This window comes from Pseudomonas sp. C9 (assembly GCF_002000165.1).
Taxonomy (GTDB): domain Bacteria; phylum Pseudomonadota; class Gammaproteobacteria; order Pseudomonadales; family Pseudomonadaceae; genus Aquipseudomonas.
The window spans coordinates 283,131-513,816 of record NZ_MPAK01000002.1; the positions used below are offsets into that span (position 1 = coordinate 283,131).

At 59.6% G+C, this 230,686-nt stretch carries 177 protein-coding genes, 2 tRNA genes, 9 pseudogenes and 1 riboswitch (1 of these 189 running past the window's edge); of the genes and pseudogenes, 104 read left to right on the forward strand and 84 right to left on the reverse strand.

From position 1 onward, the window contains the following. Positions 1–365 precede the first annotated feature (365 nt). The 5 genes and pseudogenes from selO to BMS17_RS31150 all read right to left on the reverse strand — a co-directional run. Positions 366–1,829: a protein adenylyltransferase SelO gene (selO, locus tag BMS17_RS28255; protein WP_077432335.1), complete on the reverse strand. Its 1,464-nt coding sequence runs from the start codon at positions 1,827–1,829 to the stop codon at positions 366–368. A gap of 48 nt (positions 1,830–1,877) precedes the next feature. After that, a complete protein-coding gene (gene mscK, locus BMS17_RS28260) occupies positions 1,878–5,228 on the reverse strand; it encodes a mechanosensitive channel MscK (RefSeq protein ID WP_046031131.1) in 3,351 nt (1,116 codons plus the stop codon). A gap of 34 nt (positions 5,229–5,262) precedes the next feature. Continuing rightward, positions 5,263–7,005 (reverse strand): potassium/proton antiporter, encoded by a 1,743-nt coding sequence (locus BMS17_RS28265; protein ID WP_046031130.1) that lies wholly within the window; start codon positions 7,003–7,005, stop codon positions 5,263–5,265. Between the two features lie 285 nt (positions 7,006–7,290). Further along, entirely contained in the window at positions 7,291–8,163 is an 873-nt protein-coding gene (locus BMS17_RS31145; RefSeq protein ID WP_371916747.1) for a methyl-accepting chemotaxis protein, read from the reverse strand. Beyond that, a pseudogene (locus tag BMS17_RS31150) lies at positions 8,146–8,982 on the reverse strand (MCP four helix bundle domain-containing protein); the annotation flags it as partial. The pseudogene BMS17_RS31150 and the gene BMS17_RS31145, both read right to left, overlap by 18 nt. A gap of 210 nt (positions 8,983–9,192) precedes the next feature. On the opposite strand from BMS17_RS31150, the gene BMS17_RS28275 reads away from it, so the two are divergent. From BMS17_RS28275 to BMS17_RS31160, 4 genes and pseudogenes are all read left to right on the forward strand, one after another. Continuing rightward, complete coding sequence (locus BMS17_RS28275; protein ID WP_027922060.1) at positions 9,193–9,423, forward strand: hypothetical protein; 231 nt, start codon at positions 9,193–9,195, stop codon at positions 9,421–9,423. After that, a complete protein-coding gene (locus tag BMS17_RS28280; RefSeq protein ID WP_046031129.1) occupies positions 9,420–9,722 on the forward strand; it encodes a cell division protein ZapA in 303 nt (100 codons plus the stop codon). The genes BMS17_RS28275 and BMS17_RS28280 overlap by 4 nt, the downstream gene beginning before the upstream one ends. 145 nt (positions 9,723–9,867) lie before the next feature. Further along, a pseudogene (locus BMS17_RS31155) lies at positions 9,868–10,896 on the forward strand (cache domain-containing protein); the annotation flags it as partial. 132 nt (positions 10,897–11,028) lie between these two features. Continuing rightward, positions 11,029–11,760, forward strand: a complete 732-nt coding sequence (locus BMS17_RS31160) for a methyl-accepting chemotaxis protein (RefSeq protein ID WP_371916748.1) — start codon at positions 11,029–11,031, stop codon at positions 11,758–11,760. Between the two features lie 144 nt (positions 11,761–11,904). Here the strand turns inward: BMS17_RS31160 and BMS17_RS28290 are convergent, their stop codons facing one another. Next, complete coding sequence (locus BMS17_RS28290; RefSeq protein ID WP_046031127.1) at positions 11,905–13,707, reverse strand: acyl-CoA dehydrogenase; 1,803 nt, start codon at positions 13,705–13,707, stop codon at positions 11,905–11,907. Positions 13,708–13,964: 257 nt separating this feature from the next. Continuing rightward, on the reverse strand, positions 13,965–17,915 hold the full coding sequence (gene putA / locus BMS17_RS28295; protein ID WP_077432338.1) for a trifunctional transcriptional regulator/proline dehydrogenase/L-glutamate gamma-semialdehyde dehydrogenase: 3,951 nt from the start codon (positions 17,913–17,915) through the stop codon (positions 13,965–13,967). 461 nt (positions 17,916–18,376) lie between these two features. Between putA and putP the strand changes: the two genes are divergently transcribed. After that, entirely contained in the window at positions 18,377–19,861 is a 1,485-nt protein-coding gene (putP, locus tag BMS17_RS28300) for a sodium/proline symporter PutP (RefSeq protein ID WP_046031125.1), read from the forward strand. Between the two features lie 120 nt (positions 19,862–19,981). Here the strand turns inward: putP and BMS17_RS28305 are convergent. Then, positions 19,982–20,269: pseudogene (locus BMS17_RS28305) on the reverse strand (transposase); the annotation flags it as partial. Positions 20,270–20,750: 481 nt separating this feature from the next. Here BMS17_RS28305 and BMS17_RS28315 point away from each other — a divergent pair. The 6 genes and pseudogenes from BMS17_RS28315 to BMS17_RS28340 form a co-directional block, all read left to right on the forward strand. Beyond that, positions 20,751–22,760 (forward strand): annotated as a pseudogene (locus BMS17_RS28315) (type VI secretion system tip protein VgrG); the annotation flags it as partial. A 1,034-nt stretch (positions 22,761–23,794) separates the two neighbouring features. Continuing rightward, complete coding sequence (locus BMS17_RS28320) at positions 23,795–24,181, forward strand: hypothetical protein (protein WP_046028308.1); 387 nt, start codon at positions 23,795–23,797, stop codon at positions 24,179–24,181. A 321-nt stretch (positions 24,182–24,502) separates the two neighbouring features. Further along, positions 24,503–24,715 (forward strand): hypothetical protein, encoded by a 213-nt coding sequence (locus BMS17_RS30245; RefSeq protein WP_139348154.1) that lies wholly within the window; start codon positions 24,503–24,505, stop codon positions 24,713–24,715. A 501-nt stretch (positions 24,716–25,216) separates the two neighbouring features. Further along, positions 25,217–25,948 carry a DUF4123 domain-containing protein gene (locus BMS17_RS28330; RefSeq protein WP_046028310.1) on the forward strand — a complete coding sequence of 244 codons (732 nt, stop codon included), beginning with the start codon at positions 25,217–25,219 and terminating at the stop codon, positions 25,946–25,948. Between the two features lie 352 nt (positions 25,949–26,300). Next, positions 26,301–26,624, forward strand: a complete 324-nt coding sequence (locus BMS17_RS28335; RefSeq protein WP_077432341.1) for a hypothetical protein — start codon at positions 26,301–26,303, stop codon at positions 26,622–26,624. A gap of 262 nt (positions 26,625–26,886) precedes the next feature. Next, positions 26,887–27,726: a 23S rRNA (adenine(2030)-N(6))-methyltransferase RlmJ gene (locus tag BMS17_RS28340; protein ID WP_077432342.1), complete on the forward strand. Its 840-nt coding sequence runs from the start codon at positions 26,887–26,889 to the stop codon at positions 27,724–27,726. 42 nt (positions 27,727–27,768) lie between these two features. Here the strand turns inward: BMS17_RS28340 and msrA are convergent, their stop codons facing one another. The 5 genes from msrA to aceE all read right to left on the reverse strand — a co-directional run bounded on the left by msrA (position 27,769) and on the right by aceE (position 37,631). Then, on the reverse strand, positions 27,769–28,419 hold the full coding sequence (gene msrA / locus BMS17_RS28345; RefSeq protein ID WP_046028313.1) for a peptide-methionine (S)-S-oxide reductase MsrA: 651 nt from the start codon (positions 28,417–28,419) through the stop codon (positions 27,769–27,771). 69 nt (positions 28,420–28,488) lie between these two features. After that, positions 28,489–31,176 (reverse strand): bifunctional diguanylate cyclase/phosphodiesterase, encoded by a 2,688-nt coding sequence (locus BMS17_RS28350; RefSeq protein ID WP_046028315.1) that lies wholly within the window; start codon positions 31,174–31,176, stop codon positions 28,489–28,491. Between the two features lie 190 nt (positions 31,177–31,366). Further along, on the reverse strand, positions 31,367–32,761 hold the full coding sequence (locus tag BMS17_RS28355; protein ID WP_077432344.1) for an alkaline phosphatase D family protein: 1,395 nt from the start codon (positions 32,759–32,761) through the stop codon (positions 31,367–31,369). A gap of 269 nt (positions 32,762–33,030) precedes the next feature. Beyond that, positions 33,031–34,974 carry a dihydrolipoyllysine-residue acetyltransferase gene (gene aceF / locus BMS17_RS28360; protein ID WP_077432345.1) on the reverse strand — a complete coding sequence of 648 codons (1,944 nt, stop codon included), beginning with the start codon at positions 34,972–34,974 and terminating at the stop codon, positions 33,031–33,033. Between the two features lie 11 nt (positions 34,975–34,985). After that, entirely contained in the window at positions 34,986–37,631 is a 2,646-nt protein-coding gene (aceE, locus tag BMS17_RS28365) for a pyruvate dehydrogenase (acetyl-transferring), homodimeric type (RefSeq protein WP_046028319.1), read from the reverse strand. Positions 37,632–38,014: 383 nt separating this feature from the next. Between aceE and glnE the strand changes: the two genes are divergently transcribed. The 15 genes from glnE to BMS17_RS28445 all read left to right on the forward strand — a co-directional run bounded on the left by glnE (position 38,015) and on the right by BMS17_RS28445 (position 55,982). Then, positions 38,015–40,954, forward strand: coding sequence for a bifunctional [glutamate--ammonia ligase]-adenylyl-L-tyrosine phosphorylase/[glutamate--ammonia-ligase] adenylyltransferase (gene glnE, locus BMS17_RS28375; RefSeq protein WP_077432348.1), 2,940 nt, complete (start codon positions 38,015–38,017; stop codon positions 40,952–40,954). A 131-nt stretch (positions 40,955–41,085) separates the two neighbouring features. Further along, complete coding sequence (gene waaF, locus BMS17_RS28380) at positions 41,086–42,120, forward strand: lipopolysaccharide heptosyltransferase II (RefSeq protein WP_046028324.1); 1,035 nt, start codon at positions 41,086–41,088, stop codon at positions 42,118–42,120. Position 42,121: 1 nt separating this feature from the next. Next, entirely contained in the window at positions 42,122–43,183 is a 1,062-nt protein-coding gene (gene waaC, locus BMS17_RS28385) for a lipopolysaccharide heptosyltransferase I (RefSeq protein WP_077432349.1), read from the forward strand. Next, positions 43,183–44,307, forward strand: coding sequence for a glycosyltransferase family 4 protein (locus BMS17_RS28390; RefSeq protein WP_046028328.1), 1,125 nt, complete (start codon positions 43,183–43,185; stop codon positions 44,305–44,307). The genes waaC and BMS17_RS28390 overlap by 1 nt, the downstream gene beginning before the upstream one ends. Continuing rightward, a complete protein-coding gene (gene rfaP / locus BMS17_RS28395; RefSeq protein ID WP_046028330.1) occupies positions 44,304–45,110 on the forward strand; it encodes a lipopolysaccharide core heptose(I) kinase RfaP in 807 nt (268 codons plus the stop codon). Before BMS17_RS28390 ends, rfaP begins: the two co-directional genes overlap by 4 nt. Further along, on the forward strand, positions 45,110–45,844 hold the full coding sequence (locus BMS17_RS28400) for a lipopolysaccharide kinase InaA family protein (protein WP_077432351.1): 735 nt from the start codon (positions 45,110–45,112) through the stop codon (positions 45,842–45,844). Before rfaP ends, BMS17_RS28400 begins: the two co-directional genes overlap by 1 nt. Continuing rightward, the gene (locus BMS17_RS28405; RefSeq protein ID WP_077432352.1) at positions 45,841–46,593 is read left to right on the forward strand and encodes a lipopolysaccharide kinase InaA family protein; all 753 of its coding nucleotides are present in this window, start codon (positions 45,841–45,843) and stop codon (positions 46,591–46,593) included. The genes BMS17_RS28400 and BMS17_RS28405 overlap by 4 nt, the downstream gene beginning before the upstream one ends. Beyond that, positions 46,593–48,044: a lipopolysaccharide kinase InaA family protein gene (locus BMS17_RS28410; protein ID WP_077432354.1), complete on the forward strand. Its 1,452-nt coding sequence runs from the start codon at positions 46,593–46,595 to the stop codon at positions 48,042–48,044. Before BMS17_RS28405 ends, BMS17_RS28410 begins: the two co-directional genes overlap by 1 nt. Positions 48,045–48,232: 188 nt before the next feature. After that, on the forward strand, positions 48,233–48,568 hold the full coding sequence (locus BMS17_RS28415; RefSeq protein WP_080943016.1) for a YceK/YidQ family lipoprotein: 336 nt from the start codon (positions 48,233–48,235) through the stop codon (positions 48,566–48,568). Between the two features lie 163 nt (positions 48,569–48,731). Continuing rightward, positions 48,732–50,489, forward strand: a complete 1,758-nt coding sequence (locus BMS17_RS28420) for a carbamoyltransferase (RefSeq protein WP_046028335.1) — start codon at positions 48,732–48,734, stop codon at positions 50,487–50,489. Next, positions 50,473–51,603, forward strand: a complete 1,131-nt coding sequence (locus BMS17_RS28425; RefSeq protein ID WP_046028336.1) for a glycosyltransferase — start codon at positions 50,473–50,475, stop codon at positions 51,601–51,603. Before BMS17_RS28420 ends, BMS17_RS28425 begins: the two co-directional genes overlap by 17 nt. Next, complete coding sequence (locus BMS17_RS28430; RefSeq protein ID WP_046028338.1) at positions 51,603–52,499, forward strand: antimicrobial resistance protein Mig-14; 897 nt, start codon at positions 51,603–51,605, stop codon at positions 52,497–52,499. Before BMS17_RS28425 ends, BMS17_RS28430 begins: the two co-directional genes overlap by 1 nt. Positions 52,500–52,507: 8 nt before the next feature. Further along, positions 52,508–53,950 (forward strand): PIG-L deacetylase family protein, encoded by a 1,443-nt coding sequence (locus BMS17_RS28435; protein ID WP_046028448.1) that lies wholly within the window; start codon positions 52,508–52,510, stop codon positions 53,948–53,950. Continuing rightward, positions 53,947–55,101: a glycosyltransferase family 4 protein gene (locus tag BMS17_RS28440; protein ID WP_046028339.1), complete on the forward strand. Its 1,155-nt coding sequence runs from the start codon at positions 53,947–53,949 to the stop codon at positions 55,099–55,101. Before BMS17_RS28435 ends, BMS17_RS28440 begins: the two co-directional genes overlap by 4 nt. Beyond that, the gene (locus tag BMS17_RS28445) at positions 55,098–55,982 is read left to right on the forward strand and encodes a glycosyltransferase (RefSeq protein ID WP_077432356.1); all 885 of its coding nucleotides are present in this window, start codon (positions 55,098–55,100) and stop codon (positions 55,980–55,982) included. Before BMS17_RS28440 ends, BMS17_RS28445 begins: the two co-directional genes overlap by 4 nt. Positions 55,983–56,142: 160 nt before the next feature. Here BMS17_RS28445 and BMS17_RS28450 read toward each other — a convergent pair whose 3' ends face one another. Together BMS17_RS28450 and BMS17_RS28455 are read right to left on the reverse strand one after the other, a co-directional pair. Beyond that, positions 56,143–57,366: an acyltransferase gene (locus tag BMS17_RS28450; RefSeq protein WP_046028341.1), complete on the reverse strand. Its 1,224-nt coding sequence runs from the start codon at positions 57,364–57,366 to the stop codon at positions 56,143–56,145. Further along, positions 57,366–59,228, reverse strand: a complete 1,863-nt coding sequence (locus BMS17_RS28455) for a bifunctional O-antigen ligase/aminoglycoside phosphotransferase family protein (RefSeq protein ID WP_046028342.1) — start codon at positions 59,226–59,228, stop codon at positions 57,366–57,368. Before BMS17_RS28455 ends, BMS17_RS28450 begins: the two co-directional genes overlap by 1 nt. Before the next feature lie 156 nt (positions 59,229–59,384). Between BMS17_RS28455 and msbA the strand changes: the two genes are divergently transcribed. Further along, positions 59,385–61,187 carry a lipid A export permease/ATP-binding protein MsbA gene (gene msbA, locus BMS17_RS28460; protein ID WP_046028343.1) on the forward strand — a complete coding sequence of 601 codons (1,803 nt, stop codon included), beginning with the start codon at positions 59,385–59,387 and terminating at the stop codon, positions 61,185–61,187. Positions 61,188–61,484: 297 nt separating this feature from the next. Then, on the forward strand, positions 61,485–62,906 hold the full coding sequence (gene hldE / locus BMS17_RS28465; protein WP_046028345.1) for a bifunctional D-glycero-beta-D-manno-heptose-7-phosphate kinase/D-glycero-beta-D-manno-heptose 1-phosphate adenylyltransferase HldE: 1,422 nt from the start codon (positions 61,485–61,487) through the stop codon (positions 62,904–62,906). 37 nt (positions 62,907–62,943) lie between these two features. On the opposite strand, the gene BMS17_RS28470 is transcribed toward hldE, so the two are convergent. The 4 genes from BMS17_RS28470 to BMS17_RS28485 form a co-directional block, all read right to left on the reverse strand. Continuing rightward, positions 62,944–63,912, reverse strand: coding sequence for a metal ABC transporter ATPase (locus tag BMS17_RS28470; RefSeq protein WP_077432358.1), 969 nt, complete (start codon positions 63,910–63,912; stop codon positions 62,944–62,946). 32 nt (positions 63,913–63,944) lie between these two features. Then, positions 63,945–64,757 (reverse strand): aldo/keto reductase, encoded by an 813-nt coding sequence (locus BMS17_RS28475; RefSeq protein ID WP_077432359.1) that lies wholly within the window; start codon positions 64,755–64,757, stop codon positions 63,945–63,947. After that, on the reverse strand, positions 64,754–65,929 hold the full coding sequence (locus BMS17_RS28480) for an FAD-binding oxidoreductase (RefSeq protein WP_046028351.1): 1,176 nt from the start codon (positions 65,927–65,929) through the stop codon (positions 64,754–64,756). The genes BMS17_RS28475 and BMS17_RS28480 overlap by 4 nt, the downstream gene beginning before the upstream one ends. A 205-nt stretch (positions 65,930–66,134) precedes the next feature. Continuing rightward, positions 66,135–66,467 carry a multidrug efflux SMR transporter gene (locus BMS17_RS28485; protein ID WP_008027887.1) on the reverse strand — a complete coding sequence of 111 codons (333 nt, stop codon included), beginning with the start codon at positions 66,465–66,467 and terminating at the stop codon, positions 66,135–66,137. A gap of 103 nt (positions 66,468–66,570) precedes the next feature. On the opposite strand from BMS17_RS28485, the gene BMS17_RS28490 reads away from it, so the two are divergent. Both BMS17_RS28490 and waaA read left to right on the forward strand, forming a co-directional pair. Next, complete coding sequence (locus BMS17_RS28490; RefSeq protein ID WP_046028353.1) at positions 66,571–67,467, forward strand: LysR family transcriptional regulator; 897 nt, start codon at positions 66,571–66,573, stop codon at positions 67,465–67,467. Between the two features lie 11 nt (positions 67,468–67,478). Then, positions 67,479–68,756 carry a lipid IV(A) 3-deoxy-D-manno-octulosonic acid transferase gene (waaA, locus tag BMS17_RS28495; RefSeq protein ID WP_046028355.1) on the forward strand — a complete coding sequence of 426 codons (1,278 nt, stop codon included), beginning with the start codon at positions 67,479–67,481 and terminating at the stop codon, positions 68,754–68,756. Between the two features lie 38 nt (positions 68,757–68,794). Here the strand turns inward: waaA and BMS17_RS28500 are convergent, their stop codons facing one another. After that, a complete protein-coding gene (locus tag BMS17_RS28500; RefSeq protein ID WP_046028358.1) occupies positions 68,795–70,237 on the reverse strand; it encodes a TolC family outer membrane protein in 1,443 nt (480 codons plus the stop codon). Positions 70,238–70,430: 193 nt separating this feature from the next. Beyond that, a riboswitch (TPP riboswitch) is annotated at positions 70,431–70,536 on the forward strand. 163 nt (positions 70,537–70,699) lie between these two features. Between BMS17_RS28500 and thiC the strand changes: the two genes are divergently transcribed. Both thiC and cytX read left to right on the forward strand, forming a co-directional pair. Next, a complete protein-coding gene (gene thiC / locus BMS17_RS28505; RefSeq protein ID WP_046028360.1) occupies positions 70,700–72,589 on the forward strand; it encodes a phosphomethylpyrimidine synthase ThiC in 1,890 nt (629 codons plus the stop codon). 158 nt (positions 72,590–72,747) lie between these two features. Then, complete coding sequence (gene cytX, locus BMS17_RS28510; protein WP_046028362.1) at positions 72,748–74,040, forward strand: putative hydroxymethylpyrimidine transporter CytX; 1,293 nt, start codon at positions 72,748–72,750, stop codon at positions 74,038–74,040. Here cytX and BMS17_RS28515 read toward each other — a convergent pair. After that, on the reverse strand, positions 74,009–74,755 hold the full coding sequence (locus BMS17_RS28515) for an RsiV family protein (RefSeq protein WP_046028364.1): 747 nt from the start codon (positions 74,753–74,755) through the stop codon (positions 74,009–74,011). The two genes, cytX and BMS17_RS28515, sit on opposite strands and share 32 nt — an antisense overlap. Positions 74,756–74,983: 228 nt before the next feature. Here BMS17_RS28515 and BMS17_RS28520 point away from each other — a divergent pair, with 228 nt between their 5' ends. From BMS17_RS28520 to BMS17_RS28570, 11 genes and pseudogenes are all read left to right on the forward strand, one after another. Continuing rightward, positions 74,984–75,601, forward strand: a complete 618-nt coding sequence (locus BMS17_RS28520; protein ID WP_077432360.1) for an NUDIX domain-containing protein — start codon at positions 74,984–74,986, stop codon at positions 75,599–75,601. Next, complete coding sequence (locus tag BMS17_RS28525; RefSeq protein ID WP_046028368.1) at positions 75,592–76,044, forward strand: DUF1249 domain-containing protein; 453 nt, start codon at positions 75,592–75,594, stop codon at positions 76,042–76,044. The genes BMS17_RS28520 and BMS17_RS28525 overlap by 10 nt, the downstream gene beginning before the upstream one ends. A gap of 108 nt (positions 76,045–76,152) precedes the next feature. Continuing rightward, entirely contained in the window at positions 76,153–76,968 is an 816-nt protein-coding gene (gene cpdA, locus BMS17_RS28530; RefSeq protein WP_077432361.1) for a 3',5'-cyclic-AMP phosphodiesterase, read from the forward strand. A gap of 564 nt (positions 76,969–77,532) precedes the next feature. Then, positions 77,533–77,892 (forward strand): transposase, encoded by a 360-nt coding sequence (locus tag BMS17_RS28535; RefSeq protein ID WP_077432362.1) that lies wholly within the window; start codon positions 77,533–77,535, stop codon positions 77,890–77,892. A gap of 491 nt (positions 77,893–78,383) precedes the next feature. After that, positions 78,384–78,602 (forward strand): annotated as a pseudogene (locus BMS17_RS28540) (DUF6124 family protein); the annotation flags it as partial. Between the two features lie 188 nt (positions 78,603–78,790). Then, positions 78,791–79,399, forward strand: coding sequence for a YqiA/YcfP family alpha/beta fold hydrolase (locus BMS17_RS28545; RefSeq protein WP_046028375.1), 609 nt, complete (start codon positions 78,791–78,793; stop codon positions 79,397–79,399). A gap of 41 nt (positions 79,400–79,440) precedes the next feature. Then, the gene (gene parE, locus BMS17_RS28550) at positions 79,441–81,345 is read left to right on the forward strand and encodes a DNA topoisomerase IV subunit B (protein ID WP_077432363.1); all 1,905 of its coding nucleotides are present in this window, start codon (positions 79,441–79,443) and stop codon (positions 81,343–81,345) included. Continuing rightward, positions 81,345–82,334, forward strand: a complete 990-nt coding sequence (locus BMS17_RS28555; protein WP_046028378.1) for an esterase-like activity of phytase family protein — start codon at positions 81,345–81,347, stop codon at positions 82,332–82,334. The genes parE and BMS17_RS28555 overlap by 1 nt, the downstream gene beginning before the upstream one ends. Next, positions 82,331–82,855, forward strand: a complete 525-nt coding sequence (locus BMS17_RS28560) for a TIGR02281 family clan AA aspartic protease (protein ID WP_046028379.1) — start codon at positions 82,331–82,333, stop codon at positions 82,853–82,855. The genes BMS17_RS28555 and BMS17_RS28560 overlap by 4 nt, the downstream gene beginning before the upstream one ends. A 7-nt stretch (positions 82,856–82,862) precedes the next feature. Beyond that, positions 82,863–85,130, forward strand: coding sequence for a DNA topoisomerase IV subunit A (parC, locus tag BMS17_RS28565; protein ID WP_046028380.1), 2,268 nt, complete (start codon positions 82,863–82,865; stop codon positions 85,128–85,130). 176 nt (positions 85,131–85,306) lie between these two features. Then, on the forward strand, positions 85,307–86,020 hold the full coding sequence (locus BMS17_RS28570) for a membrane integrity-associated transporter subunit PqiC (RefSeq protein WP_046028381.1): 714 nt from the start codon (positions 85,307–85,309) through the stop codon (positions 86,018–86,020). 311 nt (positions 86,021–86,331) lie between these two features. On the opposite strand, the gene BMS17_RS28575 is transcribed toward BMS17_RS28570, so the two are convergent. Beyond that, on the reverse strand, positions 86,332–87,861 hold the full coding sequence (locus BMS17_RS28575; RefSeq protein ID WP_077432364.1) for an AhpA/YtjB family protein: 1,530 nt from the start codon (positions 87,859–87,861) through the stop codon (positions 86,332–86,334). A gap of 135 nt (positions 87,862–87,996) precedes the next feature. Here BMS17_RS28575 and serB point away from each other — a divergent pair, with 135 nt between their 5' ends. Continuing rightward, on the forward strand, positions 87,997–89,211 hold the full coding sequence (serB, locus tag BMS17_RS28580; RefSeq protein WP_046028383.1) for a phosphoserine phosphatase SerB: 1,215 nt from the start codon (positions 87,997–87,999) through the stop codon (positions 89,209–89,211). 151 nt (positions 89,212–89,362) lie between these two features. On the opposite strand, the gene asd is transcribed toward serB, so the two are convergent. Genes asd through BMS17_RS28595 form a run of 3 tightly spaced genes read right to left on the reverse strand, consistent with a single transcriptional unit; the run spans position 89,363 to position 92,637 of the window. Further along, positions 89,363–90,223, reverse strand: a complete 861-nt coding sequence (gene asd, locus BMS17_RS28585; protein WP_046028385.1) for an archaetidylserine decarboxylase — start codon at positions 90,221–90,223, stop codon at positions 89,363–89,365. Between the two features lie 17 nt (positions 90,224–90,240). Next, positions 90,241–91,056 carry a rhodanese-like domain-containing protein gene (locus tag BMS17_RS28590; protein ID WP_046028386.1) on the reverse strand — a complete coding sequence of 272 codons (816 nt, stop codon included), beginning with the start codon at positions 91,054–91,056 and terminating at the stop codon, positions 90,241–90,243. Positions 91,057–91,098: 42 nt separating this feature from the next. Beyond that, positions 91,099–92,637 (reverse strand): HDOD domain-containing protein, encoded by a 1,539-nt coding sequence (locus BMS17_RS28595; protein WP_046028388.1) that lies wholly within the window; start codon positions 92,635–92,637, stop codon positions 91,099–91,101. 166 nt (positions 92,638–92,803) lie between these two features. Here BMS17_RS28595 and motA point away from each other — a divergent pair, with 166 nt between their 5' ends. Both motA and motB read left to right on the forward strand, forming a co-directional pair. After that, positions 92,804–93,655 carry a flagellar motor stator protein MotA gene (gene motA / locus BMS17_RS28600; RefSeq protein WP_046028389.1) on the forward strand — a complete coding sequence of 284 codons (852 nt, stop codon included), beginning with the start codon at positions 92,804–92,806 and terminating at the stop codon, positions 93,653–93,655. A gap of 3 nt (positions 93,656–93,658) precedes the next feature. Further along, on the forward strand, positions 93,659–94,693 hold the full coding sequence (motB, locus tag BMS17_RS28605; RefSeq protein ID WP_046028390.1) for a flagellar motor protein MotB: 1,035 nt from the start codon (positions 93,659–93,661) through the stop codon (positions 94,691–94,693). Positions 94,694–94,735: 42 nt separating this feature from the next. Here the strand turns inward: motB and BMS17_RS28610 are convergent, their stop codons facing one another. From BMS17_RS28610 to rsgA, 4 genes are all read right to left on the reverse strand, one after another. Further along, entirely contained in the window at positions 94,736–95,221 is a 486-nt protein-coding gene (locus BMS17_RS28610; RefSeq protein WP_077432365.1) for a toll/interleukin-1 receptor domain-containing protein, read from the reverse strand. Next, complete coding sequence (locus tag BMS17_RS28615; protein WP_046028392.1) at positions 95,221–96,180, reverse strand: caspase family protein; 960 nt, start codon at positions 96,178–96,180, stop codon at positions 95,221–95,223. The genes BMS17_RS28610 and BMS17_RS28615 overlap by 1 nt, the downstream gene beginning before the upstream one ends. Before the next feature lie 2 nt (positions 96,181–96,182). Next, the gene (locus BMS17_RS28620; RefSeq protein WP_046028393.1) at positions 96,183–96,590 is read right to left on the reverse strand and encodes a TIR domain-containing protein; all 408 of its coding nucleotides are present in this window, start codon (positions 96,588–96,590) and stop codon (positions 96,183–96,185) included. Between the two features lie 212 nt (positions 96,591–96,802). Continuing rightward, the gene (gene rsgA / locus BMS17_RS28625) at positions 96,803–97,834 is read right to left on the reverse strand and encodes a small ribosomal subunit biogenesis GTPase RsgA (RefSeq protein WP_046028394.1); all 1,032 of its coding nucleotides are present in this window, start codon (positions 97,832–97,834) and stop codon (positions 96,803–96,805) included. A gap of 107 nt (positions 97,835–97,941) precedes the next feature. Here rsgA and orn point away from each other — a divergent pair, with 107 nt between their 5' ends. Continuing rightward, the gene (gene orn, locus BMS17_RS28630) at positions 97,942–98,484 is read left to right on the forward strand and encodes an oligoribonuclease (protein ID WP_007939601.1); all 543 of its coding nucleotides are present in this window, start codon (positions 97,942–97,944) and stop codon (positions 98,482–98,484) included. A 181-nt stretch (positions 98,485–98,665) separates the two neighbouring features. Next, on the forward strand, positions 98,666–99,277 hold the full coding sequence (locus BMS17_RS28635) for a trimeric intracellular cation channel family protein (protein ID WP_027921991.1): 612 nt from the start codon (positions 98,666–98,668) through the stop codon (positions 99,275–99,277). A 107-nt stretch (positions 99,278–99,384) separates the two neighbouring features. Here the strand turns inward: BMS17_RS28635 and queG are convergent, their stop codons facing one another. Next, positions 99,385–100,449: a tRNA epoxyqueuosine(34) reductase QueG gene (gene queG, locus BMS17_RS28640; RefSeq protein WP_046028396.1), complete on the reverse strand. Its 1,065-nt coding sequence runs from the start codon at positions 100,447–100,449 to the stop codon at positions 99,385–99,387. Between the two features lie 63 nt (positions 100,450–100,512). Here queG and BMS17_RS28645 point away from each other — a divergent pair, with 63 nt between their 5' ends. The 12 genes from BMS17_RS28645 to BMS17_RS28700 all read left to right on the forward strand — a co-directional run bounded on the left by BMS17_RS28645 (position 100,513) and on the right by BMS17_RS28700 (position 115,527). Continuing rightward, complete coding sequence (locus BMS17_RS28645) at positions 100,513–102,012, forward strand: bifunctional ADP-dependent NAD(P)H-hydrate dehydratase/NAD(P)H-hydrate epimerase (RefSeq protein WP_077432367.1); 1,500 nt, start codon at positions 100,513–100,515, stop codon at positions 102,010–102,012. Continuing rightward, positions 102,000–102,470: a tRNA (adenosine(37)-N6)-threonylcarbamoyltransferase complex ATPase subunit type 1 TsaE gene (gene tsaE / locus BMS17_RS28650; RefSeq protein ID WP_077432369.1), complete on the forward strand. Its 471-nt coding sequence runs from the start codon at positions 102,000–102,002 to the stop codon at positions 102,468–102,470. Before BMS17_RS28645 ends, tsaE begins: the two co-directional genes overlap by 13 nt. Next, a complete protein-coding gene (locus BMS17_RS28655; RefSeq protein ID WP_046028399.1) occupies positions 102,471–103,913 on the forward strand; it encodes an N-acetylmuramoyl-L-alanine amidase in 1,443 nt (480 codons plus the stop codon). Further along, a complete protein-coding gene (mutL, locus tag BMS17_RS28660; RefSeq protein ID WP_077432370.1) occupies positions 103,910–105,820 on the forward strand; it encodes a DNA mismatch repair endonuclease MutL in 1,911 nt (636 codons plus the stop codon). The genes BMS17_RS28655 and mutL overlap by 4 nt, the downstream gene beginning before the upstream one ends. Further along, positions 105,820–106,791, forward strand: a complete 972-nt coding sequence (gene miaA / locus BMS17_RS28665) for a tRNA (adenosine(37)-N6)-dimethylallyltransferase MiaA (RefSeq protein WP_046028402.1) — start codon at positions 105,820–105,822, stop codon at positions 106,789–106,791. Before mutL ends, miaA begins: the two co-directional genes overlap by 1 nt. Positions 106,792–106,884: 93 nt before the next feature. Next, positions 106,885–107,145, forward strand: coding sequence for an RNA chaperone Hfq (gene hfq, locus BMS17_RS28670; RefSeq protein ID WP_007902656.1), 261 nt, complete (start codon positions 106,885–106,887; stop codon positions 107,143–107,145). 12 nt (positions 107,146–107,157) lie between these two features. Then, a complete protein-coding gene (gene hflX, locus BMS17_RS28675) occupies positions 107,158–108,459 on the forward strand; it encodes a ribosome rescue GTPase HflX (protein WP_077432371.1) in 1,302 nt (433 codons plus the stop codon). Between the two features lie 96 nt (positions 108,460–108,555). After that, positions 108,556–109,725: an FtsH protease activity modulator HflK gene (gene hflK, locus BMS17_RS28680; protein ID WP_046028406.1), complete on the forward strand. Its 1,170-nt coding sequence runs from the start codon at positions 108,556–108,558 to the stop codon at positions 109,723–109,725. Continuing rightward, the gene (hflC, locus tag BMS17_RS28685; RefSeq protein WP_046028408.1) at positions 109,725–110,594 is read left to right on the forward strand and encodes a protease modulator HflC; all 870 of its coding nucleotides are present in this window, start codon (positions 109,725–109,727) and stop codon (positions 110,592–110,594) included. Before hflK ends, hflC begins: the two co-directional genes overlap by 1 nt. A 314-nt stretch (positions 110,595–110,908) precedes the next feature. Further along, a complete protein-coding gene (locus BMS17_RS28690; protein ID WP_046028409.1) occupies positions 110,909–112,096 on the forward strand; it encodes an ATP phosphoribosyltransferase regulatory subunit in 1,188 nt (395 codons plus the stop codon). 53 nt (positions 112,097–112,149) lie between these two features. Beyond that, entirely contained in the window at positions 112,150–113,442 is a 1,293-nt protein-coding gene (locus tag BMS17_RS28695; protein ID WP_010464193.1) for an adenylosuccinate synthase, read from the forward strand. 150 nt (positions 113,443–113,592) lie between these two features. Beyond that, positions 113,593–115,527 carry a methyl-accepting chemotaxis protein gene (locus BMS17_RS28700; protein WP_077432373.1) on the forward strand — a complete coding sequence of 645 codons (1,935 nt, stop codon included), beginning with the start codon at positions 113,593–113,595 and terminating at the stop codon, positions 115,525–115,527. Positions 115,528–115,645: 118 nt separating this feature from the next. Here the strand turns inward: BMS17_RS28700 and BMS17_RS28705 are convergent, their stop codons facing one another. From BMS17_RS28705 to BMS17_RS28720, 4 genes are all read right to left on the reverse strand, one after another. Further along, the gene (locus tag BMS17_RS28705; protein WP_046028413.1) at positions 115,646–117,208 is read right to left on the reverse strand and encodes an iron ABC transporter permease; all 1,563 of its coding nucleotides are present in this window, start codon (positions 117,206–117,208) and stop codon (positions 115,646–115,648) included. After that, the gene (locus tag BMS17_RS28710; protein WP_046028415.1) at positions 117,208–118,218 is read right to left on the reverse strand and encodes an extracellular solute-binding protein; all 1,011 of its coding nucleotides are present in this window, start codon (positions 118,216–118,218) and stop codon (positions 117,208–117,210) included. The genes BMS17_RS28705 and BMS17_RS28710 overlap by 1 nt, the downstream gene beginning before the upstream one ends. A 353-nt stretch (positions 118,219–118,571) precedes the next feature. Next, positions 118,572–118,658 (reverse strand) — tRNA-Leu (locus BMS17_RS28715). 166 nt (positions 118,659–118,824) lie between these two features. Then, a tRNA-Leu gene (locus BMS17_RS28720) sits at positions 118,825–118,911 on the reverse strand. A 226-nt stretch (positions 118,912–119,137) separates the two neighbouring features. On the opposite strand from BMS17_RS28720, the gene rnr reads away from it, so the two are divergent. The 11 genes from rnr (at position 119,138) to BMS17_RS28780 (ending at position 136,057) form a co-directional block, all read left to right on the forward strand. After that, a complete protein-coding gene (gene rnr / locus BMS17_RS28725; RefSeq protein ID WP_046028417.1) occupies positions 119,138–121,768 on the forward strand; it encodes a ribonuclease R in 2,631 nt (876 codons plus the stop codon). After that, positions 121,765–122,532: a 23S rRNA (guanosine(2251)-2'-O)-methyltransferase RlmB gene (rlmB, locus tag BMS17_RS28730; RefSeq protein WP_046028418.1), complete on the forward strand. Its 768-nt coding sequence runs from the start codon at positions 121,765–121,767 to the stop codon at positions 122,530–122,532. The genes rnr and rlmB overlap by 4 nt, the downstream gene beginning before the upstream one ends. Before the next feature lie 318 nt (positions 122,533–122,850). After that, entirely contained in the window at positions 122,851–123,273 is a 423-nt protein-coding gene (rpsF, locus tag BMS17_RS28740) for a 30S ribosomal protein S6 (protein WP_008035342.1), read from the forward strand. Between the two features lie 28 nt (positions 123,274–123,301). Beyond that, the gene (gene rpsR / locus BMS17_RS28745; protein ID WP_002551829.1) at positions 123,302–123,532 is read left to right on the forward strand and encodes a 30S ribosomal protein S18; all 231 of its coding nucleotides are present in this window, start codon (positions 123,302–123,304) and stop codon (positions 123,530–123,532) included. 36 nt (positions 123,533–123,568) lie between these two features. Continuing rightward, a complete protein-coding gene (locus BMS17_RS28750) occupies positions 123,569–124,462 on the forward strand; it encodes a hypothetical protein (protein WP_077432375.1) in 894 nt (297 codons plus the stop codon). Between the two features lie 19 nt (positions 124,463–124,481). After that, a complete protein-coding gene (rplI, locus tag BMS17_RS28755) occupies positions 124,482–124,928 on the forward strand; it encodes a 50S ribosomal protein L9 (protein ID WP_046028423.1) in 447 nt (148 codons plus the stop codon). 123 nt (positions 124,929–125,051) lie between these two features. Beyond that, on the forward strand, positions 125,052–126,446 hold the full coding sequence (dnaB, locus tag BMS17_RS28760; protein ID WP_007947521.1) for a replicative DNA helicase: 1,395 nt from the start codon (positions 125,052–125,054) through the stop codon (positions 126,444–126,446). 186 nt (positions 126,447–126,632) lie between these two features. Beyond that, positions 126,633–128,936, forward strand: a complete 2,304-nt coding sequence (locus tag BMS17_RS28765; RefSeq protein WP_046028449.1) for a YgiQ family radical SAM protein — start codon at positions 126,633–126,635, stop codon at positions 128,934–128,936. A gap of 380 nt (positions 128,937–129,316) precedes the next feature. Beyond that, entirely contained in the window at positions 129,317–132,592 is a 3,276-nt protein-coding gene (locus BMS17_RS28770; RefSeq protein ID WP_046028425.1) for a DUF2126 domain-containing protein, read from the forward strand. Positions 132,593–132,680: 88 nt separating this feature from the next. After that, entirely contained in the window at positions 132,681–135,167 is a 2,487-nt protein-coding gene (locus BMS17_RS28775; RefSeq protein WP_077432376.1) for a circularly permuted type 2 ATP-grasp protein, read from the forward strand. Continuing rightward, a complete protein-coding gene (locus BMS17_RS28780) occupies positions 135,167–136,057 on the forward strand; it encodes a transglutaminase family protein (protein ID WP_046028428.1) in 891 nt (296 codons plus the stop codon). The genes BMS17_RS28775 and BMS17_RS28780 overlap by 1 nt, the downstream gene beginning before the upstream one ends. Before the next feature lie 238 nt (positions 136,058–136,295). Here the strand turns inward: BMS17_RS28780 and BMS17_RS28785 are convergent, their stop codons facing one another. Beyond that, positions 136,296–136,484, reverse strand: coding sequence for a hypothetical protein (locus BMS17_RS28785; protein WP_046028429.1), 189 nt, complete (start codon positions 136,482–136,484; stop codon positions 136,296–136,298). Between the two features lie 68 nt (positions 136,485–136,552). After that, on the reverse strand, positions 136,553–137,140 hold the full coding sequence (locus tag BMS17_RS28790) for a TIGR00730 family Rossman fold protein (protein ID WP_046028430.1): 588 nt from the start codon (positions 137,138–137,140) through the stop codon (positions 136,553–136,555). 343 nt (positions 137,141–137,483) lie between these two features. Between BMS17_RS28790 and azu the strand changes: the two genes are divergently transcribed. After that, a complete protein-coding gene (azu, locus tag BMS17_RS28795) occupies positions 137,484–137,930 on the forward strand; it encodes an azurin (RefSeq protein ID WP_046028431.1) in 447 nt (148 codons plus the stop codon). A gap of 182 nt (positions 137,931–138,112) precedes the next feature. Here the strand turns inward: azu and nadE are convergent, their stop codons facing one another. The 3 genes from nadE to BMS17_RS28810 all read right to left on the reverse strand — a co-directional run bounded on the left by nadE (position 138,113) and on the right by BMS17_RS28810 (position 141,149). Beyond that, positions 138,113–138,940: an ammonia-dependent NAD(+) synthetase gene (gene nadE, locus BMS17_RS28800; RefSeq protein ID WP_077432378.1), complete on the reverse strand. Its 828-nt coding sequence runs from the start codon at positions 138,938–138,940 to the stop codon at positions 138,113–138,115. A gap of 4 nt (positions 138,941–138,944) precedes the next feature. Next, positions 138,945–140,171, reverse strand: a complete 1,227-nt coding sequence (pncB, locus tag BMS17_RS28805) for a nicotinate phosphoribosyltransferase (protein WP_046028433.1) — start codon at positions 140,169–140,171, stop codon at positions 138,945–138,947. A 69-nt stretch (positions 140,172–140,240) separates the two neighbouring features. Further along, positions 140,241–141,149 carry a LysR family transcriptional regulator gene (locus BMS17_RS28810; RefSeq protein WP_046028434.1) on the reverse strand — a complete coding sequence of 303 codons (909 nt, stop codon included), beginning with the start codon at positions 141,147–141,149 and terminating at the stop codon, positions 140,241–140,243. A 175-nt stretch (positions 141,150–141,324) separates the two neighbouring features. Here BMS17_RS28810 and BMS17_RS28815 point away from each other — a divergent pair, with 175 nt between their 5' ends. The 9 genes from BMS17_RS28815 to BMS17_RS28860 all read left to right on the forward strand — a co-directional run bounded on the left by BMS17_RS28815 (position 141,325) and on the right by BMS17_RS28860 (position 152,235). Beyond that, entirely contained in the window at positions 141,325–142,815 is a 1,491-nt protein-coding gene (locus tag BMS17_RS28815; protein ID WP_046028435.1) for an aldehyde dehydrogenase family protein, read from the forward strand. Positions 142,816–142,975: 160 nt separating this feature from the next. Further along, positions 142,976–144,259 carry an FAD-binding oxidoreductase gene (locus tag BMS17_RS28820; RefSeq protein WP_077432380.1) on the forward strand — a complete coding sequence of 428 codons (1,284 nt, stop codon included), beginning with the start codon at positions 142,976–142,978 and terminating at the stop codon, positions 144,257–144,259. Between the two features lie 363 nt (positions 144,260–144,622). Beyond that, complete coding sequence (locus BMS17_RS28825) at positions 144,623–145,756, forward strand: branched-chain amino acid ABC transporter substrate-binding protein (RefSeq protein WP_046028437.1); 1,134 nt, start codon at positions 144,623–144,625, stop codon at positions 145,754–145,756. 239 nt (positions 145,757–145,995) lie between these two features. Further along, on the forward strand, positions 145,996–146,910 hold the full coding sequence (locus BMS17_RS28830; RefSeq protein ID WP_046028438.1) for a branched-chain amino acid ABC transporter permease: 915 nt from the start codon (positions 145,996–145,998) through the stop codon (positions 146,908–146,910). Positions 146,911–146,913: 3 nt separating this feature from the next. Beyond that, a complete protein-coding gene (gene livM / locus BMS17_RS28835; RefSeq protein ID WP_046028439.1) occupies positions 146,914–148,197 on the forward strand; it encodes a high-affinity branched-chain amino acid ABC transporter permease LivM in 1,284 nt (427 codons plus the stop codon). After that, a complete protein-coding gene (locus tag BMS17_RS28840; RefSeq protein ID WP_046028440.1) occupies positions 148,194–149,066 on the forward strand; it encodes an ABC transporter ATP-binding protein in 873 nt (290 codons plus the stop codon). The genes livM and BMS17_RS28840 overlap by 4 nt, the downstream gene beginning before the upstream one ends. After that, positions 149,063–149,779 (forward strand): ABC transporter ATP-binding protein, encoded by a 717-nt coding sequence (locus tag BMS17_RS28845; protein ID WP_046028441.1) that lies wholly within the window; start codon positions 149,063–149,065, stop codon positions 149,777–149,779. The genes BMS17_RS28840 and BMS17_RS28845 overlap by 4 nt, the downstream gene beginning before the upstream one ends. 363 nt (positions 149,780–150,142) lie before the next feature. Next, positions 150,143–150,448: an HdeA/HdeB family chaperone gene (locus BMS17_RS28850; RefSeq protein WP_046028442.1), complete on the forward strand. Its 306-nt coding sequence runs from the start codon at positions 150,143–150,145 to the stop codon at positions 150,446–150,448. A gap of 1,019 nt (positions 150,449–151,467) precedes the next feature. Continuing rightward, positions 151,468–152,235, forward strand: coding sequence for an SDR family oxidoreductase (locus BMS17_RS28860; protein WP_046028444.1), 768 nt, complete (start codon positions 151,468–151,470; stop codon positions 152,233–152,235). Positions 152,236–152,355: 120 nt separating this feature from the next. On the opposite strand, the gene BMS17_RS28865 is transcribed toward BMS17_RS28860, so the two are convergent. After that, complete coding sequence (locus tag BMS17_RS28865) at positions 152,356–153,483, reverse strand: AGE family epimerase/isomerase (RefSeq protein WP_046028445.1); 1,128 nt, start codon at positions 153,481–153,483, stop codon at positions 152,356–152,358. A gap of 195 nt (positions 153,484–153,678) precedes the next feature. Here BMS17_RS28865 and BMS17_RS28870 point away from each other — a divergent pair. Next, positions 153,679–154,942: pseudogene (locus BMS17_RS28870) on the forward strand (IS110 family transposase). Between the two features lie 390 nt (positions 154,943–155,332). On the opposite strand, the gene BMS17_RS28880 reads toward BMS17_RS28870, so the two are convergent. From BMS17_RS28880 to BMS17_RS28905, 6 genes are all read right to left on the reverse strand, one after another. Then, positions 155,333–155,905: a HupE/UreJ family protein gene (locus tag BMS17_RS28880; protein ID WP_046033054.1), complete on the reverse strand. Its 573-nt coding sequence runs from the start codon at positions 155,903–155,905 to the stop codon at positions 155,333–155,335. Positions 155,906–155,934: 29 nt separating this feature from the next. After that, entirely contained in the window at positions 155,935–156,549 is a 615-nt protein-coding gene (ureG, locus tag BMS17_RS28885; protein ID WP_007947546.1) for an urease accessory protein UreG, read from the reverse strand. Between the two features lie 23 nt (positions 156,550–156,572). Further along, entirely contained in the window at positions 156,573–157,247 is a 675-nt protein-coding gene (locus BMS17_RS28890; protein ID WP_046033053.1) for an urease accessory protein UreF, read from the reverse strand. After that, positions 157,244–157,744: an urease accessory protein UreE gene (gene ureE, locus BMS17_RS28895; RefSeq protein WP_046033052.1), complete on the reverse strand. Its 501-nt coding sequence runs from the start codon at positions 157,742–157,744 to the stop codon at positions 157,244–157,246. Before ureE ends, BMS17_RS28890 begins: the two co-directional genes overlap by 4 nt. Before the next feature lie 193 nt (positions 157,745–157,937). Beyond that, complete coding sequence (locus BMS17_RS28900; protein WP_046033051.1) at positions 157,938–158,570, reverse strand: TetR family transcriptional regulator; 633 nt, start codon at positions 158,568–158,570, stop codon at positions 157,938–157,940. A 157-nt stretch (positions 158,571–158,727) separates the two neighbouring features. After that, positions 158,728–159,114: a hypothetical protein gene (locus tag BMS17_RS28905; protein WP_046033050.1), complete on the reverse strand. Its 387-nt coding sequence runs from the start codon at positions 159,112–159,114 to the stop codon at positions 158,728–158,730. Positions 159,115–159,503: 389 nt separating this feature from the next. Between BMS17_RS28905 and BMS17_RS28910 the strand changes: the two genes are divergently transcribed. Next, positions 159,504–161,579 (forward strand): AsmA family protein, encoded by a 2,076-nt coding sequence (locus tag BMS17_RS28910; protein ID WP_077432387.1) that lies wholly within the window; start codon positions 159,504–159,506, stop codon positions 161,577–161,579. Between the two features lie 368 nt (positions 161,580–161,947). Here BMS17_RS28910 and BMS17_RS28915 read toward each other — a convergent pair whose 3' ends face one another. Continuing rightward, positions 161,948–162,862 carry a LysR substrate-binding domain-containing protein gene (locus tag BMS17_RS28915; protein ID WP_046033048.1) on the reverse strand — a complete coding sequence of 305 codons (915 nt, stop codon included), beginning with the start codon at positions 162,860–162,862 and terminating at the stop codon, positions 161,948–161,950. Positions 162,863–162,983: 121 nt separating this feature from the next. On the opposite strand from BMS17_RS28915, the gene BMS17_RS28920 reads away from it, so the two are divergent. From BMS17_RS28920 to BMS17_RS28930, 3 genes are all read left to right on the forward strand, one after another. Further along, positions 162,984–163,622, forward strand: coding sequence for an FMN-dependent NADH-azoreductase (locus tag BMS17_RS28920; protein WP_046033047.1), 639 nt, complete (start codon positions 162,984–162,986; stop codon positions 163,620–163,622). After that, a complete protein-coding gene (locus tag BMS17_RS28925; RefSeq protein WP_046033046.1) occupies positions 163,623–163,928 on the forward strand; it encodes a multidrug efflux SMR transporter in 306 nt (101 codons plus the stop codon). It begins immediately after the preceding gene. A 108-nt stretch (positions 163,929–164,036) separates the two neighbouring features. After that, the gene (locus tag BMS17_RS28930; protein WP_077432389.1) at positions 164,037–164,927 is read left to right on the forward strand and encodes a triacylglycerol lipase; all 891 of its coding nucleotides are present in this window, start codon (positions 164,037–164,039) and stop codon (positions 164,925–164,927) included. Positions 164,928–164,969: 42 nt separating this feature from the next. Here BMS17_RS28930 and BMS17_RS28935 read toward each other — a convergent pair whose 3' ends face one another. Next, the gene (locus BMS17_RS28935; protein ID WP_077432391.1) at positions 164,970–165,845 is read right to left on the reverse strand and encodes a DMT family transporter; all 876 of its coding nucleotides are present in this window, start codon (positions 165,843–165,845) and stop codon (positions 164,970–164,972) included. 96 nt (positions 165,846–165,941) lie between these two features. Between BMS17_RS28935 and BMS17_RS28940 the strand changes: the two genes are divergently transcribed. From BMS17_RS28940 to BMS17_RS28950, 4 genes and pseudogenes are all read left to right on the forward strand, one after another. Beyond that, the gene (locus tag BMS17_RS28940) at positions 165,942–166,730 is read left to right on the forward strand and encodes a helix-turn-helix transcriptional regulator (protein ID WP_046033043.1); all 789 of its coding nucleotides are present in this window, start codon (positions 165,942–165,944) and stop codon (positions 166,728–166,730) included. 72 nt (positions 166,731–166,802) lie between these two features. Further along, positions 166,803–167,108 (forward strand): annotated as a pseudogene (locus tag BMS17_RS28945) (PsiF family protein); the annotation flags it as partial. A gap of 54 nt (positions 167,109–167,162) precedes the next feature. Continuing rightward, a pseudogene (locus tag BMS17_RS31165) lies at positions 167,163–167,255 on the forward strand (PsiF family protein); the annotation flags it as partial. Between the two features lie 138 nt (positions 167,256–167,393). Further along, positions 167,394–168,404 (forward strand): AI-2E family transporter, encoded by a 1,011-nt coding sequence (locus tag BMS17_RS28950; protein WP_046033041.1) that lies wholly within the window; start codon positions 167,394–167,396, stop codon positions 168,402–168,404. 138 nt (positions 168,405–168,542) lie between these two features. Here the strand turns inward: BMS17_RS28950 and BMS17_RS28955 are convergent, their stop codons facing one another. Beyond that, complete coding sequence (locus BMS17_RS28955) at positions 168,543–169,817, reverse strand: Hsp70 family protein (RefSeq protein WP_046033040.1); 1,275 nt, start codon at positions 169,815–169,817, stop codon at positions 168,543–168,545. Positions 169,818–170,114: 297 nt separating this feature from the next. On the opposite strand from BMS17_RS28955, the gene BMS17_RS28960 reads away from it, so the two are divergent. Next, on the forward strand, positions 170,115–171,062 hold the full coding sequence (locus tag BMS17_RS28960; RefSeq protein ID WP_046033057.1) for a DnaJ C-terminal domain-containing protein: 948 nt from the start codon (positions 170,115–170,117) through the stop codon (positions 171,060–171,062). Between the two features lie 27 nt (positions 171,063–171,089). Next, on the forward strand, positions 171,090–171,395 hold the full coding sequence (locus BMS17_RS28965; protein WP_046033039.1) for a chaperone modulator CbpM: 306 nt from the start codon (positions 171,090–171,092) through the stop codon (positions 171,393–171,395). A gap of 141 nt (positions 171,396–171,536) precedes the next feature. On the opposite strand, the gene BMS17_RS28970 is transcribed toward BMS17_RS28965, so the two are convergent. Then, positions 171,537–172,664: a sensor histidine kinase KdpD gene (locus BMS17_RS28970; RefSeq protein WP_046033038.1), complete on the reverse strand. Its 1,128-nt coding sequence runs from the start codon at positions 172,662–172,664 to the stop codon at positions 171,537–171,539. Positions 172,665–172,908: 244 nt separating this feature from the next. Between BMS17_RS28970 and BMS17_RS28980 the strand changes: the two genes are divergently transcribed. After that, positions 172,909–178,962 (forward strand): NEL-type E3 ubiquitin ligase domain-containing protein, encoded by a 6,054-nt coding sequence (locus BMS17_RS28980; protein WP_139348158.1) that lies wholly within the window; start codon positions 172,909–172,911, stop codon positions 178,960–178,962. An 83-nt stretch (positions 178,963–179,045) separates the two neighbouring features. Here BMS17_RS28980 and ureC read toward each other — a convergent pair whose 3' ends face one another. The 14 genes from ureC to BMS17_RS29050 all read right to left on the reverse strand — a co-directional run bounded on the left by ureC (position 179,046) and on the right by BMS17_RS29050 (position 191,739). Next, complete coding sequence (gene ureC, locus BMS17_RS28985) at positions 179,046–180,746, reverse strand: urease subunit alpha (protein ID WP_046033035.1); 1,701 nt, start codon at positions 180,744–180,746, stop codon at positions 179,046–179,048. Positions 180,747–180,915: 169 nt separating this feature from the next. Next, the gene (locus BMS17_RS28990) at positions 180,916–181,224 is read right to left on the reverse strand and encodes an urease subunit beta (RefSeq protein ID WP_046033034.1); all 309 of its coding nucleotides are present in this window, start codon (positions 181,222–181,224) and stop codon (positions 180,916–180,918) included. Next, on the reverse strand, positions 181,224–181,757 hold the full coding sequence (locus BMS17_RS28995) for a GNAT family N-acetyltransferase (RefSeq protein ID WP_046033033.1): 534 nt from the start codon (positions 181,755–181,757) through the stop codon (positions 181,224–181,226). Before BMS17_RS28995 ends, BMS17_RS28990 begins: the two co-directional genes overlap by 1 nt. 6 nt (positions 181,758–181,763) lie before the next feature. After that, positions 181,764–182,297, reverse strand: a complete 534-nt coding sequence (locus tag BMS17_RS29000; protein ID WP_077432395.1) for a GNAT family N-acetyltransferase — start codon at positions 182,295–182,297, stop codon at positions 181,764–181,766. Between the two features lie 9 nt (positions 182,298–182,306). Continuing rightward, positions 182,307–182,609 (reverse strand): urease subunit gamma, encoded by a 303-nt coding sequence (ureA, locus tag BMS17_RS29005; protein ID WP_007907366.1) that lies wholly within the window; start codon positions 182,607–182,609, stop codon positions 182,307–182,309. A 158-nt stretch (positions 182,610–182,767) separates the two neighbouring features. Further along, positions 182,768–183,607, reverse strand: a complete 840-nt coding sequence (locus tag BMS17_RS29010; RefSeq protein WP_077432396.1) for an urease accessory protein UreD — start codon at positions 183,605–183,607, stop codon at positions 182,768–182,770. 30 nt (positions 183,608–183,637) lie between these two features. Continuing rightward, positions 183,638–184,336 carry an urea ABC transporter ATP-binding subunit UrtE gene (gene urtE, locus BMS17_RS29015; RefSeq protein WP_046033030.1) on the reverse strand — a complete coding sequence of 233 codons (699 nt, stop codon included), beginning with the start codon at positions 184,334–184,336 and terminating at the stop codon, positions 183,638–183,640. A gap of 139 nt (positions 184,337–184,475) precedes the next feature. After that, positions 184,476–185,345 carry an urea ABC transporter ATP-binding protein UrtD gene (urtD, locus tag BMS17_RS29020; protein WP_046033029.1) on the reverse strand — a complete coding sequence of 290 codons (870 nt, stop codon included), beginning with the start codon at positions 185,343–185,345 and terminating at the stop codon, positions 184,476–184,478. Next, positions 185,342–186,421, reverse strand: coding sequence for an urea ABC transporter permease subunit UrtC (gene urtC, locus BMS17_RS29025; protein WP_077432398.1), 1,080 nt, complete (start codon positions 186,419–186,421; stop codon positions 185,342–185,344). The genes urtD and urtC overlap by 4 nt, the downstream gene beginning before the upstream one ends. Beyond that, positions 186,421–187,920 (reverse strand): urea ABC transporter permease subunit UrtB, encoded by a 1,500-nt coding sequence (gene urtB, locus BMS17_RS29030; protein WP_077432400.1) that lies wholly within the window; start codon positions 187,918–187,920, stop codon positions 186,421–186,423. The genes urtC and urtB overlap by 1 nt, the downstream gene beginning before the upstream one ends. Before the next feature lie 127 nt (positions 187,921–188,047). Next, the gene (gene urtA / locus BMS17_RS29035; protein ID WP_046033026.1) at positions 188,048–189,313 is read right to left on the reverse strand and encodes an urea ABC transporter substrate-binding protein; all 1,266 of its coding nucleotides are present in this window, start codon (positions 189,311–189,313) and stop codon (positions 188,048–188,050) included. Between the two features lie 242 nt (positions 189,314–189,555). Then, positions 189,556–189,837: a hypothetical protein gene (locus BMS17_RS29040; RefSeq protein WP_077432401.1), complete on the reverse strand. Its 282-nt coding sequence runs from the start codon at positions 189,835–189,837 to the stop codon at positions 189,556–189,558. Between the two features lie 175 nt (positions 189,838–190,012). Further along, entirely contained in the window at positions 190,013–190,384 is a 372-nt protein-coding gene (locus BMS17_RS29045; protein WP_077432403.1) for a DUF6124 family protein, read from the reverse strand. 785 nt (positions 190,385–191,169) lie between these two features. Continuing rightward, on the reverse strand, positions 191,170–191,739 hold the full coding sequence (locus BMS17_RS29050) for a YSC84-related protein (protein WP_077432405.1): 570 nt from the start codon (positions 191,737–191,739) through the stop codon (positions 191,170–191,172). 428 nt (positions 191,740–192,167) lie between these two features. Between BMS17_RS29050 and BMS17_RS29055 the strand changes: the two genes are divergently transcribed. Together BMS17_RS29055 and BMS17_RS29060 are read left to right on the forward strand one after the other, a co-directional pair. Further along, positions 192,168–192,938, forward strand: a complete 771-nt coding sequence (locus tag BMS17_RS29055; RefSeq protein ID WP_046033022.1) for a DUF2092 domain-containing protein — start codon at positions 192,168–192,170, stop codon at positions 192,936–192,938. A 1-nt stretch (position 192,939) separates the two neighbouring features. After that, positions 192,940–193,785: a hypothetical protein gene (locus BMS17_RS29060; protein ID WP_077432406.1), complete on the forward strand. Its 846-nt coding sequence runs from the start codon at positions 192,940–192,942 to the stop codon at positions 193,783–193,785. A gap of 39 nt (positions 193,786–193,824) precedes the next feature. On the opposite strand, the pseudogene BMS17_RS29065 reads toward BMS17_RS29060, so the two are convergent. The 4 genes and pseudogenes from BMS17_RS29065 to BMS17_RS29080 form a co-directional block, all read right to left on the reverse strand. Continuing rightward, positions 193,825–194,028, reverse strand: a pseudogene (locus tag BMS17_RS29065) (amino acid ABC transporter substrate-binding protein); the annotation flags it as partial. 51 nt (positions 194,029–194,079) lie between these two features. Beyond that, positions 194,080–195,090 (reverse strand): iron ABC transporter permease, encoded by a 1,011-nt coding sequence (locus BMS17_RS29070; protein ID WP_046033020.1) that lies wholly within the window; start codon positions 195,088–195,090, stop codon positions 194,080–194,082. Continuing rightward, positions 195,087–196,034, reverse strand: coding sequence for an ABC transporter substrate-binding protein (locus BMS17_RS29075; RefSeq protein ID WP_077432407.1), 948 nt, complete (start codon positions 196,032–196,034; stop codon positions 195,087–195,089). The genes BMS17_RS29070 and BMS17_RS29075 overlap by 4 nt, the downstream gene beginning before the upstream one ends. Continuing rightward, positions 196,031–196,819 (reverse strand): ABC transporter ATP-binding protein, encoded by a 789-nt coding sequence (locus BMS17_RS29080; RefSeq protein ID WP_046033018.1) that lies wholly within the window; start codon positions 196,817–196,819, stop codon positions 196,031–196,033. Before BMS17_RS29080 ends, BMS17_RS29075 begins: the two co-directional genes overlap by 4 nt. Positions 196,820–197,213: 394 nt before the next feature. Here BMS17_RS29080 and BMS17_RS29085 point away from each other — a divergent pair, with 394 nt between their 5' ends. Beyond that, positions 197,214–197,531, forward strand: a complete 318-nt coding sequence (locus tag BMS17_RS29085; protein WP_077432408.1) for a hypothetical protein — start codon at positions 197,214–197,216, stop codon at positions 197,529–197,531. A gap of 82 nt (positions 197,532–197,613) precedes the next feature. On the opposite strand, the gene BMS17_RS29090 is transcribed toward BMS17_RS29085, so the two are convergent. From BMS17_RS29090 to BMS17_RS29125, 8 genes are all read right to left on the reverse strand, one after another. After that, the gene (locus BMS17_RS29090; RefSeq protein ID WP_077432409.1) at positions 197,614–198,990 is read right to left on the reverse strand and encodes a PepSY domain-containing protein; all 1,377 of its coding nucleotides are present in this window, start codon (positions 198,988–198,990) and stop codon (positions 197,614–197,616) included. A 130-nt stretch (positions 198,991–199,120) separates the two neighbouring features. Continuing rightward, the gene (locus BMS17_RS29095) at positions 199,121–201,238 is read right to left on the reverse strand and encodes a TonB-dependent copper receptor (protein WP_077432410.1); all 2,118 of its coding nucleotides are present in this window, start codon (positions 201,236–201,238) and stop codon (positions 199,121–199,123) included. 84 nt (positions 201,239–201,322) lie between these two features. Further along, a complete protein-coding gene (locus BMS17_RS29100; RefSeq protein WP_077432411.1) occupies positions 201,323–201,778 on the reverse strand; it encodes a DUF2946 domain-containing protein in 456 nt (151 codons plus the stop codon). 21 nt (positions 201,779–201,799) lie between these two features. Then, on the reverse strand, positions 201,800–202,279 hold the full coding sequence (locus BMS17_RS29105) for a copper chaperone PCu(A)C (protein WP_077432412.1): 480 nt from the start codon (positions 202,277–202,279) through the stop codon (positions 201,800–201,802). Between the two features lie 48 nt (positions 202,280–202,327). Beyond that, positions 202,328–202,726 carry a DUF2946 domain-containing protein gene (locus tag BMS17_RS29110; protein ID WP_046033012.1) on the reverse strand — a complete coding sequence of 133 codons (399 nt, stop codon included), beginning with the start codon at positions 202,724–202,726 and terminating at the stop codon, positions 202,328–202,330. A gap of 305 nt (positions 202,727–203,031) precedes the next feature. Beyond that, positions 203,032–203,760, reverse strand: coding sequence for a cobalt-precorrin-6A reductase (locus tag BMS17_RS29115; protein ID WP_077432413.1), 729 nt, complete (start codon positions 203,758–203,760; stop codon positions 203,032–203,034). Then, entirely contained in the window at positions 203,757–204,854 is a 1,098-nt protein-coding gene (locus tag BMS17_RS29120) for a cobalt-precorrin-5B (C(1))-methyltransferase (protein WP_046033010.1), read from the reverse strand. Before BMS17_RS29120 ends, BMS17_RS29115 begins: the two co-directional genes overlap by 4 nt. Further along, entirely contained in the window at positions 204,847–206,058 is a 1,212-nt protein-coding gene (locus BMS17_RS29125; protein ID WP_046033009.1) for a bifunctional cobalt-precorrin-7 (C(5))-methyltransferase/cobalt-precorrin-6B (C(15))-methyltransferase, read from the reverse strand. Before BMS17_RS29125 ends, BMS17_RS29120 begins: the two co-directional genes overlap by 8 nt. Before the next feature lie 144 nt (positions 206,059–206,202). Here BMS17_RS29125 and cobG point away from each other — a divergent pair, with 144 nt between their 5' ends. The 5 genes from cobG (at position 206,203) to BMS17_RS29150 (ending at position 217,951) form a co-directional block, all read left to right on the forward strand. Next, a complete protein-coding gene (cobG, locus tag BMS17_RS29130) occupies positions 206,203–207,510 on the forward strand; it encodes a precorrin-3B synthase (RefSeq protein WP_046033008.1) in 1,308 nt (435 codons plus the stop codon). Beyond that, the gene (locus BMS17_RS29135; RefSeq protein ID WP_046033007.1) at positions 207,503–208,129 is read left to right on the forward strand and encodes a precorrin-8X methylmutase; all 627 of its coding nucleotides are present in this window, start codon (positions 207,503–207,505) and stop codon (positions 208,127–208,129) included. The genes cobG and BMS17_RS29135 overlap by 8 nt, the downstream gene beginning before the upstream one ends. After that, the gene (locus tag BMS17_RS29140) at positions 208,129–208,860 is read left to right on the forward strand and encodes a precorrin-2 C(20)-methyltransferase (RefSeq protein ID WP_046033006.1); all 732 of its coding nucleotides are present in this window, start codon (positions 208,129–208,131) and stop codon (positions 208,858–208,860) included. Before BMS17_RS29135 ends, BMS17_RS29140 begins: the two co-directional genes overlap by 1 nt. Beyond that, positions 208,860–210,563 carry a precorrin-3B C(17)-methyltransferase gene (cobJ, locus tag BMS17_RS29145; protein ID WP_077432415.1) on the forward strand — a complete coding sequence of 568 codons (1,704 nt, stop codon included), beginning with the start codon at positions 208,860–208,862 and terminating at the stop codon, positions 210,561–210,563. Before BMS17_RS29140 ends, cobJ begins: the two co-directional genes overlap by 1 nt. Before the next feature lie 269 nt (positions 210,564–210,832). Next, positions 210,833–217,951, forward strand: a complete 7,119-nt coding sequence (locus BMS17_RS29150; protein ID WP_077432416.1) for a TcdA/TcdB pore-forming domain-containing protein — start codon at positions 210,833–210,835, stop codon at positions 217,949–217,951. Positions 217,952–218,001: 50 nt separating this feature from the next. Here the strand turns inward: BMS17_RS29150 and BMS17_RS29155 are convergent, their stop codons facing one another. Then, the gene (locus BMS17_RS29155; RefSeq protein WP_046033003.1) at positions 218,002–218,598 is read right to left on the reverse strand and encodes a MarC family protein; all 597 of its coding nucleotides are present in this window, start codon (positions 218,596–218,598) and stop codon (positions 218,002–218,004) included. Between the two features lie 268 nt (positions 218,599–218,866). Between BMS17_RS29155 and BMS17_RS29160 the strand changes: the two genes are divergently transcribed. The 3 genes from BMS17_RS29160 to BMS17_RS29170 all read left to right on the forward strand — a co-directional run bounded on the left by BMS17_RS29160 (position 218,867) and on the right by BMS17_RS29170 (position 221,139). Then, positions 218,867–219,664 carry a hypothetical protein gene (locus BMS17_RS29160; protein ID WP_046033002.1) on the forward strand — a complete coding sequence of 266 codons (798 nt, stop codon included), beginning with the start codon at positions 218,867–218,869 and terminating at the stop codon, positions 219,662–219,664. A gap of 63 nt (positions 219,665–219,727) precedes the next feature. Further along, positions 219,728–220,462 (forward strand): hypothetical protein, encoded by a 735-nt coding sequence (locus tag BMS17_RS29165; RefSeq protein ID WP_046033001.1) that lies wholly within the window; start codon positions 219,728–219,730, stop codon positions 220,460–220,462. After that, positions 220,459–221,139 (forward strand): hypothetical protein, encoded by a 681-nt coding sequence (locus BMS17_RS29170; protein ID WP_046033000.1) that lies wholly within the window; start codon positions 220,459–220,461, stop codon positions 221,137–221,139. The genes BMS17_RS29165 and BMS17_RS29170 overlap by 4 nt, the downstream gene beginning before the upstream one ends. 27 nt (positions 221,140–221,166) lie before the next feature. On the opposite strand, the gene BMS17_RS29175 is transcribed toward BMS17_RS29170, so the two are convergent. The 7 genes from BMS17_RS29175 to prmA form a co-directional block, all read right to left on the reverse strand. Next, positions 221,167–223,944 (reverse strand): hybrid sensor histidine kinase/response regulator, encoded by a 2,778-nt coding sequence (locus tag BMS17_RS29175; protein ID WP_046032999.1) that lies wholly within the window; start codon positions 223,942–223,944, stop codon positions 221,167–221,169. Between the two features lie 100 nt (positions 223,945–224,044). Beyond that, a complete protein-coding gene (gene purD, locus BMS17_RS29180) occupies positions 224,045–225,340 on the reverse strand; it encodes a phosphoribosylamine--glycine ligase (protein ID WP_046032998.1) in 1,296 nt (431 codons plus the stop codon). A 180-nt stretch (positions 225,341–225,520) separates the two neighbouring features. Beyond that, a complete protein-coding gene (gene purH, locus BMS17_RS29185) occupies positions 225,521–227,128 on the reverse strand; it encodes a bifunctional phosphoribosylaminoimidazolecarboxamide formyltransferase/IMP cyclohydrolase (RefSeq protein WP_046032997.1) in 1,608 nt (535 codons plus the stop codon). 81 nt (positions 227,129–227,209) lie between these two features. Further along, positions 227,210–227,530: a DNA-binding transcriptional regulator Fis gene (gene fis, locus BMS17_RS29190; protein WP_007907419.1), complete on the reverse strand. Its 321-nt coding sequence runs from the start codon at positions 227,528–227,530 to the stop codon at positions 227,210–227,212. Then, positions 227,527–228,537, reverse strand: coding sequence for a tRNA dihydrouridine synthase DusB (dusB, locus tag BMS17_RS29195; protein ID WP_046032996.1), 1,011 nt, complete (start codon positions 228,535–228,537; stop codon positions 227,527–227,529). Before dusB ends, fis begins: the two co-directional genes overlap by 4 nt. 185 nt (positions 228,538–228,722) lie before the next feature. Beyond that, entirely contained in the window at positions 228,723–229,955 is a 1,233-nt protein-coding gene (locus tag BMS17_RS29200) for a DUF3426 domain-containing protein (protein WP_046032995.1), read from the reverse strand. Positions 229,956–229,985: 30 nt separating this feature from the next. Next, positions 229,986–230,686, reverse strand: the 3' portion of a protein-coding gene (prmA, locus tag BMS17_RS29205) for a 50S ribosomal protein L11 methyltransferase (RefSeq protein ID WP_046032994.1). It continues 178 nt past the right edge of the window; 701 of the gene's 879 nt are visible here — the last part of the coding sequence; its start codon lies beyond the right edge, outside the window; its stop codon occupies positions 229,986–229,988.

The window sequence follows — 230,686 nt, forward strand, 5'->3', positions numbered from 1 at the left end:
GGAGTCGAGCATCGCGTTTATCAAGGCTGTAACGTGTAGTCCTTAGCTTTCTTCAGTTGCGGACAGGGACTACATGTATTGACTCTCCTGCTGATATACGGCGAAAAATTACACCTTTAGTCTTTTCCGCAGCAGTTTCGAACTGGCGATTTTACTTTGGAGTCCTTTGTACCAATGACGGCTAGATCCCCTCAGCGTTTTTCAATCCTAGAGCTCCTAACCAACGCCAAGCGCATCAAAACTCTAAATGTCGAGACTGCGTTTGCGCGAGACGGAGGCTTTGTGGGGCTTGAAGATGTTTGGCGTGACCTGAGTTTCGATCAGAGTCAGAAGCAGGAAAGCGCCATACGTGAAGCCTTGTTGACTCACGACGAACAACTGATCTCCAAATGCTTGCCCCACTCCGGCGGCCGTTCGGCATAACTGTCCATTCCCGGCTGTTCCTCGAACGGATTGCTCAGCACGGTGTGCAGCCGACGTACCTCTGAATAGTCGCCGCTCTCTGCCGCATCAATGGCTTTCTGCGCCAGATAGTTACGCAGGATGTACAGCGGATTGACCGCATGCATCCTTTGGCGACGCTGTTGCTGATCGGCTTCGCCTTCGCGGGCTACCCGGGCGACGTAACGCTCGCCCCAGGCATCGAACCCCTTGATGTCGACGAAGTCATCGCGCAAGCGGGCGACCGCCTGTTCCGGGGACTCTTCCCCGAGGCGGCGGAAGAACAGGGTGTAATCGACGCCACTGTTCTGCATCAGTTGCAGCAGGTGCTCGAGTAGCTTCTGGTCATCGTCTTGCGCGGTGGTGAAACCGAGGCGGCGGCGCATCAGGTCCAGATAGTGGGCCTGGAACAGCGGCAAATACAGGCCGAGGGTTTCGCGCAGGGCCTCGACGCTGATGAACGGTGTCAGGGCCTGGGCCAGCGCGCTGAGGTTCCATTGACCGATCGGCACCTGATTGCTGAAGGAGTAGCGACCCTGGTCGTCGGAGTGGTTGCAGATGAAGTTGGCATCAAAGTCGTCGAGGAAGGCGAAGGGGCCGAAGTCGAAGGTGATGCCGAGGATCGACATGTTGTCGGTGTTCATCACCCCGTGACAGAAGCCATAGGCCTGCCACTTGGCGATCAGTTCGGCGTTGCGCTCGACGATTTCACGGAACATCGCCAGGTAGGGTTCCGGCTGTTCCAGGCATTCGGCGAAATGCATGGCCAGCACATGTTCACCGAGTTCTTTCTGCATTTCGGGACGTTTGGTGTAGTAGAAATATTCGAAATGCCCAAAGCGCACGTGGCTTGGCGCCAGGCGCAGGACCATCGCGGCGCGTTCCTGTTTCTCGCGCCAGACCGGCGTGTCGGAGCCAACAACGCACAGCGCGCGGGTGGTCGGGATGTTCAGGGCATGCAGCGCCTCAGAGGCGAGAAACTCGCGGATCGAAGAGCGAAGCACCGCTCGTCCATCACCCATGCGCGAAAAAGGCGTCTGGCCGGCACCCTTGAGGTGCAGGTCCCAATGCTCGCCGGCCTGGTTGTACACCTCGCCCAGCAGCAGGCCGCGACCGTCGCCCAGTTGCGGGTTGTAGGAGCCGAACTGATGACCGGAATACACCATCGCCCTCGGCACCGCGTCAGCCCAGAGCTTATGGCCGCCGAACAGTTCGGCAAACTCTGGTGTGTCGGCCGCGGCCGGGTCGAGATCAAGCAGCGCCATGGCCGCAGGGCTCGCAACCACGAGGCGCGGGTTGTCGATGGGCTCGGGCAGCACATGGGCGGAAAACGTATCGCCCAAGCGGGCGAAACGATTATCGAAGGTCAGTTCGTCGAGGGCTTTCAACGGCCATCTCCAGCAGAATGTCCGAGCATTCTGCTAGGGATAAGCCGGTTAGTCGAGCTTGGCGGCCGGTGGTTCCTGGGGCGGTTGGCCATCGACCAGCGGCACGATGGTTTTCGCTTCCGGTTCGATCGGCACCATCTTGTATTCCTGGCCCTGAAGGTTCTTGAGGTAAACCTCCATCTGCCGGAACGAGATGTTGATGTGCTGCTTCTTGAACTCGCGGTTGATGAAGCGGTTGACCTCGTCGAGCACAGGATTTCGGTCGCCAAGGTCGCGCACGTGCATGCGCAATTCATGGTCGAGGGTGCTTTCACCGAAGTTCAGGAAGTACACGTGCGGTTCCGGATCCTTGAGCACGCGCGGATTATCGCGGGCAGCCTTGAGCAGCAGCTCCTTGACCAGGTCCAGGTCCGAGCCGTAATCGACGCCGAGCTTGAGCGTTACCCGGGTGATGGTGTCGGTCAGCGACCAGTTGATCAGTTGCCCGGTAATGAACGTCTTGTTCGGGACAATGATGTCCTTGCGGTCGAAGTCGGTAATGGTCGTGGCGCGGATGCGGATCTTGCTGACCGTGCCTGAGAGGTTGCCGATGGTGATGGTGTCGCCGATCCGTACCGGGCGCTCGAACAGGATCATGATGCCGGAGATGAAGTTCGCAAAGATCTCCTGCATCCCGAAACCCAGGCCGACCGAAAGCGCTGCCACCAGCCATTGCAACTTGTCCCAGCTCACGCCGAGGGTCGACAGGGTCGAGACGAAACCGATCCCGGCGATCACGTAGGACAGCAGCGTGGTCGTGGCATAGGCGCTGCCTTGAGCCAGATTCAGCTTCGACAACACAAACACTTCCAGCAAACCTGGCAAGTTGCGCGCCAGGGCGAAGGTGATGCCGATGATGATCAACGCACCGAGCATGTCGCCGATACTGATCGGCACCATGCTCATGGCCGCGCCAGTGCCGCTGGTGTATTCGTAGAGGGTGATGTTGTCCAGGTACGAGAACACTGAAATCAGGTCGGACCAGGCCCAGTACAACGCCCCGATGAAGCCGCCGAGCAGTGCCAGGCGGATCAGTCGCAACGATTGTTCGTTGACCTTTTCTATGTCCAGTGTCGGCTCTTCGATCACCGCTTCGCCGTCACCGGCCTCTTTCGCGGCCTGGCGTTTGGTCAGGGCGCGCTGGTAAGCCAGGCGGCGTGCCGCAACGCTGAGGCCGCGCACGAAGGTGGCTTCGATGACCAGCCAGAACATCAGCAGGTAAAGGGTATTGATCAATCGGTCACTGAGTTTGAGCGCGGTGTAGTAGTAGCCGAAGCACACGGCCACGAACAGCGCGACCGGCAAGGCGGTGAACAGAATCCCCAGCAGTTTTCGGAACAACGAAGCGTTTTCATGCGTCGGGCTGCGCATCAGCAAGCGGCTGAGCAGCCAGGCCATCAAGGCGTAGCAGATCAACACCACCGGCATGCCCAGCACGTCGTCCGCCAGCGTTGCCGGTTGCAGCTCGGCAACCGCCACCACTGCCACCAGCGCCATCACTACCACACCGAGGCGACGGATCCAGCCCCGAAGGAATTCGACCTGAGGTTTCTCCCAGCGGAAATGCAACTCAGCCACGCCACCCGGCGCGAGGATCCGGTAGGCGGTGTAGAACACCAACCAGGCCTGTGCCATTTGCAACAGCGCTGAACCCATGTTGGCGTTCTGCCCGCGGGCATCGATTTGCAAGGCGAGGCCGCACAAGGCCAGGCCGAGCGCGACCGGCAGCGCCAGCAAAATATTGACCAGAATGGCCTGAGGCGTATGCCACTGGCTGTCGCGCTTGAAGTGGCCGATGTCCTTGTGAACCTTGTTCAGTCGGGCATACAAGCTTTTACGTCGCCACAACAGGGCGCCGATCAGCAGCACCAGCGGCAGAAACAGCAGCGGTCGTTGAATCAGGCCATCGCTCAACTCGATCAGGCTGGACGTCCACGGCAAGGTCATGACCTGGCGTTGTAACCGCTCCGGAACGGCGCGTATCCATTCCAGATCCAGCGGCTTGTTGCTGGGGATCCAGAACATTTGCTCATCGAGCGTCGCCCGCAGGCTTTGCGCGGTACTCAACAGTTGTTTCTGATTGAGTTGCAGGGTGATGGACTCATTGAGCACGGCGCTCAACTCACGGTTCAGCCGCTCCAGCAGGTCGGCGCGGGTGTTGGCCAGTTCCAGCAGGCTCTTGCGCAGTTGCGGGGTGACTTGTTCCGGTGGTTGGCTCGCCAACAGGTTATCGACGTAAGTCGCCGGGTTGCTCAACAGTTCGCGTTGTTGGCTGACTTCAAATTGATAGAGACGAATGTCGGCGATCTGATCGGCGAGGTTACGGTCGAGCCTCAAACGCGGCAGGGACTGCTTCTGTTTGTAGAGAATCTTGGAGAGCAGCAGGCTGCCCTTGAGCACGTTGATTTGCTCGTCCAGGGCCGAATCGCTTTGGGTTACGTTGTCCAGTTGCTGTTTGGTTTGCAGGTTTTGCTGGGTGACTTCGTTGAGTCGGTCCGTGCTTTTGAGCAGGTAGTCGGAGAGCTTCAGGTTGGCCGCGCTTTCGCTGGCCAACAGGCTGCTGCCACCGGATTTCTGCGCCTCGATGGATTGCTGGGTCACCGTTTGCTGGGACTGAGCCAGGCGTTTCTGGTTGATCAGGGTTTGCAGCTCCTGGATTTCTTGATCCAGGCGATCGGATTTTTCCGACAGTAAATCGTGCTGGCTGTTGCCCAGGTCCTGCAACTGACTGTTGCCGGCCAGTTCCTGGCGACGCAGCGGAATCAGCGCATTCAGTGCCGCGAGTTCGGCATTGAGCAAGTCGCGCTGTTCGCCGCTCAAGGTTTTGCCTGCGTCCTTGCCCGCCTTGAGGATGTTGTTGATCTGCTGGATTCGGGTCTGGCTGGCAGAAATCTCGGCTTGGGCACGTTCGGGACGTGTCTGGGCGGTAATGACCAGACTGTTGGCGTCGGACAGGGCTTTTTGCAGGTCGCTTTGCTGGGTCGAGCGCTCAGTGAGCATTTGTTCGAGTTGCGGGATCGACAGGTTGGCGAAGCGTTGGGCCACGGGTTGCGGTTTGGTGGCCTTCAGACGAGCCAGTTCACGCTGATTTTCGATGTTCTGCTTTGGCGCGGTAGCCAACTGTTGCTTCAAATCGGCCAGTTTTTGTTCGTTGTCTTGCCGGTTGTTGAGCTGGGTGAGCGTGTTCTGCAGCGTGGCTTGCAACGCTTTTTGATCGGCTTCCGGCAGCTTGCGGTCGGCGATCTTGTCCAGGCTCGCTTGCACGGCTTCGCTGGTCGGCGGTTCGGCCGCTTGCAGCGTGCCGATGGAGAGACTCAGGCCCAGCAGGGCCAGGATGAAAAAGTTACGCAGGCTTGACATAGAGACCGATCGAAAACGAGACGAAGAGTGGAGTTTAGAGGAAGAGTCCCGGACCGGGGCGACTTCCTTCGGGGAATCTGACGCCCACTTTGCCGATCTTGTTCCCTTCCATGACCGCGACGGTCCAAATGGTGTTGTTCCACTCCACCTGGTCACCGACGACAGGCGCGCCCCCCACTTTCTGGGCGATGAAGTGGCCGAGCGACATGCCCGGATCGATGCCTTCGACTTTCAACCCGTACAGCGCCGCAACCGCGCCCAGTTGGGCATCTCCTTCGAGGACGAAGTCGCCGAAGAAGCGCAAATCCAGACCTCGCTGCGGCGCCTGGCTGAAGAGTTTTCCGAGGGCCGGCAGGTTGTGTTCATGGCCGATTACACAGAGCAAATCGTCGACTTCGAGCACCGTACTACCCGACGGATGGAGCAATTGCTGGCCACGAAACAGGGCCGCGATCCGCGTGCCTTCGGGCATTTTCAGTTCACGCAGGGGCGAGCCGATGCACCATTTCTCGGCGCCGAGGCGATAAATGAACAGCTCCCACTCGCTGGTGACATGCACTTCCAGAGCTGAGCGCGAGATCGGTGCGGGCTCTGGTGGCACCGTCACTTTCAGCAGCTTGGCAATCCACGGCAGGCTCGTGCCCTGCACCAGCAGTGACACCAGCACGATAAAGAAGGCCAGATTGAAATAGAGCTGGGCGTTGGGCAGGCCGGCCATCAGCGGGAACACCGCCAGAATGATCGGGACCGCGCCGCGCAAGCCAACCCAGGAAATAAACGCCTTTTCGCGACCATGGAACGCCTTGAACGGCAGCAAACCGACCAGCACCGACAGCGGCCGGGCGAACAGAATCATCCACAGCGCCAGACCCAGGGCGGGCAGGGCGATTGGCAGCAGATCATGCGGTGTGACCAGCAGCCCCAACACCAGGAACATGCCGATCTGTGCCAGCCATGCCATACCGTCGAGCATGTGCAAAATGCCGTGCCGGCTGCGCACCGGGCGGTTGCCGATGACCAGGCCACACAGATAAACCGCGAGGAAGCCGCTGCCATGCAGGGCGTTAGTCAGGGCAAACACGACCAGGCCACCGGCAATCACCAGAATTGGATAAAGACCGTTGGCCAGGTTGATGCGGTTGACCAGTTGCAGCATCAGCCAGCCGCCGCTGAGGCCGACGACGGCACCGATACCGAACTCGCGCACGAAGTGCGCCAGCAGGCTCCAGTGCAGGCCGGTCTCACCGCTGGCGAGCATGTCGATCAGGGTCACGGTGAGGAACACCGCCATCGGGTCGTTGCTGCCGGATTCGATTTCGAGGCTGGCGGTGACCCGCTCGTTCAGGCCTTTGCCACCCAGCAGCGAGAACACCGCCGCGGCATCGGTCGAGCCGACAATCGCGCCGATCAGCAGGCCCTGAATGATGCTCAAGTTGAACAGCCAGGCGGCCACCATGCCGGTCAATGCCGTTGTTATCAACACCCCGACGGTGGCCAGCGACAGCGCCGGCCATAGCGCCACCCGGAAACTCGCGACCCGGGTGCGCAAGCCACCGTCGAGCAGGATCACCGCCAGCGCGAGGTTGCCGACTAGATAAGCCGTGGGGTAGTTATCAAAAATAATGCCGCCACCGTCGACACCGGCGGCCATGCCCACGGCCAGGATAATCACCAGAATCGGGATGCCGAGGCGGGACGAAAGTGAACTCACCAGAATGCTCGCACCTACCAGCAACGCGCCGATCAGAAACAGGCTGTTGATGGTGATTGCATTCAAAGGCAGTACTCCAGAGACGGAAAGGCGGGCGCAAACTGACCATGCAGTCTGCGTGCCAGCGATTCTAACCTGTTGAAATGTGATGCTGTCAAAAAGGTTTTTGCATGGGTACGCCGCGATGGCAAGACTAACCCTGTAGCAGCTGGCGCAGCCTGCGTTCGGCTGCGCAGCAGTCGTCAAATGGTCATTCGTGGTCTGTCTGGCAGATCCGGTAGCCAGAATCACGACTGCTTCGCAGCCGAACGCAGGCTGCGCCAGCTGCTACAAGGAGCGGTGTATTGGCTGTTACAGGCTAAACCGTCCAACCATGTTGTTCAGGTCCAGCGCCAATCGTGACAGCTCATTACTTGCCGCGCTCGTCTGGTTGGCCCCGGTCGCCGACTGCACCGACAAATCACGGATGTTCACCAGGTTGCGGTCCACTTCGCGGGCCACTTGCGCCTGTTCTTCAGCGGCGCTGGCGATGACCAGGTTGCGTTCGTTGATTTCGACGATCGCACTGTTAATGGTGTCCAGCGACAGACCGGCACCGCGAGCAATATTCAACGTCGACTCGGCGCGCTCGGTGCTGTTACGCATCGAATCCACGGCGTGTTCGGTGCCGCTCTGGATGCTGCCGATCATGCGTTCGATCTCGCTGGTCGACTGCTGGGTGCGATGCGCCAGGGCACGAACTTCATCCGCAACCACCGCGAAACCACGCCCGGCCTCACCGGCGCGTGCCGCTTCGATGGCCGCGTTCAGGGCCAGCAGGTTGGTCTGGTCCGCCAGGCCCCGAATCACGTCCAGCACTTTGCCTATGTCGCGGGATTCGTTGGCCAGGTCGCCGATCAGCGTCGCGGTGCTCTGCACATCGGCGCTCATGCGTTCGATGGCGCTGACGGTTTCCTGCACCAGGTCACGGCCGTCACCCGCCGAAGTGGTGGCGTTTTTCGAGGCTTCGGAGGTGCTCACCGCGTTGCGTGCCACTTCTTCCACGGCACTGGTCATTTCGTTGACCGCGGTGGCCGCCTGCTCGATTTCGTTGTTCTGCTGGGTCAGGCCGCGAGCGCTTTCGTCAGTCACACTGTTGAGTTCTTCAGCGGCCGACGCCAGTTGAGTGGCCGAGCCGGAAATCCGCTGCAGGGTGTCGCGCAGCTTGTCTTGCATCTTCGCCATGGCGGCCAGCAAACGGCCGGCTTCGTCTTCGCCGTCGACCGTGATCGGGCGAGTCAGATTGCCTTCGGCAATGCCTTCGGCCGCGCTCAGGGCATTGGCGATCGGCTTGGTGATGCTGTGGGTCAGCAGCCAGGCGAACAGCACAGTCAGGCCAGTGGCGAAGACCAGCAATGTAATCACCAGGGTGAAGGCCGAGTCGTACTGGTCGGCCGCTTGCTGGTTGGTGTCGACGGTTTGCTGGGTGTTGATCTCCAGCAAACGGTTGAGCACGGTGTTGACTGCTTCGGAGTTGGTCAGCAAATCGGTGTTGAGCAAGGTGCGCAGTTCATCCACCTGATTGTTGCGCGACAGGCTCTTCATGCGGTCTTCGATCTGGCGGTACTGGCCGAGCAACTGCACATATTGATCGTAGGCGGCACGCTCCTGCGGGCTGCTGATGAGCTTTTCGTACGTCGACTGGGCGGTACGGATCTGCTGATTGCGGGTTTCCAGCAACTCCATGGTTTTCTGCTGGACGTCCGGCTCGCGATTGACCAGCAAGCGGTACGACAACACGCGCAGGCGCAGGGTCAGTTGAGTGAATTCGTCGAGGCTTTTGATGCTCGGTACGCTGCTGGACGTGATGTCCTCGGCGGCGCCACGAATCTTGCTCATCTGGTTCAAGGCGAACACACCCAGGATCAGCATCAAGCCGCCAATCAAGGCAAAACCGAGGAACGCCCGTGGCGCGATATTCATATTACGAAGGGACATGGCGTTTACCGAAATGAGCGCGCCCGTGCGGCGCTGAAGCTGACGTATGAGTGACTTATCGGTCATGCGACTAAAGTCTTGAGTCCCTGCGCGTTTTTGTCGCACAAAGGCCTTGATTGACGAAGTGCAGGAACCACATCCGCCAATCACAGTCTCTACTGCTCGCGAGGAAGGTCGCCCGCCAGGAAAATCAAGGCCTTGCGCCTGAATAACCCTGGCATCTGTGGTGACTTTTCTTTATCGTACGCGCCCTTTGAAAATGCTCGGAAAATCAAAATGTTGGAAGCATCCCTAAGCCAATTGGAACAGCTGGTAAACGACCTGGTGCAACAGAACCAGGCACTGCTGGGCACCAACCAGACCCTGAGCGCGGAACTGGCTCAGGCCAAGGATGAAAACGAAAGCCTGCAGTTGAGCCTGATGGAACAGGAAGAGAAACAAGGCGCCACCGCCGCACGCATCCAGGCCCTGGTTGAGCGCGTCAGCGCTGGCCCAGTCAGCGCATGAGTGTGGGCGCCGCAGGGGTAAAAGTCGTCTCGATCCTGGGGGAGGACTATTCGATCAAGGCGCCGGCCGGGGAAGAGCAAACCCTGCTGGACGCCGCAATGATGTTGAAGGCTGCTTTGGCCGACACCAAAAGAAAGTACCCGACGCTGATCGGTGACCGCCTGTTGGTACTGGCCGCCATGAATCTGTGCTCGCAGCAGATCGAAATGAAAAAGCAGCACAAGCAGGAACTCGACCGTTACCAAGAGCAAGTCAGCGCCACGGTTGAAGTGATTTCCAAGACGATCAATCAGGCCTGATCGGCTTTGCGCACAACCAAAGAATAAATTGTCGTTTGCGTTGTATACAATCGGCACGGCTGTTGCAGTGTTTCAGCCTCTTATTCTTTGGGGGTGCTCCATGCAGTTCTGGCGACGCAGTATTCAATGGCAATTGATCCTGAGTATGGGCAGCGCGTTGCTGGTCAGTATTCTGATCGTAGTGGGCATCTATACCCTGGTGGTCAATCGACTGGCCCAGAACTATCTGGTCGAGCAAGCCTTGCCGTCGAGCATCGAAGCGATGCGCAACGACATCGAGCGCATCCTCGTCCAGCCCCTTACCGCCGCCAAGGACATCGCCAGCAACAGCATGGTGCGCGGCTGGCTGGCCGGGGGTGAAGACAGTGCCCAGGCCGGCACGTTTACGACCTATCTCGAAGGGATTCGCGCCGAGCACAAAGCCTTTACCGCAATTATTGTCGGCACCGCCTCCAACCATTACTTCACCGAAAAAGGCCTGGATCGGACCCTCAGCCGTTCCAATCCGAAAGACGCCTGGTTCTACTCATTTCTCGACAGCAACCAGCCGCGCACCCTCAATATCGATAACGACACGGCGACCGGAGAATTGGCGCTTTTCATCGACTTCAAAGTCGAGCAGGCCGGTAAAGTCGTGGGCGTTGCCGGGCTTGGCCTGAGCATGAAAGAGCTGTCGGAGCTGATTCACAATTTCAGTTTTGGTGAGCGCGGCAAGGTCTATCTCGTGCGTTCCGACGGTTTGATCCAGGTCCATCCTGAAGCGCAATTCAGCGGCAAACGCACGCTGGCTGAGCAGATTGGCGAGTCAGCAGCGCAAGCCGTCATTGGTCAAAAAAACGCCACAACCAACAGCTTTACCCGGGACGGCGAAGACTTTCTCGCTTTAAGCCTGCCGCTGCGGGATCTGGGCTGGACCCTGGTGGCCGAAGTGCCGCAATCGCAGATTTACGCTGAAGCTCGCCGCGCCATGTGGATGAGCAGTGGCATCGGCCTGGCAGTGGCGCTGGTGTGCCTGTTGCTGGTGGTGTTGCTGGCCCGTGGGCTGGTGCGGCCGATTCGTCAGGTAACAGCGGCACTGGTAGCCATCGGTAGCGGTGGTGGAGATTTGACCCACCGGCTGGATGCCAGCCGCGCGGATGAGCTGGGTGATCTGGCGCGCGGCTTCAATCGCTTTCTCGACAGTCAGCGCGACATGATCGGTGAAGTGCTGACCACCAGCGAGCGTCTGCGCACTGCGGTCGGGCAGGTGGCGCGGGTGGTGGACAACACCGCCGAACGTTCCGGGCGCCAGCAGGAAATGACTGACATGGTCGCCACCGCCGTCCATGAAATGGGCCTGACCGTGCAGGAAATTGCCCAGAACGCTGGCAATGCCGCCGTCGCCTCACAAAATGCCCATGACGAAGCGATGCAGGCGCGGGAAGTGGTCGGCGGGTCTATCCGGCATATAGAAAGCATGTCCGATGAAATCGGCATTGCTGCCGGCGCGGTGGGCGAGTTGGCCCATCAGGTCGCGTCTATCGATCAAGTGCTGGCGGTGATTCGCGGGATATCCGAACAGACCAATTTGCTCGCGCTTAACGCCGCCATCGAAGCGGCGCGAGCCGGTGACATGGGCCGCGGATTTGCAGTGGTGGCGGATGAAGTGCGCACATTGGCGCGGCGCACTCAGGCCTCCACCGATGAAATTCAGCAGATGATCGGCAGCCTCAAACAGGGCGCCGAAAACGCGGTGTCATCGATGCATTCCGGGCAAGCGGCAACCGGTACGGGCGTTGAATCGAGCCAGCGCACCGGGGCGTCGTTGACGGCGATCACCGGACAGGTGGAGCGCATCAGCGACATGAACCATCAGGTGGCGACTGCCACGGAAGAGCAGTCGGCGGTGACCGAAGAGATCAACCGCAACGTGCAGGGGATTTCTGATTTGGCTCGCGCGACCGCCGGGGAAGTCAGGGCGTGCCGTGAAGACTGTCAGACGCTGCAGCGCCTGGCGGATGATCTGGCACGGCAGATGGGTGGGTTCAGGCTCAGCTGACAAATGTATCGCCTGCACTGACGCCTTCGCGGGCAAGCCCGCTCCCACAGGTTTTAGCGTATGACACAAGATTCTGTTTCAACGCTGACCCTGTGGGAGCGGGCTTGCCCGCGAATGGATTTCAGCAACACAACCAGCCTCCGGTTAAAACCACTCATCCTGCATGCCCAGGCACACATCATCCCGCGCCTCAAGCAACGCCAACTCATGGTGGCAACCCGGTACTTCCCAGGTCAGGAAGTACCGCGCCGCTTGCAGCTTGCCTTTATAGAAGCTGACATCCGCTGCGTTGCCCTTGGCCAAGCCTTCCTCGGCGCGGATCGCCTGTTCCAGCCAGCGCCAGCCAATCACCGTGTGCCCAAACACTTTCAGGTACAGCGCCGAGTTTGCCAGGCTGCTGTTGACCTTGCCTTGAGCCAGGTCGGTCAGCAGGCCGATGGTCACGGTTTGCAGGCGCGCCACCAGTTTTTCCAGCGGCTCACGCAGCGCGGTAAGCGATTCAAACGCCTGCGCGCGCTCGGCGGTGTCGGCAATCAAGCGGATCAATTGCTTGAGCCCGGCGCCACCGTTCTGCGCCAGTTTGCGCCCCAGCAAATCCAGCGACTGAATGCCGTGAGTGCCTTCGTGAATCGGGTTCAGGCGGTTGTCTCGGTAGTACTGTTCCACCGGGTATTCACGGGTATAGCCGTGGCCGCCGAGAATCTGGATCGCCAGTTCGTTGGCCTTCAGGCAAAACTCCGACGGCCAGGATTTGACGATAGGCGTCAGCAAATCCAGCAGCTCATGGGCCTGCTTGCGCTCGGCTTCCGTCTCGAGCGTGGTGGTGTCGTCGAACAATCGCGCGGCGTACAACCCCAGGTCGAACGAGCCTTCGACGTAGGCCTTCTGCGTCAGCAGCATGCGCCGGACGTCGGCGTGGGCAATGATCGCCACGGGTGCGGTGGTCGGGTCTTTGTTGTCCGGCACGCGACCTTGCGGACGCTCGCGGGCATACTCCAGCGAATACAGATACCCGGCGTAACCAAGCATCACCGCGCCCATGCCGACGCCAATCCGCGCTTCGTTCATCATCTGGAACATGTAGCTCAAACCCTGGTGCGGCTTGCCCACCAGGTAGCCGACACAGTCACCGTTATCGCCGAAATTCAATGCGGTGGAGGTGGTGCCGCGCCAGCCCATCTTGTGGAACAGACCGGCCAGCAACACGTCGTTGCGCTTGCCGAGGCTGCCGTCATCGTTGACCAGGAACTTGGGCACGATAAACAGCGAAATGCCCTTCACCCCGGCCGGTGCGTCCGGCAGCTTGGCCAGCACCATGTGCACGATGTTTTCTGACAACGGGTGATCGCCGCCGGAGATGAAGATCTTGTTGCCCTTGAGTCGATAGGTGCCATCAGGCGCAGGTTCGGCGCGGGTACGAATATCCGACAGTGACGAGCCCGCATGCGGTTCGGTCAGGGCCATAGTGCCGAAGAAGCGGCCATCGATCATCGGTTGGAGGAAGCGGCGCTTCTGCTCCTCGGTGCCGAAACTTTCGATCAGGTTCGCCGCGCCCATGGTCAAGAACGGGTACGAGGTCGACGCCGCGTTGGCCGATTGGAAGTGCGCGAAGCAGGCCTGGGACAGCAAGGTAGGCAGCTGCATGCCGCCGGCGTCGAAACTGCGCGCGGCGTTGAGGAAACCGGCTTCGAGGAAGGCGTCGACGGCGGGTTTCACCTCAGGAATCAGAATCGCTTGACCGTCCTCATAACGAGGCTCGTTTTCGTCGCCCTTGCGGTTGTGCGGGGCGAAAAACTTTTCGGCGATGCTGCGGGCGGTGCCAATGGCGGCATCGAAGGTTTCGCGATTGTGTTCGGCGAAACGCTCACGCTGAGTCAGGCCCTCGGCATCGAGGACTTCATACAGCTCGAAAGCCAGATTGCGGGAACTGAGCAACGTCTCGGACATGGCGGCCTACCTTTTATTGGGATGGGCCGAGTCTAGGCTTGCTGATAAAGGCTGAACAGGATGATTGATGCTGGTGATGTTTGAGTAGTACAGCGATTGGGCTGGCGCCAAAAACCACTGTGAGAGCGGGCTTGCCCGCGATGGCGGCAGATCAGTCAATATCAATGGTGACTGATACATCGCAATCGCGGGCAAGCCCGCTCCCACAGGGATTATTGCTAAACCGGACACCGTTGCAGGTGCCCGGTTTATCGGTTTTAGCCGATGGTCATCAAGCTCGCATTACCACCCGCCGCAGCGGTGTTAACGCTCAACGCACGCTCAATCACCAGACGTTCCAGTGCAATGTTGGTTTCGCCCTGAGACAAGCCCTGAACACCGACAATGGCGCCCGCACGCTTGGCCACTTGCTGGCACACCGCACGCAGTTGATCGGAATGGCCGTGATGCAGAACCGCATCCAGCACCACTTCGTCTTTGTTCCAGTCGGACACCAGCTTGATCCGCGCCTGAACATCCTTCGACAGGCGTGCGAACAATGCCTTGCTCAGGTCAGTTTCCGGCCATACCGCCGAACCGCCGACAGCGAGGACCGCCGCCAGTTGAGTCAGCAGGTCGCCTTCGACTTCCGCCAGGCACAGCACGTGTTCGCGCGGCAGGATGGCGTAGCTGTTGCGCTCACCGGTCGGGCCCGCCAGTGTGCGGGTGATCCCGCTTTGCGATTGTGCTGCGTACTGCACGCACAGGGTGCTCAGGTCGGCAAACTTGTTGCCGTCAGCCCAGGCTTTCAGGGCGGTCAGCGGCTTGCTCATGGCATCACGCAGACGCACGTCCGGCGCAGCGATAGCGTCCCCACGAGCGAAGGATTGTTCGATTGCATCGGTAGGACGTGTCGACAGCAAACGGTACAGGTACAGCGGACCACCGGCTTTCGGGCCAGTGCCCGACAAACCTTCGCCGCCGAATGGCTGCACGCCGACCACGGCACCGACGATGTTGCGGTTCACGTAGACGTTACCGGCGTTGACGTTGTCGATCACCTTGGCGATGGTTTCGTCGATGCGCGTGTGCACGCCCAGCGTCAGGCCATAGCCGGAAGCGTTGATCTGACCGATCAGTTGATCGATGTCTTTGCGCTTGTAGCGAACCACGTGCAGTACCGGGCCGAAGATCTCGCGCTGCAACTCGTCAAAGCTTTCCAGCTCGATCAGGGTCGGCATCACGAAGGTGCCGCGTTTGACTTCTTCGCTGTTGGCGATGGCCACCTGGTATACGTTGCGACCTTTGTCGCGCATGGCCTGGATGTGTTTCTCGATGCCGGCCTTGGCTTCGGCGTCGATCACCGGGCCGATGTCCACGGACAGGCGCTCGGGATTGCCGAGGCGGCATTCAGCCATGGCACCTTTGAGCATTTCGATGACACGGTCGGCGGAATCTTCCTGCAAGCACAGCACGCGCAGTGCCGAGCAACGTTGGCCGGCGCTGTCGAAGGCCGACGACACCACATCAATCACAACCTGTTCGGTCAATGCCGAAGAGTCGACGATCATCGCGTTCTGGCCGCCGGTTTCGGCGATCAACGGAATCGGACGGCCCTGGCTGTCCAGGCGACCGGCAATATTGCGTTGCAGCAAACGAGCGACTTCGGTGGAACCGGTAAACATCACGCCTTTGACGCGATCATCGCCGACCAGGCCGGCACCGACGGTTTCGCCACGGCCCGGCAGCAGTTGCAGCACGCCTTCCGGGATCCCGGCTTCGAGCAGCAAACGCACGGCTTGAGCGGCTACCAGCGGGGTTTGTTCCGCAGGCTTGGCCAGTACCGGGTTACCGGCGGCCAGCGCAGCAGCCACTTGACCACTGAAGATGGCCAGCGGGAAGTTCCACGGGCTGATGCACACCACTGGACCCAGTGGGCGGTGGGCGTCGTTGGTGAAATCGTTGCGGGCCTGCACCGCGTAATAACGCAGGAAGTCCACGGCTTCACGCACTTCGGCGATAGCGTTGGCGAACGTCTTGCCGGCTTCGCGAGCCAACAGGCCCATCAGCGGCTGGATTTCGCCTTCCATCAAGTCGGCGGCACGTTCCAGAATCGCGGCGCGTTCAGCGGGCGGGGTGGCCTGCCAGATCGGCGCGGCGTTCAGGGCACACTGGATCGCGTTATCAACGTCATCGACGGTGGCTTCCTGAACATGGCCAACCACGTCACGCAGATCGGACGGGTTCAGCACCGGTGCAGGTGTTTCAGTGCTGGAGGCGCAACCGAGCATCGGCGCGGCTTTCCAGTGGTTGTGAGCGGTGGCCAGCAGCGCGCAGGACAAGGAGGCCAGGCGATGTTCGTTGGCCATGTCGATGCCGCTGGAGTTGGCGCGCTCGGCGCCATAAAGATCACGCGGCAGCGGGATACGCGGGTGCGGCAAGCCGAAGCCGCCTTCCAGCGTGGCCATCTGCTCGATGCTGGCCACTGGATCGGCCACCAGCTCCTGAATCGAAATCGACTGATCGGCGATACGGTTAACAAACGAAGTGTTCGCGCCGTTTTCCAGCAGGCGACGTACCAGGTACGCCAACAGTGTTTCGTGAGTACCGACCGGAGCGTACACGCGGCACGGACGGTTCAGCTTGCCTTCGGAAACTTTGCCTACAACCTGTTCGTACAGCGGTTCACCCATGCCGTGCAGGCACTGGAACTCGTACTGGCCAGGGTAATAGTTCTGACCGGCAATGTGATAAATGGCCGACAGCGTGTGGGCGTTGTGCGTAGCGAATTGCGGGTAGATGACTTCCGGTACCGACAGCAGTTTGCGGGCGCAAGCGATGTAGGAAACGTCGGTGTACACCTTGCGGGTGTAGACCGGATAGCCTTCCAGGCCTTCGACTTGGGCGCGTTTGATCTCGCTGTCCCAGTACGCGCCTTTTACCAGACGGATCATCAGGCGATGACGGCTGCGGCGAGCCAGGTCGATCACGTAGTCGATCACATACGGGCAACGCTTCTGGTACGCCTGGATCACGAAACCGATGCCGTTCCAGCCGGTCAGTTGCGGCTCGAAGCACAGGCGCTCCAGCAGATCCAGCGACAGCTCGAGGCGGTCAGCTTCTTCAGCATCGATGTTCAGGCCGATGTCGTACTGCTTGGCCAGCAAGGTCAGCGACAACAGGCGCGGGTACAACTCGTCCATCACGCGCTCGTATTGCGCGCGGCTGTAACGCGGGTGCAAAGCGGACAGCTTGATCGAAATGCCCGGGCCTTCATAAATCCCACGACCGTGGGACGCTTTGCCGATCGAGTGAATGGCTTGTTCGTACGAGGCCAGATACTTCTGGGCATCGTGCTCGGTGAGTGCCGCTTCACCCAGCATGTCATAGGAATAGCGGAAACCCTTGGCTTCGAACTTGCTGGCATTGGCCAAGGCTTCGGCGATGGTTTCGCCGGTGACGAACTGCTCGCCCATCAGGCGCATGGCCATGTCGACGCCCTTGCGGATCATCGGCTCGCCACTCTTGCCAATGATGCGGCTCAGCGACGAAGTCAGGCCGGCTTCGTTATGCGTGGCGACCAGTTTGCCGGTCAGCAACAGACCCCAGGTGGCGGCGTTGACGAACAGCGACGGGCTGTTGCCCAGGTGCGGCTGCCAGTTACCGGTGCTGATCTTGTCGCGGATCAGCGCATCGCGAGTGCCTTTGTCCGGGATGCGCAGCAGCGCTTCGGCCAGGCACATCAGCGCCACGCCTTCCTGGGACGACAGCGAGAATTCTTGCAGCAGGCCCTGCACGATGCCGGCACGGCCACCGGCACTCTTCTGGTTGCGCAGTTTTTCGGCAATCGAGGCAGCGAGCTTGTTGGTAGCTTCAGCCATGGCGACCGGCAGGCGAGCCTGTTCGATCAGCATCGGCACCACTTCCGGCTCGGGGCGACGGTAGGCGGCGGTGATCGAGGCGCGCAGTACCGATTGCGGCAGGATGCTTTCGGCGAATTCGAGGAAGCACTGGTGGGCGTGATCCAGAGGCGCATCGACGGTATCGTCGGAATCCTTGGTCAAACCGTTCAGCTCGGTCAGGGTTGCACCACCCTCGAGTTTTTCCAGGTAATTAAAGATTGCCTGCTTGATCAGCCAGTGTGGCGTGCGATCAATCGAGGACGCAGCGGCCTTGAGGCGCTCGCGTGTCGGGTCGTCAAGTTTGACCCCAAGGGTGGTGGTAGCCATATTTTTATCCTCATGTTTGCCACGACCGCGTGGCATCAGCTGGCGGCAAGATTAGCCGTGCAACTGTTGAGGTGCAACCGGGTGCAACCCTTTTTTTGCCGGAATAATAGGCAGCTCGTCAGGAAATAAATTCTGGTACGCCAGTGCTGCATCCAGTTGGTGCTTTTTAGAGCGGTCGACGTTCGTGCTTGCTCCGAAAAGGAGCAAAAGCGCTGCTTTTAATTATATTTCCGACTAGGTGCAACTTATTCTCAAAAAATGGGTTGCACCTTATTTGCTTTGTTGAATAGCATTCGCGCCCCAAGGTGCAACCCGTAAAAATACGGGTGCACCGGCTGATGGCTTTCCTGGGGAAACATCAGTCATAAATGCGCGGGACCCTGGATCGTCTGTCAAACGTCGTCGTTTGCGTGCGGTTCACCCACCGCCGCTACATAAAAACAAAGCCAGGGCGTAACTCAATGAGCGTAAGCAATCCAACCCTGATCACGTTCGTGATCTACATCGCAGCAATGGTGCTGATCGGCTTGATGGCCTATCGCTCCACCAACAACCTTTCTGACTACATTCTGGGCGGTCGCAGCCTGGGCAGCGTCGTGACTGCATTGTCCGCCGGCGCCTCCGACATGAGCGGCTGGTTGTTGATGGGCCTGCCGGGCGCCATCTACATGTCTGGTCTGTCCGAAAGCTGGATCGCCATCGGCCTGATCATCGGTGCGTACCTGAACTGGCTGTTCGTCGCCGGCCGTCTGCGTGTGCAGACCGAGCACAACGGTGATGCCCTGACCCTGCCGGATTACTTTGCCAGCCGTTTCGAAGATAAAAGCGGTCTGCTGCGGATCATCTCCGCGATCGTGATTCTGGTGTTCTTCACCATCTATTGCGCATCCGGCATCGTGGCCGGCGCCCGTCTGTTCGAAAGCACCTTCGGCATGTCCTACGAGACAGCGCTGTGGGCCGGTGCTGCGGCGACGATTGCCTACACCTTCGTTGGCGGTTTCCTGGCAGTAAGCTGGACTGACACCGTACAAGCCACGCTGATGATCTTCGCCCTGCTGCTGACGCCGATCATCGTGCTGCTGGCCACCGGTGGCGTCGACACCACGTTCCTGGCCATCGAAGCGCAGGACCCAAGCAACTTCGACATGCTGAAGAACACCACCTTCATCGGCATTATTTCGTTGATGGGCTGGGGCCTGGGCTACTTCGGTCAACCGCACATCCTGGCGCGTTTCATGGCGGCGGATTCGGTCAAGTCGATCGCTAACGCCCGTCGCATCTCCATGACCTGGATGATCCTGTGCCTGGGCGGCACCGTGGCTGTGGGCTTCTTCGGTATTGCCTACTTCTCGGCGCACCCTGCCGTGGCCATGCCGGTTTCTGAAAACCACGAGCGTGTGTTTATCGAACTGGCGAAAATCCTGTTCAACCCATGGATCGCCGGCGTGCTGCTGTCGGCCATTCTGGCTGCCGTCATGAGCACCCTGAGCTGCCAATTGCTGGTGTGCTCGAGCGCCCTGACCGAAGACTTCTACAAAACCTTCCTGCGCAAATCCGCTTCCCAGCTCGAACTGGTCTGGGTCGGCCGCGCCATGGTGCTGGTGGTTGCACTGATCGCCATCGCGTTGGCCGCTAACCCGGAAAACCGTGTACTGGGCCTGGTCAGCTACGCCTGGGCTGGTTTCGGTGCTGCGTTCGGTCCGGTTGTCCTGATCTCCGTGATCTGGAAAGACATGACTCGCAACGGCGCACTGGCCGGTATCCTGGTGGGCGCGATCACCGTGATCGTCTGGAAACACTTCGAACTGCTGGGTCTGTACGAAATCATCCCTGGTTTCATCTTCGCCAGCCTGGCGATCTACATCGTCAGCAAGCTGGGCACGCCGACTCACGGCATGCTGCAGCGTTTCGCTGCTGCCGAGGCAGATTTCCGCCTGAACAAATGATTGCGATGAGCTGATGCTCTGACCTTTTGCAGAACATGAAAACGGCCCGCTTCCTTTTGGAGGCGGGCCGTTTTTTTATGGCGCAGATCTCGTGCTATCGAAGTTCTAATGTGGGAGATTCTATGTTGCAGGGGAACCCTGCAGCCTTAAATTTGGCTGGTATTCGCTCTGGTTTTTCATGAGAGCGAATGCCACCCGGCATAGCTTGCGGGCGAGGATCACCAGGGCTTGGGTTTTTGCCAAGCCTCTGACGAGATAGGACTCATAGTACGGTTTCCAGGTGGCAGACCGACAAGCCGCCATCGCCGCGTTGTGAGCCAGGCGCCGCAGCTCCGTATCGCCTTTTTTGGACAGGTGGCGAGGGCTGTTCTTCTTGCCTGAATCCTTTGCTCGCAAGTCCATCCCCAAAAGATTACCGTTGGCGAGGTAAGGATTGTCATGACGAATCCTCGGAGCTAGGGTTTAAGGGCTTGTCGGGGTTTACCCTTGCGCTGGCTTGCCTCTATCGTCGGTTTTACCGATGAATTCCTTATCGGCGCTTCGGGTAGAAGGGGCGGGACGAGAAGTCTCCCACGGTCCGTACTGGCTAGAGTCGGAATCGAGCTTTTAGTCCCGCCCACCCCTTCAAGTCTAAACATACAAGCGAGCTTGCTCGCGATTGCGTCGGGTCTGTTGACATCAATGTTGAATGAATAACCGCAATCGCGAGCAAGCTCGCTCCCACAGGGATTGGTGGTGGTTTTGAGGGAGATGTCTGTAGCCAAACGCACTGATTCTTGAAGGATAAATCTCTTAAAAAGTAGGGAAAACCTGATTTCCTTGTCCCTCCCTCAACACCCCTTGTCGCTCATGCAGAATCGCCCGCCTTCATTCTGCAGAGACACATCGGATGTTCGCGCCTGCCAATCAACCGCGTTTCACGTTGACCCTCGACGGCGTCCAGAATGAGCTCAAAGTCCTTGAGTTCACGGGCACGGAAGCCATTAGCCAACCCTACCGTTTTGACCTGGAACTGGTCAGTGACCGACCGGACATCGAGCTTGAAAGCCTGCTGCACCGTCAGGCGTTTCTGAGTTTCGATGCGCAAGGTAGCGGTATCCACGGTCAGATTTTTCGGGTCGGCCAAAGCGACTCCGGGAAACGTCTGACGGGCTACCAAATCAGCCTGGTTCCACGACTGGCTTACCTCGGACAGCGCATCAATCAGCGGATCTTCCAGCACCAAAGCGTGCCGGCGATCATCGCGCAGGTGCTCAAGGACCATGGCATCCAGCGCGATGCTTTCGAGTTCCAACTGGGCAGTGAATACGCCCCTCGCGAGTACTGCGTGCAGTACGCCGAAAGTGATCTGGCGTTCATTCAGCGGCTTTGTGCGGAGATCGGTATTCACTACCACTTCCAGCACAGCGCCGACGGGCATCTGTTGGTGTTCGGTGATGATCAGACCGTTTTTCCTCGGCTGCCCGAGCCGACGCTCTACCTGCCGGGCAGCGGCATGGCGGCGGATGCGCCGGCCATCAAGCGCTTCAACGTGCGTCTGGAAACCCGCACCACAGCGGTTGCCCGTCGCGATTACGACTTTCGGAAACCGCGCCTGCAACTCGAAAGCCGTCTCGACAGCGAACAGCGCCCGGTGCTGGAGGACTACCACTTTCCCGGCCAATTCATTGATCGCGAACATGGCAAGCAACTGACCCAACGCGCACTCGAACGCCACAACGCGGACTTCCGTCAGGCTGAAGGTAAAGGCGACGATTCGGCGCTGGTTTGCGGACATTTCCTGCACCTCGCCGAGCATCCACGTCAGGCATGGAACGACCTCTGGCTGATCACTGAAATCGAACATCGCGGCCGCCAGCCGCAAGTGCTGGAAGAGTCGGCCACCAGCGATGACCCGGATGATTTTCAGGGCTATCGCAATACGTTTCTAGCGACGCCGTGGGACGTTTCGTTTCGCCCGCCGCTGGGGCCGCAAAAGCCTCGCATGCTTGGCTATCAACCCGCCGTGGTCACCGGCCCGGCCGACAGCGAAATCCATTGCGACGAGTTCGGGCGGGTCAAGGTTCAGCTCGCCTGGGACCGCGACGGTCAACTTAACGAGCATTCCAGTTGTTGGCTGCGCGTTGCGACAGGCTGGGCGCATGACCGTTATGGCAGCGTGCTGATCCCGCGCGTCGGCATGGAAGTGCTGGTCGGGTTCATTGACGCCGATGCTGACAATCCACTGGTGATGGGTTGCCTGCCCAACGCAGCGACCCCGGTGCCGCTGGACCTGCCCGCCGACAAGACCCGAAGTATTTTCCGCAGCCAGAGCAGTCCGGGTGGCGGCGGCTACAACGAATTGCGCATCGAGGATCGCAAAGGCGCCGAGGAAATCTACCTGCGCGCCCAGCGAAACTGGACTCAGCACGTATTGAATGATCAGCAGGTGCAGGTCGATAACCAGCGCAGCATCGTCGTCACCGGCACGGCTCGCCATGAGATGAAGGCCGACGAGCAGCGCATCACCCACGGTCAGCGCCAGGCTGAAGTGAAGCTCGATGATCATTTGGTGGTGGCGGGCGACCGACACATCCGCGTGACCAGCCAGGCGCTTAGCGCGAGCCAGCAATTTCACGTCAGCGCCGGCCAGCAAGTGGTGATCGACGGTGGTGCCAGCGCGACGATTCAGGCAGGTGGGCAGTGGATCAACATTGGCCCTGGGGGGATTTTCAGCAGCGTGCCGATTCAGGTGGGCGGGGCATTGATGCCGGCGATGGCGGCTGCAACGGCGTCGCTGGATGCACCGCTGAAACTCGCCGCCGCACCGGCAGCAGTGTTGAGCGCGGCACAGATCATGAGCCTGAAAAGCGATGCGCCGTTTTGCGAGGAGTGCGAGCGCTGCAAGGAGGGGGTATGTCCGACGCCGAGCACGCAAACCCACTCCCCAAAGTCCTCAGCCCGGCCGGCGCCTTCCAGCATTGAGCCGGGCTTTCATATCGTCGAGCAGGGGATGTCTCGGTCTGCGCTCGAATCAATCCTGTTTCCACAGCCGGCCCCGGCAGTACTGGAAAAATTTCGAAGCCTGAATCCGCAGCTCACTCAATACGCCAGGCCTGGTCAATTGATCGTCTTGAGCGATCCGCGCAATACGCAATGCACGCGTGAAGAAGCGTTGCTGATGGAGGCAGCGCAAAAAGTTGATGCAGCGCTTGAGCCGTTGAGTGATGCGGAAGCGGAGTTTATGGCGCGTCACCATGGGGAGATTCAATCCTTTCTTTCGCATGGCTCGACAGGTGTTGGCGTTGGTTCAGCGATGTTCGGTAAGCACTTGGGCAACTTGAAAAAGACCCTTGTAGAGCTTGAAACCCTGCACAAGCGCACCTTCGATAAACACGGAAAACTGCAGGGCGCGGATTTCTTTAACGAGCGTAAAAAGTTGATGGGGCGGCTGGATAACAGCCTTGGATCATTGGTGCGTAAAGGCGTGGGTATTCCGGATCATCCAAAACTGAAAAATGCGCTGGGGATATCAAGTCGCAGCCTGGTGCACCATTGGAGCAAGGCGGGTACAGCTGGAGGGATTCCGGGGTACGCGACGCATATTGATGGGGTGAGTAAAGCTGGGAAAGTGATGAAGTTGGGTGGTTGGGTTGGGGTTGGGTTGGGGGCTTCGGCTTCGGGAGTAAAAGTGAGAGAGGTTTGTCGGACTGGGCGTGAGCAAGAGTGCAAGAAAGTCAAAGTCACTGAAAGCGGGAAGCTGGTGGGGGCTGTGGCTGGAAGCACGATTGGTTCGAAGGTGGCTAGCTCTGCTTGTGTGGCAATCACTTGGACCGGATATGGTGCAATTGCCTGTGCCATTGTTATGGCGGGAGTCGGCGCAGTCGGTGGTGGCCTTATCGGCGAGGAAATTGGTGAAGGAATTGGCGAAAAAATTTACGAGTGGCGCGAGTGATGCTAGATGCAGAAGACATCTATTTCATGTTCGCGATTTTCAATATTGCATCGGGAATCGGAGTGCTTTTTGTTCAGCTCTATCTTGTGTTTTTTGAGCTTGAGAATATTTTTGCCGCGTTGCCGAATTCGTATGGCGCTGAACTGCGAAAGCCTTTTTTAAATGGGGGAGTGTTTAGCAAAATATTTGTAGTTGGAAATATAGCCATGATGCTCTGTTTTCATAAGAGGTCGATAAAAGGTGGGGATTTGAGTCAGTACGATTACGACAATTTCCCGTCAAAAATAAAATTTCAGTTGCGAGCGATGCATCTGGTATCGCTATTCCTCGGCGTGATGATGCTTGTGCTTTTTGCGTTGGGAAAGTACATGGGGTGGCTCAAGTAGGGGGGGCAAAAATAATGCCTCAACCTTTCTCTCTCTCTTTACGCGCTATCAAGATGATAAATACATATGACAGATGACGATGAGGTTCTATTTGTCTTGGTCACAGGTGGGTTGTTTTTGGTCTTGGGTTTGTTTTTATTGTGGGTCAAGTTTATTTGGCGTGCTTTCAAATGAAAACAATAATTGGGTCTTTGAGTAATTCTCGTGGAGTTTTGCTGCGTAAGTCTGTAATGAAGAGCGGTGTTTTTGGTGTTTATTTCATGCTGATTAGTGTGGGGGCTTTTTTTTATGTTTCCGTCTAAGTCAATCAAATGTGGGGACTTGGATGAAAACGATTATTTGAATTTTCCCCTCTGGCTTTTGAATCTTATGAAATTTCTTTATGTGGTGGGCCTTGGAGGAGGGCTGGCGATGTTTGTGCTTTTTTTTGGTGGGAAATACATGGGCTGGATTGAGTCATTTTGTCTCATTGGTGCAAAAAATGGGTTTCGTAATTTTATATACGATTTATTCAGCAGGGCCGGACGCGTTTGAAGAAGTGCTCAATTGGATAAAGCCTGTTGTAGCTTTTCTGTTCTTTACATCGATTGCGGTGATGTTTTACTTGGCGTGTTTAAAGATGGACAAAATACTCGACGATCTGAGTCGATCTGAGTCGATCTGAGTCGATCTGAGCCGATCTGAGCCGATCTGAGCCGATCTGAGCCGATCTGAGCCGATCTGAAGCGGTGAAGTTGCGCAGCCCGATAAAAGGGCAGTGTTTTCATTCCAGATATGAAGCGTTAGGGGTTGCCGGGTTTGTTTTAACGTTTCCCTCTTTAGCAATTAGACGTGGGCAATTGAATGCAGATGATTACGATAACTTTCCTGTTGGATTGCGACTGTTGATAAAGGTTAGTTCCTGCAGTCTCTGTTCTGTGTTTTTCTACTTTATCGCTGTTGAGCTAATTTATGAATATTTGAGTTGGGTCGATTGGTTGTTAATGACTCTGAATAATTTGGGTTGTTGGTGGGCTGAAATTAGGGGCGATTTTTATGAGTGTTGATTTCATTGGAAACTGGTTACAAACCCATCCGCTTAACAATACTGAACAAATCTTCGCCATTTTCAGCAACGCCAGCGCGGCTGAGCCGTTCAAGGCTTGGCAGCGCTCATTGAATGCTCAAGCGCCGAGGCCGATTTGGGCTGACACGATTTACTCCGAGTGGGAAGCGGTGATGCCTTATGTCGGAATCGTCGCCGCGGACAGTCAGTTTCTCGATTGGGTGGCCGAGACCGAGTCCCGCGATTGGGGGTGGTTGGCGGTGTCTTCGGCAAGTTTGGAGGTGGTGGTCGAGCATTTGCGCAGTCTGACGCAAGTGAAGCTGCCGGATGGGAAATCGGTGTTTTTCCGTTTTTGGGATGGGCGTTATTTGCTGCCGATTTTGCAGTCGGCTGATGTGAGTGCCTCGGAACTGCTGCCGGTGATCCGCAGGTGTTTGATCAATGGGCAGTCGGTTGATATCGGTGGCAGTGCGTTGCAAACATCGAAGGTTTTTCCATGGTGGGAGGTTTCTGAATCCCTGCTGCAACACCTCGGTGCTGAAGATGCTTCGACCCTGATCAACAATCTGGTGCGGTGGCTGAGTGAGGAGCATCCGGGCCTGTTCGAGGCGTTTTCAGAGGGGGTGTTGCGACGCAAGGTCGAGATGTTTCTTGCAACGCCTGACCTGCCTGCTGGACCGAAAGCCGAGTTGTTGGAGCACTTGATGGCGGAGCTGGAATGATCGGGTGTAGGGCCAGTCGAAATTTCTGGGCAAGGTCGTCGGACGTTTCCTTCAAGTTGTGGCGGCTTTCATGAACTGGTTTGAAATGTTCTCCATCGATAGTCTTTGGCTGTCACCGCGCAAGTGGTGGCAGGGTGTAGGAGCCCTCACTCATGATGCAACAGCTCTGTCGTTTGATTGCGGCACTTAATGTGTGCCCATAAAATCGTTCGCGGCGGCTGTGCGCGGGACACGCTTCGGCGTGACCGAGGTTCATGAGTGCTCGGTACTCCTACTCCTGCGCATGGCTGCCACCCAAACCTGTAGGAGGGGGCGTTTGGCAGCTTGTATTTCTTACTCATGGAAATTGCAAATGAAAACGCTGACACCCGATCCACCCTACGAAAAACCCATTTCCCACCCCAAAAGCCGCTTCATGGCACTCACCAGCAACTGCACCGAAATGCCCACGCTGTTCGTCGATACCCACGCCCCGCTCGATGTTTTAACCGAAGCCGCCAGCTACCGAATCCGCGCCGTCACCCAAGTGCTGGAAAACATGTCCATGCGTGGGTCTGTCGAGTGTGAGTCGTTCATCCTCAGTGATTTCGCTTTGCTGTGCGCCATCCCGTTGCGCGATGGGTGCGATGTGCTGGATGTTATCGGGCGGCGATTGCGGGCTCGGGCTTCGGAATAGCGCTGGCAGAACACGCTTTGTAGCAGCTGGCGAAGCCTGCGTCCGGCTGCGCAGCAGTCGTAAAATCAGGTTTCGCGGTGTTTCAGGCTCTCCTTGCAAGCTGGATTTACGACTGCTGCGCAGCCGGACGCAGGCTTCGCCAGCTGCTACAAAGAGCGTTGCAGGGGCTGTCGCAGCAGTCTCCGCAATCGCCCGCTCGGCTGCGAAGCCCTGACGTTCGCCTCGGTACAAGGTAAACTTCCCGGCCTTCGCAGGAGCAATCATGAATTATCGTCACGCCTTCCATGCCGGCAATCACGCCGATGTGTTCAAACACCTGACTTTGACCCGCCTCATCGCCCTGATGTCGCGCAAGGAGCAGCCGTTTGCCTATCTCGACACTCACGCCGGCATTGGCCTGTATGACCTTCAGGGCGATCAGGCCAACCGTACCGGTGAGTATCTGGAAGGTATTGCGCGTCTGTGGGATCAGCCGGATCTGCCAGCATTGACCGCCGATTATATGAAGGTGCTGCATGACATGAACCCGGATGGCCAGTTGCGCTATTACCCGGGTTCCCCTGAGCTGGCGCGGCGTCTGACGCGGCCGCAGGATCGGGTAATGCTCAACGAGAAGCATCCGGAAGACGGTTTGCTGCTCAAGGACAACATGGCTGGTGACCGTCGGGTGAAGGTGCATCTGGGCGAAGGCTGGCATGTGCCGCGCGCGATGTTGCCGGTGCAGGAGAAGCGGGCGGTGATGTTGATTGATCCGCCGTTTGAACAGCTTGATGAGATGCAGCGCTGTGCGGCGTCGCTGAAAGAGGCGGTTGGCCGGATGCGTCAAACCGTGGCGGCGATCTGGTACCCGGTGAAGGACCAGCGCCTGTTGCGCCGCTTCTATCAGGATCTGGCGGGCTCGGGCGCGCCGAAGTTGTTGCGTGTGGAGTTGCTGGTGCATCCGCTGGATACGCCGAACAGTCTGAACGGGTCCGGGTTGGCGATTGCCAATCCGCCGTGGGGGCTGGAAGAGGAATTGCGTGAGCTGCTGCCGTGGTTGTCCAAGAAGTTGGGGCAGACCCAGGGTGGGTGGCAGATGGATTGGTTGATTGCTGAGAGTTGATTGATCGTTCCCGCGCAGAGCGTGGGAACGATCAATCTGAAATCAGATCGGGCAGGTCACTCCCGTGCCGCCAATCCCGCAATATCCTTCAGGGTTCTTGGCCAGGTACTGCTGGTGATACGCCTCGGCGAAGTAGACCGTCGGGGCCTGGTCGATTTCGGTGGTGATCTCGCCTTTGCCGGCCTTGGTCAGTTCGGTCTGGAACACTGCCTTGCTGTTGAGTGCCGCGTCCAATTGCTCCTGGGTGGTGGCATAGATCACCGAGCGGTACTGAGTGCCGATGTCGTTGCCCTGACGCATGCCTTGGGTCGGGTTGTGCAGTTCCCAGAACATTTTCAACAGCGCTTCGTAGCTGACTTTCGCCTTGTCGTACACCACCAGTACCACTTCGCTGTGGCCCGTCAGGCCTGAGCAGACTTCTTCATACGTTGGGTTCGGCGTGTAGCCGCCGGCGTAACCCACCACGGTGCTGACCACGCCTTCGCGCTGCCAGAAGCGACGTTCCGCGCCCCAGAAGCAGCCGAGGCCGAAGATCGCGAAGTCGACGTCCTCGAAGAACGGGCCCAGCAGTGGTGTTTCGGTAAAGACAAAATGCTTTTCAGGCAGGTTCATCGCGGTTTCGCGGCCAGGCAGAGCTTGTTCTTTTGTTGGAAGCACGTTTTTGTTCACCAGAATTTCCGAGCGCAAGACCATGATCAGTCCCCTCAGTCAGGTTGAGTGTAATTGGTCAGACACGCAGTTTGCCCGAGTGTTACGCCGATGTCAGGCGAACGGGCCACGCGGGTAGCGCTTGAGCTTTTCGATCAGCTCGGCGCCGGGGATTGGTCGGTCGAACAGGTAGCCCTGGCCGACGTCGCAGCGGTGACGGCGCAAGAAGGCCAACTGCTCGGCCGTCTCGATACCTTCGGCCACGACCTTGAGTTTCAGGTTGTGGGCCATGGCGATCACCGCGGAGGTGATTTCCATGTCGTCCTGGTTGTCCGGGATTTCGTGGATGAAGCTGCGATCGATCTTGATGATGTCGATCGGGAATTTTTTCAGGTAGCTGAGCGACGAGTATCCGGTGCCGAAGTCATCCATGGCCAGGGTCAGGCCCAGGCGCTTGAGTTGATCGAGCTGCAAGTGCGTGTCTTCGGTGGCTTCCAGCAGCAGGCCTTCGGTGAGTTCCAGTTCCAGCAGGTGGGCTGGCAGCGCTTCTTCCTTGAGGATGGTCGCGATGGACGACACCAGGTCCGGGTCGGAGAACTGTTTGGGTGACAGGTTGATCGCCACTTGAAGATTGCCCAGGCCGGCGGCGCTCAGCGCCTTGCTCATGCGGCAGGCCTGGCGGGCGATCCATTTGCCGATCGGGATGATCAGCCCGGTTTCTTCGGCGACGCTGATGAACTGGTCCGGGCGGATCATGCCTTTGTCGGGGTGGTTCCAGCGCAACAACGCTTCCATCCCCAGCAGGCGGCCACTGCGCAAGCACAGCTTGGGCTGATAGAACACGTCCAGCTCGTTCTGGGTGAGGGCGCGGCGCAGGTTGTTCTCGACGAACAGCTTGTAGCTGGCCTCGGCATTCAGCGCTTCGGTGAACACCTGGACCTGATGCTTGCCGTTGGCCTTGGCCTTGTGCAGCGCCAGGCCGGCGTTGCGCATCAGGGTTTGCGGGTCACGACCATGCAGCGGCGCGCAGGCCAGGCCCACGGAGCCGGTGACGCTGATCAACTGGTTGTCGACGAACATCGGCTTGTCGAGGGTCATCAGCAATTGATTGGCGACCTGCAGGCCGGTGCGCATATCGGTGTTGTCCAGCAACACAGCGAATTCGTTACTGGCGAAGCGCGCCAGGCTGCCACTCGGGCTCAGGCTGTTGCGCAGGCGTCGGGCCAGGCTGATCAACAGTTTGTCGCCGGTCTGGTGACCGAGGCTGTCGTTGATCCGCTTGAAGTTGTCGATGTCCACCAGCAACAGGCAGATGGGCGTATCGGTGTCGCGGGCGAAGCGTTCATCGAGGTTGCGGATGAAGGCGGGGCGGTTGCCGAGATTGGTCAGGTTGTCGGTGTAGGCCAGGCGCTCGATGCGCTGCTGGGCGAGTTTGGTCTGGGTGATGTCTTCGTAAATGCCGATGTAATGCGTCAACTCGCGGTTATCGCCGTACACCTTGGAGATTGATAACTGCCCCCAGTACGGTTCGAGGTTCTTTCGTCGGCTCTTGAATTCGCCTTGCCAGCTGTTGCTCTTGGCCAGTGCCGAGGGTGCGTCGAACAGCAATTCACTGAGGTTCTCCAGTGCCGGCAGTTCCGACAGCCGCTGGCCGTGGACTTCTTCGGTGGTGTACTGGGTGATCGCGGTGAAGCTGGGGTTGACGTATTCCACCACGCCGTCGCAATTGACCAGCAAAAAGGCGTTGGCGCTTTGCTCGACCGCACGCTGGAACAAGTGCAGGGCGCTGGTGGCGGTGCGGCGGTTGTGGTTGTTGATGACTTGGGCGAACTGATCCGCCAGCTCGCCGGCAAAAGCGATTTCGTCCGACTCCCACGCGCGGGTCGCACCGATCTGTTCCAGGCACAGCACGCCGACCACTTGGCCGTCGACGCGGATACTGGCGTCGAGCATCGCGTTCACATCGCGCGGGCGCAGTCTCTCGGCCATTTCCCGGGTGCGCGGGTCACGCATGGCGTTATGGGCGTCAATGGCGCGGCTGCTGTGCAAGGCTTCGAGGTAATCGGGGAAGCCGCTGACGTCGATCGGTTCCGGCAGCTGGTATTCCCCGTTTTTGCGGTGATACGCCGAAATCGGCACCAGCAGCGAACCTTCAAGGTTCCACAGGCTGGCACAGTCAATTTCGTAGATGTCGCAGGCGCTGCGGGTGATCAGTTCGGCGGCTTCTTGCAGTGAATTGTTGCTGCTGTAGCGCTGGCGAGTCAGCAACAGGATCAGGTCCTGCTGGGCGCGCACCCTCTCCAGATGCTGCAGTTGTACCTGCTGGGCGAGCTGATTGAGTTCCAGGGCGATTTGCAGGCGCGAGTTTTGGGATTCCAGGTCGGGTAACAACTGATTGCTTTCGAACAGGTCGTCGATCACCAGCAGATAGCCGCGCAACAAGTGCCGATTGTGCTGTTTATAGGCTTCGCCCAGCTCCAGCAGGTTCAAGGCGCCAGAGGCGGTGTGCAGGGTGTAGCGGATCTGGTAATTCGGACTGTCGGTGAGTTGTTGCTGGACCGCGTCATGCAGCTGATAGCGCGCTTCGGGCTCCATCAGGCTGGCGTAGGGGGAGTCAACCAGCGCACACAGGTCAACGGCCGGCAGGCCGAAATGACGTTCGCAATTAGGATCGAGAAACAGCAGCGCCCAGCTAGGTTCATTCAGCCGTTCGAAACGCAGCATGCCGAGCCGCGAGGGCACAGGCAACTGCGTCACTACCTCGGCCACCATTCGGCTGGCGGCATCGGGTTGGCTTTTCATTGAGGGAAACTCGCTTCGAATATGCTGATCGCGCCGGGCTCTCGCCCTCTTAACTGTTGTCTGCGGCAAGGTTGCATCATTGCGGCACTGACTGACAAGAGACATGAAGGCCAAGTGCTATAAGAATATGTCGGCAGGCGTGAAGTTTTCTCCAGCGCGCGCTTAAAACTTATGCATTTGGCCTTCTTTACTAGGCCAGAGGGATATTGATCGTTTGTAATGGTTTGCCGTCCCGGTCGTGGTAATTAACCTGAATGTGCTCTCTATCAACGACCAGATGGGCAAAATTGTCCTGGCTGACCACCTGGCTGGTCAGTTCATGACGGTAGTCCCCCGCAGCCGTTTTCGCCAACGCCTGATCCAGGATGAACGTGGAAGCCTTGGCATACGGCAGCAGTTTGCTGTTGTACAGGGGCGAGGAGACGATGGTGTGCACCTCGAAGTCCGGGTCTTCGCTGTGGGTCAGACGACTCGTCAAAGAGCCGTGGACATCGCCCGAGACGAAGATCACGTTCTTGATGCGGTGCGTACGAATCGTTTCCAGCAATCGCAGGCGTTGTTCCGGGAAGGCTTTCCAGGCGTCATCGCCCAAGGTTTTGCGGTCGGGGTAGAACATCACGCTGGTTACCACAAATTTGACCCGGGCCGGGCTGTGGATCAGCCATTTGCACAGCGCCTGTTCCTGTTCTTCATCAAGGATACGGCGATCATCGGCCGACAAATTGCGTCGAGTGCGGCTGTCGGTGACAAACCATTCAATATCGCCGTTGGCGAACTGATACCAATACTGTTCGAGCTTTCTGCTTATCTGTCCGTCGGCAAGTAATTCATGCGCAGGGCTATGGCTGGCTTGATATAACTCATACGCGGCGATGGCGTTTTTGTATAAGTAATCGTCCGTCTTGCTTTTGTTGGCAGGCCAGTTGTCTTCTATTTCATGGTCGTCGAGGATCATGTAAGTTGGAGTGCCGGACATTAACTTGCTGATGTTGGGTTGAGAAAAAGCAATTCGGTACTTGCTGAGTATTTCCTTGTACTCGCGGTCGGGAGCAATAACGTTCAAGTCATCGACGTAGATTTGATCGCCTGTCATCAACGTGGCGCTGATGGGCGGCTCCGCCCGCTGCGCAAGGTGTGCGATCGAAGCGAAAATCCCGTCGCCCAGGTGCGGGGCCGACGGTATCCCTGCGGTCATTCGAAGGTAGCGGCATGAGCCAACGATATACCCCCGTGGCGTGGTGGTTTTGCTGGACTGCGTACGAAAGCGATAAATATCCCGAGGCCATTGCAATGGCAGCTCCTGGACCGTCTCCACGGTATGCACCGGGCTCATCGGGCTGAACCAGCCGGCCTGATATTCGTACTCGGTGTCGCTGGCCAATTCATTGAGTGCAATCACATCGCTCATGTCGCGCACGATCGTCAGTTTTACAAATTCGCCTCGGGACCAGTGCTCTTCACCCAGGCGTCGATAACGAACACCTGCAAATACCAATGAAGTGTCTTGAAGTTTGCCGCGAAGAAAAATGCGCGCGTGGTTTGTAGTTGTGTGGCCAATAATAGGGCCGACAGTCGGTTTAAACATATTCGAATCCATTCGAAGTGACGCTAACTAAGTAAAAGGGGGTGCAGTATTTAAAAGAAAATACTGTCGAACTAAGACTAGTTAGTACGCAAAAAAAAATATCGAGCGAAAGTGGACTGGCGTTGTGGCCGACGTCAGCAACGAATGTAGGAAGAAACTTTCTGCCAGGCAAAAAAAGCCCCGCCAAATTGGCGGGGTTGAGGTACGAGCGTGGCGCTCGGAAAACGTGGAACGCGAACGGCCCTCCGGTGAGAGAGGGCCGTTCGGTGTTACAGCAGGATGGTGCGGATGTCCGCCAGCAGGTCGCTCAGACGCTTGGTGAAGCGTGCAGCAGCGGCGCCGTTGATCACACGGTGATCGTAGGACAACGACAACGGTAGCATCAGTTTCGGCTGGAAGGCTTTGCCGTCCCAGACTGGCTGGATGGTTGCCTTGGAAACACCAAGGATCGCCACTTCCGGCGCGTTGACGATCGGCGTGAAGCCGGTGCCGCCAATGTGGCCAAGGCTGGAAATGGTGAAACAGGCGCCTTGCATGTCGTCAGCGGTGAGCTTCTTGTCGCGGGCTTTGGCGGCCAGCGCAGCGGCTTCGGCTGCCAGTTGCAACAGGCTCTTCTGATCGACGTTCTTGATGACCGGTACCAGCAGGCCTTCAGGGGTGTCGACCGCGAAGCCGATGTTCACGTACTTCTTGCGGATGATCGCTTTGCCGCTTGGTGCCAGCGAACTGTTGAAGTCCGGCAGTTCCTTGAGCAGGTGCGCGCACGACTTGAGCAGCAGCGGCAGGATGGTCAGCTTGACGCCAGCCTTCTCTGCAACGGCTTTCTGAGCGTTGCGGAACGCTTCCAGGTCGGTGATATCAGCCGAATCGAACTGAGTCACGTGCGGAATGTTCAACCAGCTGCGGTGCAGGCTCGTCGCGCCGATTTGCATCAGGCGAGTCATCGGCACTTCTTCGGTTTCACCGAAGCGGCTGAAGTCCACGACCGGAATCGGCGGGATGCCCGCGCCGCCGGTTGCGCCAGCCGCAGCGGCCGGTGCTTCCTTGGCCTTCTGCATCATGGCTTTGACGTAAACCTGCACGTCTTCTTTCAGGATGCGACCGTGCGGGCCACTGGCGCCGACGGCGTTCAGCTCGACGCCGAACTCGCGGGCCAGTTGGCGTACAGCCGGGCCGGCGTGAACCTTGGCGCCTGGCTTGGCCGGTGCAGCGGCAGGTGCAGCAGCTACCGGAGCAGCAGCCGGTGCGGCGGCAGGAGCTGGAGCGCTCGGTGCAGCAGCGGCCGGAGCCGGGGCAGCGGCAGGCGCAGCGCCTTTGACTTTGAGCGTGAGGATCAGGTCGCCGGTGCCGACTTCGTCATCGAGCTTGATGGAAACGCTTTCCACCACGCCAGCGGCAGGCGACGGGATTTCCATGCTCGCCTTGTCGGATTCCAGGGTGATCAGCGACTGGTCGGCTGCAACGGTGTCGCCGGCCTTGACCAGGACTTCGATGATCTTGGCCTTGCCCGACGAACCGATGTCCGGAACGTGGATGTCCTGAATGCTGTCGGCAACCGGTGCAGCCGGGGCTGCTGCAGGAGCAGGCGCAGCGGCAGCAGTTGGAGCGGCAGCCTGGGCTGGAGCAGCAGCCGGTGCCGCGGCACCCGCCACTTCCAGATCCAGGATCAGGTCGCCAGTGCCGACTTCGTCGTTGAGCTTGACGCTGATGGCCTTGACCACGCCAGCGGCAGGCGACGGGATTTCCATGCTCGCCTTGTCGGACTCCAGGGTGATCAGCGATTGATCAGCTGCGACGGTGTCGCCGACCTTGACCTGGATCTCGATGATCTGGGCCTTGCCCGCCGAACCGATATCCGGCACGTGCACTTTCTGAATCGAAGCGGCAGCCGGCGCAGCGGCTGGAGCTGCCGCCGGTTTCGCTTCAGCTTTTGCAGCAGGCGCAGCGGCAGCGGTAGCCGCAGGGGCCGCAGCAGCGGCACCTTCAACTTCCAGCTCGAGCAGTTCGTCGCCTTCTTTCAGGCGATCGCCCAGCTTCACTTTCAGGCTCTTGATGATACCGGCCTTCGGCGCAGGCACTTCCATGCTCGCCTTGTCCGACTCAAGTGTCAGGATGCTCTGGTCGGCTTCGATACGGTCGCCGACCTTCACAAACAGTTCAATTACTTCACCTTCACCGCTGCCGATGTCAGGTACGCGAATGAGTTCGCTCACAGAATCTCTCCTCAGCAGTCCAGTGGGTTGCGTTTTTCCGGGTTGATACCGAACTTGGTAATGGCTTCAGCCACAACCTTAGGTTCGATGTCACCACGGTCAGCCAGTGCTTCCAGGGCTGCCAACACCACGAAATGACGGTCGACTTCGAAGAAATGACGCAGTTTCTTGCGGCTGTCGCTGCGGCCGAAACCGTCGGTGCCCAGGACTTTGAATTCCTTGGACGGGACCCACTGACGAATTTGCTCAGCGAACAACTTCATGTAGTCGGTAGAAGCGATCACCGGACCTTTACGGCCGTTCAGGCATTCTTCGACGTAGCTCAGTTTAGGCTTCTGGCCCGGGTGCAGACGGTTGGTGCGCTCTACGGCCAGGCCGTCGCGACGCAGTTCGTTGAAGCTGGTAACGCTCCATACGTCAGCGCCGACGTTGAACTCTTCACGCAGAATCTTCGCCGCTTCACGCACTTCACGCAGGATGGTGCCGGAGCCCATCAGCTGAACGTGGTGCGCCGCTTCGCGGGTGTCTTCTTCAAGCAGGTACATGCCTTTCTTGATGCCTTCTTCGGCACCGGCCGGCATGGCTGGCTGCTGGTAGGACTCGTTCATCACGGTGATGTAGTAGAAGACGTCCTGTTGCTCTTCGGTCATCTTCTTCATGCCGTCCTGAATGATCACCGCCAGCTCGTAGCCGTAGGTCGGATCATAGGTGCGGCAGTTCGGGATGGTGGCAGCCAGGATGTGGCTGTGACCGTCTTCGTGTTGCAGGCCTTCGCCGTTGAGCGTGGTCCGGCCGGCGGTGCCGCCGATCAGGAAGCCACGGGTACGGCTGTCGCCAGCGGCCCAGGCGAGGTCGCCGATACGCTGGAAGCCGAACATCGAGTAGAAGATGTAGAACGGCAGCATTGGCTGGTTGTGGCTGGAGTACGAAGTACCGGCAGCGATGAAGGAGCTCATGGCGCCTGCTTCGTTGATGCCTTCTTCGAGGATCTGGCCCTTCTTGTCTTCCTTGTAGAACATCACCTGGTCTTTATCGACTGGCTCGTAGAGCTGGCCGACGGAGGAGTAGATGCCCAACTGACGGAACATGCCTTCCATACCGAAGGTACGGGCTTCGTCCGGGATGATCGGAACGATGCGCGAGCCGATTTCCTTGTCCTTGACCAGTTGCGCGAGGATCCGCACGAAAGCCATGGTGGTGGAAATCTCGCGGTCGCCCGAGCCATCAAGGATTGCCTTGAGGGTATCGAGTGGCGGCGTTGGCACGCTGATGCTCTTCGCGCGGCGCTGTGGTACGAAACCGCCCAGTGCAGTGCGGCGCTCGCTCAGGTAGCGGGCTTCGGCGCTGTTTGGCTCTGGCTTGAAGAACGGCAGGTTTTCCAGCTCTTCGTCCTTGACCGGGATGTCGAAACGATCGCGGAACAGCTTCAGGCTTTCAACATCAACCTTCTTGGTGTTGTGCGCGGTGTTCTTCGCTTCGCCGGCACCGGTGCCATAACCTTTGATGGTCTTGGCCAGGATGACGGTTGGCTGTTCTTTGTGGTTGACCGCTTCGTGGTACGCCGCGTAGACCTTGTACGGGTCGTGGCCGCCTCGGTTGAGTTTCCAGATCTCGTCGTCGGACAGATCAGCAACCATCGCCTTGAGTTCTGGCGAGTTGAAGAAGTGTTCACGCACGAACGCGCCGTCTTTGGCTTTGTAGTTCTGGTACTCGCCGTCGATGACTTCGTCCATGCGACGTTGCAGGATACCGTCGACGTCCTTGGCCAGCAGTGGGTCCCAGAAACGGCCCCAGATGACTTTGGTCACGTTCCACTGAGCACCGCGGAACACGCCTTCGAGTTCCTGGATGATCTTGCCATTCCCGCGAACCGGGCCGTCGAGGCGCTGCAGGTTGCAGTTGATGACGAAGATCAGGTTGTCGAGCTTCTCGCGGCCAGCCAGCGAGATGGCGCCCAGGGATTCCGGCTCGTCACACTCGCCGTCGCCCAGGAAGCACCAGACTTTCTGCTTGCCTTCAGGGATGAAGCCACGGGCTTCCAGGTACTTCATGAAACGTGCCTGGTAGATCGCCTGGATCGGGCCCAGGCCCATGGATACGGTCGGGAACTGCCAGAAATCAGGCATCAGCCAAGGGTGCGGGTAGGACGAGAGGCCCTGACCGTCGACTTCCTGGCGGAAGTTGTTCATCTGGTCTTCGGTGATGCGGCCTTCCATGAATGCACGGGCGTAAACGCCTGGCGAGGTGTGGCCCTGGAAGTAGATCAGGTCGCCGCCGTGTTCGTCGGTCGGGGCCTGGAAGAAATAGTTGAAGCCGATGTCGTACAGGGTGGCGCTGGAGGCGAAGCTGGAGATGTGACCGCCCAGGTCAGAATCTTTCAGGTTCGTACGCATCACCATGGCCATCGCGTTCCAGCGTACCAACGAGCGAATGCGGCGTTCCATGAACAGGTCGCCAGGCATGCGTGCTTCGTGGGTTACGGGAATGGTGTTGCGGTACGGCGTGGTGATGGCGTAAGGCAGCTGCGAGCCACTGCGGGTCGCCAGTTCGCCCATACGGGTCATCAGATAGTGAGCGCGGTCTTCGCCTTCTTTGTCGAGAACCGATTCCAGGGCGTCCAGCCATTCCTGGGTTTCGACGGGATCGAGGTCTTGCATGGCTTGCTCCAGGGCGGAAAGGCTTCCAGAATCGGTTGCCTGAGTTTGCGACTGGCCTTGTGGGCAGACGATATAAATTCTTGGATTGCCGAGAGGTTGTTCCGGCGGCGTGTAGTTTTACTACAAATCTTCGGGCATTTCAGCCTTTCGAATGTATATACGAGTAGTAAAACTACAGATGAATGGCTTGTGGCCTCCGGCTGCGTTGTGAGAATAATCGTTAAGGTTGGTCTTTTACCAACCACAAAAGGTGAAAGCTTGATGTTCACTGCCAAAAATAAAGAATTTTCAGCTATTTCTAACTTTTGTTCGACAGTCCTCCACGTAGTGCAATATGAAAATTCACTACATGCAACCCGTTCTACGCCGATCAAGGATAGACCATGAGCCTTCCCACGCTTGCCGAACTGCCCGGCATTCTCCTGCCGCTTGTCACCCGCGCCGAACAGTCGCTGCGCACCGCCGTTGCGGCCCTTGAGGACGATCATCGGCTCTCCACCTGGACACCTGAACGCTGGGCGCAATTCGCCCGCGTCGTGGCCGCCAGCGACTTTGTGATTGAACAGAGTGTGCGTGACCCTTTGATGTTGCTGGGGCTGGTTGAGTCCGGCGAATTGGATCGCGGTTTTGCCCCCGGCGAGTTGTGCGGGCAGATTGCGGCAGCGGTGAATGCGGCGCAAACCGAGGACGAACTCGGCCGCGCCCTGCGCCGTCAGCGCACCCGCCAGCAAGTGCGGATCATCTGGCGCGACCTGACCCGCCAGGCCGACCTGGTCCAGACCTGCCGCGACCTCTCGGACATGGCCGATGCGAGTATCGATCAGGCCTATCAGTGGTTGTATTCGCGTCATTGCGAGCAGTTTGGTGTGCCGACCGGCCGCCGCAGTGGCGAGCCGCAACAAATGGTCATCCTCGGCATGGGCAAACTCGGCGCGGTGGAGTTGAACCTGTCGTCGGACATCGACCTGATCTTCGCCTACCCCGAGGGTGGCGAAACCGTCGGTGTGAAGCGCTCACTGGATAACCAGGAATTCTTCATTCGTCTGGGCCAACGCCTGATCAAGGCGCTGGACCCGATGACGGTCGACGGATTCGTGTTCCGCGTCGACATGCGCCTGCGCCCTTACGGTTCGGCAGGTGCCTTGGTCTTGAGCTTCAATGCGCTGGAGCAGTATTACCAGGATCAGGGGCGTGACTGGGAGCGCTACGCGATGATCAAGTCGCGCGTGGTGGCGGGTGATCAAGTGACTGGTGCGCAATTGCAGGACATGCTGCGCCCCTTCGTTTACCGGCGTTACCTGGACTTCTCGGCCATCGAAGCGCTGCGCACCATGAAGCAGCTGATCCAGCAGGAAGTCCGGCGCAAAGGCATGGCCGACAACATCAAGCTCGGCTCTGGCGGCATTCGTGAAGTCGAGTTTATCGCCCAGGCGTTCCAGCTGATTCACGGCGGCCGCGACCTGAGCCTGCAACAACGCCCTCTATTAAAAGTACTGAGCACACTGGAAGGTCAGGGTTACCTGCCGCCGGCGGTGATCAGCGAGTTGCGCGAAGGCTACGAATTCCTGCGTTACACCGAACACGCGATTCAGGCGATTGCCGACCGCCAGACCCAGATGCTGCCGGATAGCACGCAGGACCAGGCGCGCATTGCCTTTATGATGGGCTTCGCCGACTGGGACGCGTTCCATGAGCAACTGATGTATTGGCGGGGGCGCGTGGCCTGGCATTTCGCTCAGGTGATTGCCGATCCTGATGAAGAGCAAGGCGGCGAAAGCGAAGTAGTGGTTGGCGGTGAATGGCTGCCGTTGTGGGAAGAAGCCCAGGACGAAGAGGCGGCTTGCCGGCAGTTGGAGGAGGGTGGTTTCAAGGACGCCACCAAGGCCCTGAAAGCCTTGGCGGGACTGCGCGGCAGTCCGCAACTTCGTGCGATGCAGCGTTTGGGGCGTGAACGCCTTGATGCCTTTATTCCACGCTTGCTGGCTCAGGCCGTCGAGCATGCCAACCCCGACCTGGTGCTGGAGCGCGTGCTGCCGCTGGTTGAAGCCGTGGCCCGTCGTTCCGCCTATCTGGTGTTGCTGACCGAAAACCCCGGCGCACTGCGACGCTTGCTGACCTTGTGCGCCGCTAGCCCGTGGATCGCCGAGCAAATCACGCGCTTCCCGCTGCTGCTCGACGAATTGCTCAACGAAGGCCGGCTGTTCAAGCCACCACTGGCGCCGGAGCTGGCCGCCGAATTGCGCGAGCGCCTGATGCGGATTCCCGAGGACGACCTCGAACAGCAGATGGAAGCCCTGCGCCATTTCAAACTGGCGCACCGCTTGCGCGTCGCCGCCTCGGAAATCGCCGGCAGCCTGCCGTTGATGAAAGTCAGCGATTACTTGACCTGGCTCGCCGAAGCTATTCTTGAACAAGTGTTGGCCCTGGCTTGGCACCAGACCGTGGCCAAGTACGGCACGCCGTTGCGTGCTGACGGCAGGTTGTGCGATCCCGACTTCATCATTGTCGGTTATGGGAAAGTCGGCGGGCTGGAACTCGGGCATATTTCGGACCTGGATCTGGTGTTTATCCACGATGGCGATCCACTGGCAGAAACCGACGGACCAAAACCAATCGATGGTGCGCAGTTTTTCACCCGCCTGGGGCAACGGATCATTCACTTGCTGACGGCACAGACCAACTCCGGTCAGCTGTATGAAGTGGACATGCGCTTGCGACCTTCGGGTGCAGCGGGGTTGCTGGTGAGTTCGCTCGGTGCATTTGCCCGTTATCAACACGGCGAGGCCTGGACCTGGGAGCATCAGGCGCTGGTTCGGGCGCGAGTGCTGGTGGGCAGCGCGGATGTCGGTCGGGAATTCGAGCGGGTTCGCGCGGCGGTGCTGGGCAAGCCGCGAGACCTGGCGACCCTGCGTCAGGAGGTCAGTGAGATGCGCGCGAAGATGCGCGATAACCTCGGCACCAAGAGTACGGCGGCCGGGACCGGGGCGAATGCCTTCGAAGCCACGGCGCCATTCGATCTCAAGCAGGACGCCGGAGGTATCGTCGATATTGAATTTATGGTGCAATACGCGGCCTTGGCGTGGTCCCAGACGTGCCCGTCATTGCTGCGCTGGTCTGATAATTTCCGCATTCTGGAAGAGCTGGCAAACGAAGGGCTGATGCCCGCCGAAGACGCCAGCTTGTTGCGCGAGGCCTATAAAGCCTATCGCTCCGCCGCTCACCGGCAGGCCTTGCAGAAGGACGCCGGGGTCATACCGGGCGATCAGTTCGCGGATGAACGGCGACAGGTGTTGCGAATCTGGCGTGAGCTGGGGCTAAGCTGAAGCGGGATATTGAAACATCCAATACCCAATGTGGTGGTGAGTGAGCTCACTGCCACAAAAGATCTGCAGTGTTTTGTAGAATTCTCGAGGCGGGGAGGCGTATGCCTCCCCGGTTCGTTTTTGGAAACCACATGAAAATTCTGATCGTTGGGCCCAGTTGGGTCGGTGACATGGTGATGGCGCAGACACTGTTTCAGTGTCTCAAGCAACGCCACCCGCAATGCGAAATCGACGTACTGGCCCCCGAGTGGAGCCGGCCGATCCTGGAACGCATGCCCGAAGTACGCCAGGCCTTGAGCTTTCCGCTCGGCCACGGCGCTTTGGAGCTGGCGACCCGCCGGCGTATCGGCAAATCCCTGGCCGGTCAGTACGACCAGGCGATTTTGCTGCCAAATTCGCTGAAGTCGGCGCTGGTGCCGTTCTTCGCCGGCATCCCGAAGCGCACCGGCTGGCGTGGCGAATTCCGCTACGGCCTGCTCAATGACGTGCGCACGCTGGATAAAGAACGTTATCCGCTGATGATCGAGCGCTTCATGGCCCTGGCCCATGAACCCGGTGTCGAACTGCCGAAACCCTATCCACGCCCGACCTTGCAGATCGACCCGGTCACCCGCGAAGCGACGCTGGCCAAGTTCGGCCTGGCCCTCGACCGCCCGGTGTTGGTCCTGTGCCCCGGTGCGGAGTTCGGTGAAGCCAAGCGCTGGCCGTCCGAGCATTACGCCAAGGTCGCCGAAGCGAAGATTCGCGAAGGCTGGCAAGTCTGGTTGTTCGGTTCGAAAAACGATCACGCCGTGGGCGAAGACATCCGGGCGCGCCTGATTCCCGGCCTGCGTGAAGAGTCGGTCAACCTCAGCGGCGGCACTTCGCTGGCCGAAGCCATCGACTTGATGTCTTGCGCCGATGCCGTGGTGTCCAACGACTCCGGCCTGATGCACGTCGCCGCCGCGCTGAACCGCCCATTGGTGGCGATCTACGGCTCGACGTCGCCAGGTTTTACCCCGCCGTTGGCCGAGCATGTCGAAGTGGTTCGCCTGGGTATCGAGTGCAGCCCCTGCTTCGATCGCACGTGCCGGTTCGGTCATTACAACTGCCTGCGCCAGCTCATGCCGCAAGCGGTTAACGAAGCCTTGCAGCGGTTGCAGGGCACTGTGGTCGAGGTCAAATAGTTTGCGGGTTCTGTTGATCAAGACGTCTTCGCTGGGCGACGTGATTCACGCGCTGCCAGCGTTGACCGATGCGGCCCGGGCAATCCCCGGCATCAAGTTTGACTGGGTGGTGGAAGAAGGCTTTGCCGAGATCCCGACCTGGCACCCGGCCGTGGGCAAGGTGATCCCGGTGGCGATCCGTCGCTGGCGCAAGAACATCTGGCAAACCATCAAGAGTGGCGAGTGGAAGCGCTTCAAACAAAGCGTTCGAGCCACAAAATATGATCTGGTGATCGACGCCCAGGGCTTGCTGAAAAGTGCCTGGTTGACGCGCTACGTCAAGGCGCCGGTCGCCGGGCTGGACAAGGATTCGGCACGCGAGCCGATGGCCGCGCGCTTTTACTCCCGTCGCCTGGCGGTGGGCCGTGGGCAACACGCGGTAGAGCGGGTGCGTCAATTGTTCGCGCTGGCATTGGGTTACGACTTGCCCAAGGGTTTGGGTGATTACGGCCTGAACGTCGAGCGCCTGGTGGAACTGCCGCGCAAGAATCCGTATGTGCTGTTCCTGCACGGCACCACATGGGACACCAAACACTGGCCGGAAGCCTACTGGCGTGAGCTGGCCGAGCGCGTGGGTTATCTCGGCGTCGGCGTGAAGCTGCCGTGGGGCAATCCGGTGGAGAAAGCCCGGGCCGAGCGCATCGCCGCCGGGTTCCGTCATGTCGAAGTGCTGCCCAAGCTGAATCTGGCGGGCGTCGGCAAGGTCCTGGCCGGTGCACAGGCGTGTGTCGCCGTGGACACCGGCCTGGGTCATCTGGCCGCCGCGCTGGATGTGCCGACCTTGTCGCTGTTCGGCCCGACCAACCCGGGCCTGACCGGTGCCTATGGCAAAGCGCAGATTCACATCGCCAGCGACTTCCCGTGCGCCCCGTGCCTGCAAAAGAAATGTACGTATCAACCGACGGCCCAGGATGCCCGTCAGTTTGACCTGAAACGCGAGTGGCCCCTGTGCTTCACGCGTCTGAATCCCGAGCGTGTCGCGACCCGACTGAGCACGTTGTTACTGGCTGAGGAGCTGCGCTGATGCAATTGGCATTCGTCTTGTACAAGTATTTTCCGTTCGGGGGCTTGCAGCGCGATTTCATGCGCATCGCCCTGGAATGTCAGCAGCGCGGCCATCAGATTCGTGTCTACACGTTGATCTGGGAGGGCGACGTTCCGCCGGGTTTCGAAGTGCTGGTGGCACCGGTCAAAGCGCTGTTCAATCATCGGCGCAACGAGAAGCTCAGCGAGTGGATGGAGGCCGACCTGGCCAAACGTCCCGTGGATCGGCTGATCGGCTTCAACAAAATGCCGGGCCTGGACGTTTACTACGCTGCCGATGGCTGCTTTGAAGACAAGGCGCAGAATCTGCGCAACTCGCTGTACCGCCGTTGGGGCCGCTACCGGCACTTCGCCGAGTACGAGCGCGCGGTGTTCGCCAAAGACGCCAAGACCGAAGTGCTGATGATTTCCGAAGTGCAGCAGCCGCTGTTCATCAAGCATTACGACACGCCGCTGGAGCGTTTCCATCTGCTGCCACCGGGCATTTCCCAAGACCGTCGTGCACCGGCCAATGCCGCTGAGATTCGCGCCGGGTTCCGTGCCGAATTCAACCTCAAAGACGATGAGTTGCTGCTGGTGCAAATCGGCTCCGGGTTCAAGACCAAAGGCGTGGATCGCAGCCTCAAGGCACTGGCCGCGTTGCCCGCTGATCTGAAGAAACGCACCCGTCTGTTTGTAATTGGCCAGGATGACCCCAAATTATTCCAGATGCAGAGCGCCACATTGGGCCTTGGCGATAACGTGACGTTCCTCAAGGGCCGTAGCGATATCCCGCGTTTCCTGCTCGGTGCCGACCTGTTGATCCACCCGGCGTACAACGAAAACACCGGGACCGTGTTGCTCGAAGCCCTGGTGGCCGGGCTGCCGGTATTGGTGAGTGCGGTGTGTGGTTATGCCCATTACATCGCCGAGGCCGACGCCGGCCTGGTGCTCGACGAACCCTTCGAGCAGGCACAACTGACCCGATACCTGACCGGTATGTTGAATGACGCTCAAGCACGGGCGGCCTGGAGCCGCAACGGTCTGGCCTTTGCCGAGACGGCCGACCTCTACAGCATGCCGCAGCACGCGGCCGATGTGATTCTGGCGGAGCGCGCTAAATGAAGTTGATGCTGGCTGAACCGTTCAAGAGCCTTTGGGCCGGACGCGATGCGTTCACCGAAGTCGAAGGCCTCGAGGGCGAGGTTTACCGTGAACTGGAAGCGCGCCGGACCTTGCGCACTGAAGTGAACGGCAATGGTTTTTTCGTGAAGATCCATCGCGGCATTGGCTGGGGCGAGATCTTCAAAAACCTGCTGACGGCCAAGCTGCCGGTCCTCGGCGCGGGTCAGGAATGGAAAGCCATTGCGCGCCTGCAAGAAGTCGGCGTGCCAACCATGACTGCCGTCGCCTACGGCGAGAAGGGCAGCAACCCGGCAGACCAGCACTCGTTCATCGTCACCGAAGAGCTGGCGCCGACCGTCAGCCTCGAAGACTTCAGCATCGACTGGATCAAGAATCCGCCCGAGCCCAGGCTCAAGCGTGCGCTGATCGCCGAAGTGGCGCGCATGACCGGCATGATGCATCGCGCCGGGGTCAACCACCGCGACTGCTACATCTGCCATTTTCTGCTGCACACCGATAAACCGGTGACCGCCGACGATTTCAAACTCTCGGTGATTGACCTGCATCGTGCCCAGACCCGTTCGGCAATCACTCGGCGCTGGCGTAACAAAGATCTGGCGGCGCTGTACTTTTCGGCCCTGGACATCGGCCTGACCCGGCGTGACAAGCTGCGTTTCCTCAAAGGCTACTTTCAACAGCCGCTGCGCCAGATTCTGGCCGAAGAAGCGTCGCTGCTCGCCTGGCTGGAAGGCAAAGCCAACAAACTTTATGACCGTAAACAGCGATATGGGGATGCGCTCTGATGGCGGGTTGGAAACTGGAACCTGCTTACAGTGAGCTGGCAGAAGATTTTGGCAGCCTTGAAGCGGTGTTCGCGCTGCAGGGTGAGCGGCTGACCCGCGACCTGTTGTCCGAGGTCATCCGCGTCAATCGCAACGGCGTCAACTATTACGTCAAACGCTACAACGGTGCCGGCAAAGGCCTGCGCCGTTATCTGGGCAAACCCCGGGTGAAGACCGAGTGGCAGAACCTCAAACGCTTCGCCAAGTGGGGCATTCCCACCGCCGAAGTCGTGGCCTGGGGCCTGGAGCGGCGCGGCGCAGCGTACGACCGCGGAGCGATGATCACGCGTGAACTGCCTAATACTGAAGACTTGTCGGCACTGGCTGACCGGCACGATCCCAAGTTGTCGGACCGTGCCTGGGTCGATACGGTCAGTCGGCAATTGGCGGATTACACCCGGGTAATGCACGACAATCGCTTTGCTCATAACGATTTGAAGTGGCGCAATTTGCTGATCGACGATCAAGCCCGATTGTTCCTGATCGATTGCCCCAACGGCCATTTCTGGCGCGGCTTCTGGCTCCAGTACCGGATCACCAAAGACCTGGCTTGCCTGGACAAGGTGGCCAAATACCACCTGTCGGCCACCCAGCGCTTGCGCTTTTATCTGCAGTACCGCCAGCGGGACCGACTCAATGCCGCCGACAAGAAACGGATCCGGCACGTAGTGAGATTTTTCGAGGGACGCGAATGACTGATTTTCTGGCCGCTGAAGACCGTGCGCTGCTTGAGCGCCATGGTCTCGCCACGTTCGATGCGCTGTGGGCCAAGCAGCTTGAAGCGGTGGATGAACCCAACACTGTCGGCGGTGGCTGGAGCAGTGTGTTTCGGCTGGATCTGGAAGGTCGTGGTTTCTATCTCAAGCGTCAGAGCAACTACCTGACGCGTACCTTCCACGCGCCCTTTGGCGAGCCGAGCTTTGCCCGTGAGTTTCGCAATATCAGCCGTTATCAAGCGCTCGGTATTCCGGCGCTACAGGCGGTTTTTTTTGGTGAGCGCAAGGTTAATGGCGAAGTCCGTGCGGTGTTGTTGACGCGTGCGCTGGACGGCTGGGATGACCTCGACTCGCTGTTGCAGCGCTGGGCAGACCTGAGCGATGTGCAACATTCGGCCATCCTGAAAGCCTGTGGTGAACTGGCGCGACGGCTGCACGGCGTGCGGCAGGTGCATGGTTGCTTCTACCCTAAACACATTTTCATGCGGGCAACTGGCGACGGTTATCAGGCGCAGTTGATCGACCTGGAAAAAACCCGGCCGCTGCTGTTCGGTCAGCGTGACCGGGTCAAGGACCTGGAGCCTTTGCTGCGCCGTGCGCCGGAGTGGACCGCCAGCCAATTGCGCGAGATGTTGGCGGCTTACGTGGGTCAGGCGCAAGACAGCTCGTTGGTGGACAACTGGGTTGCTCGCTTGACCGCGCGGCGCAGTCGCAAGGAGACGCGCTGATGCGTTTGTCCGAACTGAAAACGGCCGGCCGCAGCCCGGGCCTGCCACTGAACATTTCACTGGCCGACGCCGCAGGGACCGCTGAGTTGCAATTGCTGAGCCTGTTGCGGGTCTTGCCGGGGCAGCGATATGTCGGCGCCGGTGTCTGGCGCGGCCGTCCAGTGCTGGCCAAATTGTTGGTCGGCAACAAAGCGGCGCGACATTTTCAGCGTGAACTGGACGGTGTGCGCTTGCTTGCCGATCAAGGGCTGACCACGCCGCAATTGCTGGTGGACGGTTTGAAAGAAGGCGAGGGCGGCTGGCTGTTGTTCGACTTCCTCGAAGGCGCCGAAAGCCTGGGGGATACCTGGAAACAAGTCGAACACTTGCCGGTGCTGGCGGATATGCAAGGGGCCGTACTGGCCGAGGCGTTGGGCGCTATCGGCCAAATGCACCGCAAGGGGCTCTGGCAGGAAGACCTGCATCTGGACAACCTGTTGCGTCAGCGCGGTCGGTTGTACCTGATCGATGGTGGCGGTGTCTGTGCCGAGACGCCGGGCCAGCCGTTGTCACGGCAAAAGGTGCTGGAAAACCTCGGTGTATTTTTTGCGCAGTTGCCCAAGTCGCTGGAACCGTTCACCGAAGAACTGCTGGTGTATTACCTGTTGAGCAACGGCGAGCACGCCTTGCCGATGGAAGCCTTGCAGAAGCAGATCGATAAGGTTCGTACCTGGCGTTTGAAGGACTTCCTGATCAAAGTCGGTCGCGAATGCACGCTGTTCAGCGTCCAGCGTGGTGCGTTTGGCTTGCGGGCGATCCGTCGCGAAGAAGAAACCGCGATGCTGCCGGTGCTGGAGCAGGCCGACGCGTTGCTCGATGAGGGTCATTTGTACAAGACCGGCGGCGCGGCGAGCGTAGGAAAAGTCGAGGTTGATGGTCGGACGCTGGTGATCAAGCGCTACAACATCAAAGGCTTTGCCCACTGGCTCAAACGCTTCTGGCGTCCGAGCCGAGCGTGGCACTCGTGGCGTGAAGGCAATCGTCTTGCCTTCCTTGGCATTGCGACCCCCAAACCGTTGGCGTTGCTGGAGAAGCGATTTCTCTGGCTGCGCAGTCGGGCGTATCTGGTGACCGAGTATCTGCCGGGACCGGACATCATCGAGCGCTTCGCGCCTTTCGTCGACAGCGGCAACGCCCCTGAAGCGGAACTGCTGGCGCTGGATCATTTGTTCGCCGAGTTGATTGGCGAGCGCATCAGCCATGGTGACTTCAAGGGCCATAACCTGTTCTGGCAAGAGGATCGCTGGGCGCTGATCGATCTGGATTCGATGTGCCAGCATGGCTCGGCGGGCAGCTTTGCCCCGGCCTATGCGCGGGATCGGGCGCGGTTCATGCGCAATTGGCCAGAGAGCAGTGCGCTTTATAAGGTCATCGATCAGCGTCTGCCCAAAGATATCTCTGGCGCTGCCTGAATTGCCATCGTCGTAATACCATCCGGAGCAAGCTTGCTTCGGTTGGTATTCGGACGATGAGGTCCGACCTGCCACTGAAGATTAGGGGACAAGTTTTTATGAATCGTCCTACATGATCTACAGCCCCCATGAACTGTGCCCTGAATAGCCACGATGCTAGTTTGCCTGACGTTCACGGAGGGCAAGCTTTGACGATAAAAATGGCTGTTATGTTCGGTGCTGTTTCACTTGCGCTAACCGGCTGCGGGACCGCTATGACGGTATTCCAGGACGATGAAGACGCGGCTCGCGGTCTCAGAAAACAAAAAACCTACTGTCAGTCCATTCCCCGGGTTTACAGCGGCCTCGCCTACGATTTTTGCGTATTGAATGCTCCGCCTGACCCCACTGGCTTCCTGGTACCGTTCGTGCTCCTGGATTTAACCTTGTCAGGTGTCCTGGACACGGTTTGCTTGCCTTATACGGTTTATCGTCAGACGGTCGATGGCAATCTCAGCATTTACTGGCGGGTCGGTCGCGGATAAGCCGGGCGCCACGCATTCGTCCAGGTGGAGCAATATGCACTGGGTCATTCCCGCCATCTTTAAGCTATAATCCCGCCCTTTAGCTGTCTCTCGCCGCTTGCGAGGGCACATTAATTTTTGAGGCGCTTGTCGCCTGCATGCAGACTAAAGAGGCTAGACCCCTGTGGCATTGACGATTCTTGGCCTGTCCGGCGCCCTTAGCCATGATCCTTCCGCAGCCTTGTACATCGACGGCAAGCTGGTCGCGGCGGCTGAAGAAGAGCGCTTTGTGCGCGATAAACATGCAAAGAACCGCATGCCCTACGAATCGGCAAAGTTCTGCCTGGAGCAGGCGGGCATCAAGCCGTCCGACGTTGACGTGGTTGCGATTCCATTCGCCCCGATCAGCCTGTTCGGCAAGGCTCGCTGGCAGTACGCCAAGCGTTACTGGTACGCCCCGGACCGCGCCCTTGACGCGATCCTGATGGGCAACCGTCGCTACAAGCGCTATCGCAACAAGATCGTCTGGTGCCTTGAGCAACTGGGCTTCGATCCGAAGAAAATCAAGATCGAACCCGTCGAACACCACTTGGCTCACGCCTCCAGTGCCTACCACTGCTCCGGTTTCAAAGAGAAAACCGCGATCCTTGGGATCGACGGCAAGGGTGAGTACGCCACGACCTTCTTCGGTTACGGCGAGAACGGCAAGATCCACAAGATCAAGGAATTCTTCGATCCGGACTCCCTCGGCGGCCTGTATGGCGCGATCACCGAGTTCCTCGGTTTCGATATGCTCGACGGCGAGTTCAAGGTCATGGGCATGGCGCCGTACGGCGACGCCAGCAAGTACGATTTCTCGCGCCTGGCTTCGTTCGAAAACGGCGAGCTGGTGATCAACACCGACTACGCCAACGTCATCGGCCTGCGCCGCTACAAAGAAAAGGGCAAGGGTTACTACTTCTCGCCGAAGCTGATCGAGTGGCTGGGACCGAAGCGCGAAGGCGACATCGCCGACGAGCCGTACATCCACTACGCCGCGAGCATTCAAGCGCTGTTCGAGAAAATCTCGCTGCAGATGATCGACTACTACCTGGGCGACGTGCTCAAGGAAACCGGCAAACTGGCCTATGCCGGTGGCTGTGCGTTGAACGTCAAGCTCAACCAGAAAATCATCGCTCGCGATGACGTCAAAGAACTGTTTGTACAGCCTGCATCCGGCGACGCCGGCACGGCAGTCGGCGCGGCGGCGTATGTGTCCCACGCCCGTGGCGTTCCGGTCGAGAAGATGGAACACGTCTACCTCGGTCCGTCGTATACCAACGAAGACGTGCTGGCTGCCTGCGCTCGTCACCCGAGCAAGCCGGTCTGGCGCAAGCTGAACAACATGCCGGAAAACATCGCCAAAATCATGGTCGACGGCAACCCGGTGGCCTGGTTCCAGGGGCGCATGGAGTTCGGTCCGCGTGCCTTGGGCGGTCGTTCGATCATCGGTTGCCCGAGCGCCGTCGGCGTGGCAGACCGTATCAACCACCAGATCAAGTTCCGCGAGCGCTGGAGGCCTTTCTGCCCGTCGATGCTCGACACCGTTGCCCCGCAAATGATCAAGATCGATCACCCGGCGCCGTTCATGACCTTCACCTTCGAAGTGGCTGAAGAGTGGAAGACCCGCGTGCCGGAAGTCGTCCACGAAGACGGTACGTCCCGCGCCCAGGTGCTCAAGCGCGAATACAATCCGCGCTACTACGACATGATGAAGGCGCTGGAAGTGCTGACCGGCAACGGCGTGTCGCTGAACACCTCGCTCAACCGTCGTGGCGAACCGATGATCTGCTCGCCGACCGACGCCCTGAACATGTTCTTCGGCTCTGACCTGCAATACCTGATCATGGAAGACATCCTGGTGGTCAAAGAAGGCGCGGACGCTTATGACTCGCTCGGCTGAACGCCATGTGCTGCAGTTCTGTCACGGCTATGACGGCCCGTTTCTGGACTGCGCCCGGCAGTACGCCAGCCTGTTCGCGGGGACTGGTTATCGAGTGACCACGGTCTTTCTGACCGGTGCCGCCGATAGCGAAGTTGCCGCGGGCTGTGCTTCCGATGAAGTGCTGTTCATGGAATACAGCTCCAAGGCCATTCGTGGCCTGAAGCTGGGCGCCATCGGCGATCTGCGCAAGATCGCCGCTTCGCGCAATTTCAGCTTCTGCATTGCCCACCGTTTCAAACCGATCTACATCGCCTTGCTCGGCACTTCGTTGCCGGTCATCGGTGTGCATCACGGGTTTGACGATTACAAACGCGGCTCTCGCAAACTCTTCGCCCATCTCTTCCGCAAGCGCCTCAGCCTGCTCGGTGTTTCCGATGCGGTGCGTGACGACATGCGCCGTTGCCTGCCGAAATGGCCGGCCGGGCGGACTCAAACACTCTATAACCGCATCGATGTGCCGGCCTTGCAGACCAGCCAGGTGTCGGCTCGCGAGGCTCGGGAAACCTTGGGCCTGTCGGCGGATGCCTGGATTGTCGGCAACGTCGGGCGGCTTCACCCGGACAAGGACCAGGCCACGCTGCTGCACGGGTTTGCCTTGGCATTGCCGCAGTTGCCGGCCAACAGCCAATTGGTGATTCTCGGTAGCGGTCGACTGGAACAGGACCTCAAGGAACTGGCCCGTGAACTGGGCATTGGCGATCGGGTGCTGTTCCTGGGCCAAGTGCCGGATGCCCGTCGCTACTTCCGGGCCTTCGATGTGTTTGCCTTGAGCTCCGATCACGAACCGTTCGGCATGGTGCTGCTCGAGGCCATGGCCGCCGGCGTACCGTTGCTCGCGACCGCTTGCGGTGGCGCGAAGGAAGTCGTTGAAGGTGTCGGGATCCTGTTCCCGTTGGGGGATGCCGAGCGTCTGGCTCAAGGGCTGCAGCATCTGGCCGCGATGGACGAGCAGCAGCGTCACCAGTGCGCCGAGCTGATGCTTGATCGCTTGCGTGAGCGTTTCTCCGACCGCGCAGTGCGCGATGCTTTCTGGCATTTGCCACACGTCACAGAACTGGCGACGAGGGGCTGATGCTCAACCGATTTCAAGGCTGGCGCGAACGTGGCTGGACGGTAGTCGACGCCTCGACTTATGCACAGGCCTGGCAGCGATTTGGCGGTAGCGTCGCGACGCACCCCATGGTGGTTGAGCGCCTGGCGCAACTGGCCGACATTCCGGTGCGCTATCTGGCCTGGGAACAGAACGGTGACGTGAAAGCCGCCATTCCGACCTGGGGGCGCGACCTCGCGCTGTCCAAGGACGTACTCAAGCGCCGTGGCAAAAAAGGCTTGTTCGACCTCGGCAATGCCGAGGTGATCCTGCCGGCCGCCGCCGATGCTCAAGCACCGCTGCGTCATCGCGGGCGTTATTTGTCGGCGCTGAGCGAGGGCCGTTTCAGCGCTATCAAGTTGCAAGCCGAACAACTGGCCATGGCGCGCACGCCGGAAGAACTGTCGAAGAAATTCCGCTACAACCAGCGCCGTGAATTGCGCCTGCTGGAAGAAGCCGGTGGCGTTGTGCGACCGGTCGCCGAATTTTCCAGCTCGGAGTTGGCCGCGATTTATTGCGACCTGTTCCAGCGCCGCTGGGGCTTCCCGGCCACGGGTGCCGAGCGTATGGGCGAGGTGATCGAACTGTTGCGGGACTTGCTGATCGGTTCGGTGATTTTCCTCAACGATGCACCGATTGCCATTCAATTGGTGTATCGCGTCGAGTCGCCCGAGTGGATCAGCGTCGAATACATCAACGGTGGCGTCGATCCCGAGACCCGCGAGTTCAGCCCCGGCAGCGTGCTGAGTTTTATCAACACGCAAAGCGCTTGGGAACACGCGCGGGCCCTGGATAAGCCATTGCGGTTTTCCTTCGGCCGCGCTGACCGCGAGTACAAGGACCGCTGGTGCAACCCTGTACCGGTTTTTACCGTGTGAGTGAAACCATGAGCCGCAAACAGCAACTGCTCAAGCGCCATCGGCGCAACAAACGCATTAGCCTGCTGATCGCGCTGATGCTGTTGATAGCCATCGGCGTGTTGGTGGCCTGGTGGTTGCCGCTGGTGCTCGCCGTCCTGGGCTGGATTGCCCACGAAGCCTGGTTTGCCGATCACTTGTTTTACTCCCCCAAGGACGATTACCAATACAGCTTCCCGGCGTATACCCCGCAACCCAAGGTTCGCCTGGAGGGGGAACGTTTGCGCCTGGATGAAGGCGTCATGCTGGTCGACGATGCCACGCTGGTGTTGGCGCTGCGGATTAAAAGCAGCTGGTTGGGGCGCTTTTTTGACCCGGTGGTGGAACTGTCGGGCGGTGACAACCCGGATCGCCAAACCTTTGAACGCGGCGTAAACGGCTTGCGTTACCTGAACCTCAGCGGTCAGGCGCAAGCGCTGTCGCGCGGTGAATTGCGCCTGCGTGGGCGCCACTGCCGCTTGCTCGGCGAGCCGGTGTTGTGGGCGCTGGAGCAGCCCGACTTCCGCCGTCAACGGGTGATGGTGATTGCGCCTCACGCCGACGACGCCGAACTGGCTGCCTATGGTTTGTACAGTCAAGCCGATGAAGCCTGGATCGTCACCCTGACGGCCGGTGAAATCGAAGCCGGGCACTATCAACAACTGGGCCTGGACAAGGTCGAGGCCGCACGCCTCAAGGGGCGTTTGCGTGCGTGGGACAGTGTCGCCGTCCCGCGTTGGGCAGGCGTCCCTGAAGCACATTGCGTGCAGTTGGGGTATTTCTGTCTGCAACTGGCCGCGATGCAGGCCACCCCGGCGCAACTGGTGGCTTCGCGGGAAGCGGATTTGAGCGATACGCGTCTGTTTCGCCAGTTGAACCCGTTTGCCCTGCCGGGCGATGCCGACGGAGCGCCGACCTGGAACAACTTGTTGGCCGATTTACGCGAACTGCTGCTGCGCGCGCGTCCTGAAGTGATCGTGCTGCCGCATCCGACGCTCGATCCGCACCCTGATCATATCTGCGCCCAGCAGGCCGTCCTCGAGGCGTTGCAAGGGCTCGAATGGCAGCCGACGACACTGCTCGGCTACGCTAATCACCTGCACGACAACGACCGTTGGCCAATGGGCGATGCCGGTCAGGGCGTCACGTTGCCGCCGGCCTTCGAACCGGCCACGCCGATGCAGCCTTGCTGCCTGCCGTTGTCGCTGGAACTTCAGCGCGATAAAGCCATGGCGTTGGGCATGATGCATGACCTGCAACCACCCATGCCGGCCAAGCGCCGACTGCGCCGGTTGATCCAGCGGCTGCTGGCCGGGCGCAAGCCACCGGTCTACGGCGAAAACGAATTCTTTCGCAAGGCTGTTCGGCGTCACGAGCTGTTGTGGATACTCAAGCACACACCAATAAACGTTTCGCAGCGGGGAGAGTTATGAGCCAGCGGTCAAAGGTTCTGCAGTTGCAGCCTGACTACAACGTCAAAGCCCATGATTTTGCCGACCTCGCGGAGCAGATCGTCAAGGCGCTGCCCAGTGATCGCTATGAAGTGACGGCGGCGTTCCTGCGGGGCAAGCCCGGGCCGGGCGAGGCCGTCAGCCGAGCCGACCGTTCGGTGTATTTCGAGTTTTCCGACAAGTCGCTCAAAGGCATGCGTTTGCGGGCGATGTGGACGCTGTACAAGTTTTGCCGCGCGGAAAAATTCGACGTGGTGATCTGCAACCGCTTCAAGCCTGTGAACATGATGCTGGCGCTTAACCGCTGGTTGAAAGTGCCGCTGTGCATCGGCATTTCCCATGGCTTTGGCGAGTACGACCGGTTTTACCGACGCCGCCAGACCCAGCGCCTGATCGATCGTCACTGGCGTTTTGTCGGTGTCTCCCCGGCGGTCAAACAGTACCTGCTGGATTGCGATTGCGGTTTCACCGACCAGAACACGTACGCCATCACCAACGCCATCGACATCGAGCAGGCTGAAGGTTTGCAGCACAGTCGTGAGCGTGCCCGCGAATTGTTGGGCATCGATCCGTCGGTTCGCCTGATTGGCGCGCTGGGGCGCCTGGTGCCGGTCAAGGGCCACATTTATCTGTTGCAGGCGTTTGCCGCGCTTAAGGACAAGTACCCGAACACTCAGTTGGCGATCATTGGTGCCGGCCGCGAAGAGTCTCGCCTGAGTGCCGAAATCGAGCGCCTGGGCCTGAACGGGCGTGCGCACTTGCTGGGCTTCAAGGACATTGCCCTGCAATACATTCGCGCATTCGACATCTGGACCATGCCGTCCCTGGCTGAAGGCCTCGGGCTGGCGCTGCTCGAAGGCATGAGCGGGCATCTTCCGGTGATCGCCTCCAACGTGCCCGCCATGCTGCCGCTGATCGAAGGCGCTGGCGGGTTGGCGATTACACCCAAGGACGTGCCAAGCCTGGTCGCGGCGCTGGACAATTACCTCGGGCTGGCGGATGACGAACTCAAGGCCAAGGGCGAGCAGGCCTACCGTTATCTCCAGGAACAACATGACATCGAGGTGTTCCGTCAGGAATACCTGAACCTGATCGAATCCGGCCTGGAACAGGCCCGCAAGGAACAACCATGAGCGCCGCGCAACCTCTCGTCACGGTCATCATCGCGTCGTACAACCACGCTCGCTACATCGAGGAAAGCATTCTCAGCGTCCTCAACCAGACCTATAAGAACATCGAATTGCTGGTGGTCGACGACGGTTCCAAAGACGACAGCGTCGAACGCATCAAGGTGTTGCAGGCGCAATATGGATTCGATTTTCGGGTTCAGGAGAATCAGGGGCTGACCAACACGCTCAACGGCGCCATTGCTCGCTCCAGCGGCAGTCTGATCGTGCCGTTTGGTTCCGACGACATCATGCTGCCGGAACGCATCGCCACCCAGGTCGCGCACATGGATGGCAAGCCCGAGGTCGGCATCTGCGCCGGCAATATCGAGCTGATCGACGCCGACGGCAATCTGTACCCGGAGAAGCGTCAGCGCCGTGACGTGCCGTTCCGTCGCCTGGACTTCGATGACATGTTTCTGGAGCGTAAACCTTATCCACCTGCCCCGACCCTGATGATCCGCCGGGAAGCGCTGGACAAGGTGGGCGGGTTCGATCCGACCATTCGCCTGGAAGACCTGCTGATCGAACTGAAGGTGACCCACGCCGGTTACTTTATCGATGGTCTGAATGTGCTGATGGCGCGCTATCGCAAGCACGCCACCAACTCCTACAAGAACCATCGCTTCATGATCGACAGCATCTTGCGTACCTACGCGCTGTTCAGCGATCACCCGCTGTATGACGAGGTTCGCTACAAGTTTCTCAGCTCGATGTTCCTCAAGACCGCCAACCGTGATCGCAAACTGGCCCGCGAACTGCTGGCGCAGATCCCGTTAAAGGCCTGGAACAAGAAGACCTGGCGTGGTCTGGGGCGACTGTATTTCTCGCCACTGGAAAAAGACTGATCCAGCGCGCCCTACGTAGCAGCTGGCGAAGCCTGCGTCCGGCTGCGAAGCAGTCGTAAAATCAGAACACACGGTGTATCAGGCATACCTTGCTGCCGGGTTGACGACTGCTGCGCAGCCGGACGCAGGCTTCGCCAGCTGCTACAGAACGCCAGGCGCGTCAGCTTTCGCCGGCGATCTTCTCTGTCAGGCTCTTCTTGGCCTCTTTGCCTTGGCGCAGCCACTGCAATACCTTCCTGCCCGCCGTTATGCCCGGTTTCTCGATATACAGGAACGTCAGGCTGCTGATGATGATCAGCAGGCAACTGCACAGGGCCAGCAGTGGGAGAAAGGTCCAGAGGTCGCCGGCGTTTAGCCCAAGCATTGGCGGCAGGCGCTGGATCAACACCCACAGCACATAGCCGTGCAGCAAATAGGTGCTGTAGCTGATTTCGCCGAGCCAGCGGATGCTGCGCGGTTTCAACGCACCGAACAGGGTGTTCCCAGACGCCACAATCACAAAGAACAACGACATGAGCAGCAGTGGCCTCAGGCTGAAAGCACGGTTGAATGCCGTGAAGGCAATCACCAATGCCAGCAGTGCGATAATCCCCGCCATTCGCGATTGAGCCCAAGCCACCAGTTGCGGTCGACGAATCCAGTACGCAGCGCCGATGCCGCCGAGAAAACTCGCCAGAAAGTGTTTTTTCAGCGAGTGCTCCAGGCCGACCACTTCATACAGGGCGTAAATGCCGATCAGGCACAACACCACTTGCAACCTGCTGCCCCGGTAGATGAACACCATGGCGGCAAGGGGCAGTGCCAGATAGAAAAACACCTCATAGCCCAAGGTCCAGGTGACGTTGGAGATCAGCATGCCGGTTTGGTAGTACTGGTTGACGTCCGGCCGGTCGAAGGTCAGCCAGGCCAGGACCTGGCCGGCGAAGCGGAGGCCAGAGTCCTTGAGTTCCCAGTTTTGCAGGTAGAACACCGAGACAAACACGATCAGCATCAGCGGCAAGTACAACGGGTAAAGGCGAAACAGCCTCGATACCGCGAAGGCCAGCCAGTCGTGTTGACGCCCCTGGGTGAGCAATCGGTTCCAGAACAGGAAGCCGGTGATCATGAAAAATAGCGCGACACTGCCCTGGCCCAGCTGCGAGTACAAATTGCTCGGCGGAAAATCAATCACGCCCGTGCGCAGGAAGATCAAGGTAATGATCGCGTGGTGCACGAACACGCCGAACGCCAGATAACCGCGTAACCCATCAATGCTGGCATAGCGGCTTTCACCGGAATGTTCGATGTGCCGGGCGATTTTCGGAACGGCGCGCAACAACAGGGCGGCGGTCACAATGGCCAACAAATAAGCGGCCAGCGCGATGAGTGGGTTGGTTTCAGTCATCAAAGAGCCCGAGCCGGGGCATTCCCGGCCAGCACTTGCCTGTGCAGGTTATCAACAGCGGACTTCGAGGCCGTCATGGCGTAGCCCTGAAGCAGGGCTTCGAAGTGTTCTTCAAACAGCCAGCGCCTGTCCACCGTGTAGCGCTGCATATGGCGCAGGTTTCGCTGGCGCAGGGCAAGGCTCAGTGAAGAAGGGTAAATGCGCAAGTCGGCCACATCGATCAAGCCGAACTCGCCATCTTCAAGCACCAGCACATTACCCAGATGCAACGAGCGAAAATAGACGCCTTGCTCGTGCAATTGAGCCATGAACTTGCCAAAACGCTGCACCAGCGCCTGGCGCACCGCCGGAGCGGTTATGCCTTGCAAGACCTGACGCAGTGTATTGCCCGGCAGTGGCGAATAATGCACAGCACTGCTGCCGTCCGGGAGGCGATAAAGGTGAAGAATTGGCGGCGTCGGGATCCCCATGCTGCGCAGTTGCTGGCTGTTGACGGCAAAACGTTCGGAGTAGGGGTTGAAACTGCCGGAGGTGTACCAGCGACGACCGCGAAACAGCTTGAGGAAGCTGCCATCGAGCAGGCGCAAGACTTTGGGGCCCAGGCCATCTTCTTCGATGACCTGCGCATTGGCGGTCAACTGTTGCCGGGCCGCCGGCGTCAGCGTCTTGATGGGCATCGTCAGCAAGCGTCTGGCGCGTTGATTGACACTCAGTGCGACGATTAGCGCCAGCGGAATCCACAGCAGGAACCAGTGCTCCTTGGGCCGCGAAATAATGCCGCCGCCCTCGGTCAGGCCAGCACCAATACCAAATATCAACCAGGTAGAAGCGATGATAAACAGGGGCTGCAGGCGATTGCGCCAACTGCTTAACAGGCTCCAGGCATGGAAAAACAACCACGGCAGCAGGCCAACAACACCCACGTAATAGAGCACGCCCAGGACAAAGCTGTGGGGTTCCTGAAAGTTGTAGCCGACGCCGGGGTCGATCGACAGTTGGGCGTTATAGCCATGACCGATCCAGGGGTGATCAGCAATTTTCTGTACGGCCAACTGCCAGATTTCGAAGCGGTAAGAGTCGCCCCTTTCGATGATCATTCGCAAAAACAGCACATAAACCGTGACGCCGCTGGCAGCCAACGCCCCCAACAATGCGACCGAGCGGCGGTTCCAGCAAATGAAGCTGAGCCAGAGTGCTGCCATCGTCAGCGCAACCAGGGGCGTCCTGGAGCCGGTGGCAATCACCGCGGCAAACATGATTGCCATCGCCGGGAGGCTCAGCCAGAGCATTCGGCGACGCTTGCAGAGCATGCTGATGCTCAGCCAGTAGGCGGCGTAAAAGCCATACATGTGAGAGCTCAGAAGCGGGTTATCGAACGCGCCGCCACCGATCAAACGCATGCCAGGCTCGTACACGCGAGCGAACATGAACAGGTCGTGGGCGGTGCCGATCAGTCCGACCAACGCAGCGGCGAACAGCAGGGGTTGAATGATTTCGCTGCGATAGCGCACCAGCAAGTAGCAACCAGTGAACAGCAGCAGGGTATGCAAAGGTGGTTTGAATTGTCCGCTGATGTCTTCCTTGTCCGGCCCCCAGCACAAACTCAGCAATGCCCAGGCTGCGAACGTCAGCACGGCGATGAAAATCGGGTCGCGGACCAATTCCTTGAGTTCGCGGGGGCGCAGGCACAGGGCAATCAGCGCTGGAATGCTGAAAAGGCCATAAAAAAGTTTGTGGTGCACACTTCGACCTGGCAGGAAGAAGAGTGCGCACAGCAGCAAGAGATAGCCGAGTGGAAGAATCCAGAGGCAAATGAAATCGAAGACTCGATTTGACACACTATTGAAACCGCTTAGTTGCATGCTGGGAGATTCAATCCTGAAGTTGATCGGCCATTTCGGGGTGATGGCTATTTGATGCTTAATCCGACGCGTAACAATAACAGCCTTTATGCGATTGCCAGAACCCTGAAGAAGCTGTGCTAAAGTCTGCGTCCTTTTTATCGACAAACGCGTGATATGACCGACTCCAGTCTCTCCGCAAGCCCATCGAGCTTGAAAATCTACTTCCGTTTGCTCGGCTATGTCCGGCCGTACATCAGTTTGTTTCTGATCAGCATCGTCGGCTTTTTGATTTTCGCTTCGACCCAGCCAATGCTCGGCTACATCCTCAAGTACTTTGTCGATGGCCTGTCCAATCCCGAGGCGGCGCTGTTTCCAACCGTGCCTTACCTGCGCGACCTGCAATTGTTGCAGGCTGTGCCACTGCTGATCATTCTGATCGCCGCGTGGCAGGGGTTGGGATCTTATCTGGGCAATTACTTTCTGGCCAAGGTTTCCCTCGGCCTGGTTCATGACTTGCGGGTGCAACTGTTCAACAACCTGCTGGTTTTGCCCAACCGGTACTTCGACAAGCATAACTCGGGGCATCTGATTTCGCGTATCACCTTCAACGTCACGATGGTCACCGGGGCGGCCACAGATGCGATCAAGGTCGTAATCCGTGAAGGCATGACCGTGATCTTCCTGTTTGCCTCGCTGCTGTTCATGAACTGGCGCCTGACGCTGGTGATGATTGCCATCCTGCCGCTGATCGCCATCATGGTGCGTACGGCGAGCAAGAAATTCCGCAAGCAGAGCAAGAAGATTCAGGTGGCCATGGGTGACGTGACCCACGTGGCGTCCGAAACCATCCAGGGTTATCGCGTGGTGCGCAGCTTTGGTGGTGAAGTCTACGAAGAGAAGCGCTTCTTTGCCGCCAGTCAGGGCAACACCGACAAGCAACTGCGCATGACACGTACAGGCGCCATTTACACGCCGTTGCTGCAATTGGTGATTTACAGCGCCATGGCGGTGTTGATGTTCCTGGTGCTGTTCCTGCGCGGCGATGCATCGGCCGGTGACATGGTTGCCTACATCACCCTGGCCGGCCTGTTGCCTAAACCGATCCGCCAGTTGTCCGAAGTCAGTTCGACCATCCAGAAAGGTGTGGCGGGTGCCGAGAGTATTTTCGAACAGCTGGATGTCGAGCCTGAAGTCGATAACGGTACCGTCGAGCGCGACGCCGTCAGCGGTCGTCTGGACGTGCGCAATCTGAGCTTCACCTACCCGGACACCGATCGCCAGGTGCTCGATGACATCAGTTTCTCGGTCGAGCCTGGGCAAATGGTGGCACTGGTCGGGCGCTCGGGCAGCGGAAAATCGACCCTGGCCAACCTGATTCCGCGCTTCTACCACCACGATAAGGGCGAGATCCTGATCGATGGGGTTGAGGTGGAACAGTACAAACTGCTGAACCTGCGCAAACACATCGCCCAGGTGACCCAGCATGTGACGTTGTTCAGTGACACCGTGGCCAACAACATTGCTTACGGCGATCTGGCTGGAGCGCCTCGTGAGGCGATCGAGAAAGCCGCGAAAGATGCTTACGCAATGGACTTCATCGCGCAGTTGCCCCAAGGCCTGGACACTCAGGTTGGCGAGAACGGCGTGCTGCTCTCCGGCGGCCAGCGTCAACGCCTGGCCATTGCACGGGCCCTGCTGAAGAACGCCCCGTTGTTGATTCTCGACGAAGCCACCTCGGCGCTCGACACTGAATCCGAGCGGCATATTCAGGCCGCGCTGGATCAAGTGATGAAGGGCCGGACCACGCTGGTGATTGCTCACCGCCTGTCAACTATCGAAAAGGCCGACCTGATTCTCGTTATGGATCAGGGCCGGATCGTCGAGCGCGGCACCCATACCGAGCTTCTGGCGCACAACGGTTACTACGCCCGCCTGAATGCCATGGGCCTTGACGCCCCGGCTGAAGACATCGCCTGACGCTTGCTCACCGGGCGCGCAACGCGCCCGGTGATTTGTATCCAGACTTCTCCCCCCTCGATCAATCCCCGGCGAGTGCGCTGCCTTTGTTTGATCCGGGCGTGAAACCCTCCCGTAATTCGCAAGATCGACCGCAGAAACAGAATTTGCGGGCGCCTGCTTGGCAGTTCTTGGTATTTTCTGCTCAATAAATGAACAAATTCCCCCGTCAAATCATCCCGTTGCAGCCGTCGCGCAAGCCAACGCCAACCCTGTGGTAATATCGCGCCCCTGTTCATTTTGTATGTGGGTTGCTCCATGAAGTTGTCCATGCCGCGATTCGATCAAGCCCCTGTCTTGGTGGTCGGCGATGTCATGCTCGACCGTTACTGGCATGGTGGTACCTCACGGATTTCCCCTGAGGCACCCGTACCGGTGGTCAAGGTCGAGCAAATCGAGGACCGCCCGGGCGGTGCCGCCAACGTTGCGTTGAACATTGCCGCGCTCGGTGCTCCGGCCTCGCTGGTCGGCGTGACCGGCGACGACGAAGCGGCCGACAGCCTTGCCAATAGCCTCAAGGGTGCGGGCGTTCGGGCGATGTTCCAGCGTATTGCGCACCAGCCGACCATCGTCAAGCTGCGGGTCATGAGCCGTCACCAGCAACTGCTGCGTATCGACTTTGAAGAACCCTTCGCCACCGACGCGTTGGCACTGGGCGAGCAGGTCGATGATTTGCTCGAAGGCATCAAGGTGCTGGTGCTGTCCGACTATGGCAAAGGCGCGCTGAAAAACCATCAGGTGCTGATCCAGGCTGCCCGTGCCCGTGGCATTCCGGTGCTGGCGGATCCCAAGGGCAAGGATTTCTCGATCTACCGTGGCGCAAGCCTGATCACTCCGAACCTCAGCGAGTTCGAAACCATTGTTGGCGGTTGCGCCGATGAGCACGAACTGGTGAGCAAGGGCGCGCAGTTGATGCACGACCTGGACCTCGGCGCCTTGCTGGTAACCCGTGGCGAACACGGCATGACCTTGCTGCGCCCCGATCATCCGGCGCTGCACTTGCCAGCCCGTGCCCGTGAAGTGTTCGACGTGACCGGTGCCGGCGATACCGTGATTTCTACCCTGGCGGCGGCCATTGCCGCGGGTGAAGAACTGCCTCACGCGGTAGCCCTGGCCAACCTGGCGGCGGGCATCGTGGTCGGCAAGCTCGGTACGGCGGCGATCAGCGCCCCGGAGCTGCGTCGCGCCATCCAGCGTGAAGAAGGTTCGGAGCGCGGTGTACTGGGCCTTGAGCAGCTTTTGCTGGCGGTCGACGATGCGCGCGCGCACAAAGAGAAGATCGTCTTCACCAATGGCTGCTTCGACATTCTGCATGCCGGCCACGTGACCTACCTTGAACAGGCGCGGGCCCAGGGTGATCGCCTGATCGTTGCCGTCAACGACGATGCCTCGGTCAGCCGTCTCAAAGGGCCAGGCCGTCCGATCAACAGCGTCGACCGTCGCATGGCGGTATTGGCCGGTTTGGGCGCGGTGGATTGGGTAATCAGCTTCGCGGAAGGCACCCCGGAAAACCTGCTGCGCGAGGTCAAGCCGGACGTGCTGGTCAAGGGCGGCGATTACGGGATCGACCAGGTGGTCGGCGCGGACATCGTCACTGCTTACGGCGGCACCGTGAAAGTGCTGGGGCTGGTGGAAAACAGCTCGACCACGGCGATTGTCGAGAAGATCCGCAATAACTGACCCGGCATGATCGTTCCCACGCAGAGCGTGGGAACGATCAAGGGCTGACTTTTTTACGCGGCACGATTTTCCTCAGTAATTGCTTTGCCTTCCCACGCAACCGCGCCAAACCTGAATCTTTCCCCGGCGGGCTCAAGCCCTGTTGCCGCACCCAATCCTTCCAGCGAATTCGCTCATCGCGCACCAGCCAGCCTTCCTGCCGGGCAAAACTCTCTGCCAGGTACAACCCGCGAGTGCTCGCCGGGTACAACTGATCTTTCTTCAAGGTATACAACTCGGCCATCGGCTGACCGTCCTGCAAAGGCATCAGGTACAAGTCGGGGCGCTTGCGATCGAGGCGGGCCACCAGTTGATCGCCTTCCAGCCGCTCATCGACATGAAACAGGCTCAGGGACTTGGCTTCCTTGGGCACGTCCAGGCGCAAGTCATAGATCAATTGCAGCGACGCGGTAGGCAGATGCACGTAAGCCCGCGGCCGTTCAATCAATTGAAGATTGGCGCAGCGCACGGGCCGCGCCGAGCCGGACAACGGCGTCAGGCTGAACGGCAGGGCCTCGCGGTAATGCAGGGCCGTAGCGTAGGGTGCCGGCAGCCAGGTGTTGTTGAAGCGTCCGCCGAGCCAGCCTTCGGGCGTTTCCAGCAGGCACTCTTCGGCAATTTCCTGGATCGCCGTGTGCAGCGGCAAGTTCAGCTCATGGGCCGGAACGTACCCGGAGATCAGCTTGAGCACCACGTCGCCACGGTCTTGCCGACGCTGACGCACCAGCACCCAGTAATCGCGATTCTGCCAATGCAGGGTCAGGCGCACCGAGACCCCGAGGTTGGCCAGTTCCAGCGCAAACCGCTCGGTACTGGCCACCGTCACGGGACGGCGACGTTGCAGGGTCTGGGAGAAATTGAGCGGCATCCCGACGCTCTGATAGCTCAAGCCTTCGGGAGTCGCTTCGACGTACAACGGCAGGGTCTTGAAGTTGCTCGGGTTCTTTCTAATGAGCGTACGCGGCATGTCGGCTCCTGCTTAAGGCCGCGTGGGCGGCATCAGTTTCTACGGAGGACCTGGGCAACGGTCGCAACGTTGTGGGCGAGGTGCAGCGGATTAATGGTCCCGACAATAGCACTGGCTACACCGGGATGTTCAAACAACAACTCGAAGCTGGCGCGCACCGGGTCCACGCCTGGACTGAGGCACACATGACCGCTGGCGAGGGCTTTTTTGACCAGAATGGCTTTGCCGTGAGCAGCAGCATAGTCAATGACGGGCTTCTCGTTCTGCTCGTTCAGATTGTAGGTGACCATGGCGCAATCACCTTGCTCCAGAGCCTTCAAACCACCGGCGACGGTTTTACCGGAAAAACCGAAACCGCGAATTTTACCTTCGGCCTTCAGCACGGCGAGGGTCGCATAAACCTCACTGTCATTGAGGATCGACAGATCGTTACCGTCTGAGTGCACCAGCACCAGGTCGATAAAGTCCGTTTCCAGGCGTTGCAGGCTGCGCTCTACGGACAGTCGAGTGTGGGCAGCGCTGAAATCATGGCTCGACTGGCCGTCACAAAACTCTTCGCCGACCTTGCTGACAATCACCCAGTCTTGACGCTGGCCGCGCAACAGCGGGCCAAGGCGTTCTTCGCTGCGGCCATAGGCCGGGGCGGTGTCGATCAGGTTGATGCCCATGTCACGGGCGAGCTTGAGCAGGCTGCGTGCATCGTCATCGTCGGGGATCTGGAAGCCGTTGGGGTACTTCACGCCCTGGTCGCGGCCGAGTTTGACGGTGCCCAGGCCCAGTGGCGAAACCAGCAGGCCGGTGCTGCCCAGTGGGCGATGCAGGTCGTGCAGGGTCGGTTGGCTCATGGCAGCAGTTGCTCCCAGGCCGGCACGCCCATCGGCGGTTTTGGCAGTGGCGGCAGCGGGGCGGTCTGGCTTGGCTGGATGCCGTCACGCGTCAGGCTGGCGATGACCCGGTCGGCGAAGTCTGGCGCCAACGCCAGTTTGGTTGGCCAGCCCACCAGCAGCCGACCTTGTTCGGCGACAAACGCGTTGTCGGGGCGAGTGAGCCCCGATTGCAGCGGCTCGGCGCGGTCCACGCGCAAGGTGGCCCATTGCGCTGTGCTCAGGTCGATCCATGGCAGCAACTGACCGAGCTCATGCTGGGCCGTGGCGATTTGCTCGGCGGGTTCGCGGGCAACGCCTTCGGCTTCGGCAATGTCACCACCCATGTACCAGACCCACTGACCATCGGCCGCCGGGTGAGTGGTCACGGTCAGGCGCGGCTTGGTGCCGCCGCCCAGGCAATGGGCGTACAGCGGTTTGAGACCCGGGCCTTTGGCGATGATCATGTGCAGCGGCCGTCGCTGCATGGCGGGTTGGCTCAGCCCCAGTGCTTCCAGCAACGCCGCGGTGCCGGCACCGGCGCTGAGGACGATGCGTTGTGCACGAATCTCGCGGCCGTCCACTTTCAAGCCGACCAGCACGCCACCTTCAAGCAGCGGTTCGATGGTCTGCCCGGCGAGCAGGCCATCACCGGCCAGATCGGCCAGGCGCTGAATCAGGCTGGGCACATCGACCACCAATTCGGCCAGGCGATAGACCTTGCCCTTGAAGCGTTTGTCTTGCAGGGCCGGTGGCAATTGATCGCCCTTGACCTGATCGACGCGGCCACGCACGGCCTTGCTGGCGAAGAAACTGGTGAGGTTGCCGGCGATCGTTCCGGGGGACCAGAGGTAGTGGGCGTGGGACAACAGGCGCACGCCGGACAGGTCCAGTTCGCCATCGCCCGCCAGCGCTTCACGCCAGCGACGCGGCATGTCGGCAATCGCCTCCGACGCCCCGGTCAGGGCGCCATGCAACGCGTACTTGGCGCCGCCGTGGATGATGCCCTGGGACTTCACACTCTGCCCGCCGCCGAGGCTGGCGCTTTCCACCAGCACGGTCGAAAAACCCTGGCGGCGCAGGCGCGCATTCAGCCAGAGGCCGGCGACACCAGCGCCGACAATCAGAACGTCGGTGGAAATAACGGATGGCATGCGGCGACCTCAGTGTTCAAGACGAGGTCGCAGTATACAGATTCATGCCAAGCGCTATGTAGCAGCTGCCGAAGGCTGCATTCGAGCCGGGGTCGCGCTCGACCGAAGTCCTCGCCTTCGATCTGTCTGAATTGTCTATTGTCAGTTTTTACGACTGCTTCGCAATCGGACGCAGCCTTCGGCAGCTGCTACACAAAGTGGTGTATCAGTGGCCGGCGGTTTTGGAGAACAGTTGGATGACAACGACACCCAGCACAATCAGCGCCATCCCCAGCATCGCCGGCACATCCAGCTTCTGTCCGTAGATAAACAGTGCCGCGACGCTGACCATCACGATGCCCATGCCGGCCCATACCGCGTAAGCGACGCCCACCGGCACGCTGCGCACCACCAGGGTCAGCATCCAGAAGGCGATGCCGTAGCCGACGATTACCAGTATCAGTGGCAGTGGGGTGCTGAAGCCTTTGACGGCTTTCATCGAAACGGTCGCGATCACTTCGGCGCAGATGGCGATGGCCAGGTAGTAGTAAGCGGTCATGGGTGCATCCTCGTGTGAAGTGTTGCTTGCTATGGTCGGCATTTTAGAGGCTGCTGAGATGCGGTAAAGTCATTACCTATCTGCCACGAAGATGGGTTGGCCTATGCAATGGAATCTTGAGCAACTGCAACTGTTTGTCAGCGTAGCGGAGCAGCGTTCGTTTTCTGCCGTGGCGCGTCTTCAGCGCAGGGCGCAGTCGGCGGTCAGCAGTTCTATTGCGTTGCTGGAAGAAGACCTGGGTGTCAGCCTGTTCGACCGCAGCAGTGGCCGTCAGCCGAAACTCACCGAGGCCGGCAATGCCCTGTTGGAAGAGGCGCGGGAAGTGTTGCGTCAGTGTGAGCGCCTCAATGGCCGTGCGCTGGCCATGATGCGCGGCCAGGAAGCGCGTCTGCGGGTGGCCCAGGATGAGGCCATGCCCTATCAGCCGATCATCGAAAGCTTTGAAGCCCTGGCCGAAAAATTTCCCAGCCTTGAAGTGCAACTGACCAGCGCTGCCCAGGGCGATGTGGCGCGCAAACTGGTGGAGCGTCGGGCCGATCTGGGTTTGCTGTTTTATCACGACCAGATCCCCGAAGCCCTTGAACGACGGGTGCTGGGCAGCGTTGAGATGGTCACGGTGTGCGGCGTCGGGCACCCACTCGCCAAACAGGCTCAAGCCGATTGCCAGGCGCTGGCGCAGCATCGACAGCTGTTGATGTCCACACAGTCCAGCGTCTATCCCGGCAGTGAACCGGCCAGTCCGCAAGTCTGGCGCGCCGACAGCTTCTACGTGATGGCCGAATGGCTGGTGCGCGGTCTCGGTTGGGCGTGGTTGCCACGGCATGTGGTGCAGTACCCGGCGTATCAGGGCCTGATGGTTGAACTGGTCAGCGAATGGACACCGCCGGCGCTGGTGGTGGAACTGGTTTGGCGTCGCGATGAGCCGCTCGGGCCGGCGGCGCGTTGGCTAGCGGAACGTTTTGCCGTGCACTTGCAGACGATCGGCGAGAAAAGCCGATAAACTCCGCCGCCATGAATAGAACTCTCTACACCGCGCTGTTTTATCTGGGGCTGCCACTGGTAGCAATTCGGCTGTGGCTGCGAGCGCGTAAGGCGCCAGCGTACGCCAAGCGCATTGGCGAGCGCTTTTCCATCGGACTGCCAGTGATGAAGCCGGGTGGTATCTGGGTGCACGCGGTGTCGGTGGGCGAAAGCATCGCCGCGGCGCCGATGATTCGCGCCCTGTTGCAACGTTATCCACAGTTGCCCATTACCGTGACCTGCATGACCCCGACCGGGTCCGAGCGCATCCAGGCCTTGTTCGCCAATGAGCCGCGCATCCAGCACTGCTATTTGCCTTACGACTTGCCCTGCGCCGCCGCGCGCTTTCTTGATCGGGTCCGGCCTACGCTGGCAGTGATCATGGAGACCGAACTCTGGCCCAACCACATTCACCAATGTGCCAAACGCAATATTCCCGTGGCATTGGCCAATGCGCGACTGTCTGAACGCTCAGCCAAGGGCTATGGCCGTTTCAGCAAACTGACCCAACCGATGCTCGCCGAGATGAGCCTGTTCGCGGTACAGACCGAGGCCGAAGCCCAGCGCTTTCGCGAGTTGGGCGCCCGCCCGGACACCGTGGAAGTTACTGGCTCGATCAAGTTCGACCTGACCATCGACCCACAATTGCTGCAACGTGCCGTCGAGCTACGCACGCAATGGCAGGCCCAGGAACGACCGGTATGGATTGCCGCCAGTACCCATGAAGGCGAAGACGAGGTGGTCCTTGCGGCTCATCGTCAGCTGTTGACCAATCATCCCGATGCCTTGCTGATATTGGTACCGCGCCACCCGGAGCGTTTCAACGCGGTGTTCGACCTGTGTCAGCAACAGGGCTTTACAGCGCTGCGTCGCTCCAGCGGCGAGCCGGTGACCTCGGCGTCATCGGTGCTGGTGGGAGACACCATGGGCGAGTTGCTGTTTCTCTACGCCTTGGCCGACAGTGCTTTTGTGGGCGGCAGTCTCGTGCCGAATGGCGGGCATAATCTGCTGGAGCCAGCAGCACTGGCCAAACCTGTCCTGAGTGGCCCGCACCTGTTCAACTTCCTCGAAATCGCCGCGCAATTGCGCAGTGCCGGGGCGTTGCAGGAGGTGGAGGATGCTGAAGGTCTGGCGCTGGCGGTGCAGCGGCTGTTCGAGTTGCCGCGCGATGCGCAGCGGATGGCAGAGGCGGGGTTGAAAGTGATGCGCACCAATCAAGGCGCGTTGCAGCGTTTGCTGGATGGGTTGGGGCGTTTGATCGGCCGTTAATGTGTCGCGAGGGGGGGCATGCCCCCTCGCCGCAAGTATTACTGGGTGGGCGGTCGTGACTTGAGTTGCTCTTCCGCGGCCTTGGCCAGGTCGGGCGGCAAGAAATCCTTGTCGGGGTTGTAGTCAGCCTTGAGGAAGCGTTTCAAGTCTTCCAGATCCCCCGGGTTCAGCGTGCCGGCCTGCTGCTTCAAGCGCAGGTTGTCGAGGATGTAGTCGTAGCGGGTGTTGTTGTAGTCGCGCACCGAGGTGTATAGCGAGCGCTGCGCGTCCAGTACGTCGACGATGTTGCGTGTCCCCACCTGATAACCGATCTCGGTCGCTTCCACCGCACTCTGGTTGGAGATGATCGACTGCTTGCGCGCCTGTACCTGCTCAACGTCAGTATTCACCGCGCGATGCAGGTCGCGGGTGCTTTCGACGATTTGCCGACGCAAGGATTCGCGTTGCTGCTCGGTCTGGTCCAGCTGTGAGTACGATTGACGCACTTGCGAGGTGATCAGGCCGCCGCTGTAGATCGGGATGCTCAGTTGCAGTCCCACTGTCGTTTGCTCGACGTCGCCACCGTAGGCCTGGGGAAGGTTGTTCGGGTTGCTGAACCCCAGCGCGTCGTTGTCGCCTTTTTCATATTTCGCTACGGCGTCGAGGGTCGGTAAGTGACCGGACTTGCGCTGCTTGAGGGTTTCTTCGGCGGCACTGACGGCGTAGTTGCTGGCCAGCAAATTCAGGTTCTGCCGAGCCGCCGTTTCGACCCAGGCTTTGGCGTCGTTCGGCACCGGCGGCAGGATCGGCAGTTTATGGCTGATGCCCCAGATCGAGTTGTACTGACGGTTGGTCAGGGTGACCAGCGCTTCAAACGCGTCATCCACCTGACGCTGTGCAACGATTCGGTTGGCGCGTGCAGTGTCGTAGCTGGCTTGTGAGTTCAGCACGTCGGTCTTGTCCGACAGGCCAACGTCAAAACGCTCGTTGGACTGGTCGAGCTGGCGTTTGAACGCCGCTTCTTCTGCCTTGGTCGACGCCAGGTTGTCCTGTGTGCGCAACACATTGAAGTAGTTTTCAGCGGTTTGCAGGATCAGGTTTTGCTCGGTGGCCGAGAGTTGCAGGGCGGCCTGTTCATTGACTTCCTTGGCTGCCTGGAACTGGAACCAGCGATCGGCACGAAACAGCGGCTGTGCCAGGGTGGCCTGATACGAGCGTGCATTGCGGTTGGCCGTCGACGAAGGCTGATCGATTGCCGTGCGCACATTGGCAACGTCGGCGCCGCCCGAGAGGTTGGGCAGCAAGCCGGCACGCGCCTGGGGCACGACTTCTTTCTGGGCACCGTATTGAGCGATGGCCGCCGCAAGGTCGGCGTTGTTGTTCTTCGCTTCCTGGTAGACGCTGACCAGGTCGTTCCTGGTCGATAAGGGCGCTTCTGCTGCCCAGGCCATTCCATAAGACGCACAAGACACGGCAAGGGCCAGTGAAAGTTTGCGCAGCATAGGCGTTCCCTAGAATTAATATTACATAAGTAATTTGAGCGCCGAGTCTGAGGCGCGGCTCGTACCACGTCAATGCATGGCTCGGCGTAGCGAGTGTAGTTGTGCACGAGGGCGGCAACAATCCTGTATGCGCCATTCATCACGGTGTTTGCAGCGGTGTTGGCGTTCTTTGCCGGTTGTGTCTAGACTGGCCGGGTTCTTGTCGGGGTGCCTTGCTATGAGGCTGAGATCGAATAATTTCGGATCCCGTTGAACCTGATCAGGTTAGCGCCTGCGTAGGGAACAAGATTTCTCGTCCCCCGGCGAGTCCTCTTGTGCTTCGTCCGGGATGTTGTTCGACAATCGAACACCCCTCGAGCACTGAGCACAGCACAGCTGGTTTCCCCAGCGCACGTGCGTCCATTCGTTTACAGGTTCGCTCCGACAAAAATCCACTGCCTGGATGTGTTCGGAGAGCCCGTGATGACGATAAAACCAAAAAACATAACGAACCTGAGTGATTCGGCCCAAGTCGATCAACAATCGGTTCAGCCGTTTACCCGCTCGCAAAAAATCTATGTCCAGGGCTCTCGTCCGGACATCCTCGTACCGATGCGCGAAATCAGCCTTGATGTGACCCCGACGGACTTCGGCGGCGAGATCAACGCGCCGGTGGTTGTGTACGACACCTCGGGCCCGTACACCGACCCCAACGTCATCATCGACGTGCGCAAAGGCTTGGCCGATGTGCGCTCGCCATGGATCGAGTCCCGTGGCGACACCGAGCGCCTGGCGGGCCTGAGCTCCAACTTCGGTCAGGAACGCCTCGCCGATGCCGAGCTGACCAAGCTGCGTTTTGCTCACGTCAACAACCCGCGCCGCGCCAAGGCTGGCGCCAACGTCAGCCAGATGCACTACGCCCGTAAAGGCATCATCACCGCCGAGATGGAATACGTCGCCATCCGCGAAAACATGAAGCTGGAAGTGGCCCGCGCTGCCGGCCTGCTGGACCAGCAACACGCCGGCCACAGCTTCGGTGCCAGCGTGCCAAAAATCATCACCCCCGAATTCGTCCGTGACGAAATCGCCCGTGGTCGCGCGATCATTCCGGCCAACATCAACCACACCGAACTGGAACCGATGATCATCGGCCGTAACTTCCTGGTGAAGATCAACGGCAACATCGGCAACAGCGCGCTGGGTTCGTCCATCGAAGAAGAAGTGGCGAAACTGACCTGGGGCATTCGCTGGGGTTCGGACACGGTCATGGACTTGTCCACCGGCAAACACATTCACGAAACCCGCGAGTGGATCATCCGTAACTCGCCGGTGCCGATCGGTACCGTTCCGATCTATCAGGCCCTGGAAAAAGTCGGCGGCGCTGCCGAAGACCTGACCTGGGAGCTGTTCCGCGACACGCTGATCGAACAGGCCGAGCAGGGCGTTGACTACTTCACCATCCACGCCGGCGTGTTGCTGCGCTATGTGCCGCTGACCGCCAAGCGCGTGACCGGTATCGTTTCCCGTGGCGGTTCGATCATGGCCAAGTGGTGCCTGGCGCACCACAAGGAAAACTTCCTCTACACCCATTTCGAAGACATCTGCGAAATCATGAAGGCTTACGACGTCAGCTTCTCGCTGGGCGATGGCCTGCGTCCGGGCTCGATTGCCGACGCCAACGACGCCGCGCAATTCGGAGAGCTGGAAACCCTGGGCGAGCTGACCAAAATCGCCTGGAAGCACGACGTGCAGTGCATGATCGAAGGCCCGGGCCACGTGCCGATGCAGTTGATCAAAGAGAACATGGACAAGCAGCTGGAATGCTGCGACGAGGCGCCGTTCTACACCCTCGGCCCGCTGACCACCGACATTGCACCAGGCTATGACCACATCACTTCGGGTATCGGTGCGGCGATGATCGGCTGGTTCGGTTGCGCGATGCTGTGCTACGTCACGCCGAAGGAACACCTGGGCCTGCCGAACAAGGATGACGTGAAGACCGGGATCATCACCTACAAGATCGCCGCGCATGCCGCCGATCTGGCGAAGGGGCATCCGGGCGCACAGATCCGCGACAATGCCTTGAGCAAGGCGCGTTTCGAATTCCGCTGGGAAGACCAGTTCAATCTGGGCCTTGATCCAGACACTGCCCGTTCGTATCACGATGAAACCCTGCCGAAGGATTCGGCCAAGGTCGCGCACTTCTGCTCCATGTGCGGGCCGAAATTCTGCTCGATGAAGATCACTCAGGAAGTCCGCGAATACGCGGCCAACCAGCGGATCGACACCGTTGATGCCGACGTCGCCCAGGGATTGGCGGATCAGGCTGAGCGGTTCAAGCAGGAAGGCAGTCAGCTGTACAAGAAGGTTTGATCTGACTGGCAGTGCCGGTCTCTCAAGGCTGGCGCTGTTTTTTTGTAGGAGCAAGGCTTGCCCGCGATGGCGTCCTCGAGATCGCCATCGCGGGCAAGCCTTGCTCCTACAGGTTCGATGGTCAACACAACAACAAATGTCCCTCTGAGATAACACCCTTGAGCATTCAACCCAGTACCTATTCTCCCGATATCGCCGTGCCGACCGACAAGCGTGTCTTCGGCGGGCGCGATCTGTTTTCCCTGTGGTTCTCCCTCGGCATTGGCCTGATGGTGCTCCAGACCGGTGCGCTGCTGGCGCCAGGCCTGGGCCTGTCCGGTTCGTTACTGGCCATCTTCCTCGGCACGCTGGTCGGCGTTCTGCTGCTGGCTGCGGTCGGCGTGATCGGCAGCGACACGGGCCTGTCGTCCATGGCCGCGCTCAAACTCAGCCTCGGCAAACGTGGCGCGAGCCTGCCGGCCGTGCTGAATCTGCTGCAACTGATCGGTTGGGGCTCGTTCGAAATCATCGTCATGCGCGACGCCGCCAGCCTGTTGGGTGCGCGGGCGTTCAGCGAAGGCAGCCTGCTGTCGAATCCACTGCTCTGGACTTTGTTCTTCGGCGCCTTGGCGACCTTGCTGGCGGTCAGCGGGCCACTCACATTCGTACGGCAAATCCTGCGCAAGTGGGGCATCTGGCTGTTGCTGGCGGCGTGCATCTGGCTGACCTGGAACCTGTTCGCCAAAGCCGATCTGGCCGCTTTGTGGGCGCAGGCCGGCGATGGTTCGATGCCGTTCGCCGTGGGCTTCGACATTGCGATCGCGATGCCGCTGTCGTGGCTACCGCTGATTGCCGACTACTCGCGTTTCGGCAAGCGTGCGAAAAACGTGTTCGGTGGCACGGCCATTGGCTTCTTTATTGGTAATTTCTGGCTGATGAGCCTGGGCGTGGCTTACACCCTGGCGTTCGCGCCGAGTGGTGAAGTGAATGCCTTGCTGTTGGCGTTGGCCGGTGCCGGCCTGGGTATTCCGCTGCTGCTTATCCTGTTGGACGAGTCGGAAAACGCCTTCGCCGATATTCACTCGGCGGCCGTTTCCAGCGGGATTCTGTTGCGCTTGAAAGTCGAGCATCTGGCGCTGGCCATCGGCGTGATCTGCACGCTGATCGCCTGCCTGGCGCCACTGGCCCAGTACCAGAATTTCCTGCTGTTGATCGGTTCGGTGTTTGCGCCGCTGTTCGGCGTGGTGTTGGTGGATCACTTCATCCTGCGCAAACGCAGTGCCCAAGTCGCGTCAGCCGCATTGCGCTGGCCGGCGTTGCTCGCCTGGCTGGGCGGGGTGAGCACCTATCATTTGCTGGCCAATCTGTATCCGGACATCGGCGCAACCCTGCCGTCATTGATTCTGGCAGGGCTACTGCAACTGGTATTGGGCCGAGCCTTCAGTTACGGCCGGGAAACAGCTCGGGCTTGATGATGCCGTTCAGGCGTGGGTAAGGGATCTTCAGTTCGATATGGCCCAGCGCGTAAGGCGCAATGGTGCTGGTTTCGTACTTGAGGATCACCCCGCCGTAGGTCAGCGCCACGTTCTGGGTTTTCTGGAACGGCCAGCTCTTCACGAACTCTGGTTCCTGATCGAGCTTGGTGCTGATCAACCAGCTGTTATGCGCGACTTGTGCCGCCTTCCAGAACGCCTCTTCCTGACCCGGAACCAGCATGTCCGACAGCGTCAGCACTTTGTGCTGCTGGCGTGAATAGTTGATAAAGCTGCGGCCCGGCGTGCCATGCGCGCCGCCGGTGTCCAGGTAGCTGGAAAACTCGACGATCACCAAGCCGTCATGCTGCTCACGTACCTTGGCTTGCAAATAGCTGCTGGTGCGCGGGCTGGCCGTGCGCAAAAACTCATCGCGATAGGCTGCCAGCGTCGGTGCCACCGGGGCGTCCGGTGAGGTGCGCGTCAATAGCAGCAAGCGTTTTTCGACGATGCCGTCCAATTGCGGTTCGGCGGGAAAGTGCACGGTATCGATGTTCACCAGCGGGCAATCGGGGGTAGTGCAACCCGGTTTCAGGGTTTCGGCGGCATCGCGGGTCGTTTCCAGCGGCGCCCGGTAGTTGGGCTGAAACAGACTCTGGCAGGCGCCCAGCGTCAGGGCGATTGCGGCCACGGAGGCGATTTTAAAAAGCGACATGGGCGTCCTTTGTAAAACAGGGGAAGGCAAAAAGTTATCCGCTTCGACTATCAACGAAGCAGTCAGTTCGCCACTAAGCTAATTAGAGTTGGTTTCGCCCTCACCGTCTATCCCGCTGACGGGAAAGGGGCTGCATCAAATGTCGCGGGCGCGTTAGGATGGCGCGAAGTCGAGGTTGCAAGTCACAAAAAGGAACCTCGTAACGGATTTGCAGTAAAGAGGATTGTCATGACTGATTTTGCCAACGCCATTCCGACCGCCGTGGATATCGTGCGGCGCGAAAAATGCTACGAAGGCTTTTATAAGCTCGACCGTGTGCATTTGCGCCACGAACTGTTCGCCGGTGGCATGAGTCGCGAAATCGATCGTGAAGTGTTTGTTCGCCACGATGCGGTATGCGTACTGCCGTACGATCCGCAGCGCGACGAAGTGGTGCTGATCGAGCAGTTTCGCGTCGGCGCCATGGGCAAGACCGACAACCCGTGGCTGATCGAACTGGTCGCTGGTCTGATCGATAAGGAAGAAGTGCCGGAAGAAGTTGCTCACCGTGAGGGGCAGGAGGAAGCTGGGCTTGTGTTCGGGGCGCTCTGGCCGATGCTCAAATATTTCCCGTCGCCGGGCGGCAGTAACGAGTTTGTGCACCTGTTCCTGGGGCGCTGCGAAACCACCGGGGTTGGCGGCCTGCATGGGCTGGAGGAAGAAGCTGAAGATATCCGCGTCACGGTCTGGGCGTTCGAAGATGCCTTGCAGGCCGTGCGTGACGGACGAATTGCCAACGCGGCCAGCATCATTGCCTTGCAATGGTTAGCTTTAAACCGCGCTGAAGTGAGGGGGTTATGGTCGTAAACAAGCTGCGCGATCGTTATCGGGTGGACCTTGCGGGGCTGCAAGCTTCCTGCGAGGCCAACTACGCACGCTTGATGCGACTGTTGCCAGACATGCGCGACGAGCCGGCGGCGCGGCGCATTGCCGTGACTCACGGTGAACAGATGCTCGGCGTGCTGGCGCTGGAAGTGGTGCAGGTCTGTCCGTACACCACGACCCTGCAAGTGCGCCAGGAACACAGCCTGCCCTGGCTGCCGGTACCGCAACTGGAAGTGCAGGTCTATCACGACGCCTGCATGGCCGAAGTCGTCAGCGCCGAGCATGCCCGGCGATTTCGTGGTGTCTATCCTTACCCGAACGCCTCGATGCATCAGCCGGACGAAAAAGCCCAATTGAACATGTTCTTGGGGGAGTGGCTCAGCCATTGTCTGGCCTGCGGGCACGAGTACGCGGTTGTGCGTTGAGCGCCCTAGTTGTGAACTGCGTCCGGTTCACGGGTTTCCTCTTTTGATCGTCCCCCAGCATAATTGCGGCACCTATCCACACCCGTGATTCAGCCCTGGGAGAACGCCTTGCCGAGCGTATCCACATTGACCACCGCCGATCCGGCGTTGCTGGTGCAACTCTCCGACAGCCATTTGTTCGCCGAAGCGGACGGGACGTTGCTGGGCATGAACACCCGGGACAGCCTGCAAAAAGTGATCGAATTGGTGCAGCTTCAGCAGCCGCATATCGACTTGATCATTGCCAGTGGCGATCTCTCCCAGGACGGAACGCTGGAGTCTTATCAGCTATTTCGCGACCTGACACGGCAACTCGACGCCCCGGCGCGCTGGATTCCCGGCAATCACGATGAACCGATGATCATGGCCGAGGCCGCAGTGCAGAGCGCATTGCTTGAGCCGGTGGTGGACGTCGCCAATTGGCGGGTCACGCTGCTGGATTCCGCCGTGCCGGGTTCAGTGCCGGGCTATTTGCAGGATGAGCAGTTGCAGTTGCTGGCTCGATCACTGAGTGAGGCGCCGGATCGGCATCATCTGGTCTGCTTCCACCATCATCCGGTGTCGATCGGATGTGCCTGGATGGAGCCGATCGGGTTGCGCAACCCTGAGGCGTTGTTTGCGGTGCTCGATCGTTTTCCGCAGGTGCGGGCGGTTTTGTGGGGGCATGTGCATCAAGAGATCGATCAGCTGCGTAAGGGCGTTCGCCTGATTGCCTCGCCGTCGACCTGCATTCAGTTCGAGCCGGGCAGCGATGATTTCAAGGTCGGGGAGCAGGCGCCGGGGTATCGCTGGTTGCGGTTGTTGCCCGATGGGCGGATCGAAACCGGTGTCGAACGGGTCACCGGGTTTGATTTTCAGGTTGATTACGGCTCCAACGGCTACTGAGTTTTTGGGTGCATATCCGTTGCTGCGGTAACGGCGGCTTAGGGTTTTTTTCAAACGCCAAAAAAAAGTAAGCAAAAAAAGGCTCGCCCCGAGCGTCCGGCCCCTCGCTGGGGCTCGGCGTTCCTTCGCTCCGGTATCCCTCCGGGGACACTGCCCTCCGGTCGGCTTCGCTTCGACCTACATGCAGCGTGTTCGACTGCGTCGAACGGCGCTGCGCGCCACTCCCCGGATGAACACCTCCACTCAGCCTCCCGAAGGGGCGGGTGGATCAAGATCAAGGGCTGCAGGCGAGCTAACGCTCGGCCTGATGAGTGGTGAGAAGCGGCCGGTTTACTCATTCCCTGTAGGAGCATGGCTTGCCAGCGATGGCGGCCTGACAGCCGACCGATATCTTGCTGATGTACACCAATCCCCTGTGGGAGCTGGCTTGCCAGCGATGGCGGCCTGACAGCCGACCGATATCTTGCTGATGTACACCAATCCCCTGTGGGAGCTGGCTTGAACTGGCCTAATAATTTCGGACACCTCTTAAGGGCGATATGATTTCGCCAACTTGGAGGCTCCATGAACGAAAGAAAGGTCTATACGCGCGAGTTCAAGCTTCATGCTGCCAGCATGGTGCTTGATGATAACTGCCCGGTTTCAGATGTTTGTGCATCGCTGGATATCGGGCCCACCGCTTTACGGCGCTGGGTCGATCAGGTTCGTAAGGAACGTGAAGGGCAGCCAGTCANCTGGGATAATGCGCCGACAGAACGCTTTTTCGGCACGCTCAAGTCAGAGTGGGTGCCTCGTGGCGGTTACAGCCTGATCGAGGAAGCCAAAACCGATATCGTGCGCTTCTTCATGTACTACAACCGCACCAGACTCCATAGCTATAACGACTACCTGTCGCCAATAGCCATGGAGCAAAAAGCGGCATAAACACCGTAATCGGTGTCCGAGATTACTTGACCAGTTCAGCTTGCCAGCGATGGCGGCCTGACAGCCGACCAATTTCTAGCCGATGTACATCATTCCCTGTAGGAGCGAGCCTGTTCGCGAAGGCGGGCTCACTGGCGGCGCTGTTTAATGGTCAGCAAAAATTTCAGAACCTTCCCGCGATATTTTCAGGTTGTCCGTCGGACGTGGCATCTCTGACCTTTGGTCTGTCGCTGACACATTCAGCGATCGGGCTTCGCGGTCCGTTTTCTCAGGCATAATCGCCCCCGCCTAACGACAGCGCTTTTGGCTGTCTGTCGTTTCGTGTCATGGCGGCTGTGCGCGGGATACCTTCGGGTATGCCGAGTTGCCAGAGGGTCGGTCCGCGAACCTGCGTACAGCTGCCACCCAAATTGCTTCGCGGTAATTTGTAAGTGGCTCCACTCTTCCTCTGGAGTACGGCTATGTTCAAACCAACTCCCAATCCCCCCACCCGCAAACCCAGCACGATGTACATGATCGTCCCCGACATGGACACGGAAAGTCTTTTGGCCCATTCCTGTGAATCACTGGCTTCGGCGAGTGTGATGGCCAGCGATTTTGCGGCGCGTCTGCTTGGGCCTGACCGGCATACGGCGATGGCAATTCAGCAGCTGGTCATGCTGGCCGAACTGGCGGTGAATCGGGCGCTGGATAACGTCGATCCGACGTAACTGTTGGACCGAGTCATCGTTCTTCGCGAGCAGGTTCCCACAGGGGATTTGTCTACGACGCCAATCCATTGTGGAAGCGGTCTTGCTCGCGAAGGCGTCAGTACAAACACCTCGAATCCCGAGGATATCCCCGATCCCCCCATCTCCCTGTAAACTGCGCCTCTTTACCCGACGCACAGGGAGCTCAAATGTCCGGTTCGATCCTTTATATCCACGGTTTCAACAGCGCGCCGGCCTCAAAAAAGGCTACGCAGTTGATGCAAGTGATGGACCGGCTGGGCTTGAGCGATCAACTGCGTGTCCCGGCCTTGCACCACCACCCACGCGAAGCCATCGGTCAGCTGGAGCAGGCGATTGAAGAGCTGGGGCGGCCACTGCTGGTCGGCAGCTCACTCGGCGGCTACTATGCCACTCACTTGGCCGAGCGCCATGGCCTCAAGGCTTTGCTGATCAACCCTGCCGTCAGTCCGCACCGGATGTTCGACGGGTTCCTGGGAACGCAGAAAAACCTGTATACCGATGAGACTTGGGAAATGACCCACGACCACGTGACGGCCCTGGCCGAGCTGGAAGTGCCGGCGCCCCAAGACCCGCAGCGGTATCAGGTGTGGTTGCAGACCGGCGACGAAACGCTGGACTATCGCCTGGCCCAGCAGTATTACCGAGCCTGTGCCTTGCGCATTCAGGCCGGCGGCGACCATAGTTTCCAGGGCTTTGCCGCACAACTGCCGGCAATGTTGAGTTTTGCCGGTATCGGCGCAGATTTGTATCAGGCGATCGATTTCACAGCACTGTGAACCGTCGCCTCTATTTCACGAACATTTGACGACGAGACCCCATGGCCACTCCCAGCGCTAGCTCTTATAACGCAGACGCCATCGAAGTCCTCTCGGGCCTCGACCCGGTGCGCAAACGCCCCGGCATGTACACCGACACCAGTCGGCCGAACCACCTCGCCCAGGAAGTCATCGACAACAGCGTCGACGAAGCCTTGGCCGGGCATGCGAGCTCGGTGCAAGTCATCCTGCACGCCGATCATTCCCTGGAAGTCAGTGACGACGGCCGTGGCATGCCGGTGGACATTCACCCTGAAGAGGGTGTTTCCGGGGTCGAACTGATCCTCACCAAGCTGCACGCGGGCGGCAAGTTTTCCAACAAGAACTACCAGTTCTCCGGCGGTCTGCACGGGGTGGGTATTTCGGTGGTCAATGCCTTGTCGACCGAAGTCCGGGTACGCGTGAAGCGTGACGGCAACGAATACCAGATGACGTTCGCCGATGGTTACAAGAAAACCGAGCTGGAAGTGATCGGCACGGTCGGTAAACGCAACACCGGGACCAGCGTGTTCTTCGCACCGGACCCGAAATACTTCGATTCGCCGAAATTCTCCATCAGCCGCCTCAAGCACGTGCTCAAGGCCAAGGCTGTTCTGTGCCCGGGGTTGCTGGTCAGTTTTGAAGACAAGGCCACCGGTGAAAAAGTCGAGTGGCATTACGAGGATGGCCTGCGCTCCTACCTGGTAGACGCCGTCAGCGAATTCGAACGCCTGCCGGACGAACCGTTCTGCGGCAGCCTGGCCGGTAATAAAGAAGCGGTCGACTGGGCGCTGTTGTGGCTGCCGGAAGGTGGCGACGCGGTTCAGGAAAGCTACGTCAACCTGATTCCGACGGCCCAGGGCGGCACCCACGTCAACGGTTTGCGTCAGGGCTTGCTCGATGCGATGCGTGAGTTCTGCGAATTCCGCAGCCTGCTGCCGCGCGGCGTGAAGCTGGCGCCGGAAGACGTGTGGGAGCGCATCGCCTTCGTTCTGTCGATGAAAATGCAGGAACCGCAATTTTCCGGCCAGACCAAAGAACGCCTGTCGTCCCGTGAAGCGGCGGCGTTCGTTTCCGGTGTGGTCAAGGACGCCTTCAGCCTGTGGCTCAACGCCAACCCGGAAACCGGCATGCTGCTGGCCGAACTGGCGATCAACAACGCCGGCCGTCGCCTCAAGGCGAGCAAGAAGGTCGAACGCAAGCGCATCACCGCAGGGCCGGCGCTGCCGGGAAAACTGGCCGATTGCGCTGGGCAGGACCCGATGCGTTCCGAGCTGTTCCTGGTGGAAGGTGACTCCGCCGGCGGTTCCGCCAAGCAAGCACGGGACAAAGAGTTTCAGGCGATCCTGCCGTTGCGCGGCAAGATTCTGAACACCTGGGAAGTCGACGGCAGCGAAGTGCTGGCCAGCCAGGAAGTGCACAACATCGCCGTGGCCATTGGCGTCGATCCGGGCGCCACAGACATTAGCCAGCTGCGTTACGGCAAAATCTGCATTCTCGCCGACGCCGACTCCGACGGTCTGCACATCGCCACGTTGCTGTGTGCCTTGTTCGTCCAGCATTTCCGCCCGTTGGTCGATGCCGGCCATGTCTACGTCGCGATGCCGCCGCTGTACCGTATCGACTTGGGCAAAGAGATTTACTACGCCCTGGACGAAGCCGAGCGCGATGGCATTCTCGATCGTCTGGTCGCCGAGAAGAAACGCGGCAAGCCGCAGGTCACCCGATTCAAAGGCCTGGGTGAAATGAACCCGCCGCAGTTGCGCGAAACCACCATGGACCCGAACACTCGGCGCCTGGTGCAACTGACGCTGGAAGACTTCGAGGCGACCTCGGAAATGATGGACATGCTGCTGGCGAAGAAACGCGCCGGTGACCGCAAGTCCTGGCTCGAATCCAAGGGCAACCTGGCCGAGGTTCTTGGTTGATGCGGCTTGGCTTTGCCCTGGCGTGTGCGTTACTGCTGACCCCGGTTTTGGCTCCTGCCGAACCGGCACCAGAGTTGCGCGTGGTCGCCGAGCATCCGATTGACGGCATGCCCGGCGGCAACCTGTCGGGGCTGGCTCAGTGCGGCAAAGACCTGTGGACAGTTTCCGATCGCGACGACGATCAAATCTACCGTCTCGATACCCGCGACACGGTCTGGCAGGCTGAAACCGTGCGCATCGGTGTGCCGCCGGTGCCGGACAGCGGTTTGCCCTGGGGCTTGCGTTCGCGGGCCTGGGTGGCGTCTTTCGTACGTGGCGGCGACCTGGATTTCGAAGCCATTACCTGTGACGGCGCCGGCAATCGCTACATTGTCAGCGAAAGCCATGCGGCCGTCCTGCAAGTGCCGCTCACGGGGCCGGCGACCTGGCTGAACATTTCGCCGATGCTGGTTCGCGAAGCGCGGGCCAGTGGCATGCTGTTGCAATTCAATGCACTGTTCGAGGGTTTGGCGATCAATCCGGCGGGTGATCAGATGTGGTTCGCTGCCGAGCGCCAAAGCCGCGGATTGTTGACGATCAAGCGCAAACAAACGGTATGGGACTGCGACGGTGGCTGTGTGCTGCTGAGCGAGGCGGGCATGGAAATGCAGCCGCCGCAATTTCCCAATGCCAAACCGGTATCTCGGGATTTTTCCGATATATCGTTGTTCAACGGCAAACTGTTCACCCTTGAGCGCAACGCGTACCAGATTTGCCGCCGCGATCTGCAAACGGTGAAAGTCGAGCGTTGCTGGTCGTATGCGGCAGAACTGCTGCAGGCCAACCGTCGTTATCCACAGAACTATGGGCTGGAAGAAGCGTTGGTCGTGGACGCTGACGGTGTCTGGATCGGTGTCGACAACAACAACGGTGCTCGCGCCGATGGCGAAAGTCGCCCGGTGGTCTGGCGCTTCGCGGTGCCTGAAGGTGGTTGGAGCGCCAAGCCGTGAGCCAGCAAACGCCGGGCAAACGCGCCGGCCGGGTCATGTTGGTGCTGGCCTGGTGTGCCGCGCTGTTTCTGGCGACACGGTTTTTCGGGCAATGGGAGGAGCGCCAGCAAAACCCCAATGTGGTGGTCAGCTCGGAACAGGGTGAAGGTTTTATCGAAGTGAAGCTGGTCAGCAATAGCCAAGGGCATTTTGTGGCCAGCGGCGCAATCAACGGCCACCCGGTGGATTTCATGCTCGATACCGGGGCGACGGATGTGTCGATTCCGGCCAGCGTGGCCGAAGGGCTGAAACTGGAACAAGGCTTCGGGGTGACCCTGAGCACGGCCAATGGTCTGAGCGAGGGCTACCGCACCCGCATCGACCGGCTGCAACTGGGCGATATTGTGCTGCGTGATGTTCGCGCGCTGGTCGCGCCAGGACTGGAAGGCAAACAGGTGCTGCTCGGCATGAGTGCACTGAACAAACTTGAATTTACCCAGCGCGGTGGCACCATGTTGCTGCGCCAGACAACGAACCGATGAGGCCCGCATGAGCGACTCCCTTGATCTCAGCCTGGACGGTGTAGAACGCCGGTCACTGGCTGACTTCACCGAAAATGCCTACCTCAATTATTCCATGTACGTGATCATGGACCGTGCCTTGCCGCATATCGGCGACGGCCTGAAACCGGTACAGCGGCGCATCATCTACGCGATGAGCGAGTTGGGGCTGGACGCCGATTCCAAGCACAAGAAATCGGCGCGTACCGTCGGTGACGTGCTCGGCAAGTTCCACCCGCACGGCGACTCGGCCTGCTACGAAGCCATGGTCCTGATGGCCCAGCCGTTCAGCTACCGCTACACGCTGGTCGACGGTCAGGGTAACTGGGGTGCGCCGGATGATCCCAAGTCGTTCGCGGCCATGCGTTACACCGAGGCACGCCTGTCCCGTTACTCCGAGGTGCTGCTCAGCGAACTGGGCCAAGGCACTGCGGACTGGGGCCCGAACTTCGACGGCACCCTCGACGAGCCGTTGGTGTTGCCAGCACGTTTGCCGAACATCCTGCTCAATGGCACCACCGGCATCGCCGTGGGCATGGCCACTGACGTGCCGCCGCATAATCTGCGCGAAGTCGCGACAGCCTGCGTGCGTTTGCTCGATGAGCCCAAAGCCACGGTCGAACAGCTCTGTGAACACATCCAGGGCCCGGATTACCCGACCGAAGCGGAAATCATCACCCCGCGCGCCGACCTGCTGAAAATGTACGAAACCGGCAAGGGCTCGGTGCGTATGCGCGCCGTGTACCACATCGAAGATGGCGACATCATCGTGACCGCGCTGCCGCATCAGGTCTCCGGTGCCAAGGTGCTGGAACAGATCGCCGCGATGATGCAGGCCAAGCCGTCCAAGGCGCCGCAGATCGCTGACCTGCGCGACGAATCCGACCACGAAAACCCGTGCCGGATCGTGATCATTCCGGGCGCACGCAAAAACTTTGACCACGACGCACTGATGCAGCACCTGTTCGCCAGCACCGAGCTGGAGTCGAGCTACCGGGTCAACATCAACATCATCGGCCTGGACGGCAAGCCGCAGCTGAAAAACCTGCGTGCGCTGCTGGTCGAGTGGCTGGAGTTCCGGGTTCAGACCGTGCGTCGCCGCCTGCAATTCCGCCTCGACAAGGTCGAGCGTCGCTTGCACCTGTTGGACGGTTTATTGATTGCCTACCTCAACCTGGATGAAGTGATTCACATCATCCGGACCGAGGAGCATCCAAAAGCCGCCCTGATCGCGCGTTTCGCCCTGAGCGAAATCCAGGCCGACTACATCCTCGACACCCGTTTGCGTCAGTTGGCACGACTGGAAGAGATGAAGCTGCGTGACGAGCAGGATGAGTTGCTCAAGGAGCAAGCCAAGCTGCAAGCCCTGCTGGGCAGCGAAACCAAGCTGAAAAAGCTGGTGCGCACCGAGCTGATCAAGGACGCCGAAACCTATGGCGACGACCGTCGTTCGCCGATCGTCGAGCGGACCGAGGCCAAGGCCCTGACCGAGCACGATCTGCTGCCGAACGAGAAAGTGACCGTCGTGCTGTCGGAAAAAGGCTGGGTTCGCTCGGCCAAGGGGCACGAAATCGACGCCACCGGGCTTTCCTACAAGGCCGGGGACGGGTTCAAGGCGCTGGCGGCCGGTCGCTCCAACCAGTTTGCGGTGTTTATCGACTCCACCGGGCGCAGTTATTCGGTGGCGGCGCACACCCTGCCGTCGGCTCGCGGCCAGGGCGAACCGCTGACCGGTCGTCTGACGCCACCACCAGGCGCAAGCTTCGAATGCGTGCTGATGCCGGAAGATGATTCGCTGTACGTGATTGCCTCCGACGCCGGTTATGGCTTCGTGGTCAAAGGTGAAGACTTCCAGGCCAAGAACAAGGCCGGCAAGGCACTCTTGAGCCTGCCGAGCAACTCGAAGGTCATTCTTCCGCGCCCGGTGGCCGATCGCGAGAATAACTGGCTGGCTTCGGTGACGACCGAAGGTCGCCTGCTGATCTTCAAGATCAGCGACCTGCCACAATTAGGGAAGGGCAAAGGCAACAAGATCATCGGGATCACCGGTGAGCGTGTGGCCAATCGCGAAGAATATGTGACGGACATCGCCGTTCTGCCGGAGGGTGCCACTTTGGTGCTGCAGGCTGGAAAACGTACCTTGTCACTGAAAGCGGACGACCTCGAACACTACAAAGGTGAGCGTGGGCGTCGTGGTAACAAGTTGCCGCGGGGCTTTCAGAGGGTAGATGCGCTGCTCGTCGAAAACCTCAATTAAGCGTCCTAGAGGCCTCGATCTACGATTTAACGCGTAGATCGACGCTTTGGCGCTGGAGTCGGAACGCATATTCACGGATGATATGGCCTTTCAAGCGCCGGCGTGGTCGAGCGTTCTTCATATTTATTGAGTATTTTCACTGTGGTTAGCCTTGTGGCAATCACCTGGATGGGACGATGACTGCTCTGCGCCTTCCTTTTATTTTGATGCTCGCCGGCGTTCTTGGCCTGGCGGGTTGCAGCGTTCACCAGCCGGTGTCGCTGTATCAACTGGACAGCGGAAGCCCGGTTGCACCTGCGCAAAGCGCGGGTATGGCGGTATTGTTGGGCCCGGTAACGGTCGCCGATTACCTGCAACGTGAAACCTTGTTGCAGCGTCAGCCCGATGGCAGTCTGCAAGCGTCGACGGATGGTCGTTGGGCGGGTAGCTTGTCCTCTGACATTGATCAGCTGTTGTTGCGTCAGGTCGCCGGTCATCTGGACAGTCAGCGTGTTGTGCTGGCGCCCGCCACAACCGGTTTCACGCCAGATGTCCAGGTACTGCTGACGATTACTCGCCTGGATTCGGGCGCGTCGCAACCGGCCATCCTGGATGCGCAATGGCGTTTGATCGACCGTCGTGGTCAGGTTCGCGATAACCGCATCATTCACCTGCAAGAGCAGCACGCGGGTGGTACGGCAGCGCAGGTACAGGCCCAAGGCGTGTTGTTGCAGCGCCTGGCCGAGCAATTGTCGGTGGCACTCAAACCATTGGCCAATCAGCCGCCAATCGCTGAAGCACCAAAAAAACCGGCTGCCAAGCCTGTGGCTCCAGCGGCCGAGCAAGAGAAACAGCCGAAAATCCCGATGGCATCGCCAATCCGGACCGATATGGAAGTGTTCAGGTTCTAAGCCTGGATTGATCCAAAGCAAAGCCCGCCCTGTGCGGGCTTTGTTGTTTCTGAATGAGCGTGTAGCAGCTGTCGAGCCTGCGAGGCTGCGTTCGAGGACGAAGTCCTCGCAAATCCTGTGAGTACAGTCTGACTGAATAAGCCCATTGCCCTTACGCCTGTTGGGCCCAAGCCCAAGCCCAAGCCCAAGCCCAAGCCCGAGCGCGGGTCGAGGCGAACGCAACCTCGCAGGCTCGGCAGCTGCTACATGGCACCCACAAAAAACCCGCAGATGATCACTCATCTGCGGGCTTCATTGTTACAGGCTAAGGCTTACGCCCGGCGCTCATGCATCCGCGCCAGTTGCCGCTCCAGCATCGACGGATAAGGTTCCATCAGTCGCTCCACGCAGCAAGCACCCTCGGGGCTGGCAATCGGACGAATCCGCGCGCGTTGACGAATCAGCACGTCGTCACTGATCTTGCGCTCCACCAGCAGCAGGTTGCGGCTGTGTTGCGACAGGGCCAGGGCATCCTGGGCGGATTCGGTCAGCAGCAGGTCGATCTGACTCATTCCGAACAATTCCTCGCCCAGTGTCAGCCCGAGCTGCAATTGCAGGGTAATGCCGCTGTCCGCGACCTCGATTTGCAACTGATGGCCCAGCGCCCGCAGCAGCTCGCCGCAGCAGATCGCGTTGGTCAGGTAGTCATCGCCGCTGTCTTCGGTGTGGAACAGCATCAGCGTGCTGCCATCGTTCAGGGTGTGCAGTTCGCTCTGATAGAGCGAGGCAGCCTGATCGAGACAGTCGCGATAGCGTTTGAGCAGCTCTTCCAGACGAGTGCGTGGCAGGCGACGCAGTTGATCCTGAGCGCCCAGTTGCACGGCCAGGACGGCGCTGTGTTGCGGCACATTGGAAATTACCGGTTTTGCTGCCGGTTTCGGCGCGCTGGCGACCGACTCATCACGCAGGTCTGCGAACGCATCGTCGTCATCGTCGTCTTCAACGGTGCTGACTATGTGCCGTGGCGCCGGTTTGAGGCTGGCTACCGGTTTGGTTTCATCGAAACTCGGGTCACGCAGGTTGCGTACTTCGAAGGTCGGCTCGTTGTCGTCCGCGTCTTCGTAATCGCTGTCGTCTTCAGGCTCGGGAAGCGGTTCCGGCTCGGCGGGCTCCGGAGCGAAATTGGCGTGCAGCTGACGGGCCAGATCGCCGATCTCATCCTGACGCTCGGTGGCCGGGGTGTATTCGTCGATGTTGCGCAGCCATACGCGTAATTGCAGCAGCGGTGTAGAGATGTGCCGACCCAAACGCAGGCTCAGGGCCAGGGACAATGCCAGCAGGATCGCACTCAAAATGCCCATGCTTTGCAGGCTGATGGTCATCGGCTGCTGGAACTGATCCATGTCCAGGCTGATGCGCAGTTGCCCGGCGGTCACGTCCTGGAAGGTGATCTTGCTCTGGTACATGCCCTCGGCTTCGCCCAGCAGGCTGTGCTTGGGACGCTGACCGGCTTCGGCGAGGATGCGGTTATCCACGCTATAAATGGCCGCGTGGGCCACCAGCTTGTTTTTGGTCAGGTTGTTGAGCAGCACGTTGAGGCTGAGGATGTCGTTGGACACCAACAGCTCCGTGGCGGACGTGGCCGTCTGCGTGGTCAGGCTTTCGCCCAGCGCATCGGCCTGCTCATGCATGGCCTGCTTGAACTGCAAACCCATCACACAGGCGTAGATCACCAGGGCCAAGGCGACCAGGATCACGTTATGGCTGGCGATGCGCAATGCAATCGGTACACGGCGGTGGCGCAGTGCACGGAAGATCAGCAGAAAGAAGTTATCGGTTTTTACTGGCGTGGGCCGGTTCACTTGCGCTCGGCTCTTTTGTCCGTGAAGTTGACGCGCAGTATAGCGACAGGCCCTAGGCCGTCAAAGCGCTCACGGTGCCCGATGGTCACTGAAAGTGGGTAGAATGCGGTTTTTTTCCACTTGCGGGGGTGCGCCTTGCGCGAAATCGTCCTGATAAACATCACGGGAGTCGACCGTCCGGGTCTGACTGCGGCCATTACCGGCGTTCTGGCCCAGGGTGGTGTGAACATTCTCGACATCGGTCAGGCGGTGATCCACGACACCCTGTCGTTTGGCATCCTGGTTGAAATTCCGGGTACCGAGCAAGGCAAGTCGGTGCTCAAGGACATCCTGTTCAAGGGGTACGAGCTCGATCAACAGGTCCGTTTCACGCCGGTGTCCGAAGAGGATTACCAGCAGTGGGTCGGCAATCAGGGCAAGAAACGCCACATCGTGACGCTATTGACCCGCAAAGTGACCGCCGAACAGTTGCAGGCCGTGAGTTCGATCACGGCCAAATATGGCCTGAACATCGATCACATTGATCGCCTGTCCGGGCGCATGCCGCTGGACACTCCGGCCGACAAGGGCAAGGGCTGCATCGAGTTTTCGGTGCGCGGCGAAGCGGCTGATCCACAGGCACTGCGTGCCGAGTTCCTGAGCGTTGCTCAGGAGCTGAACGTCGATATCGCCTTCCAGGAGGATTCGCTGTTCCGGCGCAACCGTCGCTTGGCGGTGTTCGACATGGACTCGACCCTGATCGAAGCCGAAGTGATCGACGAGCTGGCCAAGGCCGCTGGCGTGGGTGAACAGGTTTCGGCCATCACTGAGCGGGCCATGGCCGGTGAACTGGATTTTCGCGCCAGCTTCAAGGAGCGTCTGGCGTTGCTGCAAGGCCTGGACGTCAGCGTGCTGGATTCGATCGGCGCCTCGCTGCGTCTGACCGAAGGCGCCGAAACCCTGTTTGCCGAACTCAAGCGCCTGGGCTACAAAACGGCAATCCTGTCGGGCGGCTTCACCTACTTCGCCAAGCAATTGCAGGCCAAGCTGGGGATCGATTACGTGTTTGCCAACGAACTGGAAGTGGTTGACGGCAAGGTCACCGGTGTCGCGGTCGAGCCGATTGTCGATGCACAGCGCAAGGCCGACTTGCTGCGTGAACTGGCGCACAAGGAAGGTTTGCGTCTGGAGCAGACCATTGCAGTCGGCGACGGTGCCAACGATCTGCCGATGCTGGCGATTGCCGGGTTGGGCGTAGCGTTCCGTGCCAAGCCACTGGTGAAACAGTCGGCGAAGCAGGCGATTTCCACCCTGGGGCTGGATGGCGTGCTGTACCTGTTGGGTTTCCGCGATCGCGACGGTCAGCTCTAGGCAGCGCAAATAAATGTGGGAGCGGCGGTGCGGCGATCCGACTTGCCCGCGAAGAGGTCGGAACATCCAACATCTATGTTGTCTGTGCCGACGCTTTCGCGGGCAAGTCGGATCGCCGCACCGCCGCTCCCACAGGGATGCAGTTTGGCCTTTAGGCCTTTGGCTGGCCCATGCCCTGGCCCATCTGCACCGAGACGCCAGCGGTCATTTCTTCCGACCATTGCACTTGATCCGGCCCGAACAGCACAACAGCGGTCGAACCCAGTTTGAAGCGACCCAGCTCCGCACCTTTTTCCAGGTGGATCGGTGCGCGGGCGGCTTCGTCGTAGCGGAAGGTTTTCAGCTCGCGTTTCGGCGGCGTGACCAATCCTGCCCAGACGGTTTCAATCGACGCGACAATCATCGCGCCCACCAGTACCACGGCCATCGGCCCGCGCTCGGTGTCGAAAATGCACGCGACGCGCTCGTTGCGGGCGAACAGTTCCGGGACGTTTTCAGCAGTGGTCTGATTCACTGAGAACAGACGGCCCGGGATGTAGACCATCTCGCGCAAGGTGCCGGCCAGCGGCATGTGCACGCGGTGGTAGTCCTTCGGCGACAGGTAAATGGTCGCGAAATCACCGCCCATGAACGGCGCGGCATTCGCCGCATCACCACCCAGCAGTTCCAGCACGCTGAAGCTGTGACCCTTGGCCTGGAACACGCGGCCGTGTTCGATCGGGCCGAGTTGGCTGACCGCACCGTCGGCCGGGCTGAGGATCGCGCCCGGTGTTTCGTCCAGTGGACGCGCCCCGTCTTTCAAGGCACGGGTGAAGAACGCATTGAAGTGTTCGTAGGCGGTCAGGTCTTCGACCAGCGCCTGGGACATGTCCACCTGGTAACGCTTGGCGAACCAGGCGGTAAAGGCGTTTTTGAACCAGCGCACGCGGCATTCGGCAATGCAGCCGGCCAGTCGCGAGAGCAAGTGATGGGGCAGCAGGTATTGGCTGAGGATAAACAGACGCTTATTCATTAACTGTCCTTAAAACCTTAAATCTCTACGGGGGTGTCGGGATGGTTGCCCCATTCGCCCCAGGAACCGGCGTAGCCTTTGACCCGCGGATAACCGAGGGATTTGGCCACCAGATAGGTGAAGCCAGAACGGTGGTGAGTCTGGCAGTGGGTAATCACTTCTTTGTCTTTGGTGATGCCGAGCTGTTCGAGGATCTGCGGCATGTCCGTTCGAATGCGCAAGTTGCGCGACTTATCCATGCCCGCGGTCCATTCGAAATTGACCGCGCCGGGAATATGCCCGCCCTTGGCCGCCAGCACTTTCTCGCCGGAGTACTCCAGCGGTCCGCGCGCATCCCAGATCGCCAGGTCGGCGGCGCCGAGACGGCTTTGCAGGTATTCGCGGGTGGCCGTAGGTTCGTCGTGCAGGGTCAATGCCACCGGGCCGCCAACCGAAGGCGGGATTTGGATCGACATCGGCAAACCTTCAGCCAGCCAGGCCGGCAGTCCGCCGTCCAGATAGTGGTAGTTGCGGTGGCCAATGACATCCAGCAGCCAGATAAAACGCCCGGCCCAGCCGCCGCCTTCGTCGTCATAAACGACGTAGACCGCATTGGGGTTGTGTCCCAACTCACCAAACAACGCTTCGAGTGCCGCTTGCGCAGGCATCAGCCCCGGCGCAGGCGCCTGGCCGAGTTGCGTGCGCTTGGGGTCGACAAAGCGCGCGCCGGGAAGGTGCCCTTCGCCATAGCGAGCGCTGCTGGTCAGGTCCACCAGAATCAGGTCGCGGGCCTCGAGGCGAGGGAGCAAGTCGCTCGGCTCGATCACCAGCGGCAAGCCAGAGAAGTCAGACATGTGAGGTCTCCAGAGCACAAAAGTGTGGATTGTAGCGCAGCGTCATTGGCCGCGGTGGCTAAAGGTGTTCAAGGCTTTCTCGATGCATTGCGCAGTTTTGCCGAAGGCTTGCACGGTGATTTCCGAGAACGGCCCGCCGCCCTGATCCGCCACCACCACCATGATCACCCGCCCATTGTTGACCAGCGAGCGCAGCAACAGGTGTTCGCCACGGAATTGCGCACGCAGGCTGGCCGGCAACAAGGCCGAAAACTGGGCGTTATTGGCGGGTGTCAGGCGCACCTGAGCCTGTTGCGAGAGCAGCCGTTGCAGCACCGAGCTTTGGCTGACCATCAGGTTCAGGCCGGCCGTTTCTGTTGGCAACCCGGCGATCTGATGCGCCCGCAGATTGGCGTGCGTGCGGTCGGCCATCAAAATCATCACTCGGCGCATCCCGCACGCGACCAGGGCGTCCCGAGCAGAGGTGGTCAAGTGCATGGCGTTGGTGAAGGGGCTGGGTTCTACCAGCAACTCGGCACATTGGCTGCGCCACTTCGCCAGGTCTTCGGTGGTCGGTGCCGCTGCCGGAAGCAACCTGGCGTGGACACGATTCGTGCCTGTTGGCCAGAGCAGCGAGGCGGCGGGGTGCCACAGGTCCGGCATGGCATGCAGTCGGGCGCTGTTGGCGGCTTGTTGGTGCAATTGCTGCTGCACCTCGGCCATCGGCATTTGCAGATAAAGGCTGGTCAGGTACTGCCAGCGCTCGCTGTGAGGGCTGTCCCACGCCTGTTGCGCCGACAGTGCCAGGCCGTTGGCCAGCAGCACGGTATTGGCCGGCTGATTGAGCCAGCGGCGCAGCGTCGGATCGTCATCCAGGCGGTTTTGCTGGCGCAACGGATGATCGCTGTCGCGGGCAATGCGCAAGACCTGGACCAGTTCGCGCTGCTCGGTCAGCAGCAGGCGATAACCTTGTTCCACCCAGATCGGCAGGCGCCAGATGCTCACCAGTGCCTGGCAAATCTCCAGCAAACGCACGCCGAACAACTGCTTCTCGACTTTTCGCGCCGATTCACCTTGATGGATGACCCGCAGTTCCCACTCTTCAAGCAATTGCGGATGGGTCAGCGCCATCGGCCACAGCGGCGAGAGAAACAGCAGGCTGCCCCAGTGAATGTCCTGCCACAGCCGCGCCAGTCGACCGGCAAAAAAACCATTGGCCTGCTGCGTCGCGTGCTGGCTGATCAATTGCAGTTGGCGCAAGGCAACCGGAATCTGCGATTGCGGCTCCGCGGGCAGGCGGGCGAGCAGTTCTTCGGTGCGTTTCAAGCCGAGGCGATTGATCGCCACTTCAAGGTTTTCCGCAGGCTCGGTCATGCTGCCGTGGGTGTGCCGATTGGCTTCACGAATGATGCTCAAGGCCAGGGCCGGGCTGTCTTGCATCAATTCCGCAATGTCGCGAAGCGAACTGCGGCTGTCAGTTATGGCCCTGCACACACGATCGTGACTGTCCTGCGGAACCGGCAGACGCACGCCATCGAGCAGCTTGACCCAGCCTTCAAGCGTGGTCGGTTTTTGAGTTGGAATGTTCGTTTGGTTAGCCATGGTTGGACGCAATCTTCGTCTGCATTACCTATGCCCGGAGTAGGCTAAATTAGCTTTTCGCTTGAACGGGCTATAGTCTGGCGCAGTTTTGCCGATAAGGAGAAGAAGAGATTTTTCGACCTCCGAATATGACCTTGAACCCGACTCAGTAAGTGCTCTCCTACCTATGGCTAAAATTCTCGGCATCATTGTCGTATTCGCGAGCGTGCTCGGCGGATACGTGCTCTCCCACGGCAAGATTGCCGCCCTTATTCAGCCTTTCGAGGTAATGATTATCGGTGGTGCGGCACTTGGCGCATTCCTGCAGGCCAACCCGGGCCATATGGTCAAGCACGTTCTCAAGAAAGCTTTCGGGATGTTCAGCTCGCGTTTCAACCACACCTTCTACCTTGAAGTGCTGGGGCTGATTTACGAGATCCTCAACAAAAGCCGCCGCGAAGGCATGATGGCCATCGAAGGCGACATCGAAGATGCCGCGGCGAGCCCGATCTTCGCCAAGTACCCGGCGGTGCTCAAAGATGACCGCATGACGGCGTACATCTGCGACTACCTGCGCATCATGTCGTCCGGCAACATGGCGCCCCATGAGCTGGAAGGCCTGTTCGACATGGAGCTGACCAGCCTCAAGGAAGACCTGGATCACCCTTCCCACGCGGTAAACGGCATTGCCGACGCCATGCCGGGTTTCGGTATCGTGGCGGCGGTACTGGGTATCGTGGTGACGATGGCCTCCCTGGGCGAAAGCGATCAGAAAATGATCGGTGTGCACGTCGGTGCGGCACTCGTCGGTACCTTCTTCGGTATTCTCGCCGCGTACGGTTTCTTTGGCCCGTTGGCCCACGCCCTGGCCCACGATGCCAAGGAAGAGCTGAACGTCTACGAGGCCATCAAGGCGTCGCTGGTGGCTTCGGCATCCGGCATGCCGCCATCGCTGGCCGTGGAATTCGGTCGCAAGGTTCTGTATCCGGCGCACCGTCCTAGCTTCGCTGAGCTGGAACAAGCGGTTCGCGGTCGCTAAGTCATGGAAAATAACCAGCCGATCATCATCAAGCGCGTCAAGAAATACGCGAGCGGGCATCACGGGGGTTCCTGGAAAATCGCTTTCGCGGACTTCGCGACGGCGATGATGGCGTTCTTCCTGGTGCTGTGGCTGCTCTCCACCGCAACACCAGAACAGAAGATTGCCATCGCCGGTTACTTCAAGGACCCGGTCGGCTTCACCGAAAGTGGCACCCCGTTCATCATTGATCTGGGTGGTTCGCCCACCCTGGCGCCGGAGAAGACCCTCAACCCTGAGGTGAAGTCCCAGCCTCAGCCAGACAGAGTCACCGTCGACACCGAGCAGATCGAAGGGATGGCCGAGCTGGTTGAAAAGGAGCGCCTGGAACTGTTGCTGCAAGAATTGCAGAACAAGGTCGATGAAAATCCGCAGCTGCAGAAATTCAAGGACCAGATCCTGTTCGAGATCACACCGGACGGTTTGCGCATCCAGATCATGGACGCCGAAAACCGGCCGATGTTTGATTCCGGCAGTGCGCGCCTGAAGCCGTATTTCGAAGACATCCTGCTGGCCATGGCCGACACCATCAAAGCGGTGCCGAACAAGATCAGCATCAGCGGCCACACCGATGCCAAACCGTACTCGGGCACCGGTGATTTCGGTAACTGGGAACTCTCGGCCAACCGTGCCAACGCCGCTCGCCGTGCACTGGTGGCCGGCAGTTATCCCGATCAGCAAGTGGCGCGGGTAGTCGGTTATGCCTCGTCGGCGCTGTTCGATCGCGAAAACCCGTTCAATCCGGTCAACCGCCGGATCGACATCGTGGTGCTGACCAAGAAAGCCCAAAAGGCCATTGAAGGTTCGCAAGGTGCAGAACCTGCGCCAGAGCAGGCGCCAGCCCAAGGGCAGGGCGGCCCGGGCGAAGTGCCGGCCAAACCGGTCGATCCAATCGCATTGCCGGCGGATAAAGAACCGCTGCCGGCCCATGAGCTTCGCGAACGTTTGAATCTCTTCGAAAACCCGCCACCGAAACCGGCGGAACCGCCGAAGCAGTGACCCACAAAAAAGCCGACAGCGATGTCGGCTTTTTTGTGCCAGTCAGAAACCCCGTCGAATGCGGTTCTTGAGCTGGTCATGGAACAGTTCGGCATCACGCCGGTGAGTGCCGCGAACGGATTCGCTGAACGACTCCAGCCCCATTGAGCGTTTGGAGACCAGCTCCTCGCGATAGGCATCGATAAAGAAGTTGATGTCGTTCTCGCCGCTCAATTTCGGCCATTTATCGAGGTACTGCGGCAGTGCGCTGGGGCCGATCTTGTACGAGCAGATCCTTCGATTGCTGATGGTGGCCTCGCCGATTTCGAACGGCACCCACCACGACTGTGCAGTCTGCTCCGAGACCACGGCCATCAGGTGCGTGCATTCGGTGATATTGCGTGTGATCACAGTAGTGATGTCTTCAGTGGTCTGCGACTCCGGGTCCAGCACGTCGAGGTAGGTCTTGATGTTCGCTTGCGTCAGGCGCGTGTTAATGGCCATCGCATAGGCGCGGTCTGTGTGGCGGTAGCTGATAAACACGGGCATCAGAAATGTCCTTTGAGCGCGAGTTCGCGGTAATAGGCACCGAGCGCGGTGAGGCGGCATCCGGTGGCGTTGATGGCCGCGTAGTACATGTGTTCGGCATCCACCGGTTCGATCAGGCTATGGCGATTGCACTTTTGCAGCTGCTTGAAGATGTGACCGTGGTCCGGGTCATACGTGGCTTCGGTGGGCTCGTAGCTGGGGTCGAGGGCGTACACAGACTGGGCCTCGGGAAACCATTCGGGTAACTGGCTCAGTATTTCTTCCAGGATCAGCGGCGGGACGTCGCGCAGGGCGATGAATTGCGACACGTTGGTTTTAAACACCGGACGTTGATCCCAGGCGCCCAGCGCGTTGTCTACGAACGAATACAGGCTGCCGGGCGTAATCTGGCCCAATACGTTGGCGGCACCGCCGTGAAGCGCTTGCAGCAGCAGGCCGGTGAACACGCCGTGGCCGGATTCTTCCAGGGCTGATTGGGCTTTCTTGCAGGCGGTCAATATCGTCATGCCTTCGCCGATCATGCTGGCGCCCCCGCGCAGACTGCGCATTTCGCCCGCAGCACCCGCTTCACAGCAATCGAGAATGATGACTTTGTTTTTGATCTTGTCGGCGGCGTTCGCCCACTGAAGGATGTCGCTGATGCGAATCCCATCGTTGCTGCAGCGATAATCCTGGGGAATCAGCATGCCTTCATCGATACCGCTTTCGAAGTGGCCATGTCCGGCGAAGTACAGCAGTGCCACATTGCAGTCGCCGGAAAACAATTGCTTGATGTTCTCTTCCAGCATCTGGCGACTCAGGTACTCCTCGGCAGATGTCAGCACCAGGTTTTTGAAGTTGGGTTTGCCCGTCGCATGCCGCTCCAATATCGAGGCCATGGCGATGGCGTCATTGTTACAGCCGGTGAGCGGCGCGACATGCGTGTAATGATTGATGCCGATAAACAGTCCCTTGCGCATGATCACCCCGCCGTATGCAGGCGAATCGCACTGACGATGCTGTTGGTGTTCCACGCGCATTCGGCATGTGCCGCGTCCCGCACCACCGTGGAGATCCGCTCGGCACCAAATGGTTTGATCGCGATAATCACCTTGCCCATGCGCTTGGCGATCTCGATTTCCTTGTTGATCCACTTGCTATAGGTGGAATACATGCCGGCCATGATCAGCACCGCCGAGCAGGGACGGATCTTGTTCTCGATGGCTTCTTCAAGTTGTTTGTCGGTTTGTGCGCCGACAATCGGGTTGTGCGGCGGAACTGAGAAATTTTTGAATTGGAACGATGGTTGCGCAGTGAGCAGTCGCACCAGATTGTCGTGCGCGTCAGAGTAGTTCCACGAATGGCTGATGAACAAATGGTAGGTTTGCATGGTTGTCCCTCGGTATCGCGACAGTGCGAAGAGGAACCGAATTTAGGCGTCTGAATTGCCCCCGCAAGACCTGCGCGGATAAAGAGAAACATCCTGCAAGCAGGTAGGCGCCAGGCTGACCGAAAGGTCTGACGTTTAAAACGCGGGGAGTTTTGCAGGGCGGGGATTTGTAATCGGCAGCCTCTCAGGCGTGAGGCTGCCGATACGTCTGTTTAGTAACTGGTTTCAGGCAAACTGGCGATGATCGAGCGGTAGCTGTTCATCCGTTGTTGCTGCACGCGGCCTTCTTCGAGGGCCTTGAGCAGGGCGCAACCCGGTTCGCGGTCGTGCTTGCAGTCGCGGAAGCGGCAGGTGCCGATCAGGTCGTTGAACTCGATGAAACCGGCTTCGACATCGGCACGGCTGACGTGGCCCAGGCCGAATTCACGAATACCCGGGGAGTCGATCAACTCACCGCCACCGGGGAAGTGGAACAACCGCGCGGTGGTCGTGGTGTGGGTGCCTTGGCCGGACAACTCGGACAACGGGCCGACACGGGCTTCGACTTCCGGCAGCAGGCTGTTGACCAGCGACGACTTGCCGACACCGGACTGGCCGACGAACACGCTGATGCGTCCGTCCAGTTGTTCCTGCAGTTGCTCCATGCCATTGCCGTGGTGCGCCGATACTTCCAGCACCGGGTAACCGAGCGTGCGGTAGACCGCCAGCAAGGCATTCAGCGCCGGGGCGTTCTGCTCGTCGATCAGGTCGAATTTGTTCAGCAGCAGCAACGGCCGGATACCGGCGTGCTCGGCGGCGACCAGGTAACGGTCGATCAGGTTGGCGTGAGGCTCGGGCAACGGGGCGAAGACGATGACGATCATGTCTACGTTTGCGGCAACAGGCTTGAGCTGGCCACGGCTGTCCGGGCGGCAGAGTTCGGTTTTACGCGGCAGTTGCGCCACGATCACGCCGATCCCTTGGTTGCCGGCGCGCCAGACCACTTGATCGCCGGTTACCAGAGCCGGGAGGTTGGCACGCAAGTGACAGCGGAACACCTGGCCAGCCAGTTCGCCATCCAGCGCCTCGACTTCGACCTGCACACCGAAGTGCGCGATCACAAGGCCCGTCTGTTCCGGACCCAGGTCGCCACCCTCAAGTGCCTCGACAGCCGAGGACTCGCGTTTGGCGGCGCGGGCAGCGCGCTCGCCCTGAATCTTTTCGATGCGCCAGTTTTGACGACGATTGAGTTGGCGTTTGGCCATGGGTGTTCCGTATCAAGAATGCAGCGATTAGGTAAAACGGCCGCGAGTTTAGCACGCCCCGCCGGTTGCCTAGGCTAAACTGCGCAGCATTGCCTAGGAGCCGACACATGCAAAACCCGCAGAATCTGATCTGGATCGACCTGGAAATGACCGGTCTGAACCCTGATACCGACGTCATCATCGAAATGGCCACCATCGTCACCGACAGTGACTTGAACACCTTGGCCGAAGGCCCGGTGATCGCCATCCACCACAGCGACGAGATCCTCGCCGGCATGGACGAGTGGAACACCCGTCAACACGGCGGCTCGGGCTTGACCCAGCGCGTTCGCGACAGCCGCATCAGCATGGCCGAAGCCGAAGCCGAGACCATCGCCTTCCTGGAAAAATGGGTGCCGAAGGGTAAGTCTCCGATCTGTGGCAACAGCATCTGCCAGGACCGTCGCTTCCTTTATACGCACATGAAATCCCTGGAAAGCTACTTCCACTACCGCAACCTCGACGTGTCGACCCTCAAAGAGTTGGCCGCACGCTGGGCGCCGGACGTGCGCGACAGCTTCAAAAAAGGTAGCACTCATTTGGCGCTGGACGACATCCGCGAGTCGATTGCCGAGTTGCAGCACTACCGCAAGAACTTCATCAAGTTCTGATTGAGTCTCGGGTGACGCCATCGCGGGCAAGCCTTGCTCCTACAAGTGCGTTGTCCGCGCTGATTTTGTAGGCGCAAGGCTTGCCCGCGATACAGGCAACGTGGTCCTGCGCGATGATCGCCCTCTTTTGGTGCCTCGGTGAAGTGAGTAGACTGCGCGCCTTTCTGCAAGGACCGCCGCCATGTTGCTGATGCTTTACCTGATCGCCATCACCGCCGAAGCCATGACGGGCGCGCTGTCTGCCGGCCGTCGCGGTATGGACTGGTTTGGTGTGGTGTTGATCGCTTGCATCACGGCGCTGGGCGGTGGTTCGGTGCGTGACGTATTGCTCGGGCACTACCCGCTGACTTGGGTCAAGCACCCGGAATACCTGGTGCTGACCTCGGTCGCGGCCATGGTCACGGTGTTCACCGCGCGCTGGATGCGCCACCTGCGTTCCCTGTTCCTGGTGCTCGACGCCGTGGGCCTGGTGGCGTTCACCCTGATCGGCTGCATGACCGCGCTGGAAATGGGCCACGGCATGCTGGTGGCTTCGGTCAGCGGCGTGATTACCGGGGTGTTCGGCGGCATCCTGCGCGACATCTTCTGCAACGACATCCCGCTGATCTTTCGCCGCGAGCTCTACGCCAGCGTCTCGTTCGCGGCGGCGTGGTGCTACATGCTCTGCATCTACCTGCAATTACCCGGTGAACAGGCGATTTTGATCACGCTGTTTGGTGGCTTCCTGCTGCGATTGCTGGCGATTCGTTTTCATTGGGAAATGCCGAAGTTCGTCTACAACGACGAGGCTTAAGGCCTACACGGTCCCTGTAGCAGCTGCCGAAGGCTGCGTCCGAGGCCGCAGGACTCGCTTTCCGGGAAGGCGACTGCTACGCAGCCGGACGCAACCTTCGGCAGCTGCTACAGGAGTCCGTGTTGCTTGAGCGCCCACTCGACGTGTTCGCGCACCAACTCCGACGGGTAATCCCGGCGTGCTTTCAAAGCTTCCAGCACCGGAATGCTCGACGGCGCATTGCCCAGCCCTACCGCCAGATTACGCAGCCAGCGCTCGTAACCGGCCCGGCGTAAAGGCGAGCCTTCGGTGCTGCTGAGGAATTTGTCTTCGTCCCACATGAACAGTTCGGCCAGTTCGGCGTTGTCCAGGTTGTGCCGTGGCTTGAAGTCGCTTTCGCCGGAGGGGCGGGCGAAGCGGTTCCACGGGCAGACGATCTGGCAGTCATCGCAACCGAACACGCGGTTGCCGATCAAGGGGCGTAAATCTTCCGGGATCGCGCTTTTCAGTTCGATGGTCAGGTAGGAAATGCAGCGCCGGGCGTCCAGCACGTAGGGGCCGACGAACGCGTTGGTCGGACAGATGTCGAGACACGCGGTGCAGCGGCCGCAATGTTCGGTGGCATGGGGTGGATCGACCGGCAGCGGCAGATCGACAAAGAGTTCGCTGAGGAAGAAGTAACTGCCGGCTTTTCGATTCAAGACCAGGGTGTTTTTGCCGATCCAGCCAAGACCGGCCTGTTCGGCGATGGCTTTTTCCAGCACCGGGGCGCTGTCGACGAAGGCGCGGAAACCAAACGGGCCGATCTGGGCCTGAATTTTATCGGCCAGTTGTTGCACGCGTTTACGGATCAACTTGTGGTAATCGCGGCCCAAGGCATAACGCGACACATAGGCTTTTTCCGGTTTTCCCAGCAATTGCGCCATCTGGGTGTCACCCGGCAGGTAGTCCATGCGCAGGGAAACCACGCGCAAGGTGCCAGGGACGAGCTCTTCCGGGTGCGAGCGTTTGCTGCCATGGGCGCCCATGTAGTCCATTTCGCCGTGGTAGCCGGCGGCGAGCCAGCGCTCCAGGTGCTGCTCATGCTCGGCCAGGTCGAGGCCGCTGATGCCGACTTGCTGGAAGCCCAGCTCGCGGCCCCAGTCCTTGATGGATTGGGCGAGGGCGGGCAGGTCTGTAGTAATTGCGGGCATGAGGCGAGAGAAACCGGAGCTGAGGTGCGTATAATTCTGCCAGACATCGGAGCCTGAAGACGCATGCCGCACACTAAAGATGATTTACCCGACGCGCTGTACAGCGCCGCGCAGGTCCGAGGGCTCGATGCGAGCCTGATCGCGGCCGGCACACCGGGCTTCGAATTGATGCAGCGCGCCGCACGGGCGACCTGGCGTGCGCTGGTCCGTCAATGGCCGTCGGCCAATGAACTCACTGTGCTGGCCGGTCACGGCAATAACGCTGGCGATGGTTATCTGGTCGCGGTGCTGGCCAAGCGTGCGGGTTGGTCGGTTCGCATCCTGGCGGTGGGTGATCCCCAGCGATTGCAGGGTGATGCGGCGTTGGCGCATGCCGAGGCAGTGTCCGAGAGCGTCTCTATCGACGCCTGGTCGGCACAAGCCCAACTGAGCGGCATCGTGCTGGACGCATTGCTGGGCACCGGTCTGACGGGTGAGGTGCGAGCGCCTTACGCCGACGCCATCGCGGCGATCAATGCCTGTGCGTTGCCGGTGGCATCGGTGGATATCCCTTCCGGTCTGTGCGCCGATACCGGTCGCGTCCTCGGTATTGCAGTACAAGCCGAGCTCACCGTCACCTTCATTGGATTGAAGCTGGGGCTGTTCACCGGCGATGCCGCGGATGTGGTCGGCGACCTGGTTTTCAATGATTTGCACGCCGATCCACAGCTCATTGAAGTTGCGGCGATCAGCGCTCGTCGTCTGACGGCCGGTAACCTGCCGCGTCCTGCGCCCCGATCCCCGACTTCTCATAAGGGCAAATTCGGCCATGTGTTGCTGATCGGTGGTGATCGCGGTTTGGGTGGCGCGATCCTGCTGAGCGCACAGTCCGCGCTGCGCAGCGGTGCCGGCATGGTCTCGGTGGCAATCCGCAGTGAACATGTGCCAGCCGCGCTGGCGAGAATTCCGGAAGCCATGGTGTTGGGCACTTCGTCGGCCAATCAGTTGATGGAACTGCTGCAAAAAGTGTCCGTGCTGGTGGTCGGTCCGGGCTTGGGGCAGGCTGCCTGGGGGCGCAGTTTGCTGTCGGCGGCCGCCAATGCAGCGTTGCCGCAAGTCTGGGACGCCGATGCGCTGAACCTCCTGGCCGAAGAACACGTGAGACTGCCCAAGGATTGCGTGATCACCCCGCATCCAGGCGAAGCGGCGCGATTGCTTGGGGTCAGCACTGCCCAGGTGCAGGCTGATCGCCCGGCGGCGGCGCATGCGTTGAGCAAAAAATATACAGCTGTCGTGGTGTTGAAAGGCGCTGGCAGCCTGATCGCCAATCCCGATGGACGCCTTGCCGTGTGTCATCAAGGCCATCCGGCCATGGCCACTGCGGGCTTGGGCGATGTATTGGCCGGTCTGGTGGGGGCGTTGCTGGCCCAAGGCATGCAGGCGTTCGACGCCGCCTGCCTGGCGGTTTGGCTGCATGCCAATGCGGGTGAGCAACAAGGTAAATTCGGCCGTGGGCTGGCGGCCAGTGATCTGATCCCGGCCATTCGTCAGTTGTTGGAGGAGCAAGCACCGTGTCTGAAGTAACCCTGTACCTGGCTGATGAAGAGGCGATGACTGCATTTGGCGCACGTATCGCAAAAACCACCGAAGGGCACGGTCTGATTTTTCTGGAAGGGGACCTGGGGGCGGGGAAAACCACGCTGTCGCGGGGCATCATTCGCGGTTTGGGGCATGAAGGCGCGGTGAAAAGTCCGACCTTTACCCTGGTTGAACCCTATGAGATCGGCGACATTCGTGCCTTCCATTTCGACTTGTACCGTTTGGTCGATCCGGAAGAGCTGGAGTACCTCGGTATTCGCGACTATTTCGAGGACGACGCCCTGTGCCTGATCGAATGGCCCGATAAAGGTGCAGGCTTTTTGCCAAAGCCCGACCTGACCATTACCATTAGCCCGCAAGACAGCGGGCGTTCGCTGAAAATTTTATCCCAAGGCTCGCGTGGCGAGATTTGGTGTGCCGCTTTGGCATTGGAATCCAATTAAATGATGGGGTCAGGTATGCGCTTTCGCGCGATGGTAGCTGCCGTAGGATTGTTGTTTTTGGCGGTGACCGTCGACGCTTTGGCCGATGCGAAGGTCAACAGTGTTCGCCTGTGGCGGGCGCCAGACAACACACGGCTGGTGTTCGACCTGACAGGGCCCGTGCAACACAGCGTGTTCACGCTGACTGCCCCGGATCGACTGGTAATCGACATCAATGGTGCGACACTCGGCGCGCCGCTGAACGTCAACACCTCCAATACTCCGATCACTGCCATGCGCTCGGCTCAACGCACGCCGACCGACTTGCGGGTGGTCATCGACCTGAAAAAGGCCGTGACCCCGAAAAGCTTCTCCCTGGCACCGAACGCTCAGTACGGCAACCGACTGGTGGTGGATCTGTTTGATAGCGCCGCCGATGCCGCGCCGTCTCCCACGCCGACACCGACTCCAACCCCTTCGGTCGCCACGATGCCGGCAGTGCCAGTCACGCCGGTTGAGCCTGCGATCAAGCTTCCACCGGCACCGGCTGGCAAGCGCGACATCCTTGTGGTGATTGACGCCGGCCACGGTGGTGAAGACCCGGGCGCTTCAGGCTCTCGCGGCCAGAAGGAAAAAGACGTGGTATTGGCCATCGCCCGTGAATTGCAGCGTCAGGTCAATGGCATGAAAGGCTTCCGCGCCGAACTGACCCGTACCGGCGACTACTTCATCCCGTTGCGCGGACGTACTGAAATTGCTCGCAAGAAAGGCGCCGACCTATTCGTTTCGATCCACGCCGATGCCGCGCCGTCGGCCGCCGCCTTTGGTGCGTCGGTGTTTGCCCTGTCTGATCGTGGCGCTACTTCGGAAACGGCACGCTGGCTGGCGGACAGTGAAAACCGCTCCGACTTGATCGGCGGTGCCGGCAACGTCAGCCTCGATGACAAGGACCGCATGCTCGCGGGTGTGCTGCTCGACCTGTCGATGACCGCGTCGCTGACGTCCAGCCTGAACGTCGGCCAGAAAGTCCTGAGCAACATCGGGCGGGTCACGCCACTGCACAAGCAGCGTGTGGAACAAGCCGGGTTTATGGTGCTGAAGTCGCCAGACATCCCGTCGATCCTGGTGGAAACCGGGTTCATCTCCAACTCCAACGAAGCTTCCAAACTGGCCTCCTCGAATCATCAGCAGGCGCTGGCGCGTTCGATCAGCAGCGGCGTGCGCCAGTTCTTCCAGCAGAATCCGCCACCGGGCACCTACATTGCCTGGCTGCGTGACTCCGGCAAAATCGCCCAGGGCCCCCGTGATCACCGGGTGAGTCCGGGTGAGACCCTGGCGATGATCGCCGTACGCTATCAGGTTTCGCCAGCCACGCTGCGCAGCGCCAACAACCTGTCCAGTGATGAGCTCAAGATCGGTCAGCACTTGACCATTCCAGGCACTGAGTTGGCGGCCAAAGAATGAATCAGGTCGTGATCAACAGCGCTCGCATCGAGCTGCTCAGCCCGCGACTGGCGAACCAGATTGCCGCCGGTGAAGTGGTTGAGCGCCCGGCTTCGGTAATCAAGGAATTGCTGGAAAACAGCCTCGACTCCGGCGCCAAGCGCATCGATGTCGATGTCGAGCAGGGCGGCGTCAAGCTGCTGCGGGTGCGCGATGACGGTAGCGGCATTTCTGCCGATGACCTGCCGCTGGCCCTGGCCCGACACGCCACCAGCAAGATCCGTAACCTGGAAGACCTTGAACAGGTCATGAGCCTGGGCTTTCGCGGTGAAGCACTGGCCTCGATCAGCTCCGTGGCGCGCCTGACCCTGACGTCCCGCACCCGCGACGCCGATCAGGCCTGGCAGGTCGAAACCGAAGGCCGGGACATGGCGCCTCGCGTGCAGCCGGCAGCCCATCCGGTGGGCACGTCCGTGGAAGTGCGCGATCTGTTCTTCAACACCCCGGCTCGGCGCAAATTCCTCAAGACCGAAAAAACCGAATTCGATCATCTGCAAGAAGTGATCAAGCGTCTGGCGCTGGCGCGTTTCGATGTTGCCTTTCACCTGCGCCATAACGGCAAGACCATTCTCAGCCTGCACGAAGCCCACGACGATGCGGCCCGTGCCCGGCGTGTGGCAGCCATTTGTGGCTCGGGTTTCCTGGAGCAGGCATTACCGATCGAAATCGAGCGCAACGGCCTGCATTTGTGGGGCTGGGTCGGCCTACCGACGTTCAACCGCAGCCAGGCCGACTTGCAGTATTTCTTTGTGAATGGCCGCGCGGTGCGCGACAAACTGGTGGCCCACGCGGTGCGCCAGGCCTATCGCGACGTGCTGTTCAATGGCCGGCATCCGACGTTTGTGCTGTTTTTTGAAGTGGATCCGGCGGGCGTCGACGTCAACGTGCACCCGACCAAACACGAAGTTCGCTTCCGTGACGGGCGCATGGTTCACGACTTCCTCTATGGCACTTTGCACCGCGCCTTGGGCGATGTGCGGCCGGAAGACCATCTGGCCGCACCGGTTGAAACGGCCATCGTTCGACCTACCGGCCTCGACGCCGGCGAGTTCGGCCCGCAGGGTGAAATGCGTCTGGCCGCCAATGCGCTGCTGGAGCAGCCGCAGGCGCAGCCATCGTTCAATCCCCCGGCGGGCTCGGGCGCCGGCGCCGGTTATCAGTACCAATACACGCCACGGCCTCAGTCCGGCGTGCCGGTCGCGGAAGCCCAGGCTGCCTATCGTGAATTTTTCGCGCCATTGCCCGAGGCCAATGCGGTCGCACTGCCGGCCGGGCAAGACGATATTCCTCCGCTGGGTTATGCACTGGCGCAGCTCAAAGGGATCTACATTCTTTCGGAAAACGCTCAAGGGCTGGTGCTGGTGGACATGCACGCGGCCCATGAGCGGATCATGTACGAGCGCCTGAAAATAGCCATGGCCAGCGAAGGCCTGAGCGGCCAGCCGCTGCTGGTGCCGGAATCGCTGGCCGTCAGCCAGCGTGAGGCCGATTGTGCCGAAGAGCACGCTGCGTTGTTCCAGCGCCTGGGCTTTGAATTGCAGCGCCTGGGGCCTGAATCCCTGGCCATCCGGCAAATTCCGGCCTTGCTCAAGCAGGCTGAAGCCAATCGACTGGTCAGCGATGTCTTGGCGGACCTGATGGAATACGGCACTAGCGACCGGGTCCAGGCGCATCTGAACGAACTGCTTGGGACGATGGCCTGCCACGGCGCGGTGCGTGCGAATCGGCGCCTGGCGATCCCGGAAATGAACGGCCTGCTGCGCGACATGGAAAACACCGAGCGCAGCGGTCAATGCAACCATGGCCGACCGACTTGGACCCAATTGGGCCTGGACGATCTGGACAAACTGTTCTTGCGCGGTCGTTGATGAGCCAGCTCCCTCCTGCGATTTTCCTGATGGGCCCGACCGCTGCGGGCAAGACCGACTTGGCCATCGAGCTGACCAAGGTCCTGCCGTGCGAGCTGATCAGTGTCGATTCGGCGCTGGTCTATCGGGGCATGGACATCGGCACCGCCAAACCTTCAAAAGAAATCCTGGCCGAATTTCCGCACCGTTTGATCGACATTCTCGACCCGGCCGAGAGCTATTCGGCCGCCGATTTCCGTCGTGATGCCCTGGAAGCGATGGCCGATATCACCGCACGGGGAAAAATTCCGCTGCTGGTGGGCGGCACAATGCTCTATTACAAGGCTTTGGTCGAAGGTCTGGCGGACATGCCCGCGGCCGATCCCGACGTCCGCGCGCAGATCGAGGAAGAGGCTGCACGCCTTGGCTGGCAAGCGCTGCACGAGCAATTGGCGGCGATTGACCCCGAGTCCGCTGCGCGTATTCATCCAAACGATCCGCAGCGACTCAGTCGCGCACTGGAAGTTTATCGCGTCAGTGGTCAGAGCATGACTGAGCTCAGGTTGCGACAATCTGTGCAAAGTACTGAAGCAGCCGCCTCGGGACTGCAACAATTGCCCTATACTGTCGCGAACTTGGCCATTGCACCGGCAAATCGTCAGGTATTGCACGAGCGAATTAAACAAAGATTCACTTTAATGTTGGAACAGGGATTCATTGACGAGGTCGTAGCCCTGCGTAAGAGAAGTGACCTGCATTCAGGGTTGCCGTCTATACGTGCGGTAGGCTACCGACAAGTCTGGGATTACCTGGATGGCAAGCTGACACAAGCCGAGATGCAGGAGCGTGGAATCATTGCCACGCGCCAATTGGCAAAGCGTCAGTTCACCTGGCTGCGCAGTTGGGCTGATTTACACTGGTTGGACAGCCTCGATTGCGACAATCTGCCGCGCGCCTTGAAATACTTGGGGACCATCTCCATATTGAGCTGAGTCCTTGCAATTGCCGTCTATCCTTGGGGGTGTGACGGCTAAAGCCATCTGTTTACCTATTTTTTATATTGAATCCTTAAAGGAGTGCGGCACATGTCAAAAGGGCATTCGCTACAAGACCCTTACTTGAATACTTTACGTAAAGAGAAAGTTGGGGTGTCCATCTACCTGGTCAACGGGATCAAACTGCAAGGCACGATCGAGTCTTTCGACCAGTTCGTTATCCTGCTGAAAAACACCGTTAGCCAAATGGTTTACAAACACGCTATCTCGACAGTGGTGCCGGTTCGTCCAATTCGTCTGCCAAGCGCAACCGAATCCGAAGCGGGTGACGCTGAGCCAGGTAACGCCTGATAGGAGTCTCCTTTGTTCTTTGAGCGCCACGGTGGTGGTGAGCGAGTAATCCTCGTTCACTTGGATGGACAGGACCCTGAGGCGCGCGAAGATCCGCAGGAGTTTCAGGAATTGGCTAATTCGGCGGGCGCCGAGACCGTTGCGTTTTTTAACGTGCCGCGTCATCGGCCAACCGCCAAATTCCTGATTGGCAGCGGCAAGGTCGAGGAGCTACGCGACCTGGTCAAGGCCGAAGAGGCCGATCTGGTGATTTTCAATCACGTCCTCACGCCCAGTCAGGAACGTAACCTCGAACGTGTTTTCGAGTGTCGCGTGATCGACCGTACCGGTCTGATTCTCGATATTTTCGCCCAACGCGCCCGTACCCATGAAGGCAAGCTCCAGGTAGAACTGGCCCAGCTTGACCACATGAGCACCCGGCTGGTTCGTGGCTGGACCCACCTTGAACGCCAAGGTGGCGGTATCGGCATGCGTGGCCCGGGTGAAACGCAACTGGAAACCGACCGCCGTTTGCTGCGGGTTCGCCTGCGACAGATCAAGGGCCGGCTGGAGAAAGTGCGCAGCCAGCGTGAACAGTCGCGACGTGGCCGCATGCGTGCGGATATCCCTACCGTGTCGCTGGTGGGGTATACCAACGCCGGTAAATCCACGCTCTTCAATAACGTGACGAAATCCGACGTCTACGCGGCTGACCAATTGTTTGCCACGCTGGACCCGACCCTGCGCCGTCTGGATTTAGACGATCTGGGGCCGATTGTCCTGGCGGACACTGTAGGTTTCATTCGCCACTTGCCCCACAAGCTGGTCGAGGCATTTCGGTCTACCCTCGAAGAGTCGAGCAACTCCGACCTGTTGTTGCACGTGATCGATGCGGCCGAACCAGATCGCATGTTGCAGATCGAGCAGGTGATGGTGGTGCTGGGTGAGATTGGTGCCCAGGACTTGCCGATACTCGAGGTCTATAACAAACTCGATTTGCTTGAAGGCGTTGAGCCACAAATCCAGCGCGACGAAAACGGCAAACCCCAGCGGGTCTGGCTGTCGGCGCGTGATGGCACGGGTCTGGAATTGCTTGAACAAGCCATTGCCGAGTTACTCGGCAGTGAATTGTTTATCGGTACCTTGCGCTTGCCGAGCCGCTTTGCTCGACTGCGTGCACAGTTTTTCGAACTCGGTGCGGTACAGAAAGAAGAACACGATGACGAAGGCATCAGTTTGCTGGCCGTTCGTTTGCCACGAGCCGAGTTGAATCGACTGGTGAGCCGCGAAGGTTTGCAGCCCAATGACTTCATCGAGCAACACACTTTGCAATAAAAGCCTGAGAAAGCGGTTGTGTCGTGGTGACAGGCATTCTGTAGCATTGGTCGGCGCGCCGTGGGTGCGTCTTTGCTTTATCAGATGGAGAGCGCTATGGCTTGGAATGAGCCGGGTGGCAACTCGAATAATCAGGATCCTTGGGGTGGCAAGCGTCGTAATAACGGCGACCGCAAGGGACCACCGGATCTCGACGAGGCCTTCCGAAAGCTGCAGGAAAGCCTGAACGGGTTGTTCGGTGGTGGTAAAAAACGTGGTGATGACGGCGGTGGTCCGGGCAAGAGTGGCGGCTTTGGCGGCCTGCTCGGCATCGGTCTTGTCGTGCTGGCGGCCGTGTGGCTGTACAGCGCTGTTTACGTCGTCGACGAGCAGGAGCAAGCCGTGGTGCTGCGCTTCGGCAAGTACTACGAAACCGTCGGCCCGGGCCTGAATATCTATTTCCCGCCGATCGACAAGAAGTACCTGGAAAACGTTACGCGAGAGCGTTCGTACACCAAGCAGGGGCAGATGCTGACCGAAGACGAGAACATCGTCGAAGTGCCGCTGACCGTGCAATACAAGATCAGCAACCTGCAGGATTTCGTGCTGGATGTGGATCAACCGGAAGTCAGCCTGCAGCAAGCGACAGATAGTGCCTTGCGCCACGTGGTGGGTTCTACCGCCATGGACCAGGTACTGACTGAAGGTCGTGAGTTGATGGCCAGCGAGATCAAGGAGCGTCTGCAACGCTTCATGGATACCTATCGCACCGGTATCACCGTAACGCAGGTCAACGTTCAGAACGCAGCGGCACCGCGTGAAGTCCAGGAAGCCTTCGATGACGTGATCCGTGCCCGTGAAGACGAGCAGCGTTCGCGTAACCAGGCTGAAACCTATGCCAACGGCGTCGTGCCGGAAGCCCGTGGCCAGGCCCAGCGTATCCTCGAGGATGCCAATGGTTACCGTGACGAAACCGTCTCGCGTGCCAAGGGTGAGGCTGATCGCTTTACCAAACTGGTTGCCGAGTATCGCAAGGCCCCTGAAGTCACCCGCGAGCGTCTGTACCTGGACACCATGCAGGAAGTCTTCAGCAACACCAGCAAGGTTCTCGTGACCGGCAACAAGAATGGCCAAAGCAATCTGCTGTACTTGCCGCTGGACAAGATGATTCAAAACAGTTCGGGCGGTAATGCGCCGGTAACCGGTTCGGCCGCAGCCTCCAGCAACACGGATGTCACGCCGCATGTCACTGACCTGCCGCAAACGCGCACAAGGGAGACCCGCTGATGAGCAATAAATCGCTGATCGCCCTTATTGTTGGCGTCGTCGTGGCAATCGCTGCCTGGAACTGCTTCTACATCGTGGCTCAGACCGAGCGTGCGGTGTTGCTGCAGTTCGGTCGCGTGGTCCAGGCTGATGTTCAGCCGGGCCTGCATGTGAAAGTGCCTTACGTTAACCAGGTGCGCAAATTCGACGCACGCCTGATGACGCTGGATGCACCGACGCAACGCTTCCTGACGCTGGAAAAGAAAGCCGTCATGGTGGATGCCTTCGCCAAGTGGCGCGTGAAAGATGCCGAGCGCTTCTACACTGCAACGTCCGGCCTCAAGCAGATCGCCGACGAGCGTCTGTCCCGTCGTCTGGAATCGGGCCTGCGTGACCAGTTCGGTAAGCGCACGCTGCATGAAGTGGTTTCTGGTGAGCGTGACGCGCTGATGGCTGACATCACTGCTTCGCTGAACAAGATGGCGGAAAAAGAACTGGGTATCGAAGTCGTCGATGTTCGGGTCAAGGCCATCGATCTGCCGAAAGAAGTGAACCGCAGCGTGTTCGAGCGTATGAGCACCGAGCGTGAGCGTGAAGCTCGCGAGCATCGCGCCAAGGGTAACGAGCTGGCAGAAGGCATTCGTGCCGACGCCGATCGTCAGCGCCGCGTGCTGCTGGCTGAAGCCTATCGTGAATCTGAAGAGGTTCGCGGTGACGGTGATGCTCAGGCCGCTGCGATCTACTCCAAGGCCTACGGCCAGGATCAGGAGTTCTACGGTTTCTATCGTAGCCTGCGTGCCTACCGTGAAAGTTTCGCGAACAAATCCGACGTCATGGTCCTGGACCCAAGCAGCGACTTCTTCCGTTACCTGGAAAAAGCCAAGCCTTGATACCGCGTTGACCTGAATCGTCCCCCGCCTGGCGGCTAAAGCCTCTGGCGGGGTGATCCTTTGGGAAAACGTGTGTATGATGCGGCAGCCGGGAAATTCCCGGCTTTTTTGCGTCTGCACGTTTGATTGCTGTTTTTAGGCAGGCGCCGAGTCGAATGGCTCGATAGTTTTTCGAGGAAAGTGGTTAGCGAAGCCGGTAAAAGGCTTTTCGCTTCGTTGTTCATGCGCGTGGTTTGTGCAATGAGCCAATCATTTTCTGCTTCACTCAAGGCTCGGCCGAGGGCTGGCCGCCCGGATCATAGGGGAATGGCGTAATGGCGACGGTAGACCGCTGGCTGCTGCCAGATGGCATCGAAGAAGTACTGCCACCAGAAGCGGCGCGCATTGAAGTAGCGCGTCGTCAGGTGTTGGATCTGTTCCAGAGCTGGGGTTACGAGTTTGTCGTGACTCCCCATATCGAGTACCTGGAATCCCTGCTGACCGGCGCGGGCTCGGACCTCGATCTGCGTACCTTCAAGGTCATCGACCCGCAATCGGGCCGGCAGATGGGTTTCCGTGCCGACATCACGCCGCAAGTGGCACGCATTGATGCGCATACCTTGCGTCGTGAAGGCCCGAGCCGTCTGTGCTACGCCGGTAGCGTGCTGCATGCTCAGCCTCGCGCCTTGTCGTCCTCTCGCAGCCCGATTCAGTTGGGTGCCGAGTTGTATGGTGATGGCAGCCCGAGCAGCGATGTGGAAGTCATCAGTCTGATGCTGGCTATGCTGCAACTGGCCGACGTGCCGGATGTGCACATGGACCTCGGTCATGTCGGTATCTACCGTGGCCTGGCCCGCGCCGCCGGTTTGTCCGGTGAAGTCGAGCAGCAGTTGTTCGATGCGTTGCAACGCAAGGCCATCGATGAGGTCATTACCTTGACCGAAGGCCTGCCTGCCGATTTGTCGGGCATGCTGCGTGCACTGGTTGATTTGTGTGGCGGCCGTGAAGTGTTGAGCGCTGCCCGCGAGCGTCTGGCGCATGCGCCGGCTCCAGTTCTGGCTGCTCTGGACGACCTGCTGGCGATTGCCGAGCGTCTGTCTGTGCGTTTCCCGGAACTGCCGCTGTACTTCGACCTGGGCGAGTTGCGCGGTTATCACTACCACACCGGTGTGGTGTTCGCGGTATTTGTACCGGGTGTTGGCCAGTCCATTGCCCAGGGCGGTCGTTACGACGACATCGGCGCCGACTTCGGTCGCGCTCGTCCGGCAACTGGCTTCTCTACTGATTTGAAAACCCTGGTGACCCTGGGGCGTGCTGAAATCGAGCTACCGTCTGGCGGTATCTGGATGCCTGACAGTACGGATACGGCACTCTGGCAGCAGGTTTGTCAGTTGCGCAGTGAGGGTCAGCGTGTCGTTCAGGCGCTGCCTGGACAACCTTTGGCCGCCGCCCGTGAAGCGGACTGCGACCGGCAATTGATTCTGCAGAACGGGCTTTGGCAAGTATCGCCACTGGCCTCTTGAGTTTTCCCGCCGGCGCTGCCGGCACCAAGTTTGCGCGAATGAGGACAAGTGTTATGGGTAAGAATGTCGTAGTCCTGGGCACCCAATGGGGTGATGAGGGCAAAGGCAAGATCGTTGATCTGCTGACCGAACATGCTGCCGCCGTAGTGCGCTACCAAGGTGGCCACAACGCTGGTCACACCTTGGTGATCGACGGCGAGAAAACCGTCTTGCACCTGATCCCCTCGGGCGTGCTGCGCGAAGGCGTGCAGTGCCTGATCGGTAACGGCGTGGTGGTTGCACCCGACGCTCTGCTGCGGGAAATCATCAAGCTGGAAGAGAAAGGCGTGCCGGTGCGTGAGCGCCTGCGTATCAGCCCTTCCTGCCCGCTGATCCTGTCCTACCACGTAGCGCTGGACCAGGCCCGTGAAAAGGCCCGTGGCGAGCTGAAGATCGGCACCACCGGTCGCGGCATCGGCCCGGCATACGAAGACAAGGTGGCACGTCGCGGTCTGCGCATCGGTGACTTGTTCCACCGTGAGCGTTTCGCCGCCAAGCTGGGCGAGTTGCTGGATTACCACAACTTCGTACTGGTCAATTACTACAAAGAGCCGGCCATCGACTTCCAGAAGACGCTGGACGAGTGCATGGAATACGCCGAGCTGCTCAAGCCGATGATGCTCGACGTCACCGCTGAGCTGCACGAACTGCGCCGTGCTGGCAAAGACATCATGTTCGAAGGCGCCCAAGGCTCCCTGCTGGACATCGACCACGGTACCTACCCGTACGTCACCAGCTCCAACACCACCGCAGGTGGCATCGCCACCGGTTCGGGTTTTGGTCCGATGTACCTGGATTACATCCTGGGCATCACCAAGGCCTACACCACTCGCGTGGGTTCGGGTCCGTTCCCGACTGAGCTGTTCGACGACGTGGGTGCTTTCCTGGCCAAGCGTGGTCACGAGTTCGGCGCGACTACCGGCCGTGCCCGTCGTTGCGGCTGGTTCGACGCCGTCATCCTGCGTCGCGCTATCGACGTCAACAGCATCTCGGGCCTGTGCCTGACCAAGCTGGACGTGCTGGACGGTCTGGAAACCATCAACATCTGCGTTGGCTACAAGAACCAGGATGGTGCAGTGATCGACGCACCGACTGACGCCGACAGCTACATCGGCCTGGAGCCGGTGTACGAAGAGATGCCGGGCTGGACCGAATCCACCGTCGGTGCCAAGACGCTGGAAGAGCTGCCGCAAGCCGCTCGTAACTACATCAAGCGCGTTGAAGAGTTGGTCGGTGCACCGATTGACATTATTTCGACGGGCCCGGACCGCAACGAAACCATCGTTCTGCGTCATCCGTTTGCTTGATAAGTCATTGAAGTGAAACACAAAGGGTCCTTAATAGGACCCTTTGTCGTTTCTGCCTGTGGGACGGCATGACCTTTGCTGTGATGTTGATTAAAAGCATCGCTTCCAGCGCGCCATCAATTTAATGGCGCCAAAGCAGAGGGATTATAAGTGTCAGCCGTTCTCTCACTGTTACAAAGCCGTTTGTTGCGGCCCGTGTTCGTTACCCTTGGTATCGCCCTTTTGGTGCAAGTGCTGGTGGCTGTTGCCCTGACCCGGAGCACAGTGACCGCGCTGGAAGCCGATTTGGGTGTGCGTCTGGGGGCCGACAGTCAAAAACTTTCTGGCGAGCTCGAGCAGGCGGGGCGTGAAGTCACGTCGAGCCTCGACAGCCTCTCGACCAGCACACGTCAGCGGCTCACGGCCGGTTTGTCCTCGCGTTTGGAGGAGGAGCAGGCGCAGTTGCGCGCGACGCTGGAAAAGGATCTGAAGGACTCCGCCAATGACATGGCGCAGCTTCTGGCCTCGGTCGCTCCCCGCGCAATGTGGGACAGCGACGTTCCAACCCTGTCTGAATTCGCCCGCCGGGCCCAGCGTAATCCCAATGTGTTGTTCGTGGTTTACGACGATGCAACGGGGCAGCACCTGACGCGCTACCTCAACCGTGAAAACCCGATCAACAAGGCCTTGCTGGAAAAGGGGCAGGGCGAGCGGGCGCTGGACAAGGTGCTGGATGCGGCGAAGAACGATCCTTCGGTTTACTACCTCGAAGCCTCGATCAATCCCAATGGCGTGGAAATCGGCAAGGTTGTGATGGGGGTTTCGACTGCCTCGGTGGAAACCGACCTGGCAGCCCTGGACAAGCGCTTCTCGGCGTTGATTGCCAGCAGTGATCAACTGGTCGGCGACAGCCTCAAGGGCGCGGCCGCAGACAGTGCGGCGGCCATGCGTGCACGATTGCAGTCGGCTCAGTCCACCGCCTCCGAAATGAAAGCCAATACCACCAATACGGTGCAGGAAGCGGCAGCGACCTTGCGCTGGCGCATCGGCATGTTCCTGGCGCTGGTCGGTTGCGGTGTGCTGCTGTTACTGGCCGTGGTGCTCGGGCGTCGGGTGGTCAACCGCTTGAAGATGCTGATCAGTGCCATGGATGACTTGGCGGCGGGTGAGGGTGACCTGACCAAGCGTGTGCAGATCAACAGCAAAGATGAAATCGGTGACATGGCTTCGGCGGTCAATCGCTTTGTGGATAAGTTGCAGCCGATTGTGCGCGAGGCGGGTGATGTCGCTCAGCGTACCGGTGTGGAAATCGGCGCCATGACCCTGCGCAATGCCGGGGCTGACAAGGCGGCGGGTATGCAGCGCGATGAAGTGGCCGAGAGCCTGCGGGCGCTGTCGCAAATGGCTGATGAAGCCCAGTCTGAAAGTCACGCCATGCAGGCCGCTTTGCAGCAGGTGGTGGACATCCGCTCGGCCACTGATGAAAACACCCGGACCTCGGCGAAAGTCGGCAGCCTGATCGAGGCGCTGGCCGGGCAGGTCGACACCGGTGCGAAAGTCATCGAGCGGCTGGCGCAGCAGAGTGAACAGATTGAAGTGGTGTTGACGGTGATCCACGGGATCGCCGAGCAAACCAACTTGCTGGCACTGAACGCCGCCATCGAAGCGGCGCGTGCGGGCGAGACCGGTCGCGGGTTTGCTGTGGTGGCAGACGAAGTACGGGCGCTGGCAAGCAAAACGCAGAGCTCGACTGGCGACATTCAGGCGCACATCGTTGCCTTGCAGCAGGGGGCGCGTGAGGCGGTGGCTGCGATTGGCCAGGCGGGGCGTCAGGCCAGCGAAGGGTTGCTGGTGTTGCGCGACAGTGCGCGGTTGCAGCAGTCGGTGCAGGCGTCGGTCGAACAGGTGCATGCCGCGATTGGCCTGGCCACTCAGGCCGCGGCCCATCAGGCGCAAGGGGCGCAGGCCGTGCGTGGTCGAGTGGAAACCATTCATGCGCAGGCTGAGAAAGCGGCTCAAGCGGTGGTTGAAACCACGGCCAGTGGCAAAGTGCTGGATGGGCTGGCGGCGCAGTTGAAGGCGAGCCTGGGGCAGTTCAGGGCGTAATGGGTTGTCTGGGCTGACCCCATCGCGGGCAAGCCCGCTCCCACAGTGTCATCTGTTGTGCACAGCATGTGTGTTCTCAGAAGTACCTGTGGGAGTGGGCTTGCCCGCGATAACGATTTCAGCGGCTCAGATACATCCGGGTTGTTAATAGATAAACCGGCAATCCCGACACAACAATCAACAGCACCGCATAAGGCGCCGCTGCCGCAAACTCCACGTTCGCGGTATGCGCCCAAACCTCTGTCGCCAGGGTATTAAGCCCGGTCGGGCTGAGCAGCAGCGTCGCCGTCAGCTCCTTCATGGCGTCCAGAAACACCAGCGCAAATGCCGCGCCCAGCGCCGGGAAGATAATCGGCAAGGTCACCCGACAAAACGCACTGAAGGACGACGCTCCCAGCGTGCGGGCCGCTTCTTCCAGCTGCGGCGCCGCCTTGTTCAGTGCCGTGCGAATCGGCGCTTGAGCCAGTGGTAGAAACAGCAGCGCATAAGCGATCAGCAACAATGCCGACGTCTGGTATAACGCCGGCACATAGTGCAGGGCGAAATACACCAGCGTCAGCGCAATCACTAGTCCCGGCAGCGCATGCAGCAAGTATGGCAAGCGCTCGGCCCAGATTGCCAATTGCCCTTTATGGCGCACCACCAGCAGTCCGACCGGTACTGCCAGCATCAGGCACAGTGCGGCGCCACCGAGAGAGAGTGCCAGGGATGAGAGCAGGGCTTCGCCGATCGCCGCCACCGGGAATGCGGCCGATGAGCCGACCGCCAGCCAATACGCAAGCATTCCCAGCGGAATGCCACTGCCGATGATCGCCAGCGTCAAGCAATAAAGCTGTCCAGCACCTGCCCAGCGCCCCAGTCGGACCTGTTCCGCATGCCGCGCCGCGCCTTGACCGGTGCGCACGTGACGACCTTTGCCGCGCACTCGCAGTTCGAGCCACAGCAAGACCAGGCACAGCGCCAGCAATACGGCGGAGAGCATGGCGGCATTGGCATTGCTGAACTCCAGCTCGAATTGCTGATAAATCGCCGTGGTAAAGGTTTGCAGGCCAATGATTGAAAGGGCGCCGAACTCCACCAGCATGTGCAGCGCAATCAACAAGGCCCCCGCCAGCAGCGAGGGCCAGAGCAGTGGCAGGGTGATTCTGAAAAACACCCCCCAGCGATTCTGTCCCAGGGTTCGTGCGGACTCCTCCAGAGCGGGGTCGAGATTGCGCAAGGTCGCCGCCACCGGCAAAAATACCAGTGGATACTTGGACAGGGTCATCACCAGAATTGCCCCGCCCAGCCCCTCGAAGTGAGCGCTCAGCGAGACCCAGGTGAAGCTGCTGACAAACGCCGGCACGGCGAACGGCAAGCAGAGAATCACGCCCCACACTCGTCGCCCGCGCAGATTGCTGCGTTCCAGCAGCCAGGCCAGCGACAAACCGATCACGCTACATGACAGCGTCACGCCAGCCATCAGTGCCAGCGTATTGCGCAACAGTCCGAACACATAGGGCCGCCACAGCAAATGTAACGCCTCGGCCCAACCGGCTTGCCAGGCCTTGAGTCCCACGTACATCAGCGGCAGCAGGCTCAGCGCTACCAGCAGCAGAACCGGTAGCAGCAGCCAGATTGACGGCCGTTTGCGTCGTGGCACGTAGCCCTCGGAGTTGGGGCTGGATAACGATGCGCTCATCAGTTCAGGCCGACATCGCGTTCCAGGTCCAGCGCTTGTTCGGCGTTACCGAGATCGGCTGGCGTGACGTCGGGCGCTTGCAGTTCGCTGAAGGGCTTGAGGCCGCGATCCGATTCCATGCCTTTGTGCAGCGGGTATTCGGCGGTGGTCTGGGTGATCACGCGCTGACCTTCTTCGCTGGCCATATAAGCAAGGAGTTGCTGGGCTTCTTTGGGGTGTTTGCTGGATTTCAATACGGCAGCGCTGGAAACAGTGATCAGCCCGCCGACGTCGCCGCCGGTGAAGTAATACAGTTTCGAATCGAGCTGACCCTTCTCGCGTTGCAGCGCGAACCAGTAATAGTTATTCACTAACACGGTGGCGACTTCGCCATTCTCCACGGCCTTCAGGGCAACCATGTTGTTGCTGTAGGTCTTGCCAAATGCGCGCAGGCCGGTCAGCCATTCTTCGGCTGCATCCATGCCGTGCACTTTGATGATCGCGACGGCCTGTTCCTGAAAGGCGCCGCTGGTAGGCACGAAGCCGACTTTGCCTTGCCATTTCGGGTTGGAGAATTCCATTACCGACTTTGGCAGGTCCTTCTCTTCAATCAGCTTGGGGTTGTAGGCAACGACCCGGACTCTGGCCGTAATGCCGATCCAGGTGCCATTGCCGGCGACATATTCTTTGGGTAAAACCGCCAGCGTGGCGTCGTCGGCCTTGGCGAGCACGCCTTGCTCGCCCAGTTTGTTCAGCGGCGGCGATTCTTCGGTATAGATCACGTCGGCGGGGGAGCGATCGCCTTCTTCCATGATCTGGCTGGCGAGCTGGTTGCTGCTGCCTTTGCGCACATTGACGTGGATGCCGGTCTTGGCTTCGAACGCTTTGGCTATGGCGTCACCGACTTCCTTGTGTTGGCCGTTATAGAGTGTCAGGGAAACCGGGTCGGCAGCCTGGGTGAGAGGAGAGGCGAGTACCAGGCCGAGAAGCGTGAAGGTCAGGCCGCGGCGCAGGGTATTTTGAAACATCATTCGCAGGGTTCCTCACTGTCGCATTGCAAAATCTTGCAACAATGATAAACGATATTGTTTCTCAAGTGCGCCTTGCGGTGCTGGGAAGTGGCTGCTAGAGCGGCTGTCTCGGCACTTGTAGCAGCTGGCGAAGCCTGCGTTCGGCTGCGAAGCAGTCATGAAATCAGGCGATGCGGTGTGCCAGGAAGTCCGCGCGTTCAGGATTTACGCCTGCTTCGCAGCCGAACGCAGGCTTCGCCAGCTGCTACAGGTCGTGTATTTCTCGAGGGGGGGAGGTTTTCGGATGCCAGAAACGCAAAAACCCGCTTTCGCGGGTTTTTGTGAAATTCAAGGTGGAGACCTTGAATTTGAATTGGTGCCCAGAAGAAGACTCGAACTTCCACGACCTTGCGGTCACCAGCACCTGAAGCTGGCGTGTCTACCAATTTCACCATCTGGGCATTTATCGCAAGCGTTGCCGCTGTTGATGTGGCGCACTATACGGAGAGCGTTTTGATCTGTAAACCCCTGATTTAGATTTAATAAATCAAACGCTTAGAATGCAAAAACCCGCTTTCGCGGGTTTTTGTGTGAGCCTTGAAATTGAACTAATCTCAAGCTCGAAATTGGTGCCCAGAAGAAGACTCGAACTTCCACGACCTTGCGGTCACCAGCACCTGAAGCTGGCGTGTCTACCAATTTCACCATCTGGGCAGTATCGGCAGCGCGTCTGCGTCGTCGATGGCGCGCACTATACGGAGCGTCTTTTTAACTGTAAACCCCCGGAATCAAAAAAACCTGGAAAATTTCGCCAGTGGTCTTCAAATCAGCTTTGCAGTGTCGATAAAGGGCTTTAGATGGGCTGTCATAGCCTGAAATTTCCCGTTTCATTACGCCTATGCCAAACTAACCCGCATATAGACAAGGTGAAAACTCTCTAATGGCCGATTGGCAGTCCCTCGATCCCGAGGCCGCTCGTGAAGCGGAAAAATATGAAAACCCTATTCCTAGCCGTGAACTGATCCTTCAGCACCTCGCTGATCGAGGTTCGCCTGCTAACCGCGAGCAACTGGTCGAAGAGTTTGGTCTGACCACGGAAGACCAGATCGAAGCCCTGCGCCGCCGCCTGCGCGCCATGGAGCGCGATGCTCAACTCATCTATACCCGCCGTGGCACCTATGCGCCGGTGGACAAGCTCGACCTGATCCTGGGCCGCATCAGCGGTCACCGTGACGGCTTCGGCTTCCTGGTCCCGGACGACGGCAGTGACGACCTGTTCATGAGCCCGGCGCAAATGCGCCTGGTGTTCGATGGTGACCGTGCCCTGGCCCGTGTTTCCGGCCTCGACCGTCGCGGTCGCCGTGAAGGCATGATCGTCGAAGTGGTCTCCCGTGCTCACGAGAGCATCGTGGGTCGCTACTTCGAAGAAGGCGGTATCGGCTTCGTGGTTGCGGATAACCCGAAGATCCAGCAGGAAGTGCTGGTCACGCCGGGCCGCAATGCCAACGCCCAGGTTGGTCAGTTCGTTGAAGTGAAGATCACTCACTGGCCGACACCACGCTTCCAGCCGCAAGGCGACGTGGTCGAAGTCGTGGGCAATTACATGGCGCCGGGCATGGAAATCGATGTTGCCTTGCGCACCTACGATATTCCTCACGTCTGGCCCGAAGCGGTCTTGAAAGAAGCGGCCAAGCTCAAGCCGGAAGTCGAAGAGAAAGACAAAGAGAAGCGCATCGATCTGCGCCATCTGCCGTTTGTGACCATCGACGGTGAAGATGCGCGCGACTTCGATGACGCGGTTTACTGCGAATCCAAGCCGGGCAAGCTGCGCCTGTTCTCCGGCGGTTGGAAGTTGTACGTGGCGATTGCCGACGTTTCCAGCTATGTGAAACTCGGTTCGGCACTGGATGCAGAGGCTCAGGTTCGCGGTAACTCGGTGTATTTCCCCGAGCGCGTGATCCCGATGCTGCCAGAGCAACTGTCCAACGGCCTGTGCTCGCTGAACCCTCAAGTCGATCGTTTGGCCATGGTTTGCGAGATGACCATCTCCAAGTCCGGCGAAATGACCGACTACTGCTTCTACGAAGCGGTTATTCACTCCCATGCCCGTCTGACCTACAACAAGGTCAGCGCCATGCTCGAAACGCCGAAAGCCACCGAGGGGCGCAAGCTGCGCGGTGAGTACACCGACGTTGTGCCGCACCTCAAGCAGCTGTACTCGCTGTACAAGGTGTTGTTGGCGGCCCGTCATGTGCGTGGCGCGATCGATTTCGAAACGCAGGAAACCCGGATCATCTTCGGGACCGAGCGCAAGATTGCCGAAATCCGTCCAACCGTTCGCAACGATGCACACAAGCTGATTGAGGAATGCATGCTGGCGGCCAACGTGGCCACCGCCGAATTCCTGAAAAAGCACGAAATCCCGGCGCTGTACCGCGTCCACGATGGTCCGCCACCGGAGCGTCTGGAAAAACTGCGGGCCTTCCTTGGCGAACTCGGCCTGTCCCTGCACAAAGGCAAGGACGGCCCGTCGCCTAAGGATTACCAGGCATTGCTGGCAGGTATCAAGGATCGTCCGGATTTCCACCTGATCCAGACCGTCATGCTGCGTTCGTTGAGTCAGGCAGTGTATAGCGCGGATAACCAGGGCCACTTCGGCCTGAATTACGAAGCCTATACCCACTTCACCTCGCCGATCCGCCGCTACCCGGACTTGCTCACGCACCGGGCGATTCGCAGCGTTATCCATTCCAAGCAGGATACCCCGCACGTTCGCCGTGCTGGTGCGATGAGCATTCCGAAGGCGCGTATCTATCCGTACGACGAGGCGGCCCTCGAGCAACTCGGCGAGCAGTGCTCGATGAGCGAGCGCCGTGCGGACGAAGCCACTCGCGACGTGGTGAACTGGCTCAAGTGCGAGTTCATGAAGGACCGCGTTGGCGAGTCGTTCCCGGGTGTGATTACCGCCGTGACCGGTTTTGGCTTGTTCGTCGAGCTGACAGACATTTATGTCGAAGGCCTGGTGCACGTCACCGCGCTGCCGGGCGATTACTACCACTTCGATCCTGTGCATCACCGTCTGGCCGGTGAGCGTACCGGTCGCAGCTTCCGCCTCGGCGATACCGTTGAAGTGCGCGTGATGCGCGTTGACCTCGACGAACGCAAGATCGACTTCGAGATGGCTGAAAAAACCATCAGCGCGCCGATTGGCCGCAAGAAGCGTGGGGCTGAAACCACCGCTCCAGCTGCTAAAACCGCTGCAGAGCCGGCGCCGGCGAAAACCGGTCGTCGTCCTGCGAAGGAAAAGGCTGTCGAGGCTTATCGCCCGAGCGATGCGGCGGCAAAAAATGCCGAGCTGCGTAAAAGCCGTGAAATGAAACAGGCGTTGCTGTCTGAAGCGAAAAGCGGCGGTAAAGCGGCGTCTGGGGGAAAGACCGGACGGTCGGCGCCTGACAAGGCCCCCGGCGGCAAGCCAGCAAAACCAAGCAAACACCGTAAAGGCCCGCCAAAAGCGGGTTCGGCCCCGGCTGCCAAAAGTGGCGGGGCGCGTAAACCGAAGGCGAAGTCATGAGTCAGTTGGAAAAGATCTACGGCGTGCATGCGGTAGAAGCGTTGCTGCGTCACCACCCGAAACGCGTCAAGCAAATCTGGCTGGCTGAAGGTCGCAGTGATCCGCGTGTGCAAACGCTGATCGCGCTCGCTGCCGAAAACCGCGTAGCCGTCGGCAATGCCGAGCGCCGTGAGCTGGATGCCTGGGTTGAAGGCGTGCACCAAGGCGTGGTGGCGGACGTGAGTCCGAGCCAGGTCTGGGGTGAGGCGATGCTCGACGAGCTGCTGGATCGCACCGACGGAGCTCCGCTGTTGCTGGTGCTCGATGGTGTGACCGACCCGCACAACCTGGGTGCTTGCCTGCGTTCGGCCGATGCGGCCGGTGCGCTGGCGGTGATCGTGCCGAAGGACAAATCAGCGACGCTGACGCCGACGGTGCGAAAAGTGGCGTGTGGCGCGGCGGAAGTAATTCCGTTGGTCGCCGTGACCAACCTGGCGCGCACCCTGGAAAAACTCAAGCAGCGTGGCTTGTGGGTTGTCGGTACGGCGGGTGAAGCCGAGCAGAGTCTGTATCAGCAAGACATGACCGGCCCGACCATCCTGATCATGGGGGCTGAGGGCAGCGGCATGCGTCGCCTGACTCGCGATCTTTGCGATTACCTGGTGCACCTGCCGATGGCCGGCAGCGTCAGCAGCCTCAACGTTTCCGTGGCGACTGGCGTGTGCCTGTTCGAGGCTCAGCGTCAGCGTAGCGTCAAAGCTGCCGCAGCCGGCAAAAAGCCTTAAGTCGTACGCGATCCAAATGTGGGAGCGGGCTTGCTCGCGAAAGCGGTGTGTCATTCAGTAGAAATGTTGGATGTGATACCGCTTTCGCGAGCAAGCCCGCTCTCACATTGGTTCTTCGCTAAGCCAAAGATCGGTGGCGCGAACGAACTGTTCAAATAATCACCAATTGCCTTGCACCTCTTCTGTCCCTTCTCTACAATTGCGCCCCTTGCTGTGACGGCAGGCACGCATGTGTCTATCGCAGGCAAGTCCATAAGTGTCATTCACTCCTTGTCTGACCGCTTTTGAGCGGCAGGCTACAACCCGTAAGGAGCATTCATGCGTCATTACGAAATCATCTTTTTGGTCCACCCGGATCAAAGCGAGCAAGTCGGCGGCATGGTTGAGCGTTACACCAAGCTGATCGAAGAAGACGGCGGCAAAATCCACCGTCTGGAAGATTGGGGCCGTCGTCAACTGGCCTACGCAATCAACAATGTTCACAAGGCTCACTACGTGATGCTGAACGTTGAGTGCACTGGCAAGGCCCTGGCCGAGCTGGAAGACAACTTCCGCTACAACGATGCAGTGATCCGTAACCTGGTCATCCGTCGCGAAGAAGCCGTTACCGGCCAATCCGAGATGCTCAAGGCTGAAGAAAACCGCAGTGAGCGCCGTGAGCGTCGCGACCGTCCTGAGCACTCCGACGCCGAAGGCGTTGATGGTGATGACAGCGACAACAGCGATAACGCTGACGAGTAATCCACGGACCTTTTAAGGAGCCTATCAAATGGCACGTTTCTTCCGTCGTCGTAAATTCTGCCGCTTCACCGCTGAAGACGTGAAAGAGATCGATTACAAAGATCTCAACACTCTGAAAGCTTATGTATCCGAGACCGGCAAAATCGTTCCAAGCCGCATCACCGGTACCAAAGCACGTTATCAGCGTCAGCTGGCCACCGCTATCAAGCGCGCCCGCTTCCTGGCCCTGCTGGCCTACACCGACAGCCACGGCCGCTGAGACCGGGCAGTCGACTCGTAGCAAAGGATTGAATGCATGCGCGCCATAGCTGAGTTCATCATGCGCGGCCGCATGCAGGCCACTCTCGTAGTGGCTGGATGCGTAACATTGCCGTTGTTGTATTGGTTGGGTGCTGCCGCAGGATGCCTTGTGCTTCTGCGGCGCGGATTGAAGGACGCCCTTGGCGTTCTTGCCCTGGGAATGCTGCCGGCGTTGATCTGGTGGCTTTACTCGGATGACCCTCGGGCACTTCTGGTGCTGTTGGGTTCTTCGAGCCTTGCGTTGGTTTTGCGCGCAAGCGAATCCTGGGACCGCGTGCTGCTGGTCAGCATAGCGATGGGAGTGGTGTTTTCGGTGGTGCTGGGGGCGACTTTTGGTCCCCAAATCGAGATGCTGGCGCAGGCGTTGATAAAAGTCATGCCGTCGCTACTCGGTGATGTCTACGAGAAGTTATCGGTAGACGAGCAAGCGCATTTTGCGTCCCTGATTGCACCGGTCCTGACCGGCCTGATTGCGGCATTGTTGCAAATCGTCAGTGTGCTGAGCCTGATTGTCGGGCGCTACTGGCAGGCGTTGTTGTACAACCCGGGTGGTTTTGGTCGCGAGTTTCGCGCCATCCGTTTCCCGTTTTTGCCGGCGATGTTGCTGCTGGCGTGCATGCTTCTGGGGCCGAACATCGGTCCACAGATGGCCATGTTAACGCCGTTGTGCAGCGTACCGCTGGTGTTCGCCGGGCTGGCCCTGATTCACGGGCTGGTGGCGCAAAAGCGACTGGCCAGGTTCTGGCTGGTGGGGTTGTACGTCACGCTGTTGCTGTTCATGCAGCTGATCTATCCGTTGCTGGTGGTCTTGGCCATCGTCGACAGCCTGATTGATTTTCGCGGTCGTTCGGCACCGAAAGATGCCGATAACGCGAACGGTGAAGGTTAAAAGTTAAGAGGATTTTCACATGCAACTGATCCTTCTGGAAAAAGTCACCAACCTGGGCAACCTGGGTGACAAAGTGAACGTTAAGGCTGGTTACGGTCGTAACTACCTGCTGCCTTACGGCAAAGCTACCGCTGCGACCCCAGCCAACCTGGCTGCGTTCGAAGAGCGTCGCGCTGAGCTGGAAAAAGCCGCAGCAGACCGTAAGACTTCGGCTGAAAACCGCGCCGCCCAACTGGCTGAGCTGGAAGTGACTATCACTGCCACCGCTGGTGACGAAGGCAAGCTGTTCGGTTCGATCGGCACCCACGACATCGCTGATGCACTGACCGCCTCTGGCGTTGAAGTTGCAAAAAGCGAAGTTCGTCTGCCGAACGGCACCATCCGCAACGTAGGCGAATTCGACGTAGCCGTGCACCTGCACGCCGAAGTTGAAGCCACCGTACGCGTTGTCGTGGTAGCAGCTTAAGCAACACTTGATCGGCTGGCGGCTTGTCCGTCAGACGGTTAACATCGGGCACGATCCTGTTTACAGGTCGTGCCCTTTGTCTTTCTGCAATCCCTGCTTTTCACATATCAAATTCAAGTGGCCATGAACGATATCTCCGCACCCGAGCAATACGATCTGCAAACCGCTTCCCTGAAGGTGCCGCCGCACTCCATCGAGGCCGAACAGGCCGTGCTCGGTGGTTTGATGCTGGACAACAACGCCTGGGAACGCGTGCTCGATCAAGTGTCGGACGGCGATTTCTATCGACATGACCACCGCCTGATCTTCCGTGCGATCGCCAAGCTCGCCGACCAGAACTCGCCGATCGACGTCGTGACCCTTGCCGAGCAATTGGACAAGGAAGGTCAGACGTCGCAAGTCGGTGGCCTCGGCTACCTGGGTGAGCTGGCAAAAAACACGCCGTCCGTCGCCAACATCAAGGCTTACGCACAGATCGTTCGCGCTCGGGCGACCTTGCGACAATTGATCGGTATCGCTACCGAAATTGCCGACAGCGCGTTCAACCCGGAAGGCCGTACGGCTGAAGAAATTCTCGACGAAGCCGAACGGCAGATCTTCCAGATCGCCGAGGCCCGGCCAAAAACCGGCGGCCCGGTGAGCGTGAATGACCTGCTGACCAAGGCCATCGACCGCATCGATACGCTGTTCAACACCGACAACGCCATCACCGGCCTATCCACTGGCTACACCGACCTCGACGAGAAAACCAGCGGCCTGCAGCCGTCCGACCTGATCATCGTCGCCGGCCGTCCGTCCATGGGTAAAACCACCTTTGCGATGAACCTGGTGGAAAACGCCGTGTTGCGCAGCGACAAGTGCGTACTGGTTTACTCGCTGGAAATGCCAGGTGAATCGCTGATCATGCGTATGTTGTCGTCCCTGGGTCGTATCGACCAGACCAAGGTCCGCGCCGGTCGCCTGGACGACGACGATTGGCCGCGCCTGACCTCGGCGGTCAACCTGCTCAACGATCGCAAGCTGTTCATCGACGATACGGCCGGTATCAGCCCATCGGAGATGCGTGCGCGGACTCGTCGATTGGTGCGTGAGCACGGCGACGTCGCCCTGATCATGATCGACTACCTGCAATTGATGCAGATTCCAGGTTCCGGCGGTGACAACCGGACCAACGAAATTTCTGAAATCTCGCGTTCCTTGAAAGCCCTGGCCAAGGAATTCAACTGCCCGGTAGTGGCGCTGTCCCAGCTCAACCGTTCCCTGGAACAACGACCGAACAAACGCCCGATCAACTCCGACCTCCGGGAATCCGGAGCGATCGAGCAGGATGCTGACGTGATCATGTTCGTGTACCGGGATGAGGTGTATCACCCGGAAACCGAGCACAAGGGCATCGCCGAGATCATCATCGGCAAGCAGCGGAACGGTCCGATCGGTACGTCACGACTGGCGTTCATCGGTAAGTACACCCGCTTCGAAAACCTGGCACCAGGCAGCTACAACTTCGACGACGAGTAAGTTGTGTAGCGCCTTAGGGGGCCTCTTCGCGGGCAAGCCCGCTCCCACAAGGACATTGAATTCCCTGTGGGAGCGGGCTTGCCCGCGATGGCGTCGCCACAATTTCCGACCATAGCCGTCGGAATTGGTTATTTTTTGTGCTATATTCCGCGCCCGCGATTTTTCATCTCAACACCGGTCATCGTCATGCAAACAGCCAAGCCGTTATTTGACTATCCCAAGTACTGGGCCGAATGCTTCGGTCCAGCGCCATTCCTGCCGATGAGCAGGGAGGAGATGGATCAGCTTGGCTGGGATTCCTGCGACATCATCATCGTCACCGGTGATGCGTACGTTGACCATCCGTCGTTCGGCATGGCGATTATCGGCCGGCTGCTGGAGTCGCAAGGCTTCCGCGTCGGGATCATTGCCCAGCCGGACTGGCAGTCCAAAGACGACTTCATGAAACTCGGCGAGCCGAACCTGTTCTTCGGTGTCGCGGCCGGCAACATGGACTCGATGATCAACCGCTACACCGCCGACAAGAAAATCCGTTCCGATGACGCCTACACCCCTGGCGGCATGGCGGGCAAACGTCCGGACCGCGCCAGCCTGGTTTACAGCCAGCGCTGCAAGGAAGCCTACAAAAACGTGCCGATCGTGCTCGGTGGCATCGAAGCTTCCCTGCGCCGCATCGCTCACTACGATTACTGGCAGGACCGGGTTCGCAACTCGATCCTGATCGACGCCTGCGCCGATATCCTGCTTTACGGCAACGCCGAGCGTGCCATCGTCGAAGTCGCCCAGCGTCTGTCCTACGGTCACAAAATCGAAGACATCACCGATGTGCGCGGTACCGCGTTCATCCGTCGCGATACGCCGAAAGACTGGTACGAAGTCGACTCCACGCGCATCGACCGTCCGGGCAAAATCGACAAGATCATCAACCCTTACGTGAACACCCAGGACACCCAAGCCTGCGCGATCGAGCAGGAAAAAGGTCCGGTTGAAGATCCGAGCGAAGCCAAGGTCGTGCAGATCCTCGCCAGCCCGAAAATGACTCGCGACAAGACCGTTATCCGGCTGCCGTCGGTTGAAAAAGTCCGTGGCGACGCGGTTCTTTATGCTCACGCCAACCGTGTGCTTCACCTGGAAACCAACCCGGGCAACGCCCGTGCGCTGGTGCAGAAGCACGGCGAAGTCGATGTCTGGTTCAACCCGCCGCCGATTCCGATGACCACCGAAGAAATGGACTACGTGTTCGGCATGCCTTATGCGCGCATTCCGCACCCGGCGTATGGCAAGGAAAAGATCCCGGCCTACGACATGATCCGTTTCTCGGTGAACATCATGCGTGGCTGCTTCGGCGGCTGCACCTTCTGCTCGATCACCGAGCACGAAGGCCGGATCATCCAGAATCGCTCCGAAGAGTCGATCATTCGCGAAATCGAAGAGATCCGCGACAAGGTGCCGGGTTTCACCGGCGTCATTTCTGACCTCGGCGGCCCGACCGCGAACATGTACCGCATTGCCTGCAAGAGCCCGGAAATCGAATCCGCGTGCCGCAAGCCGTCGTGCGTGTTCCCTGGCATCTGCCCGAACCTGAACACCGACCACTCGTCGCTGATCCAGTTGTATCGCAGCGCCCGTGCCTTGCCGGGTGTGAAGAAGATTCTGATCGCTTCCGGCCTGCGTTATGACCTCGCGGTCGAGTCGCCGGAATACGTCAAGGAGCTGGTGACTCACCACGTAGGTGGTTACCTGAAGATCGCCCCGGAACACACCGAGGAAGGTCCGCTCAACCAGATGATGAAACCGGGCATCGGCAGCTATGACAAGTTCAAGCGCATGTTCGAGAAGTACTCCAAGGAAGCCGGGAAAGAGCAGTACCTGATTCCGTACTTCATCGCCGCCCACCCGGGCACCACCGATGAAGACATGATGAACCTGGCACTGTGGCTCAAGGGCAACGGCTTCCGTGCCGACCAGGTGCAGGCGTTCTACCCGTCGCCGATGGCTACTGCCACCGCGATGTACCACTCGGGCAAGAACCCGCTGCGCAAGGTCACCTACAAGTCTGACGCGGTTACCATCGTCAAGAGCGAAGAGCAGCGTCGTCTGCACAAGGCGTTCTTGCGTTATCACGACCCGAAAGGCTGGCCGATGCTGCGTGAAGCGCTGACCCGTATGGGCCGCGCCGATCTGATTGGACCGGGCAAGAACCAGTTGATCCCGCTGCACCAGCCGTCGACCGACAGCTACCAGAGCGCCCGTCGCAAAAACTCGACACCGGCCGGTAGCCACAAGGTTGCAGGTGAAAAGACTACCAAGATCCTCACCCAGCACACCGGTCTGCCACCACGTGCCAGCGATGGCGCTAACCCGTGGGACAAGCGTGAACAGGCCAAGGCTGCGGCGTTCGCCCGCAACCAGCAGGCGGCCAAGGAGCGCAAGGACGCAGCCAAAGGCAAAGGTCCTAAACCCGCCCGCAAGCCAGTCGTACCGCGCTAAGTCGCGCTTGAACTGAACAGAACGCCAACCTTCGGGTTGGCGTTTTGCATTCCAGGTTTGAAGGTTTTCTGGAGCTACTGGCCCCTTCGCGGGCAAGTCGAATCGTCGCACCGCCGCTCCCACAGGGATCGCATACCCGTCAGATAACGCGGTCAAATGTGGGAGCGGGCTTGCCCGCGAAGAGTCAGGGACTGGCAAGGCAAACTCTGGCTGAAGGTTCCGCTCGCAACATTTGCGTGCAACTGCGCCCAACCAAATTCCCGCATCGCCCGATTTTGGTGCTGTACTGCCTCAAGCAAATGGAGAAAGCGCCAGCGTTGCCGCGATGGCATAAGTCTTGCGCGCTTTCAAATACGCTTAGGGCTCGCAGGAGGCACGCCGTGTCGATTCATGTCGCATTGCACCACGTCACTCATTACCGCTATGACCGCGCTGTCGAGTTGGGGCCGCAGATCGTTCGCCTGCGCCCGGCCGCCCACAGTCGCACGCGGATACTGTCCTACGCGCTGAAAGTCTCGCCCGAGCAGCACTTCATCAACTGGCAACAAGACCCCCAGGGTAATTACCTGGCGCGGTTGGTGTTCCCGGAGAAAACCGATGAACTGCGGATCGAAGTCGATCTGCTCGCGGAAATGGCGGTCTTCAATCCGTTCGACTTCTTCCTTGAGCCCTACGCGGAAAAAATACCGTTTTCCTACGCCGCCGACGAGCGCAAAGAGCTGGCGCCGTACCTGGAAACCTTGCCCCTGACGCCGACGTTCAAAACCTACCTGGACGGCATTGACCGCACGCCGCTGCCCAGCGTGGATTTTCTGGTTGCGCTCAACCAGCGCCTGAGCGAAGACATTGGCTATCTGATTCGCATGGAGCCGGGCGTACAAACGCCCGAGCACACCCTCGAGCAGGCCTCCGGCTCCTGCCGCGACTCGGCATGGCTGCTGGTGCAACTGCTGCGTAACCTCGGCCTGGCGGCGCGTTTCGTCTCGGGCTATCTGATTCAACTCACCGCCGACGTCAAAAGCCTCGACGGTCCGTCAGGCACAGAAGTGGACTTCACCGACCTGCACGCCTGGTGTGAGGTGTACTTGCCCGGTGCCGGCTGGATCGGCCTGGATGCAACCTCAGGGCTGTTTGCCGGTGAAGGACACATTCCGTTGGCGTGCAGTCCTGATCCTGGCTCTGCAGCGCCGATCAGTGGCTTGGTCGAACCGTGCGAATGCGAGTTCACCCACGAAATGTCCGTTGAACGGATCTGGGAAGCGCCACGGGTCACAAAACCCTACACCGACGATCAATGGCAGGCGATCCAGGCATTGGGTCGGCAAATCGATGCCGACTTGTTGGAGGGTGACGTGCGCCTGACCATGGGCGGCGAGCCGACATTTGTGTCCATCGATGACCCGGACGGCGCCGAATGGAACACCGCTGCGCTGGGGCCGGACAAGCGTCGCCTGTCCGCCGAGCTGTTCCAGCGCATGCGCAAACATTACGCCCCCAAAGGCCTGGTGCATTTCGGTCAGGGTAAGTGGTACCCCGGCGAGCAACTGCCGCGCTGGTCGCTGAACTGCTATTGGCGCCGTGATGGCGTGCCGATCTGGCACAACGGTGCGTTGATTGCCGATGAACAGGAAGACTACGGCGCCGATGGCGCACTGGCCGGACGGTTTCTGGCAAGTGTGGCCGAGCGCTTGAAGATTCCCACACGCTATGTATTTGCGGCCTACGAAGACAATTTCTATTACCTCTGGCGTGAGGGCACGTTGCCGCAAAACGTCAGCGCCGGAGACTCACGACTGGAAGAACCGTTGGAGCGTGCGCGACTGCGTAAGGTCTTCAGCCAGGGCCTGGATAAAGTCATCGGTCATGTCCTGCCTTTGGCGCGCACTGCCAAGGGCGATCAATGGCAAAGCGGCCGCTGGTATTTGCGTGAGGAACATTGCCGATTGGTGCCAGGGGATTCGCCGCTGGGCTACCGCTTGCCACTCGGCTCGCAACCCTGGGTCAAAGCGGCGGAGTACCCGTTCATTCATCCCGCGGACCCGAATCAGGATTTCCCGGCGCTGCCCGACACCGCACAACTGCAAGGCCAGGGCACTGGCGCGGTCACCGAAGAGCGAGAACCAAAGATTGACGAGTCCGCCGACTGGCTGACCCGCACGGCCTTCTGCGCTGAGGCCCGGGAAGGGCGGTTGTACTTGTTCATGCCGCCGCTGGAACGGGTCGAGGATTACCTGGCGCTGGTCAGCGCCATCGAAGCTACCGCTGAAGAATTGCATTGCCCGGTGTTGCTGGAAGGCTATGAGCCGCCGAGCGATCCGCGCCTGAGCAATTTCCGGATCACCCCGGATCCCGGCGTGATCGAGGTCAACGTGCAACCGTCCGCGAACTGGGATGAATTGGTCGAACGCACCGAATTTTTGTACGAAGAAGCGCGCCAGACCCGATTGACCACCGAAAAATTCATGATCGATGGCCGGCACACGGGAACCGGTGGCGGTAACCATTTCGTGTTGGGCGGCGCGACCCCGGCGGACTCACCGTTCCTGCGCCGCCCCGATCTGCTGCGTAGCCTGATCAGCTACTGGCATAACCATCCGTCCCTGTCCTACCTGTTTTCCGGGTTATTCATCGGCCCGACGTCTCAGGCGCCGCGCGTCGATGAGGCGCGCAACGATGCGTTGTATGAGCTGGAAATCGCTTTCGCCCAGATGCCCGACCCCGGCGAGGAGTGCGCGCCGTGGTTGGTGGATCGGCTGCTGCGTAACCTGCTGATCGACGTGACCGGCAACACTCACCGGGCCGAATTCTGCATCGACAAACTCTATTCGCCGGACGGTGCTACCGGACGCCTCGGATTGCTGGAGTTGCGTGCCTTTGAAATGCCGCCGCATGCGCGCATGAGCCTGGCGCAGCAGTTGTTATTGCGGGCACTGGTGGCGCGGTTCTGGCGCGAGCCCTATGCGCCGCCGAAACTGGCGCGTTGGGGCACGGAGTTGCACGACCGTTTCCTGTTGCCGCACTTCATCGAACAGGATTTCGCCGATGTGATCGTTGATCTCAATGCGGCCGGTTACCCGGTGCGGGCCGAGTGGTTCGCCGCGCATCTGGAGTTCCGTTTTCCCAAGGTCGGCGATTACGCGGTCAGTGGCATTGAGCTGCAATTGCGTCAGGCGCTGGAGCCCTGGCATGTGCTGGGCGAGGAGGGGGCGGTCGGCGGCACGGTGCGCTATGTGGATTCGTCGCTGGAGCGCTTGCAAGTCAAGCTCACAGGGCTGGCGCCGCAACGTTATCTGCTGACCTGCAACGGCGTTGCGGTGCCGTTGCAACCCACGGGGCGGGTTGGCGAGTTTGTCGCCGGCGTGCGTTTTCGCGCCTGGCAACCGGCCAACTGCCTGCACCCAACCATCCCGGTCCATGCGCCGTTGGTGTTCGACCTGCTCGACACCTGGATGCAACGTTCACTGGGCGGCTGCCAGTACCACGTGGCCCATCCGGGTGGGCGCAACTACGACAGCCTGCCGGTGAACGCCAACGAGGCCGAGAGCCGGCGAATGGCGCGGTTTTTCCGCATCGGACACACGCCAGGGAAACTTCCTGTACCGAATGTGGAAATGAGCGACGAGCTGCCGATGACACTCGATTTGCGACGTTTCTAAACCGTACACGACGCTCGGACTTTTCGTATATCCGGGCGTCATGTGCCTGCGCTAGTCTGACCGTTCCTTGCTGTCTGCCGAGCTTTCCATGCCTGACCTGCTTGATCGCTACCCGCTGACAACGGGCACTTACCACGAACTGCTCGACGACAGCGGCGCCGTGCGCCCGCACTGGCGTCGGCTGCTCGACCAATTGCAACGCAGCACGCCTTCGCAATTGGTGCAGCGTCAGGCCTTGTTGACCCGCCAGATCCAGGAAAACGGCGTGACCTACAACGTCTACGCCGACCCCAAAGGCGCAGACCGGCCGTGGGAACTGGATCTGCTGCCACATGTGATCGCAGCGGATGAGTGGCGGCAGTTATCGGCGGGTATCGCCCAGCGGGCGCGTTTGCTCAATGCGGTGCTGGCGGACCTCTATGGCCCGCAGCGTTTGATTGCCGAAGGACTGCTGCCAGCGGAACTGGTGTTCGGACATAACAATTTCCTCTGGCCCTGTCAGGGCATTACGCCCCCGGACGGGGCTTTTTTGCATCTTTACGCAGTGGATCTGGCGCGCACACCCGATGGTCGCTGGTGGGTCACGGCGGACCGCACTCAAGCCCCGTCCGGCGCCGGTTATGCCCTGGAAAACCGCACCATCGTGTCCCGGGCCTTTCCCGAGTTGTACCGCGATTTGAAAGTGCAGCATCTGGCCGGGTTCTTCCGCACGCTTCAGGAAACGCTCGCCAGGCAGGCACCGAGTGATAACGACGCGCCGCTGATCGTGTTGCTCACGCCAGGGCGGTTCAACGAAAGTTATTTCGAACACCTTTATCTGGCGCGTCAGCTCGGTTATCCGTTGGTGGAGGGCGGCGACCTGACGGTGCGTGATGCCACGGTTTATCTGAAAACCCTGAGCGGCTTGCGCCGGGTTCACGCGATCATGCGCCGGCTCGACGATGACTTCTGCGACCCGCTGGAATTGCGCACTGATTCCGCACTGGGTGTACCGGGATTGCTCGAAGCCGTGCGGCAGGGACGGGTTTTGGTGGCCAACGCACTCGGCAGCGGTGTGCTGGAGTCGCCGGGACTGTTGGGCTTTCTACCGAAGATCAATCAATTCCTGTTCGGCGAAGAACTGATCCTGCCGTCCATCGCCACCTGGTGGTGCGGCGAGGCGCCGGTACTGGCCCAGGCGCTGGAAAAACTGTCGGAGTTGATGATCAAACCGGCCTTCCCGTCGCAAAGCTTCGCACCTGTATTTGGCGGCGATTTGAGTGAAAAACAGCGCGAAGCCCTGGCCGAACGCATGCAGGCACGTCCTTATGCCTATGTCGCGCAAGAAATGGCGCAGTTGTCCCAGGCGCCTGTCTGGCAAGCCGAGGACGGTCAATTGCAACCGCGAGCCATCGGCATGCGTGTTTACGCAGTGGCCAGCCGTGACGGCTACCGGGTTTTACCCGGCGGTCTGACCCGGGTTGCTGCCGAAGCGGATGCTGAAGTGGTGTCAATGCAGCGCGGTGGTGCGAGCAAGGACACGTGGGTATTGGGTGATCGTCCTCCCAGCGGCGAGCAATGGAAAACCCAACGCACCATTGGCGTCCATGATCTGGTGCGGCGAGACCCGTATCTGCCGTCGCGCGTGGTGGAAAACCTGTTCTGGTTTGGCCGCTATTGCGAACGTTGCGATGACAGTGCGCGACTGCTGCGGATCATGCTCGCACGCTACGTGGACGGCGATGATCCGCAAGCCTTGCAGGCGGCCGTTGACCTCGGTGAGCGGCTGAACCTGTTGCCCGATGAGGGCGAACTGCCGGAACGCCTGTTGGCGGCGTTGCTCGGTGAAGACTGGCCCTTCAGCCTGCGCTCCAATCTGCAACGCTTGCAGTGGGCCGCCTCGCAAGTGCGCGGCAAACTCTCGCGGGAAAACTGGCAGGCGCTGGTGGAGTTGCAGCGTGAGGCCATGGAGCTGGAAACCCGTGAGCCCGATTTCGGTGAGCTGCTGGATTTCCTCAATCGCCTGGTGATGTCGCTGGCAGCGCTTTCAGGTTTCGCGCTGGACGACATGACCCGGGACGAAGGCTGGCGTTTCCTGATGATCGGTCGGCGGATCGAGCGGTTGCAGTTTCTCAGTGGCAGCCTGGCGGCGTTTCTGCGCGGTGCCGGGGCTTTCGATCAGGCGGGCCTGGAATGGTTGTTGGAGTTGGGCAACAGCAGCATCACCTACCGTTCGCGGTACCTGGCGGTGGCGCAACTGCTGCCGGTGCTCGATCTGTTGCTGCTCGATGAGCAAAACCCTCACGCCGTGCTGTTCCAGTTGAAGCTGGTGACTCGAACCTTGAAACGTTTGAATGACGACTTTGGTGCCCCTCGTGAAGAAGGGTTGCCGCTGTTGGTGGAGCGACTGGCGCGGTTTGATCTGGGGTGTCTGGAGAATTCGTTGTTTGGCGAAACCAGTGTTCGTGCCGCGCTCGATGGTCTGGCCGATTTGCTGCAAGAAATCGCCGATGCCAGTGGGCAAGTGTCGGATCGCCTGGCGTTGCGCCATTTCGCCCATGTAGATGATGTCAGCCAGCGCACGGTGTCCGTCTGATGAGTGCCCATTACCAGATTTTCCACGACACCCATTATCACTACGACAGCCCGGTGTCGCTGGCCCAGCAGCTCGCGCATCTATGGCCGAGACCCTGTGCCTGGCAGCGCTGCACCGCCCAACAATTGCAGATCAGTCCTGACCCGACCGCGCGCCGGGATGAGCTGGATGTGTTTGGCAATCCGCTGACCCGGTTGGCGTTTGAGCGCCCGCATGATGAGTTGCTGGTCAATGCCAGTCTCACGGTCGAAGTCCTGGCCCGGCCAACGCTGGATTTCACTCAGTCACCCGCCTGGGAAGTTACCCGCGACGCGCTGACTTACAGCAGTCAGCCAATGTCGTCTGACCTGCTTGAAGCGTGCCGTTATCGATTCGAATCACCCTACGTGCATTTGAAGCGCAATTTCGTCGAGTTTTCCGAGAGCTGCTTTCCGGTTGGCCGACCACTGTTGCTGGGTGTACAGGCGCTGATGGAGAAAATATTCAGCGAATTCACTTTCGACGCCGAAGCGACCCAAGTGGCGACGCCGTTGGTGGAAGTGCTGGAGCGCCGGCGTGGCGTCTGTCAGGATTTCGCCCACCTGATGCTGGCGTGCGTGCGCTCCCGTGGGTTGGCCGCTCGCTACATCAGCGGTTATCTGCTGACACAACCGCCACCGGGCCAGCCTCGGCTGATCGGCGCCGATGCGTCGCATGCCTGGATCTCGGTGTTTTGCCCGGTACTGGGTTGGGTCGATTTTGACCCGACCAACAACATACAACCGGCGCTCGAACACATCACCTTGGCATGGGGCCGGGATTTCTCTGATGTTTCGCCGTTGCGTGGGGTGATTCTGGGCGGCGGCAATCATGACCCGGAAGTCCGCGTCACCGTGATGCCATTGGAGTAACAAAGATCCATAGATGTAGGAGCGGGCTTGCTCGCGAAGACGGAGTGTCAGTCGTTACTTATGTAGCTGATACACCGCCTTCGCGAGCAAGTCGGATCGCCGCATCGCCGCTCCCACAGGGAATATGCAGTGTTTTTTGGAGGGCATTTCAGAGGGGGACTGTGAGGGTCAGCAAAGTAACTGCTGACCCTGGACACAGATCCGGTGGGCCCGATCAGATCATCCGGCCCTGAGGGTCTCAGGCGTCGGGCGCCTGATCTTTCGGTGCTTCAGTTTCGTCTGTAGCCACGTCGCCTTCGGCATCGGGGTTCAGTGCTGCGGCGTCTTCTTCAGCTGTAGCTTTCTTGCGCTGAAGCTTTTCCTCTTTCTTCTGCTCCTTGGCCAAGTCTCTCTGACGTTTGGCGAAGGAATAATTAGGTTTAGCCATGGGCGATCCTCTGGGGTCGAAGGTGAGGTTGAGCGGCGCATATTCTGCCCTGTATCGGTGCCAAGCCGTTAGCTGGGTTTTTGATCGGTCCATTTTGGCGGGACCGACGGTTGCCAGGCGTCCAGTGCGTCGAGCAGGGTTTGCGGCGATTCGCTCGTTTGCAGCATGTCACGGTGTGGTGCGCGAACGAAGCCTTCGCCGACGATATGATCAAGAAAACCGGTCAATTTGCTGTAGAAACCGTTCACTTCGAGCAACCCCAACGGCTTGCCGTGGTAGCCGAGCTGGCCCCAGGTCCAGACTTCGAACAGTTCCTCCAGCGTGCCGAGACCGCCGGGCAGGGCGATAAACGCGTCGCTGAGTTCGGCCATCCGCGCCTTTCGCGCGTGCATGCCGTCGACCACTTCCAGGCGCGTCAGGCCGCTGTGGCCGATTTCCTTATCCTTGAGGCTTTGCGGGATGATCCCGATCACTTCGCCGCCGGCCGCCAATGCCGCATCGGCGACAATCCCCATCAGGCCGACGGCACCGCCGCCATACACCAGGGTCAGCTTGCGCTCGGCCAATGCTCGCCCCAGGACGGCAGCCGCTTCACGATAAGCCGGGTTGGTGCCGGTGCTGGCGCCGCAAAATACACAAACAGACTTCAAAGACATGTTTCTCTCCATGGTCAGGATGGCCACAGAGTAAAGGCACACACCTACCGTTCCAAGGTCTAAACTTCGCGTTTGGGAGTTTCGTAGGTACCGCTGGCGCCACAGGCATACGCGGCGAGCAAACTGCACAACAGGCTATTGAAGGACATGACCGGTGCTCCAGATGAGTGATGACGGCCTGATGATAGGGCCGTACCAGACACTTGGCTGGTAGATTGTGTCGATAGGTGTCATAGCCTGAAAGTTGTATACAATTTATGATTCAGGTCATAGGAACTTGCGAAGATTTCAGGCAGTCTTCTGTCCATTCGCACTTTTGTTAACCCTGCCTTGGAGATTCACCATGTTTGCCAAACTTGTTGCGGTATCCCTGCTGACACTGGCCAGCAGCCAATTGATGGCTGCAGAGTGCAAAGTCACCATCGATTCCACCGATCAAATGTCCTTCAATACCAAGGCTGTTGAAATCGACAAGAGCTGCAAAACGTTCACTGTCGAACTGACTCACTCCGGCAGCCTGCCGAAGAACGTCATGGGCCATAACTGGGTGCTGAGCAAAGAGGCTGACATGCAGCCGATTGCCACCGACGGCTTGTCGGCCGGCATCGACAAGAACTACCTGAAGGAAGGTGACGCACGTGTTATCGCTCACACCAAAGTCATCGGCGCCAAGGAAACCGATTCGGTGACTTTTGACGTATCGAAGCTGGATGCAGCCGAAAAATACGGCTTCTTCTGCTCGTTCCCGGGCCACATCTCGATGATGAAAGGCACTGTGACCCTGAAGTAATCAGACACACCGCGTCATCGTTCTTCGCGGGCAAGCCCGCTCCCACAGTATTTTGTGTCGATCACAAAACCTGTGGGAGCGGGCTTGCCCGCGAAGGGGCCATAAGCATCGACGCATGTCCAGGCCAAAGAAAAGCCCGCTGAGGTTCAACACCTCAGCGGGCTTTTTCATTCATTCACCCATCAAGGCGCAAACGGCATCACGCGCTTGTGGTGAGTCTTTTTGTACGTGTCACAAATGATCTTGAACGCTTCCTCACGCACCGGCTCTCCGTGCAGGAATGCGTCGATTTCGGCGTAGGTCACGCCGTGCGACGCTTCGTCCGGTTTGCCCGGCGAGAGGTCTTCCAGATCGGCTGTCGGGATTTTTTCCACCAGCGATTCCGGTGCGCCGAAACTGCGGGCGATATTGCGGACTTGATTTTTAACCAGGCCGCTGAGTGGCGCCAGGTCGCAGGCGCCATCGCCGAACTTGGTGAAAAAACCCATCACGGCTTCTGCTGCGTGGTCGGTGCCGATCACCAGGCCGTGGGCTGCGCCCGCGATGGTGTACTGAGCGACCATGCGCATCCGCGCCTTGGTGTTGCCGAGCACGAAATCCACCGAGACCGCGTGCTTGCCTTCGAAGGCGGCGACTTCGTTGGCCAGCGATTTGACTGCGGGGCCGATGTTCACGGTGTGGCGCTCGTCCGGGGCAATGAAATCCACTGAGGCCTGAGCGTCATGTTCATCGAACTGAGTCTCGTACGGCAGGCGCACGGCGATGAATTTGTAGCCCTTGTCGCCGGTGCGCTCACGCAATTCACGCATGGCTCGTTGGGCCAACAGGCCGGCGGTCAGGGAATCGACGCCACCGCTGATGCCCAGCACCAGGGTCTTGAGACCGGAATTGACCAGGCAATCCTGAATGAAACTGACCCGCCGGGCGACTTCTGCCTCAAGGGCGGCCTCGTCGGCAAATGGCGGTTGAACCTTGAGCTGCTCAGCAATCTCACGCTGTACGGCTTGCATGAATTCACTCCTTGCTTGATGTGCTGGATAGGGCGGCAGGTACTTTGAACACGTGTCGCAAATAGGCGACAAAATTCGGGTCTTTGCAGTGAGTCTTGCCAGGCTCATCGGAAATTTTCGCGACGGGCTGGCCGTTGCAGGCTGCCATTTTAAGCACGATGCTCATGGGTTCGACACCTGGAATATCACACGTCAGGTTAGTGCCGATCCCAAAGCTGACATGGATCCGACCACGCAGCGCGCGGAATATCTCCAGCGCCTTGGGCAGTGTCAGGCTGTCGGAGAATGTCAGCGTCTTGCTCATCGGGTCGATGCCGAGCTTGTGATAATGGGCGATGGCTTTTTCGGCCCATAGCACCGGATCACCCGAGTCGTGGCGTAGGCCATCGAAGAGCTTGGCGAAAAACAGATCGAAGTCGCCGAGGAAGGCATCCATGGTGATGCAATCGGTCAGGGCGATACCGAGCAGGCCGCGGTACTCGCGTACCCAGCAATCGAGCGCGGCAATCTGGCTGTCGATCAGTCGTGGGCCGAGTTGTTGATGGGCCATGATCCACTCGTGGGCCATAGTGCCCAGCGGTTTCATGTCCAGCTCCCTGGACAGGTGCACGTTGCTGGTACCGACGAAGCGTCCGGGGAAATCGTGCTTGAGCACGTTCACCACTTCCTCCTGCACGCGGTATGAAAAGCGGCGGCGCGTGCCGAAATCGGCGACCTGCAACTCGGACAGTTCGTCGCTGCTGGCGTTGGCGGTCAGCCAGTCGAACTTGCGATAGAGTTGTTCGCGTGCCTGTTCCAGGACTATTTCCCGGTAGCGATAGCGGTTGCGCACTTCGCTGACAATCGCCAGCAGCGGCACTTCGAACAGGATTACGTGCAACCACGGCCCGCGCAGACGGATGAACAGTTCGTCGTTTTCAATGCCGGTGTGGATGTAACGCAGGTTGAAGCGAAACAATCCGAGAAACCGCAGGAAATCCGGTTTCAGGAAGCTGATTCGCTCCAGAAAACTCAATTGATCAGGGCTCAGGCTCAACTCGGCCAGGCGCTCGATCTGAAAACGGATCTCCGCCAGGTACGGGCGCAAATCTTCACTGTTGCGGCAACGAAACTCCCATTCGACTTCGACGTTCGGGTAGTTGTGCAGCACGGCCTGCATCATCGTCAGTTTGTAGAAGTCGGTGTCGAGCAGGTTCTGCACGATGCGATCGCCAAACACGCTCTCGCTCATAACGGGTTCTCCGCATTGAATAGGGGTAGTGGCGCATATCGGTGGTGGGTATTGCCAGCAATTTCTGTGTCAGTCGGGGGAGGTGGGGTTGTCGATTTGCTCCAGCATCCATTTCACAAAATCGCGCACCTTGGGCACTTCTGCCGAATGCTCGGGATACGCCAGGTAATAGGCATCCGTGCTGGGCATTGCATGCTGCCAGGGAATGACCAGTTTGCCGTCGGCCAATTCCTCTTCCACCAGAAACCGTGGCAACAGTGCCACGCCGCAGCCGACTTGCGCTGCACGGATGCACATATAAAAGGTTTCAAAACGCGGGCCGTGGTAGCTGTGCTCGGTGTGGTAGCCCTGACTGTCGAACCAGTCGTGCCACGCCTGGGGGCGGGAGGCGTTTTGCAGCAGGACCAGGTCGGTGAGTTGCGTCGGATCGGTGAACGGCGTGTCCGGCAGGCTGCCCGGTGCGCAGACCGGCACCAGTTCCTCGCCAAACAGCTTCAGGCATTCAGTGCCGGGCCGTGAACCCTGGCCGAAGTAAAACGCCAGGTCGCTGCGACCTTGCAGCAAATCGTCGGCTTCCTGCTCGCTGCACAGGTCCAGATGGATCGACGGATGGCGCAGGCGCCAGCCTTTCAGGCGTGGGACCAGCCAGCGCGCACCGAAGGTCGGTGGGGTCGAGACGCGCAAGACTTCGGTTTCACCGCCGTAGGAGCGCAGGTAATGGGTCGACATTTCGACCTGGGTGAGGATTTTTCGTACTTCCACCAGGTACAAATCACCGGCCGGGGTCATTTGCAGGCGTCGGCGCACACGACGGAACAACAAGTGCTGCAACAATTCTTCGAGTTGCGCGACCTGTTTACTGACGGCGCTCTGGGTCAGGTTCAGCTCTTCGGCGGCGCGTGTGAAGCTCAAATGCCGGGTCACGGCCTCGAAACACTGCAGTGCTGTGATCGACGGCAGGTAGCGTTTATTCAGCATGGGTAGTCCTTTTTCTTGTTTCTTACTGACCAGCAATTCGCAGCATGAATAAACGGAATGATATCTCTCTTAAAGGTCGTTTGTTGGGTAGCCTTCGGGAAGCTAAAACTACAGGTCTGATCAGCCGTGATTATTCCGGCTGCACCCTTTGTGTTTTTCGCTTGAGGAGTGACCCATGGTTGCCGCATTGCTTGATCGTCTTGGTGTGAACCCGGCCCTGTACCAGAACGGCAAAGTGCCGGTGCATTCGCCGATTGATGGCAGCCAGATTGCCGCCGTGAACTGGGAAGGCGCCGCTGAAGTCGAGCAGCACATCAGTCGTGCCGATCATGCGTTCGAATTGTGGCGCAAGGTCCCGGCGCCGCGCCGTGGCGAACTGGTGCGCCAACTGGGCGACATTCTGCGTGAATATAAGGCTGACCTCGGTGAGTTGGTCTCCTGGGAAGCTGGCAAGATTACTCAGGAAGGCCTGGGTGAAGTTCAGGAAATGATCGACATCTGCGATTTCGCGGTCGGTCTGTCCCGTCAGTTGTACGGTTTGACTATTGCGTCCGAGCGTCCTGGCCACCACATGCGCGAAACCTGGCACCCGCTGGGCGTCGTCGGCGTGATCAGTGCGTTCAACTTCCCGGTCGCGGTCTGGGCCTGGAACACCACGCTGGCGCTGGTCTGCGGCAACCCGGTGATCTGGAAACCTTCGGAAAAAACCCCGCTGACCGCGCTGGCCTGCCAGGCGCTGTTCGATCGCGTACTGAAAAATTTCAGCGACGCGCCACCCCACTTGAGCCAAGTGATCATTGGCGGTCGTGATGCCGGCGAAGCGCTGGTTGATGACCCGCGTGTCGCGCTGATCAGCGCCACCGGCAGCACCCGCATGGGGCGCGAAGTGGCGCCGAAAATTGCCGCGCGTTTTGCTCGCAGCATTCTGGAACTGGGCGGCAACAACGCGATGATCCTCGGCCCAAGCGCCGACCTGGACATGGCCGTTCGCGCCATCCTGTTCAGCGCCGTCGGTACCGCCGGTCAGCGTTGCACCACCCTGCGTCGTTTGATCGCGCACGAATCGGTGAAGGAAGAGATCGTCACTCGCCTCAAGGCGGCGTACTCCAAAGTGCGCATCGGCCATCCACTGGAAGGCAATCTGATCGGCCCGTTGATCGATAAACACAGCTTCGACAGCATGCAGGACGCGCTGGAGCAGGCCTTGAGCGAAGGCGGCCGTGTGTTTGGCGGCAAGCGCCAACTGGAAGACAAATTCCCGAATGCCTACTACGTTGCACCGGCCATTGTTGAAATGCCGGAGCAAAGTGACGTCGTGTGCCATGAAACCTTTGCACCGATTCTGTACGTGATCGGTTACAACGATTTCAACGAAGCCTTGCGCTTGAACAATGCCGTGCCACAGGGCCTGTCGTCCTGCATCTTCACCACCGACGTGCGTGAAGCCGAGCAATTCATGTCGGCGGTGGGCAGCGATTGCGGGATTGCCAACGTCAACATCGGCCCGAGCGGCGCAGAAATCGGTGGCGCGTTTGGTGGCGAAAAAGAAACTGGCGGTGGTCGTGAGTCGGGCTCCGACGCATGGCGCGGCTACATGCGCCGTCAGACCAACACTGTGAACTACTCGCTGGAGTTGCCGTTGGCACAGGGCATCACGTTCGACTAAGCGCAGCTTTTGAGCTCATGTTGATCGTTCCCACGCTCTGCGTGGGAATGCCTCAATGGACACTCTGCGTCCGCTCTTGGGACGCGGAGCGTCCCGGGCTGCATTCCCACGCCGAGCGTGGGAACGATCGGGTTGGTTAGGTTTCTGTTGGAGTCTGGCAATGCCGTTACGCGAAGAGTGTCTGTGGGAAAAACTGACGCCGCAAAGGCCCGACAACGCGGCGCTCAAGGGTGAAGTAACAGTCGATGTCTGCGTCATCGGTGCCGGTTTCACCGGTCTGTCGGCGGCGGTGCATCTGCTGGAACAAGGTAAATCGGTTTGTGTGCTGGAAGCGCATCGCGCCGGCCACGGTGGCTCGGGGCGCAATGTCGGCCTGGTCAACGCTGGCATGTGGATTCCACCGGACGACATCGAAGCCGGGTTCGGCGAAGCGGTGGGCAGTCAGCTCAATCGCATGCTTGGCGCGGCACCTGCCCTGGTGTTCAGCCTTGTGGACAAATACAACATCGATTGCCAGTTACGCCGCGAAGGCACGCTGCACATGGCGCACAACGCCCGTGGCGAAGCGGATTTGCGCAGTCGTGAAGAACAATGGAAACGTCGCGGGGCGCCCGTCGAACTATTGACGGGCCAAGCCTGCGAGCAGGCGACGGGCACTAAAAAAATCGCTGCCGCACTGCTTGATCGCCGTGCTGGCACCCTCAACCCGATGGCCTACACCACCGGACTGGCCAAGGCGGCCATTGGCCTCGGTGGCCAATTGTTCGACCATTCTCCGGTCACCCGACTAGAACGTCAGGGCCAGCGTTGGTCGGTGCAAACCGCCCAGGGTTCGGTCATGGCCGAGAAAGTCGTGATCGCCTCCAACGCCTACACCGAAGGCGACTGGACTGAACTGCGGCGCAATTTCTTTCCCGGTTACTACTATCAAGTGGCCTCGGTCCCGCTGACCGAAGACGCCGCGCAACAGATTCTGCCCGGCGGCCAGGGCTCCTGGGACACCCGCCAGGTACTCAGCAGCATTCGTCGTGACAAAGACGGGCGCCTGTTGCTCGGCAGCCTCGGCAATGGCAACCAGAAACCCGCCTGGTTCCTGAAAGCCTGGGCCGATCGTGTTCAGCAACACTATTTTCCCTACCTTAAACCGGTGGAGTGGGAATGCACCTGGACCGGTTGCATCGCCTTCACGCCGGATCATTTGATGCGCCTGTTCGAGCCGGCGCCCGGTTTAGTGGCAGTCACCGGTTACAACGGTCGGGGCGTGACGACAGGTACGGTCGTCGGCAAAGCCTTTGCCGATTACTTGTGTAACGGAAATCCTCACGCTTTGCCGATTCCCTTCGCGCCCATGCAGCCATTGGCCGGGGTCGGATTGCGCAGTTGTCTATACGAGGCGGGGTTCTCGCTGTATCACGCAGGCCAGTGCTTGCGGATCGTTATCTGATTGTTGAAATTTGTTGCTGAAAGCGGCGCTTTTCGGCTTTGCGTCTAGCCTGTAATGGTGCGGGTTGTAGCAGTCCCGCACCAGCAGTGTGCACTTCGGTGACGCACGTTGTTACAGGCTGGTTGCACGTCGTTTGACGCCGCGGTTGCAATGATGGCGCATGCGGGTTGCGCCTTTAAAAATAAATGGTTTCACCTTCCGCGGTTTAGACGGTTGCACGCCCAATGAAAATGGGAACAAAACAGTCGTAAAAACAATAATGCAGCGACTTTTTTCAGAATAAAAAACCGATGGCACGGCCCTTGCTCTGAGCATTCAGTGAAGTCGCAGTGCCAACTAAAAAAAACCTTGGAGCACCACCTCATGTCCCAGACGTTTTACAAGAAAGGCTTTCTGGCCCTCGCAGTGGCAGCTGCGTTGGGTGTTTCTGCGTTTGCTCAAGCTGATGTGAAAATCGGTGTGGCGGGCCCGATGACAGGCGCCAACGCGGCATTTGGCTTGCAGTACATGAAGGGTGCACAGGCTGCAGCCGACGCGGTCAACGCGGCGGGCGGCGTTAACGGGGAAAAAATCGTACTTATCAAGGGCGATGACGCCTGCGAACCGAAACAGGCTGTGACGGTCGCCAAGGACCTGACCAACCAGAAGGTCGCTGGCGTGGTCGGTCACTTCTGCTCCTCGTCGACGATCCCGGCCTCCGAGATCTACGACGAAGCGGGCATCATCGTAATGACTCCAGGTTCCACCAACCCGGCCGTTACCGAGCGCGGCCTGAGCGCCATGTTCCGTATGTGCGGGCGTGACGACCAGCAAGGCATCGTGGCCGGCGACTACATCGTCGACGTGCTCAAGGGCAAGAAAGTTGCCGTGCTGCACGACAAGGACACCTACGGCCAAGGCCTGGCTGACGCCACCAAGGCTCAACTGGTCAAGCGCGGCGTAACGCCAGTGCTGTATGAAGGCCTGACACGTGGCGAGAAAGACTTCAGCGCCGTGGTCACCAAGATCCGTGCGGCCGGTGCCGACGTGGTCTACTTCGGCGGCTTGCACCCAGAAGCCGGTCCCTTGGTTAAACAACTGCGTACCGAAGGCCTGAAAGACGTGAAATTCATGTCCGATGACGGCATCGTGACCGACGAACTGGTGACCACCGCTGGCGGCCCACAATACGTCGATGGCGTGCTGATGACCTTCGGCGCCGACCCACGCCTGCTGCCAGACAGCAAGACCGTGGTAGACGCATTCCGCAAGGCCGGCACCGAGCCTGAAGGCTACACCCTCTACGCTTACGCAACGGTCCAGGCCCTGGCCGCTGGCTTCAATGGCGCCAAGTCCAACAAGGGCGAAGAAGCCGCTGCTTGGCTGAAAAAGAACCCGGTCAAAACCGTGATGGGCGAGAAGACCTGGGACGCCAAAGGCGACCTGAAAGTCTCCGACTACGTGGTTTACCAGTGGGACAAGGACGGCAAATACCATCAGCTGGAAAAACAGAAGTAAGGGCTGACCCAATCGGCTGACCCCACAGTTTCCCTGTAGGCGCGAGCCCGCTCGCGATGACGGACTGACAGGCAACACATTTGTTGAATGTTGAACCGCAATCGCGATCAGGCTCGCTCCTGCAGGGAGCGGTGGTGTCGGCTGATCGTGGCTGACATTGCTCCGACGTAAATCTGTATTTTCCTTAGAAGAGCCGCACACCCACAGGTGTACAGGTTCTCATTGCGTGAGATTGCGTTATGGATGGTATTTTCCTGCAGCAACTGGTCAACGGCCTGACCCTCGGGTCGGTCTATGGCCTGATCGCCATCGGCTACACAATGGTCTATGGCATCATCGGCATGATCAACTTCGCCCACGGCGAGGTTTACATGATTTCCGCTTACCTCGCGGCAATCAGTCTGGCTCTGCTGGCTTACTTCGGTATCGAATCCTTCCCTCTGCTGATGCTCGGCACACTGATCTTCACCATCGTCGTTACAGCGGTGTATGGCTGGGTCATCGAGCGAGTCGCTTACAAACCGCTGCGTAACTCCACCCGACTGGCACCGCTGATCAGCGCCATCGGTATTTCCCTGATTCTGCAAAACTATGCACAGATCGCTCAGGGCGCCCGCCAACAAGGCGTTCCGACACTGCTGACCGGTGCATGGCGAGTTGATGTCGGGACTGGTTTCGTCCAGCTCACCTACACCAAGATCTTCATTCTGGTCGCCGCGTTTGTCGGGATGGGCCTGCTGACCTACATCATCAAGTACACCAAGCTCGGCCGTATGTGCCGCGCGACCCAGCAAGACCGCAAGATGGCCTCAATCCTGGGGATCAACACCGACCGCGTCATTTCCTACGTGTTCATCATCGGTGCAGCGATGGCGGCCCTGGCCGGCGTGCTGATCACCATGAACTACGGCACGTTCGACTTCTACGCAGGTTTCGTCATCGGCATCAAAGCGTTCACCGCAGCGGTACTGGGCGGGATCGGCTCGCTGCCGGGTGCGATGCTTGGCGGGATCATTCTGGGGATCTCCGAGTCGCTGTTTTCCGGTCTGGTCAACTCCGACTACAAAGACGTTTTCAGCTTCTCGCTGCTTGTTCTCGTTCTGGTCTTTCGGCCTCAAGGCCTGCTCGGCCGTCCTCTTGTGTCGAAGGTGTAAGCGATGTCTTCAACCACTAAAAAAACCATTGATATCAAAAGAAGCCTGGTTGACGCGATTCTTGCCGGCCTTGTAGCGCTCATCGTGTTTGGTCCGATTGTTGGCATTGTCCTCGACGGCTATGGCTTCAACCTGCAACCAACACGCGTGGCGTGGATTGTCGCCATCGTCATGGCTGGTCGCTTTGCTTTGAGCCTGTTCCTGCAAACACCCAAGGGTTTGAGAATTCTCGAAGGGTTTGAAACCACGGGCTCCGGGGTTCATGTACTGCCACCCGATTACAAATCACGGTTGCGCTGGATCATCCCGCTGATGGTCGTCATTGCCGTGGTGTTTCCGTTTTTCTCCAACTCCTACCTGCTGGGCGTGGTCATCCTCGGGTTGATCTACGTGTTGCTCGGTCTGGGGCTGAACATCGTGGTCGGCCTGGCCGGCCTGCTCGACCTGGGTTACGTGGCGTTCTACGCCATCGGTGCCTACGGTTTGGCGCTCGGTTACCAGTACCTCGGCCTGGGCTTCTGGACGGTGCTGCCACTGGCGGCAATTACGGCAGGTCTTGCCGGTTGCATCCTGGGCTTCCCGGTGTTGCGTCTGCACGGTGACTACCTGGCAATCGTGACGTTGGGCTTCGGTGAAATCATCCGCTTGATCCTCAACAACTGGCTGTCGCTGACCGGTGGCCCGAACGGCATGCCGGCGCCGCTGCCGACGTTCTTCGGTCTGGAGTTCGGCAAACGGGCGAAAGACGGCGGGGTACCATTCCACGAGTTCTTCGGCATCGCCTACAACCCTGACGTGAAGTACTACTTCATCTACGCGGTGTTGTTCATGGTCGTGCTGGCCGTGTTGTACATCAAGCACCGCTTGACCCGTATGCCGGTCGGCCGCGCCTGGGAAGCCCTGCGTGAAGACGAAATCGCCTGCCGCTCCATGGGCCTGAACCACGTGCTGGTGAAGCTCTCGGCCTTCACCATCGGCGCATCGACGGCCGGTCTGGCCGGTGTGTTCTTCGCCACCTACCAGGGTTTCGTCAACCCGACTTCATTCACCTTCTTCGAATCGGCCCTGATCCTCGCCATTGTGGTACTGGGCGGTATGGGTTCGACCATCGGCGTGGTGATTGCAGCCTTCGTGCTGACCGTCGCCCCGGAACTGCTGCGTGGTTTCGCGGAGTATCGCGTGCTGCTGTTCGGCATCCTGATGGTGTTGATGATGATCTGGCGACCGCGCGGCCTGATCCGGATCAGCCGTACCGGTGTGACCCCGCGTAAAGGAGTAGCGCCATGAGCGAAGTCGTACTCTCGGTCGAGAAGCTGATGATGCACTTTGGCGGCATCAAGGCGCTGAACGATGTCAGCCTGAAGGTGCACCGCAACTCGATCTTCGCCCTGATCGGCCCCAACGGCGCCGGCAAAACCACCGTGTTCAACTGCCTGACCGGTTTCTACAAGGCCTCCGGCGGCAAGATCGAACTCAACGTGCGTGGGCAACAGACCAACGTCATCAAATTGCTCGGCGAATCATTCAAACCGACGGATTTCGTCTCACCTAGATCGTTTGCCAGTCGGCTGTTCTACAAGGCGTTCGGCGGCACCCACTTGGTGAACCGTGCCGGTCTGGCGCGGACCTTCCAGAACATTCGCCTGTTCAAGGAAATGTCGGTGCTGGAAAACCTGCTGGTGGCCCAGCACATGTGGGTCAACCGCAGCATGCTGGCCGGCATCCTCAATACCAAGGGCTACCGCAAGGCTGAAAGCGATGCGCTGGACCACGCCTTCTACTGGCTGGAAGTGGTGGATCTGGTGGATTGCGCCAACCGTCTGGCCGGTGAACTGTCGTACGGTCAGCAACGTCGCCTGGAAATTGCCCGGGCCATGTGCACCCGTCCGCAAATTATCTGCCTCGACGAACCGGCCGCCGGCCTCAACCCTCAGGAAACCGAAGCGCTGAGCGCGATGATCCGGCTGCTGCGTGACGAGCACGATCTGACCGTGGTGCTGATTGAACACGACATGGGCATGGTGATGAGTATTTCCGACCACATCGTGGTGCTGGACCACGGTGTCGTGATCGCCGAGGGCGGTCCCGACGCGATCCGTAATGATCCGAAAGTGATTGCGGCCTATCTGGGCGCCGACGAAGAGGAAGTGGCATGACGCAACCCATCCTCGAACTCAAGGAACTGGACGTGTTTTACGGGCCGATCCAGGCCCTGAAAAAAGTCTCGCTGCATATCAATGAAGGTGAAACGGTCAGCCTGATTGGCTCCAACGGTGCCGGCAAGTCGACGCTGCTGATGTCGATCTTCGGCCAGCCGCGGGCGGCTGACGGGCAGATCGTCTACCAGGGCGTGGACATTACCCACAAGTCGTCCCACTACATTGCGTCGAACGGCATCGCTCAATCGCCGGAAGGCCGGCGAGTATTCCCCGACATGACCGTCGAGGAAAACCTGCTGATGGGCACCATCCCGATCGGTGACAAGTACGCCAAGGAAGACATGCAACGCATGTTCGAGTTGTTTCCGCGACTCGAAGAGCGGCGCACTCAGCGGGCGATGACCATGTCTGGCGGCGAGCAGCAAATGCTCGCCATCGCGCGCGCATTGATGAGTCGGCCGAAACTGCTGTTGCTCGACGAGCCAAGCCTGGGGTTGGCGCCGATTGTGGTGAAACAGATCTTCGCCACCCTTCGGGAACTGGCCAAAACCGGCATGACGATCTTCCTGGTCGAGCAGAACGCCAACCATGCGCTTCGGTTGTCAGACCGGGCGTACGTGATGGTCAACGGTGAGATTCGCATGACCGGCACCGGCAAGGAGCTGCTGGTTAACGAGGATGTGCGTAACGCCTACCTCGGCGGTCACTGAGTCTGCGTGGTTATGCACAAGCCCTGGCGAGCAATCGCCGGGGCTTTTTTATGTTGGAAAGAGCTGATTTTTAAGTGTTCAGGCGCTGGGTCGCGCAAATCTGATATTAGACAGTCCAACTGTAAATTGTAACTAATTTAATTTAGCGCTAGTTGGTGTTTTATATATCAATGCTAGTGGTTTATTCGGAGTGTGATTATCATGTTCTGAAAATAGACATTGACACTATGCGAAACCGTCTATACTTGTTCGGCGTAAACTGGTAGTGCCGCTAAATTTAAGTTTCTTGTTTTTAGCGTAAATCAATGCTGATTTTGCCTCTTGTATACAGAGGTATTATCCAAGTCTGTGGAGATGCTTAAAATGACCTATAAGGTTTTTTGCAATGTTGCCTTGGCTAGCTTGATTCTCTCAGCCGTCAGTGGTGTTTATGCCGCGTCGACTGATACCAATGATATGACGTGTAAGGAGTTCCTTGTAACGCCACCGTCAGCCCAGGCCCCAGTCGTACTTTGGGTTTCAGTCGACGAGAATATTAATTCAAATGGGGGGTCTTTCACTAAAGAAAAAGTTAAAGCCCAAGTTCTTCCTGAGTTCGTGAAGCTGTGCAAGAAGAATCCAGAGAAAAAAGTATCTGGTTTTACAGAGGAACTGAAGAAACTGTTCTGAGTGATGTCATCACGAACCTGAGGCGCTTGTCGGCGTTTTAATGCCGGCGAGCGTTATACCTTTTTTGAGTCCGATTAATATGATGGGCAGCGTTGGTTGAACCATTTCCCTGATCTGATTCTCTAGAGCCGATTGCTGCCAGTCGAATATCCACCTGCAATGTGAGCGCGTCGTCGTCACGCCGGTGTAATTAGGATGGTGGATTAAATCACCTCATTATCGACTCCCAATTCATCACCATTCCCTGTGGGAGCCTGCTCGCGATTGCAGAGTGTCAGTCGATATCCTGTTCACTGACCCACTCCGATCGTCGGAACGCCGCCCAGAGCCTGCTCGTTCCCACAGGGGCTGTCGGGCGCATTCTTGAAATTGTGGAAAACAATATTCACAAGCTCTGAAAGCGCGACATAAAGCCGCTGCAAATAGTTGTTTTGTCACGGTTTTGACTTGTCCCCGTTTACTGTGGAACTGGCTGTGAATAACGTGGGAGTAGCTGCCTGGACGCCTTTAAAACCGTGGCTTGTGGCGTGGTGGTTGTTTTTTGATCAGGCGTTTTGGAGCGACTCTGAACCGCAGTTGTCAACCTTTTTATTGGCGATAGAACTAGCACAAAACGGACAGGGCAAGCCTGTGGATAAGTCTGTGATTAAACTCTGGAAAGACTCGGCTGAGGGCCGTAGTTACTGGCTTGGCGCCACTGCTGGTCTGTAGGAGAAATCGTGCAAAATGCATGGGGCTACACTGCGAGCATCCGAGGGTCAAGCAAAAAACTTTCAAAACTCCCCGCAAAGCCTTGTCCACAGCGGCTTTCAACCTTTCCACTTGCCCCCGGAAACTGTGGGCCGGCCTGTGGATAACATGCGCGCACATGGCTACAAGCCGCGGCGGACATGGCGTTGCCAGGGCTGAGCGTTTTTTGAGCAGATTTGCGGTGGTTGCCGCTGTGTGCAAGGCCGGGCATGCTGCCAGCTGATTTTCTATTCCAAGGGCTGCCCGTCAGCCGAAGCAAGGAGAACACGATGTCCAACACCCTGTTTATTACCGGCGCGACGTCCGGTTTTGGTGAAGCCTGTGCCCGCCGTTTTGCCGAGGCAGGCTGGAAGCTGGTACTGACAGGCCGTCGTGAAGAGCGCCTCAATGCCCTGTGCGCCGAATTGTCGAAGCAGACCGAGGTGCATGGCCTGGTGCTCGACGTACGTGACCGCAAAGCCATGGAGGACGCGATTGCCAACCTGCCACCATCCTTCGCCAAGCTGCGCGGGCTGATCAACAATGCTGGCCTGGCGCTCGGTGTGGACCCGGCGCCCAAGTGCGATCTCGACGATTGGGACACCATGGTCGACACCAACATCAAGGGCCTGATGTACAGCACTCGTTTGCTGTTACCGCGCCTGATTGCTCATGGTCGTGGTGCCGGCATCGTTAACCTCGGCTCCATCGCCGGCAATTATCCGTACCCGGGCAGCCACGTGTATGGCGCGAGCAAGGCGTTCGTCAAACAGTTCTCCCTGAACCTGCGCTGCGACCTGCAAGGCACCGGCGTGCGCGTCAGCAACATTGAGCCGGGTCTGTGTGAGAGTGAGTTCTCGCTGGTGCGTTTTGCCGGTGACCAGGAGCGTTACAACGCGACGTACGCCGGTGCCGAGCCGATCCAGCCGCAAGACATCGCCGAGACCATTTTCTGGGTGCTAAACGCGCCGGCGCACATCAACATCAACAGCCTGGAACTGATGCCAGTGAGCCAGACCTGGAGCGGGTTTGCGATTGAGCGGAACGCGAAGGTTTAAGACCGCGTAACGGCCAATCGCGGGCAAGCCCGGCGCCTACAGGTAATGTGTTGGATCGCCAATTGGCGAGCGCTACAAGCCCTGTGGGAGCCGGGCTTGCCCGCGATAGCTATCGGTCAGTCAGCGCAGATAGTCGGCCAACCCGCGATAGCAGGTTGCCAAGTGATAAGGGGTGGTTGACGGCATGTCTTTGCGGCTGACTTCGCCCAGCTCATCCCGACACTCATACCAGCCGCCCGCATGCAGAAAGCGCTGTTGCAGCGCTTGTAGCTGGCGTTGCACCACCGCTTCGGCGTTCGGGCGCAACGTCAGCGCCCTCAAGTATTCCGCCTGAGCCCAGATGCGTTGGGTGGCATCTTTGGCGTTGCCCTCCAGATCAAGCATCGCCTGCGCTGCACCGGTCTGCGCATCGACGCCTTGTTGTTCGGTGAATGCGAACGCACGGTCCAGCGATGCATGAAGTGGCGAACCGCGCAGCAGCGACGAAGATTCGAGCAAAAAATACCACTCGAACTGATGCCCGGGTTCGAACCAGTTATCCACAGCTCCCAGCGGTTTCTCCATCAACACGCTGTGTTGCGGGTCAATGAAGCGCTTGTGCATGGCTGTGCATAACGCGACGAGTGCACGTTGCACCGCGATGTCTTCGCGTACCGACAGGGTCGCGAGGAAGGCTTCGGCCAGGTGCATCAGAGGGTTTTGCAGCGGCCCGGAGTCGAGTGAGGACCAGTCGCGGTCGAGGCTGGCGTCGTACAGACCGTCGCCTGTGGCGAAGCGCTGACCGATCACTTCCAGTGCCGCGTTGAGCGCGGATTCCACCAGCGGTTCGCGCGACTTGTCCCAGTAATGGGCGCAGGCGAACAGAATGAACGCGTGGGTATACAGGTCTTTGCGCTGATCCAGCGGCGCGCCGTGCGGGTCGATGCTGTAGAACCAGCCACCGTGTTCGGCGTCGTGGAAGTGCTGTTGCAAGGAGCGGAACAGCTTGGCGCAGCGCTCCTGCGCGCCTGGCACCTGGCCGATCAGGCTGGAAAACAGATACAACTGCCGTGCGCAGGCCATGGCCCGATAACGTTGAGGCGGCAGTGGTTGATGCTCTGCGTCCAGTGCTTCATAGGGCAACGCCATGTCGGCATTCCAGCCGGGGCCTTGCCAGAGCGGCACGATCACGTCCTGGAAGTGCTGTTGCACCGAGGCGAACAGGGCGGTCAATTCAGGCAGGGAGGCGGAGCGGGAAACAGGTGGCATTGGCTGGCGTCGTCACGGCAGGGTCGATTGCGCGACATGTTAGCAGGCCTGAGAGATGCGGTGTCTGTCAGGCCGCCATCGCGAGCAAGCTCGGCTCCTACAAGAGCACGCATTCCACTAATGAAATGGCTACCCCCGCTGCCCCCTGTGATCGCCCACTAAGCTTTCACAGGGGGCTCATCGGAGATCGTTGCCATGAACAAAGTAGCTATTGCCGCCATCGACTTGGGAAAACACTCCTTTCATCTGCATGCTCAAGATGATCATGGTCATGAGCTTTACCGCAAAAAGTTTACGCGGGCAGCGCTCACCCAATATCTGGCGAAACTGGAGCCCTGCACCGTCGTGATGGAAGCCTGTGGCGGTGCCCACTTCATGGCACAGGAGGTCGCCAAGCTGGGGCATACGCCCAAGCTTATTGCGCCACATCTGGTACGCCCTTACGTGAAAAGCAACAAGAACGACTTCGCTGATGCCGAAGCGATCTGCGAGGCGGCGTCTCGCCCCACAATGCGCTTCGTGCCCCCCAAAACCCAGGCTCAGCAGGCGCTGGCGATGCTCAATTCGGTGCGTGAGTCGTTCATCAAAGATCGCACCGCCACTGTCAATCGCATTCACGCCGCCCTGCTGGAGGTGGGTATCAGCCTGGCTCCCGGCTTCAAATCCATCAAAGAACTTCCAGCGTTGCTTGAGATGAGTTCATTTTCCGGCTCCATCAAAAAAATTCTGATGGGGCTGCATGAGCACTTCAACTATCTGGATGGGAAGGTCAAAGCGCTGGACAAGGAGGTGGAATGCCGGGCCGCTGAAGATGATCTGGCGGCTCGTTTGATGACCATGCCRTGYGTCGGCCCGATCACCTCCAGCGCCCTGGCTGCCGAGTTGGGCGATGGCAAACAGTTCAAATGCGGCCGAGGTTATGCGGCGTCGATCGGGCTGGTACCCAAACAGCACGGCACGGGCGACAARAYCGTGTTGCTGGGCATCAGCAAGCGCGGCGATCGAAATCAGAGGCGCCTGCTCATCCAGTGCGCAGGCCGCTGAAGATGATCTGGCGGCTCGTTTGATGACCATGCCATGCGTCGGCCCGATCACCTCCAGCGCCCTGGCTGCCGAGTTGGGCGATGGCAAACAGTTCAAATGCGGCCGAGGTTATGCGGCGTCGATCGGGCTGGTACCCAAACAGCACGGCACGGGCGACAAGATCGTGTTGCTGGGCATCAGCAAGCGCGGCGATCGAAATCAGAGGCGCCTGCTCATCCAGTGCGCCCGKGTKTACTTGATACAGCTGGAACGACAGAAAGGCGCTCTGGCGGACTGGGTCCGTCAACTATTAGCCTCCCGCCATCACTCCAATCTCGTGGTCTGCGCGCTGGCCAACAAGCTGGCAAGAATCGCCTGGGCGATAGCCGCACACCACACTGAATTCGATGCGGGGCCAGCCGCGATGAACGCCTGACCCCGCTGTCACCCGAGCACCACCCACCTGGTTTTGCGATGCTGGATAACTGATGACGTGAACGGCCAACCGGCCTGACGACAACCCTGAGCTCCTACACGGCTGTAAGGCCGTTCAACCTGGTTTTGCGATGCTGGATAACTGATGACGTGAACGGCCAACCGGCCTGACGACAACCCTGAGCTCCTACACGGCTGTAAGGCCGTTCCACTAATTAGGGTCGTTGGGCATCGATTCTCATCGAGGCGCGGGGTGACAGCCCCACTCAGACGCCGGATAGATGAAAGCAAGCCAAACACGACATCAAAAACAGTATTGCAGAAAAGGGGGTAACCATAGATGTAGGAGCCGAGCTTGCTCGCGATGAGGCCATCACCGGCGATAAAAAAATCAGCCCGCCAACAACCACACGCCAGTCGCCGCCGAAGCCGCGCCCGCCAATCGAACCAATGGCGCAGCCGCTTGCGGCAGCAAGCGAACGACCGCATACCCGGCCGCATGCAACGCCGCCGTTGCCGCCACAAAACCTGCCGCATAAGCCCAAGGGCTCGACATGTCCGGCAACTCCAACCCATGCGCCACACCGTGGAATAGCGCAAACAGCGCCGTCGCCCCCACCGCTACGCTCAATGGCGGACGAACGGCCAACGCCACCGCCAGCCCCAGCGCCAGCACCGACGCGGCAATCGCGCCTTCCAGCGCCGGCAGGTTCAGCCCTTCAAAGCCCAGCAGGCCGCCGATCAGCATAGTACCGACGAAGGTGCCGGGCAGCGCCCAGCGCGCCGCACCTTTTTGCTGAGCGGCCCACAAGCCGACCGCAACCATCGCCAGCAAGTGGTCGAGGCCGCCAATCGGGTGGCTGATGCCGGCGATCAAGCCGTTGTCACCATGACCCGGATGGGCGAAGGCGATGGCCGGGGTCAACAGCAGGGCCATGGCGCCCAGAATGCGTTTCAGTGTCATGGATAAGCTTCCTTGTTGATAAGTCGTGATCAGGCGGCTGTCAGCAGGCCCTGGCGTTCGATAAAGGCGATGATCTCTTCAAGGCCCAGTCCGGTTTTCTGGTTGCTGAACACAAACGGTTTGCCGTTGCGCATGCGTTTTGTGTCGCTGTCCATCATCTCCAGCGAGGCACCCACCAGCGGCGCGAGGTCGACCTTGTTGATCACCAGCAGATCGGATTTGCAGATCCCCGGCCCGCCCTTGCGCGGGAGTTTGTCGCCGGCCGACACGTCGATCACGTAGATGGTCAGGTCGGACAATTCCGGGCTGAACGTTGCCGAAAGGTTGTCGCCACCGGACTCCACCAGAATCAGGTCCAGCCCCGGGAAGCGGCGGTTGAGTTGATCCACGGCTTCGAGGTTGATCGAGGCGTCTTCGCGGATCGCCGTGTGCGGGCAGCCGCCGGTTTCCACGCCGATGATTCGCTCGGGCGCCAGGGCTTCGTTGCGCACCAGAAAATCGGCGTCTTCGCGGGTGTAGATGTCGTTGGTGACGACCGCCAGGTTGTAGCGCTCGCGCAGGGCCAGGCACAGGGCCAGCGTCAGGGCGGTTTTCCCGGAACCGACCGGGCCGCCGATACCGACACGTAGAGGTTGTGTGTTCATGTGATTCTCCAAGCTAAAAGGCCCTAGGAACGGAACAGACGGCTGTACTGGCGCTCATGGGCCATGCACGCCAGGGACAGGCCGAAAGCGGCGCTGCCATAGTGTTCGGGGTTGATTCGGGTGGCGTCCTGCTGGGCTTGTTGCAGCAGCGGCAGCAATTCACTGGTCAGGCGTTGGGCGGCTTGCTGGCCCAGCGGCAGGGTTTTCATCAGTACGGCCAATTGGTTTTCCAGCCAGCTCCAGAGCCACGCGGCCAGCGCATCCTGGGGACAGATTCCCCAGGCCCGTGCCGCCAGCGCCCAACCGAGGGCCAGATGCGGTTCGGGGCGTTGGTCGAGGAAGGCGCGAGCCGGCGCGTCCAGCTCCGGTAAACCGTTGAGCAGTTGCTGCAAGGAATAGCCCATCTGTCGGCTCTCTTGATGCAGCTCGCGGGTTTCCCGACTGGCACGGTGTTGTTCACAGCGTCGGAGCAATTCGGGCCAGTTCTCTTCGGCCGCCGCCGTGCAATGGGCAAGCAGCAGCGGCGCCTCGAACCGTGCCAGGTTGAGCAGCAATTGATCACTGATCCAGCGTCGTGCGCCGTCCGCATTGCTTACGCGACCGTTTTCCACCGCCATTTCCAGACCCTGGGAATAGCTGTAGCCGCCAATCGGCAGCTGCGGGCTGGCCAGGCGCAGCAGCGCCCAGGCCGGGTTCATAAGCGGACGCCGAACTGGTGCAGTTTCGGCGGATAGTTGAAATCTTCGTCACCGTGCCGGGAGTGGTGGTGGCCTCCGCCATAGGCGCCGTGTTCCGGCTGGAAAGGTGCTTCGAGGCTTTCGACCTTGGCATCCAGCTGTTCGAGCATGGCTTTGAGCACGTAATCGTCGAGCAGGCGCAGCCAGCCATCACCGACCTGCAGGGCGACATGGCGATTGCCGAGGTGATAGGCGGCGCGAGTCAGCTCGAAGGCATTGGAGCAGGTAACGTGCAGCAATTGTTCGGGGCGGGCGCAGACACGCACGATGCGCCCGTCTTCGGCTTGCAGGCATTCGCCGTCATACAGGGGCGGCTGTCCGCGCTCCAAAAACAACCCGACGTCTTCACCTTCGGCACTGAAACAGCGCAAACGGCTTTTGCTCCGGGCTTCGAAGGTCAGGTGCAATTCGGCGGCCCAGACGGGTTGAGGGTCGATTCTGCGATGAATCACCAGCATCGGAAGGCTTCCAGCAATGGACATTGCTGAGGCTAGAGCAAGGGGCTTGCCAATCGGGCAATACGTAGGAAATACCTGTCGGAGTGCAGGGGGTGGTGTGCAAAGTTGGTTGAAGTTGGTGCGAGGAGGGGTGTGGTGCACCAATTTGCGGCGCACAAAAAAAGATCGCCATTGAGGCGATCAATTCAGGCGGTCATTCGGTACTGCCGAGTCCTTGCCAATGCTTCAACCCGATAAAGATAAACCGCAGTTGCTGCGTGATCTTCGCTTGAGGCGTCAAGTGTTCGGGCAGCGCCTCGGCCGGCGGATCAATGATCTCGGGCAAAGTTGCAAACACACTTTTGACGATCAGGTCAGCCATGACGCTCAGGCCGCCCATGTCGAGGTGTTGCAGCTTTGGCATCAACGACAGGTCGGCCGCGAGATCCGAGCTGATGTCTTCGCGCAAACGTGCGATGGCCTGGCGTACCGGCAGTGATCCACCGTACTGCTCGCGGGCCAGAAACAGGAATTGCGAGCGATTGGCGCTGACCACGTCGAGAAAGATCCGTACCGACGCATCAATAATGCCGCCCATGACGAATTCGTTATGGCGCACCAGGCGAATGGTTTCACGGAAGGTCTGACCGACTTCGCTCACCAGCACCAGCCCCAGTTCGTCCATATCGGCGAAATGCCGGTAGAAACCGGTGGGCACGATGCCGGCGGTTCTCGCTACTTCGCGCAGGCTGAGACTGCCGAATCCTCGGCCGCATTCCATCAGGTGGCGGGCAGCGTCCATCAGGGCGTTGCGGGTCTGTTGTTTCTGTTCGGCGCGGGGCAGCATTGCAAGGGTGTTTTCTGGACAAGACAGCGGCGCACTCTAGCAAATCGGCTTCGCTGGCGTCGAACGACTATCGGGGGATCAAGCGGGGAAACATGGCTTCTCTATAAGTCAAAAGCCCAATCCGGGGATTGGGCTTTTTTTCAGGGCCGCCATGGGCTTAGCTCACAGCGCTGTTGCGTTCGATCACACGGTCACCGCCGCCTTCAGCCAGGGTTTGGCCTTGTGGGGTGCGGTCGGAACCGCCTTCAGCCAGGGTCTGGCCTTGTGGGGTGCGGTCGGAACCACCTTCAGCCAGGGTTTGGCCTTGTGGAGTACGGTCCGAACCATCTTGGGTGATCAGGCCTTTTTCTTTCAGGCGATCGTTACCGCCTTCGGCAAGTGTCTGGCCTTGTGGGGTGCGGCTGGAACCATCGGCGGCAACGGTTTGGCTGAACACCGAGTGGCTGTCTTTGACTTGCGGAGTGGCCTGATCAGCGGCTGGCAAAGCGAAAGCGGTGCTGGCTAGCATCGAGAGGGTCAGGCTAAGCAGTAATTGGCGTTTCATGATGGGTTGCTCCTTGGGGGGGCGATAAAGTGGGTACGAGGGCAATGCTACTCTCGATAAATCGATATGAAAGTTCATAACCGCAATGGTAATAATCAACAGAATTGATTGTTCTGCTGAGAGGCTCTAAACCGGGCGTTTCCGGCGAGTGTTTTTGCACCGCGGTGGGTACTTCCGACTCACTCGCGCCGCACAAAAGTGCGGGTGGGGGTAACACCGTTTAGAGCGCGCAGGTTGATCGCGCCCGATTATTTGAACGTTAATTGGCTTTTCGGTTAAACCTGCGCACCTTTTCCCAGTCCTAGATTTCATGGCAGGCCGGTTCTGGCCTAACGTTTCACACGTGCGTCGCGGTCAGGACGCTCAGTCGTTTCAAGGAGCCCTGTGCAATGACGCGCCCCCCTAAAATTGTTGCCTGGATCTTTGCCAGCCTGGTTGTTCTGCTGGCGATACTCGTACTGGTCATCGTGTTCTTCGATTGGAACCGGATCAAACCCGCGATAAACAACAAAGTCACCGAAGAACTGCACCGAGCATTCGCCATCAATGGCAACCTCGCGGTGGTCTGGCAGCGCGAGCTCGACGAGGCTGGCTGGCGGGCCTGGGTGCCGTGGCCGCATGTGGTCGCCGAAGACTTGAGCCTGGGCAACCCGGACTGGTTGAAGCAGCCGCAGATGGTCACCCTTAAACGCGTAGAGCTGCGTATTTCACCGCTGGCCTTGCTGGCGCAGCGGGTGGTGATCCCGCGCATCGACCTGACCGAGCCGAACGCCAACCTGCAGCGCCTGGCCGATGGTCGCGCCAACTGGACGTTCAAATTCGACCCCAAGGACCCGAACGCCGAACCTTCGAACTGGGGGGTGGACATCGGCGCGATCGGCTTCGACAAAGGCCATGTCACCCTCGACGATCAGAGCTTGAAGACTCAACTGGATGTGCTGATCGACCCGCTGGGCAAACCCGTTCCGTTCAGTGACATCGTCGGTGACAAAGCGGCGAAAACCGCACAGGAAAAGGGGGCCGCGCCACAGGACTACGCCTTCGCGCTCAAGGTCAAAGGCCAGTACCACGCGCAGAAACTCGAAGGTTCCGGCAAGATCGGTGGGTTGCTGGCCCTGCAGGATGCGGCCAAGCCGTTTCCACTGCAGGCCCAGGTGAAAATTGCCGATACCAGCGTCGAGTTGGCCGGCACGTTGACCGATCCCCTGAACCTCGGCGCGCTGGATCTGCGACTGAAATTGGCTGGCACCAGCCTGGGCAATTTGTATCCGCTGACCGGCGTGACGCTGCCGGATACACCGCCTTACGCCACCGACGGGCACTTGATCGCCAGGCTGCATGAGCCCAGCGGCGCAGTGTTCCGCTATGAAGAATTCAACGGCAAGATCGGTGAGAGCGACATCCATGGCAGCCTGGCTTATGTCGCCAGCCAGCCTCGGCCGAAGCTCAGCGGTTCATTGCTCTCCAATCAATTGCTGTTTGCCGACCTTGCACCGTTGATTGGCGCCGACTCCAACGCCAAACAAAAGGAGCGCGGTGGCGACAGTAAACAGCCGCCGGACAAAGTGCTGCCGGTCGAAGAGTTCAAGACCGAGCGCTGGCGTGACATGGACGCCGATGTCGAATTCACCGGCAAGCGCATCGTCCACAGCGAAAAATTGCCGTTCAACGACCTGTATACGCACCTGGTCCTGACCGACGGGGAGCTGCGACTTGAGCCCCTGCGTTTTGGCGTGGCCGGGGGCAACCTGGAGGCGCAGATTCGCTTGAATGGCCGGACCGAACCGTTGGAAGGCCAAGCGAAACTCACGGCCCGCAAGTTCAAACTCAAGCAACTGTTCCCGACGTTCGAGCCGATGAAAACCAGTTTCGGCGAGCTCAATGGCGATGCCGACATTTCGGGGCGCGGCAACTCGGTGGCCAAGCTGTTGGGCAGTGCCAACGGCAATCTGAAAATGCTCATCAATGACGGGGCGATCAGCCGCGAGTTGATGGAATTGGCCGGGCTGAACGTCGGTAACTATGTGGTCGGCAAAATCTTTGGCGACAAGGAAGTGAAGATCAATTGCGCGGCGGCCGACTTCGATATCAAGACCGGGTTGGCGGCCACGCGGCTGTTCGTCTTCGATACCGAGAACGCGATCATCTATATCGATGGCACCGCGAACATGGCCACGGAACAACTGGACCTGACCATCACGCCGGAGTCGAAGGGCTGGCGCCTGATTTCGTTGCGCTCGCCACTGTATGTGCGGGGCCCGTTCATCAAGCCGGATGCCGGGGTGAAAGCGGTGCCGCTGATGCTGCGCGGGGCGGGAATGGTCGCCCTGGGCGTGATCGCCGCTCCGGCGGCGGGGTTGCTGGCGTTGGTGGCACCCAGTGGTGACGCGCCAAACCAGTGTGCGCCGTTGCTGGAACAGATGAAGGCGGGGAAAGCGCCGGTGACCGTCAAACCCACCAAGTGAATTGCGGCGTCTGTAAAGACGTGATCGCGGGCAAGCCATGCTCCCACAGGGATTTGAGTCGATCACAGCAGTCGATTTCACCGCGCAACCTGTGGGAGACGCCATCGCGGGCAAGCCCGCTCCCACAGGGATTTGAGTCGATCACAGCAGTCGATTTCACTGCGCAACCTGTGGGAGACGCCATCGCGGGCAAGCCCGCTCCCACAGGGATTTGAGTCGATCACAGCAGTCGATTTCACCGCGCAACCTGTGGGAGCCGCCATCGTGGGCAAGCCCGCTCCCACAGGGATTTGAGTCGATCACAGCAGTCGATTTCACCGCACAACCTGTGGGAGCCGGGCTTGCCCGCGATGGCGGTATGTCGGGCGCTACAGGTCCTTCAGAATGCCCGCATGCCCGGACAACAACGCTTCCTCACGCAACCACGCAAAAAATGCCCGCACCGGCGGATGACGCTCGCGACCCGGCACACACAGTGCGCTATACCCGGCCCCGTCGACTTGAATGTCGCCCTTGTAGGGCACCAGCAAACCGCTGGCCACGCTTTCTGACACCAGAATATTGCTCGCCAGCACCAGCCCTTGCCCGGCAATCGCCGCTTGCAGGGCGTAATGCTCTTCGTCGTATTCACGCACCGCAGGCTGTTCCTTCAGCCAGGTCTCGCCGGATTTGATGCACCAGGCCTCCCAGCCATGGGCATACAACTTGGAATTGTGCCAACGCACGCTGATCAGCGCGGGTGTCCGCTGGGCCGCCAGCGCCACTTGCTCGGGTGAGCCATACACGCCGAAGGACTCATCAAACAGGCACAAGCCATACAGGTTAGGGTAGTCGTCGAGGCTGTAGCGCAGGACCAGATCGACACTGGCGTCCTGATGCAAATCGATGACTTCGCAATGGGTGTCCAGGCGCAGGCTGATGCCGGGGTGGCGTGCGTAAAAGCGTCCGAGGCGCGGCACCAGCCACAACGCGGCGAAGGCGGCGGTGGTGGAGAGGGTCAGGTGTGTGCCGCTGCGTTGCGGGCGCAAGGTGTCGACGCTTTGCGCCACGTCCAGAAAAGCACCGTGCAGGCTGTGGAACAACCGTTCACCGCCGTCGGTCAGGCGCACCTGCCGTGGAAGGCGTTCAAACAGCGGCACGCCGAGCCAGGTTTCCAGCGAGCGAATTTGATGGGACACCGCCGTCGGCGTCACCGAGAGTTCTTGTGCGGCCGCCTTGAAGCTCAGCAAGCGGGAGGCGGATTCGAACGCGCGCAGGGCGGTCAACGGCAGCGAAGCAAACATTGAGAAACTCCATGGATGAAATGGATTCATCCCGACTGATTTCTGCTCATTTGAAGCGGTTGGCTGGGAGCATCAAGCTGCAAGCCACAAGCCGTTTGAGTGTAATCCCAAGGAGATTCAGATGAGTACAATTCTTGCCGTTCACGCCAGCCCCCGTGGCGATCGTTCGCACTCCCGGCGTTTGGCCGAAGTGTTTCTTGCAGCTTGGCAGGCGCACCATCCGCAGGCGCGGTTGACCCGACGTGAAGTCGGGCGGGCGCTGATTCCGCCGGTCAATGAAGCCTTTGTGGCCGCCGCGTTTTACCCCGAACCCCAGGCACGACCGCTGTCGATGCAGGCCGACCTGGCGTTCAGCGATGAACTGGTCGGCGAATTGCTCGGGCACGACCTGCTGGTGATTTCCACGCCGATGCACAACTTCAGCGTACCCAGTGGCCTCAAGGCCTGGATCGATCAAATTGTGCGGCTCGGGTTGACGTTCAATCACACGCTGGACAATGGCGTGGCCCAATACGAACCGCTGGTTCAAGGCAAAAAAGCCTTGATCGTCACCAGTCGCGGCGGCTTCGGGTTCGGCCCGGGCGGTGAGCTGGAAGCCATGAACCATGCCGATCCGTTGTTGCGCACGGCGCTGGGATTCATCGGTATTACCGACATCACCGTGGTCGCCGCCGAGGGCGAAGAGTCCGAGGCGCGTACGTTCCAGGTCTCTGCCGCAGAGGCCGAGCAGCGTTTGCTGGCGCTGGCCAGGGAGTTTTAGATGGCCTGGCTGTTTCTGCTGATCGCCGCCGGGTTCGAAGTCACCTTCGCGATGGGCATGAAGTACGCCGAAGGTTTCACCCGGCCCTGGCCGTCGCTGATCACAGTCGTGGCGGCAGTGGGCGGGATTTACTTCCTGACCCTGGCCATGCGCGAGTTGCCGGTGAGCATCGCGTATCCGATCTGGACCGCCATCGGTTCACTGGGCACGGTGTTTCTCGGGTTTGCGCTGCTGGGCGAAAGCCTGACGGCGATCAAAGTGGTGTCGGTCGGGCTGATCGTGGCGGGCGTGGTGGGGTTGAAGTAGGGTGGATGTCATAAACTGGTCGTCGAGTTGTCATGTTCGGTGACGATGCTTGGCTGACGTCTTGCCTCGCGCCTTGCTTCATCTCCTCGACCACAAGGACGTTCGCCCATGTCGCAAGGTTCCGCTACGCGCTACCCGCTGGTGTTGGTCCCGGGAATGCTCGGGTTTATCCGACTTGTGCTCTATCCGTATTGGTACGGCATCGTCTCGGCCCTGCGCCAGGGTGGGGCGACCGTGTTTGCGGTGCAGGTCTCGCCGCTCAATTCCAATGAGGTGCGCGGCGAGCAACTGCTGGCGCGTATCGAACAAATCCTGCACGAGACCGGGGCCGGGAAGGTCAACCTGATCGGCCACAGCCAGGGTTCGCTCACCGCGCGTTACGCTGCTGCCAAACGACCGGACCTGGTGGCGTCGGTGACCTCGGTGGCCGGGCCGAATCACGGTTCGGAACTGGCCGATTACCTGCACAAGCACTACCCGCACGACAGCGTAAAGGGCCGCCTGTTGAGCTGTCTGTTGCGGATGATCAATGCCTTGATGTGCCTGCTCGACACGGGCTATCGCGGGCCGAAACTGCCGGTGGATATCCATGCGTCCCATCACTCACTCACCTGCGAAGGCGTGGCGCTGTTCAATCAGCGTTATCCACAAGGCCTGCCTGAAACCTGGGGCGGGCATGGACCGGAGGAGGTCTACGGCGTGCGTTATTACTCGTGGTCCGGGACGTTACAGCCGGGCAAGACCGATCGTGGGCGCAATCTGTTTGACGGGACCAATCGCAGTTGCCGGCTATTTGCCCAAACGTTTGTGAACGAGGCCGGGTATTGCGACGGGATGGTCGGGCGGTACAGTTCGCACCTGGGCACGGTGATTGGCGATGAGTATCCGCTGGACCACTTCGACATCGTCAATCAATCGCTGGGATGGGTGGGCAAGGGCGCCGAGCCGATCCGGTTGTTTGTCGAGCATGCGGCACGGCTAAAAGCAGCCGGCGTGTAAGCCGCCCTCTGGCGAGGGAGCTTGCTCCCTCACCACAAAGGACTATGCGCGGCCCAAAACGGTGGTCCAACGCTCCGAAACAATCACCCCGCCCAGCGTCAACACCCCGCCCACCAGGTGATACAGCGCCAACTGTTCATGCAGCACCACCGCCGCAATCAGTGCGGTAATCAACGGCAAAAGATTGAAAAACAGCGTGGTCCGGCTCGGCCCCAGGCGCACCACCGCTTGCATCCACGCCAGCGGTGCAACCATCGAGGCCAGCAGGCAGGCATACAACACCAGCGGAATGTTCTGCAGCGTCGGGCCGATCTTCGGTGAGGCGAGGAACATCGGAAACAGCACCAACACCGCGACCAGTACCTGCAAATACAGCAACACCAATGGTGGCAGCCGCAACTGCCATTTTTTCAACAAGGTGCTGTAGATCGCGTAGGCCAACGTGGCGATCAGCATCATCGCATCGCCCAGGTTCACCCCATGCTCCAGCAGCGCGCCAAGGCTGCCGGACGAGACCACCACCGCCACCCCGGCAAACGACAGCACCGCACCGGCCAAGGCCCCCAGGGTCAGGCGCTGGCCGAGGCTGATAATGGCCATGGCCAAGGACATCAATGGCATCAGCGACAGAATGATGCCCATGTTGGTGGCCGAGGTCAGGGAGGCGGCGAAGTAGGCGAGGCTCTGATAGACCGCCATGCCCAGCACGCCGAGGACGAAAATCTTGCCCAGGTTCGGGCGGATCTGCGGCCAATGTGCGATCACCGGTTTGAGCATGAATGGCGTGAACAGGATGGCGGCCAGCAGCCAGCGGTAGAAACCGATCTCGGCGGGGAAGATCGCCCCGGCTGACATTTTGGTGATCACGGTGTTGCCAGCCCAAATGAAAATGGCCAGCAGGGGATAAGCGTATTGCATCAGGAAAAACCAGAACGTTAATGAAGCGCAATTATCCTCTGTCTGGATGCAAGCCTATACTTCGATCCAGACAACACACGGCGGATTCCGGACAGCATGAGCAGTAAACACATCGACCTGCTGGCATTCAGCGAACTGCCGGCCCCGGTCTATTTTCGCTACGCCGATTTCAACACCCATGAATACGCCTCGGCCCACCGTCATCCGTGGGGCACGCTGGAGTATTCGGCCAACGGTGTCTTGCACATGGAAATCGGCAGCAGCCGTTTCATGTCGCCGCCGCAATACGCGGTGTGGGTGCCGCCGCACACCGAGCACAGTTTCTACAGCAACCAGCCGATCAACTATCGTGCGGTCTGTCTCGCGCCGTCGCTGTGCCAGGATTTGCCTGCGCAGGCCTGCACCCTGGCCATCAGCGACATTCTTAAAGCCATCCTCAAGGACTTCGCCGCGCGCGATGTGAAGATCCCCGAGCAAGAGGCAGACAAGCGCCTGGCCCAAGTGCTGGTGGATCAACTGCAACAGGCGCCGGTGCAAGAGTGTTACTTGCCCTACGCCAGCAGCCCGGGCTTGCTTGGAATACTGGACGCCTTGCAAGCCGCGCCTGGGGATAACCGGCCACTGGCCCACTGGGCGGAACAAATCCATGTCAGCGAGCGGACGCTGGCGCGCCAGTGTGTCCGCGAGCTGGGGATGAGCTTTGGGGAGTGGCGGCAGCGCTTGCGGTTTCTGGCCGCGATCGAAGCGCTGGACAGTCACCGCAGCGTTCAGGACATCGCCTTCGACATGGGGTACAGCACCGGCTCGGCTTTTATCGCGATGTTTCAACGCCAGGCCGGGTGTACGCCGGAGCAATACCGGCGCAGTCACCTCGAGAGTCGGTGAAGGTGTAACAGGCATTGTCTACACTGCAAAACATGGCCGTGCCCATCGGTACGGCAACAAGGAGAAAACTCCATGACAATGTTGCGTGTCCCTTTTTTGATGATCGGTTTGCTGCTCTGCTCCCAAGGCTTCGCTGCCACTGCGCAGCAGGACAAAATGACCACCTGCAATGCCGACGCTACGGCCAAAAGCCTCAAGGGCGATGAACGCAATGCATTCATGAGCACCTGCCTGTCGGCTAAGCCGGCGACCGATGCGGTCGATGTGACCAAACCCAAGACCCCTCAGCAAGAGAAGATGACCCGTTGCAATGCTGACGCTACGACCAAAAGCCTCAAGGGCGATGAACGCAAAGCATTTATGAGCAATTGCCTGAAAGCTGAACCGGCCGCCCCGGCCGCCGAAGCCGCCAAACCGATGACCTCCCAGCAAGAGAAGATGAAAACCTGCAATGAAACAGCCACCACTCAGGCTATGAAGGGTGATGCGCGTAAAGTGTTTATGAGCAATTGCCTGAAGAAATAACAAGCAATGAACCGGGTAGGGGCTCAGCAAAAAAAATGGCCGGTGCCCCCACTAAGGTCGACCTACACAATCCCTAGTGCTGACATCGGAACGCTGGCAGACTGCCAATCCTTTTTACGTCGTTCGTTTTGAGGCTGTATGCCAACGTTTTCTCAACGCCACTTGCTGTTCACCAGTTGGATCATCATTTTTGGTGGTTTGCTGTTGGTGCTCCCTCTGCGACTGCTGCCGAGCCTGTTGGCCGGTTTGTTGGTGTTCGAGCTGGTCAACATGCTCACGCCACAATTGCAGCGTCTGATCGAAGGACGGCGTGCGCGCTGGTTGGCGGTCGCACTGTTGGGCACTTTGGTGGTCAGCGTGTTGACTCTGATTTTTGCCGGTGCTTTCAGTTTTCTGCTGCACGAAGCGGAAAACCCCGGAGCTTCCCTCGACAAATTCATGGGTGTGGTTGATCGGGCGCGAGGGCAATTGCCGCCGTTCATCGACGCCTATTTGCCCGCCAGTGCCGCCGAGTTTCGTGTGGCGATCGGCGAGTGGGTGAGCAAACACCTGAGTGATCTGCAACTGGTGGGCAAGGACGCGGCGCACATGTTCGTGACGCTGCTGATCGGCATGGTGCTGGGGGCGATCATCGCCTTGCAACGCATCCCCGACCTGACCAAGCGCAAACCGCTTGCCGCCGCACTGTTCGACCGGTTGCACCTGCTGGTCCAGGCCTTTCGCAACATCGTGTTCGCACAGATCAAGATTTCCCTGCTCAACACCTTCTTTACCGGGATATTCCTGGCGGTGGTGCTGCCGATGTTCGGGATCAAGTTGCCGCTGACCAAAACCCTGATCGTGCTGACCTTTCTGCTCGGCCTGTTGCCGGTGATCGGCAACCTGATGTCGAACACCCTGATCACGATTGTCGGTTTGTCACTGTCGATCTGGGTCGCCTTGGCAGCGCTGGGTTATCTGATTTTTATCCACAAGCTCGAATACTTCCTCAACGCGCGCATTGTCGGCGGGCAGATCAGTGCCAAGTCGTGGGAGTTGCTGCTGGCGATGCTGGTGTTCGAAGCCGCGTTCGGCCTGCCGGGGGTAGTGGCGGGGCCGATTTACTACGCGTATTTGAAGAGTGAGTTGAAGCAGATCGGGATGGTTTAACTACCACGCGATCATTCCCACGCTCTGCGTGGGAATGCATCCCGTGACGCTCCGCGTCACAGCTTCAACAGCGGACGCAGAGCGTCCATGGCGGCATTCCCACGCAGAGCGTGGGAACGATCATCACGAGGTTTCGGATCAGTCCATCATGCCGTAACGCTTGGACGCTTCAATCGCCAAACCGCTGCCAATGCTGCCGAAAATGTTCCCTTCGACATGCCGCGCATTGGGCAACATCGCCGAAACGCTGTTACGCAGCGCCGGAATCCCGCTCGAACCGCCGGTGAAGAACACCGTATCCACCTGATCTACGCGCACATCGGCGTCGTTGAGCATCTGGGTCACGCTGGTGCGCACGCGCTCCAGCAGTGCTTCGATGGCGGATTCAAACAGCGCGCGGCTCAATTCCACACTCAGCCCCGGCTCGATCCGGTCCAGCGGTACGTGACGGCTGTCGGCGTGGGTCAGCTGGATCTTGGTTTCTTCCACTTCCATGGCCAGCCAATGCCCGGCGCGCTGGTCGATCAGCTTGAACAGGCGATCGATGCCGCCGGTGTCTTCGATGTCGTAACGCATGCTGCCCAAGGCCAGGGTCGACTTTTGCGAGTACACCGAGTTGATGGTGTGCCAGGTCGCCAGGTTCATGTGGTGACTGGTCGGCATATAGGCGCCACTCTTCATGCGGCTGCCGTAGCCGAACAGTGGCATCAGGCCTTGCAGGCTCAACTGCTTGTCGAAATCGGTCCCGCCGATGTGCACGCCGCCGGTGGCGAGGATGTCGTCGTGACGGTTATCGTGGTTGCGGCGCTCAGGCGACAGGCGCACCAGCGAGAAGTCAGACGTACCACCGCCGATGTCGACGATCAGTACCAGCTCTTCTTTTTCGATGGTCGACTCATAGTCGAATGCCGCTGCAATCGGTTCGTACTGGAACGAGACATCCTTGAAGCCAATGGCGCGAGCCACGTCGACCAAGGTGTTTTCCGCTTCCTGGTCGGCCAGTTCATCGTCATCGACGAAAAACACCGGACGGCCCAGCACGACTTCGTCGAATTCCCGACCGGCGGTGGTTTCAGCACGCTTCTTCAACTGCCCGATAAACAGCCCGAGCAGGTCCTTGAACGGCATCGCCGTGCCCAGGACGCTGGTGTCGTGCTTGATCAGCTTGGAACCCAGCAGGCTCTTGAGCGAGCGCATCAGCCGGCCTTCGTAGCCTTCCAGGTACTCGTGCAGCGCCAGCCGGCCGTACACCGGGCGGCGTTCTTCCATATTGAAGAAGACCACCGAGGGCAGGGTGATCTTGTCGTCCTCCAGCGCGATCAGCGTTTCCATGCCGGGGCGCAGCCAGCCGACGGTGGAGTTGGACGTGCCGAAGTCGATACCGCAGGCACGGGCTGGAGATGCGTTTTTCATGTCTTTCAAGTTCCGGTTAAAAAACGGCCGCGCAGTGTATGTCAGGAAGGCGAATATTCGAAGGCCGACTATCTGCTAAATCTCGCCCGCCTGTGTCTTGAAAGACGCCCCATCACCCCCAAACTACCCTGCATCAACCGGACAGCCGCGGGGCCGTCGCAAGAAGCCCCGCCCGCTGCCGATAAACTTCTGATGCGACGCCCGGTCACAACCTTGAGATCGGTCAACCTCAATGCTGCGAACAAGCGCATGCTGTGGCGGGTGGCGCGACTTTGATAACGGATGGTGATTCCCGCGATGGACTTCAAAGACTATTACAAGATTCTCGGTGTGGAGCCGACGGCTGACGATAAGGCGATCAAGGCCGCCTATCGCAAGCTGGCGCGCAAATACCACCCTGATGTCAGCAAGGAAAAGGACGCCGAGTCCAAGTTCAAGGACGCCTCGGAAGCCTATGAAGCACTGAAAAGCGCTGACAAACGCGCCGAATATGACGACTTGCGCAAGTACGGCCAGCACGGCCAGCCGTTCCAGGGCCCGCCAGGGTGGCAAGGGCGTGGCGCAGGCGGTTTCGGTGGTGGTCAGGACTCGGGCGATTTTTCGGACTTTTTCAGTTCGATCTTCGGCAACCGTGGCCCTGGTTTTGGTGGTGGACAGTCGCGTCGCAGTACCGGACGTCGAGGGCAAGACGTGGAAATGGAACTCGGGATATTTCTGGAAGAAACCCTCTCGAACGAATCGAAGAAGGTCACCTTCCAGGTGCCGCAGTACAACGCTGCCGGCCAGCACGTCAGCAATACCAGCAAAAGCCTGAACGTGAAGATCCCCGCCGGCGTGACCGACGGCGAGCGCATCCGCCTCAAAGGCCAAGGGGCTCCGGGCGTAGGTGGGGGTGCCAATGGCGACCTGTACCTGACCATCCGCTTTGCGCCGCACCCTAAATTTGATGTCGAAGGCGAGAACCTGATCATCACTTTGCCACTGGCACCGTGGGAGTTGGCGCTGGGCGCCGAAGTCGCCGTACCGACCTTGACCGGCAAGATCAACCTCAAGGTGCCGGCAGGCAGCCAGAACGGCCAGCGCATGCGCGCCAAGGGCCATGGTTTGCTGAACAAGGCCGGTGAGCGCGGTTATCTGTTTGTTCAACTGAAGGCGGTCATGCCGAAGAAATCGGACGATGACGTCAAGGCTCTGTGGCAGGAACTGGCAAAAAAAGCGGCATTTGATCCCAGAGAACATTTTTGATCGCTTGGCACCAAGGAGTTACTGACGATGAGCAGTCCCCTGATCGTTCAACTGGACCTGGCAGAATTCTGTGAGGCGACCGACCTGTCGGACGTGTACGTGATCGAAATCGTCGAACACGGCATCCTCGAACCTCAGGGCCAGCAGCCCAAGGATTGGCGTTTCAACGATTACGAACTGGCCCTGGCCAAGCGCGCCGCCAAGCTGCGGCGCGACCTGGAACTGGAATGGGAAGGCGTCGCTTTGGCGCTGGACCTGCTGGAAGAAGTCCAGCAACTGCGGGCCGAGAATCGCATGCTCAAGCAGCGGTTGGGACGGTTGGTGGTCGAGTAGTTTTCTGAGGTTTTTGTATTGCCTGGCAAGGCCTCTTCGCGAGCAAGCCCGCTCCCACATTCGACTGCATTCCAACTGGAAGAACTCGGTCGAATGTGGGAGCGGGCTTGCTCGCGAAGAACGATAACGCGGTTTCCAGATCTACCGCCTACGAGGCAACATCACCGTAAACAGCGTCCCATCCGTCTCATTCGAGCTGACCTCGATCATCCCGCCGTGCGCGTCAACTACCTCCTTGACGATAAACAAACCCAATCCCAGGCTGGTCGACGGCTGGCCGAGTTCTTCATCGGCGCTGCGCACCAGTGGATCGAAGATTGTGCCGATCGCCTCTTCGGGAATAGGCACGCCAAAGTTATGCACCGTCAGGCGAACCGCATCGGGCTCGCCACTGAGGACGACGGTCACATCCCGTTTATTCGCCCCGTGCTGCAACGCATTGCCAATCAGGTTCTGTAATAGCTGATCAAGCCTTGCGCCATCCCAAACGCCTTGCGTATCGCCCTCGACCCTTAAGGTCGGATCACATTCCGGGTTCCCGACGCACGCCTGAGTGATGGCTTCCTGCACGGCATCGGCCAGGTTCATCGGCTTGGGTTCAATCGGCAGGCTTTTACCCAGGCGACTGCGAACCAGTTCCAGTAAATCGCTGACCATCACCGCCATGTGCCGTGCACCGCGCTTGATATTGATCGCGCAGGCCTGTGCGTCGCCCTCCAGCCTGGTTTTGCGCAGCAGTAACTCGGTGGACATGGTCACGGCTTGCAAGGGGGCGCGCAGGTCATGGCCGAGTATCGCCAGAAAAAGATCGCGCGAGTGATTGACCTGTTCGGCATAGGCTGCAGTCGACTCGGCAAGCGCTTCGTCGATGGCTTCATTGAAGCGGATCATGTCCTGGAAGTAGGCCAGGTCCGGCGAATCCAGGTTGTTGACCCACAACCGAATCACACAGGCGCGCAAATGGCGAAACTCACTGGTCATCTGCACCAGATCAAACCCTACGGTATGGCGCAGCTCGCCATGGCTGGCGCCGGCCTCATCGAGACTCGGGGTTTTTTCCGCGCCTTCACCCTTCGCCTTCGCGACCTGTTCGGTGGCGGTTTGCGTCGTGGTCATGTCCCGAGCGGCCGCCAGCAGAATCGCTTTGGCGTGATCGCGCAGGGTGATGCTGTCCATGTGGTCGGCAGCCGGGGTAATCGTGCTGGCGAACTGCTCCCATTCATCGACGATGCGGTCCACGTTTTGCCTGATGAATTCGGGGAGGCGCATGTCCGGTGTCCTGCCAGGAATGTCAGGGGATCTTAGCCTCTTTAGCGGTGGGGTAAACACTACCGCCGGGAATCCGGATCAGGTGTTGCGTGGGGGCGGGTGGTATTTAATTATTTTTCAGGTTCTTAAGTTGAATGCTGTTTGTGGTTTTATGGCGATTTTTCAGCAGTTTTACTGAGTTTTTGTTTTAGCCGGGGGTGAATAAGCTGAGGGTCCAAATAAGTCGTACATAAGGATATGTACCTTGCGAAACCCAAACGCGTCTCCCCAAGAAACGGCAGCGCCATTGACCGCCGCCGATCAACCCGGTGTTCACGCCGAATTCATTGCCGGGTCCATCCCGGCCTGGCTGGTGGATGCCTTGCCCGAACGGCGAGAGGCCATCAAACAGGCCCCGTTCAGGCTTGCCGACTGGTATCTGACGGCATCTGCGGCGCAGCGCCAGTCCATAAACAAAAGCTATGAGGCCAGCCTGGCGTCCCAGACCCTGCTGGATAAAACCATGGCGCGCCTGCAGGACATCGATGCTTTTGCAGCGCCCTTGCTGGTCAAGGCACTCAGGGATCGATTCGCCGTGGACCTGGACGTCAACAAAACATTTGTGCAGCTTAAAAAGCCTCTGGCGTTGGGGGTTTTTGAAGTCGAGGTCAGTACCTTCGACGTGTTGAAACTGCCGCTGCTGCAAGCCGTATTGCACAACTTCGAGGAGGACGAGTGCGCGATCGGTCACTTTCATTCCTCTTCGGGCTTCGTTGTTGAATCGGCACCGGGTCAATTCAGCAAAGTGAACACCGCGTTGACCGTGGTGCAACTTCTGAACCTGTGCCGGGAGCTGGACATCGGTGCGCAGTATCAGGTTTACCTCAAGGACTTTTTGCGACCGGCGAATCCGGTTGCGGTGGCCATGCTGCGTCACCGGTTTGTAGTCAGTCAAAAAGCTGCAATGCGCGCGGCGGCCGAGCAGGCCTTGTTGCAAAAAGACATCGAGCCGAACGACTACGCGATGATTCTGTCGGTGATCGGCGGGGAGATGAATCCCAAGGTCGATGGCAAGCCGGTCTGGTTTCGTGACCTGGGCCTGATGAAAAAAAGATTGACGGGCTGTGTGCTGTTTCTTATTGGCGAAAAGTATCGTTACTCCGACGAGATCATTCTTTACGTTCCCAATGATCCGCAGCACCCGTTCAAGCGCTACAAGGGGCAGGCGATGGACGAGGAGCTCAAGCGCCAGTTCACCGCCAGGGAGCCTGCGAAACCCGCAGATGGCCGCCCGACGGCGTACCAACGCTTTTTCAGTCAGTTTGTGGCCTATGCCGATCATCCCTATTATTTCAGCCAGTTCACCCGTGCCGCGGCGGACTCGCCTTCGGACCCGTTCGCCTTGCTGCGCTCCCCCGGGGCGAAAGTGTTTGAAGCCGTCAACCCGTTTTCGGCGCTGGTCACACCCCAGGAGCTGCCACCTGAGCAGCCGCCAAAACTGGAGCCGGTCGACGATCCGTACGTGAGCACCTCAAGCTTCAGCGACCATGGGCTTTGGGCGCCGAACCCCGACCTTTGGGCGCATCTGTTTGAGAAGAGCCTCGATAAGATCATCAAGGATGCCCGGGCCCATGCGGTGCCCACGGCGGATGTGGATGCGAAGGTTCGCGCGCAGAAAATCGCCGTGTTAATGAGTGTCGGGATGCTGGTGCTCAATGGTGTCTCGATGTTCGTGCCGGTGCTGGGTGAAATCATGATCGGTGTCATGGCCGGTCAGCTTTTGAACGAGGCATTCGAAGGCGCGATCGAATGGAGCGAGGGGGATCGAAGGGCGGCACTGTCACACCTGGTCGATGTTGCGGAAAACCTGGCACTGATTGCCGTCATGCATGGCGTGGGCAAGGGCGTCGCCGGGCTGAGGGCTGTCAAACCCGAACCCGTGATCGAGGCCTTGAAACCCGTCACGCTACCGACAGGCAAGCAGCGCCTGTGGAAACCGGATATCGAACCGTACAAAAGCGCGGTCCGGCTGCCGGCGGACTCACCGCCCAATGAGCTGGGGCTGCACCGTTTCAACGGTCAGGACATCCTGACGCTGGACAACAATGATTATGTCGTCAGACAAGACCCGGCCAGCGGGGAGCACCGTATCCAGCATCCGACCCGTCCAGAGGCTTATGCACCGAAACTGGAGCACAACGGTGCGGGTGCCTGGAGCCACGAGGGTGAAGAACCCTTGAGTTGGGACGGGCCGATCCTGATGCGCAGGTTGGGCTATCGCACCGATGCGTTCACCGATGCCGAGCTGGAACAGGTACGAATTGCCAGCGGCATGGAACCCGACCAGTTGCGGCAGCTGCATGTTGACCAACAGCCACCCGCGGCGCAGTTGACCGACACCCTGACCCGGTTTCGACTCAACCGGGACCTCGACACCTTCAAGGCACAGATCAGCAGCCTTGATCCGCAGGTCTACGCCAACGCTGATGTGTCCATGCAGTTCAGGCTCATGCGCAGCCAGGAACTGTTGCCGGCCAATCCTGCGATCAATGTTCTGGACAGCAAGGCGAAGCTCATCTGGAAAGATCCCGAAGCCGTCGGCAATCAGTCCTCCGGGGCGACGTTCGTCATGAGTGATCAGGACGCCGCCAACGGCACGATGCTCAAGTCACTGCTGGAAATGTATCGGGCACGCGAGGTCAATATTGACAGGGTGCCGGGTACATCGGATATGACACTGGAGCAACGCGCCACAGAGTTGCGCAAGGAGATCGCTCGAACCGTAACGAACAGGCAGCGCTCATTGTTCGAATCCTTGTACCGGGAACAGGACGGCGGTACCGACGGTGCCGTAGGCCGAATCAAGGTATTTTTCCCTTCGCTGCCCAGCGTGGTGGTGGAGCAAATTCTGGCAGGCGCGACACAATCGGAACGGTTGGCACTGGGTAAATCCGGGCTATTGCCCCAGCGCGTTTACGAGCAGGCCGAATGGGCCCGCCAGGAACGACGGCTGACCCACGCCTACGAAGGGCTCTATCTGGAGAACTCATCGGGTATCGACAGCGAACGCCTGGCCCTGCGCAGTCTTGAAACGTTGCCAGGCTGGCCGAAGGATGTGCGCCTGGAACTGCGCGAATACGGGCCGCAAGGCAAATTGCTGGAGGCGATCGGCCCGTCGCAGACCCCGGCGCGTGCGGTGCTGGTGGTGGATGAAAACTCGGGATTCACCGGGGCATCGTCCTCCAGTCTCTATTCATCCGTCCTGCAAGCACTGACGTTCGGGGAACACCAGGCGATGGGCTTCACACTCGAAGAGGCCGAGCGAATGAAGCAAACGGTGCAACAGCGGCCGCTGTCGCGAGGGGTGTTCCGGGCCGTACTGCAGCGGCATCGAGTGCTCAAGCCCAGCCTCGAGCCAGGCATGAAACTGCTCGGTGGTGTTGGCCCTTCACTGCCCGCGGGCCAACAGGTAGCGAATTTTTTCCGAACGCCGCGCGCACGGGTACTCAAGCTGTATCCCGACTTCAGCGAAGCCGAGGTTGAAGGGTTCCTGCATTCATTGGGTGACGATGTACGCGGCGGATTGACCCGCACCGAAGCCGAGTACACGACGCTCAAAAACGAGTTGAATTCCTGGGTGCAAGGCCGCGTCACCGCCGAAAGCAGCCAGGTTGTCGCGGGGCAAATTCCGGGCGCGCGCGAACGTCAGATAGCCGACAGCCTCAAGCGCTGCTGGCGCCGGCAGAGCGGCTCGGAGCTGAGCATAGATTCGCCCGTTGAGCTGCCAGTGCTCAGTGCACAGTTCAGCCATGTCCAGACATTGGCGCTGACGTGGTCGGGCGTACGCAATCTCAATGCCTTCCTGAAGTGTTTCACCGGGTTAAAAACGCTCAGCCTGGAGGGGATGTCCCGGCTGAGTCAGGTGCCTGAGGCATTCGCCGATATGCAGACCCTGACTTGCCTGAGCCTGCGGGGCAGTCGTATCGGGTTTAACGCTCACAATGGCGCATTGCTCGAAAAGTTGAGTGCCCTTGAGGAACTCAACTTGCTGAATACTCCGTTGGGGATCACGCCGGACTTCAGCGCGATGACTCGACTGAAAAAAATCAACCTCAGCGGCACGGGCATAGACGAGTGGCCACTCGGCACCGATCGTCTTCCTGATCTGCAATTGCTGGACTTGCGCGATAACGCGCTGACCGAAGTACCTCAGGCATTGCTCTCTACGGAGGCTGATCAGCTCGAATCGAACGCCAGGGTCAATCGGGTCACGCTTCTGGAGGGTAATCCGTTTACCCGTCAGGGCAGGCAGCGGCTGATGGATTACCGAGAGCGACTGCAAGCGATCAGGCCCGACCTGCTGGAAGGAAGTCTGCCGGGGGCGTTCAAGGGGCAGGACACGTTGAGCACCCGGGTTCGCTACCTCTACCCGGCCTTCGACGAGTTTGAAGTGGCCGAATTCCTGCAAACCCATGGGAGCGGGGTCGAAGTGGAGCTTGAACGCCTTGAACGCGAGTATGAGTCGCTGAATCGGCAATTGTCGGCGTGGGCTTTTTCGGGTGGCGGCGCGCGTCAACGCTACGTTCGGGCGGGCCAGATTTCGGAGGGGGTATCGGAGCGGGGAGAGCGATACACCGCCGCTGACCGCATTCGCGAATGCTGGCGACGCCAAGCTCCGCAAAGAAATGCCGTCGACGGCAGCCCGATCGGGTTTGAGCTCGATTTAAGTGGCCAGACACTCGACAGCGTGCCGGATCTGGAAGCCGACTTCAGCCATGTGGGTTCGCTCAAGCTCAGCGGCATGGGGCTGAGTGTTTCACCAGAGGGATTTCTGGCGCATTTCAGGGGCGTGCGCTGGCTGGATATGTCGAACAACCAACTGACCGCCATACCGCCAGCGCTGGACGAAATGAACGGCCTGACGCGTCTGTTTCTGCAACGCAACCGCATTCGCCTGACGGCTGAAACGGCCGGGATACTGGCTCGACGCACGACGCTGCGGGCGATGAACCTGTCTCAGAACCCGTTGGGTATGACGCCGGACTTCTCTCAGATTGCAGATATGCGTTCGCTCCAGCTGAACACCATCGGCATTGATACCTGGCCGCAAGGGCTGGATGCGCAACCTCTGCTGGATGTCATCGATTTGCGTAACAACCAGATCACGACGTTGCCGGATTCCGTTATCGCGCCTCCCGCCGAACGCCTGGAACATGTGGCCCGCCGCAACAATTTCACGATTATCAGCGGCAACCCGTTGTCCGAGGCCGCGCAACAACAGCTGAGCGCTTACTGGAGTCGCCTTGAGCAAGAGCGTCCGGATGTGTGGGGGCTCAGGCGACCGGGTTTCTTCGAGTATCAAGCCCCGGCCATGCCTACTGAACGGGTCAGGCTCGGAATCGCCCAACGACAATCGGGCGTGCAGCGCTGGGTCACGGACCTGCCCCCTGACCAGGTTGTGCCCCGGCAATTACAGTGGCAGGCCCTGTCCGCACAAGAGGGCGCCAATGGCTTTTTCCAGGTGCTCAACGACCTCGAAGCTGCCGGTGCCGGTCACGCCGACCTGCAACGTCGCGTCTGGGACGTCATCGACACCATCACCGAAGGCAGCCCCGAGTCCGAAGCCCTGCGAGGGGAGATGTTCGAGTGGGCAGGAAGACCGGCCTGTTGTGATCGTGCGGCATTGTCATTCAGTAATCTGGAGATCATGGCGCTGGTCTACCGGGCCCGCACGCTGGCACTGGACGCCGAGCAGGGCGCGGCCCTGCTGAAACTGTCCAGAGGCTTGTTCCGCCTGGACGAGGTCGAAAAAATCGCCCTGGCCGATATCAACAAACGAGTCGCTGCGATCAATGCCAGGAGGGATCTGTCGGCGGCGCAAAAAACCGATCTGATCGACCGGCTGGAAGATGTCGAAATAAAACTGGCCTACCGGTTTGGTCTCAAGGACCGGCTCGATCTGCCAGGGCAACCTCGCCAAGTCAGGTTCATTGGCTTGGGTAACGTCACGCCAACAATGCTGAACAAGGCCTACGATAGCGTCGTCAAACTCAATGACTCTGCCGCGGAATTCCAGTCACTGGTGGCGAAAGATTTCTGGAAAGACTACGTGACCAACACCTACCGGCCGCAATTCGAAGCGCAGCGTGAACCCTATCAGGACCGCCTGGCCAGTCTGCGTGAAAGCCAGCAGAAGGGCCTGCTGTCCGAGGCGCAATACAAGACGCAGTCCGAAGACCTGGGTGCTCAACTGCAAATTGAAGAGGCTGCACTGATCGAGCAATTCACTCGTGAGGCGTTGGCCAAACACCCGTACTGACGGACAGTAATGTCTGACAAACCATAAAAAGAAAGGCCTGGATCTGCGCGAGCATCCAGGCCTTTTTTGTGCGGCTCAACTCATCAGAACAGGAAATACCGCTGGGCCATCGGCAGCACATCGGCGGGTTCGCACCACAGCAAAACGCCGTCGGCCTTGACCTGATACGTCTGCGGATCGACATCAATGTTCGGCAGATAGTCGTTGTGGATCAGGTCGGTTTTCTGCACCTCGCGACAGCCTTTGACCACGGCGATTTTCTTCTTCAGGCCCAAGGCTTCGGGCAACCCGGCGTCCGAAGCGGCCTGGCTGATGAAGGTCAGGCTGGTAGCGTGCAGCGAGCCGCCATAACTGGCGAACATTGGACGGTAGTGCACCGGTTGCGGTGTCGGGATCGAGGCATTGGCATCGCCCATCAGGCTGGCCGCGATGGCGCCGCCCTTGAGGATCAGCGTCGGCTTGACCCCGAAAAACGCCGGGCGCCACAGCACCAGGTCGGCCCATTTACCCACTTCGACCGAGCCCACTTCATGGCTGATGCCATGGGTGATCGCCGGGTTGATGGTGTACTTGGCGATGTAGCGTTTGGCGCGGAAGTTGTCGTTGCCCTCGCCATCACCGGGCAACGGGCCACGTTGCTTTTTCATCTTGTCGGCGGTCTGCCAGGTGCGCGTGATGACTTCGCCAACGCGGCCCATGGCCTGGCTGTCGGAGCTGATCATCGAGAACGCACCGAGGTCGTGGAGGATGTCTTCGGCGGCAATCGTTTCGCGACGGATGCGGCTTTCGGCGAAGGCCACGTCTTCGGCAATGCTCGGGTCCAGGTGGTGGCAGACCATCAGCATGTCGAGGTGTTCGTCGATGGTGTTGCGGGTGAACGGCCGGGTCGGGTTGGTCGAACTCGGCAGCACGTTGGCAAAGCCGCAGGCCTTGATGATGTCCGGGGCATGTCCGCCACCCGCGCCTTCGGTGTGATAGGTGTGGATGGTGCGGCCCTTGAACGCGGCGAGGGTGGTTTCGACGAAACCGGATTCGTTGAGCGTGTCGGTGTGGATCGCCACCTGGACGTCGTACTGGTCGGCAACGCTCAGGCAGTTGTCGATGCTCGCCGGGGTCGTGCCCCAGTCTTCGTGCAGCTTGAGGCCGATGGCGCCGGCCTTGACCTGTTCGATCAACGGTTCCGGCAGGCTGGCGTTGCCCTTGCCGGTGAGGCCGATGTTCATCGGGAACGCGTCGGCGGCCTGAAGCATGCGCGCCAGGTGCCACGGCCCGGAGGTGCAGGTTGTCGCGTTGGTGCCCGTCGCCGGGCCGGTGCCGCCGCCGATCATGGTGGTGACGCCGCTCATCAGGGCTTCTTCGATCTGCTGCGGGCAGATGAAGTGGATGTGCGTGTCGATGCCGCCAGCGGTGAGGATCATCCCTTCACCGGCGATGACTTCGGTGCCGGCGCCGATGGCGATGGTGACGTTGGGTTGCACGTCCGGGTTGCCGGCCTTGCCGATGCCCGCGACGCGGCCGTCCTTGAGGCCGACGTCGGCTTTGACGATGCCCCAGTGGTCGATGATTAGTGCGTTGGTGATCACGGTGTCGACGACGTCCGCGGCCAGCAGTTGGCTCTGGCCCTGACCGTCACGGATGACTTTGCCGCCACCGAACTTCACTTCTTCGCCGTAGGTGGTGAAGTCTTTTTCGACCTCGATCCACAGTTCGGTATCGGCCAGGCGGACCTTGTCGCCGACGGTGGGGCCGAACATGTCGGCGTAGGCCTGTTTAGAAATTTTCATGGGCTTGCCTTGGGATTCAATTGTTTTTGAGACCGCTCGCATAGCTCGCTATCGCAGCCTCGCTGCGCTCGACAGCTCCTACAGGTGTTCACGCAGCCTGTGCGCACGCGGTCCCTGTAGGAGCTGTCGAGCGAAGCGAGGCTGCGATTTTTTGGACGCACTGCAGAAATCAGTCGAGGTCACCCATGATCCGCCCGGCAAACCCGAACACCCGGCGATGCCCGGCCAGGTCGACCAGTTCGACGTCGCGACTCTGCCCCGGTTCGAAGCGCACGGCGGTGCCGGCCGGGATGTTCAGGCGCATGCCGCGGCTGGCGGCGCGGTCGAAGGTCAAGGCGTCGTTGGTTTCGAAAAAGTGGTAATGCGAGCCGACCTGGATCGGCCGGTCGCCGCTGTTGGCCACTTTCAAACTGACGGTGCGACGACCCGCGTTGAGTTCGATGTCGCCGGACTGGATCTGGTATTCACCGGGGATCATCAATGGGCTCCTTGGAGAATCTTGTAGTAGAGGGCGGTGGGTTTGTAGCGCCCGCTCGGATCGCAGGCGTAGTCGGGGATTTCCCCCGCCCGGGTGTAACCCAGCGCCTTGTAGAAATCTTCCGCCGGCGACCCCGCTTCGGTGTCGAGGTAAAGCATGCCGCGCTTGTGCTGCAAGGCCGCCGCCTCCAGCGCGCTCATCAATTGCTGACCCAAGCCGCGACGGCGCGCGTGCTCACGCACCAGCAGTTTTTGCACTTCGGCGCGGTTCAGGCCATTGGCTTTCTGACACAAGGTCAGCTGCACGCTGGCCTGCACTTGTTCGTCCTTGACCACCACCCACAGCAGCACGTTGCCCTTGTTCAGGTTCTCCTGAACGTCATCGAAATAGGCGCGGGCCTGGGTGGCATCCAGATTCGCCATGAAGCCGACGCTGGCGCCATAACCGACGGCGTCGAGCAGCAGATCAATCAAACCCTGGCGGTAGTGCGCAAAGCTTTCAACATTGACGCGTCGCAGTTGGGCGGCGTTCATCGGGCGTTACTCCTTGCTGGCGACAGGCGGCTCCGCGCCAGGATTGAGGGTCAGTTGCATGAAGGTCAGGTCCAGCCAGCGACCGAACTTGGTGCCCACCTGGGGCATCTGCCCGGTGGTGATGAAACCGGCGCGTTCGTGCAGGCGAATGGACGCCGCGTTACCGCTTTCGATGGCCGCGACCATCACGTGTTTGTCGCAGCCCTTGGCGCGCTCGATCAGTACGCTCATCAACTGCGGACCGAGGCCGTTACCACGCTGGTCGCTGCGTACATAAACCGAGTGCTCGACGGTGTGGCGGAAGCCGTCGAATGGCCGCCAGTCACCAAAGGAAGCGTAGCCGAGCACGTTGTTTTCAGCGTCGACGACCACCAGGATCGGGTAATTCTGGACTTGCCGGGCGCTGAACCAGGCCTGACGGTTGCCCAGGTCGACGGCTTGTTCGTTCCAGATCGCCGTGGTGTTGAGCACGGCATCGTTGTAGATGTCGCGGATCGCCGGCAGGTCGGCGTGCACCGCATCGCGGATGTGGTAAGTCATGGCGGCTCCTCAGGCGATGGGTTGGTGGACGGTGACCAGTTTGGTGCCGTCGGGGAACGTCGCTTCCACCTGGATTTCCGGAATCATTTCCGGGATGCCTTCCATGACTTGTTCGCGGCTGAGCAGCGTGGTGCCGAAGTGCATCAGCTCGGCCACGGTCTGGCCGTCACGGGCGCCTTCGAGCAGGGCCGCGGAGATGTAGGCCATGGCTTCCGGGTAATTGAGTTTCACGCCGCGCGCCAAACGCCGCTCGGCCACGAGGCCGGCGGTGAAGATCAGCAGCTTGTCTTTTTCGCGTGGGGTCAGGTCCATCGTTGGAATCCATCTGGGCAGATAAAAAGTATTTGAGCCTGTAAACACAAAACCCCTGTGGGAGCGGGCTTGCTCGCGAATGCGGTGGGTCAGCCAACATCAATTTGAATGACACACCGCATTCGCGAGCAGGCCCGCTCCCACATTTGGATGGTGTTTCAGGTGCTCCATATTCTTGGGGGGACCGCTTCCCGGCCAAGCAAGGCTGGCCTGAGCAATCGCCACAAATCAATCAACCAGCCGCGCGCCAACAGCGCTTCACTGGCCAGGCACCGAGCCACCAAAAGCCCCGGCAACTGGGTCAAATCCCCGCGCACGGCATTGGGCAGCGAACGACAGGTTTCCAGCAACTCGCTATCAATCTCACCAGTCACCAACAACGTCGCAAACACCGGTTGCCCGTCCAACCCGATCGGTGAATCCAGCAAGCCGTCATTGCCGACAATGCGCTGGCGTTCGTGCCAGAGCAACTGGCCGTTGCGACGGATGTCCAGCTGTGCCTGGAAATGCCCAAGGTCAAAACGCTCGCCGCTGGCCGGACGGCCCAGCGCCACCACGTCCCAGTAGAACAACCGGGCGTCGCCTTGCAGGTCAATCGAGGTGCTGAGTTCGGCCTGTGCATCGCTGAAGATAATCGTCTCTTGCGGCAACCATTCCAGTGTCGCGCCAGCGCCTACTTTCAAGTCGAGCGTCTGATAGGCGGCCCCCGCCGCGCGATACCACTTGGCCGCGCCGGGGCTGGTGATTTGCGCCCAGGCATCGGTGCCGACACTGGCCGAAATGTCCAGCCGATCACCGCCGGCAATCCCGCCCGGCGGATGAACGATAATGTGCTGGCACACCTCGGGACCTTCGGCATACAGGTGCTTTTGCACCCGCAGCGGGCCTTTGTGGCGGCGCTGAACCGGGCGCGTGCTGTCGCCGAATCGGGCGTAACCCAGCTCCAGTTCGGCGTGCCAGCTCGGGGTAAACAGGGCAGTTGAGGCAGGTAAGTTCATATTTTTTAATTATCGTTAGGACGCTACAGATTAGATCGTTACCAGACCGCGTACACCTTCGGCTTCCATATTTTCTCCGCGACCTTGCTGCACGATTTCACCCCTGGACATCACCAAATATTGATCGGCCAGTTCAGCGGCGAAATCGTAAAACTGCTCCACCAGCAAAATCGCCATGTCGCCGCGGGCCGCGAGTTTCTTGATCACCGCGCCAATCTCCTTGATCACCGACGGCTGGATGCCTTCGGTGGGCTCGTCGAGAATCAGCAACCGTGGGCGGCTGGCCAAGGCCCTGCCGATAGCCAGCTGCTGCTGTTGCCCGCCGGACAAGTCGCCGCCGCGCCGCTGTTTCATTTGCAGCAGCACCGGGAACAGCTCGTAGATGAACGCCGGGACTTCCTTGGCTTCGCTGCCGGGAAAACGCGACAGCCCCATCAACAGGTTTTCTTCCACGGTCAGCCGGCCGAAGATTTCACGGCCCTGCGGCACGTAGGCGATGCCGGCATGCACGCGTTGGTGCGGCTTGAAGGAGGTGATCGGTTTGCCTTCCCAATTCACCGCACCTTCCTTGGCTGGCAGCAGACCCATCAGGCACTTGAGCAGCGTGGTCTTGCCCACCCCGTTGCGGCCGAGCAGGCAAGTCACTTCACCCACCTTCACCTCAAACGTCAGGCCCCGCAGGATGTGACTACCGCCGTAATACTGGTGCAGCTTGTCGACTTGCAGCATTTCTGAATTCCTTCTGTTTCACACAGAACCCTGTGGGAGCGAGCTTGCTCGCGATAGCGCCGGTACATTCAATATTGATGTCGACTGATACACCGCTATCGCGAGCAAGCTCGCTCCCACATAAAGCAATCCCACCGAATCAGCGACCGAGATAAACCTCGATGACGCGTTCGTTCTCCTGCACCTGTTCCAGCGACCCTTCGGCCAGCACGCTGCCCTGGTGCAACACGGTGACGTGGTCGGCAATCGAGCCGACGAAACCCATGTCGTGCTCCACCACCATCAGCGAATGCTTGCCGGCCAGGCTTTTGAACAGCTCGGCGGTGAATTCGGTTTCGGCGTCGGTCATGCCCGCCACCGGTTCGTCGAGCAGCAGCAGTTGCGGGTCTTGCATCAGCAGCATGCCGATTTCCAGAAACTGCTTCTGACCATGGGACAACAAACCCGCCGGACGATTGACCGACGTGGTCAGGCGAATGGTTTCCAGCACGTCAGTGATGCGATCTTTCTGTTCGCCACTCAGGCGCGCGCGCAGGCTGGCCCACACCGACTTGTCGGTTTTCTGCGCCAGCTCCAGGTTCTCGAACACGCTCAAAGCCTCGAACACCGTTGGCTTCTGAAACTTGCGCCCGATGCCGGCCTGGGCGATCTGCACTTCGCTCATCTGCGTCAGGTCCAGGGTTTCGCCAAACCAGGCCTTGCCGTGACTCGGGCGGGTCTTGCCGGTGATCACGTCCATCAGCGTGGTCTTGCCCGCGCCGTTGGGGCCGATGATGCAGCGCAGTTCGCCGACGCCGATGTACAGGTTAAGAGCGTTCAGCGCTTTAAAACCGTCGAAGCTGACGCTGATGTCTTCCAGGGTCAGGATCGTGCCGTGGCGGGTATCGAGGCCCGGACCGACGCGTTGGCCAAGACCAATGGAATCGCGGCTGGTGCCGGCATCCTTATTCGGTTCCACAGGAAAAAAAGCAGGTTCGAGCATGAATTCCGCCGTCGGTGTGATTCTCATTGTTCGCCCCTTTTCTTCAGCAGACCGATCACGCCTTTAGGCAGATACAAGGTCACGACGATGAACAGCGCGCCGAGGAAAAACAGCCAGTATTCCGGGAACGCCACGGTGAACCAGCTCTTCATACCGTTGACCACGCCGGCGCCCAGCAGCGGGCCGATCAAGGTTCCGCGACCACCCAAAGCGACCCACACCGCCGCTTCGATGGAGTTGGTCGGCGACATTTCACTCGGGTTGATGATCCCGACCTGCGGCACGTACAGCGCCCCGGCCAGTCCACACAACACCGCGCTCACCACCCACACAAACAGCTTGAAACCGCGCGGGTCGTAGCCGCAGAACATCAGGCGGTTTTCCGCATCGCGCAGCGCCGTCAGCACCCGGCCGAACTTGCTCTGCGCCAGGCGCCAGCCGATGAACAAACTGGCGACCAGCAACACCACCGTGGCAAAAAACAACACGGCGCGGGTGCCCGGTTCAGTAATGCCGAAACCGAGAATGGTGCGGAAATTGGTGAAGCCGTTGTTGCCGCCAAACCCCGTTTCGTTGCGGAAGAACAACAGCATCCCGGCGAAGGTCAGGGCTTGGGTCATGATCGAGAAATACACGCCCTTGATCCGCGAGCGGAAGGCGAAGAAGCCGAACACCAACGCCAGCAACCCCGGGGCCAACACCACCAGGCACATCGCCCAGAGGAAGCTGCTGGTGCCGGTCCAGTACCACGGCAATTCAGTCCACGACAGGAACGTCATGAACGCCGGCAAGCCATCGCCCGAGGCCTGGCGCATCAGGTACATGCCCATCGCGTAACCGCCGAGGGCGAAGAACAGGCCGTGGCCGAGGGACAGCAGTCCGGCGTATCCCCAGACCAGATCGAGTGCGAGGGCGACGATGGCGTAGCAGAGGATTTTGCCCACCAGCGTCAGCGTGTAAGCCGACACGTGAAATGTGCTGTCCGCCGGCAACAACGACAGCAGCGGCAACGCCAGCAGCAGAGCGAGGACGACCGCACCGACGGCAATCGTGGCGGTGGGGCCGGCTTTTTGTGTGGCAGTAACGAGCAGGGGCTGGTTCATCAGTCGATCACCCGTCCTTTCAGTGCGAAGAGGCCTTGCGGACGCTTCTGGATGAACAAAATGATCAGCGCGAGGATGAGGATTTTGCCGAGTACGGCGCCGATTTGCGGTTCGAGAATCTTGTTGGCAATCCCCAGGCCGAACGCGGCCAATACGCTACCGGCCAACTGACCGACACCGCCGAGCACCACCACCAGGAACGAGTCGATGATGTAGCTCTGGCCGAGGTCCGGGCCGACGTTGCCGATCTGGCTGAGGGCCACGCCACCAAGGCCTGCAATGCCCGAGCCGAGGCCGAAGGCGAGCATGTCCACGCGCCCGGTGGGTACGCCGCAGCACGCGGCCATGTTGCGATTCTGGGTGACGGCGCGCACGTTCAGGCCCAGTCGTGTCTTGTTCAACAACAGCCAGGTCAGCACCACCACAAACAGCGCGAAGGCGATGATGACGATGCGGTTGTACGGCAGCACCAGATTCGGCAGCACTTGAATCCCGCCCGACAACCACGCCGGGTTGGCCACTTCAACGTTCTGCGCACCGAACACCAGGCGCACCAGTTGAATCAACATCAGGCTGATGCCCCACGTGGCGAGTAGCGTTTCCAATGGGCGGCCGTAGAGGTGACGAATCACCGTACGCTCCAGCGCCATGCCGATGGCGGCGGTGACGAAAAACGCCACCGGCAAGGCAATCAGCGGGTAGAACTCGATGGCCTGCGGAGCGAAGCGCTGGAACAGCATCTGCACGACGTACGTCGAGTACGCGCCGAGCATCAGCATCTCGCCGTGCGCCATGTTGATCACGCCGAGCAGGCCGAAGGTGATCGCCAGGCCCAGGGCGGCGAGCAGCAAAATCGAACCGAGGGACATGCCGCTGAACGCCTGACCGAGCATCTCGCCGATCAGCAGTTTGCGTTTGACTTGGGCGAGGCTGGTTTCGGCGGCGGTGCGCACCGTGGCGTCGGCTTCGACACCCGGTTCCAGCAGGCTTTCGAGGCGAGTGCGGGCCAACGGGTCGCCGGTTTCACCCAGCAGCCGAATGGCGGCGAGGCGTACAGCCGGGTCGGTGTCGACCAGTTGAAGGTTGGCCAGCGCCAGGCTGAGTGCGGCATGGACGCTTTCGTCCTTTTCGCCGGCCAGTTGCTGATCGAGGAATTTCAGCTGCGCGGGTTTGGCGCTTTTCTGCAATTGTTGCGCAGCGGTCAGACGGGTTTTGGCGTCGGCGGCGAGCAATTGGTGGCTGGCCAGTGCGGTGTCGATCAGACCCCGCAGGCGGTTATTCAGGCGCAGGGTTTTGGCTTGGCCGTCGACGGTCAACTCACCTTGTTGCAGGGCGTTGATCAGTTCGACACGGGCCGAATCGGGCTGCGCGGCCCAGGCTTCCAGCAGTTTGGCTTGCTGCACGGGGTTGGCGGCGACGAAGTCTTCGGCGTCGCTGGCGTGGGAAACCATCGGCAACAGCAAAAAAGTTATGGTGAGAAGCAGGCGATAAAGGGACATAGCTACGTCCTGAAAGGCGACGATGGACCCTGTAGGAGCCGAGATTGCTCGCGATGGCGGTGTGTCTGACGTACCGCAATCGCGAGCAAGCTCGGCTCCTACAGGGTTAGGGGCTTATTCCCGGGAATCAGTTGCTCTTCATCGCGTAGTCAGGCTTTTTGTCGTTGCCATCGATAAACGGGCTCCACGGCTGGGCGCGGATCGGCCCTTCGGTCTGCCACACCACGTTGAACTGACCGTCGGCCTGTATCTCGCCGATCATCACCGGTTTGTGCAGGTGGTGATTGGTCTTGTCCATGGTCAGGGTGTAGCCGGACGGCGCGGCAAAAGTCTGGCCGGCGAGGGCTTCGCGGACTTTGTCGACGTCGGTGGACTTGGCTTTCTCAGCCGCTTGCGCCCACATATGAATGCCGACGTAGGTGGCTTCCATCGGGTCGTTGGTCACCGCTTTGTCGGCGCCCGGCAGGTTGTGCTTCTTGGCGTAGGCTTTCCAGTCGGCGACGAATTTTTTGTTCTGCGGGTTCTCGACGGACTCGAAGTAGTTCCACGCCGCGAGGTTGCCCACCAACGGCTTGGTGTCGATGCCGCGCAGTTCTTCTTCACCCACCGAGAACGCCACGACCGGCACGTCGGTGGCTTTCAGGCCCTGGTTGGCCAGCTCTTTATAGAACGGCACGTTGGAGTCGCCGTTGACGGTCGAGATGACGGCAGTCTTGCCACCGGCCGAGAATTTTTTGATGTTGGCAACGATGGTCTGGTAATCGGCGTGGCCGAACGGGGTGTAGACCTCTTCGATGTCCTTGTCGGCCACACCTTTGGAGTGCAGGAACGAACGCAGGATTTTGTTGGTGGTGCGCGGGTAGACGTAGTCAGTGCCCAGCAAGAAGTAGCGCTTGGCGCTGCCGCCTTCTTCGCTCATCAGGTATTCAACGGCGGGGATCGCCTGCTGGTTCGGTGCGGCGCCGGTGTAGAACACGTTCGGCGACATCTCTTCGCCTTCGTATTGCACCGGGTAGAACAGCAAGCCGTTGAGTTCTTCGAACACCGGCAATACCGATTTACGCGACACGGAAGTCCAGCAACCAAACACCACGGCCACTTTGTCTTGAGTCAGCAACTGCCGGCCCTTTTCGGCAAACAGCGGCCAGTTCGACGCCGGGTCCACGACCACGGGCTCCAGCATCTTGCCGTTCACGCCGCCCTTGGCGTTGATCTCGTCGATGGTCATCAACGCCATGTCTTTGAGCGATGTTTCAGAGATCGCCATGGTGCCGGACAACGAATGCAGAATACCGACCTTGATGGTCTCGGCGGCCTGGACGGTCCAGGTCATGCCCATCGCGGCAATGGATGCCGAGAGTGTGAAAGCCTTGATCAAGCTACGACGCTTCATTGTGCGATCTCCATGAACTTATGAATTTTCTTGGTGGGCAGATGCGGACTACTGAAGGGTGTTTTGCAAGGGCTGTGCCCGGTCGGCGAAAGGCAGGGAAATGTCGGTTTAGAGCGGTCGCGCGTGGTGACGGCGCACCACGAAGGGACGAGGGCGGGGCGGTGGTGCGAGGGTATGCGTCATTGTGGTGCTGCCGCTTGGCGGCAGCGGTGATGCAGAAGGGCTCAGTTAGGGCCGGGATATTAGTTGACGTACTGGATGGTGAAGTCGGGATATGAATCGACGATCTGTATTTTGTAATCAGGGTAGCTATCGACGATTTCCCACTCACCCGGCGAGTTCGCGTAAGAGTTGACGGTCTGCACCTCCAGATCAGGATAGGAGTTCACCACCTGCACTTTGTAGTCCGGGTAGCTGTCGACGAATTGGATCTTGCCGTAAATATTCGAGACATCGACGGTGGTGCCGGCCAGTGCAGCGCTGGAGCCGAATACCAGTAATGATAGGAAAACAGTTTTCAACATGAGGCTCATCCTGAGAGTCGTGAGACAGGCAGTGTAGGGAATGTTGGGCCCGGGTGGGAACGAGTATATTCAACATCGCGGTGATTTTGATTTGTGTCGGACGCGGGATCTGTGGGCGACGATCAACCCCTGTGGGAGCGAGCAAGCTCGCTCCCACATTTTTTTGTGCGGTGTATCAGGTGGGGACGACGTTATCCACCGCGCGGTTCACGGCCAGTTCCGCGAGCATGATGATCTGCTGGATCGCCATCGCCTTGTGGCGTTGCGGGCCGATCAGGTCGCCGGCGAAATCGCTGGCCATGACACTGGCGGACGCCAGGGACTCACAGGCATTGACCAACAGGCTTTCGGTGTCGTTGTTTGGGGCGATCATGAACATGGTGCTGGGGCGGCGGGGTTTTTCGGTGTATTGGGCCGGGGGATCGAGGTAGTAGTCGAGGGCGCGTTTGATGGCGTCGCGGTCTCTGAGCAGATCTTCGTCGCGAGATGTTTCGGGTTCGGAGGTGGTGGTGTCGATGGGTGGATCTGGAACAATTTTCTTATTCATGGCAATGATTCCCTTGAAGCAATTGGAGCCATCACTTGTCGTTTCTCACGCGACGAAGGGGTGGCAGCTATGTGCGGAGTGAGAAACCGGTAGGAATCAACCCGGCCGAACCGAAGTCCGCCCGCACACAGCCGCCATAGTCATTGCCGGCAGCGGATAAGCTGGCGGCAATTATGGTGGAGCTAGCGTTAGATTGAAACCTGGCCGGGTTCTCACACCCGATCACTGAGTCTTCAGTGACAGCCCCAGACTAGACAGCTCACGTCCGACGAACAACCTGAAAAACCCGTGGGAAACGTCTGGTATTTTTGCATTCGAATAAACACACATAAACAAGCCCGGAACTACAAATCCCCTGCGGGAGCGGGCTTGTGTGTATTGGCATGGACTTGACCACCCATTTGCTTTGCCCCTGACCGGTCAATTGCATCCGTGCTGACCAATTGTTTGTATTCGACTTGACCAGCACACGCCGTAGTGACGACCGGCAGAGAACGCCCCATTGCTGCCCTCCGCTAAGGGCAGCCAGGGACTGTGGATTCGGCAGGTCGATGCAACACAACTAAATGCTGTGTAAGTAGAAGGCGTGTTGCAGATGAAAGAGACCTCGGATCTATTACACCGAAAGCCAGAAAAAACTGATGTGGGATCACTGGCAGTAAGGCGACTGCTCTCCAGCAGATCGCCCAACTATTTGATCGAAACCATTCATCGATACAGCGCATCTTGGCGCAAACAGGGGGTGTCAGTTCAACTAAGCCCCTCCGGTACGCAGGACATGCTGGTTAGCGACTGAGCTTGGTAATTTTTGAACCCTGCAATCCCAGCCCGGCCATTAAGCCCTTTTGATCAAAGATGAACGCATAGACATCGGACTGAGCCGTTGAGGTAGTCATCGACTTGGCCATGCCTGAATCTACGACCACGATGCTTGGGCCCACGCCGACCTCAAATCCATTAACATTTTTCAGATCGTTCATCGCTGAATAGGTCATGAAGAACATCACGTAACCAAACCTCTGCACGCCCGCCTGAAGGCCGTATGAGGCTGCTGTGGTGGCGTAGTATCCCGTGACTTTTCCGTTCTCGATCAATTCGCCTTCGCCATGATGTGCGCCGGCGATGAGGCCCGCTTTCAGCACATCAGGGAAAACGAGGATACCCTTGGCTCGCTGCGCGAGGGCGCGCGCTTGCGGCGTTTTGGTATACAAACTCTGTAACGCCGCCTTCGCGTCGCGGTCCATTTCCGCGTTAGCAGCCTTCGCACTAGAGGCGGAAGTTGATTGATTCATTTGGCAGCCCGCAGCGATCGCGAAGATTGAAATCATTGCGATCATTCGAAGGTATTTGATCATGAGCAATACTCCGTTTCTGTACCTGCATGGCGACAGCCGTTGCGGCTCAAAGACCGACGGGGTCGACCTTTCACTTAGACTGTAATCCTATTAAGCGGTTGGTCAAATGCTATGCGAATTGATAACAGGGACATCCGGTGGACTGATGGCTTTTTATTGCTTGATGCAAAAAAACACCGGTAAACGAAACTGAGGTGCCGGTGGTTTTCAGCGCTGTAAACAGCTGTCGCCCCATGCCGGGATGACTCCGATGGCACTCGGACAGCGCGGGTTGAGCCGGTGACGAGGCCAACACCAAACAACATTCAAACCCGCAAACCGACGAGACCCGCCTTAGTGGCGTTGTGGTCAATGGCGAACTAGGCTCAGCCAGCAGTCATGTGAATAGGGTGTTGTTTCACATCAACGTCGAGCCAGGAGTGGGATGTATGAAAGCCAGCACGCGTGTTTTCTGCCTGATGTTCTCCGTGGCCCTGGCATCCGTGGCCCATGCAGAGGATCCGCCCGCGACGCCGAGCAACCCGCTAATCAACACACGTGTTGTCGACAAGCTCATTGATATGGGCAATTACCTGCGCAGTTTGCCGAAGTTTCAGGTGGACGCCGAAGTGACGCGGGACTCGGTTCTTGAGTCTGGGCAGAAGATCAAAACCCAATCCACCAATACGCTGAAAGTCCTCGACCACAATCGGTTTTACGCTAAGGCAGACGGCGACGTGCGCAACCGGGAGCTGTTCTACAACGGCAAGCAGCTGACCCAATACGCCCCGTTCCTCAAGTACTACACAACAGTAGACGCGCCGCCAACACTGTCCGAAGCCCTGCACCTGTTCGAGGAACATTACGGTATTCAAGTGCCCATGGAGGACCTGTTCCTGTTCGGCAGCGATCAGTCGCAAATTGATGCACTCAAGGAAGCGGCCTACGTTGGGCCTTCGACGATCGACGGCAAGCTGTGTGACCATTTGGCATTCAGGCAGGAGGGCGTCGACTGGCAGCTGTGGATCACTCGTTCGCAAACACCGCTACCGTGCAAGCTGGTGATTACCACCACCGATGCACCCAGTTTTCCGGAATACAGCGCGGTATATCGCTGGAATCTGAAACCGCAGTTGAAGGAGTCAATGTTCACCTTCAAACCGGGTAAAGGCGATGCAGCTATTCCGTTGAAAAAAGTGGCTGAGCAGGGAGGGCAATGACATGAAACGCACATTGGCGTGGAACCTGTTGTTTGCGTTCGCAACCGCATCGGTACTCACCGTCGGTGCAATCCCCATGGCCGATGCCAGACCACAACGTGCTCAAGGGCAGGCCAAGACTTCGGTGAACCGGCCACCGCCAGCCAACGCGCAAAGGGCTCAACGGGTCAATCCGCCACAGCAACGCGCGAACACTGCCAAACCGAGTAATCGCGCCAACGCAGGGGACAAAGCCAATACGGGTCAACGCGCCAATGCGGGGAATAACGTCAAGGCCGAGAACCGTGCCAATGCGGGGAAAAACGTTAACGCTGAGAACCGTGCCAATGCGGGGAATAACGTCAACGCCGAGAACCGTGCCAATGCGGGGAAAAACGTTAACGCTGAGAACCGTGCCAATGCGGGGAATAACGTCAACGCCGAGAACCGCGCCGATACGGCGAACAACCTCAATGCGACCAACCGTACTGGCAATAATGTGAATGCCGGCAACCGCACCGCTGCCGGGAACAACGTGGGCAACCGGGCCAACGTCAACAATGGCAACGTCAACCGCAACGTCAACAATGGCAACATCAACCGTAACGTCAACGTCAATGCGGATGGTTACGGCCACTATGACGACGATGATGACTTCGATAATCCGCTCGCGGCGGCATTAGTGGTAGGCGCTACGGTAGCGGTCACCGCAGCGGCTATCGGGTCAATCATGGAGCCTGACGAAATGCCCAACGATTGCTCGCAGGTCATGCGCAACAACACGACGTATTTACAGTGCGGGTCGACCTGGTATCAGCCACAGTATCAAGGGAGCAACGTGAACTACGTTGTGGTTCCAGCGCCCTGAAGCAAAGCGCGGGCCGTTGGGGTACTGGTTGTCGAGGAAGTTCTTGAGTGTCATCCGCTCGGCGAGCATCGCATCGGCCTTGCCTTTGGCTGCCAGCTTGAGGCCTGCGGTGGTGGAGTCGACGGTGATCAAGGTGGCGACCACGCCCAGCAGTCGCATCTGCTGTCGGATCCACTCCTCGGTCACGCCTCCCGCTACGGAGTCATACGTCTGGTTGGCCAGTCCCCGATTGATGTGCCGTCGTCTTCGCGAGCAGGCTCGCTCCCACAGAGTTCAGTGGTGTTCTTTTGAACGTCAACGGCGGCGCATCAGACCGATGAAGAACAACCCGCCAATCGCCGCCGTGGCCACGCCGATGGGCAAGTCCTCGGGGGCGATCAGGGTGCGGGCGGCGACGTCGACCCAGACCAGAAACACGCTGCCGAGCAACACGCACACCGGCAACAATCGCCGGTGTTCGGCCCCGACCAGGCGCCGCGCAATGTGCGGCACCATCAGCCCGACAAAGCCGATGGACCCGCTGATCGACACCAGCACCCCGGTCATCAGTGATGCAATCAAAAACACCCGCAACCGCACGGTGCGCGCATTGAGCCCCAGGGTCACCGCCGTCTGTTCGCCCGCCATCAACGCATTCAACGGTCGGGCCATGCCCAACAGCAATACCAGCCCCAGCAACACACTGGCCGCCGGCACCGCCAGTAATTCCCAACGCGCCAGCCCGAGCCCGCCGAGCATCCAGAACATCACCGCGGAACTGGCACGGTGATCGCCCAGAAACAGCAGCAAGTTGGCAATCGCCATCATCACGAACGACACCGCCACACCACACAGCAGCAACCGGTCACTGTCCAGTCGCCCATTGCGGTTGGCGATCATCAGCACCAGCAACATGCTCACCAGCGCGCCGATAAACGCGGCCATCGGTAAGGTCAGCAGGCCGACGATTTCACCGACATGCAGCACCACAATCACCGCGCCGAGGGTGGCACCCGAGGTCACGCCGAGCAGGTGCGGGTCGGCCAGTGGATTGCGCGTCACCGCTTGCAACACCGCGCCAATCAACGCCAACCCGGCCCCGACCAACGCACCGAGCAACATGCGCGGCACACGGATCAACCACACAATGTGCTCCTGCCCGGCGCTCCAGTTCACGTCGCCAACACCGAATGCCTTGTGCAGCAAAATCCGCCACACCACGTCCACCGGCACCCGCGCCGGGCCGAAGCCCAGCGACACCACGCACGACACCAGTAACAACGCGCCGAGGGCCAGCAGCAACAACGTGTAACGATGGTTGATCATTTGCCGTGGAAACCTTTGGCCAGGCTTGCGACCGCCAACACGTTGTCGATGCCCGGCGTCGCCTGCACGTAGGGAATGATGATGAAGCGCTGGTGCTTGATCGCGTCCACCGATTGCAGCGCTTGATTGTTGAGCAGGAATTGCACCTTCTGTTCGGCAGTGACTTCGCCGTAGTCGACGATCACGATCACCTGGGGATTACGCTCGACCACGTTCTCCCAGTTGACCCGGGTCCAGCTCGCGTCGACGTCATCCAGCACGTTGCGCCCGCCCGCCGCATCGATCAGCGCTTGCGGCATGCCGAGGCGGCCGGAGGTCATGGCGCGGTCTTCACCGCTGTCGTAAAGGAACACGCGCGGTTTGTCCGCCGGCAGGTCCTGGCGCACCTCGTCGACTTGTGCCTGCATCTGCGCGATCAAGGCGTTGGCGCGGTCCTGCACGTCGAAGATTTTGCCGAGGTTGCGCAGGTCGTTGTAGGTGTCTTCCAGGCTGGCGGCGGGGCGCCTCATCACGAATGCGCAGGACTCGGTCAGTTCATAGACGTTGATGCCCAGCGGTTGCAGGGTTTGCGGCGTCAGGTCACCGCCCACGCGCATGCCGTAATCCCAACCGGCGAAGAAAAAATCGACGTTGGCGTTGAGCAGGGTTTCCACCGACGGGTACTTGGCCGCCAGCTCCGGCAAACCGTCGAGAATGTTTTGCATTTCAGGGGTGACCGACTTCCAGCCGCTCACGCCGCTGTAACCGGCCATGCTCGGCTTGAGGCCGAGGGCGAGCATCATCTGGGTCATGTTGATGTCGTGGCTGACCGCGTGTTTCGGCGCGTGCTGGAAGGTGACTTCGCGATTGCAGCTTTGAATCGTCAACGGGTAATGAGTGGCCTCGGCCAATGCCTGGGCGCTGCCCAGCAACAGGGCGGCGCACAGCAGGGAACGCAAAGTCATGGTTGGGTTATCCAGGTGATTCGTGGGTAGCCGTGCAGGGGGTGTTCATCGATCAAGGCATTGACGCCGAAGACGTTGCGCAGCAATGCCTCGGTGAGCACTTCCCGGGGTGTGCCGCTGGCGACGATGCGGCCGTGATTGAGCACGTACAACCGGTCACAGAAAGCGGCGGCCAGGTTGAGGTCGTGGATGCTCGCCAGGGTGCCGATTTGCAGGCGTTTGACCCATTGCAGTAATTGGAGCTGATAGCGCGGGTCGAGGTGATTGGTCGGCTCGTCGAGGATCAGCAGTTGCGGTTGCTGGGCCAGGGCGCGGGCGAGGATCACGCGTTGTTTTTCGCCGCCGGAGAGGGTGGCGAAGGCGTGGTCTTCGAAGCCTTTTAGGCCTACCGATTCCAGCGCCTGGGTCACGAGGTTCCGGTCATCCAGGGTGTCGCCATCGAACAGGCCTTTGTGTGGCGTGCGGCCCATGGCGACAACTTCGTCGACGGTCAGGCCGAACGCGTCCGGGAATTCTTGCAGCACCACGGCGATGCGTTGCGCGCACCAGCGCGAGGACTGTTTCCAGACGTTTTGATGGTCGAGCCTGACCTCGCCGCTTTCGGGTTTGCTGAAGCGCCAGGCACACCGCAGCAGGCTGGTCTTGCCGCTGCCATTGGGGCCGATCAACCCGACGAACTCACCGGCGGCCACGTGCAAGGAGGCATCACGCAGCTGGAACTGGTGATGACAATGGCCGTGGCCCAAGGGTGTCCAGGCAAGGTGGGAGAGGTTCAGCGAGGTCATGCGTTTGCTCGGAGATATTGGGTTTTGCTGATGGCGCCATCGCGAGCAAGCTCGGCTCCTACAGGGTCACGCAGCGCCATCGCGATACGGGTTCATGCAATTCCTGTAGGAGCCGAGCTTGCTCGCGATGGGGTCTTAGGGTCTTAGGGTCAGAGCGTCATTTTGCGTTACACAGTAACACTAAAAATGACCGCAAGATAAGCGCGGGGAGTCTACAGACCTCTCTAATCCGCGCATCTCGCCTGTTTCATGATGAAGATGAGACCGATTCAGTTTGCTGGTTTGAGATTCATTCAATCGCCAAAAGTTATGCCGGACTGTCATTTGTGACAGTAGACCGTGGTCCTCGCGAGCGTTAGCGTTAAATCTCTTCATGGGCAGAGAGATACTGATCATGCCGATCTTCACCATCACAACATTGGCCTGTGTGCTGGTTCTATGGAGCGCTGCCGCGGCCACTGCCGGACAAGACTGCATCAGCGCCTGGAAGCAGAATCCTGTTAGCCAAAGCTGCAAGGAGTACTCAAATGCTACCTCGCCAGATCAGGTCGTGCCGATGGTCATCGACCTGCAGAATGGCCAGTGTCGAATGACCGTTACTTGCGAGAATCAGTACGGTGGTGGCGTACCCAATCTGTCCCGGGACATCGACATGGACGCATTGAGTAGTGTCCACAATTGCAACGGCTACCTTCAGGTTGATCCTTGCTGAGGCGGGTAACTTGAACGGGGCCAGAGCGAGCACCAGCCCCTGTTCCTCATGTTGCTTGCACGGTTCGGTATCCGTTCATTACTCAGACAACCGGGCCCGTTTCAGTTTGTCGAGTCAGGCGTGCCAGCAGCACCCGGTCCAGCGCCCAGACCACCACCATGGAAGCCCCCACCAGCGGGAACATCACGCCCAGTGCGAGCATGATGACCGTCGCGGTTTTCCACTTCGGCAGGTCGTGGCGCAGCGGTGGAACGCCGAACTTGCCTTGCGGACGGCGCTTCCACCAGATCACCACGCCGCTGACGGCGCTGAGCAGAATCATCAGGCAAATCAGCAGGACGATGATCTGGTTGACCACGCCGAACATCTTGCCTTCATGCAGCATCACGCCGATTTCGGTGGCGCGGGCGACGGTGCCGTACTGTTCGAAACGCACATCGGCGAGGACTTCACCGCTGTATTGATCGACATGCAGCGTGGCGTCGTTGCGCGGGTCGTCGGCGAACACGGCGATGGTGAACACGCCCGTCGCGGTTTTCGGGAAGGTGATGCTGTAACCCGGCTCGACGTTGCGTTGCTCGGCGATGTCCTGCACGTCTTGCAGGCTGATGGTCGGTGCGGCGGGGCCGGCTTGCGTGCCGCCGTGGGCCATGTGTTGGGCGTGGTCGCCAGACATCGGCATCGGCGTGTTTTCCATCGCCCACGGCACGGTCTGGCGCGTGGCGGTGTTGAGGCTGCGGGCCTGTTCATCGGATTTGGGCACGTTGTCCCACATGGCGGCCGGGAACACGTTCCAGACGCCTGCGTATTTCTCTCCCCAGAAACCGGTCCAGGTCATGCCGCTGAGCAACATCACCAACAGCAACGACGCGCCCCAGAAACCGGTCACGGCGTGCAGGTCACGCCACAGCACACGTCCGCGACTGCTCAGGCGCGGCCACAAAATGCCCGCTGCCTGGCCGCGCGGCCACCACAGGAACACACCGGACACCACCAGCACGATGCCCCAACCGGCGGCCATTTCGATCAGTCGATCACCGACGGTGCCGATCATCAGCTCGCCGTGAATCGCCCGTGCAATGGCTTGCAGGTTCTTCTTGGCGTCTTGCTCACCGAGGATGTCGCCGTGGTACGGATCAATGAACACGTTCAATTCGGTGCCGCCGTTGATCACGACGAACTGAGCGCTGCGTTCGGCGTTGACCGGCGGCAGGTACTGTTTGATCGTTGCCTGTGGATAAGCCTCTTTCACGCGCTTGAGCAGGTCATCGGCGGACACGGTGTGGTGGCCGGCCGGGACGTTCATCAGGCTGCCGTACATCAACGGATCGAGTTGCGGTTTGAACAGGTAGAGAGTGCCGGTCAGGGCCAGCATCACCATAAAAGGCGCCACGAACAGACCGGCATAGAAATGCCAGCGCCAGGCCAGGTTGTAGAAATTCACTTTGGGCTGTTTCATCACGTGTGCTCCGCTTTGGCTTGGGTCTTTTAGTTGTTTTGTTTGCGGTTGCTTCGCAACCGATCGCGGGCAAGCCCGCTCCCACATGGACGGTGGTGTTCCTGTGGGAGCGAGCTTGCTCGCGATGCTTTTAGAAGCTCATGTCCACCTTGGTCCAGAGCGTTCGCCCCGGTTCTTTAATGGCTTGCGGGTCATTGGCCGGGTAGCCAAAACCGGCGTTGCCGGCCAGGTTCAAATGCTCGGCGTACGCCTTGCCGAACAGGTTGTCGACGCCCGTGCTGACCTTCCAGTTCTGGTTGATCCGGTAGGCACCGTTGAGCGAGAACACGCCAAAACCCGGGGTCTTGCCGAAGTCCTTGCCGACCACATTGCCCTTGTTCAGGTCGATGCGGTTTTGCGCCGCGACCACGCGCCACAAGGCCCCGGCGCTCCAGTTGTCTTCGCTGTAGGTCAGGCCGAAACGCGCATCCAGTGGCGGCATTTGCGGCAGCGCGTTGCCGTCGCTGCTGTTCTTGCCCCAGGCGTAGGCCAGGGTGGCGTCGGTTTTCCAGTTGGACGTCAGTTGATACGCCGCACCGAGCTCGCCGCCCATGATTCGCGCGTCGATGTTCTGTGCCTGAGAGGTGGTGCCCATCATGGTCGGGGTGTAGTTGAACAGGATGTAGTCGTGCACTTTGCCGATGTAACCCGAGGCCCAGGCTTCGAGGTCTTGGTTTTTGTATTGCAGGCCGAAGTCGATCTGCGTGGTTTTCTCGGGCTTGATCGAATCGAAGGCATTCACCGAGCCGGCGGGGCCGTTCTTGGGTGAAAAGAGTTCCCAGTAATCCGGGAAACGCTCGGTGTGGCCGAGGCCCGCATACAGGGTGGTCGGGCTGTTAGCCAGGTCATGTTCATAACGCACGAAGCCGCTGGGCAGGGTGTCGGCGCGGGTGTCGTCGGCAGTCGGGTTGGGGCGCGTCATCATCCCCGAGCCGATGGTTTGCCGGTAATCCTTGACCGTCGCGCGATCCAGGCGTGCGCCGGTAATCAGCCGGTCACGGTCGGCGGCGTACCAGGTCAGTTCGCCGAAGACGCCGTAGTTGTGGAAGTCGGCGTCCTCGGTGTATGGCAGGTTTTTGTAGGTGTCGATGCCCATGCTGCCGCGCTGGCGGTGTTCGCTGGTTTGCGCGTCGATGCCGCTGATCAACTGAATGTCGGCCCAGCGCCAGGTGCCTTTGATTCGTGCGCCGAGGGTTCGGCGGTCCACGTTCGACGCCATCGGCCCGGACATCATCCCGGTGCCGGAGGGCGTGCGCAGGGTGTAGTTGTCCATCACGTGGTCGGCGTAGTTGTAGTAAATCTGCGCCTCGACCTTGTCCAGCACGTCGCCGATGTTCGACTTCTCGAAACGCAGGCCCAGGCTTTCGCGCTTGAACTGCGAACCGTCCATGCCGCGCCCGGCGTAACGCGCTTCACCGTCGCCTTTGCCGGCGGTCAATTCCAGCAGGGTGTCGGCGTCCGGGGTCCAGCCGAGCACGACGTCACCGTTCCACTTGTCGTAGCGCGACGGCACGGTGTCGTTGTTGCCGTCGCGGTAGTCGTCGGAATGCGCGGTGTTGCCGATCACCCGCACGTACCCCAGCGAGCCACCGGCAGCGGCATCCACCACTTTGTCGAAACGACCGTTGGAACCGCCCAATACGCTGGCGTTCACCCGCGAGCCGAGTTCGCCGAAGCTTTCCGGTTCACGGTCGAACAGGATGGTCCCGGCCGAAGCACCCGGGCCCCAGAGCACGGTTTGCGGGCCTTTGATGACGGTGAGTTTGTCGTAGGTTTCCGGCGAAAGGTAGGAGGTGGGGGCATCCATCCGGCCGGGGCAGGCGCCGAGTAACTGGCCGCCGTTGGTGAGGATGTTCATCCGCGAGCCGAACATGCCGCGCAGCACCGGGTCGCCATTGGTGCCGCCGTTGCGCACGAGGGCGAAGCCGGGGATGGTTTTCAGGTAGTCGGCACCGTCGCTGGCCGGCACGGGTTGGCGCGGGTCCTTAGGGTTGGTGACGATGGTCAGCGGTGAACTCGGGGCGATCGCGGTGATCACCGTCGGGCTCAGTTCTTCAGCGTGGCCGGCGTGTTCATTAGCCATCGCCATCGGGGTCAATAAGGCGCCACACAGCAATGCGGTGGCGTGCCTGAAACGAACACTGGATTCGTTCAGGGCGAAAGTTGCTTGGGCAGCGCTCAAGCGTGAGTCAGCAGAAAACCTGGACATGACAATTTCCATCGAACAGTCGTAAACGACACGGCCGGCAGCCTTTGGCTGTCTTCTAAACCGTGTGAAATCAGCGGTGGGTGTTTACGCGACGACGGGTGGGGCGCGGGTTCGGGCGCCGGGGAAGACGGTTTGCCGGGCGTGGCCCAGGCGGGTGGACGGGGTGGTGAACGTGGGGGCTGGCGGGGTATCGAAGGCGGTAAACGAAACACCGCCGGTCAGCGCCGGGCAATTGAACAGCAGGCTGCAATAGCCGCATTTTTCCCAGATCGCGTGGTGCGACGTGGTAGGCGGGCAATGCTCGGCAGTGGGTTGCGCGCCGTGGTCGGCGTGCTCCATTGCCGACATATCCATGTCCATGCTCATGTCCATCGACATGTTCATGGTCATTGAAGAGGCGCGTTGATCCATCGGCATCGACTGAGAAATCAGCGGTCCGATAAAGATCATCAGCATGGCGAACAGGCTGATCCAGCTGCCGCGCGTCAGGCTCAAGGACTGACGACGTGACGCGGATGACCTGGCGCTAAGCGGGCGCATGGGCGTGTTCAGCTCAGTCGATTACTGGGCGTGGGCGTGCATCTGCGTATCTTCCTGTGGCTTCTTCTGCACCGCGACTTCGACGGTCACGTCACCGGCTTTTTCGAAGTGCATTGTCAGCGGGAAGTGTTTGCCATCGCTCAGCAGGCTGCGGTCTTTCAGGTTTACCAGCATCACGTGATAGGCCATCGGCGCAAACGTGACGTTGCCGCCGGCAGGGATGTCGACGCTCGGCACCTGCTGCATTTTCATCAGATCCTTTTGCATGATGTGTTCATGCAACTGGGCTTCGCCGGCAATGGGCGAGTCAACGCTGAGCAGTCGGTCAGCCGTTTTGCCTTTGTTGTCGATCACAAAATACGCAGCAACGGTCGGCGCGTTGGGCGGCAATTCTTGCGACCACGGATGAGCGATTTCCAGTTCGCCGACTTTATATTCGTGGGCATTGGCAAAGCAGGCAGGCAGCAGCAACGCGGCCAGAACGATGAGTTTGTTCAACATGGCAGTTCTCCAGAGCGATTCAAAACGCAGGTCAATTGCGAGAAGGAATCACACCAGAGGGGAAGCGCGGGGGTTGAGGCTGGGCCATTGCTGGCGCGGTGTAGGGGTATCGAGTGTGGTGGCGGGCAAGCTTCGATTGGATTCGAACTGTGCGAAGTACAACTGTGGTTCGTGCCCCGGCAACGCCACCAGTGGCGCGGAACCCGAACAACACCAGCAATGCTGCATGTTGGAATGATCGTCGCTCTGCGGCGCTTTCTGCTCCAGCGTGCCCAAGGAAATCGCCACCATTTTGGTGCCGCTGGACGTGCAGAAACTGCCCCACAACAACTGCTCGGCCGGCGATTTCGCCGTTTGTGCCATCGCGTTGCTCATCGGCATGGCGAGCATGTTGAACAGCACTGCGAAGCAGGCGATCCAGGCAATTGCAAGCCGATGTCGGGACATGGGACAAATCCGGTTGAGTGGAAGATCAAGCGCGGCTATTTAGCCTGATCAGGGCCGATAAGTAAAAAAGCGGCGTGCGGTGTGGTGTCGCAGTGCCATGCATCTATAAATTTATGATAGTCGCGAATTTCAGATTGCCAGTGCCGTCCAGCGCCGATCACGCATTTTTTTGTAGCAGCTGGCGAAGCCTGCGTCCGGCTGCGAAGCAGTCGTAAAATCAGGCACCTCGATTTTTCAGGTTAACCGTGGATGCAGGATTTACGACTGCTTCGCAGCCGGACGCAGGCTTCGCCAGCTGCTACGGGTTATGTGTTGATCTCAGCTGTCAGGGCAGCCAGCACGTCTGCCACCACCCCGAACTCCCGATCAACTCCTGGCAACACCGGTCGCTTCAAGACAATCACCGGCACCCCGCGCTCCCGTGCCACGTCCAGCTTCGGCTCGGTGGCGGTGCTGCCGCTGTTTTTGCTGATCAGCACATCGATCTGCCGACGTTCGAACAGCTCGCGTTCATCGCCAAGCAGAAACGGCCCGCGTGCGCCGATCACTTCGCAGCGCTCGTTGCCGGGGTAAACGTCCAGCGCACGCAAGGTCCAGAATTGCTCCGGCGGGATTTCGTGCAGGTGCTGCAAGGGTTCGCGGCCGAGGGTGAACAGGGGGCGGTGGAAGGGTTTCAGGGCGTCGATCAGTTCGGCCCAGTCGCCGACTTCGCGCCAGTCATCCCCGGCCTGAGGTTGCCAGGCCGGACGGCGCAGTGCCCAGCAGGCGATGCCGGTCAACTGCGCGGCAGTGGCGGCGTTCTGGCTGATTTGTGCGGCGTAGGGATGAGTGGCGTCCAGCAGCAGGTCAATGCCTTCATCGCGAATGAACTGCGCCAGACCCTCCGCGCCGCCGTAGCCGCCGACGCGCACCTGGCAGGTCAAATCGGTCGGCACGCGACCCACGCCGGCCAGGCTATAGAGGTGTTGCGATCCGAGGGTTCGAGCGATGGCCAGGGCTTCCGTCACGCCGCCGAGCAGCAAAATGCGCTTCATTGAAAAGCCCCCGCATGACCGACGATCCCGCCCTGGCGGTCGATGGCAAACACTTCGACCTGAACCTGCGCCGGCACCACGCTGCGAGCAAAATCCAGGGCGTGCTGGCACACCGCATCACCCAGCGCGATGCCTGCCGCGCTGGCCATGGCCAAGGCTTGCTGGCTGGTGTTGGCCTCGCGAATGGCCTGTTGCAACGCGTTATCGGCGCCAACCGCCGCTGCCCATTCCGCCAGTTGCGGCAGGTCGATGCTGGAGTGCCGGCTGTGCAAATCCATGTGCCCGGCCGCCAGTTTGCTGATCTTGCCGAAGCCGCCGCACAGGCTGAGTTTATCCACAGGCACTTTGCGCAGGTGTTTGAGCACGGCGCCCACGAAGTCGCCCATTTCGATCAGGGCGATTTCCGGCAGGTCGTAGACCCGGCGCATGGTGTCTTCGCTGGCGTTGCCGGTGCACGCGGCGATGTGCAGGTAACCATTGGTTTTGGCGACGTCGATGCCTTGGTGGATCGAGGCGATATACGCCGCACAGGAGAACGGCCGGACGATGCCGCTGGTACCGAGAATCGAAAGCCCGCCAAGAATCCCCAGTCGTGGGTTCATGGTTTTCAGCGCCAGGGCTTCGCCGTCCTCGACATTAACGGTGACCTCGAAACCGCCGCTGTAACCGAACTCTTCGGCCAACAACCTCAGGTGATCGCTGATCATTTTGCGTGGCACCGGGTTGATCGCCGGCTCGCCGACGCCGAGCACCAGCCCAGGCCGAGTCACCGTGCCGACGCCGCGACCGGCGTTGAAGCGTATGCCCGGCTCGGCGCTCAGACGCACTTGCGTAAACAGCAGGGCGCCGTGGGTCACGTCAGGGTCATCGCCGGCATCCTTGATCGTCCCGGCTTCGGCGCCGTCGTCCGTCAGGCGACAAAACTCCAGGCGCATCTGCACCTGCTTGCCCTTTGGCAAAACGATCTCTACCGCGTCAGCACTCATCCCGGCCAACAACAAGCGTGCGGCCGCCAGGCTGGTGGCGGTGGCGCAGCTGCCGGTGGTCAGGCCGCTGCGCAGCGGGGCGGGTTGCTCGGCGGTTTCGTCACGCATCGCAGGGCTTCGTCACGTCCAGCAAGGTAATCGGCAACGCCTGACGCCAGGTGTCGAACTCTCCCAACGGCTGGGCCTGAGCAATGTGGATGCGGGTCAATTCACCGCCGTGCTGTTCGCGCCAGGCCATCAGGGTCATTTCACTTTGCAGCGTCACGGCGTTGGCAATCAGTCGCCCACCGGGTTTGAGTTGTGCCCAGCAGGTGTCGAGCACGCCTTCGCGGGTGACACCGCCACCGATGAAAATCGCGTCCGGGCGTTCGAGCCCGGCGAGCGCCTGTGGCGCACTGCCACGGATCAGCTGCAAGCCGGGAACGCCAAGGGCGTCGCGGTTCAATTCGATCAACTGTTGGCGACCCGCATCGGCTTCGATTGCCAGTGCACGGCAACCGGGGTGCGCGCGCATCCACTCGATGCCAATCGAGCCGCTGCCCGCGCCGACATCCCACAGCAGTTCACCGGGCACCGGCGCCAGGCGCGCGAGGGTGATGGCGCGAATATCACGCTTGGTCAGTTGCCCATCGTGCTTGAACGCAGAGTCTGGCAGCCCGGCCAGACGCGAAAGGCGCGGAGTGTTCGGTTCGGCGATGCACTCGATGGCGATCAGGTTCAGATCGGCGACCGCCGGATCATTCCAGTCATTGGCAACGCCTTCGATGCGCCGTTCGGCCTCACCGCCCAGATGCTCCAGCACCGTGAGGCGGCTCAGACCGAAACCGCGTTCACGCAGTAACCGGGCAATAACGGCAGGGCTGTGGCCGTCGTTGCTCAAGACCAGCAGGCGCACGCCGCTGGACAGATGGGCGTTCAGTGCGGCGACCGGGCGGGCCACCACCGACAGCGTCACGACCTCTTGCAAGGGCCAGCCCATTCGCGCCGCCGCCAGCGAGCAGGAGGAGGGGGCGGGCAGAATCTGCATTTCAGCTGCCGGCACTTGCCGCGCCAGGCTGGCGCCGACGCCAAAGAACATCGGATCGCCGCTGGCCAGCACGCACACCGGCTCGCCTCGATGGGCCAACATCGGCTCCAGGGAAAAAGGACTCGGCCACAACTGCCGCTCGCCACGAATGCACACGGGCAACAAATCCAGTTGACGCTGACCGCCAATAATCCGCGAAGCACGCAGCAGCGCGTGCCGGGCATTTCTGCCCAGGCCTTTGAAGCCGTCTTCACCGATTCCCACTACTGTCAGCCAGGGTGACATCTGCAGCCCTCAAAAATAGTTCGCAATCGGACAGTTCCGACGGGCAGGCTTTTCATGCCGCCTGACAAAGCAGGCATAATACCGCGCCTTCGCCCGCGAAGCGCCTTTCCCACAGAGCCAGTCGCCCCTTTGAACGAACGTCCGATGTCCACTGCCTTACGCCCCTCGGCTTGCCCGGGGTTGCTACGTATCGTTCAGGCATTGGATGGCGGTATCTGCCGGATCAAATTGAATGGCGGTTCGATCAGTGCCGATCAGGCTGAGGCGGTGGCTTGTGCAGCCGAGCGCTTTGCTGGCGGCGTGATCGAGGCGACCAACCGCGCCAACCTGCAAATTCGCGGGATCGGTACGCAGCACGGGGCGTTGATCGACAGCCTGATGGCGGCCGGGCTGGGCCCGAGCACTGTCGCTGGCGATGATGTGCGCAACCTGATGCTCAGCCCGAGCGCCGGGATCGATCAGCACATGTTGATCGACACACGTCCGTTGGCCGGGCAGATTCTGGCCACCCTGCAAAACCACGAACCCTTCCATGACCTCAGCGCCAAATTTGCCGTGCAACTCGATGGCGGCGAAGCCTTGGCCATGCTCGAACATCCGCATGACCTGTGGCTTTCTGCGGTCGAGTGGAACGGCGAACAGCGCTGGGCATTTGGTCTGGCCGGTTGCCCGACAGACGTGCCCGTCAGTTCGGTGGCGCTGGATCAGGGCCATGCGCTGGTCGTTGCGGTGCTTGAAGTGTTTCTGGAACGGGCGCGCCCGGATCAGACGCGCATGCGTCATTTGCTCGCCGAATGTCCGCTCGACGAGTTTCTCGCGCATCTGGCCGAACGCGTTCCGCTGATGCCCGTCACCGAGTGGCAGCGTGACGCGAGTGCCGGCATCCTGCACATCGGCGCTCATCCGCAGCGTGACCCCGGGCAGGTGTATGTCGGCGCCGTACCGCCGCTGGGACGCCTCGACCCCGCCATGCTCCGGGGCGTCGCCCGACTGGCTCGGGAGAAGGGCGATGGCAGCGTGCGCTTTACCCCGTGGCAAAGCCTGTTGCTGCCCGCTGTCCAGCGCGTCGATGCGCCGTACGTTATCCACAGTCTTGAACAACTGGGCCTGCAATGCTCGGCCGATGATGCCTTGGCCCGACTGATTGCCTGCACCGGTTCGACCGGGTGCGGCAAAGGCCTGGCCGACACCAAGGGCGATGCCCGGCAACTGGCGGCGCTGCTGCAACGTCACGGGCATGCGTTGAACGTTCATCTGTCCGGTTGCACGCGTTCCTGCGCGGCGGCGCACCGGGCGCCGATCACCTTGCTGGCGGTTTCTGCCGGTCGCTACGACCTCTATTTTCGCGATGCAGCACAGCCCGGTTTCGGCGCGCTGCACGCCCGCAGTCTTACTATTGAAGCGGTCGCAGCCTTGCTCGACGACCGCTCACGGAGCCCCCTGGATGCTTGATTACATACGCGACGGTCAGGAGATCTATCGCAACTCCTTCGCGATCATTCGCGCCGAGGCCAACCTGGCACGAATCCCCGCCGACCTGGAGAAACTCGCGGTGCGCGTGATCCACGCCTGCGGCATGGTCGATGCCATCGACGGCTTGCAGTTTTCCGAAGGCGCGGGCAAGGCCGGGCGCGATGCGCTGGCGGCCGGTGCGCCGATTCTGTGCGACGCGCGGATGGTCAGCGAAGGCGTGACCCGCGCGCGCCTGCCAGCCAACAATCAGGTGATTTGCACACTGCGCGACGACAGCGTTCCAGAGCTTGCCCGCGAGTTGGGCAACACCCGCTCCGCCGCCGCGCTGGAACTGTGGCGCCCGCACCTGGAAGGCAGCGTCGTGGTCATCGGCAATGCGCCGACCGCGCTGTTCTATCTGCTGGAAATGCTCGACGCCGGCGCGCCAAAACCGGCCCTGATCCTCGGCTTCCCGGTGGGCTTCGTCGGCGCTGCCGAGTCCAAGGCCGCGCTCGCCGCCGACAGTCGCGGCGTGCCGTTTGTCATCATGCAAGGTCGCCTGGGTGGCAGTGCCATGGCCGCCGCCGCTGTTAATGCCCTCGCCACGGAGATCGAATGATGCAGCAACCTGGACGCTTGATTGGCCTGGGCGTCGGCCCCGGTGATCCGGAGCTGATTACCGTCAAAGCCCTGCGCCTGTTGCGCGAATCCCCGGTGGTGGCGTACTTCGTCGCCAAGGGCAAAAAGGGCAATGCCTTCGGCATCATCGAAGCGCATCTGCAAGACGCACAAACGCTGCTGCCGTTGGTGTACCCGGTAACCACCGAGGCATTGCCGGCACCGCTGTCCTATGAGCAAGTGATCAGCGATTTCTACGATGCGGCCGGCGAAGAACTCGCCGCGCATCTGGACGCGGGCCGTGACGTCGCGGTGATCTGCGAAGGTGATCCATTCTTCTACGGCTCTTACATGTACCTGCACGATCGACTGGCCGAGCGCTATGAAGCCGAAGTCGTGCCGGGTGTCTGCTCGATGCTCGGCGGCGCTTCGGTGCTGGGCGCGCCGCTGGTGTACCGCAATCAGAGTTTGTCGGTGCTGTCCGGTGTGCTGCCTCACGACGACCTCAAGCGTCGGCTGGCCGATGCCGATGCGGCGGTGATCATGAAGCTGGGGCGCAATTTCCCCAAGGTCCGTCAGGTGCTCGAAGAACTCGGTCTGGCAGACCGCGCGCTGTACGTCGAACGCGCGACCATGGCCAATCAGAAAATAGTGCCGCTCAATGAGGTCGAGCCGATGTCCTCGCCGTACTTCTCGCTGATTATCGTGCCCGGCGAACGGTGGCAAGGCTGATGGCCCGTCCCGTTCCGGCGATTGTCATTCTGGGCAACGGCAGCCTTGCGACCGCGCGCAAGATTCAGCAGGTTTACCCCGGCGCATTGATCCACGGCCTGGCTGAACGGGTTGAAGGCGCAGACCGTGTCTATCACGAGTTCGGCGCAACCTTGCGTGAGTTCTATCAACAGGACACGCCGATCATCGCCCTGTGTGCGGCGGGCATTGTCATTCGCACGCTCGCACCGTTGTTGCTCGAAAAAGGCGCCGAGCCGCCGGTGCTGGCGGTGGCCGAAGACGGCAGCGCCGTGGTGCCGCTGCTCGGCGGGCTCGGTGGTGTGAACGTCATGGCCCGGGAGATCGCTGACGGTCTCGACGTTGCGGCAGCGATTACCACCAGCGGTGAATTGCGCTTTGGCACGTGCCTGCTCAATCCGCCAAGTGGTTACGCGCTGGGTGATCTGGAACTGGGTAAACGCTTTGTCTCGGATTTACTCGCCGGCCAGAGCGTGCGCATCGAAGGCGCGGCGCCATGGTTGGCGCAGGCGCAATTGCCCGAGGATCCGCAGGCGCAGTTGTCGATTCACGTCGGCAGTGCCGAGCGCCTGCCTGCGGCTAATGAATTGCTGATCTACCCGCGCAGCGTTCTGGTGGCGGTGAATGGCGATGTGGCGGAGCTGCCGAATGCGATTCGCGCGGCGCTGCATCAGGCGAACATCGCCGTGCAATCGCTGGCGTGCCTGGTGGCCAGCGAGCGGCACATGGCCAACCCGGCCTTGCGTGAAGCGGCGCTTGAACTGGGCGTGCCGCTGCGTTTTGCGACGTTCAGCGGCAGCGTCGGCGAACTGGCCCGCCACAGCGTGCCGGACGCTGCCGTCGTTTCGGCAGACTTGGGTCTTGCTATTGCAGTGGCCAGCCAACCGCTGGACCCCGCCCGGATCGGTCGTGCGCGCGGTCGTCTGGCGGTGATCGGCCTGGGCCCTGGCGCCGCCGAACTGATGGTGCCGGCGGTCAAGGCCGAACTGGCGCGTGCCAATGATGTGCTCGGTTATGAAACCTACGTGCGCATGGCCGGGCCGTTTCGCGACGATCAGGTGCTGCACTGCACCGATAACCGTGAGGAAATGCAGCGCGCTCGCCATGCGTTTGAACTGGCAGCCCAGGGGCGTTCGGTGGTGGTCGTCTCGTCCGGCGATCCCGGCGTGTTCGCCATGGCGGCCGCGGTGCTCGAAGCGCTACACGAATCGAATGAGCCCACATGGCACCGCGTTGATCTGGAGATCCTTCCGGGTGTTTCTGCTTCCCTGGCAACCGCGGCTCAGGCCGGCGCGCCGTTGGGGCACGACTTCTGCGTGATGTCCCTGTCGGACAACCTCAAGCCTTGGGCAATCATCGAGAAACGTCTGGACCTGGCGTCTCAGGCGGACCTGGCGCTGGCGTTCTACAACCCGATCTCGCGTTCGCGTCCCTGGCAGTTGGGGCGGGCACTGGAGATCGTCGCGCAACACCGCACCGCGCAAACGCCGGTGGTGTTGGGACGAGACATCGGGCGTCCGGGCCAGACCTTGCGCGTCACCACGCTGGGGCTATTGACCCCGGATCAAGTGGACATGCGCACGATGGTGCTGATCGGCTCCTCCACCACCTGTGTGTTCCCGCGTGCCGAGGGTGGCGAGTGGGTGTATACGCCGCGCTGGTATGGCGACAAGCCAACGTCATAATAGTCAGCGGCCTCATTCTGAGGCCGCACTCTATCGGCTGCTGTTCAATTAATATCAATCTCTTGCAACACTGTTATTAAAAGTGCTGCTGTAAGTTAATATTTTTAACTGTCGGTGCGGCGGGTTGTTGTTGCGGTTTTCGCATTTCTGAATGTTTTGTTGGTAATCAATTGTCTGTTTTGTTTTTTGAGGCGGAAAATCAATTCGGTTAGTGTTGATTTAACGTTTTAATAAAATCGTCAATTGTTACTCTACAGGGAAGTGTGTTTATGCATGAGCAAGATAAATGTCGTGCTGATGGGTATGTAAGTTTCATCGATCTTTTCAAACTGTCTGATCTTGAGCAGGCGTTACATGAACATAAAGGGACTGATGAATACGAGGCGGTGTTTCGGTATTACTTCGGTTGTATTGGTCAACTCGATTTTCCACGGATGCGTGTGCCGCTGGGGTTGTTGCTCCAGGCACTTGGATCTTTTCTGGAACCTTCCAGGCGCCGCCGGCGTTCCGCGGAGATCAAAGAATTGAAAGAACCTGGTGAAGGTCAGTCCCCCACGCTGATGGACATTTGCAATCGGGTAGAAACTTTTCAGGCGCGGTTGTCCAACAGTGTTAAACAATTAACGGTCGCCGCCACCGAAGTACCGAAAAACCTGCACTTTGTATGGCTAGGCGGTGGCATTGGGGATATTCAGCGCGATTACATCAATGTCTGGAAACAGGCCCTCGCGGGGGAAGGCTATAACCTGAAACTCTGGTATGACAGTGACGCGTTGCTGGCCTACGAGACCCACCGGATTATTGTCGAGGCCGCCAAGGCTGATGCGATGATTAAGGGTGGGGCGACCAGCGAGACCGCGCTTGAACTGGGTGACAAATACGAAGAGCGAGCGATTGTCCTCAAACAGCAGATGAACGCGCACATCACCAACGCTGTAAGTCGTGGCGAAAAAGCCGACGATGCCCGCATTGATCTGCTGGTCCGCGCTTATGGGCAGCACGAAGCGCACTTGAAAGCCTTGAAGGTCAAAAACAGTGAGAGTCTTTCGGCACTGGTCGAGGGCGACCTGGAACTTCGTGACCTGGCCAGCGATGCCACACCGCTGCGCTTGCAGGCCATCTACGAACGAGAAATCAGACTGCGCGGCAACTTTGCCGCGGCCTCCGATGTGGTACGCATCGAGGCTTTGATGGCTGAAGGGGGCCGTTACGCGGATGTCGATAACCTGCCGCCTCTTCCGAACATCCTGGGCGAGGTGGACATCAGCCAATTTGCCCCCGATGCGCGTCTGGGCGTCCTGCAATTGTTGCTTGATCACAATCCCGAATGGATGCCGGGCCGCCAGGCGCTGCGCAGCAGGTACACAAACTATGCCCAGGTGATTCCCGAGGAGCATCTTCCTGCGCTGGAACGTTTTGCCAAAAGTCATCCGGCGTTGAACAGCGTTTTTCGCCCGCCGGCAGAGCGTCTGGTGCGTCCGGACGGACTGCGAGCCGTCGCCGAACAAAGCAGTTTGAGTAATGCATTCATCATGGCTCATCCCGGGTCGGCGATGCTGAGCGCCGTGATCGAACGTTTCAGGCTCAACTATGAAATAGTCGATGCCACGACCCGGTTGGCCTTGCAGAGAAAGGTAGCGTTTATCGACGCCGAGGCCATGAGCGGTGTTGCGCGAGAGGTTGTCGAGAACAGATTCGGTTCCTTGGGCGAACTACCGATGGAAGAAGAGTTGTCGCTCGCTTTTCTGACAGAAGCAGCCGCCACCTATTACAGCGACGGGATTCGCCCCCAGAGCGAAGTGACGATCTACCTGACCGGACCCGCTGCGATGCGTGATGCGGTCACGGCCTACGTCAGAATGCACTTCACCCCACAGGCGGCTGAAGCCTGGCGAGACGACGTTGCTATTGCCCCCATCGCGACGGTCAACCGGTCGACCGAGGAGGAGCTGGATCACTCCTGGAAAGAGAACACGAGTGACACCTCCCAATGGCTCGCCAGTGAGCAAAAGCGCTGGCAGGAGGGGCGATTCAAAAACCGTTTCATGGGTGACATGGGGGAACTGCTCAAGTACCAGACCATTGATTTCGAGGAAGGCTGGCCGGTCATCGAGGGGCGCCATGTGTTGTCGACCGACCTGTTGCAGCGCTTGGCTGATGAACTGGGTGAGCCGTTTCTGCAGGCGATGAATGAACAGCGCAGCGATGAGCTGACGTTTGAAAAGGCCGTGCCGTTGAGCTTTGATGACCGGCAATCGATCATCGTCCAGGACGGAAAAGCGCTGCCTCCGGCTTCGCTGAGCGACACGAAGACGCAACGTTTATCCATCGATGAAGTCTTGACCGCCATTGCCAGCGGCTCGCTCCTGACGGCGCAATTGAGCCCCGCGCAGCGACTCTTGCTCGGTGCTTTATTGGGCGCCAAGGCACTGGATAACCGCAGCTTCGAGGCGGTGAGTGCCGAGCTGGATAACCTGGCCAACACCGTTCGCGAACTGGGCGTTTCGGGGCGTTATGCGGCCATTGAGCGTCAACTCTTCAAACACAATTCGCCGGCCTTCCTGGCGGGAATGAATAGCGCTCCCGGCGAACCGCCAGCGTTCTTTGAGCACGCACTGGAACTCAAGAAAAATGCCCTCGCGCAACCGTTGACCTTGCGCCAATGGGGGCAGCACGTCGCCCGAATCCAAGAGGTCGCGAAGCTTGAATTTCGTGACCGGGTTGTCGAGCGAGTGGGGATTGTTCTGGAAAGCTTCCAGGCGGGTACGACGAAACTGGTGCCACAGGATTTGTTGTTACAGGGGGCCGGTGAGCGGGTGGGTGGCCGTTGTTATCCATTGGCACTGGCGATGGCCGCGGCGCTGGTACACGGCCCTGCCGCCGCCAATACCCTGCGTGAACGTTTCTACCTTGGGGTCATTGATCCAAAGGAAAACGACTCCGCGGTCTTTCTGCACGCGGTGGAAGAAATGCGCGGCGTGCAACTCAACGAGGTGGGTACCTCCCTCGCTCGTTCTGACGTGGCGCAGGTGGTGGCGCTACTGGAAACCAAGACGTTCACCAGCACCTTGATGCTCAACTCCAATAACCACTCGATGCTGGTGGCGAAAACCTTTGTCGGCGAGCGCGGCCTCTATCACTTCTACGATCCGAACTTCGGTGTGTTCGAGTTTGAGCAACCACTGCTGTTTCGTGAAGCGTTGGAGCAGTTCTTTCTGGAACATGAAATGGCCAAACAGTACGCCGCCTATGGCGACGCCTTGCGGCCAACGTTTGACCTGATCGAGCTGGACGGTACGCGTCTGTCCGAAACGGCGTTGCCTTCCGGTATTCGTGTGGCGGAATTGCTGCAGCCCGGCCCGTTGAAGGAGCAGACATTGCCTGCGCTCAGGCAGCGCCTGGCCAGTGCTCATGGCGACTCGCTGATGAGTAATCCGCGTCTGGGCAGCAGTCTGTTGGAACTCGACAGTTATGGGTGGAGCCAGCAGATACGCGAGGCGACCACTGAACTTCTGGAGAAAAATCAGCTGGCGCAGAGGCTTGTCCCGTTATTCGAGACGTTGGAAATTACCCCGGTCGGCGAGTATCGCTTGAGCCTGATCGATCCCGAAAAGCCCGAGCACCTGGTACAAGTCATCACTAACGATCAGCGCTTGCTGCGCATCAAAACCTATTTGTCAGAGCAATTCTCGACGCTGGCGACAAAACCCCGGGCGCCGGTCAATGAGCTGGACCCGACGGGCGCCGGCAGCGTCCATACCTTGAACGCAGGGTTCACCATCCAGGCGCTGATGAACGCGTTGCGCAACCAGGAGGGTGCTGGAAAACCGTTGACGATGGCTGTTCGGTTGCACGCTTACGTCAATTACGCGCAGTTGGTACATGGCAATGCGGTCGATGTTCTTGGGCTGGTCAAACTGGTGCGACAAGCGCTGGCTGAAGAGAAGGTGATCGCTCAAACCTGTGCGCCGGTGGTGAGCGAGGCCTTGGGCCATGTCGCCAATGAAGGCGTGGGTGCGGTGTTGGGCCTGGCCAACGCAGGTTTCGATATCTATCAGTTATCCACGGCCGAAAACGACGTCGAGCGCGCGCAATACGGTACTCAACTGGCATTCGATTCCGCCAGCGTAATGCTGGCAGGGGCCGGAATTGGTGCCGGGGTGGTGGGGGCGAGTACAGCGGCCGCGGTGCTGGGTGGTGCCGGTGTGATTCTGGGTGGCCTGGCGATTGGTGCGGCAGCGCTCGCACAAGGTTTTGCCGTGATTGCCGAAGAGGTCAAACAAGTCGGATTGTTTTTTGACGGGTTGGAACGTGCGCATCGCGAAGGCGGTTATCGGTTCGATGAGACCGCCAGCGCGTGGCTGCCTCAATCGGCCCTGGTCTTCCAGACGTTGGACCTGAAGGCCCGAACCCTGGCGTTCGGCAGCCCTGAACTGTTCCCCCTGCATGATCATTTCGGGGTCCCTGACTTTGATGTGGATTACGAGCGAACGATTGATATTCGTCGTGAACTCGGTTTACCAGGGCGCGCCGCGTTTGCACCCGCTGCGGGTCAGGCCATCGTGCTGCCTTGCACGCCTAAGACGGTTTATGGCTATGAATACAAATGGCTGCCCTTTTCGACACTGCGCCACAGCGTCGGGTTTGATACGGCGCGTCGCCTCGAGAAGAGGACACCGGATGGCAAGCGTCTGTTTCTGTTCTCGTTCTATTCGTTTCCCGGTGACTACATTGTCTATCGCCTGAGCCCGGTCTATCAGCCCACGATGATCAATGTTCGGCTGGACGCAATCGCACGCACGCTGGTGGTGCCTGCGCTGCCGACATCGTGGCACGACAAGATCACTTATAAAATCGAAGGCGCAGGGGCGAACTGCTCGCTGGTGCTCAATCCCGGGGTGAAGATCGAACTGGAGTCGCCGAGCCAGGAGACCTCGCGTTGGTTGCTGCAAGCCCCGTGGGCGAAGGAAAGCGATGTTCGAGTGGAGCGTTTTGGCGAACTCTTTATTGGCTCAATCAACGTTGAGTTGAGCGGCAGGGGGCGCAATGAGGTCCTGATAAAAATCGGCAAGGATCAAGTGTTCAAGGTCGACTTCACCCAGTTGACGTTGATGGTTATCGAGCAGGACGCGACCCCGGGCATGGATGCCCAGGCATTGCAGGATCACTTCAAGACGTTGGCCCGAGCGCATCGCCTGGGCATGCCCTACACGCCGGTACATCAGTTTCCGGTCCCGTTCGAAAAACCCGATGAACCCAGGTTTACGACCGCCTGGTATGAGTCGGCTGTCGATCGCTTTCTGTATTTTCGTGACGATGATCCGGGGGAGGCCGATGGGGCATTATTGGGCGCGGTGGTCGATGGGTATGCGTATTTCTATCACCCGCTGAATTACCTTGTCTGGCAAGTCGACGCAGTGACTGGCCTGCTCCACCGACGTTACCGGCTGTTGCTCGCCGAGGCTGCCGATAGCCTCATTACCCACTGCCAGGAAGCGACGCACGGGGTGATCACTATCGTGCAGAAGGTCACTCGTAAAGACCGGACGGTGGATGAGTTTGTCTACCAACTGCATGACGGCGAACTGTTCTTGAGTTCGATGACGCGCGACCTGGACCCGACGCTGGACGCAGTCGTGAGCAAGCGCGAGACACTCGATGACTGGGCTCAAGTATTGGGTGGGCATGTTGTGTTTGCGCCAGTGCCGGCAAACGGTGTGGTAACCACTGTCGACTGGCAGCCTGCGGCGTACGTCTCGATTTGCTGGAAGGTGAATTCGACGCTGCGCGACCTGGCCTGGATCCGCCGCAGCGACCGCCTGATTGTCCGCCCTGCCGCGCCGCGACACCGGGAGCGAGGCTGGCCCGACTCCATCAAAAACCTGAACGAGCTTACGCTTGTCCCGCCGACGAACGATGAGGGTGACGTGTTCGTCGTCTACGACAAGGCTGCCGGGCATCTGTCACGCCAGCAACGAATCAACGGGGCCTGGTCTGTTGAACAGATTGAACCCGAAGGGCTGGTGAATGTGGTTGCCATTGAAGAGGAATATCTGGCGCTGACAGATAAAGGTCTGTTTTTCAATGTGACTACCGACGGTCGCCTGCAGTTGGGTGGGCTGACCGATGACTGGCTCAAGGATCGAGCACGTTGGTGGCTGGCGCTGGACAGCGTGGCCGACCAATACCCCGTCGCGAGTTTTGCCATCGTGGGCTTGAGCCACTTGCACGACCATGCGCGGTTAAGCGCCTGGTACGTGAACGATCGACTGCTGTTATCCGATCTGGGACGTGGCGAGGAAGTACGCTTGCTGAGCGTTACGCCGGACAGCAGCGCAGCCTGGTTGCTGGCGCTTTCCACCGGTGAAATCTACCGTCAGGGCTTTATCGATCCTGCGCAACTCGACAGTGCATTTGGCCAGGGTTTGCAATTGTTGCAGGCCGGCGTGATACCGGCACCGGTGCGAGAGTGGGGGCCCTGGCGGTTTGCCGAAGTAACAGCAGCAGGCGCAGGACTTCGCGCTACGACGCTTGAAGGGATCAACGTGGAGTTGCGCTATCAGGAGTCGGTGTTGATCACGGGCGTTGATAGCCAATGGGTGGCTGTTCAGACCGCGCCGTTGCAAGACGGTCTCAAGAGGCTGGTCGAAAACCACCGGCACGCGGCGTTCCTTGCGGTTGAGGCACCCGACAGCCTGCAATGGTATGTGTCTGAAACCGGCCGATTGATTCGGGTTTCGAAAGCTTCGAATACCGACGACTTCGAACTGTTGGGGACACAGCAGCAAATCAATGTGTTGCTTCATGAGCGCAAGGACGGGCTGCTGCATACCTACCCGGGCAAGGAGCAGGCCGGCCCCGTGCGTTATGTTCAGCGCAATGCTGAAGTGCTGACCCTCGAAGGGCAGATGACCGTCAGTGACCTGATGCCGTTGATTCCCGACGACGTGCACACATTGGTCCTTCGACTGGGCCAGGGCGCCGTTACTTACTGCTTGTCGAAGGCCGTCTGGTTCAGGTTGGAGTCGGTCATTGTCGACTGCCGGGCAATACCGGGACGTGAGGCGTCAATTCCCGGCAAGTTGATCTGGGCGCTGGACAACACGGAGAAACTGACGCTGAGCAAGGTTCAGGAACACTTGGTCATTGTCGATCCCGACTGTGGGCACAGCCTGATCTTTCGCGACGTGTTCTCAGCGGACGTCACCTTGCAGGGCGAAGTGTTCCTGGCCGTAGAAGGGTATCGATCCTTTGCCGTGTCCGCGTTGGTGAAAGCGTTGCTGATCAAGCTCGGTAACGAGGACAACGTCTTGTTGAGCGAGGTTGTACCGGCGCAGCGCATCGATCTGCCGACCGCAGAGGAGGTTTCGGGCAACGGGTTGAGCTGAGTCCGGTTGACACAAGGCCGCAGGTTTTTTCGACTCTGCGGCCTTGAAGGTCAGGGCACCAGGTAGCCCTTCACCCCGGTAAAGATGATTTGCGCGGCCAGTGCGCAGACGAACAACCCCATTAGCCGGCTGACGATCTGCAACCCCTGATCGCCAAGAATTCGCTCGATGTGGTTGGACAGATAAAGCACGACACCCACGGTGAAACTGGCCAGGGCAATACTGAGAATCGCCGTGAGTTTGTCGTCCCAATGCGGCTGGCCGATGCCCATCACCAGCAATGCACCGATGGTACCGGGGCCGACTGTCAGGGGAATGGTCAGCGGGACGATGGTCACGTCCTGCTGCACGTTGTCGGTTTGCACCGCCGACTTGCCTTGGGCCATGCCCAGCGCCGAAATGAACAACACGCTGCCGGCACCGATGCGGAACGCGTCCACGGTGATGCCGAACACAGTGAAAATCACCCGCCCGAACAAGTACAGCAAGACGCTCGACACCAGCGTGGCGATGGCCACTTTCCAGGCCAGGCGTCGTTGTTCTTTGCGCGAGTAACCGCGAGTCAAGCTGATGAAGCAGGACAACACGAAGAATGGGCTGTAGAGCACCAGCATCTTCAGGTAAACGCTGAATAACTCTTGGAGCATGGTCGGAGCTCACGGCGATTGAAATTGAAGTGGAGTCTATCAGGCGCGGGGGCGTCTGTCGGCTTGAGGCCACGATAGTTTTGCGTGCAGAAAACTACTTGGTTTGTACGGCGTATTAGTTTTTGTTAGTTGGTCTGCTGGCGTATTTTAGTTGTGGCATGGTTGTGAACTATATGGCGTTACAGTTGTGATCTTGTTGTATTTAAGTGGTTTGTGTAACTTTGTCGCTCGGGCCCATGGAGGGCTTTTGTTAAATAAAGGAAGTGTTATGAATATTGAATCTAATTCCGTAGTAACTTTGTCTGATCGTCTTGAGCGTTTGAACGCATATGACGTGATGCCAGAGAGTATCATTATTGTTCCGCGTGCCATGACCATCAATAGTGGCGATGTCGATCAACCGGATCGCGCCTCGATTGTGGGAGACGGCATCTTGTCTTTTGTATCGGGAATGAGCGAGCAAAATAAAACCGATATTCAACACACTTATCTCTTCGCTTCGTTGGTGGCTAATAAAAAATACCCGCGCGATGATCAAGGTAAAGAGTGGTATCAGCTTTTTCTGCAAGTAATGCAGGATTCGGGTTGGACCATCTTGCAGAAGTATTACGACACTGTTGCCGCTTCCGGCAAGAGCTTCAAGATGGATCAGTTGGTGCTGAAGATCCTCGGCTCTGCCGTCGCTGCCGCTGCCGTTCCGGGGCCGACCTCGGTTCTGATGCTGAAAGTCGCTGGTGATGCGCTGGCTGCGCTACAAACCAGTGGCAAGCCCCTTCAACTTTTCGACCAGAACATCAAGGATTCGGGGACGGGTGGGTTTGGTGTGGCCAGCTGTAAGGAAAGCCAGCACGGCGAAGTGATCATGGCGCTGGGTGCCGTCCGTTTCATTAAACGGACCAACCAGACCAAAGTCCTGTTTGTGGATTGGGACAGCAGTTCCGTCGATCTGTACAAAGGCGAAAGTCATATGACCATTGTGCCTTCCATTATTGAGCGCACTCGCGCCACCATCATCGCGAAGTTGGGTGATCGTGCACAAACCAAAATTGACGAATACGAAATCTGATCCTGTGTGATCGTTTGGCGACTACGTTGTAGTCGCCAATTTTGAATGAGTCAGGAGTTATTGATGGGTGCGCAGTATTCAGTTTTCGTTAATGCCGGTGCCGTTGTCTTACTGTCCTCCGCCCTGCTGGAGCAGGAGAGGCAGGATGTGTTGAATTCGGTGTTGTTCGCGCAATTGGTGGCTAATAAGAAATACCCGGAATTTACGCTTGGTGATGGGTGGTATGACACCTGTCAGGGGGTACTTAAGGATAGTTGGTTGCAGAGGGCGGTGGCGTGGGACAGTTTCGGAACCGATGCCGAATCGAAGCGTGCCATGGTGCAGTGGGTCGAGAGCCGACTGGAAGATCAAGCAGGTAACATTACGATTGCCGGGATCGCCGGAGTCTTTAACGATATCGCTCAATTACCCTGCAATCATCCGGCAACTGAGCTACTGCGCGAGCAGATGTCCAGGCAAAAAAATATCGAGGTGTCGGGCACACCCGCAGAGGCAGTGAGTGACGTCAGGTTGCAAATCATTGTCGTCGGCCAAGGGGCTGTAATGAGCAGTCTCTTTATAGAGTTCGAAACCAATGTGCATACCTTAACTGATCCTTTGGGCCATTTGTTTTCCTCAGATAACGTGCTGGGCAATATCCGACTCAGATGGTTTCAAGCCAACTTGTCGTCTGTCCTTTATGTCTCCCTTCGCGATGCCATCGTAAAGAAACTGGGGGATAAGGCGGCGAAAAACATCCTGTACATTTCTGACATTAAGCCAGTTGGATTGCCATCGACAGCGGGGGCACCGTCATGACTGCAAAGGACTCCAGATTTGCCGCCGGTCAAGTGCTCAGTAGCAGTTATTCCCCACGTGCGGCGGTGGTGGGCAACAGTGTTGTTTCATTCAACGAAGGGATGTCGTCGCAGGACAGGGAAGATATCTATCTGAGTAATCTATATGCGCAGTTGGCCACTCGTTCAGCGCAAAAAGACGGCTTGGTCGGCAATTGGTTTGATTACTACAAAAACAAACTCAGGTTTCTGGGCTGGGATATGTCGCGCGCGGTCAGTCCAGGTCCTGCTGGACAGGGGCAGATGTCGGAAAGCGTTGCGCAGCAAATATCAGGGGCGGCCGGCGAGCGTTTTTCGAGTCCGGCAGAACATGCGCTCAAGTCGCTCAAGCGCAATGCCAATGCACTTGAGGTATTCGAAAGGCTTAGCCTGCAACGTGAAACGGGGCTCTTTCAAATGATTCCCTGTTGCCTGAAAGCCCCTGGAAAGATCGAAATCGCCCTGTACCACAAACAGTTCAGCACCCGCCGAAACGTCTCGCAGTTCCTGTTTTGGCCAATTGAAGAAATCGTGGAAAACAGTCGGGAAGAAATGGCGATCATTACGTTCAGCACGCTTCACTACGTGACCTTCAGAAAAAAAGTGGCGGCCGCAGTGGTGGCCGAAACCACCCGTCATTTGCATGAACTGGATATATAGGCAGCGTGTTACCTGATTGAGGTTCAGTCAGGAGGTCGGAGCGGCTGCCCGATTCTGCTGATCACGCTGGGCAACCCAATGCTCGATCAGGTCACGCAACTGCGACAGTTCGACCGGCTTGGCCATATGCCCGTCCATACCGGCCTGGCGCGCACGCTCTTTGTGCTCGGCGAGGATATGCGCGGTCAATGCCACCACGGGGGTGCGTGTGCGTTGATTGCCGACTTCCCAGGCGCGTAGTTGCTGGGTGGCAGAGAAGCCATCGAGGATCGGCATTTCGCAGTCCATCAACACCAGGTCGTAGCGTTGGGCTTTCATCGCCTGCAACGCCTCTTCACCATTGCTGGCGGTGTCTGGTTGCAGGTTGAGCTTGCCGAGCATGCCGCGAATCACCTTGGTCGAGATCGTGTTGTCCTCGGCCACCAGGATGCGGAAATCGCTTGGAACCTTGACCGGAAGCGCCGAGCCGGGCGACAGGTGATGCGAAGCGGCCGGGCCTTTGTTGCGCTGACTCAGTTCGTCCGCGAGGGTGGTCTTGAGGGTATAGCCGGCCACGGGCTTGGCGAGGATGCGTTTGATCCCGCTGTTGCGTGCAATGATCTTGCTCGGTGCATTGCTGATGCCGGTCAGCATGATCAGCAGAATGTCGTGATTGAGGCTCGGGTCTTCCTTGATCTTGGCCGCCAGTTGCATGCCGGTCATGCCAGGCATGTTCTGGTCCAGCAGGACCACGTCGAAGTAATCGCGCAAGTGAGCCTTGGTGCGCAGTAGTGCCAGGGCTTCCTTGCCGGACGGCACGGCGCTGACGTTCAGGCCCCAGGCGCTGCATTGCTGCACCAACACTTTGCGGCAAGTGTCGTTATCGTCCACCACCAGCACGCGCGCGCCTTGCAGCGGTCCGTCGAGGTCAGAGGTCGGGTGTTCAAGCCGGTCCGGGTCCAGGGGCAGCGTCAGCCACAAGGTGCTGCCCTGGTTGGCGCCGGTCTTGATGCCGAACTCGCCCTGCATCAGGCGGATCAGTTGACGGGCGATCACCAGCCCCAGGTTGCCGCCCAGACTCGTTGCCGAAAGGAAGTGCTTGCTGTGCAGTTCGGCGTGCATCAGGGCATCGCGCTCTTCTGCCTCCATCGGCACACCGCTGTCCTGCACCGCAATGCGCAGTCGCGGTTTTGCACTGCGTTCATCGAGGGCGACGACGATCAGGATTTCGCCTTCGTCGGTTTTCTTCAGCGCGTTTTCCAGCAGGCTCAGCAGGGTCTGACGCAGGCGTGTAGGGTCGCCACTGATGACGCGCGGCACTTGCGGCTGGATAAAGCTGATCAGCTCGACATTCTGCTGCTCGGCCTTGGCGCGGAAGATACTCATGCAGTCTTCGATCAAGGCGTTGAGGTCGAACTGCACGTCGTCCAGTTCGATCTGCCCTGACTCGAGCTTGGAGATGTCGAGTATCTCGTTGATCAAGGTCAGCAGCTCATTGCCGGCGCTGTGGATGGTTTGCACATAGTCGCGTTGCTTGACCGACAGGGGCGTGCCCAACAACAGTTCGGTCATGCCCAGTACACCGTTCATGGGGGTGCGGATTTCATGGCTGATTTTCGCCAGGAACTCGGCTTTTGCATTGATTTCGGCATTGCTGGCGGCCAGGTCACGGCTGACGCTGAAGCGGTCTTCGGTGATGCGGCGCTGACGTTCACTCAGGGCGATGCTCATCAGCAGGCCGCTGATACAGATAACCACCAACAGCGTGATGATCAGATCTTGTGGTGCGAGCTGAGTCAGTCCCAGCAGCGCGGGCAGGATGACCAGTGCGCCAATGTTGAACACCACCATGGCCGCGACGAAAAAGCGTGCCGGGCGATAACCTTTTTGCCAGTGATAGGCGCTGACGAACAACATGCTCAAGCCGGCCAGAGCCACCAAGACGTAGGTGATGATGTTCAGCGGCAGTGTGTTGACGAACAACAGCAACAAGCCGCAGACGACAATGAACAGAATGTCCGCCAGCAACAATTTGTTCAGCGGGTGCGGGCCGAGCGGGGTAAAGAAGCGGTAGGCGAACATCAGGCCGCTCGGCGCGGTCAGCAGTAACGCGAGGTAGGCGCCCGGCGTCTGGATGGCGTGCCAGTCGGGTAGCCATGGGCCGGCCAGGTTCAGCAGCAACAGCAGGCTGAGCATCAACAACCCTTCACACCAGGCCAGCCAAAGGCTGCTGCGCGAGCGTGTGTAGGCGTAGCGGACGAAGTTGTGCAGGATCAGCATGCTGATGCAGCCGAACAGCAGGCCGTAGATCAACGTCTGGTTCTGATCGGCCGCGGTCATGACCGCCGATTGCAGGGTGATATAAGGTCGTAACTGGTGTTCAGAGACCAGCCGCAGGTAGACGTCGAGGGTGTTGTCACTTTGCGGCAGCGGCAACATGAAGTCGCTGTTGGGCAGGGGGCGATTAGCCTGGGGTTGCCTGGTGCCGGTGTTCAATTGATCGATCAGCTTGTCGCCGTCGAGTACATACAGATTGAGTGCCGACAGATCGGGGGCGAACACCCGCAGCAATTGTTCATGCTTGCCGGGGGCCAGCCTGAAACGCAGCCACAACGCACCATCGGGCTCGGCCGCCGTGAGGCGCTCGAGTTCGATGGGACTGAATTGATTGGTGTAGCGAGCGGAACGGATGTCACTAAGCTGCAGGTCGCCCTGTTCGTCGAGCAATACCGCCCAGCCACTGCCTTGCGCGGCCTGGGCCGGGAGCATGCAGAGCAGGGTCAGCAGCGTGACGGTAAGACTTATGGCAATCCTGAGCCAGCGCACGGCGAAATCCCTTCGTAGGTTGATGCCAGATTATAACTATGCGCGGTGCCGGAATAGTGCGGCAAGGACCAGCGGCCCTTGCCCGGCCAAATGAATGGCCTTATTCCTGGCTTTCGCCACGTTCACGGGCAATGGCTCGGTAGCCAATGTCCTTGCGGTAGAAGCAGCCTTCCCAATCGATTTTAGCCGCCAGTTTGTAAGCCTGCTGTTGAGCCGCATCGACGCTGGCGCCCATGGCGGTTGCGCAGAGCACCCGGCCACCGGCTGTCACGACTTGACCGTCCTTGAGTGCAGTGCCCGCGTGGAAGACTTTACCTTCCAGGGCGGCGGCTGCATCCAGACCGTTGATGGCCACGCCTTTGGCGTAATCACCCGGATAACCGCCAGCGGCGAGCACGATACCGACGCTCGGACGTGGATCCCACTGCGCTTCGACCTTGTCCAGCGCTTGTGCCAGAGCGGCCTCAACCAGCAAGACCAGGCTCGACTGCAAGCGCAGCATTACCGGCTGGGTCTCAGGATCGCCGAAACGGCAGTTGAACTCGATGACTTTTGGATTACCAGCCTTGTCGATCATCAGGCCTGCGTACAGGAAGCCTGTGTAGACGTTGCCTTCATCGGCCATGCCGCGAACGGTCGGCCAGATCACCAGGTCCATGACGCGCTGATGCACCTCGCTGGTCACGACTGGGGCAGGGGAGTAAGCGCCCATGCCGCCGGTGTTCGGACCGGTGTCGCCGTCGCCGACGCGCTTGTGGTCCTGGCTGGTGGCCATTGGCAGTACGTTCTTGCCGTCGACCATGACGATGAAGCTGGCTTCTTCGCCATCCAGGAATTCTTCGATCACGACGCGCGAGCCCGCGTCGCCAAACGCGTTGCCTGCGAGCATGTCGCGCACGGCGTCTTCGGCTTCGGCCAGGGTCATGGCAACGATGACGCCTTTACCGGCGGCCAGGCCGTCGGCCTTGATCACGATCGGTGCGCCTTTTTCACGCAGATAAGCCAGGGCTGGCTCGATCTCGGTGAAGTTCTGGTAGTCGGCGGTCGGGATCTTGTGGCGCGCCAGGAAGTCTTTGGTGAAGGCTTTCGAACCTTCCAGCTGAGCGGCGCCAGCGGTCGGGCCGAAGCAGTCAAGGCCGCGGCTGCGGAACAGATCGACCACGCCTGCCACCAGCGGCACTTCCGGGCCGACGATGGTCAGGGAAACGTTTTTCTCGGCAAAGTCGGCCAGTTGCTCAAGGGCCAGAACATCGATAGCGACGTTTTCGCACTTGGCTTCGATGGCGGTGCCGGCGTTGCCGGGCGCGACGAATACTGTCTGCACGCGCGGATCCTGAGCCACTTTCCAGGCCAGGGCGTGTTCACGGCCACCGCTGCCAATGATCAAAACATTCATTTCAAAAACCTCGGATGACGCTAATTCTGTGAAGGGTTGGCACTAGAGAGCGGCACAACCCCTGTAGCAGCTGCCGAAGGCTGCGTTAAGGTCGGAACGACCTTCCGGCGATAAATCGATTACGACCGCTTCGCGGCCGGACGCAGCCTGACGGCAGCTGCTACACCGACCGCGTTTCGCTTAGTGACGGAAGTGGCGCATGCCGGTGAACACCATCGCGATGCCGGCTTCGTCAGCAGCAGCAATCACTTCGTTGTCACGCATCGAGCCGCCTGGCTGGATCACCGCAGTGATACCCACCTTGGCCGCGTTGTCCAGACCGTCGCGGAACGGGAAGAAAGCGTCCGATGCCATGACCGAACCGGCTACTTGCAAGCCGGCATGCTCAGCCTTGATCGCAGCGATTCGGGCGGAGTTCACACGGCTCATCTGGCCAGCGCCGACACCGATGGTCTGGCGGTTCTTGGCGTAGACGATGGCGTTGGACTTGACGTACTTGGCGACTTTCCAGGCGAAGATCAGGTCGTGGATTTCCTGTTCGGTCGGTGCGCGTTTGGTCACGACTTTCAGGTCGTCGGCGCCGATCATGCCGATGTCGCGGCTCTGTACCAACAGGCCACCGTTGACGCGCTTGTAGTCCCAGGCAGCGGCGCGATCAGCCGACCATTCGCCGCAGGCCAGCAGGCGCACGTTGGCCTTGGCGGCGACAATGGCGCGAGCTTCTTCGCTGACGCTCGGGGCGATGATCACTTCGACGAACTGACGCTCGACGATGGCTTTGGCGGTCTCGGCATCCAGTTCACGGTTGAAGGCGATGATGCCGCCGAAGGCCGATTCGGTGTCGGTGGCGTAAGCCAGTTCGTAGGCCTGACGGATACCGCCTTCAGCGTCCGGGCTTACGGCAACGCCGCACGGGTTGGCGTGCTTGACGATCACGCAGGCTGGCTTGACGAAGCTCTTCACGCATTCCAGCGCGGCGTCGGTGTCGGCCACGTTGTTGTACGACAATTCTTTGCCTTGCAGTTGGGTCGCGGTGGCGATGCCCACTTCGGCAGGCTTGGCTTCCACGTAGAACGCCGCGCTCTGGTGCGGGTTCTCGCCGTAGCGCATTTCCTGAGCCTTGATGAACTGGCTGTTGAAGGTGCGCGGGAATTCGCTACGACCTTCTGTGCTGAGGGTGTCAGCCGCCTGGTTCACAGTGCCCATGTAGTTGGCGATCATGCCGTCGTAGGCGGCGGTGTGTTCGAACGCCTTGAGCATCAGGTCGAAACGCTGAGCGTAGGTCAGGCCGCCTGCTTTCAGGCTTTCCAGGACATTGGCGTAATCGCTGGCATTCACCACGATGGCCACGTCTTTGTGGTTTTTTGCTGCCGAGCGGACCATGGTCGGACCGCCGATGTCGATGTTCTCGATGGCGGTCGGCAGGTCGCAGCCTGGCTTGTTGATGGTGGCTTCGAACGGGTACAGGTTGACCGCAACCAGATCGATCGGCTTGATGCCGTGCTCGTTCATGATCGCGTCGTCGATACCGCGACGACCGAGGATCCCGCCGTGGATTTTCGGGTGCAGGGTTTTCACCCGACCGTCCATCATTTCTGCGAAACCGGTGTAGTCCGCGACTTCCACTGCGGCAACGCCGTTGTCACGCAGCAGCTTGAACGTCCCGCCGGTAGAAAGGATCTCAACGCCCAGGGCTTCAAGCTCTTTGGCGAATTCGAGGATCCCGGTCTTGTCGGAAACGCTGATCAAGGCGCGGCGGATCGGCAGGCGGGTAGTCTGGTCGGTCATTTCAATTTCCATCAAAAGCAAAGGAGTCAGCAAAAAAGGCGACCGGTTTTACGCGGGCGCCTTTCTGGTTTGATTGAATGCTTACAGCAAATCGTACTGCTTGAGTTTCTTGCGCAGCGTGCCTCGGTTGAGCCCGAGCAGCTCGCTGGCCTTGGTCTGGTTGCCCTTGACGTAGTTCATCACGCACTCGAGCAGGGGAGCCTCGACTTCGGAGAGCACCAGGTTGTACACATCCGTGACGGCAGCGCCCTCAAGGTGGGCGAAATAATTGTGCAGCGCCTTCTCGACACTCCCGCGAAGGGTCTGACCTTCTTCGCTGGGCGTATTGAGGTGCTGTTTCAAATTCACGTTGTCGCTCACGGGTGTTGTTCCACTCACTAAAGTCTCGGTCATCATCGTCATGCGGCCACCCCTTCTCCGTCCCCTGTCAGGCTCTTGTAACGTTCGGCGAAGAACTCCCGAACGTTGGCGCATTGTGTTTCCGTACCATCCAAACGATTGAAGTGGGCGCGAAACTCCCTGGCGCCCGGCAAGGTTGCGAGATACCAGCCCACATGCTTTCGAGCGATACGGACACCCATGACATCGCCATAGAAGACGTGCAGGGCAGCCAGATGCTCTAGCAGAATGCGTTCCACCTCGATCAATTCAAGCGCCGGGAGTTTCTCGCCGGTACGCAGGAAATGCTCGATCTCGCGAAAAATCCACGGCCGCCCCTGGGCAGCCCGACCAATCAACAAGCCATCGGCACCGGTCGCGTCGAGCACGTACCGGGCCTTCTCGGGCGAGTCGATATCGCCGTTGGCGAAGACCGGCATCGACACCGCCTGCTTGATCGCGGCAATGGTGTCGTACTCGGCTTCACCGGTGTACAAATCGGCACGGGTGCGGCCATGGACCGCCAGCGCCGTAATGCCTGCCTGTTCGGCAATCTTCGCCACCGTCAGGCCGTTCTTGTTGTCCCGGTCCCAGCCAGTGCGGATCTTCAGGGTCACCGGCACATCCACCGCAGCCACGACGGCCTGCAGGATCTCGGTAACCAATGCTTCATCCTTCAACAGCGCGGAACCGGCAGCCTTGTTGCAGACCTTCTTCGCCGGACAGCCCATGTTGATATCAATAATCTGCGCACCCAGCTCGACGTTGGCCCGGGCTGCGTCTGCCAGCATCTGCGCATCACCACCGGCGATCTGTACCGAGCGTGGCTCGGGATCACCTTCGTGGATCATGCGCATCCGCGACTTGCGGGTGTTCCACAAACTCATGTCGCTGGTGACCATTTCCGAGACTACTAGCCCCGCACCCAATCGCTTGCACAGCTGACGAAAGGGTTGGTCGGTGACTCCCGCCATCGGGGCGAGAATCAAGCCGTTTTGCAATGTGTATGGACCGATGCGTACCGCCGACATAGGACTTCCCTGTTGTGGGGCCGGATCATTAGAGTTCGAAAAAGGGTTGGCATGATACCCGCTCTCGATGACTGGATAAAGGCTGAATTGAACAAAATCTGAACAGTTATTTTGTTATTACCCGCAGTTTGGTGTGAGCGGTCCCAGTCAGAAATATGCCGTCAAGCCTGTAGCGGTGATGCGATTCACTCGGGGGAGTGGAAACTCAGGCTGTAGTTCACCGCTTTGGCGCCTGGGTCGAGAATGTCCAGCGCGATGTGGATCGGTGTTTGCGGCGGCATTTCGGCCATGCCTTCGAGATCGCCGTTGAGGTATTCGCCGGGTTTGAAGCGACGGCTGGCGATCAAGTGGCCATTTAGGTCGGCAAAGCGCAACTCTAGCAGCGGGAAAGGCTGGGAGAACGGGGCGCGGTTGTAGATGATCGCGTCGACCACCAGTGCGCCGTTGAAGTCCGGGTGGCTGCGGACCACCAGGTTGCTGCTTTTGATTTTGGCGATGTCGACTTTGGAGGGCACCGTGCAGCCGATTTGCGGGCACAGTTGCTGGAACCAGGGGCGGTATTGGTCCTGACGCGCCAGTTCGTCGAAGTGGTAGGCAATGTATTGGCCCGCCAGCGCGGCGGCGCCGAGCAGGACCAGCAGCAACCAGAACAGCCGTCGGCCCCAGGGCGATCGACGTTTTTGCCAATCCAGTTGCAGCGGGTCGTCGGTCAGGTCCTGCAGGACTTCGGCGCGCACACCCGGTTCGCTGCGCTCACGACGTTTGCGCAACGGTTCGACTGAGGGCAGGTCGTCGTCGAGCGTCTCGGTCGCCGACAGGCGGTCGCGGTTAAGAGGGGAGTCGAGTGGGTCGTGCAGGCGCAGATGGGGCACCTGGTTCTCATCGTCCAGATCCACCGGTTCCAGCGAAAACGAAGGCTCGGTTCGCGAGTGTTTGCCCGGTTCGGCGTCTGTTTGTGGCTGTTCGGTTTCTACGGGTGGTGCTCGGTCGGCCGCCGACTCACTGAAGAGGCTGTCGGACCAGGGTTCTTCATCGTGCTCGATAGAATCGCGTCGAGCGCTGAGGCCGTCTTCGCGGTGCCGGCCAAATTCGGTGGTCGGCTGGATTTCCCGTTGTTCGAGCCGGGCGAGCTCTTCGTCGAGGTCCAGGCTGTCCAGGTCCAGGCTGTCCAGATCCAGTTCCGAGGCGGTCCATTGCTTTTGGCTGATGGCACGCTGTACCGGCGGCTCGACGATGGCTGGGGCTACCGGTTTGACGGCTTCTTTGTCGGCCCGTTGGTCCAGCAATTGTTTGGCGGCGTTGAACACCTGCAAGCAGGAGCCACAACGAACCACCCCTCGGGCCACGCTCAACTGAGCATGGCTGACGCGGAAGCTGGTTTGGCAATGCGGGCACTGGGTGACGAAGCTGTCGGTCATGCGGCGATCCGGTCTATGCAGGCGTTCATTCTAGCGCCGACGGCCGGTGATGCGCACCCAGCCATCGCGATTGGCAATCGGGTCCAGATCGAAGTCTTGAGCGTAGGCGGCGGCAACGTCCTCGCCTTGTTCGGCGAGAATGCCCGACAGCGCCAGGCGACCACCGGACTTGACCAGGCTGGACAACTGCGGCGCCAGGGAAACCAGCGGGCCGGCAAGGATGTTGGCGACCAGGACGTCAGCCTTCACCTGCGGCAGATCTTGCGGCAGGTACAGCGGGAACAGCGCGTCGTCGATGTTGTTGCGACCGGCGTTGTCGCGCGAGGCTTCCAGGGCCTGCACGTCGATGTCGGTACCAACGGCTTCCTTGGCGCCCAGCAGCAGGGCGGCAATCGCCAGAATCCCCGAGCCGCAGCCAAAGTCCAGCACGTTGCAGTCTTTGAGGTCCTGGCCATCGAGCCATTCCAGGCACAATGCGGTGGTCGGATGGGTGCCGGTGCCGAACGCCAGGCCCGGGTCCAGCAGCAGATTGACGGCGTCAGGCTCGGGCGCGGCATGCCAGCTTGGAACGATCCACAGGCGCTGGCCGAAACGCATTGGCTGGAAACCGTCCATCCAGCTGCGTTCCCAGTCCTGGTCTTCGATCACTTCGCTGTGATGCTCGGGCAGCGGGCTACCGGTCAGCAGCTCAAGGTGGGCCAGTACCGGGCCGGCTTCGGTGCCGCCTTCGA

Bases quoted from the DNA above. Each gene is read 5' to 3' on its own strand.
- asd (WP_046028385.1), bottom strand. From the start codon at position 90,223: ATGAATAAGCGTCTGTTTATCCTCAGCCAATACCTGCTGCCCCATCAC.
- BMS17_RS28455 (WP_046028342.1), bottom strand. From the start codon at position 59,228: ATGCAACTAAGCGGTTTCAATAGTGTGTCAAATCGAGTCTTCGATTTC.
- BMS17_RS28635 (WP_027921991.1), top strand. From the start codon at position 98,666: ATGTTGCTGATGCTTTACCTGATCGCCATCACCGCCGAAGCCATGACG.
- BMS17_RS31160 (WP_371916748.1), top strand. From the start codon at position 11,029: ATGGTCGCCACCGCCGTCCATGAAATGGGCCTGACCGTGCAGGAAATT.
- BMS17_RS29125 (WP_046033009.1), bottom strand. From the start codon at position 206,058: ATGTCACCCTGGCTGACAGTAGTGGGAATCGGTGAAGACGGCTTCAAA.
- BMS17_RS28545 (WP_046028375.1), top strand. From the start codon at position 78,791: ATGTCCGGTTCGATCCTTTATATCCACGGTTTCAACAGCGCGCCGGCC.
- BMS17_RS28935 (WP_077432391.1), bottom strand. From the start codon at position 165,845: ATGCAATACGCTTATCCCCTGCTGGCCATTTTCATTTGGGCTGGCAAC.
- BMS17_RS28810 (WP_046028434.1), bottom strand. From the start codon at position 141,149: ATGCTGAATAAACGCTACCTGCCGTCGATCACAGCACTGCAGTGTTTC.
- BMS17_RS28940 (WP_046033043.1), top strand. From the start codon at position 165,942: ATGAGCAGTAAACACATCGACCTGCTGGCATTCAGCGAACTGCCGGCC.
- BMS17_RS29105 (WP_077432412.1), bottom strand. From the start codon at position 202,279: ATGTTGAACAAACTCATCGTTCTGGCCGCGTTGCTGCTGCCTGCCTGC.
- livM (WP_046028439.1), top strand. From the start codon at position 146,914: ATGTCTTCAACCACTAAAAAAACCATTGATATCAAAAGAAGCCTGGTT.
- BMS17_RS28350 (WP_046028315.1), bottom strand. From the start codon at position 31,176: ATGAAAAGCCAACCCGATGCCGCCAGCCGAATGGTGGCCGAGGTAGTG.
- aceE (WP_046028319.1), bottom strand. From the start codon at position 37,631: ATGCAAGACCTCGATCCCGTCGAAACCCAGGAATGGCTGGACGCCCTG.
- BMS17_RS29075 (WP_077432407.1), bottom strand. From the start codon at position 196,034: ATGACTTTGCGTTCCCTGCTGTGCGCCGCCCTGTTGCTGGGCAGCGCC.
- BMS17_RS28615 (WP_046028392.1), bottom strand. From the start codon at position 96,180: ATGCGCAAGGGACTGTTTATCGGCATCAATCATTACACGCATGTCGCG.
- rlmB (WP_046028418.1), top strand. From the start codon at position 121,765: ATGAGTCAGTTGGAAAAGATCTACGGCGTGCATGCGGTAGAAGCGTTG.
- BMS17_RS29085 (WP_077432408.1), top strand. From the start codon at position 197,214: ATGCCGATCTTCACCATCACAACATTGGCCTGTGTGCTGGTTCTATGG.
- BMS17_RS28610 (WP_077432365.1), bottom strand. From the start codon at position 95,221: ATGCCCGTGTTTATCAGCTACCGCCACACAGACCGCGCCTATGCGATG.
- BMS17_RS29100 (WP_077432411.1), bottom strand. From the start codon at position 201,778: ATGCGCCCGCTTAGCGCCAGGTCATCCGCGTCACGTCGTCAGTCCTTG.
- BMS17_RS28910 (WP_077432387.1), top strand. From the start codon at position 159,504: ATGACGCGCCCCCCTAAAATTGTTGCCTGGATCTTTGCCAGCCTGGTT.
- BMS17_RS28915 (WP_046033048.1), bottom strand. From the start codon at position 162,862: ATGTTTGCTTCGCTGCCGTTGACCGCCCTGCGCGCGTTCGAATCCGCC.
- hfq (WP_007902656.1), top strand. From the start codon at position 106,885: ATGTCAAAAGGGCATTCGCTACAAGACCCTTACTTGAATACTTTACGT.
- BMS17_RS29135 (WP_046033007.1), top strand. From the start codon at position 207,503: ATGCTTGATTACATACGCGACGGTCAGGAGATCTATCGCAACTCCTTC.
- ureE (WP_046033052.1), bottom strand. From the start codon at position 157,744: ATGCTGGTGATTCATCGCAGAATCGACCCTCAACCCGTCTGGGCCGCC.
- BMS17_RS28450 (WP_046028341.1), bottom strand. From the start codon at position 57,366: ATGACTGAAACCAACCCACTCATCGCGCTGGCCGCTTATTTGTTGGCC.
- BMS17_RS28440 (WP_046028339.1), top strand. From the start codon at position 53,947: ATGAGCCAGCGGTCAAAGGTTCTGCAGTTGCAGCCTGACTACAACGTC.
- BMS17_RS29090 (WP_077432409.1), bottom strand. From the start codon at position 198,990: ATGAAACAGCCCAAAGTGAATTTCTACAACCTGGCCTGGCGCTGGCAT.
- BMS17_RS29080 (WP_046033018.1), bottom strand. From the start codon at position 196,819: ATGACCTCGCTGAACCTCTCCCACCTTGCCTGGACACCCTTGGGCCAC.
- BMS17_RS28290 (WP_046031127.1), bottom strand. From the start codon at position 13,707: ATGTCCGAGACGTTGCTCAGTTCCCGCAATCTGGCTTTCGAGCTGTAT.
- azu (WP_046028431.1), top strand. From the start codon at position 137,484: ATGTTTGCCAAACTTGTTGCGGTATCCCTGCTGACACTGGCCAGCAGC.
- BMS17_RS29060 (WP_077432406.1), top strand. From the start codon at position 192,940: ATGAAACGCACATTGGCGTGGAACCTGTTGTTTGCGTTCGCAACCGCA.
- BMS17_RS28925 (WP_046033046.1), top strand. From the start codon at position 163,623: ATGGCCTGGCTGTTTCTGCTGATCGCCGCCGGGTTCGAAGTCACCTTC.
- rpsF (WP_008035342.1), top strand. From the start codon at position 122,851: ATGCGTCATTACGAAATCATCTTTTTGGTCCACCCGGATCAAAGCGAG.
- BMS17_RS28830 (WP_046028438.1), top strand. From the start codon at position 145,996: ATGGATGGTATTTTCCTGCAGCAACTGGTCAACGGCCTGACCCTCGGG.
- BMS17_RS28865 (WP_046028445.1), bottom strand. From the start codon at position 153,483: ATGCCACCTGTTTCCCGCTCCGCCTCCCTGCCTGAATTGACCGCCCTG.
- BMS17_RS28705 (WP_046028413.1), bottom strand. From the start codon at position 117,208: ATGAGCGCATCGTTATCCAGCCCCAACTCCGAGGGCTACGTGCCACGA.
- ureG (WP_007947546.1), bottom strand. From the start codon at position 156,549: ATGAACACACAACCTCTACGTGTCGGTATCGGCGGCCCGGTCGGTTCC.
- BMS17_RS29050 (WP_077432405.1), bottom strand. From the start codon at position 191,739: ATGATCAAATACCTTCGAATGATCGCAATGATTTCAATCTTCGCGATC.
- parC (WP_046028380.1), top strand. From the start codon at position 82,863: ATGAGCGACTCCCTTGATCTCAGCCTGGACGGTGTAGAACGCCGGTCA.
- BMS17_RS28500 (WP_046028358.1), bottom strand. From the start codon at position 70,237: ATGCTGCGCAAACTTTCACTGGCCCTTGCCGTGTCTTGTGCGTCTTAT.
- BMS17_RS28900 (WP_046033051.1), bottom strand. From the start codon at position 158,570: ATGCTGCCCCGCGCCGAACAGAAACAACAGACCCGCAACGCCCTGATG.
- BMS17_RS28340 (WP_077432342.1), top strand. From the start codon at position 26,887: ATGAATTATCGTCACGCCTTCCATGCCGGCAATCACGCCGATGTGTTC.
- dnaB (WP_007947521.1), top strand. From the start codon at position 125,052: ATGAACGATATCTCCGCACCCGAGCAATACGATCTGCAAACCGCTTCC.
- msbA (WP_046028343.1), top strand. From the start codon at position 59,385: ATGACCGACTCCAGTCTCTCCGCAAGCCCATCGAGCTTGAAAATCTAC.
- parE (WP_077432363.1), top strand. From the start codon at position 79,441: ATGGCCACTCCCAGCGCTAGCTCTTATAACGCAGACGCCATCGAAGTC.
- BMS17_RS28595 (WP_046028388.1), bottom strand. From the start codon at position 92,637: ATGGCTAACCAAACGAACATTCCAACTCAAAAACCGACCACGCTTGAA.
- BMS17_RS29040 (WP_077432401.1), bottom strand. From the start codon at position 189,837: ATGTTGAAAACTGTTTTCCTATCATTACTGGTATTCGGCTCCAGCGCT.
- urtE (WP_046033030.1), bottom strand. From the start codon at position 184,336: ATGCTGCAAGTCGACAAGCTGCACCAGTATTACGGCGGTAGTCACATC.
- putA (WP_077432338.1), bottom strand. From the start codon at position 17,915: ATGGCTACCACCACCCTTGGGGTCAAACTTGACGACCCGACACGCGAG.
- BMS17_RS28930 (WP_077432389.1), top strand. From the start codon at position 164,037: ATGTCGCAAGGTTCCGCTACGCGCTACCCGCTGGTGTTGGTCCCGGGA.
- BMS17_RS29160 (WP_046033002.1), top strand. From the start codon at position 218,867: ATGAATATTGAATCTAATTCCGTAGTAACTTTGTCTGATCGTCTTGAG.
- dusB (WP_046032996.1), bottom strand. From the start codon at position 228,537: ATGTCGGCGGTACGCATCGGTCCATACACATTGCAAAACGGCTTGATT.
- BMS17_RS28320 (WP_046028308.1), top strand. From the start codon at position 23,795: ATGCTAGATGCAGAAGACATCTATTTCATGTTCGCGATTTTCAATATT.
- BMS17_RS28430 (WP_046028338.1), top strand. From the start codon at position 51,603: ATGCTCAACCGATTTCAAGGCTGGCGCGAACGTGGCTGGACGGTAGTC.
- BMS17_RS28520 (WP_077432360.1), top strand. From the start codon at position 74,984: ATGACTGATTTTGCCAACGCCATTCCGACCGCCGTGGATATCGTGCGG.
- urtC (WP_077432398.1), bottom strand. From the start codon at position 186,421: ATGAACCAGCCCCTGCTCGTTACTGCCACACAAAAAGCCGGCCCCACC.
- glnE (WP_077432348.1), top strand. From the start codon at position 38,015: ATGAGCCTTCCCACGCTTGCCGAACTGCCCGGCATTCTCCTGCCGCTT.
- BMS17_RS28570 (WP_046028381.1), top strand. From the start codon at position 85,307: ATGACTGCTCTGCGCCTTCCTTTTATTTTGATGCTCGCCGGCGTTCTT.
- mscK (WP_046031131.1), bottom strand. From the start codon at position 5,228: ATGTCAAGCCTGCGTAACTTTTTCATCCTGGCCCTGCTGGGCCTGAGT.
- BMS17_RS28860 (WP_046028444.1), top strand. From the start codon at position 151,468: ATGTCCAACACCCTGTTTATTACCGGCGCGACGTCCGGTTTTGGTGAA.
- BMS17_RS28790 (WP_046028430.1), bottom strand. From the start codon at position 137,140: ATGTCTTTGAAGTCTGTTTGTGTATTTTGCGGCGCCAGCACCGGCACC.
- ureA (WP_007907366.1), bottom strand. From the start codon at position 182,609: ATGGACCTGACCCCACGCGAAAAAGACAAGCTGCTGATCTTCACCGCC.
- BMS17_RS28955 (WP_046033040.1), bottom strand. From the start codon at position 169,817: ATGAAAAACGCATCTCCAGCCCGTGCCTGCGGTATCGACTTCGGCACG.
- BMS17_RS28840 (WP_046028440.1), top strand. From the start codon at position 148,194: ATGAGCGAAGTCGTACTCTCGGTCGAGAAGCTGATGATGCACTTTGGC.
- BMS17_RS28710 (WP_046028415.1), bottom strand. From the start codon at position 118,218: ATGATGTTTCAAAATACCCTGCGCCGCGGCCTGACCTTCACGCTTCTC.
- BMS17_RS28780 (WP_046028428.1), top strand. From the start codon at position 135,167: ATGAGTGCCCATTACCAGATTTTCCACGACACCCATTATCACTACGAC.
- BMS17_RS28555 (WP_046028378.1), top strand. From the start codon at position 81,345: ATGCGGCTTGGCTTTGCCCTGGCGTGTGCGTTACTGCTGACCCCGGTT.
- BMS17_RS28820 (WP_077432380.1), top strand. From the start codon at position 142,976: ATGCCGTTACGCGAAGAGTGTCTGTGGGAAAAACTGACGCCGCAAAGG.
- BMS17_RS29120 (WP_046033010.1), bottom strand. From the start codon at position 204,854: ATGCGTGACGAAACCGCCGAGCAACCCGCCCCGCTGCGCAGCGGCCTG.
- rplI (WP_046028423.1), top strand. From the start codon at position 124,482: ATGCAACTGATCCTTCTGGAAAAAGTCACCAACCTGGGCAACCTGGGT.
- BMS17_RS28490 (WP_046028353.1), top strand. From the start codon at position 66,571: ATGCAATGGAATCTTGAGCAACTGCAACTGTTTGTCAGCGTAGCGGAG.
- motA (WP_046028389.1), top strand. From the start codon at position 92,804: ATGGCTAAAATTCTCGGCATCATTGTCGTATTCGCGAGCGTGCTCGGC.
- BMS17_RS28400 (WP_077432351.1), top strand. From the start codon at position 45,110: ATGGCGGGTTGGAAACTGGAACCTGCTTACAGTGAGCTGGCAGAAGAT.
- BMS17_RS29200 (WP_046032995.1), bottom strand. From the start codon at position 229,955: ATGACCGACAGCTTCGTCACCCAGTGCCCGCATTGCCAAACCAGCTTC.
- BMS17_RS28470 (WP_077432358.1), bottom strand. From the start codon at position 63,912: ATGCCGCGTACGCTCATTAGAAAGAACCCGAGCAACTTCAAGACCCTG.
- BMS17_RS29095 (WP_077432410.1), bottom strand. From the start codon at position 201,238: ATGTCCAGGTTTTCTGCTGACTCACGCTTGAGCGCTGCCCAAGCAACT.
- hflK (WP_046028406.1), top strand. From the start codon at position 108,556: ATGGCTTGGAATGAGCCGGGTGGCAACTCGAATAATCAGGATCCTTGG.
- BMS17_RS28990 (WP_046033034.1), bottom strand. From the start codon at position 181,224: ATGATCCCCGGTGAATACCAGATCCAGTCCGGCGACATCGAACTCAAC.
- rfaP (WP_046028330.1), top strand. From the start codon at position 44,304: ATGAAGTTGATGCTGGCTGAACCGTTCAAGAGCCTTTGGGCCGGACGC.
- BMS17_RS29115 (WP_077432413.1), bottom strand. From the start codon at position 203,760: ATGAAGCGCATTTTGCTGCTCGGCGGCGTGACGGAAGCCCTGGCCATC.
- BMS17_RS28950 (WP_046033041.1), top strand. From the start codon at position 167,394: ATGCCAACGTTTTCTCAACGCCACTTGCTGTTCACCAGTTGGATCATC.
- BMS17_RS28390 (WP_046028328.1), top strand. From the start codon at position 43,183: ATGCAATTGGCATTCGTCTTGTACAAGTATTTTCCGTTCGGGGGCTTG.
- purD (WP_046032998.1), bottom strand. From the start codon at position 225,340: ATGAATGTTTTGATCATTGGCAGCGGTGGCCGTGAACACGCCCTGGCC.
- BMS17_RS29000 (WP_077432395.1), bottom strand. From the start codon at position 182,297: ATGACTTACCACATCCGCGATGCGGTGCACGCCGACCTGCCGGCGATC.
- BMS17_RS31145 (WP_371916747.1), bottom strand. From the start codon at position 8,163: ATGGCGAAGATGCAAGACAAGCTGCGCGACACCCTGCAGCGGATTTCC.
- BMS17_RS28815 (WP_046028435.1), top strand. From the start codon at position 141,325: ATGGTTGCCGCATTGCTTGATCGTCTTGGTGTGAACCCGGCCCTGTAC.
- BMS17_RS28960 (WP_046033057.1), top strand. From the start codon at position 170,115: ATGGACTTCAAAGACTATTACAAGATTCTCGGTGTGGAGCCGACGGCT.
- BMS17_RS28355 (WP_077432344.1), bottom strand. From the start codon at position 32,761: ATGTTTAAACCGACTGTCGGCCCTATTATTGGCCACACAACTACAAAC.
- BMS17_RS29140 (WP_046033006.1), top strand. From the start codon at position 208,129: ATGCAGCAACCTGGACGCTTGATTGGCCTGGGCGTCGGCCCCGGTGAT.
- waaA (WP_046028355.1), top strand. From the start codon at position 67,479: ATGAATAGAACTCTCTACACCGCGCTGTTTTATCTGGGGCTGCCACTG.
- BMS17_RS28775 (WP_077432376.1), top strand. From the start codon at position 132,681: ATGCCTGACCTGCTTGATCGCTACCCGCTGACAACGGGCACTTACCAC.
- thiC (WP_046028360.1), top strand. From the start codon at position 70,700: ATGACGATAAAACCAAAAAACATAACGAACCTGAGTGATTCGGCCCAA.
- rsgA (WP_046028394.1), bottom strand. From the start codon at position 97,834: ATGGCCAAACGCCAACTCAATCGTCGTCAAAACTGGCGCATCGAAAAG.
- BMS17_RS28280 (WP_046031129.1), top strand. From the start codon at position 9,420: ATGAGTGTGGGCGCCGCAGGGGTAAAAGTCGTCTCGATCCTGGGGGAG.
- BMS17_RS29165 (WP_046033001.1), top strand. From the start codon at position 219,728: ATGGGTGCGCAGTATTCAGTTTTCGTTAATGCCGGTGCCGTTGTCTTA.
- BMS17_RS28410 (WP_077432354.1), top strand. From the start codon at position 46,593: ATGCGTTTGTCCGAACTGAAAACGGCCGGCCGCAGCCCGGGCCTGCCA.
- waaF (WP_046028324.1), top strand. From the start codon at position 41,086: ATGAAAATTCTGATCGTTGGGCCCAGTTGGGTCGGTGACATGGTGATG.
- BMS17_RS28890 (WP_046033053.1), bottom strand. From the start codon at position 157,247: ATGAACCCGGCCTGGGCGCTGCTGCGCCTGGCCAGCCCGCAGCTGCCG.
- putP (WP_046031125.1), top strand. From the start codon at position 18,377: ATGAGCGTAAGCAATCCAACCCTGATCACGTTCGTGATCTACATCGCA.
- msrA (WP_046028313.1), bottom strand. From the start codon at position 28,419: ATGGTCTTGCGCTCGGAAATTCTGGTGAACAAAAACGTGCTTCCAACA.
- urtA (WP_046033026.1), bottom strand. From the start codon at position 189,313: ATGAAGCGTCGTAGCTTGATCAAGGCTTTCACACTCTCGGCATCCATT.
- mutL (WP_077432370.1), top strand. From the start codon at position 103,910: ATGAATCAGGTCGTGATCAACAGCGCTCGCATCGAGCTGCTCAGCCCG.
- motB (WP_046028390.1), top strand. From the start codon at position 93,659: ATGGAAAATAACCAGCCGATCATCATCAAGCGCGTCAAGAAATACGCG.
- rpsR (WP_002551829.1), top strand. From the start codon at position 123,302: ATGGCACGTTTCTTCCGTCGTCGTAAATTCTGCCGCTTCACCGCTGAA.
- cobJ (WP_077432415.1), top strand. From the start codon at position 208,860: ATGGCCCGTCCCGTTCCGGCGATTGTCATTCTGGGCAACGGCAGCCTT.
- BMS17_RS29150 (WP_077432416.1), top strand. From the start codon at position 210,833: ATGCATGAGCAAGATAAATGTCGTGCTGATGGGTATGTAAGTTTCATC.
- BMS17_RS29010 (WP_077432396.1), bottom strand. From the start codon at position 183,607: ATGAACTTACCTGCCTCAACTGCCCTGTTTACCCCGAGCTGGCACGCC.
- BMS17_RS28845 (WP_046028441.1), top strand. From the start codon at position 149,063: ATGACGCAACCCATCCTCGAACTCAAGGAACTGGACGTGTTTTACGGG.
- BMS17_RS28750 (WP_077432375.1), top strand. From the start codon at position 123,569: ATGCGCGCCATAGCTGAGTTCATCATGCGCGGCCGCATGCAGGCCACT.
- urtB (WP_077432400.1), bottom strand. From the start codon at position 187,920: ATGTCCCTTTATCGCCTGCTTCTCACCATAACTTTTTTGCTGTTGCCG.
- BMS17_RS28620 (WP_046028393.1), bottom strand. From the start codon at position 96,590: ATGCAAACCTACCATTTGTTCATCAGCCATTCGTGGAACTACTCTGAC.
- pncB (WP_046028433.1), bottom strand. From the start codon at position 140,171: ATGAGCGAGAGCGTGTTTGGCGATCGCATCGTGCAGAACCTGCTCGAC.
- ureC (WP_046033035.1), bottom strand. From the start codon at position 180,746: ATGAAAATTTCTAAACAGGCCTACGCCGACATGTTCGGCCCCACCGTC.
- BMS17_RS28825 (WP_046028437.1), top strand. From the start codon at position 144,623: ATGTCCCAGACGTTTTACAAGAAAGGCTTTCTGGCCCTCGCAGTGGCA.
- BMS17_RS28475 (WP_077432359.1), bottom strand. From the start codon at position 64,757: ATGAGCCAACCGACCCTGCACGACCTGCATCGCCCACTGGGCAGCACC.
- BMS17_RS28485 (WP_008027887.1), bottom strand. From the start codon at position 66,467: ATGACCGCTTACTACTACCTGGCCATCGCCATCTGCGCCGAAGTGATC.
- BMS17_RS28435 (WP_046028448.1), top strand. From the start codon at position 52,508: ATGAGCCGCAAACAGCAACTGCTCAAGCGCCATCGGCGCAACAAACGC.
- BMS17_RS28335 (WP_077432341.1), top strand. From the start codon at position 26,301: ATGAAAACGCTGACACCCGATCCACCCTACGAAAAACCCATTTCCCAC.
- BMS17_RS28965 (WP_046033039.1), top strand. From the start codon at position 171,090: ATGAGCAGTCCCCTGATCGTTCAACTGGACCTGGCAGAATTCTGTGAG.
- BMS17_RS28425 (WP_046028336.1), top strand. From the start codon at position 50,473: ATGACTCGCTCGGCTGAACGCCATGTGCTGCAGTTCTGTCACGGCTAT.
- BMS17_RS28275 (WP_027922060.1), top strand. From the start codon at position 9,193: ATGTTGGAAGCATCCCTAAGCCAATTGGAACAGCTGGTAAACGACCTG.
- BMS17_RS28970 (WP_046033038.1), bottom strand. From the start codon at position 172,664: ATGCGCCTCCCCGAATTCATCAGGCAAAACGTGGACCGCATCGTCGAT.
- BMS17_RS29110 (WP_046033012.1), bottom strand. From the start codon at position 202,726: ATGTCCCGACATCGGCTTGCAATTGCCTGGATCGCCTGCTTCGCAGTG.
- hldE (WP_046028345.1), top strand. From the start codon at position 61,485: ATGAAGTTGTCCATGCCGCGATTCGATCAAGCCCCTGTCTTGGTGGTC.
- BMS17_RS28525 (WP_046028368.1), top strand. From the start codon at position 75,592: ATGGTCGTAAACAAGCTGCGCGATCGTTATCGGGTGGACCTTGCGGGG.
- BMS17_RS28695 (WP_010464193.1), top strand. From the start codon at position 112,150: ATGGGTAAGAATGTCGTAGTCCTGGGCACCCAATGGGGTGATGAGGGC.
- miaA (WP_046028402.1), top strand. From the start codon at position 105,820: ATGAGCCAGCTCCCTCCTGCGATTTTCCTGATGGGCCCGACCGCTGCG.
- BMS17_RS28850 (WP_046028442.1), top strand. From the start codon at position 150,143: ATGACCTATAAGGTTTTTTGCAATGTTGCCTTGGCTAGCTTGATTCTC.
- BMS17_RS28480 (WP_046028351.1), bottom strand. From the start codon at position 65,929: ATGCCATCCGTTATTTCCACCGACGTTCTGATTGTCGGCGCTGGTGTC.
- BMS17_RS28765 (WP_046028449.1), top strand. From the start codon at position 126,633: ATGCAAACAGCCAAGCCGTTATTTGACTATCCCAAGTACTGGGCCGAA.
- orn (WP_007939601.1), top strand. From the start codon at position 97,942: ATGCAAAACCCGCAGAATCTGATCTGGATCGACCTGGAAATGACCGGT.
- BMS17_RS28645 (WP_077432367.1), top strand. From the start codon at position 100,513: ATGCCGCACACTAAAGATGATTTACCCGACGCGCTGTACAGCGCCGCG.
- queG (WP_046028396.1), bottom strand. From the start codon at position 100,449: ATGCCCGCAATTACTACAGACCTGCCCGCCCTCGCCCAATCCATCAAG.
- BMS17_RS28995 (WP_046033033.1), bottom strand. From the start codon at position 181,757: ATGAACGCCGCCCAACTGCGACGCGTCAATGTTGAAAGCTTTGCGCAC.
- BMS17_RS28515 (WP_046028364.1), bottom strand. From the start codon at position 74,755: ATGTCGCTTTTTAAAATCGCCTCCGTGGCCGCAATCGCCCTGACGCTG.
- BMS17_RS28785 (WP_046028429.1), bottom strand. From the start codon at position 136,484: ATGGCTAAACCTAATTATTCCTTCGCCAAACGTCAGAGAGACTTGGCC.
- BMS17_RS29045 (WP_077432403.1), bottom strand. From the start codon at position 190,384: ATGAATAAGAAAATTGTTCCAGATCCACCCATCGACACCACCACCTCC.
- BMS17_RS29155 (WP_046033003.1), bottom strand. From the start codon at position 218,598: ATGCTCCAAGAGTTATTCAGCGTTTACCTGAAGATGCTGGTGCTCTAC.
- BMS17_RS28590 (WP_046028386.1), bottom strand. From the start codon at position 91,056: ATGTCTGACTTCTCTGGCTTGCCGCTGGTGATCGAGCCGAGCGACTTG.
- BMS17_RS29070 (WP_046033020.1), bottom strand. From the start codon at position 195,090: ATGATCAACCATCGTTACACGTTGTTGCTGCTGGCCCTCGGCGCGTTG.
- BMS17_RS28330 (WP_046028310.1), top strand. From the start codon at position 25,217: ATGAGTGTTGATTTCATTGGAAACTGGTTACAAACCCATCCGCTTAAC.
- BMS17_RS28690 (WP_046028409.1), top strand. From the start codon at position 110,909: ATGGCGACGGTAGACCGCTGGCTGCTGCCAGATGGCATCGAAGAAGTA.
- BMS17_RS28920 (WP_046033047.1), top strand. From the start codon at position 162,984: ATGAGTACAATTCTTGCCGTTCACGCCAGCCCCCGTGGCGATCGTTCG.
- nadE (WP_077432378.1), bottom strand. From the start codon at position 138,940: ATGCAAGCCGTACAGCGTGAGATTGCTGAGCAGCTCAAGGTTCAACCG.
- urtD (WP_046033029.1), bottom strand. From the start codon at position 185,345: ATGAGAATCACACCGACGGCGGAATTCATGCTCGAACCTGCTTTTTTT.
- purH (WP_046032997.1), bottom strand. From the start codon at position 227,128: ATGACCGACCAGACTACCCGCCTGCCGATCCGCCGCGCCTTGATCAGC.
- rnr (WP_046028417.1), top strand. From the start codon at position 119,138: ATGGCCGATTGGCAGTCCCTCGATCCCGAGGCCGCTCGTGAAGCGGAA.
- BMS17_RS28655 (WP_046028399.1), top strand. From the start codon at position 102,471: ATGATGGGGTCAGGTATGCGCTTTCGCGCGATGGTAGCTGCCGTAGGA.
- BMS17_RS28445 (WP_077432356.1), top strand. From the start codon at position 55,098: ATGAGCGCCGCGCAACCTCTCGTCACGGTCATCATCGCGTCGTACAAC.
- BMS17_RS29055 (WP_046033022.1), top strand. From the start codon at position 192,168: ATGAAAGCCAGCACGCGTGTTTTCTGCCTGATGTTCTCCGTGGCCCTG.
- fis (WP_007907419.1), bottom strand. From the start codon at position 227,530: ATGACGATGATGACCGAGACTTTAGTGAGTGGAACAACACCCGTGAGC.
- BMS17_RS28905 (WP_046033050.1), bottom strand. From the start codon at position 159,114: ATGAAACGCCAATTACTGCTTAGCCTGACCCTCTCGATGCTAGCCAGC.
- cobG (WP_046033008.1), top strand. From the start codon at position 206,203: ATGTCCACTGCCTTACGCCCCTCGGCTTGCCCGGGGTTGCTACGTATC.
- BMS17_RS29170 (WP_046033000.1), top strand. From the start codon at position 220,459: ATGACTGCAAAGGACTCCAGATTTGCCGCCGGTCAAGTGCTCAGTAGC.
- BMS17_RS28880 (WP_046033054.1), bottom strand. From the start codon at position 155,905: ATGACACTGAAACGCATTCTGGGCGCCATGGCCCTGCTGTTGACCCCG.
- hflC (WP_046028408.1), top strand. From the start codon at position 109,725: ATGAGCAATAAATCGCTGATCGCCCTTATTGTTGGCGTCGTCGTGGCA.
- BMS17_RS28405 (WP_077432352.1), top strand. From the start codon at position 45,841: ATGACTGATTTTCTGGCCGCTGAAGACCGTGCGCTGCTTGAGCGCCAT.